General features: G+C 43.0%; 216 protein-coding genes, 2 tRNA genes, 1 pseudogene and 1 riboswitch (2 of these 220 only partly in view). Of the genes and pseudogenes, 105 read left to right on the top strand and 114 right to left on the bottom strand.

Annotation, left to right across the window (positions count from 1 at the left end; genetic code table 11):
* Together NAF17_RS01325 and NAF17_RS01320 are read right to left on the bottom strand one after the other, a co-directional pair.
* A protein-coding gene (locus NAF17_RS01325; protein WP_252756173.1) for a SulP family inorganic anion transporter crosses the window boundary here: on the bottom strand, positions 1-1,537 show its 5' portion. It extends 2 nt beyond the left edge of the window; only the first 1,537 of its 1,539 coding nucleotides appear in the window; it begins with the start codon at positions 1,535-1,537; its stop codon straddles the left edge of the window (only 1 of its three bases is visible, at position 1).
* Positions 1,538-1,586: 49 nt separating this feature from the next.
* Positions 1,587-2,651 (bottom strand): cellulase family glycosylhydrolase, encoded by a 1,065-nt coding sequence (locus NAF17_RS01320; protein ID WP_252756172.1) that lies wholly within the window; start codon positions 2,649-2,651, stop codon positions 1,587-1,589.
* Between the two features lie 424 nt (positions 2,652-3,075).
* Here NAF17_RS01320 and NAF17_RS01315 point away from each other — a divergent pair, with 424 nt between their 5' ends.
* On the top strand, positions 3,076-4,554 hold the full coding sequence (locus NAF17_RS01315; RefSeq protein WP_252756171.1) for a PAS domain-containing sensor histidine kinase: 1,479 nt from the start codon (positions 3,076-3,078) through the stop codon (positions 4,552-4,554).
* A gap of 197 nt (positions 4,555-4,751) precedes the next feature.
* Complete coding sequence (locus NAF17_RS01310) at positions 4,752-4,997, top strand: response regulator (protein WP_252756170.1); 246 nt, start codon at positions 4,752-4,754, stop codon at positions 4,995-4,997.
* A 64-nt stretch (positions 4,998-5,061) separates the two neighbouring features.
* Here the strand turns inward: NAF17_RS01310 and NAF17_RS01305 are convergent, their stop codons facing one another.
* Both NAF17_RS01305 and NAF17_RS01300 read right to left on the bottom strand, forming a co-directional pair.
* A complete protein-coding gene (locus NAF17_RS01305; protein ID WP_252756169.1) occupies positions 5,062-6,042 on the bottom strand; it encodes a type I phosphomannose isomerase catalytic subunit in 981 nt (326 codons plus the stop codon).
* 279 nt (positions 6,043-6,321) lie between these two features.
* Positions 6,322-7,551: an NADP-dependent isocitrate dehydrogenase gene (locus NAF17_RS01300; RefSeq protein ID WP_252756168.1), complete on the bottom strand. Its 1,230-nt coding sequence runs from the start codon at positions 7,549-7,551 to the stop codon at positions 6,322-6,324.
* Positions 7,552-7,815: 264 nt separating this feature from the next.
* Between NAF17_RS01300 and NAF17_RS01295 the strand changes: the two genes are divergently transcribed.
* Together NAF17_RS01295 and NAF17_RS01290 are read left to right on the top strand one after the other, a co-directional pair.
* Complete coding sequence (locus NAF17_RS01295) at positions 7,816-8,532, top strand: hypothetical protein (protein WP_252756167.1); 717 nt, start codon at positions 7,816-7,818, stop codon at positions 8,530-8,532.
* A gap of 69 nt (positions 8,533-8,601) precedes the next feature.
* Positions 8,602-9,030, top strand: a complete 429-nt coding sequence (locus tag NAF17_RS01290; RefSeq protein ID WP_252756166.1) for a hypothetical protein — start codon at positions 8,602-8,604, stop codon at positions 9,028-9,030.
* A 132-nt stretch (positions 9,031-9,162) separates the two neighbouring features.
* Here NAF17_RS01290 and NAF17_RS01285 read toward each other — a convergent pair whose 3' ends face one another.
* Together NAF17_RS01285 and NAF17_RS01280 are read right to left on the bottom strand one after the other, a co-directional pair.
* Complete coding sequence (locus NAF17_RS01285; RefSeq protein ID WP_256474404.1) at positions 9,163-10,998, bottom strand: DNA polymerase III subunit gamma/tau; 1,836 nt, start codon at positions 10,996-10,998, stop codon at positions 9,163-9,165.
* A gap of 70 nt (positions 10,999-11,068) precedes the next feature.
* The gene (locus NAF17_RS01280) at positions 11,069-11,305 is read right to left on the bottom strand and encodes a hypothetical protein (protein WP_252756164.1); all 237 of its coding nucleotides are present in this window, start codon (positions 11,303-11,305) and stop codon (positions 11,069-11,071) included.
* A 115-nt stretch (positions 11,306-11,420) separates the two neighbouring features.
* On the opposite strand from NAF17_RS01280, the gene NAF17_RS01275 reads away from it, so the two are divergent.
* Entirely contained in the window at positions 11,421-12,086 is a 666-nt protein-coding gene (locus NAF17_RS01275) for a hypothetical protein (protein ID WP_252756163.1), read from the top strand.
* A 2-nt stretch (positions 12,087-12,088) separates the two neighbouring features.
* On the opposite strand, the gene NAF17_RS01270 is transcribed toward NAF17_RS01275, so the two are convergent.
* Both NAF17_RS01270 and NAF17_RS01265 read right to left on the bottom strand, forming a co-directional pair.
* Entirely contained in the window at positions 12,089-12,451 is a 363-nt protein-coding gene (locus NAF17_RS01270; RefSeq protein WP_252756162.1) for a hypothetical protein, read from the bottom strand.
* A gap of 39 nt (positions 12,452-12,490) precedes the next feature.
* Positions 12,491-12,709: a hypothetical protein gene (locus NAF17_RS01265; protein ID WP_252756161.1), complete on the bottom strand. Its 219-nt coding sequence runs from the start codon at positions 12,707-12,709 to the stop codon at positions 12,491-12,493.
* A 131-nt stretch (positions 12,710-12,840) separates the two neighbouring features.
* On the opposite strand from NAF17_RS01265, the gene rpsF reads away from it, so the two are divergent.
* From rpsF to mtgA, 4 genes are all read left to right on the top strand, one after another.
* A complete protein-coding gene (gene rpsF, locus NAF17_RS01260; RefSeq protein WP_252756160.1) occupies positions 12,841-13,206 on the top strand; it encodes a 30S ribosomal protein S6 in 366 nt (121 codons plus the stop codon).
* Entirely contained in the window at positions 13,206-13,469 is a 264-nt protein-coding gene (gene rpsR / locus NAF17_RS01255) for a 30S ribosomal protein S18 (protein WP_067054791.1), read from the top strand. The genes rpsF and rpsR overlap by 1 nt, the downstream gene beginning before the upstream one ends.
* Before the next feature lie 17 nt (positions 13,470-13,486).
* Positions 13,487-13,930, top strand: a complete 444-nt coding sequence (gene rplI / locus NAF17_RS01250) for a 50S ribosomal protein L9 (protein ID WP_252756159.1) — start codon at positions 13,487-13,489, stop codon at positions 13,928-13,930.
* Positions 13,931-14,104: 174 nt separating this feature from the next.
* The gene (mtgA, locus tag NAF17_RS01245; RefSeq protein WP_252756158.1) at positions 14,105-14,848 is read left to right on the top strand and encodes a monofunctional biosynthetic peptidoglycan transglycosylase; all 744 of its coding nucleotides are present in this window, start codon (positions 14,105-14,107) and stop codon (positions 14,846-14,848) included.
* A 295-nt stretch (positions 14,849-15,143) separates the two neighbouring features.
* On the opposite strand, the gene NAF17_RS01240 is transcribed toward mtgA, so the two are convergent.
* Together NAF17_RS01240 and NAF17_RS01235 are read right to left on the bottom strand one after the other, a co-directional pair.
* Complete coding sequence (locus NAF17_RS01240) at positions 15,144-15,431, bottom strand: YciI family protein (protein WP_252756157.1); 288 nt, start codon at positions 15,429-15,431, stop codon at positions 15,144-15,146.
* Between the two features lie 50 nt (positions 15,432-15,481).
* On the bottom strand, positions 15,482-15,964 hold the full coding sequence (locus NAF17_RS01235; RefSeq protein WP_252756156.1) for an ABC transporter ATPase: 483 nt from the start codon (positions 15,962-15,964) through the stop codon (positions 15,482-15,484).
* 46 nt (positions 15,965-16,010) lie between these two features.
* Here NAF17_RS01235 and NAF17_RS01230 point away from each other — a divergent pair, with 46 nt between their 5' ends.
* Complete coding sequence (locus tag NAF17_RS01230) at positions 16,011-16,496, top strand: hypothetical protein (RefSeq protein WP_252756155.1); 486 nt, start codon at positions 16,011-16,013, stop codon at positions 16,494-16,496.
* On the opposite strand, the gene NAF17_RS01225 is transcribed toward NAF17_RS01230, so the two are convergent.
* The 3 genes from NAF17_RS01225 to NAF17_RS01215 are packed head-to-tail and all read right to left on the bottom strand — an operon-like array spanning position 16,491 to position 19,010.
* Positions 16,491-17,279 (bottom strand): (Fe-S)-binding protein, encoded by a 789-nt coding sequence (locus NAF17_RS01225; RefSeq protein ID WP_252756154.1) that lies wholly within the window; start codon positions 17,277-17,279, stop codon positions 16,491-16,493. The genes NAF17_RS01230 and NAF17_RS01225 overlap by 6 nt on opposite strands.
* Positions 17,279-17,707, bottom strand: coding sequence for a DUF2750 domain-containing protein (locus NAF17_RS01220; RefSeq protein ID WP_252756153.1), 429 nt, complete (start codon positions 17,705-17,707; stop codon positions 17,279-17,281). The genes NAF17_RS01225 and NAF17_RS01220 overlap by 1 nt, the downstream gene beginning before the upstream one ends.
* A gap of 4 nt (positions 17,708-17,711) precedes the next feature.
* Positions 17,712-19,010 carry a 4Fe-4S dicluster domain-containing protein gene (locus NAF17_RS01215; RefSeq protein ID WP_252756152.1) on the bottom strand — a complete coding sequence of 433 codons (1,299 nt, stop codon included), beginning with the start codon at positions 19,008-19,010 and terminating at the stop codon, positions 17,712-17,714.
* A 268-nt stretch (positions 19,011-19,278) separates the two neighbouring features.
* Here NAF17_RS01215 and NAF17_RS01210 point away from each other — a divergent pair.
* From NAF17_RS01210 to NAF17_RS01180, 8 genes are all read left to right on the top strand, one after another.
* A tRNA-Phe gene (locus NAF17_RS01210) sits at positions 19,279-19,351 on the top strand.
* Positions 19,352-19,631: 280 nt separating this feature from the next.
* Positions 19,632-20,513, top strand: a complete 882-nt coding sequence (locus NAF17_RS01205) for a glycosyltransferase family protein (RefSeq protein WP_252756151.1) — start codon at positions 19,632-19,634, stop codon at positions 20,511-20,513.
* Between the two features lie 941 nt (positions 20,514-21,454).
* Positions 21,455-22,633, top strand: coding sequence for a glycosyltransferase family 87 protein (locus NAF17_RS01200; RefSeq protein WP_252756150.1), 1,179 nt, complete (start codon positions 21,455-21,457; stop codon positions 22,631-22,633).
* Positions 22,634-22,894: 261 nt separating this feature from the next.
* A complete protein-coding gene (locus NAF17_RS01195) occupies positions 22,895-23,866 on the top strand; it encodes a glycosyltransferase family 2 protein (RefSeq protein ID WP_252756149.1) in 972 nt (323 codons plus the stop codon).
* The gene (locus NAF17_RS01190) at positions 23,847-24,629 is read left to right on the top strand and encodes a polysaccharide deacetylase family protein (protein ID WP_252756148.1); all 783 of its coding nucleotides are present in this window, start codon (positions 23,847-23,849) and stop codon (positions 24,627-24,629) included. The genes NAF17_RS01195 and NAF17_RS01190 overlap by 20 nt, the downstream gene beginning before the upstream one ends.
* An 83-nt stretch (positions 24,630-24,712) precedes the next feature.
* Positions 24,713-25,696, top strand: coding sequence for a 3-keto-disaccharide hydrolase (locus NAF17_RS01185; RefSeq protein ID WP_252756147.1), 984 nt, complete (start codon positions 24,713-24,715; stop codon positions 25,694-25,696).
* A 151-nt stretch (positions 25,697-25,847) separates the two neighbouring features.
* The gene (locus tag NAF17_RS18020) at positions 25,848-25,979 is read left to right on the top strand and encodes a hypothetical protein (RefSeq protein ID WP_256474403.1); all 132 of its coding nucleotides are present in this window, start codon (positions 25,848-25,850) and stop codon (positions 25,977-25,979) included.
* Positions 25,980-26,046: 67 nt separating this feature from the next.
* Positions 26,047-26,253 carry a hypothetical protein gene (locus NAF17_RS01180; protein WP_252756146.1) on the top strand — a complete coding sequence of 69 codons (207 nt, stop codon included), beginning with the start codon at positions 26,047-26,049 and terminating at the stop codon, positions 26,251-26,253.
* A gap of 8 nt (positions 26,254-26,261) precedes the next feature.
* Here the strand turns inward: NAF17_RS01180 and NAF17_RS01175 are convergent, their stop codons facing one another.
* Positions 26,262-28,454, bottom strand: a complete 2,193-nt coding sequence (locus NAF17_RS01175) for an alpha-galactosidase (protein WP_252756145.1) — start codon at positions 28,452-28,454, stop codon at positions 26,262-26,264.
* Between the two features lie 204 nt (positions 28,455-28,658).
* Here NAF17_RS01175 and NAF17_RS01170 point away from each other — a divergent pair, with 204 nt between their 5' ends.
* Together NAF17_RS01170 and NAF17_RS01165 are read left to right on the top strand one after the other, a co-directional pair.
* The gene (locus tag NAF17_RS01170; protein ID WP_252756144.1) at positions 28,659-29,219 is read left to right on the top strand and encodes a GNAT family N-acetyltransferase; all 561 of its coding nucleotides are present in this window, start codon (positions 28,659-28,661) and stop codon (positions 29,217-29,219) included.
* Positions 29,220-29,404: 185 nt separating this feature from the next.
* Positions 29,405-29,641: a hypothetical protein gene (locus NAF17_RS01165; protein WP_252756143.1), complete on the top strand. Its 237-nt coding sequence runs from the start codon at positions 29,405-29,407 to the stop codon at positions 29,639-29,641.
* Positions 29,642-30,653: 1,012 nt separating this feature from the next.
* Here NAF17_RS01165 and NAF17_RS01160 read toward each other — a convergent pair.
* From NAF17_RS01160 to NAF17_RS01120, 9 genes are all read right to left on the bottom strand, one after another.
* A complete protein-coding gene (locus NAF17_RS01160; protein ID WP_252756142.1) occupies positions 30,654-31,583 on the bottom strand; it encodes a bestrophin family protein in 930 nt (309 codons plus the stop codon).
* A 20-nt stretch (positions 31,584-31,603) separates the two neighbouring features.
* Entirely contained in the window at positions 31,604-32,101 is a 498-nt protein-coding gene (locus NAF17_RS01155) for a hypothetical protein (RefSeq protein ID WP_252756141.1), read from the bottom strand.
* Positions 32,102-32,460: 359 nt separating this feature from the next.
* Positions 32,461-33,822 (bottom strand): sensor histidine kinase, encoded by a 1,362-nt coding sequence (locus NAF17_RS01150; RefSeq protein ID WP_252756140.1) that lies wholly within the window; start codon positions 33,820-33,822, stop codon positions 32,461-32,463.
* Positions 33,806-34,501 carry a response regulator transcription factor gene (locus NAF17_RS01145; RefSeq protein WP_252756139.1) on the bottom strand — a complete coding sequence of 232 codons (696 nt, stop codon included), beginning with the start codon at positions 34,499-34,501 and terminating at the stop codon, positions 33,806-33,808. Before NAF17_RS01145 ends, NAF17_RS01150 begins: the two co-directional genes overlap by 17 nt.
* A 339-nt stretch (positions 34,502-34,840) precedes the next feature.
* Positions 34,841-35,230 carry a Rossmann-fold NAD(P)-binding domain-containing protein gene (locus NAF17_RS01140; RefSeq protein WP_252756138.1) on the bottom strand — a complete coding sequence of 130 codons (390 nt, stop codon included), beginning with the start codon at positions 35,228-35,230 and terminating at the stop codon, positions 34,841-34,843.
* Between the two features lie 33 nt (positions 35,231-35,263).
* Positions 35,264-35,512 carry a Rossmann-fold NAD(P)-binding domain-containing protein gene (locus tag NAF17_RS01135; protein WP_252756137.1) on the bottom strand — a complete coding sequence of 83 codons (249 nt, stop codon included), beginning with the start codon at positions 35,510-35,512 and terminating at the stop codon, positions 35,264-35,266.
* A gap of 45 nt (positions 35,513-35,557) precedes the next feature.
* Complete coding sequence (locus NAF17_RS01130) at positions 35,558-37,495, bottom strand: tetratricopeptide repeat-containing sensor histidine kinase (protein WP_252756136.1); 1,938 nt, start codon at positions 37,493-37,495, stop codon at positions 35,558-35,560.
* 89 nt (positions 37,496-37,584) lie between these two features.
* Positions 37,585-38,664 (bottom strand): lysylphosphatidylglycerol synthase transmembrane domain-containing protein, encoded by a 1,080-nt coding sequence (locus NAF17_RS01125; RefSeq protein ID WP_252756135.1) that lies wholly within the window; start codon positions 38,662-38,664, stop codon positions 37,585-37,587.
* A 20-nt stretch (positions 38,665-38,684) separates the two neighbouring features.
* A complete protein-coding gene (locus NAF17_RS01120; RefSeq protein ID WP_252756134.1) occupies positions 38,685-40,103 on the bottom strand; it encodes an alkaline phosphatase family protein in 1,419 nt (472 codons plus the stop codon).
* Between the two features lie 156 nt (positions 40,104-40,259).
* Between NAF17_RS01120 and NAF17_RS01115 the strand changes: the two genes are divergently transcribed.
* Positions 40,260-40,526, top strand: coding sequence for a TonB-dependent receptor (locus NAF17_RS01115; RefSeq protein ID WP_252756133.1), 267 nt, complete (start codon positions 40,260-40,262; stop codon positions 40,524-40,526).
* A 124-nt stretch (positions 40,527-40,650) separates the two neighbouring features.
* Here the strand turns inward: NAF17_RS01115 and NAF17_RS01110 are convergent, their stop codons facing one another.
* The 3 genes from NAF17_RS01110 to NAF17_RS01100 all read right to left on the bottom strand — a co-directional run bounded on the left by NAF17_RS01110 (position 40,651) and on the right by NAF17_RS01100 (position 42,271).
* Entirely contained in the window at positions 40,651-41,016 is a 366-nt protein-coding gene (locus NAF17_RS01110; protein WP_252756132.1) for a response regulator, read from the bottom strand.
* Between the two features lie 76 nt (positions 41,017-41,092).
* Complete coding sequence (locus tag NAF17_RS01105) at positions 41,093-41,383, bottom strand: putative quinol monooxygenase (protein WP_252756131.1); 291 nt, start codon at positions 41,381-41,383, stop codon at positions 41,093-41,095.
* Positions 41,384-41,689: 306 nt separating this feature from the next.
* Positions 41,690-42,271 (bottom strand): thymidine kinase, encoded by a 582-nt coding sequence (locus NAF17_RS01100; RefSeq protein ID WP_256474402.1) that lies wholly within the window; start codon positions 42,269-42,271, stop codon positions 41,690-41,692.
* A gap of 77 nt (positions 42,272-42,348) precedes the next feature.
* Here NAF17_RS01100 and NAF17_RS01095 point away from each other — a divergent pair, with 77 nt between their 5' ends.
* The gene (locus tag NAF17_RS01095) at positions 42,349-43,449 is read left to right on the top strand and encodes a DUF8457 domain-containing protein (RefSeq protein WP_252756130.1); all 1,101 of its coding nucleotides are present in this window, start codon (positions 42,349-42,351) and stop codon (positions 43,447-43,449) included.
* Between the two features lie 22 nt (positions 43,450-43,471).
* Here NAF17_RS01095 and rodA read toward each other — a convergent pair whose 3' ends face one another.
* The 6 genes from rodA to purH all read right to left on the bottom strand — a co-directional run bounded on the left by rodA (position 43,472) and on the right by purH (position 50,938).
* Positions 43,472-44,746 (bottom strand): rod shape-determining protein RodA, encoded by a 1,275-nt coding sequence (gene rodA, locus NAF17_RS01090; protein ID WP_252756129.1) that lies wholly within the window; start codon positions 44,744-44,746, stop codon positions 43,472-43,474.
* The gene (gene mrdA, locus NAF17_RS01085) at positions 44,739-46,733 is read right to left on the bottom strand and encodes a penicillin-binding protein 2 (protein ID WP_252756128.1); all 1,995 of its coding nucleotides are present in this window, start codon (positions 46,731-46,733) and stop codon (positions 44,739-44,741) included. Before mrdA ends, rodA begins: the two co-directional genes overlap by 8 nt.
* Positions 46,733-47,251: a rod shape-determining protein MreD gene (gene mreD / locus NAF17_RS01080; RefSeq protein WP_252756127.1), complete on the bottom strand. Its 519-nt coding sequence runs from the start codon at positions 47,249-47,251 to the stop codon at positions 46,733-46,735. The genes mrdA and mreD overlap by 1 nt, the downstream gene beginning before the upstream one ends.
* A complete protein-coding gene (mreC, locus tag NAF17_RS01075; RefSeq protein WP_252756126.1) occupies positions 47,244-48,080 on the bottom strand; it encodes a rod shape-determining protein MreC in 837 nt (278 codons plus the stop codon). Before mreC ends, mreD begins: the two co-directional genes overlap by 8 nt.
* Before the next feature lie 92 nt (positions 48,081-48,172).
* Positions 48,173-49,195 (bottom strand): rod shape-determining protein, encoded by a 1,023-nt coding sequence (locus NAF17_RS01070; protein ID WP_067054626.1) that lies wholly within the window; start codon positions 49,193-49,195, stop codon positions 48,173-48,175.
* A gap of 216 nt (positions 49,196-49,411) precedes the next feature.
* Entirely contained in the window at positions 49,412-50,938 is a 1,527-nt protein-coding gene (gene purH / locus NAF17_RS01065; protein ID WP_252756125.1) for a bifunctional phosphoribosylaminoimidazolecarboxamide formyltransferase/IMP cyclohydrolase, read from the bottom strand.
* A gap of 446 nt (positions 50,939-51,384) precedes the next feature.
* Between purH and NAF17_RS01060 the strand changes: the two genes are divergently transcribed.
* A complete protein-coding gene (locus NAF17_RS01060) occupies positions 51,385-51,603 on the top strand; it encodes an STM3941 family protein (protein ID WP_252756124.1) in 219 nt (72 codons plus the stop codon).
* Between the two features lie 47 nt (positions 51,604-51,650).
* Here the strand turns inward: NAF17_RS01060 and NAF17_RS01055 are convergent, their stop codons facing one another.
* The 6 genes from NAF17_RS01055 to NAF17_RS01030 form a co-directional block, all read right to left on the bottom strand.
* The gene (locus NAF17_RS01055) at positions 51,651-51,947 is read right to left on the bottom strand and encodes an FtsB family cell division protein (protein ID WP_252756123.1); all 297 of its coding nucleotides are present in this window, start codon (positions 51,945-51,947) and stop codon (positions 51,651-51,653) included.
* A 243-nt stretch (positions 51,948-52,190) separates the two neighbouring features.
* A complete protein-coding gene (locus NAF17_RS01050; protein ID WP_252756122.1) occupies positions 52,191-53,543 on the bottom strand; it encodes a DEAD/DEAH box helicase in 1,353 nt (450 codons plus the stop codon).
* A 575-nt stretch (positions 53,544-54,118) separates the two neighbouring features.
* A complete protein-coding gene (gene lspA, locus NAF17_RS01045) occupies positions 54,119-54,652 on the bottom strand; it encodes a signal peptidase II (RefSeq protein WP_252756121.1) in 534 nt (177 codons plus the stop codon).
* A 709-nt stretch (positions 54,653-55,361) separates the two neighbouring features.
* Positions 55,362-56,015: a tetratricopeptide repeat protein gene (locus tag NAF17_RS01040; protein ID WP_252756120.1), complete on the bottom strand. Its 654-nt coding sequence runs from the start codon at positions 56,013-56,015 to the stop codon at positions 55,362-55,364.
* 473 nt (positions 56,016-56,488) lie between these two features.
* Positions 56,489-57,592: a glutamine-hydrolyzing carbamoyl-phosphate synthase small subunit gene (carA, locus tag NAF17_RS01035; protein WP_252756119.1), complete on the bottom strand. Its 1,104-nt coding sequence runs from the start codon at positions 57,590-57,592 to the stop codon at positions 56,489-56,491.
* Positions 57,593-57,744: 152 nt separating this feature from the next.
* Positions 57,745-58,305, bottom strand: coding sequence for a thiamine pyrophosphate-dependent enzyme (locus tag NAF17_RS01030; protein ID WP_252756118.1), 561 nt, complete (start codon positions 58,303-58,305; stop codon positions 57,745-57,747).
* 133 nt (positions 58,306-58,438) lie between these two features.
* Between NAF17_RS01030 and panB the strand changes: the two genes are divergently transcribed.
* The gene (gene panB, locus NAF17_RS01025; protein ID WP_252756117.1) at positions 58,439-59,254 is read left to right on the top strand and encodes a 3-methyl-2-oxobutanoate hydroxymethyltransferase; all 816 of its coding nucleotides are present in this window, start codon (positions 58,439-58,441) and stop codon (positions 59,252-59,254) included.
* A gap of 116 nt (positions 59,255-59,370) precedes the next feature.
* Positions 59,371-60,093: an RluA family pseudouridine synthase gene (locus NAF17_RS01020; RefSeq protein ID WP_252756116.1), complete on the top strand. Its 723-nt coding sequence runs from the start codon at positions 59,371-59,373 to the stop codon at positions 60,091-60,093.
* A 210-nt stretch (positions 60,094-60,303) separates the two neighbouring features.
* Here the strand turns inward: NAF17_RS01020 and NAF17_RS01015 are convergent, their stop codons facing one another.
* Genes NAF17_RS01015 through yiaK form a run of 3 tightly spaced genes read right to left on the bottom strand, consistent with a single transcriptional unit; the run spans position 60,304 to position 61,988 of the window.
* Positions 60,304-60,660, bottom strand: coding sequence for a helix-turn-helix domain-containing protein (locus tag NAF17_RS01015; RefSeq protein ID WP_252756115.1), 357 nt, complete (start codon positions 60,658-60,660; stop codon positions 60,304-60,306).
* Between the two features lie 2 nt (positions 60,661-60,662).
* Positions 60,663-60,956 carry a type II toxin-antitoxin system HigB family toxin gene (locus NAF17_RS01010; protein ID WP_252756114.1) on the bottom strand — a complete coding sequence of 98 codons (294 nt, stop codon included), beginning with the start codon at positions 60,954-60,956 and terminating at the stop codon, positions 60,663-60,665.
* 51 nt (positions 60,957-61,007) lie between these two features.
* Positions 61,008-61,988: a 3-dehydro-L-gulonate 2-dehydrogenase gene (gene yiaK / locus NAF17_RS01005; RefSeq protein ID WP_252756113.1), complete on the bottom strand. Its 981-nt coding sequence runs from the start codon at positions 61,986-61,988 to the stop codon at positions 61,008-61,010.
* 122 nt (positions 61,989-62,110) lie between these two features.
* Between yiaK and NAF17_RS01000 the strand changes: the two genes are divergently transcribed.
* Positions 62,111-62,611, top strand: a complete 501-nt coding sequence (locus tag NAF17_RS01000; protein ID WP_252756112.1) for a hypothetical protein — start codon at positions 62,111-62,113, stop codon at positions 62,609-62,611.
* Between the two features lie 45 nt (positions 62,612-62,656).
* Positions 62,657-63,235, top strand: a complete 579-nt coding sequence (gene purN / locus NAF17_RS00995; protein ID WP_252756111.1) for a phosphoribosylglycinamide formyltransferase — start codon at positions 62,657-62,659, stop codon at positions 63,233-63,235.
* Between the two features lie 25 nt (positions 63,236-63,260).
* On the opposite strand, the gene NAF17_RS00990 is transcribed toward purN, so the two are convergent.
* The gene (locus tag NAF17_RS00990) at positions 63,261-65,036 is read right to left on the bottom strand and encodes a DUF885 domain-containing protein (protein WP_252756110.1); all 1,776 of its coding nucleotides are present in this window, start codon (positions 65,034-65,036) and stop codon (positions 63,261-63,263) included.
* 95 nt (positions 65,037-65,131) lie between these two features.
* Between NAF17_RS00990 and NAF17_RS00985 the strand changes: the two genes are divergently transcribed.
* Complete coding sequence (locus NAF17_RS00985) at positions 65,132-65,611, top strand: DinB family protein (RefSeq protein WP_252756109.1); 480 nt, start codon at positions 65,132-65,134, stop codon at positions 65,609-65,611.
* Positions 65,612-65,741: 130 nt separating this feature from the next.
* Here NAF17_RS00985 and NAF17_RS00980 read toward each other — a convergent pair whose 3' ends face one another.
* Positions 65,742-67,022: an alpha/beta fold hydrolase gene (locus NAF17_RS00980; protein WP_252756108.1), complete on the bottom strand. Its 1,281-nt coding sequence runs from the start codon at positions 67,020-67,022 to the stop codon at positions 65,742-65,744.
* Positions 67,023-67,216: 194 nt separating this feature from the next.
* Here NAF17_RS00980 and NAF17_RS00975 point away from each other — a divergent pair, with 194 nt between their 5' ends.
* Positions 67,217-69,673 (top strand): TonB-dependent receptor, encoded by a 2,457-nt coding sequence (locus tag NAF17_RS00975; protein ID WP_252756107.1) that lies wholly within the window; start codon positions 67,217-67,219, stop codon positions 69,671-69,673.
* Between the two features lie 59 nt (positions 69,674-69,732).
* Here NAF17_RS00975 and NAF17_RS00970 read toward each other — a convergent pair whose 3' ends face one another.
* Together NAF17_RS00970 and NAF17_RS00965 are read right to left on the bottom strand one after the other, a co-directional pair.
* Positions 69,733-69,888 (bottom strand): KTSC domain-containing protein, encoded by a 156-nt coding sequence (locus tag NAF17_RS00970; RefSeq protein ID WP_252756106.1) that lies wholly within the window; start codon positions 69,886-69,888, stop codon positions 69,733-69,735.
* Positions 69,889-69,927: 39 nt separating this feature from the next.
* Entirely contained in the window at positions 69,928-70,311 is a 384-nt protein-coding gene (locus NAF17_RS00965; protein WP_252756105.1) for a DUF1634 domain-containing protein, read from the bottom strand.
* A gap of 235 nt (positions 70,312-70,546) precedes the next feature.
* On the opposite strand from NAF17_RS00965, the gene leuS reads away from it, so the two are divergent.
* The gene (gene leuS, locus NAF17_RS00960) at positions 70,547-73,354 is read left to right on the top strand and encodes a leucine--tRNA ligase (RefSeq protein ID WP_252756104.1); all 2,808 of its coding nucleotides are present in this window, start codon (positions 70,547-70,549) and stop codon (positions 73,352-73,354) included.
* 186 nt (positions 73,355-73,540) lie between these two features.
* Positions 73,541-76,102: a TonB-dependent receptor gene (locus NAF17_RS00955; protein WP_252756103.1), complete on the top strand. Its 2,562-nt coding sequence runs from the start codon at positions 73,541-73,543 to the stop codon at positions 76,100-76,102.
* A gap of 74 nt (positions 76,103-76,176) precedes the next feature.
* On the opposite strand, the gene NAF17_RS00950 is transcribed toward NAF17_RS00955, so the two are convergent.
* The 6 genes from NAF17_RS00950 to NAF17_RS00925 form a co-directional block, all read right to left on the bottom strand.
* Positions 76,177-76,608 (bottom strand): WapI family immunity protein, encoded by a 432-nt coding sequence (locus NAF17_RS00950; RefSeq protein ID WP_252756102.1) that lies wholly within the window; start codon positions 76,606-76,608, stop codon positions 76,177-76,179.
* Positions 76,609-76,690: 82 nt separating this feature from the next.
* On the bottom strand, positions 76,691-77,989 hold the full coding sequence (gene eno / locus NAF17_RS00945) for a phosphopyruvate hydratase (RefSeq protein WP_252756101.1): 1,299 nt from the start codon (positions 77,987-77,989) through the stop codon (positions 76,691-76,693).
* Positions 77,990-78,184: 195 nt separating this feature from the next.
* On the bottom strand, positions 78,185-78,922 hold the full coding sequence (locus NAF17_RS00940) for a DUF2490 domain-containing protein (protein WP_252756100.1): 738 nt from the start codon (positions 78,920-78,922) through the stop codon (positions 78,185-78,187).
* A 208-nt stretch (positions 78,923-79,130) separates the two neighbouring features.
* Positions 79,131-79,610, bottom strand: a complete 480-nt coding sequence (locus NAF17_RS00935; protein WP_252756099.1) for an ABC transporter permease — start codon at positions 79,608-79,610, stop codon at positions 79,131-79,133.
* 22 nt (positions 79,611-79,632) lie between these two features.
* Positions 79,633-79,845, bottom strand: a complete 213-nt coding sequence (locus NAF17_RS00930; protein ID WP_252756098.1) for a hypervirulence associated TUDOR domain-containing protein — start codon at positions 79,843-79,845, stop codon at positions 79,633-79,635.
* A gap of 287 nt (positions 79,846-80,132) precedes the next feature.
* On the bottom strand, positions 80,133-81,947 hold the full coding sequence (locus tag NAF17_RS00925; protein ID WP_252756097.1) for a MutS-related protein: 1,815 nt from the start codon (positions 81,945-81,947) through the stop codon (positions 80,133-80,135).
* 80 nt (positions 81,948-82,027) lie between these two features.
* Between NAF17_RS00925 and rlmH the strand changes: the two genes are divergently transcribed.
* The 3 genes from rlmH (at position 82,028) to NAF17_RS00910 (ending at position 83,978) form a co-directional block, all read left to right on the top strand.
* Entirely contained in the window at positions 82,028-82,501 is a 474-nt protein-coding gene (gene rlmH / locus NAF17_RS00920; protein WP_252756096.1) for a 23S rRNA (pseudouridine(1915)-N(3))-methyltransferase RlmH, read from the top strand.
* Positions 82,502-82,629: 128 nt separating this feature from the next.
* Positions 82,630-83,541, top strand: a complete 912-nt coding sequence (locus tag NAF17_RS00915) for a cation diffusion facilitator family transporter (RefSeq protein ID WP_252756095.1) — start codon at positions 82,630-82,632, stop codon at positions 83,539-83,541.
* Positions 83,542-83,555: 14 nt separating this feature from the next.
* Positions 83,556-83,978 carry a Dabb family protein gene (locus NAF17_RS00910; protein WP_252756094.1) on the top strand — a complete coding sequence of 141 codons (423 nt, stop codon included), beginning with the start codon at positions 83,556-83,558 and terminating at the stop codon, positions 83,976-83,978.
* 240 nt (positions 83,979-84,218) lie between these two features.
* Here the strand turns inward: NAF17_RS00910 and NAF17_RS00905 are convergent, their stop codons facing one another.
* The 3 genes from NAF17_RS00905 to NAF17_RS00895 form a co-directional block, all read right to left on the bottom strand.
* A complete protein-coding gene (locus NAF17_RS00905) occupies positions 84,219-84,716 on the bottom strand; it encodes a DUF5606 family protein (RefSeq protein ID WP_252756093.1) in 498 nt (165 codons plus the stop codon).
* Positions 84,717-84,778: 62 nt separating this feature from the next.
* Positions 84,779-85,216, bottom strand: coding sequence for a peptidylprolyl isomerase (locus tag NAF17_RS00900; protein WP_252756092.1), 438 nt, complete (start codon positions 85,214-85,216; stop codon positions 84,779-84,781).
* Between the two features lie 158 nt (positions 85,217-85,374).
* Positions 85,375-85,884 carry a hypothetical protein gene (locus NAF17_RS00895; RefSeq protein ID WP_252756091.1) on the bottom strand — a complete coding sequence of 170 codons (510 nt, stop codon included), beginning with the start codon at positions 85,882-85,884 and terminating at the stop codon, positions 85,375-85,377.
* 154 nt (positions 85,885-86,038) lie between these two features.
* On the opposite strand from NAF17_RS00895, the gene NAF17_RS00890 reads away from it, so the two are divergent.
* The 3 genes from NAF17_RS00890 (at position 86,039) to NAF17_RS00880 (ending at position 88,513) form a co-directional block, all read left to right on the top strand.
* Positions 86,039-87,220 (top strand): asparagine synthetase B, encoded by a 1,182-nt coding sequence (locus NAF17_RS00890; protein ID WP_252757466.1) that lies wholly within the window; start codon positions 86,039-86,041, stop codon positions 87,218-87,220.
* 170 nt (positions 87,221-87,390) lie between these two features.
* Positions 87,391-87,900 carry an RNA polymerase sigma factor gene (locus tag NAF17_RS00885; protein ID WP_252756090.1) on the top strand — a complete coding sequence of 170 codons (510 nt, stop codon included), beginning with the start codon at positions 87,391-87,393 and terminating at the stop codon, positions 87,898-87,900.
* Positions 87,887-88,513 (top strand): hypothetical protein, encoded by a 627-nt coding sequence (locus NAF17_RS00880; protein ID WP_252756089.1) that lies wholly within the window; start codon positions 87,887-87,889, stop codon positions 88,511-88,513. The genes NAF17_RS00885 and NAF17_RS00880 overlap by 14 nt, the downstream gene beginning before the upstream one ends.
* 101 nt (positions 88,514-88,614) lie before the next feature.
* On the opposite strand, the gene NAF17_RS00875 is transcribed toward NAF17_RS00880, so the two are convergent.
* From NAF17_RS00875 to NAF17_RS00855, 5 genes are read right to left on the bottom strand one after another with little or no spacing between them, the layout of a single operon-like run.
* Complete coding sequence (locus NAF17_RS00875; protein ID WP_252756088.1) at positions 88,615-90,723, bottom strand: putative porin; 2,109 nt, start codon at positions 90,721-90,723, stop codon at positions 88,615-88,617.
* Complete coding sequence (locus NAF17_RS00870) at positions 90,723-91,538, bottom strand: purine-nucleoside phosphorylase (protein ID WP_252756087.1); 816 nt, start codon at positions 91,536-91,538, stop codon at positions 90,723-90,725. Before NAF17_RS00870 ends, NAF17_RS00875 begins: the two co-directional genes overlap by 1 nt.
* A complete protein-coding gene (gene lpxK / locus NAF17_RS00865) occupies positions 91,510-92,565 on the bottom strand; it encodes a tetraacyldisaccharide 4'-kinase (protein WP_252756086.1) in 1,056 nt (351 codons plus the stop codon). The genes NAF17_RS00870 and lpxK overlap by 29 nt, the downstream gene beginning before the upstream one ends.
* 43 nt (positions 92,566-92,608) lie before the next feature.
* The gene (locus NAF17_RS00860) at positions 92,609-92,998 is read right to left on the bottom strand and encodes a type II toxin-antitoxin system VapC family toxin (protein ID WP_252756085.1); all 390 of its coding nucleotides are present in this window, start codon (positions 92,996-92,998) and stop codon (positions 92,609-92,611) included.
* Positions 92,983-93,207: a hypothetical protein gene (locus NAF17_RS00855; RefSeq protein ID WP_252756084.1), complete on the bottom strand. Its 225-nt coding sequence runs from the start codon at positions 93,205-93,207 to the stop codon at positions 92,983-92,985. Before NAF17_RS00855 ends, NAF17_RS00860 begins: the two co-directional genes overlap by 16 nt.
* Positions 93,208-93,262: 55 nt before the next feature.
* On the opposite strand from NAF17_RS00855, the gene NAF17_RS00850 reads away from it, so the two are divergent.
* A complete protein-coding gene (locus NAF17_RS00850) occupies positions 93,263-94,171 on the top strand; it encodes a serine hydrolase (RefSeq protein ID WP_252756083.1) in 909 nt (302 codons plus the stop codon).
* Position 94,172: 1 nt separating this feature from the next.
* Here NAF17_RS00850 and NAF17_RS00845 read toward each other — a convergent pair whose 3' ends face one another.
* Entirely contained in the window at positions 94,173-94,661 is a 489-nt protein-coding gene (locus NAF17_RS00845) for a VOC family protein (protein WP_252756082.1), read from the bottom strand.
* A gap of 146 nt (positions 94,662-94,807) precedes the next feature.
* Here NAF17_RS00845 and yihA point away from each other — a divergent pair, with 146 nt between their 5' ends.
* The 6 genes from yihA (at position 94,808) to NAF17_RS00815 (ending at position 100,754) form a co-directional block, all read left to right on the top strand.
* Complete coding sequence (yihA, locus tag NAF17_RS00840) at positions 94,808-95,437, top strand: ribosome biogenesis GTP-binding protein YihA/YsxC (protein WP_252756081.1); 630 nt, start codon at positions 94,808-94,810, stop codon at positions 95,435-95,437.
* 46 nt (positions 95,438-95,483) lie between these two features.
* On the top strand, positions 95,484-96,341 hold the full coding sequence (locus NAF17_RS00835) for a UbiA-like polyprenyltransferase (protein WP_252756080.1): 858 nt from the start codon (positions 95,484-95,486) through the stop codon (positions 96,339-96,341).
* Positions 96,329-96,937 carry a Crp/Fnr family transcriptional regulator gene (locus NAF17_RS00830; protein WP_252756079.1) on the top strand — a complete coding sequence of 203 codons (609 nt, stop codon included), beginning with the start codon at positions 96,329-96,331 and terminating at the stop codon, positions 96,935-96,937. Before NAF17_RS00835 ends, NAF17_RS00830 begins: the two co-directional genes overlap by 13 nt.
* Before the next feature lie 159 nt (positions 96,938-97,096).
* Positions 97,097-98,026: an NAD-dependent epimerase/dehydratase family protein gene (locus tag NAF17_RS00825; RefSeq protein WP_252756078.1), complete on the top strand. Its 930-nt coding sequence runs from the start codon at positions 97,097-97,099 to the stop codon at positions 98,024-98,026.
* Between the two features lie 143 nt (positions 98,027-98,169).
* Positions 98,170-99,870, top strand: coding sequence for a M3 family oligoendopeptidase (locus tag NAF17_RS00820; protein ID WP_252756077.1), 1,701 nt, complete (start codon positions 98,170-98,172; stop codon positions 99,868-99,870).
* 227 nt (positions 99,871-100,097) lie between these two features.
* On the top strand, positions 100,098-100,754 hold the full coding sequence (locus tag NAF17_RS00815; protein ID WP_252756076.1) for a GGIII-like transmembrane region-containing protein: 657 nt from the start codon (positions 100,098-100,100) through the stop codon (positions 100,752-100,754).
* Between the two features lies 1 nt (position 100,755).
* Here the strand turns inward: NAF17_RS00815 and NAF17_RS00810 are convergent, their stop codons facing one another.
* Entirely contained in the window at positions 100,756-101,445 is a 690-nt protein-coding gene (locus tag NAF17_RS00810) for a phosphatase PAP2 family protein (protein WP_252756075.1), read from the bottom strand.
* 51 nt (positions 101,446-101,496) lie between these two features.
* Between NAF17_RS00810 and NAF17_RS00805 the strand changes: the two genes are divergently transcribed.
* Positions 101,497-103,215, top strand: coding sequence for an amino acid permease (locus tag NAF17_RS00805; protein ID WP_252756074.1), 1,719 nt, complete (start codon positions 101,497-101,499; stop codon positions 103,213-103,215).
* Between the two features lie 241 nt (positions 103,216-103,456).
* Here NAF17_RS00805 and NAF17_RS00800 read toward each other — a convergent pair whose 3' ends face one another.
* A complete protein-coding gene (locus NAF17_RS00800) occupies positions 103,457-105,424 on the bottom strand; it encodes a KUP/HAK/KT family potassium transporter (protein WP_252756073.1) in 1,968 nt (655 codons plus the stop codon).
* 191 nt (positions 105,425-105,615) lie between these two features.
* Between NAF17_RS00800 and NAF17_RS00795 the strand changes: the two genes are divergently transcribed.
* The 7 genes from NAF17_RS00795 to NAF17_RS00765 all read left to right on the top strand — a co-directional run bounded on the left by NAF17_RS00795 (position 105,616) and on the right by NAF17_RS00765 (position 111,936).
* Positions 105,616-106,119 carry a T9SS type A sorting domain-containing protein gene (locus tag NAF17_RS00795; RefSeq protein WP_252756072.1) on the top strand — a complete coding sequence of 168 codons (504 nt, stop codon included), beginning with the start codon at positions 105,616-105,618 and terminating at the stop codon, positions 106,117-106,119.
* 966 nt (positions 106,120-107,085) lie between these two features.
* A complete protein-coding gene (locus tag NAF17_RS00790) occupies positions 107,086-107,697 on the top strand; it encodes a fumarylacetoacetate hydrolase family protein (protein ID WP_252756071.1) in 612 nt (203 codons plus the stop codon).
* 16 nt (positions 107,698-107,713) lie between these two features.
* Positions 107,714-109,432: a M23 family metallopeptidase gene (locus tag NAF17_RS00785; RefSeq protein ID WP_252756070.1), complete on the top strand. Its 1,719-nt coding sequence runs from the start codon at positions 107,714-107,716 to the stop codon at positions 109,430-109,432.
* The gene (gene bcp, locus NAF17_RS00780; RefSeq protein WP_252756069.1) at positions 109,432-109,893 is read left to right on the top strand and encodes a thioredoxin-dependent thiol peroxidase; all 462 of its coding nucleotides are present in this window, start codon (positions 109,432-109,434) and stop codon (positions 109,891-109,893) included. Before NAF17_RS00785 ends, bcp begins: the two co-directional genes overlap by 1 nt.
* Before the next feature lie 123 nt (positions 109,894-110,016).
* Positions 110,017-110,571 (top strand): RNA polymerase sigma factor, encoded by a 555-nt coding sequence (locus NAF17_RS00775; RefSeq protein WP_252756068.1) that lies wholly within the window; start codon positions 110,017-110,019, stop codon positions 110,569-110,571.
* 61 nt (positions 110,572-110,632) lie between these two features.
* Complete coding sequence (locus NAF17_RS00770) at positions 110,633-111,451, top strand: hypothetical protein (protein ID WP_252756067.1); 819 nt, start codon at positions 110,633-110,635, stop codon at positions 111,449-111,451.
* A gap of 11 nt (positions 111,452-111,462) precedes the next feature.
* Complete coding sequence (locus tag NAF17_RS00765) at positions 111,463-111,936, top strand: hypothetical protein (protein ID WP_252756066.1); 474 nt, start codon at positions 111,463-111,465, stop codon at positions 111,934-111,936.
* Between the two features lie 55 nt (positions 111,937-111,991).
* On the opposite strand, the gene NAF17_RS00760 is transcribed toward NAF17_RS00765, so the two are convergent.
* Positions 111,992-112,207 carry a beta propeller repeat protein gene (locus tag NAF17_RS00760; RefSeq protein ID WP_252756065.1) on the bottom strand — a complete coding sequence of 72 codons (216 nt, stop codon included), beginning with the start codon at positions 112,205-112,207 and terminating at the stop codon, positions 111,992-111,994.
* 109 nt (positions 112,208-112,316) lie between these two features.
* Here NAF17_RS00760 and NAF17_RS00755 point away from each other — a divergent pair, with 109 nt between their 5' ends.
* The 3 genes from NAF17_RS00755 to NAF17_RS00745 all read left to right on the top strand — a co-directional run bounded on the left by NAF17_RS00755 (position 112,317) and on the right by NAF17_RS00745 (position 117,054).
* A complete protein-coding gene (locus tag NAF17_RS00755) occupies positions 112,317-113,516 on the top strand; it encodes an aspartate aminotransferase family protein (RefSeq protein ID WP_252756064.1) in 1,200 nt (399 codons plus the stop codon).
* Positions 113,517-113,765: 249 nt separating this feature from the next.
* On the top strand, positions 113,766-116,048 hold the full coding sequence (locus NAF17_RS00750) for a glycosyltransferase family 4 protein (protein ID WP_252756063.1): 2,283 nt from the start codon (positions 113,766-113,768) through the stop codon (positions 116,046-116,048).
* Between the two features lies 1 nt (position 116,049).
* Positions 116,050-117,054 carry a glycosyltransferase family 4 protein gene (locus NAF17_RS00745; protein ID WP_252756062.1) on the top strand — a complete coding sequence of 335 codons (1,005 nt, stop codon included), beginning with the start codon at positions 116,050-116,052 and terminating at the stop codon, positions 117,052-117,054.
* Positions 117,055-117,227: 173 nt separating this feature from the next.
* Here NAF17_RS00745 and NAF17_RS00740 read toward each other — a convergent pair whose 3' ends face one another.
* The 5 genes from NAF17_RS00740 to NAF17_RS00720 all read right to left on the bottom strand — a co-directional run bounded on the left by NAF17_RS00740 (position 117,228) and on the right by NAF17_RS00720 (position 123,502).
* Positions 117,228-118,697, bottom strand: coding sequence for a glycoside hydrolase family 130 protein (locus tag NAF17_RS00740; protein ID WP_252756061.1), 1,470 nt, complete (start codon positions 118,695-118,697; stop codon positions 117,228-117,230).
* Between the two features lie 181 nt (positions 118,698-118,878).
* Positions 118,879-119,799, bottom strand: coding sequence for a DUF58 domain-containing protein (locus NAF17_RS00735; RefSeq protein WP_252756060.1), 921 nt, complete (start codon positions 119,797-119,799; stop codon positions 118,879-118,881).
* A gap of 111 nt (positions 119,800-119,910) precedes the next feature.
* Positions 119,911-120,621, bottom strand: a complete 711-nt coding sequence (locus NAF17_RS00730) for a DUF2490 domain-containing protein (protein WP_252756059.1) — start codon at positions 120,619-120,621, stop codon at positions 119,911-119,913.
* Between the two features lie 127 nt (positions 120,622-120,748).
* The gene (locus NAF17_RS00725; protein ID WP_252756058.1) at positions 120,749-121,771 is read right to left on the bottom strand and encodes a lipid A deacylase; all 1,023 of its coding nucleotides are present in this window, start codon (positions 121,769-121,771) and stop codon (positions 120,749-120,751) included.
* Positions 121,772-121,783: 12 nt separating this feature from the next.
* Complete coding sequence (locus tag NAF17_RS00720) at positions 121,784-123,502, bottom strand: ArnT family glycosyltransferase (protein WP_252756057.1); 1,719 nt, start codon at positions 123,500-123,502, stop codon at positions 121,784-121,786.
* Between the two features lie 92 nt (positions 123,503-123,594).
* Between NAF17_RS00720 and NAF17_RS00715 the strand changes: the two genes are divergently transcribed.
* On the top strand, positions 123,595-124,047 hold the full coding sequence (locus NAF17_RS00715) for a DinB family protein (protein ID WP_252756056.1): 453 nt from the start codon (positions 123,595-123,597) through the stop codon (positions 124,045-124,047).
* A gap of 165 nt (positions 124,048-124,212) precedes the next feature.
* Here the strand turns inward: NAF17_RS00715 and odhB are convergent, their stop codons facing one another.
* The 4 genes from odhB to NAF17_RS00695 form a co-directional block, all read right to left on the bottom strand.
* Entirely contained in the window at positions 124,213-125,829 is a 1,617-nt protein-coding gene (gene odhB, locus NAF17_RS00710) for a 2-oxoglutarate dehydrogenase complex dihydrolipoyllysine-residue succinyltransferase (RefSeq protein ID WP_252756055.1), read from the bottom strand.
* A gap of 96 nt (positions 125,830-125,925) precedes the next feature.
* The gene (locus NAF17_RS00705) at positions 125,926-128,730 is read right to left on the bottom strand and encodes a 2-oxoglutarate dehydrogenase E1 component (RefSeq protein WP_252756054.1); all 2,805 of its coding nucleotides are present in this window, start codon (positions 128,728-128,730) and stop codon (positions 125,926-125,928) included.
* A gap of 266 nt (positions 128,731-128,996) precedes the next feature.
* Complete coding sequence (locus NAF17_RS00700; protein ID WP_252756053.1) at positions 128,997-130,316, bottom strand: DASH family cryptochrome; 1,320 nt, start codon at positions 130,314-130,316, stop codon at positions 128,997-128,999.
* Positions 130,317-130,363: 47 nt separating this feature from the next.
* The gene (locus NAF17_RS00695; protein ID WP_252756052.1) at positions 130,364-130,501 is read right to left on the bottom strand and encodes a DUF2256 domain-containing protein; all 138 of its coding nucleotides are present in this window, start codon (positions 130,499-130,501) and stop codon (positions 130,364-130,366) included.
* Positions 130,502-130,545: 44 nt separating this feature from the next.
* Between NAF17_RS00695 and NAF17_RS00690 the strand changes: the two genes are divergently transcribed.
* From NAF17_RS00690 to NAF17_RS00675, 4 genes are all read left to right on the top strand, one after another.
* Positions 130,546-131,262, top strand: a complete 717-nt coding sequence (locus NAF17_RS00690) for an SDR family NAD(P)-dependent oxidoreductase (protein ID WP_252756051.1) — start codon at positions 130,546-130,548, stop codon at positions 131,260-131,262.
* 92 nt (positions 131,263-131,354) lie between these two features.
* A complete protein-coding gene (locus NAF17_RS00685) occupies positions 131,355-132,005 on the top strand; it encodes a TetR family transcriptional regulator C-terminal domain-containing protein (protein ID WP_252756050.1) in 651 nt (216 codons plus the stop codon).
* 48 nt (positions 132,006-132,053) lie between these two features.
* On the top strand, positions 132,054-132,776 hold the full coding sequence (locus NAF17_RS00680) for an HAD family hydrolase (protein ID WP_252756049.1): 723 nt from the start codon (positions 132,054-132,056) through the stop codon (positions 132,774-132,776).
* Between the two features lie 4 nt (positions 132,777-132,780).
* Entirely contained in the window at positions 132,781-134,109 is a 1,329-nt protein-coding gene (locus NAF17_RS00675) for an ABC1 kinase family protein (RefSeq protein WP_252756048.1), read from the top strand.
* Positions 134,110-134,651: 542 nt separating this feature from the next.
* Here the strand turns inward: NAF17_RS00675 and NAF17_RS00670 are convergent.
* The gene (locus NAF17_RS00670) at positions 134,652-134,870 is read right to left on the bottom strand and encodes a hypothetical protein (RefSeq protein ID WP_252756047.1); all 219 of its coding nucleotides are present in this window, start codon (positions 134,868-134,870) and stop codon (positions 134,652-134,654) included.
* A gap of 206 nt (positions 134,871-135,076) precedes the next feature.
* On the opposite strand from NAF17_RS00670, the gene NAF17_RS00665 reads away from it, so the two are divergent.
* The 3 genes from NAF17_RS00665 to NAF17_RS00655 all read left to right on the top strand — a co-directional run bounded on the left by NAF17_RS00665 (position 135,077) and on the right by NAF17_RS00655 (position 138,853).
* Positions 135,077-136,522 carry an SDR family oxidoreductase gene (locus tag NAF17_RS00665; protein WP_252756046.1) on the top strand — a complete coding sequence of 482 codons (1,446 nt, stop codon included), beginning with the start codon at positions 135,077-135,079 and terminating at the stop codon, positions 136,520-136,522.
* A 116-nt stretch (positions 136,523-136,638) separates the two neighbouring features.
* The gene (locus tag NAF17_RS00660) at positions 136,639-137,544 is read left to right on the top strand and encodes a TIGR01777 family oxidoreductase (protein ID WP_252756045.1); all 906 of its coding nucleotides are present in this window, start codon (positions 136,639-136,641) and stop codon (positions 137,542-137,544) included.
* Complete coding sequence (locus NAF17_RS00655) at positions 137,537-138,853, top strand: cryptochrome/photolyase family protein (RefSeq protein WP_252756044.1); 1,317 nt, start codon at positions 137,537-137,539, stop codon at positions 138,851-138,853. Before NAF17_RS00660 ends, NAF17_RS00655 begins: the two co-directional genes overlap by 8 nt.
* Before the next feature lie 2 nt (positions 138,854-138,855).
* Here the strand turns inward: NAF17_RS00655 and NAF17_RS00650 are convergent, their stop codons facing one another.
* From NAF17_RS00650 to ggt, 4 genes are all read right to left on the bottom strand, one after another.
* Positions 138,856-139,797, bottom strand: a complete 942-nt coding sequence (locus NAF17_RS00650) for an FKBP-type peptidyl-prolyl cis-trans isomerase (protein WP_252756043.1) — start codon at positions 139,795-139,797, stop codon at positions 138,856-138,858.
* Positions 139,798-139,803: 6 nt separating this feature from the next.
* Positions 139,804-140,313: an FKBP-type peptidyl-prolyl cis-trans isomerase gene (locus NAF17_RS00645; protein ID WP_252756042.1), complete on the bottom strand. Its 510-nt coding sequence runs from the start codon at positions 140,311-140,313 to the stop codon at positions 139,804-139,806.
* Positions 140,314-140,403: 90 nt separating this feature from the next.
* Positions 140,404-140,844 carry a MarR family winged helix-turn-helix transcriptional regulator gene (locus NAF17_RS00640; protein WP_252756041.1) on the bottom strand — a complete coding sequence of 147 codons (441 nt, stop codon included), beginning with the start codon at positions 140,842-140,844 and terminating at the stop codon, positions 140,404-140,406.
* 107 nt (positions 140,845-140,951) lie between these two features.
* On the bottom strand, positions 140,952-142,649 hold the full coding sequence (ggt, locus tag NAF17_RS00635; RefSeq protein WP_252756040.1) for a gamma-glutamyltransferase: 1,698 nt from the start codon (positions 142,647-142,649) through the stop codon (positions 140,952-140,954).
* 236 nt (positions 142,650-142,885) lie between these two features.
* Between ggt and NAF17_RS00630 the strand changes: the two genes are divergently transcribed.
* Positions 142,886-143,380 (top strand): hypothetical protein, encoded by a 495-nt coding sequence (locus NAF17_RS00630; protein ID WP_252756039.1) that lies wholly within the window; start codon positions 142,886-142,888, stop codon positions 143,378-143,380.
* A gap of 51 nt (positions 143,381-143,431) precedes the next feature.
* On the opposite strand, the gene NAF17_RS00625 is transcribed toward NAF17_RS00630, so the two are convergent.
* Positions 143,432-147,163: a S8 family serine peptidase gene (locus tag NAF17_RS00625; RefSeq protein WP_252756038.1), complete on the bottom strand. Its 3,732-nt coding sequence runs from the start codon at positions 147,161-147,163 to the stop codon at positions 143,432-143,434.
* A gap of 369 nt (positions 147,164-147,532) precedes the next feature.
* Between NAF17_RS00625 and NAF17_RS00620 the strand changes: the two genes are divergently transcribed.
* The gene (locus tag NAF17_RS00620; RefSeq protein ID WP_252756037.1) at positions 147,533-151,255 is read left to right on the top strand and encodes a DUF8693 domain-containing protein; all 3,723 of its coding nucleotides are present in this window, start codon (positions 147,533-147,535) and stop codon (positions 151,253-151,255) included.
* Between the two features lie 28 nt (positions 151,256-151,283).
* Positions 151,284-151,481, top strand: coding sequence for a hypothetical protein (locus NAF17_RS00615; protein WP_252756036.1), 198 nt, complete (start codon positions 151,284-151,286; stop codon positions 151,479-151,481).
* 216 nt (positions 151,482-151,697) lie between these two features.
* Here NAF17_RS00615 and NAF17_RS00610 read toward each other — a convergent pair whose 3' ends face one another.
* Together NAF17_RS00610 and NAF17_RS00605 are read right to left on the bottom strand one after the other, a co-directional pair.
* Complete coding sequence (locus tag NAF17_RS00610; protein ID WP_252756035.1) at positions 151,698-152,321, bottom strand: DUF4136 domain-containing protein; 624 nt, start codon at positions 152,319-152,321, stop codon at positions 151,698-151,700.
* A gap of 81 nt (positions 152,322-152,402) precedes the next feature.
* On the bottom strand, positions 152,403-154,052 hold the full coding sequence (locus tag NAF17_RS00605; RefSeq protein ID WP_252756034.1) for an NAD+ synthase: 1,650 nt from the start codon (positions 154,050-154,052) through the stop codon (positions 152,403-152,405).
* A gap of 140 nt (positions 154,053-154,192) precedes the next feature.
* On the opposite strand from NAF17_RS00605, the gene gldB reads away from it, so the two are divergent.
* Positions 154,193-155,242 (top strand): gliding motility lipoprotein GldB, encoded by a 1,050-nt coding sequence (gene gldB, locus NAF17_RS00600; protein ID WP_370340310.1) that lies wholly within the window; start codon positions 154,193-154,195, stop codon positions 155,240-155,242.
* 14 nt (positions 155,243-155,256) lie between these two features.
* A complete protein-coding gene (locus NAF17_RS00595; RefSeq protein ID WP_252756033.1) occupies positions 155,257-155,523 on the top strand; it encodes a hypothetical protein in 267 nt (88 codons plus the stop codon).
* Positions 155,524-155,624: 101 nt separating this feature from the next.
* Here the strand turns inward: NAF17_RS00595 and NAF17_RS00590 are convergent, their stop codons facing one another.
* From NAF17_RS00590 to NAF17_RS00560, 7 genes are all read right to left on the bottom strand, one after another.
* On the bottom strand, positions 155,625-156,632 hold the full coding sequence (locus NAF17_RS00590; RefSeq protein ID WP_252756032.1) for an NAD-dependent epimerase/dehydratase family protein: 1,008 nt from the start codon (positions 156,630-156,632) through the stop codon (positions 155,625-155,627).
* A gap of 93 nt (positions 156,633-156,725) precedes the next feature.
* Positions 156,726-156,938: a hypothetical protein gene (locus tag NAF17_RS00585; protein WP_252756031.1), complete on the bottom strand. Its 213-nt coding sequence runs from the start codon at positions 156,936-156,938 to the stop codon at positions 156,726-156,728.
* A 62-nt stretch (positions 156,939-157,000) separates the two neighbouring features.
* Positions 157,001-157,237 (bottom strand): hypothetical protein, encoded by a 237-nt coding sequence (locus NAF17_RS00580; protein ID WP_252756030.1) that lies wholly within the window; start codon positions 157,235-157,237, stop codon positions 157,001-157,003.
* Between the two features lie 33 nt (positions 157,238-157,270).
* Positions 157,271-157,807 carry a hypothetical protein gene (locus NAF17_RS00575; RefSeq protein WP_252756029.1) on the bottom strand — a complete coding sequence of 179 codons (537 nt, stop codon included), beginning with the start codon at positions 157,805-157,807 and terminating at the stop codon, positions 157,271-157,273.
* Positions 157,808-157,829: 22 nt separating this feature from the next.
* Positions 157,830-158,213 carry a hypothetical protein gene (locus NAF17_RS00570; protein WP_252756028.1) on the bottom strand — a complete coding sequence of 128 codons (384 nt, stop codon included), beginning with the start codon at positions 158,211-158,213 and terminating at the stop codon, positions 157,830-157,832.
* 106 nt (positions 158,214-158,319) lie between these two features.
* Positions 158,320-158,598: an early set domain-containing protein gene (locus NAF17_RS00565; RefSeq protein ID WP_252756027.1), complete on the bottom strand. Its 279-nt coding sequence runs from the start codon at positions 158,596-158,598 to the stop codon at positions 158,320-158,322.
* Positions 158,595-160,079: an alpha-amylase gene (locus NAF17_RS00560; protein ID WP_252756026.1), complete on the bottom strand. Its 1,485-nt coding sequence runs from the start codon at positions 160,077-160,079 to the stop codon at positions 158,595-158,597. Before NAF17_RS00560 ends, NAF17_RS00565 begins: the two co-directional genes overlap by 4 nt.
* Before the next feature lie 314 nt (positions 160,080-160,393).
* On the opposite strand from NAF17_RS00560, the gene NAF17_RS00555 reads away from it, so the two are divergent.
* The 10 genes from NAF17_RS00555 (at position 160,394) to NAF17_RS00510 (ending at position 169,839) form a co-directional block, all read left to right on the top strand.
* A complete protein-coding gene (locus NAF17_RS00555) occupies positions 160,394-160,606 on the top strand; it encodes a YtxH domain-containing protein (RefSeq protein ID WP_252756025.1) in 213 nt (70 codons plus the stop codon).
* A gap of 250 nt (positions 160,607-160,856) precedes the next feature.
* Positions 160,857-161,231: a hypothetical protein gene (locus tag NAF17_RS00550; RefSeq protein ID WP_252756024.1), complete on the top strand. Its 375-nt coding sequence runs from the start codon at positions 160,857-160,859 to the stop codon at positions 161,229-161,231.
* Between the two features lie 677 nt (positions 161,232-161,908).
* Positions 161,909-162,712 carry a sensor histidine kinase gene (locus NAF17_RS00545; protein ID WP_252756023.1) on the top strand — a complete coding sequence of 268 codons (804 nt, stop codon included), beginning with the start codon at positions 161,909-161,911 and terminating at the stop codon, positions 162,710-162,712.
* A gap of 2 nt (positions 162,713-162,714) precedes the next feature.
* Complete coding sequence (locus tag NAF17_RS00540; RefSeq protein ID WP_252756022.1) at positions 162,715-163,383, top strand: response regulator transcription factor; 669 nt, start codon at positions 162,715-162,717, stop codon at positions 163,381-163,383.
* A 238-nt stretch (positions 163,384-163,621) separates the two neighbouring features.
* Positions 163,622-163,882: a hypothetical protein gene (locus NAF17_RS00535; protein ID WP_252756021.1), complete on the top strand. Its 261-nt coding sequence runs from the start codon at positions 163,622-163,624 to the stop codon at positions 163,880-163,882.
* Positions 163,883-163,921: 39 nt separating this feature from the next.
* The gene (locus tag NAF17_RS00530; protein ID WP_252756020.1) at positions 163,922-166,480 is read left to right on the top strand and encodes a hypothetical protein; all 2,559 of its coding nucleotides are present in this window, start codon (positions 163,922-163,924) and stop codon (positions 166,478-166,480) included.
* 730 nt (positions 166,481-167,210) lie between these two features.
* Positions 167,211-167,284: transfer RNA gene (locus NAF17_RS00525), tRNA-Ala, on the top strand.
* Between the two features lie 567 nt (positions 167,285-167,851).
* Positions 167,852-168,676: a helix-turn-helix domain-containing protein gene (locus NAF17_RS00520; protein WP_252756019.1), complete on the top strand. Its 825-nt coding sequence runs from the start codon at positions 167,852-167,854 to the stop codon at positions 168,674-168,676.
* A 241-nt stretch (positions 168,677-168,917) separates the two neighbouring features.
* On the top strand, positions 168,918-169,100 hold the full coding sequence (locus NAF17_RS00515; protein ID WP_252756018.1) for a hypothetical protein: 183 nt from the start codon (positions 168,918-168,920) through the stop codon (positions 169,098-169,100).
* 196 nt (positions 169,101-169,296) lie between these two features.
* A complete protein-coding gene (locus tag NAF17_RS00510) occupies positions 169,297-169,839 on the top strand; it encodes a cupin domain-containing protein (protein WP_252756017.1) in 543 nt (180 codons plus the stop codon).
* 567 nt (positions 169,840-170,406) lie between these two features.
* Here the strand turns inward: NAF17_RS00510 and NAF17_RS18225 are convergent.
* The 3 genes from NAF17_RS18225 to NAF17_RS00500 are packed head-to-tail and all read right to left on the bottom strand — an operon-like array spanning position 170,407 to position 172,172.
* A complete protein-coding gene (locus NAF17_RS18225) occupies positions 170,407-170,541 on the bottom strand; it encodes a twin-arginine translocation signal domain-containing protein (RefSeq protein WP_370340860.1) in 135 nt (44 codons plus the stop codon).
* A 12-nt stretch (positions 170,542-170,553) separates the two neighbouring features.
* The gene (locus NAF17_RS00505; protein ID WP_252756016.1) at positions 170,554-171,282 is read right to left on the bottom strand and encodes a LytR/AlgR family response regulator transcription factor; all 729 of its coding nucleotides are present in this window, start codon (positions 171,280-171,282) and stop codon (positions 170,554-170,556) included.
* Complete coding sequence (locus NAF17_RS00500) at positions 171,279-172,172, bottom strand: sensor histidine kinase (RefSeq protein WP_252756015.1); 894 nt, start codon at positions 172,170-172,172, stop codon at positions 171,279-171,281. The genes NAF17_RS00505 and NAF17_RS00500 overlap by 4 nt, the downstream gene beginning before the upstream one ends.
* Positions 172,173-172,546: 374 nt before the next feature.
* On the opposite strand from NAF17_RS00500, the gene NAF17_RS00495 reads away from it, so the two are divergent.
* The 4 genes from NAF17_RS00495 (at position 172,547) to NAF17_RS00480 (ending at position 178,773) form a co-directional block, all read left to right on the top strand.
* A complete protein-coding gene (locus tag NAF17_RS00495) occupies positions 172,547-175,033 on the top strand; it encodes a TonB-dependent receptor (protein WP_252756014.1) in 2,487 nt (828 codons plus the stop codon).
* Between the two features lie 456 nt (positions 175,034-175,489).
* Positions 175,490-176,497, top strand: a complete 1,008-nt coding sequence (locus NAF17_RS00490) for a YncE family protein (RefSeq protein ID WP_252756013.1) — start codon at positions 175,490-175,492, stop codon at positions 176,495-176,497.
* 127 nt (positions 176,498-176,624) lie between these two features.
* Positions 176,625-178,145: a DUF2271 domain-containing protein gene (locus NAF17_RS00485; RefSeq protein ID WP_252756012.1), complete on the top strand. Its 1,521-nt coding sequence runs from the start codon at positions 176,625-176,627 to the stop codon at positions 178,143-178,145.
* Positions 178,135-178,773 carry a PepSY-associated TM helix domain-containing protein gene (locus tag NAF17_RS00480; protein ID WP_252756011.1) on the top strand — a complete coding sequence of 213 codons (639 nt, stop codon included), beginning with the start codon at positions 178,135-178,137 and terminating at the stop codon, positions 178,771-178,773. Before NAF17_RS00485 ends, NAF17_RS00480 begins: the two co-directional genes overlap by 11 nt.
* A gap of 432 nt (positions 178,774-179,205) precedes the next feature.
* On the opposite strand, the pseudogene NAF17_RS18220 reads toward NAF17_RS00480, so the two are convergent.
* Both NAF17_RS18220 and NAF17_RS00475 read right to left on the bottom strand, forming a co-directional pair.
* A pseudogene (locus tag NAF17_RS18220) lies at positions 179,206-179,352 on the bottom strand (DUF488 family protein); the annotation flags it as partial.
* A gap of 122 nt (positions 179,353-179,474) precedes the next feature.
* A complete protein-coding gene (locus NAF17_RS00475; RefSeq protein WP_252756010.1) occupies positions 179,475-180,611 on the bottom strand; it encodes a cysteine desulfurase family protein in 1,137 nt (378 codons plus the stop codon).
* A 99-nt stretch (positions 180,612-180,710) separates the two neighbouring features.
* Positions 180,711-180,827: riboswitch (SAM riboswitch) on the bottom strand.
* A 372-nt stretch (positions 180,828-181,199) separates the two neighbouring features.
* On the opposite strand from NAF17_RS00475, the gene NAF17_RS00470 reads away from it, so the two are divergent.
* On the top strand, positions 181,200-181,388 hold the full coding sequence (locus NAF17_RS00470; protein ID WP_252756009.1) for a hypothetical protein: 189 nt from the start codon (positions 181,200-181,202) through the stop codon (positions 181,386-181,388).
* A gap of 390 nt (positions 181,389-181,778) precedes the next feature.
* Here NAF17_RS00470 and lpxB read toward each other — a convergent pair whose 3' ends face one another.
* The 3 genes from lpxB to surE all read right to left on the bottom strand — a co-directional run bounded on the left by lpxB (position 181,779) and on the right by surE (position 184,002).
* Positions 181,779-182,906 (bottom strand): lipid-A-disaccharide synthase, encoded by a 1,128-nt coding sequence (gene lpxB / locus NAF17_RS00465; RefSeq protein WP_252756008.1) that lies wholly within the window; start codon positions 182,904-182,906, stop codon positions 181,779-181,781.
* Positions 182,907-183,128, bottom strand: coding sequence for a hypothetical protein (locus NAF17_RS00460; RefSeq protein ID WP_252756007.1), 222 nt, complete (start codon positions 183,126-183,128; stop codon positions 182,907-182,909).
* Between the two features lie 97 nt (positions 183,129-183,225).
* Positions 183,226-184,002, bottom strand: a complete 777-nt coding sequence (gene surE / locus NAF17_RS00455) for a 5'/3'-nucleotidase SurE (RefSeq protein WP_252756006.1) — start codon at positions 184,000-184,002, stop codon at positions 183,226-183,228.
* 207 nt (positions 184,003-184,209) lie between these two features.
* On the opposite strand from surE, the gene NAF17_RS00450 reads away from it, so the two are divergent.
* Positions 184,210-185,022 (top strand): oxidoreductase, encoded by an 813-nt coding sequence (locus NAF17_RS00450; protein WP_252756005.1) that lies wholly within the window; start codon positions 184,210-184,212, stop codon positions 185,020-185,022.
* Between the two features lie 12 nt (positions 185,023-185,034).
* On the top strand, positions 185,035-185,895 hold the full coding sequence (locus NAF17_RS00445; RefSeq protein ID WP_252756004.1) for an AraC family transcriptional regulator: 861 nt from the start codon (positions 185,035-185,037) through the stop codon (positions 185,893-185,895).
* A gap of 8 nt (positions 185,896-185,903) precedes the next feature.
* Here NAF17_RS00445 and NAF17_RS00440 read toward each other — a convergent pair whose 3' ends face one another.
* Both NAF17_RS00440 and acs read right to left on the bottom strand, forming a co-directional pair.
* Positions 185,904-186,839, bottom strand: a complete 936-nt coding sequence (locus NAF17_RS00440; protein ID WP_252756003.1) for an alpha/beta fold hydrolase — start codon at positions 186,837-186,839, stop codon at positions 185,904-185,906.
* A 187-nt stretch (positions 186,840-187,026) separates the two neighbouring features.
* Positions 187,027-188,928: an acetate--CoA ligase gene (acs, locus tag NAF17_RS00435; protein ID WP_252756002.1), complete on the bottom strand. Its 1,902-nt coding sequence runs from the start codon at positions 188,926-188,928 to the stop codon at positions 187,027-187,029.
* A gap of 427 nt (positions 188,929-189,355) precedes the next feature.
* On the opposite strand from acs, the gene rpmB reads away from it, so the two are divergent.
* The 6 genes from rpmB (at position 189,356) to bshC (ending at position 194,418) form a co-directional block, all read left to right on the top strand.
* Positions 189,356-189,589, top strand: coding sequence for a 50S ribosomal protein L28 (gene rpmB, locus NAF17_RS00430; protein ID WP_067063465.1), 234 nt, complete (start codon positions 189,356-189,358; stop codon positions 189,587-189,589).
* A gap of 76 nt (positions 189,590-189,665) precedes the next feature.
* Positions 189,666-189,848 carry a 50S ribosomal protein L33 gene (gene rpmG, locus NAF17_RS00425; protein ID WP_067063463.1) on the top strand — a complete coding sequence of 61 codons (183 nt, stop codon included), beginning with the start codon at positions 189,666-189,668 and terminating at the stop codon, positions 189,846-189,848.
* A gap of 77 nt (positions 189,849-189,925) precedes the next feature.
* Positions 189,926-190,087, top strand: a complete 162-nt coding sequence (locus NAF17_RS00420; RefSeq protein ID WP_252756001.1) for a DUF4295 domain-containing protein — start codon at positions 189,926-189,928, stop codon at positions 190,085-190,087.
* A 170-nt stretch (positions 190,088-190,257) separates the two neighbouring features.
* On the top strand, positions 190,258-191,220 hold the full coding sequence (gene ftsY / locus NAF17_RS00415) for a signal recognition particle-docking protein FtsY (RefSeq protein ID WP_252756000.1): 963 nt from the start codon (positions 190,258-190,260) through the stop codon (positions 191,218-191,220).
* A 136-nt stretch (positions 191,221-191,356) separates the two neighbouring features.
* Entirely contained in the window at positions 191,357-192,691 is a 1,335-nt protein-coding gene (gene rimO, locus NAF17_RS00410) for a 30S ribosomal protein S12 methylthiotransferase RimO (RefSeq protein ID WP_252755999.1), read from the top strand.
* Positions 192,692-192,807: 116 nt separating this feature from the next.
* A complete protein-coding gene (gene bshC / locus NAF17_RS00405) occupies positions 192,808-194,418 on the top strand; it encodes a bacillithiol biosynthesis cysteine-adding enzyme BshC (protein ID WP_252755998.1) in 1,611 nt (536 codons plus the stop codon).
* A 117-nt stretch (positions 194,419-194,535) separates the two neighbouring features.
* Here the strand turns inward: bshC and NAF17_RS00400 are convergent, their stop codons facing one another.
* A complete protein-coding gene (locus tag NAF17_RS00400) occupies positions 194,536-195,009 on the bottom strand; it encodes a DUF6702 family protein (protein ID WP_252755997.1) in 474 nt (157 codons plus the stop codon).
* A 66-nt stretch (positions 195,010-195,075) separates the two neighbouring features.
* On the opposite strand from NAF17_RS00400, the gene NAF17_RS00395 reads away from it, so the two are divergent.
* Both NAF17_RS00395 and NAF17_RS00390 read left to right on the top strand, forming a co-directional pair.
* Positions 195,076-195,666 carry a HupE/UreJ family protein gene (locus NAF17_RS00395; RefSeq protein ID WP_252755996.1) on the top strand — a complete coding sequence of 197 codons (591 nt, stop codon included), beginning with the start codon at positions 195,076-195,078 and terminating at the stop codon, positions 195,664-195,666.
* Positions 195,663-198,002 (top strand): M1 family metallopeptidase, encoded by a 2,340-nt coding sequence (locus NAF17_RS00390; protein ID WP_252755995.1) that lies wholly within the window; start codon positions 195,663-195,665, stop codon positions 198,000-198,002. The genes NAF17_RS00395 and NAF17_RS00390 overlap by 4 nt, the downstream gene beginning before the upstream one ends.
* 309 nt (positions 198,003-198,311) lie before the next feature.
* Here the strand turns inward: NAF17_RS00390 and NAF17_RS00385 are convergent, their stop codons facing one another.
* Together NAF17_RS00385 and NAF17_RS00380 are read right to left on the bottom strand one after the other, a co-directional pair.
* Positions 198,312-198,464: a hypothetical protein gene (locus NAF17_RS00385; protein ID WP_252755994.1), complete on the bottom strand. Its 153-nt coding sequence runs from the start codon at positions 198,462-198,464 to the stop codon at positions 198,312-198,314.
* Positions 198,465-198,675: 211 nt separating this feature from the next.
* Positions 198,676-199,053: a T9SS type A sorting domain-containing protein gene (locus NAF17_RS00380; RefSeq protein ID WP_252755993.1), complete on the bottom strand. Its 378-nt coding sequence runs from the start codon at positions 199,051-199,053 to the stop codon at positions 198,676-198,678.
* Between the two features lie 295 nt (positions 199,054-199,348).
* Here NAF17_RS00380 and NAF17_RS00375 point away from each other — a divergent pair, with 295 nt between their 5' ends.
* The 7 genes from NAF17_RS00375 (at position 199,349) to NAF17_RS00345 (ending at position 206,581) form a co-directional block, all read left to right on the top strand.
* On the top strand, positions 199,349-200,422 hold the full coding sequence (locus NAF17_RS00375) for a sensor histidine kinase (RefSeq protein ID WP_252755992.1): 1,074 nt from the start codon (positions 199,349-199,351) through the stop codon (positions 200,420-200,422).
* A 5-nt stretch (positions 200,423-200,427) separates the two neighbouring features.
* Entirely contained in the window at positions 200,428-201,186 is a 759-nt protein-coding gene (locus tag NAF17_RS00370) for a LytR/AlgR family response regulator transcription factor (RefSeq protein WP_252755991.1), read from the top strand.
* Positions 201,187-201,373: 187 nt separating this feature from the next.
* Complete coding sequence (msrA, locus tag NAF17_RS00365) at positions 201,374-201,919, top strand: peptide-methionine (S)-S-oxide reductase MsrA (protein WP_252755990.1); 546 nt, start codon at positions 201,374-201,376, stop codon at positions 201,917-201,919.
* 18 nt (positions 201,920-201,937) lie between these two features.
* Complete coding sequence (locus NAF17_RS00360; RefSeq protein WP_252755989.1) at positions 201,938-202,744, top strand: 5'-nucleotidase, lipoprotein e(P4) family; 807 nt, start codon at positions 201,938-201,940, stop codon at positions 202,742-202,744.
* A 71-nt stretch (positions 202,745-202,815) separates the two neighbouring features.
* The gene (locus NAF17_RS00355; RefSeq protein WP_252755988.1) at positions 202,816-205,257 is read left to right on the top strand and encodes a bifunctional YncE family protein/alkaline phosphatase family protein; all 2,442 of its coding nucleotides are present in this window, start codon (positions 202,816-202,818) and stop codon (positions 205,255-205,257) included.
* 33 nt (positions 205,258-205,290) lie between these two features.
* Positions 205,291-206,157, top strand: coding sequence for an aldose 1-epimerase family protein (locus NAF17_RS00350; protein WP_252755987.1), 867 nt, complete (start codon positions 205,291-205,293; stop codon positions 206,155-206,157).
* 85 nt (positions 206,158-206,242) lie between these two features.
* On the top strand, positions 206,243-206,581 hold the full coding sequence (locus tag NAF17_RS00345) for a hypothetical protein (protein WP_252755986.1): 339 nt from the start codon (positions 206,243-206,245) through the stop codon (positions 206,579-206,581).
* A 73-nt stretch (positions 206,582-206,654) separates the two neighbouring features.
* Here NAF17_RS00345 and NAF17_RS00340 read toward each other — a convergent pair whose 3' ends face one another.
* Together NAF17_RS00340 and NAF17_RS00335 are read right to left on the bottom strand one after the other, a co-directional pair.
* Entirely contained in the window at positions 206,655-208,493 is a 1,839-nt protein-coding gene (locus NAF17_RS00340; RefSeq protein ID WP_252755985.1) for a glycoside hydrolase family 35 protein, read from the bottom strand.
* Between the two features lie 12 nt (positions 208,494-208,505).
* Complete coding sequence (locus tag NAF17_RS00335; RefSeq protein WP_252755984.1) at positions 208,506-211,340, bottom strand: DNA gyrase/topoisomerase IV subunit A; 2,835 nt, start codon at positions 211,338-211,340, stop codon at positions 208,506-208,508.
* Between the two features lie 103 nt (positions 211,341-211,443).
* On the opposite strand from NAF17_RS00335, the gene NAF17_RS00330 reads away from it, so the two are divergent.
* Both NAF17_RS00330 and NAF17_RS00325 read left to right on the top strand, forming a co-directional pair.
* Positions 211,444-211,692, top strand: coding sequence for a hypothetical protein (locus tag NAF17_RS00330; protein WP_252755983.1), 249 nt, complete (start codon positions 211,444-211,446; stop codon positions 211,690-211,692).
* 103 nt (positions 211,693-211,795) lie between these two features.
* Entirely contained in the window at positions 211,796-212,326 is a 531-nt protein-coding gene (locus tag NAF17_RS00325; RefSeq protein WP_252755982.1) for a nuclear transport factor 2-like protein, read from the top strand.
* Positions 212,327-212,365: 39 nt separating this feature from the next.
* On the opposite strand, the gene NAF17_RS00320 is transcribed toward NAF17_RS00325, so the two are convergent.
* On the bottom strand, positions 212,366-212,881 hold the full coding sequence (locus NAF17_RS00320; protein ID WP_252755981.1) for a YdeI/OmpD-associated family protein: 516 nt from the start codon (positions 212,879-212,881) through the stop codon (positions 212,366-212,368).
* A gap of 168 nt (positions 212,882-213,049) precedes the next feature.
* Between NAF17_RS00320 and NAF17_RS00315 the strand changes: the two genes are divergently transcribed.
* Entirely contained in the window at positions 213,050-213,475 is a 426-nt protein-coding gene (locus NAF17_RS00315; RefSeq protein WP_252755980.1) for a nuclear transport factor 2 family protein, read from the top strand.
* 153 nt (positions 213,476-213,628) lie between these two features.
* Here NAF17_RS00315 and NAF17_RS00310 read toward each other — a convergent pair whose 3' ends face one another.
* The 4 genes from NAF17_RS00310 to NAF17_RS00295 form a co-directional block, all read right to left on the bottom strand.
* Positions 213,629-214,288 carry a GDSL-type esterase/lipase family protein gene (locus tag NAF17_RS00310; RefSeq protein WP_252755979.1) on the bottom strand — a complete coding sequence of 220 codons (660 nt, stop codon included), beginning with the start codon at positions 214,286-214,288 and terminating at the stop codon, positions 213,629-213,631.
* The gene (locus NAF17_RS00305; RefSeq protein WP_252755978.1) at positions 214,285-214,779 is read right to left on the bottom strand and encodes a cytidine deaminase; all 495 of its coding nucleotides are present in this window, start codon (positions 214,777-214,779) and stop codon (positions 214,285-214,287) included. Before NAF17_RS00305 ends, NAF17_RS00310 begins: the two co-directional genes overlap by 4 nt.
* A gap of 116 nt (positions 214,780-214,895) precedes the next feature.
* Positions 214,896-216,791: a DNA topoisomerase IV subunit B gene (locus NAF17_RS00300; RefSeq protein ID WP_252755977.1), complete on the bottom strand. Its 1,896-nt coding sequence runs from the start codon at positions 216,789-216,791 to the stop codon at positions 214,896-214,898.
* Between the two features lie 105 nt (positions 216,792-216,896).
* On the bottom strand, positions 216,897-217,517 hold the full coding sequence (locus tag NAF17_RS00295) for a hypothetical protein (RefSeq protein ID WP_252755976.1): 621 nt from the start codon (positions 217,515-217,517) through the stop codon (positions 216,897-216,899).
* 184 nt (positions 217,518-217,701) lie between these two features.
* On the opposite strand from NAF17_RS00295, the gene NAF17_RS00290 reads away from it, so the two are divergent.
* Positions 217,702-219,045 carry an APC family permease gene (locus NAF17_RS00290; RefSeq protein ID WP_252755975.1) on the top strand — a complete coding sequence of 448 codons (1,344 nt, stop codon included), beginning with the start codon at positions 217,702-217,704 and terminating at the stop codon, positions 219,043-219,045.
* A 253-nt stretch (positions 219,046-219,298) separates the two neighbouring features.
* On the top strand, positions 219,299-221,218 hold the full coding sequence (nagB, locus tag NAF17_RS00285) for a glucosamine-6-phosphate deaminase (RefSeq protein WP_252755974.1): 1,920 nt from the start codon (positions 219,299-219,301) through the stop codon (positions 221,216-221,218).
* A gap of 196 nt (positions 221,219-221,414) precedes the next feature.
* On the opposite strand, the gene ftcD is transcribed toward nagB, so the two are convergent.
* From ftcD to atpA, 7 genes are all read right to left on the bottom strand, one after another.
* Entirely contained in the window at positions 221,415-223,100 is a 1,686-nt protein-coding gene (ftcD, locus tag NAF17_RS00280) for a glutamate formimidoyltransferase (RefSeq protein ID WP_252755973.1), read from the bottom strand.
* A gap of 24 nt (positions 223,101-223,124) precedes the next feature.
* The gene (gene hutI / locus NAF17_RS00275) at positions 223,125-224,351 is read right to left on the bottom strand and encodes an imidazolonepropionase (RefSeq protein ID WP_252755972.1); all 1,227 of its coding nucleotides are present in this window, start codon (positions 224,349-224,351) and stop codon (positions 223,125-223,127) included.
* 178 nt (positions 224,352-224,529) lie between these two features.
* The gene (gene hutU, locus NAF17_RS00270) at positions 224,530-226,203 is read right to left on the bottom strand and encodes a urocanate hydratase (RefSeq protein WP_252755971.1); all 1,674 of its coding nucleotides are present in this window, start codon (positions 226,201-226,203) and stop codon (positions 224,530-224,532) included.
* Positions 226,181-227,740, bottom strand: a complete 1,560-nt coding sequence (gene hutH, locus NAF17_RS00265; RefSeq protein ID WP_252755970.1) for a histidine ammonia-lyase — start codon at positions 227,738-227,740, stop codon at positions 226,181-226,183. Before hutH ends, hutU begins: the two co-directional genes overlap by 23 nt.
* Positions 227,727-228,230 (bottom strand): MarR family winged helix-turn-helix transcriptional regulator, encoded by a 504-nt coding sequence (locus NAF17_RS00260; RefSeq protein ID WP_252755969.1) that lies wholly within the window; start codon positions 228,228-228,230, stop codon positions 227,727-227,729. The genes hutH and NAF17_RS00260 overlap by 14 nt, the downstream gene beginning before the upstream one ends.
* A 540-nt stretch (positions 228,231-228,770) precedes the next feature.
* Positions 228,771-229,679, bottom strand: coding sequence for an ATP synthase F1 subunit gamma (gene atpG / locus NAF17_RS00255; protein ID WP_252755968.1), 909 nt, complete (start codon positions 229,677-229,679; stop codon positions 228,771-228,773).
* Between the two features lie 126 nt (positions 229,680-229,805).
* Positions 229,806-230,686 carry the 3' portion of a F0F1 ATP synthase subunit alpha gene (gene atpA, locus NAF17_RS00250; protein ID WP_252755967.1) on the bottom strand. The gene runs 694 nt beyond the window's last position, so only the last 881 of its 1,575 coding nucleotides appear in the window; its start codon lies off the right edge, out of view; its stop codon occupies positions 229,806-229,808.

Raw genomic sequence — 230,686 nt, 5'->3', positions numbered from 1 at the left:
ATCCTTTTTCTGTTGCTACGCGATAGTTAGGGTCTTCTACAATGTTCACATCTATTACATCTGCGGCATTTTTTAGCAAAGCGATGCAATCGGTACTTAAATGCTTTAAGTGAAGTTTTTTACCGGCTTTATGGTAACGCTCTGTTAGTTTGTTAAGGGCTTCTATGCCCGACATATCTGCCACGCGGCTGTCTCGAAAGTCGATGATAACCTCATCAGGATCATTCGCCACATCAAATTTTTCGGTAAAAGCCGTTACCGATCCAAAAAATAACGGGCCATAAACTTCGTAATGTTTAGCGCCGTTGTCGTCAATATATTTACGGGCACGGATACGTTTGGCACTCTCCCATGCAAACACCAGTGCCGATATTATAACACCTATCAACACGGCCAGCGCAAGGTTATGCAGCAATACGGTTATAATAGCAACCAGGATGCCTACAAAAACATCCTGCTTTGGCATTTTATTAAAAATCCTAAAACTGATCCATTCAAAAGTGGCGAACGCAACCATTATCATTACGCCGGTAAGTGCTGCCATTGGTAAGCGGCCAATTACAGGCGCACCAAAAAGTATAATTATTAAGATGGTAAGCGATGCTATTATTCCGGATAACCGTGCCCTTGCACCGGCAGAAAGGTTTACCAGCGTTTGCGCAATCATAGGGCAGCCGCCCATCCCAAAAAAGAAACCGTTTAAAATATTGGCACTGCCTTGTGCAATACATTCGCGGTTACCATTTCCTTTTGTTGCTGTCATTTCATCAACCAGGTTCAGGGTCAATAAGCCCTCGGTTAAACCCACGGCGGCCATAATTATGGCATAAGGGAAAACGATATTTAGCGTATGCAGGTTTAAGGGCACAGCCGGGATATGAAACGGCGGGAAACCACCACTAACAGACGCAATATCGCTTACTGTTTTGGTGTGGATACCAAAGCCAAGAACCAATGCAAACACAACAATTATAGCTACTAACGATGCAGGTACAGCCTTCGTTATTTTAGGTAAAACAACAACAATGGCGATAGTTAGGGCAACTAACCCCGCCATAATTAACATTGGGATACCGCTAAGCCAGGTTTCGTGCCCGTTAACCGTAGTTTTAAACTGTTGCAGCTGAGCCATAAATATGATGATAGCCAACCCATTTACAAAACCGTACATAACCGGTTGTGGTACCAGCCTGATCAGCTTTGCCAGTTTAAATAAACCAATAGCAATTTGAATGACGCCCGCTAAAGTTACGGCAGCAAAAACATACTCGATGCCATTGGTTTTCATGAGGGCAATTAGCACTACAACCGTAGCCCCTGCCCCGCCCGAAATTAAACCAGGCCTGCCGCCAAATACAGCGGTAACAAGCCCCATGATAAAGGCGGCATACAACCCAACTAATGGAGGGAACCCTGCAAGTATCGCAAAGGACAATGATTCGGGCATCATGGTCATCGCTACGGTAAGGCCTGCCAAAATCTCGGTTTTATAGTTAACCCGTTGCGTAAAGTCAAATAATTTGAGGCTGGCATTCATGGCTGTAAATCTATCAAAATGCCTGCAACATGGCTGCAGAAATTATTTCTTACTTCCCGTTTAACTTTTTAATAAGCTCCACTTCCCCGGGCCTGTATGGTTTACCATCCTTGCGGAAAATATCATGAAACCATTCTTTTGGTTCGCTTCCATCGGGGATGGGATTGTCCCAGGCGTAAATGGTATTGGTTTTACCCATTACAAAACCCCAGTTTAGCGCGCCTACGTTTTCTTTCTTAAGCATTGGCATTACGTTGGCAAACTTGCTGCCGCGGGTACGGGCCATATACTCGGTACATATCAACGGCCTGCCGTGGCTTTTTAGCAGTTGAATAGTTTTCAAATGCGATGCCTCGTCGGTGTAATCGTGGTAGGTAACAATGTCTGAGTTTAAGGCCTGGTAGGCGTTGAGTTTTTCAAAACTCCAGTCCCAAAGGCCCACAGATAGTGGTTGGTTTGGGTTTACGGCGCGCGCCCATGCAAATACTTTGGTAAGCAATTCTATTGATGCCTCTTTTTTATTGGAGTTGCCGGGCTCATTGTAAAGGTCCCACAACAAAATACGTTTATCGTGTTTAAAGGTGGTTAATATATCGGTTACATAAGCTTGCAGCATGGCGGTTTCGCCAGTGTTGTTTAGGCGGTTGCCCGGGTCCTGTAGCCAGCCCGAATTATGGATGCCAACCTTTGGTGCGGGTTGTTTGCCAATTTTGGCATCGCCATTCCAGCAATCGTCAAAAAACACAAACATGGTTCTGATGCCGTGTTTGTTGGCAATGGTTAGGTATTGGCCGATGCGATTTTTAAAGCCTGCTTTATCCTGTTTCCAGGCAAGGCTATACAGGAACACGCGCATGGTATTAAAACCGATGCTTTGCGCGTAGCCCAATTCACGGTCAATAGTTGTTGGGTCGAAACTATCGGCCTGCCACATCTCCAGTTGGTTAATGGCAGTGCTGGGTATAAAATCGGACCCACTCATCCATTTATGCTGCGCGTACCAGGTATTTGCTTTAATTACCGGCCATATTTTGCCCGGGGCCGCTTTTTGCGCGGATGCGCTTATAGTTATCAGTAATAAAACTGCGAGTAGTCTCGGGAATTGGTTTTTCATAAGTGTTTGTAATTGGCAAAAATAAATATAGCAGAATTTATTTTAATTACACATACAATATCTGACGAAACATCTCATAATAACCCACTAAACAGCACCCCCAAAAAGCAATATTGTTTCTTAAAACTTTAATATTATTCCGGTAAATATTATATTATTTTTGTTGCCAAAATTTGCATAACCCTGCGGCTAATTAACCGTATAAGACACTTATGTTATATTAATAGTGTAATTTTCAGCGTCATAGCGTTTTTACCTTGTAAAGGATTTGCAAAAACCCTGTTATGTATAAGGTAGTATAAAATATTTATGCTGTTTAATAGTTTGTAACAACACGCGGTTGTAAATGATGGATATTTGCCTGTTTGGTATGTATTTAATAATACCCTGTGGTAATTAAAGTAAATTAGAGATTAGGTGTACAATGAGTTCTGAAGAACATAAGTTTTCTGGCGAAAGCATAGCTCATATTGCGCGGATAATTGATCATATTAATTTAGGCATTTGGGAGTATAATACCGATACCAGGCAAGCAAAATGGTCGGTGGGGTTTTATGCTGCGCTAGGGTACACCCCGGGCGAGATAGAATGCTCGTACAACTACTTTTTTGAATACCTTTTATACTATCACGACAGGCAGGCATTCCTAAAAGCCACCTATCACCCAAGGCATGGCGGCTCGCCCGTTGTACAAATAAGGCTGCTTACCAAACAAAGCGGCTACCTATGGTTTGAAAGCACCACCCAAAAGCACGATACCAGCGATGGCCCGGTTATTTACGGCGTTATCACTAATATAAACTCGCTTAAAATTAGCGAGATTAGGGCTGCCGAAAGTGATTTCAAAAACGCCGAGATAGGCCGTATAGCCAAACTGGGGAGCTGGGAAATTGATGCGGCCACTATGGAGCTGTCTTTCTCAAAAGAGATGTATGAGATCTTCGAGCTGAATGATCACCCCAAATTATCGGTTGAAGAGGCTATCCGCTTTTTTGAACCGCAGTATCTTACGCTAATAACTGATTCTATTGATAAGGCTATTAAGTTTTGTAAGCCTTACGATGTTGAACTGCAATTCCGCACGGCTAAAAATAACGTGATATGGGTACGTTCTAAAGGGGTACCGATATTGAATGCACATGGCAAGTGCATAACCTTACGCGGTGTTTTCCAGGATATTGATAGCATCAAAAAGAAGGGCATAACGCTGCAGTCGTCCATTAATTTACTGGACGACCAGAACAAGCGCCTGCAAAACTTCGCATACATTGTATCGCATAACCTGCGTTCGCATGCGGGTAACCTTAAGTTTATGGTGAACCTTTTTGAGGAAAGCCAGCTTAAGGACGACCGCACGGAGATCTTCTCGCACATTAAAACCATTAGCGAGAGCCTGAGCGCCACAATGGGCCATTTGGATGAAATTGTACGTATACAATCAGAAATTAGCAAGGAGCGCAAGCTTATTGGCTTTGAGACCATATTTAATAACGTAGCATCGGCACTGCATACCAATATTTTAAACTCGGATGCTAAGATAAAAACCGATTTTTCTGACTGCCCGCAAATTGATTATATTCCGGCATACCTGGAGAGCATTTTCCAAAACCTGCTCACCAACGCTATAAAGTATAAACACCCCGACCGCGCACCGGTTATAAACATCCATACCCAAAGGGTTGGTAACGAAATTTACCTGGTTTTTGAAGATAACGGCATTGGCATAGATATGCAACGCTATGGCGACCAGGTGTTTGGCATGTATAAAACCTTTCACCACAATAACGACTCTAAAGGCATAGGCCTTTTTATGACCCGTAACCAGGTGGAAGCATTGGGCGGAAGTATCCAAATTGACAGCGCTGTAAATATTGGCACAAAATTTACAGTAAAGCTGGTATAGCTAATACCATAAAATGATTGCCGAAAAAAAATGTGACTGCGGGAATTGTTAATGGTGATGAAATTTTTACTTAAGGTTTCAAAACTTACAATAATAAAGGGCTTGTTTGATGAAATACTAAACTTTAGTAACGGGCAAGAGGCCATCGATTATTTACTTAACCCCAAAACCGCAACTATTTACCCGATTTTTTATTTGTGGATATTAATATGCCGGTGATGAGTGGCTGGGAATTTAACGCTGCTTTTGAAGAAATAAAATCGCAGTTGGGTGAAAATATCGCAATTTACAACATCGGCTCATCTATTGACCTTGAGGATATTAAGCCCGCCAAAGATAACCCGGTTGTTACCGATTACCTGTTAAAACCTATCGATTTAGGTTACCTTGCAGATATCTTTAACTCGCTGCAAAACCCAGCAGATATGAGAAGATATAATTAATTGGGGTAACACTGATTGGACCCAATAGCTATCGTAATGATTTCACCGATTATCGCTGAAATGATTACGATATATAGCTTTCTAAAATTTTGAAACCTACTGTGGTTTTCAGTTCTACCTTGCCGATAGTTTTCGGAAGCAGGGTACACTCGCCCATTTTAACGGGGTAAACCAAGTCGTTGTGTGTAATGGTGAACTCGCCTTCGATACAAACATAGATCACGAATGAATCGAGGTTAGAGTAATCCTTATCCACGCCATGCGTAAAGTCGAGCACGTTGGTGGTAAAGTACGGGCAGGACACCAAATGTACGTCCTCGTTCTTTTGCGGGGTGTACAGGGTTTGATATTCAGGGTAGTGTTTGTAGTCAATAGCTGCTAAAGCTTCTTCGGTATGTAGTTCGCGCTTGTTGCCTTTATCGTCAACCCGGTCAAAATCGTAAATGCGGTAAGTAATGTCTGATGTCTGCTGGATCTCGGCAATCAGCAAACCTTTACCAATGGTATGCACACGGCCTGCCGGTAAAAAGAAAACATCGCCCGCTTTTACATCTTCCTTGTTCAGTATATCCATAATGTGGCCGCTATTTAAAGCGTCTACATATTCCTTCTCGGTCATTTCGCGGTTAAACCCTGCAATTAAACTACTATCCGCATCAGCCTCAATCACGTACCACATTTCGGTTTTACCAAATGAATTATGGCGCTTTTTAGCCAACTCATCATTTGGGTGCACCTGTACGCTCAGGTCATCATTGGCATCAATAAATTTTACCAGCAAAGGGAAGATATTGCCGAAATGTTTGTAAACCTTCTCACCTACCAATTCGCCCTGGAATTTTTCCAGTAGATCGGCAAGCGATTGCCCATGCAAATCGCCACCCTCCACAACTGAAACATCCGACTTTACGCCCGAGATCTCCCAGGTTTCGCCGCAGTTTGGCAGGTCGCCAATGTTTTTGTGCAGGTAAGTTTCAATTTTATGGCCGCCCCATATTTTGTCTTTAAATATGGTTTTAAATTTTAATGGATATAGTGTTGACATAATAGTGTGGACTTGGTAATGCGGCTAAGTTAGGGATTTTGCGGAATGAGGGAATAGGTTTTTCTAAATAAGCACAGTGTTTCCTTTAGTGTCAAAATCTATATTAAATAGTTTGTCATGCTGAACGTTTGAAGCATCTAATAGCCGATATGCATTTGCGTTTGTATAGCGGCGATTAGAATTCTTCGCTATCGCTCAGGATGACAAAGCGGGAATGTCGCCCCCACAAAAAAAGCCCGCTCTTTTCAGAACGGGCCTTCATATTTCATCGGGACAGTACTATTTACCCAATTTCGCTTTTAAGTTTTCGTTGATGGCTTCTAAAAACTCTTCGGTGTACAGGTAATCGGTACCGTGCTCAACTTTGGCTTTTACGGTGAGGGCCAAATCTTTGGTCATTTTACCGCTTTCAACAGTTTCTATACAAACTTCTTCTAATGCCTTACAGAAGTTTACCAACTCCTGGTTACCATCCAATATCCCACGAAACTCTAAACCACGTGTCCACGCGAAGATAGATGCGATTGGGTTGGTAGATGTTGGGCGGCCTGCCTGGTGCTCGCGGTAGTGGCGGGTTACCGTACCGTGTGCTGCTTCAGCTTCCATAACGGTACCATCGGGTGTAACCAAAGTAGAGGTCATTAAACCTAATGAACCAAAGCCCTGTGCTACGGTGTCGCTTTGTACGTCGCCATCGTAGTTTTTACAAGCCCAAACAAAGTTACCGTTCCATTTAAGGGCCGATGCAACCATGTCGTCAATTAAGCGGTGCTCGTAAGTGATGCCTGCTTCAGCAAATTTGGTTTTGTAATCTGCCTGAAAGATCTCTTCAAAAATATCTTTAAAACGGCCATCGTATTTTTTTAGGATGGTGTTTTTGGTAGACAGATATAAAGGCCAGCCTTTCATCAGCGCCTGGTTAAAACAAGCGTGTGCAAACCCGCGGATAGACTCATCGGTGTTGTACATAGCCAATGCAACGCCATCTCCTTTAAAGTTGTACACTTCAAATGATTGCTCGGCACTGCCATCTTCAGGGGTGAATTTTATAGTTAATTTACCTTTGCCTTTAGTAACAAAATCGGTAGCGCGGTACTGGTCGCCAAAAGCGTGGCGGCCAATGCAGATAGGGGCTGTCCAGTTTGGAACCAAACGTGGTACATTGTTCATCACAATTGGCTCGCGGAAAACCGTACCATCTAATATATTACGGATGGTACCATTTGGCGACCTCCACATTTGTTTAAGGCCAAACTCTTCTACACGCTGCTCATCGGGGGTGATGGTAGCACATTTAATACCTACACCATATTTTAAGATAGCGTTGGCAGCATCAATGGTAACCTGGTCATCGGTTTCATCACGATACTCGATACCCAAGTCATAATATTTTATATCCAGGTCCAGATAAGGGATGATCAGTTTATCTTTAATAAACTTCCAGATGATGCGGGTCATTTCATCACCATCCAGCTCTACTACCGGGTTTTCTACTTTAATTTTTGACATACCAGATTTTTGTGGTTAATTTTTATTTGAAACGGTTTCAAACTTACATAAAATTTTATTTGTAAAAATTTAAGCGCGTAAAAATTGCAATTTATTTATCCCCTTTGTTTGATAATATTTTATCGGGTTAAAATACATGCGTAAATGCGGCGTTTAAAGCGGTAAATGCATTTAATATTAAACATGGTATTGCTTTTTAAAAGTTTGATGTTACTTTTATAAAAATAAAAAATACACCCTTCAGCAAAATTTGGCTTTTACATTATGATAAAGTTGCTTACTAAAACTATATTTATTACGCTATTATTATCTGCAATAACATCTATAACAAAAGCCCAAATTGGTTATGACTACGCCCAATATGACGTTGGTTTTGGCGGCACGGTTAACCAGTTATACGGCGATACCGAAGGAAAAATAAAAAGCACCCCATCTGTTTTTGTAAACTTTAACTATAACCAAACACCCTACTTAAATTACCTTGTAGAAATACAAACCGGCAAGCTGGAAGGTGGCAGCAGAACCGAGAACCTATCGGGACGCTACTTTAAAAACAACTTTACAGCCATTGTATTCAGGGGGCAGCTGCAAGCAGGCGAAATTTTGGATTATTCTAACGGCGGTATAGCCAACGCTATTAAAGGCCTGTATATATCTGCCGGTTTAGGCTACATCCTCAATAACATCCACGATGACAACATTAACCGGGCCTCAAACACCTCCCCGCAATTTTTCACCCCCGGCTTAAACAAAAGCAACGAGCTTTTTCTACCCGTGCGCCTGGGTTATGAGATTAAATTTTTCAATCAGTATAATCAGCCATCTTTTAAAATAGACCTTGCCTACCAATTTAATAACGATTTTACGGATAACATGGATGGCTTTACCACGGGTAAAAGCAATGATAAACTGGTACAATACTCTATTGGTTTAAAGTTTGCCCTTGGCGATGTTACCTCGTACCGAAAATCGGTACAGTAATAAGCTATCCTTCCCAAAACAATAATTTTTTGGCAGGGTTTTTATGTATATACATCAAATACATAACCTATGATACCCGAAAACGAAAACCCGGATTTTGTAACTGACCCTGAGGACAGTGACACTTCATTGAATAACGATAGCAACGAAACCGCAGATAGCGAAAATCTTAATTACGACGAGACTACAAACAGTTACGAGTACGATGTTAAGAGCGATAACCCCGACTACGACCACCCCGCCCCTTACGACACCTCTGTTAAAGATGGCGAGGACATGAACTCGACCTATGACGAAGCTAACCCTTATGATACAAAAGGCGAATACGATGCCGACCGTTCTTTAGAAACAGATGCGGATGCATTAGGGATGCATATTGATAGCGGCAAAATAGTAGAACTTAACCCGCGCGATGCCGCTTTGGCACGCACGCCCGAGGATGACCGCGATGACCTTGACGAAGAAGGTTATCCTAAAAATGATACACCGCGCGTGTAATTGGTTCGATTTAACCACAAAGTACACAAAGACAAAATCACAAAGAACACAGAGAATGCAACTGGCAAACCTTTGTGCTATTTGTGTTATCGAATAATAAGATCCTTAGAGTCCGTTGTAATTAAATTAGCGCTAATCAAAATCCAAATTAAATTTATTTTTTAGATCTATCAGTTGCGGATTTTTAGCGGCCATATGCTGAAATTTCTCCATAGCGGTATATGGTTTGCGCACCACGGTAGATTCCTCTACCCTGGCATTCACCTCGATGCTGAAATTTTTAAGCGTAGTTCGTAAAAAGTTTAAGATGTAAGGGCGCTCGTCCCTAAAGGCTTGTTCCTGTACTTTGTTAGATACCGGCACCTCAAAATTCTCGGGGCCTAACACCTTTGGTGTAACCGATGTAAATAGGGTATATAGCGTTGCCGCCTTGTTTTCTTTTTTCAGCCTGGCGCCGTGGTCTGTCCACAATTGTAGGAATTGGTCAATACTAAAACTTTCCTTGTCCGTGCCTTTTAAGTAAGGGTCTTCTTCTTCCAACGCCGCTTCTTCTACCTGCTTACCAAGGTCTTTTAAGGATGGTATCTTAACAGATGTTGCCCCTGCATGCGCATTAGGTACAAAAAACTTTGGTTTTTCGGCTGGCTCCGGTTTAGCTTCCGTAGCAGGTATGGCCATCGATGGTGTTGCTGGTGTTGTAACCGGCACAGTACGATTGTAAACAACCGGGTTATCCCTTGCAACACTCATTTCATTGGCCATATTTTGGCCCTGAAGAGTACTATTTATTAAAGTATCAGGTTTTTTTTTTAACTCCCCGTTTGGGGCAGCAACGTTTTGACCGGCCGGCGATGCCGACATATTGAATATGGAGAGCAGGTTGCTCATCTTAAGCAAGGCCAGTTCTACCTGTAAACGCTGGTTCTTGCTCAGCTTGTAGCTAATATCGCACTGGTTGGCAATATTCATGGCGGATAGCAGGAACGAGACCGACGCCGCCTGCGATTGTTGCAGGTAACGCGCTTTAATGGTTTCGCTAACCTCCAGTAATTTTATGGTTGATGCATCCTTACCTACCAGCAGGTTACGGAAGTGTTCGGACAGGCCCGATATAAAATGGGCGCCATCGAAACCTTTGCCCAGTATCTCATCAAACAGCAACAGCGATTGCGCGCTGTCTTCGCTTAACAGTTTATCGGTAACGTTAAAGTAGTAGTCGTAATCAAGTATGTTCAGGTTATCAATAACCGAGCGGTAGGTAACGTTTCCCCCGCTAAAGCTCACGATCTGGTCGAACATCGACAGGGCATCCCTTAAACCGCCATCGGCCTTTTGGGCGATGATGTGTAGGCCGTCATCCTCATAAGTGATGCTTTCTTTTTTAGCGATGTTTGCCAAATGGCCGGCCATATCCTCTACCTTGATGCGGTTAAAATCAAAGATCTGGCATCGCGACAGTATCGTTGGCAATATCTTATGCTTCTCCGTAGTGGCTAATATAAATATGGCGTAATTAGGTGGTTCCTCAAGCGTTTTCAGGAAAGCGTTAAACGCCGCCTGCGATAGCATGTGCACCTCATCAATAATATAAACCTTATAACGGGCGGCTTGTGGCGGGATGCGTACCTGCTCTATCAAGCTACGGATGTCATCAACCGAGTTATTTGAGGCAGCATCCAGTTCGTGCACGTTAAACGAGTTACCGTTCATAAATGCTCGGCAACTGTCGCAAGTGCCGCAGGCCTCGCCATTGGGCTGTAAATTGGTACAGTTTATGGTTTTTGCAAGGATACGCGCGCAGGTGGTTTTACCAACACCCCTTGGCCCGCAGAACAAAAATGCCTGCGCCAGCTGATTATTCTTAATAGCGTTTTTTAACGTATTAGTTATATGTTGCTGGCCTACAACGGTTTCGAAGGTAGCCGGGCGGTATTTACGTGCCGAAACTATGAAATTGTCCACAGGCATAAAGGTAGAAAGATTTTGCTTTACCCAAAAGCCCTAAAACGGTTTGTGAATAAAATGCTTTAGCACCCCTCTATTTCTGGTCGCCGTTTGGCATGTGGTCTGCATCTTCGGGGTCGGGTTCGCCAATATCATCGCCCGTGCGAATTTCACGCATATCTTCTTCAAACTCCATACTATCGTCAAAGTCCTCGTCTTCTTCATCCTCCCAGTCGCCTTCAACAGGGTTGCCCTCGTCAGTGGGTTTTAAATTAAGGTCATCCGCAAAATCTTCGGCATTCTCTTCAGGGTGTTGGCTGGCAAATTGCATAGCGTTGGTGTTTTTAATAAAGACAGATTTTTAGGGCTTTATGTTTTTGTTAATTTACAGTTTAACTGCTTATCTTATATCGAAAACCCATATATTAGGGCAACTTAACCTTATCATGAAGCAACTGCTATTTATTGCCACTTTATCATTTTTAATTACAACGTTCGCCGCTGCACAGGATAGTTTAAAAACAATTGTTGTAAAGCCCGACAGTGTAACGATTGCGCCGAAAGTTAAAACCAACCTCATTATATATGGTGATGTGGGTCTTGGATTTGGTGTAGCAGGCGCCAAAGGCCCGCAAATAAGCACCAGCATAAATTACCAGTTTAGCCACAACCTATTTACCTTAAGATACATAGGCATTGCCGATCTTGACCTTAATTTTACCCTGCTTAGCCCATTTACAGCAATCCCGGGAATAAAAGATAACGGCAGCCTTAGCGAGTACGCCTTACTTTACGGCCTGCGTTTCCCAAAAGATGGCCATGCCTTTAGCTTCGCCCTGGGTGCATCAACCAATAACCGCGTTATTAAATACAAAGACACAAACAACCAAAACCAAAGGATAGAAGAACATTACGTTGGCTTGCCATTTGAGATAAATATCATGTGGTTTAAAAAATCAAAAGAGCGTTTCCGCATTTATCATATTATCCCGGTGGGCGGGCCAACGGGCTTTGGCGGAAGCATTGGTTTTAAACTTTCGGGCAATGTATCCAAACACAGCTATGCGGCGTTGGGCATTGTTTACGGTTTGGGCTTTCATAAGCAATATTAGGCTTACAAAACTTCAACCCCAATAATTTCCTTAACCTTATAATAGCCTTTGGCGGCAGGTAAATAAACTTCCATTTCCTGCCAGCTAACTTTTAGTTTTTTGCCGGCGTATTTGGTGGTAAGCCCCATGAATTTTTCAGACCCGGGGAATTGTCTTAGCCAAATGAACGAGCGTTCGCTGCCTTTGGCATCGGTTAGCACTATATAATTAAAGCCTTTAACATCTATACGTTTAAAGGTACCGGTGGTAGTTTCAGTAGCCACTTCATCCGCATCTGCCCCACTCATTTTGGTGGCCAGCTTCATAAAGTTGGCGCAGTTTTGCTTCATCAGGTTTTGGGCAAGTTTTATGCCGATGGCTTTCATAGCTTTGCTATCGGTAAACTCAATACCCTGTTCGGTAGCCTACTCCTGTAGTATATCTACATGAAGGCTTATGGCTTGGGTGTAAAGCGCGACAGCCTCTTTTTTGTTAGTTACCTTGCTAACATCCATTTTGTTTAGGGTGATGCAAACACTGTCGGTCAGTTTTTTTTCGATGGGCGATGGTGCCGTGGTTTGGGCCTGGGCTGTTGTTATAAGAAATGTAAAAGCAGCAGCTAAAAGTAGTAGAGATCTTTTCATACCGGGGGATGTATATTTTGGTGTGTTTTAGACTGTTAAAATACAACAAAATCGGCTTGTTTGGTAATAAATTTCTTACTACATTTGCAGCCCCGATATACAGGGATAAATAATTAAAAATCAAAATAATAATGCAACAGTACGAAATCGTGATCGTTCTAACCCCGTTGTTATCTGATGAAACTGCTAAAGAGGCAATTGCCAAATACAGCAAGACATTAACAGATAACGGAGCCGAAATTGTCCAGGAGGATAATTGGGGTTTGAGAAAATTAGCGTACCCTATTCAGAAGAAAACTACAGGGTACTATCACTTAACTGAATTCAAGGCTCCGGGTGATTTAATTAATAAACTGGAAGTTGAATTAAGGCGCGATGAGCGTGTTTTGCGCTTCCTTACCATTGCTTTGGATAAACATGCCATTGCTTACAATGATAAAAAACGCAGCGGTGCCTTTAACAAGAAACCTGCAGCTAAAGTGGAGGAAAAAAACTAATGGCAAACGACCAAATTAAATACGTTACCGCTCCCAAAGTGGAGGATAACCGTAAAAAATACTGCCGTTTCAAAAAGAATGGTATTAAGTATATCGATTACAAAGACGCTAACTTTTTATTAAAGTTTATTAACGACCAGGGTAAAGTATTACCTCGCCGTTTAACAGGTACTTCTTTGAAGTTTCAGCGTAAAGTGGCACAGGCTGTTAAGCGTGCGCGCCACATCGGTTTATTACCTTATGTTACAGACTCATTAAAATAATCAGGAGGTAAAAAGCAATGGAAGTTATTTTAAAACAAGACGTAAAAAACCTCGGCGATAAAGACGATGTAGTGAATGTAAAGCCAGGTTATGGCCGCAACTTTCTTATCCCAAAAGGTTACGCAATATTAGCAACTGTAAGCGCACGTAAAGTTTTAGCAGAAAACTTGAAGCAAGCACAGTTTAAACAAGAAAAAATACGCAAAGACGCGGACGCGATTGCAGCTAAATTAGAAGGCGTTAAGCTTACTATCGGCGCAAAAGCTGGCGAAAGCGGAAAGATCTTCGGTGCTATCAATACCATCCAGGTAGCTGATGCATTGAAAAAAGAAGGTTTTGAAGTTGACCGTCGCCGTATCACTTTTGATCAGGAGCCTAAATTTGTTGGTGATTACATCGCAATAGTGAACCTGCATAAAGAAGTAAAAGTACAGGTTCCTTTCTCAGTTGTTGCTGAGTAAGGCCTTACCCAACCCTTTCCTCCGGAGAGGGCTTTAAACATAAAGCTCCCTTCCGGGAAAATCCGATAGCTATCGGATTAAAGGGGCACAAAAAAGGTGTTTAGCATAGCTAAACACCTTTTTTGTGCTTAATAAGAAGATTATCCTGAAATTAGCGGGGCATCAAATATCGCAATGGCCAACAAAGCACAAAATCGTAAAAGCAACAGCAAAACAAAGGGATTTTTTAATAACGGCGTGGTAAGGCTGGTTTTGCGCGTAGTAAAGCTGGTGGTTATTGTATTTGTTGCAGCCAGCTTGTTTGGCGTGCTGCTGTTCAAATTTGTAAACCCGCCTTTTACCTGGCTAATGATACAACGCGGTTTTGAACGCAAGGCCGATGGCAAGGATTGGAAGATAGACAAGCAATGGGTTGCCTTTGATAATATTGCAGATAACATGAAACGCGCCGCGGTAGCTGCCGAAGATCAATCGTTTTTGGAGAATCATGGTTTCGATTTTAAAGCCATTGAGCGTGCCATTCAAAAGAACGCCAAAAGCAAAAAACTTATCGGCGGCAGCACCATCAGCCAGCAAACCGCCAAAAACATTTTCCTGTATCCCGGCCGTTCGTTTGTGCGCAAGGGTTTCGAGGCTTGGTTTACCATCCTCATCGAGGCCTTTTGGACCAAAAAACGCATTATGGAGGTTTACCTCAACGTAATTGAAATGGGCGATGGCATTTACGGCATCGGGGCCGCATCGCAGGCCTACTTCCACAAACCGGCATTACAGCTTACCCGCAGGCAATCTGCCGCCATAGCAGTAATCTTCCCGAGCCCATTGCGGTGGAGCGCCACCAACCCTACCCGCTACCTAAGGCACAGGCAATACCTAATCATGAAAAACATGCGACGGTTAGGGCCATTGGAGTTTTAGCCCTCTTCGCGCCTATTTAAATTTGTAATGCTGAATGTTGCGAAGCATCTATTCGCCGACAAGCAAGCACAGGCGATAGCAAAGTTCACTAACAGATCCTTCGCTATCTCGCCGAAGAAAATATTTGCAGCTGGCGGAATCCAAACCGCAGATCATCGAACGTATCCTTCAAAACCTGATCGCCTCGTACCTCGGTATAGCGCCGGAAACGCTATGCCGGATCAAAAAGAATTTAGTTACACGAAAATGAAGTGACTGCCCTACCCAGAATAGCAAAGCATCGTTTATTTTGGCTTTACCGGATCATCGCTTTAATATCAGAGTGGGCTTGCGTTGCCAAAAACTCCGTTATTTCAAACTCCACAAGCTTGTGCTTGTGGAATGGGTCTTCAGCGATAATCTTCTCCAGAATTTCTTTTGAATCGGCCTGGGCAATGATAACGCCGCCCGTGCGCGGCACTTTGCGCCCATTCATAATGAAGACATCCGCAGCATAATACTTTTTAAGGTATTTTACATGCGCGGCCATATGTTCGTCCAATTCTTCGAGCGGAGCGATGTAGTTGAGGCTGATGATGAACACGAGGTTGGTAAGTGGTTAATTGTTGATTATTGAATAGTTAGAACCACTAATTAACCAACCAAGTCTCTAAACAGCTGGATATGCCAGCTATCTTTAAACGGCACTTCCCATTTGGTTTGCAGTTCGGTTAGGTTTTGGGCAAGATTGTTAAACACGATCGTTTCAGTATTAATGGTGCCGGCTTTTAGTAGGTCTTCAAACTGGTGGCGGGGCACGGATAACACCTCTTCGCCATCGCGGTAGGCCAGGTTAAACCTGTCGAACAAGTTGATACCGAAATGCTGCTCCAACTGCTTCATAAAATTTACCGATTTATCTATAGAACAACCACTTGCGCCGGCCTGGCTTTCATCCACAAACAAAATCAAAAACCGATTGTACCTTATCTCGGCTTTGGCAAGCAATTGGTTGTTGTGGGCCGTCCAGCCGGTGGTAAAATTATCCATCAAAACCTGTGCTTGCAGGGTTTCGGCGTTGGTTAATTTACGGCCGGATTGGTATACCCAAACCCTTGAGTGTGAAGAAAATTCCATATCGCAAATTTATCAAATTATTAACTTAGGTTTATTATAAATTGTTATGCAAACATCACTTCTGCCTGCGAAGATTAAAACCTTTATAATTGCCTTAATATCCCTTTCGGGGCTGTTTTTTGGTAGTTTTAGGCCTATTATGGGTGAGCAGGAATGGATAAGCTGGGGCAATCGTTTCCTGAACGAGAATTACGACCCTACCGTTGAGCCTACTCTTAAAAAGTACGAAATTAACCTCACCCCCGACCATTTTATGCGCCTGCGCAAAACTTATCAACAGGGTAAACAGGAGTATTATTCGTTCAGTTTAAAGCAATTTTCAGACCTGGGTTACATCGCCGGCAGCGCTGCTACAGACACCCTTGAAATGAAGACTCAGGCAGATGATATTATCTACCAAACCTACCAAGACCCGCAAGGCGACATCGATTCTATGGCTACACATTGGGATATCCCCGTAAAAAAGTTATCACCGCAAAGGCTGGATAGTTTAAAACAAGCATTTGATTTTTTAAAGGGGAAAGGGTTATAACCCATTAGCCCTAACCGTAATCTCGGCAATATCCATCACCATTATTTCCTGCTCTTTTTCCATGTGCTTAACACCATCGGTTAGCATGGTCATGCAAAAAGGGCAGCCGGATGCAATTATGCTGGCACCGGTTTGGATCACGTCCAGCATTCGCTCGTCGTTAATTTCTTTTTTGCCCGGCTCGGGTTCTTTAAACATTTGCGCGCCGCCTGCACCACAGCAAAGGCCGTTGCTTTTACAGCGTTTCATTTCTACCAGTTCGGTATCCAGAATTTCCAGAGCCGCTCGGGGCGCTTCATAAACGTTATTGGCGCGGCCAAGGTAACATGGGTCGTGGAAGGTTATTTTACGGCCTTTAAAGCTTTCACCGCCTTCGGCCTTCAGCTTGCCTTCGTCAATAAGTGATTGGATCAGTTGCGTGTGGTGGATCACATCGTAAGTACCGCCAAGGCCCGGGTATTCGTTACGGATAGTGTTAAAGCAATGCGGGCAGCCGGTAACTATCTTTTTAATGTTGTAACCGTTCAGCACCTCAATATTCACCATAGCCTGCATCTGGAACAGGAACTCGTTACCGGCACGTTTGGCAGGGTCGCCTGTGCAACTTTCCTCAGTACCCAACACGGCGTAGCTCATGCCTACATGGTGCAGGATCTTGCAAATATCGCGGGTTATTTTTTGCGCGCGCTCGTCAAAACTACCGGCACAGCCTACCCAAAATAGTATCTCGGGTTCTTTGCCTTCGGCAGCCATTTGGGCCATAGTTGGAATAGTCTGCTCCATTATTGTTCTTCGCTTAACTCGGTTATAAACTCCTTTATACTGCTGTAATTGGTAAATGTAATGGCCGAATTGATGGCCGCTAACCTGTTTAAAATATCCAGCGCTGCCACTAAAGCAACAGCCTCCGTGCCAAACATTTTGGTATCCCATTCAACACCAGCCAAAACATCATTTTCGGCCATATCCATACACAAGTCCTCTAAAAATATAGCCAGCGGGATCTCCGTTGGTGTATAGGTTTTCCAGTCATCCCGGGCACCAAGCTTGGCAAGGCCCCGCTCAGACCAAAACGGGATCACGGCCACTTCCGCGTTCTCGGTAGCATCGGCATTAGCCCATCCTGCTTTACTTTTTAAGCCCCAAACCTGTTTACTGGCGGCTACCTTTTCTACAAAGGCTATATATTTTGTTTCTAAATCTTGCGACATATCGTTATTCTTTTTCGGCCCAGTTTAACCTATCGGCCTGGCTGTATTTCCATGGGGCACCGTTATTTTCCATATTACCGAACATGTTGTTCAAACTTGCAGGTGCCTGCGATTCTTCCATCACCACGTAACGGCGCATTTCGGTGATAATCTCTAACGGGTTAATATTCACCGGGCAGGCCTCTACACAAGCATTACAGGTGGTACAAGCCCATAATTCCTCGCGGGTGATGTAGTTGTCCAATAAAGTTTTATCGTCGGTATAATCCTTACCGTGCTTATCAATATTGTTGCCCACCTCTACCAGCCTGTCGCGGGTATCCATCATAATTTTGCGGGGCGATAACAGCTTACCCGTAATATTAGCGGGGCAAACCGATGTACATCTGCCACATTCGGTACAAGTATAGGCTTCCATCAGGTTTTTCCAGGTGAGGTCGGTTACGTCCTTCGCCCCAAAAAGGCTTACCCCGGCAGGCTCGGGCACGAACGATGGATCGAGCATGGCCTTTACCTCGTTGGTAACCGACGCCATATTGCTGAACTCGCCCTTTGGTTGCAGGTTAGAGTAGTACACATTAGGGAACGCCAGCAAAATATGAAAATGCTTTGAATACGGCAGGTAATTTAAAAACGCCAATATCCCGATGATGTGAAACCACCAGCAACCACGTTCTATGGCTACCAGCGCGCCTGCGCCCGATGGCAATAAGGGCGCTATCATATCACTTACCGGGAAACTGCCCGCGGTAGCGTAATGGCCGAAATGTAAAAGCTGTAATTTATAGTCGGCGGCGTTCATGGTGAGGAAGGCCGTCATTAACAGGATCTCGATAACAAGGATATAGTTCGCGTCCGATTTTGGCCAGGTGGTCATCTCGGCACTGGTAAAGCGTTTTAATTTAAGGATGTTACGGCGAGCCATGAAAACCACGCAGGATACCAGCACCAGCAACGCCAATACTTCAAACCCGCCTATCAGCAAGCCGTATAAACTGCCCAATGGTTTGGAAAATATTCGATGCGAGCCGAAGATGCCATCTATCATGATTTCCAGTACCTCGAGGTTGATGATCACAAAACCTACGTAAATAAAAAAGTGCATTACGGCAGCCGTTGGCCTTTTCACCATTTTGGTTTGGCCCAGGGCAACCTTAGCCATTATCGCCCAGCGCCCGGCAGGGCGGTCGCTGCGGTCGGTATCGCGGCCTAATAGGATATTGCGCCTAACCTTGGCTACGTTCCTGCCAAACAGGTAAGCAGCGCCCAGTAAAATGATGATGAAGATAACCTGTCCGACCATATATAATATTATGCGTGCATAGTAATTTAAAGCTAAAGTAGGAATTTGATTTAAGTAAAGATAGATATTGCCGAAATGTTTTAAACTTAGAACTTGTTTAAATAAGGTCTGTTATATGTCCTCCGAAAAAAAACTTAAAATATTTTAACGCTCTAATTCACTGAATTTCAATTGCCGAGCGCAGGAAGATGACATCCATCCAACTAAAGTTGAAAAAAATGTTTCTGGAAATAAAAAAAACGCTACATTTGCAAACCTTAAACGGAGCGGTATCATAGCTCAGTCGGTAGAGCAAAGGACTGAAAATCCTTGTGTCGCTGGTTCGATCCCAGCTGATACCACACCATAAATAAAAAGCCTATAGTCGAAAGATTAAAGGCTTTTTTTTTGGAGTAATTTTCTTAATCTTTTAGCCTTAAAAGATGAATCTGATTCAGGTATTGCCCGGCAACTTTTTAAAGGTCAATTGCTTCCCTTTTTTTGGGGGCTATACTATTTTTAATCCTCCAAACAATATTATAGCTGTTGACAATTGATATGATATTATAAACCAATTAGACTGATGGGTTTTATAATGCATGCAATATTCTTTTATTAATTTAGTCGCCATCACCTACATTTATGAAAGTTTCCGGTTTTACCTTTATTAGAAATGCTGTAATAAACGATTATCCAATTGTAGAAGCTATTACATCCATTTTACCACTTTGTGATGAATTTGTTGTTGCGGTAGGCCAATCAGATGATGAAACAAGGCAATTAATCCTCGGCATCCAATCTCCTAAAATTAAAATAATTGATACCGTTTGGGATATGTCTTTAAAAGAGGGTGGCAAAGTGTTCGCAGACCAAACTGACATTGCTTTTTATAATGTTTCACCCGAGGCAGACTGGGCGTTTTACATCCAGGGCGATGAAGTTATTCATGAGAAATACTTGCCGTTAATAGAGGCCGAGATGCAGAAAAATCTAAATGATAAACACATCGAAGGTCTGTTATTAAAATATGTTCATTTTTATGGCTCTTATGATTACGTAGGAAATTCGCGGCGGTGGTATAGGAGAGAAATTAGAATACTTAAAAATATAAAAGGTATTCGATCATATCGGGATGCGCAGGGCTTTAGGCTCAATGGCAACAAAATTAATGTGAAATTAATTGACGCTTATGTTTATCATTATGGATGGGCAAAGCCGCAAACAGGCTTATCAAATAAGGCTCGAAATTTTAATTGTTTTTACCATGATGATACATGGGTTCAGCAGCACTTGCCCGAAACTTATGAATTTAATTATGACAATGCTGATCGATTAAAAAAATTTGAAGGCAAGCATCCAAAAGTTATATTAAGCCGCATCAAAGCAACAAATTGGAATATTGATTTTACTAATAAACCCATAACTAAAAATTTCACTTTCAGGCGAAGATTCTTACAATTTGTAGCTGATACCTTTGGTTGGCATATTGGCGAATATCAAAATTATAGGATTGTAAAAAGGTAAAATCCATTGAATTTAAATTAGGCTGGCACCTGGGGAAGTAAAGGCACTGTAACTAATGGTAAAACTCTTGTTAACTTCCCGGCTGTGTATTGGAAGATTGCTTTTTACAATGACAAGTACACTGTTATTAGATGCCTACAGCGATGATGAGTGCCGGATAAGCTAATTACCCTAAGTTAGAGATGAGATTAGGTGAGTTAGTTAGTTACCAGGTTGAAGTTTGACCCAATGGAGGTAATTAAAAATCAATAACGTTTCAAGCTTAAATTTGAGCATCTGTTTTAGCATTAAAAATCGTTAAAATTAACCGATGTTTAATGTTTTTATATTTGTCATGGTTAACAAACCTCATGGTTAATTTTTTCGCTGTTTAAGAATTGAAAATTGAACGATAACAATTAACAGCATTACAGTTATCATCAAATAAAAACAAACATTTTGGCCAACTGTCCCTACATCTAGTTGTTCAAGAGCTTCTTTTAGGTAATAAGCCATCGTTACAGGTTAAATTTTTAACAAATTTAATATTAAAAGTAAAGCTTTGTCAAGGGTGATTTAACCCTTATGAAATTTAAATAACGTATAAAAAATCTTATTTCTAATATTACAGGGATATTATTTTGCGGTTGGATGCAGAAAGTATTCACGAGCGTAAATTTCAGATCCCGTTCTTTACTTATCGGGGCAAAAAACTGGCATATCTTTGGCTAGATCGTAAGAAACTTAAAATGGGCTTTTCCCTCGATAAAAGTTTGCAGAACCGGTGGGAGGTACAATGCCAAAAGACCAATACGAATCTATCCTGATGGACCCTAATCAAGATCTCCCTCTGGATCTTATCCGCCAAAAGCTAAATGTATACATCAACCAGATAAAAAACCTGTAGCTTGTTTAAAGGATATAAACCAAGTTTGTATCTTCGCGCCTTTTAAACTCCTATAATGAAACAAGCGCTTACCCGGCTTATTTATAATAAGCCTTTTGTGTATTCTTTATGGTTTGGCGTATGCATTCTTTTAGCATTAAAAGGTGTATTGACGCATCAATCCATCAATAACTACCTGATATTTAAACACAACTTTATAAATACCATCTCGCAGCAGAGCCTATACATTCAGCAGCCCGAATTTTATTACGACCGCAACCACTACGGGCCTGTATTCTCGCTGATCATCGCTCCATTCGCCCTACTGCCCGATAGTATTGGCGTAGTACTTTGGGTAGCCTTCAGCGCTTTTATACTCTTTAAAGCCATACAGATGCTTCCTTTGGGGCCGGGTAAATTCGTTATTATTTTGCTACTGTGCGCTAATGACCTTATTGGGTCGACACTTTATTTCCAGTTTAACCCGCTTATAGCAGCGCTCATCATCCTTAGCTTTAATTTTATTAAACGGAAGCAGGATTTTTGGGCCGCGTTGATGATTGCCCTGGGTATGTTTACTAAACTTTATGGCATTGTTGGCCTGGCGTTCTTTTTCTTTTCGGATAACAAGCTGAAGTTTATTGCCAGCTTTATTTTTTGGTCGGCAGTATTATTTGTGCTGCCAATGGCTATCTCTTCACCATCATTTATCGTACGCACCTATCACGATTGGTTTTACGACCTGGTTGCCAAGAACGCCGAGAACGAAGGTTCTCTAATGCAGGATATTTGCGTAATGGGGATAATACGCCGGTTGTTTAATTACCCGGCACTTAATAACCTGTTTGTGATAGCACCGGCATTGGTGCTTTTTGGGCTCTCCTATTTACGGATCAAACACTACAGGTCAACCCAATACCAGTTGCTTATACTGGCGTCAGTTTTAATTTTCACGGTAATCTTTAGCAGTTCGGCAGAGGCGGCAACTTACATCATCCCTATTGCTGGTGTGTCTATCTGGTTTATGAATTTAGATAAGCCTACCGGATTCGAGATCTTCCTGCTGATATTTGCCATCGTTATTAGTTTCGCTGGGTCAGATCTTTTCCCTAAACCGCTCTACCATTTTTATATACAGCCATATAAGCTAAAGGCATTGCCATGTTTGTTAATTTGGCTTAAAATAATCTACGAAACGTTAACACGCGATTTTTCAAAAGAAAAAACCTTGAAAAAGCCTGAAAGCATAGCGTAAAATACTCATCGTAAATAAACTGTCATCTTTGTAAACTATAGAAAATTTTCGTTTGTGTTAATATGATTTGTATATATTTGTAACGCGAATATTACGCTTTGGGAGGTATTGCAACTTTTACGTTACACAAGCTGTTACATTAAGGCTTAACATTGCGTAATAGCATCATTGAATCAATACTAATTCGCTTTTAAAATTTATCCTGTTAAGTATTTACATTATAACACCGTCACTAATTAAATCTTCTAATTATTGTTTACCATGACGATACACCCTGTAAAAAAGAAGATCTCCATTGTAATTCCCTCGTACAACGAAGAAAAAAATATAGCTTTTTTGATTGGACAGATCAATGAGACCCTAATGCCAACCGACTACGATTTTGAACTCATTTTTGTAGACGATGGCAGTAAGGATAACACGCTTAACGAGTTAAAGTTTAATTCGGAAGTGCACCGCAACGTTTACTACATAGAGCTTTCGCGCAATTTTGGTAAAGACCACGCCCTAAAGGCCGGCATTGCTATGGCAAAAGGCGATGCGGTAATAACCATGGATGCAGATATGCAGCACCCGCCCGAGATGATCCTAAAGATGCTGAACTATTGGGAAAACGGGTACGATATTGTTTACACCTACCGCCAAAATGCCAACCCGCACGCAAAGCGGTACCAAAAGGCAACCTCAAAAATGTTCTATAAGGGCATCAACATGCTATCAGACATTAAACTGGAGAACGGCACTGCCGATTTCAGGCTGATGGATGAAAAGGTTGTAAAGCAGCTAACGCAGATAGACGAGTACGAGATCTTTTTACGCGGCATTATCAAATGGACTGGTTACAAACAACTCGGCATCCCATACACCCCATCTAAAAGGCATACCGGCGAAGCCAGTTATTCGTTTTTTAAATTGGTTAAACTGGCCTTGCGCAGCATCATGACGTTTAGCGCACGCCCGCTATACATTGTTAGCGGCATCGGCTTAACATTTTCGGCCCTGGCTATTTTGTATATCCCGTATGTGCTCATTAGCTATTTAACCGGTGAAGCGGTTACCGGCTGGGCATCCATTATGGCAACTATCGCGTTTTTTGGCGGCCTGCAATTATTGGTGTTGGGTATTATAGGTATGTATGTAGGTAAAATATTCATGCAATCGAAACATCGCCCTACTTACATCATCCGTTCTACAAACCTTATGCTGGTAAATAATGATCTTATTAGGGTTTGATGTAGAGGAATTTGATATGCCATTGGAGTACGGCAAATCGCTTCCTTTTGATGAACAGTTAGCCATTTCAACCAGTGGCACAATTAAAGTGCTGGATGTATTGAAGGCCGCAGGCATAAAAGCCACGTTTTTTTGCACCGCTAATTATGCCATCCACAAGCCGGATATCATTCGTGCTATTGTTGAGAAAGGCCACGAAATAGCCTCGCATGGGTACTACCATTCCGATTTTAAACCCAAGCATCTAAAACAGTCCAAACTCAAGCTCGAGGAGATCTCGGGCACGCCGGTAACCGGTTTCCGCATGGCGCGGATGATGCCTGTAGATGAGGCGGAGATAGAGAAGGCGGGGTACGCCTACAACTCATCCCTCAACCCTACCTGGCTGCCGGGCCGATACAATAACTTTGATAAACCGCGCACCTGGTTTTACGACCATAACGTATTGCAGATCCCGGCATCGGTATCGCCGCTAATAAGGATCCCGCTTTTTTGGCTCAGCTTCCATAACCTGCCCATGCCGCTTATTAAATGGCTTTGCGGAGATGCTTATAAAAAAGATGGTTATCTCAACCTTTACTTTCACCCCTGGGAATTTACCGACCTTAGCGATAAAGACAAACTTGGCCTGCCCGGATATGTCACCAAAAACTCGGGCGAGCCCTTCATAAATCGACTGAAAGATTTTATAGGCTGGGCGCAAGCAAAGGGTTACACCTTTGGCCGGACTGGCGATTTTGCGGATGGTATCAACGGGCGATAAGTATAACCGCAAATCCCTTTCAGCATTCTCATTTAAAATTGTCAATTTAGTTTGTAGATTTAGCATCTCAATATAACCCGTTTATGAAAAACACACTTGTTTCAAAGCCAGGGGCACTTGCCCTCTTTTTTGGCATCAGCCTTATGGCGTTAACATTAATTTGTGGTATAAAGGCTTCGGCACAAACCCATGCAATGGCTAAAGACCCTGACGTTATTGGCCGCTGGGATATCACCATGGAGAAAGACGGCAAAAGCATCCCATCGTGGTTAGAGGTTCAAAAATCGGGAACGCATACGCTTATCGGCCGTTTTACCTATGCTTTTGGTAGTGCACGCCCTATCTCTGAAGTAAAACCTAATGGCGGCAAGTTTAGTTTTTCTATCCCGCCACAATGGGAAGAAGGTACCCGCAACATGGATTTTGAATTTGAAGTAAGCGGCAACACCCTTAAAGGCGCTATGGTTTATACCGATGGCAAAAGCTACAGCTTTACCGGCGTACGCGCGCCGTTACTTATCCGCACCAAAGCACCTGTTTGGGGCAAACCAATTCGTTTATTTAACGGTAAGGATACCAAAGGCTTCCATACCGATGGTAAGAACCAGTGGATTGTAGAGAATGGCATTTTACGCAGCCTTAAATCGGGCGCTAACTTAATCAGCGATCAAAAATTTAACGACTTTAAACTGCACATCGAGTTCCGTTACAAACAGGGCAGCAACAGCGGCGTTTACCTGCGCGGGCGTTACGAGATCCAGGTGATAGATACCAAAAGCGGCGAGCCCGAGCCTATCAACAACCAGTTCAGTTCGGTATACGGCTTTTTGCCGCCAAATAAAATGATGGCTAAAAATGCCGGCGAATGGCAGTCGTATGATATTACTTTGGTTGGCCGTATGATCACCCTTTCGGCTAACGGCACAGAGGTTATTACCCGTCAAATTATACCGGGCCTTACCGGTGGCGCTATGGATAGTAAGGAAGGCGAACCGGGCCCGCTGTTTATCCAGGGCGACCACGGCCCTATCGATTACCGCAACATCATCATTACACCGGCTAAGTAACCTGCCGACTGTACACTTATTAGCTATATTTATGAAAAGGCTGTCTGTTTTTTAGACAGCCTTTTCTGTTTTCTGTACAGCAAATAAATGATTTTAACTAAAATGAGTGGGGGGTATAAAATACTGGCATAGATTTGGATAAACCAATAATATGAAAATAGTACATATCAAAACAAACAGCACCGTTAAAAAAATAGAAGCTAAAGTGGTAAGCCTATTTAAACAAAAAGCTTTTTGCCTAAAAACTTTTAATCAATTGCAATTTACGGGCTTTATCGCCTGATCTATATATACCATATTACTATGGAAACGAGCTTCTTACAAGAGGCTTTTTTTATTAGCGAATAATTATGAAATCTGAACTAAGCATATCATACTACTGCTTTAACAACGCCTGCTTTGGCTCGGTGTATAATCATAAATATGCGCTTGTGCTATCACTCCCCTACGTGCTATCTACCTTTCACCAAAAGCATACCTGCCTGCTGTGCTGTTCAGAATTGATCTCCCTCGTAGACCTTGATATTAAACAAGTAGGGGCAATGGTTTATCGTTAGCGGCTTAATTACTGCACCTCATCCAATTGAATAACCACACTGGTATGAAAAGCGCTCACCTGCGGGTTGATGCCTACATTCATTAAAAAGTCGCCTTTATATTTAGGTTCGGTTTCTAAAACCGTACCCGTACCCGGGTAAAGGTTTATTTCTTTCACAGAATAGGTTTTTGTAGCGTCGAGGCCTTTGAAGCGTATCGGAGCTTTGGCACCCGCGTTATAGCGGTTATTCACCAAATAGTTAAACACCACTGCTTTTGATTTTGAATCGTTCACATACATCAGCGATGCTACATCGTTTACCCATGGGCTTTGCAGGCGGTACTGGTCGCCGTGCCAGATCACATCTTTAAGTCCGTTGTAATTTTTAAGGGCAATGTGCGCATAAGCCAGCTCCTGCTCGTTTAGTTTACTCACCACAATATCAAAACCCATTTTGCCCATCATAGCCACATCTATCTTAAATTTAAGCGGCTGTTTCCCCCAATCTGTAATGTGGTTAGAGCTGGCTATGGCCGGGAAGAAATAAGAATACTCCCATTGGATGAACACCCGCTCCAGCGGGTCGGTGTTATCGCTCGGCCAGTATTCGGTAAAGTATTTAAGCGCACCATAATCCACACGGCCACCACCGCCAGAGCAGAGCATCAACGGCACTTTTGGATATTTAGCCCGCACCCGGTCTAAAACTTTATACAACCCGCGCACATAATCGGTATACAAATGCGATTGATCTTTCTTTAAATATTGCGAATTAGCATTGTAAATAACCGCGTTGCAATCCCATTTAATATAAGCCAGCGAAGGGTTTTTGATGAACAAATTATCCACCACGCCGAAAACAAAATCCTGCACCTTGGGGTTCGTCAGGTCCAGCACCAACTGGTTACGGAAATACTTTTCAGGGCGGCCGCTTTCTTTGATCACCCAATCCGGGTGGGCTTTGTAAAGGTCGCTGGCGGGGTTAACCATTTCAGGCTCTATCCAGATCCCGAACTTTACGCCATTGGCATCCGCTTCCTTCACCAACGCGCTAATGCCGTTTGGCAGTTTCAGTTTGTTTTCCTGCCAGTCGCCAAGCCCCGCGTTATCGCCGTTACGGGGGTGGTTATTACCAAACCAGCCGTCGTCAAGCAAAAACATGTCAACACCAAGTTTTTTGGTATCCTTAAACAGCTGCGCCAGTTTAGTTTCGTTAAAATCGAAGTAGGTAGATTCCCAGTTGTTCAGCAGCGTAAGCCTGCTGCCCTCGCCATCCACAATTTTATACTTGCGTGCCCAACGGTGCATTTTGCGGCTGGCATCGCCCGTACCGTGTTCGCTGTAGGTATAAACCAGGGCGGGGGTAACAAAGTCTTCGTTAGGTTTTAGGTGATATTCGGCAGCGGCGTTGTTGATACCGGCTATTAGCCTTAAATAGTTTGAGGGCTCGGGGCTCAGCTCAAAATCCAATCTAAAATTCCCCGACCATTCCAGCGAGCCCAGCAACACTTTGCCCTCATCCTCGGTAGCGGGCTTATCCATCGAGATAATAAAAGTCGACGGCTGGTACAAGTTGGCACGCGTACCCAGTTTGCTATCGATGGTTTTGATGCCATGGGTAAGTTTGCTTTCCTCGGGTTTCATTTCTGACGCCCAGTTGCCGTGGTATTGTTTCAGCCAAAAACCATCAGCCTTAAAATTAAGGTTGGCCGATCCGAATTTGTTCAGCGTTACCACGCCCTTCTCATTATGCTTGATAACACTCCATTGCTCGGTAACGTCCTCCTTAAAAAAGGTTTTATAATACAGCTTCACCTCAAACGGATAAGCGGGGTCTTTAAGGGTTACGGTTAACAGCGATACGTTATCGTCCACCTTGGTTACAGCGTGACTAACATATTGCAGGTCCAGCGATTTATTGCCATCGGCATGGGTAACCGTAATGGCAGGCTCTGCCAGGTTAGCCGAACCCGACGGCGTGTAAGCATCATCCAATATCCCCGAATCATCATTCGGTTTATACATTTTGGCGATGCCTGCGTACCCCTTAGCATCGTTAAGCTTCGCACCAAAATAAACCATCTTTAGGTTTTTGCCGGCATCGGTTTGTAGCACCAGAGCATTATGCTGCGTTTCTACCGCAATGGTTACAACTTGTGCTTTAGCGAATATAGAGGCCGCCATAAGGCATGCGGTGAACAGGTAATTTTTGCTTCTCACGATAAATTAATTGGTTGTATTGGCTTAGGCAATATTACGGTAAAGTAATTTGGAATTATTGCGCACCATTAAATTTATGGTTTTTGCACAACATTTTACCAACATCGTTTATTAAACCGGTGGGTAAATGTACAGGTGGTAGCCAAAATTTAGCATGGATAAAATAAATAAACAGATGGAGATTCTTACTATTTTGCACCCGCCATGATACGACAAGCTACCCCCGCCGACGCTCCTTCCATATCCCGGTTGATCATATTAGCCATGGGCAAGCTTGCCGCCAAGTTTGCCAACAGCTATGATCCCGCAAAACCACTGGAGTTATTTGAACGCTTCGCAAAGCTAACCGATAACCAATATAGTTATACCAATATTTTGGTTTGGGACGAGCAAGGCGAAGCCGCAGGCATGATCATTGCCTATGATGGCGCCAAGATTAATGAACTGCGCAAACCTTTCCTGGATTATACCCGTAGCCAACTTGGCTTTACCGGCACGCCTGAAGACGAAACCCAACCCGGCGAATATTACATCGACTGCCTCGCCGTAAACCCCGATAAGCAGGGCAAAGGCATCGCCAAAAAATTGATCACCGCCTTATTTAACCGCGCCGCGGAATTGGGGCATGATACCGTTGGCCTGCTGGTAAGTAAAGGCAACGATAAAGCCAAAAGGCTTTATATCGATTTGGGTTTTGAAGAGCAGGGCGAAAAGCAATTGCTGGGCGGTTTACACTATCATTTGCAATATAAAATACCTGCATAGCTTAAGTATGGGGCGTTCTGTCTTACCTTTTTAGATCTCTTGTCTGTCATCAAAATTTTTATTGATTGATAATTAACACCTTAAGTTATAAACCCTAAAATCAGACAATAATACTTCAAACAACATGCAATATCCGGGCATTTTTAAACGTCTTTATAAGACATCGCCTTACAACTACCACCAATATGAAACACAAAATTAAACTGCCCGATGGAACCGCACACCTTATAGAAATTACAAGCGCATATTTTAAAACCTGGCACGTATGGAACGTGAAGTTCGCCGATGGCAAAGCCGCCATGCTGTTTAAACTTGGCAGCGAATGGATGCAGCGCAACGAAGATTTTTTAGACGAGCAGATCCTGAATGCCATAGGCAAGCGGATAGATAGTGTTTTGATAAGAAGGAAAATGGCTTTCTAAGGCGTATCTTTATAATACTTAGCAGATCCTCACCTGGCAAACATGCCGACAACTTAACTAATATTGGGTACCCCGATACTTTTGCCACAAAACAAATTTTTGGGTTGTATCAACCGTTATTGCTTTGGCCCGGGAGAAAGCACAGCGCAAACACTATCCCCTGTCGTAATAAGTTTAGCTTTACCGTTGGCACTATTTACGAAAACACAAAAATCCCTTTGCAAAAATGGTTCTTAGCTACTTACATATTAGCAGTACGTAGTAAAGGAATAAGCAGTTTACAATTAGCCGCATGGTTAGGTGTAACGCAAACTCCAAAGCCAACCCGAGTCGAAAAATGTCCGAAAAATGTAACGAAAAATAGGATGTCCCATTCTGTCCCATTCAAAGACCAATTTGCACTGCTAATGCAACCTTCCAGGCCGAACCAAAGTCGAAAAAATGACGAAAAAAAGTGATAAAATAGGGTGTCCCATTCCGTCCCATTCAGAAACCAGTGAGACACCCTTTTAATTTTTTAAATATCTTATAATCAATTATTTATAATTTTGATTTGACTATTTTACCAAAAGGTCAAACAATTAAATAATTCACTATCAACACATTAACAAAAATTTCTAATTTGTGTAATATTTAGTGGGACGCCCCGGGCCAAAACAGTAAAATCAATTGCTTGGCGGCGGCGTTGTTACTACACCTTTTACTACTCAAAAAATACCGTTATACTTGTATAACATTACCACCCTGCTGCATGACTAACGTACCATTAGCCGAATTAAAGGCTTGCCCTGTGAGATGTTCCCGATGATCAGCTGGAACGGCTGCTGACCCACGGCGAAGTGCCGGAAGCCGAAGAAGGCGAAGAATCTATGGCGATAAGCTTTGTACACAAATATTTAAACGAATTGTAATAACATAAGGGGCTGTGTACTCACCGTCTATCATAAAAACAAAGGCCGGTAGCTCTCACAACTAACCGGCCTTCTCATTAAAACAAATCGCCCCAAACTATTTAGAGTATATAAAACACTTTTGATTTATTAAACGATGCACCATTTGCAGGTTCTTCTTGCTTGTAGTTCTCTTTCAGCATTTGTTTGATATCACGCTCGATAGTGCGCGATATAGTAGTGGTTGGGGTATCTGTAGGTTTGTTCTCAAACGGATCCTGCAGGTGGATGGCCATGTTCTCTATCAAAAAGAACGACGATGCTATAGCAATAACCAAAGGCACTTCTATCACACCAAAAAATTCTATCAAACCAAACGGTAGCAACAACACAAACAGCAATACCGACAGGTGGATGTACACACTATACGTAGCCGGGAATACGGTATTCTTGATGCGTTCGCAACCACCCATTTCGTTACTGAAACGGGTTAAAGTCTCATCTATAGCAACCTGTTGAAACTCGTTTATCCAACCCAATTTGTAGGCGCTACGCAGGTCGGCCGACTGTAGTTCTAACAAGCCCATGGGCACGTTATCATACCGTTTTAAATGCTCCATATCTTCTTCACTTAGCAAACGTTCAAGGCCTTGTAAAGAGTCCTCTTTACGTAAGTGATGGCTCAGGCTGTAGCACCAGGCTATCTGGCGTTTGGCCATTTTTTCGCAGAATGCTTTTTGCTCGTGCTCGGCGTAAGGTGTGTCAACAAAGGTTAACAACTGGCGGGTTAAGCTGCGGGTATCGTTAACAATAGCGCCCCAAAGGGTACGGGCTTCCCACCAACGGTCGTAGGCCTGGTTAGATTTAAAGGCCAGCAGCAGCGATATTACCGTACCCAAAATGGTAGGCACTGCAATGGGTATAGAAATACGGGTAAAATGGAACGTACTGTACATAATGGCGATAAATACCGAGTACACGGTTACCAGCAGTACCTCTTTTTTGATTTTCCCAAAGATGTAGGTTACGGGGATATTTTCTTTTAATAACATAATGGCAGATGTTTTAGGGGTTATACTTCTAACAATTCTTCGTGCTGTTGCGCGGGCACGGCAGCTTTTTGTTCAAGCATCATTTTAGCATAGTCGCCTTTAGGCACATTAATTACCGGCAGGCCCGAACGTTTGATCAACAGACCAGGGTCGACACTTGATTGATGGATGGGTGTAAACGTATAGCTGTCGCTTTCCAATACCATATCCACATCGTTATGTTCAATAAAGTCTTTAAACATGCTTAGCGTGCTGCCATACAAGAAATCGATCTGGATGTTTTGGATATGCGGATACTGGGCACGCAGCACATTGCAGTAGCGGTAAAACTCGTCGCTTACTTTTTCGTACTCGCGGCTGCGGCGGCTTAACATCAGCAGGTCGCTGTACGAATCTGACAGCTTAAACACGTGTACAAATACAAGTTTCAATTCCTCGTTCTTAAATTGCCTGCAAATGGCGTGGATGCTATCTAAAGATGTTGCCTGGTAGTCGGTTGGGATTAATATCGTTTTCATAGGTAGATGCTTTAAGTTTAACATTTTGTTATTTGCTTATTACAATACTACCTCGCACCCATTAAAATGAATTAAGAGCCCTATTAGAAGTTTATTAGAATGCGGGTTTTTTTGTCAACATAAAACACTGACTATCAATACATAAAATGCAAATGAATGTTGTTATATAAGATACAGGGATAACTTATTAGAAAGTTATTAGAAATACTTTGCTATGTTTTTGGCTTTGTGCTTTAAATCCCCTCTTGAGAGGGGCGCGGATGGCTGTGTGTGGCAGGGGTGTGTTCTGCGTATGGAAAGGATATACCAATCCAAGTTCGCGCGTAGAGACACACCCATAGGCCCCCTCAAGAAGGGAACTAAGAAGCCACCGGCAGTATGATTTGGATCTCCGTCCCCACCTGTTCTTCCGAGCGGATGCCGATAGTGCCTTTATGTAGGCGAATGATATTCAGTGTTAACGGCAGGCCTATGCCATGCCCCTTAAACTCTCCTGTATTTGATGCCCGAAAGAACGGCTCGAAGATGTGTTGCTGCTCCTGTTCGGGGATGCCAATACCTTTATCGCTTACTTTGATAATGATGCGGCCATCCTGCGCGGTAACCTGTACGTTCACCGGGCAGTTGTTAGAATATTTGCAGGCATTGAGCACAATATTACTTATAGCCAGTTGCAGCAGGTTAACGTTGCCCTCGGTATAAAGCAAATTTTCATCATCAGGCAGGGCCGAAAAATCCAGGTCGATAACACTGTTGCGGTCTATCTTTTTCACCGAATCGGCAACGTCCATTACCAATTCATCTACCCGTATTTTTGTCCAGTTTTGTTTTTTACCATCAAAACCTGTTTGCGCCAGGCCAAGCAGACTTGCCAAAATATGTCCAAGTTTTTCGGCTTGGGCCAAAATAGTATTGACAGCCTCCCTGCCGTCTTCGGTCACTTTGTTGCCCATTAAAAGCAATTGCGTTTCGCCGCTGATGATGGCAAGAGGGGTACGTAACTCGTGCGATGCATTGCTTACAAAGTTGTTCTGCGTTTCAAAGGCGGTTTCCAGCCGGGTAAGCATATTATTAAAGGTAATTACCAGTTCGGCAATTTCATCCTTGCCTTTTACATCATCCAGCCGCATGTGCAGGTTATTGGCGCTTATGTTTTTTACACTTTTAATGATATTGCGAACCGGCTGTAACGTATAATAGGAAAAGATCTTACCGGCTACATACGTCATGATGATGGACACTACGAAAATAATAAGCAGCACCCGTTTCAGTTGTTCCAATTCCTTAAAGCCGTATGGGTCATTAGCGGTTACAATAACAATGTACTTTTCTCCATGCACAATAAACAATCCCCCGGCATAAAAATGATTTTCCTCGGTATAACGCTCTTTCTTTTTTGCCAGGATATTTTGATAAAATTCGTCGGGCAGGTCTATTATTTTTGTATAAGCAGGCGATTTAGTAGTATCAATTTTTATTATATATTCCTGCTCGTTCGCTAATTTTTCGAGATACCGGGTACGTACCTGCTTATAGGCTACCGATTCTTTATCCGGGTGGATGTTTGTTTCGGCGGCAAGGTTTACGCGGGCTTCGAGGCGTTTAAAAAAATCCTCGAAGTTAAATTCGGAAACAAAGTAAAATATAGACGCGTTGAGCAACACCAAACCAATAGTAGATATTACTACAAACAGCAAGGTTATTTTAGTTTGAAGCTTCATTCACCTCTTCCTTAAAAATATAGCCCATTCCAAATACGGTGTGGATCAGTTTGGCATCGTAGCCGGTATCTACCTTTTTACGCAGGTAGTTTACGTATACGTCAACCACATTGGTGCCCATGTTAAAATCAATATCCCAAACATTCTCCAGGATCTGGATTCGCGACAACACCATATTTTGGTTTTTAGCGAAATACTCTAACAGGTGATATTCAGTAGCGGTAAGCGATATGGCTTTGCCCGCACGTTTAGCGGTTTTAGATACAGTATCTATCTCCAAATTTGCAACGGTAATTACATTTTTAGGTGCGTTACCAGCCTTGCTACGGCGTACAAGCGTGCGGATTCGGGCCTCCAGCTCGGCAAATTTAAAAGGTTTGGCAAGGTAATCGTCGGCACCGCTGTTTAAGCCGGTTACAATATTTTCTGTACTGTTCAGAGCGGTCAGCATCAGTATGGCAATTCCATCGTCACGTTTGCGAATCTCTTTACAAACCTGGATACCGTTCATAACCGGCAGCATAATATCCAGCAAAATAATATCAAATTTATGCGCCTGCGCCATCTCCAACCCCATAATGCCATCGGCGGCTACGCTTACCTCCATACCGGCGTCGGTTAGGCCACGCACAATTACCGATACCAAGCCCGGTTCATCTTCTACAAGCAGTACTTTCATTTATCTGGGGTAACGCAAAATAGAACCATCCGCCCAAAATAATTGTTTTAACTTACTATGTCGACTAATTTTTGAACAAAGCGCGTTTTGATAGCAAAAAGCTAAAAAAACAAAAAAGTACCACGCACGGTCATCCCCCGATTTCCCGCATGCAGCACTTAATTGTATTAACTAATAAGGTTTAGGTGTTCTTATATTAACGATGTAAAACTACAGCGAGCGTAATAATTTTCACAGGGTGTAAAAACCCTTAAATTAGGTTGTTTTTCACCTATCGGTTTAAACAAAAAGACCCCCGCAATAATTGCGGGGGTCTTTTCAAATATAGTACTATTAATTTTAAGCTGTTTTGCTAAGGGATATAATATCCTCATCTTCAATAACTTGGGCGCAATAACCATCCTGCGTAACCTTTATCATCGCTTCTCCTATCTCCTTAACTTGTGCAAAACTTCCAGGGAACATTGTCCTACCTATTGGATACATCAAAGCAATAAATTTAAAAAGCATATTTACCCGGGTTTGGCCTGATATAGGTTTTATAAAGCCCGGCCTAAAGGCAAAAACCTGCTTAAAGGGCAGTTTCATCAGGTCGTTCTCTGTTTTGTCTTTCACGGCTGCCCAGCCGGTGCCTTTTTCATTACTATCAGTACCCGCGCCGGATACATAGCAGAAGGTCATGTCCGGGTTTAGCGCTGCCAGCGTTTGGGCAACACCAAGCGTAAGCATATATGTGGTTTTAAAGTAATCGTCCTTACTTAATCATACTGACGAGATGCCGAGGCAAAAGTAGCAGGCATCATAACCCATCAACTGGTCTTCAATGGGCATCAAATTATAAAAATCGGTATGGACTATCTCGGTTAGTTTTGGGTGTTTGTAGCCAGATGGTTTACGGTTGATAATGAGCACCGCTTCCACATCCGGGTTTTGTAAGCATTGCAGCATTACGCCCTCGCCTACCATGCCGGTAGCACCTGCTATTATCGCCTTTATTTTTTTGCCTGCCATATTTGTAAATATTTTTTAAACAAGCAAGTAATGGTTTTGTAATACTCAGGCGGGTACGTTAACGGTAACGGTTGTACCCATGCCCAGTGCGGATTGGCAATCTATGGTTCCACGCAAATATTCGATACGGGTTAAGATATTTTTTAACCCGATGCCTTCAAAGCTTCCTGCTTTTGTGGTATCAAAACCTACACCGTTATCTTTTATTACTGCCGTTATTTCATTATCATACCGTTTTAAAGTAATGTCCAGTTGGGTGGCATTGGCATGTTTAATAACGTTGTTGATGGTTTCCTGGATGATGCGGTAAAGCATGGTTTCCACATTGCTTTCCAATTGGTCTTTAAACCCTGTAGTTTCCAGTTTTATTTTGAGGCTGTCGGCGTCTATCTTTTCTATAAACTTTTTCAGGTCGGAAGCAATGCCTGATTTAAGCAGGCTGCTAGGCATCATTTGGTGCGATATCATACGCACTTCCTTACAGCTTTCGTCAACCAGTGCCAACGTATTTTCGGCCAAAAACCTGTCCTCATCACGCTGTAAATTTATTCTTTCGAACAAGCCGTTCAGGTTCATTTTTACTGCGGAGAACAGCTGCCCCACGCCATCGTGCAAATCGGCACCAATACGTTTGCGCTCGTGTTCCTCCGCATCTATCACGGCTTTGGTAAGCGTGTCCTGGTGCTGTAACATTTGGGCTTGCAGCTGTGCTTTTTGCTTTAACTTATTGCGATTGTATACAAGCCCTGCTACTACTAAAGCAACTATCAGCAAGCCTATAATTATAGCAATGGTAGTTGCTTGTTTACTAATGGATAACTTTTGAATGGTGTTCTCTTTATTTAGCAAGGTTATTTTTTGTTCCTTCTTTTCGGTATCAAATTGGGTTTGCATCAGTGCTATCTGCTGGTTGCTTTTCTCGTTGATGAGGTCAACACTCATCGACTGGTACTTCTGATGAGCGGCAAGGCCATTTTTATAATCGCCCAATTGCTCATAAATATTGCTAAGCGCACCCCAGCCCTGCTTTTCGCCTTGCTTATATTTACTTTCCCGGGCGTATTTAAGGCCTTTCAGCATCCAGTCGAGCGCGGGTTTAAATTCCTTTTGATCGGCATAAGCAGCGCTGATGTTCATGTAGGTATCGCTGATGTTCTTTTTATCACCAAAAAACTCATCTATCTTTAGTACCTCTAATTGATACTTTAGACCTTTGTCGTATTGCTTCATGGCCGTGTAGCAATTAGCCATGTTAGAATATACCTGTGACAAGCCGCGCATATCATTATGCTGCTTGCAAAGTATAAAAGCTTCCGCATCGCGGGCAAGGGCTTTATCAAACTTACCGTCCTGCCCGTAAACGTTGGCCAGCAATTGCAGGTTGCTGATAACGATATTGCTTTTATTTACTTTTTTGGCAAGTTCTACGCTTAGCAGCGCATTACGCTCGGCTTCTTTGGAATTTTGATTATCAAAATAAACCAGCGCCAAGTTTCCTAATGAAGTAGCTATACCAACCGTGTCTTTTAGTTTTTCGCGAATGGCTAATGCTGAAAGGTGGTTTTTTATCGCTTCGCTAAAGTTGCCTGTTTGCCAGTAAAATATACCCAGGCCATTTTCGCCTTTGGCTACCCCGAGGGGGAAATTTACTTTTTTGGCTATCTCGATACATTTCTCGCTATAAACCTTCATCGAATCAAACTCTCCCTTGTACGAGCTTTGAATTGATTTAAAGGAATAAACATTGGCAATACCTTTTTGGAAGTTTGTTTTCTGCGCGATAGCCATCGATTGACCTATCATCTTTTCCGCCTGAACGGGGTCCATGCGCTGTAGCTCGAGCGCTATTTTATAGTACAGGTCCGACCGGATGGTATCCGCTTTGGCGCTTGCCAATACCTTTTCTAAACTGTCAACAGTTTTATTTTGGGCAAATCCAAAAACCGGAATGCACAGCAACAGCATCAGTAATAACTTTCTCATTAGGGGAATAAGATTTTATTATTAAAGATATATATTATTGCTATTAATAAAAATATTTACTTACAGAATAATATTTTAATCGACTGACCCTAAGCCTTCTTCATGGTTTGTTTGCGTAGCAGGTTAAGCACTACATAGGCACCTATCAACGCCGGAAAAAACAACAGGAACGACCGTTGAAGCAGCGTAAAAACGGGTATAAAGGCGGCGGGTACTATCTTACCAAATAAGGTAGCTATAAAACCTTCGGCAAAACCGCTACCGCCCGGGGTTGGCGCAAAATAAATCATAAACTGGATCAATATCTGGATAGATATTACCTGTACCAAATTAACACTAAGGCCTAAACCCATCAATAATACCCATTGCAGGCAGTATTTGTTAAGATATAATACCGTTGTAATGAGCAAGCTTAACGGGAATAAATATGGGTGTTTGCGGATGATTACGCTACAGGTCTGTTGATATTTACTAATACTTTGGAATGTGTTATCGGCCCATTTTTCCAGTTTCTCTCTCCGTTTAGGGAAGATCTTTGAAAGGCCCTTAGCTATTTTTTTAATGATGGTACCCACCCAAAGCGGTTTCCAAAAAGCCAGCAGAAATGCCAGCAGAAAAAGCAGGAAAAAGCTGAACCCATATTTAAGCATCGCCGGCACTACACTGCCAACCTCGGTGGTATCCATCAACATAATGGCTATAAACCCTGCCAATGGCATAAAAATCAGCGTAGCACCCAGGTTTAACAAAGTCACCGCGAACGAATCTATAAAAGTTACGCCGTTGCTGGTATAAACAAAGATCTGTGCGGGGCCTGCGCCACCGTGGGCAGGTGTTACAGCGCCCATAAACATATTAGCCACGTTAGCCTTAAAGCTTACCCAGTGCGACACACCCGGCGCCAGTTTACGGATATAAATATGGTTGCGCCAGCTGCCCAGCATCAGATCCACAAAAAGCATTACAAAACAAATGAAAATGTATTTATAGGATATGTGTGATAAGGCCTTTAATGTATCGCCTGTATTGTTGTAAAAGAAAACCACCGCGATAGTAGCTACCGTGATCAGCGCAAACCAAAAAGCACCTTTGATGATCACCTTTCTGTTAAATACGCTTTTCGCGTCCTGCTTCTCGGGCTCTGCGGTATGCTTGGTTATTTGTGTCATTTATAACGGGGCAGTAATAATTAAAATAATGGTTCGCCTTCGGAGCTTTTTGGGGTGATGCCTTTCCATTTCAGGATGCTGTCAAACAAATCGGCAGTACGCATTGGTTTTTCGTCCCAACCCTTTTGGTTATAGATCATCGGTACATGGATGTGGTACCTGTGTAACGAACCATGTGAGCCTTTGTGTTCCGGGTACTCCCAAAAATCGCGCAGGTCGTAACCTAAGGCAGCACTTATCACAATGTCTCCCGCCCTGCGGCTTTGGAACAATTGGTAGATCTGGAATATAGCATCAGGGTAATCGGTATCAAAAGTAGCGGCAAGGATGGCGCGGTGACCCGTAGCTTCTATCTTACCACCGTATTTTAAAACATCGGCAGATTGCGGCTCATAGGTAAACACATCATCTTTAACAGAAATTTTCGCCTTGCCGTCTTTATTATGTACAATGAAGGTTTGCTCTTCATCGCCACGGTAAATGGCAAAATCAACAGCAGGTTCTTTAAGCAATAAAGCTAAACGCCCGGCCCCCATAGCTTCCAAAATACCCTGCTCGCGCAACACGTGGTCGCCCTCGTGGTTCAGGAAGTGGATACTACCGAACGAGTTGCCTGATATCATCACCGCGCATTTCGGGTTGCTTTTCCAAATTACCGGATAGTACACAGATTTTAGCCCGTGGTCGGTCATCCAGTCGGCAAGGTCAAGATGTTTGGTTGTTGGCGTAAGGCCGTGGTCTGATGTCATGATGAACAGGATATCTTCCCATTTGCCCTGCTCCTCTAATTTGGCACGTACTTCGCCCAGGCTGCGGTCGGCAATTTTATAAGCCTCAACCGTACGAGGGTCGCGGATGTGGTGATAATGCGAATCCCAATCAACACTCGGAAATACCGCGAACAGGAAATCAAAATCCTTACCCGAGTTGATCATTTCCATGATGCGTGCATGGCCCTGAATATCTACCGGGTGGTGGCGCAGTTTAAAGTGTGCCCGGGTGTACATCAAACCCTTGCCTTTTTTACCCAGGTCATATTCATCGGGCACGCTGCGGGTTATCATGTTGTACAAGTTGTACGATTCGCCCATTAGCTCAAACAGCGTGGGTTTATCGGCAGGCATATCGGTATTGAACCAGGCGGCTTCGGGGCCGCAATAGCTGCGCATGGCCATTTTGTTAAGGCGGCAGCGTTTAAATTCCTTTTTATCGAACCAGCGAATGCCCGTAATATCCATAGTACCAGGAAAATGCCCGGTTAAAAATGGCAGGTATGCAGGGCCGGTGGTAGATGGGAAACAGGTGGTAGCCTTGCGGTAGGTACCCTCGTCTGTGATCCGTTTGATATTTGGTAGTTCCCCTTGTTCTATCAGTTCAGGTAAAACTTCACTATGGGCGCCGTCGACTAAATAAAACAGCACTCGCTTTTTGCTTTGCATCAGTAGAAAAAAATATATAAAAACCGGCTTTAAAGGGTGTTAAGGCCGATATGAAAATTATGTTTGTAACTGTAAAATAACTAAATATTTATTAATTTTTGGCCGCCAACCTGCAACTATTATACATACTTTAAAAACCGGATAGTAGCGCAACTTTTGAAATTTTTAGTTATAAGCAAGCAGTTTAGCGATGCCAATAACACCGCGTTTAACCCAACTGGTGCAACAGGAGTGGTACCGGCCTACAAATTGACTAATCTGGCGTTTAACTATAGTTTCCTGAGAAACTACCACGTTAATTTCAACATCAACAACCTTACCGATCAGAAATACTTTACCCGCCGGATAAACATGTATCCCGGCCCCGGTATTTTGCTCGGCGATGGTATCTCGTTTAGCATTAGTTTGGGTGTGAAGCTGTAAGCCCCCAGCCCCTATAGGGGAATTTTGAATGCAAAAGGCCAATCTCAAATGAGATTGGTCTTTTTAATATTTTATAATGATTTTCAAAAACTCCGCCTTTAGCTAACGGAGACCAGGGAGCTTTCTACAAATGTTTCTTCACTATCCCATATAAATCATCAAGGTTAAATGGTTTTTTGAGGTATCCGTCAGATAATCCGGCTTCGGCTATTTCGGCGATGTTGCTTACTGCCGATACGATGATAACGGGGATATGCTTTGTTTTAGGATCTGATTTTAGCGCACGGCTTAATTGCTGGCCGTTTGCATCACTTTTCCATTCGGTTAGCCAGTTGTCTATCATGATCAGGTCAGGCTTGTGTTGGTCCAACGATTTTAGTATACGGGAATTATCAGAAGAGATCACTTCATACCCCTCGATTTCCAGCGCGAGCGTAACCGTGTCCCTTATATCTTTATCATCTTCAATTACTAAAATCCTCTTAGCCATAGCTTCAATCAATATTGCTTTTCAATTATAACAGTAAATTATAATTATTGTTTATGTTGATACAAGCAAAAATGCCTTAAATTAAGCGTGTAAGTATTTTCACATCGGCAGGCGTTTCTAAAAGCGCCGGGGAGATATGTACAAAGTATTTGTAGTGAGGGGCTTCCATATGGCGGATTAATGCATCCTCATCTGCCCATTCCTCTTCTATAACATATTTGGTAGGCTCATCCTTATACTGGTAAAGTTCGTAGGCCAGGCAGCCTTCTTCCTTTAAAGATGCTTCTACCAATTTCTTCAACTCTGTATCAAACGCTCCCTCTGCATCTTTTTTGCAGTGTATAGAGGCAAGTAAGCTAATGCTCATATTGTATCTGTTAATATGGTAATATAAGCTTAATTATTAAGTTATTGTTTATTTGACTATTGTAATTTTATTTATACAAAGTGTGTTTGCGGGATGTTTAGGGGCATTAATTACGGATGATTTTTAGCAAGGCGACGAGTTTACCCACCCGGTCATTGCTTCGCCCGACCAACTTCCTTTCGCTACACGGAAGGGGGGGGAGGTAAAAAAAAATTGTTCCCTTTATTTCTTACTCTCCTTAAAAAGTAGAGAGGGTCGGCAAGCGTATCGATGTCGGGGTGAGTAAACTCACCAAGTAACAAACAATTATATGCTCCCGTCCAAATTAAAGCAATTGCGGCAGCGGGCTTCGTAGCTTTCTTTCTCGCCTAACAGGATCCGGCTTTCGTTGGGTACCAAACGGTACGAGTACATAGCCTGTTGCCCACATTTTACGCATACTGCATGCAGCTTGGTAATAGAATCTGCCATGGCCATTATTTGGGGCATAGTGCCAAACGGCCGGCCCTTAAAATCCATATCTAAACCGGCCACAATTACGCGGATCCCGGCATCGGCAAGGGTTTGGCAAACTGAAGGAAGCTCGTCATCAAAAAACTGGGCTTCGTCAATCCCAACCATTTGGATGTGGCTTGCCAGTGGCAAAATTTCGGCGGCTTTAGTAACTGCTTTAGAAGGGATAGAATTGAGGTTATGCGACACAAGGGCACTTTTATCGTAGCGCTTATCGGCCACCGGGCTAAAAATCTCCACATTTACTTTTGCTATCCGCGCGCGGTTAACCCGCCTGATCAACTCTTCGGTTTTACCCGAAAACATTGATCCACAGACCACTTCCAAACTCCCGCCAATCTCATTTCGCCTCTTAAAAACTTCCTCGGTGTACAAACGCTCAAAACTTTAGTGAAGGGCTAATATCAGAATTTTATGCTATTTTTGGTGAGCAATTTCCTAACATTAAAGCCATGAAGCAGCAGGAAGTATTTAAAAAGACCGGCGCAATAATAAAAGAACTTAACGAGCAATATGAGTACCTGCAAAGCACTGTAGATAACCTTAACGACCTTGAACTTGAACTTTTTGTTGCCAACACCCACTTTTTAAAAGACCACGCCGAAATTTTAAGGAAACTGAACCTGCAAAAGGCACAGCTACAGCATACATTGCCACCACACGTGGAGGAAAAAAAGCTGGACCTGCAAAAACCTGCAGAACTGAGGCCCGAACCTGTAAAGCCCGTTATAGTAGAAATAAAGAGGCCAAGCACCTACGAACCTAAATATTTTGAACCGCTTGTGCACCAGGCGAGGCCGGTGATTGAACGCACACTGTTTAAACCCGAAAAACCTGTTGAACAAAAGCCTCTACAAATAGAGATAACCCCGGTTGAGGACAAACAGCCAACTCCGCACGTAGACCTGAGCAGCGGTAACGGTAAAGACAGCTACACGTTTGAACGCGAGGAGCCGGAAATTATTAAGCATCATTTGATCCTGGATGAAACTGATGACCGGGATGAGGAAGATGAAGCCCCGGTTGTATTACCCGAGAAAAAGGAAGTGTCAAAAACCAATGCGGTTACCATGGAGAACATCCTGGATGGTGAGATCATCAATACCGACGACGAAACGCAAGAACCCAACATAGTACCAACCAACCCCGAGCCGGTTATTGATAATGCACTAAAAGTTAAGGAAGAAGAACCTGCTCCTGCTCCTGCACCCACTCCCGAACCTGTTAAGGAAACCAAGCCGCTTTCGTTTAACGAGCGGATGTCGGCACAGTTGAAGGGCAACCAGGTCGCTACAAGCCTGGAGCCTGTTGAAGCACCGATAAAAGATATTAAAGCGGCCATCAGCCTGAATGATAAACTACTTTTTGTGAAAGACCTTTTTAACGGCTACAGCCTTGCCTATAGTGAAGCCATTGAGATAGTGAACCGCTTCGCCAATTTTGAAGAGGCCGACCGCTTCCTAAAAACCAACTACGTTACCAAAAACAACTGGGAAGGTAAAAAGGCTACTATGGATAAGTTTTACGCGTTGCTGAAAAGGCGTTACACGTAATTCGGCAATACCTCCTTTGTTATTAAAACCTGTCTGTTGATAATCCCATTCGGTTAGAATCCAGCTTGAGCAGGATGAATAGCAGGATGGTAAAACTCCATAACGAAGATCCACCGTAACTAATAAATGGTAGCGGGATTCCGATCACAGGCATATAACCGATAGCCATCGCTATATTGATAATAACGTGGCAAAAGATAATGGATGCGACCCCGTAGCCATAGATACGCGAGAACGGCGCGCGCTGTCGCTCGGCAATTACAATAATACGCAACAGCAGGAACAGGTATAAACCCAGCACCACAACCGAGCCTGCAAAACCCCACTCCTCGCCTACGGTGCAGAATATAAAGTCGGTGCTTTGCTCGGGTACAAAGGCGTATTTAGTTTGGGTGCCTTGCAGATACCCCTTACCCCATACACGGCCGGACCCTATGGCAATTTTAGATTGGTTTTGGTTGTAACCCACGCCACGCAGATCTTTACTCAGGCCCAAAACCTCATCGATACGTACGCGCTGGTGTGGTTTTAAACCATGCAGGTATAGCGGCTTCGCTACAAACACAAAACCGATGGCTACTACCAACCCGATGATAACTCCGGTGGCAAACTTGCGGTTGCGGCCAAACATAAACAGCAGCAGGGCTGCTATAATTATTATGGCGATGATGATATACCAAACACTTACCAATAATGCCGATATAAACAAAGCCACCAATAAACCAATAATGATTAGGAAATAAACCGATAACCCCTCGCGGTAAAGCACCAAAATCAAGGAGCAAAACACCAAAGTAGACCCGTCATCGGGCTGCATTTTGATGAGCAGCATGGGAAGGAAGATAATTCCGCCCGCTATCAGGAACGATTTTGGATCGGTTACTTTTACGTTGGTAGCGCTAAGGTATCGCGCCAGCAGTAAACAGGTGGCAAATTTGGCAAACTCAGATGGTTGCAGCCTAAAACCGCCCCCCATATCAATCCAGGCCTGGTTACCGCCCACATTACGGCCCGCAACAAGCACAACCAAAAGTAGCAGCACCGTAACGACGTAAAACACCGGCGCGAGTGCCGACAGGAAACGGCTTTCCAGCAAAAGGATAACCGTACCAATAACCAGCGCCGACATAATGTAAATAAATTGCTTCCCGTATTGGGTATCCATATCAAAAATACTCCGATGGTTTTCATCGAACACCGCCGCGTGGATGTTGAACCAGCCAATGGTACACAGCGCCAAATAAAGTAGCACCGTTAACCAGTCCACGTTAAAAAAGAAGCTCCGTTGGTTATTCATCGCCCCTCCTTTTTGGCAGCAAGGCGGTTAACTTATTCTGTTGGGCATTTTTTGCCGATTTAAGTTTGCTTACAGAATCTATAGCAGCTTTTTTTACAGAGTCGGCAGTGGCTTTTCTAATACTATCAGCTTTAATTCTTGCCTTATCGACAGGTTTTACGATGATGGCAGGCAACAGGTTTTTCTTGATGTAATACTCCGGATAAATGCCCGACGGACGTTTGGAGATACTTCCCTTTAAATATTGTTCAACAATAAAGCTGGCTATAGGCCCAGCCCAGGTACCGCCATCGCCGGAATTTTCTACTACAACCGCTATGGCTATCTTAGGGTTATCACGTGGTGCAAATGCCACAAATAACGAGTGGTTTTTACCATGCGGATTTTGTGCCGTACCTGTTTTACCGCACATCACAATCCCCGGTATTTTAGAGCCTTGCCCCGTACCATAATCAACCACACTTTGCATCCCGTTTATAACAGGTTCAAAATACTGGGCATCAATACCTACATAATTTTTAACTGTATATTCCTTTTTAATTACCTGCTTATCTCCTATGGCCTTTATGAGGTGGGGTTTATAGTAAAACCCATGGTTAGCAATGGTAGCCTCGATATTTGCCAACTGTAACGGTGTGGCCAGTAATTCTCCCTGGCCAATGGCTAACGATGCTACCGTGGTAGAACGCCAGCCGCCGCGATGATAGATCTTATCATAATAATTAGCGGTAGGTACAAGTCCCTTGCCTTCGCTCGGGATATCAACCCCTAAACGTTCACCAAAACCAAACTTGTTTACATTGGCTTTCCAGCTGGTGTAACTGGCATCGGTATTTTTACCCCCCTGCGCGTTTAGCACCTTGGCAAATACCATATTAAAATATCCGTTACAAGAACCGGCAATGGCACCTGCCAAATTAACCGTGCCATGCACGTGCGTACATTTAACCCTATGGTTGCCGGCCATATAATAGCCTATGCAATTGTAAGTATCGGTTGGTTTAATAATTCCTTCCTGCAAACCTATCAAAGCGCTTAGCGGCTTAAATGAAGAGCCCGGAGGATAATAAGCCTGTACCGGCCTTGTAAAAAATGGCTTATACGGGTCTTTGTATAACGCGGCTGCATTGTTTCCGCGCTGGCGGCCTACAAGCAAATTAGGATCATACGTTGGGCTGCTTACAAAGCAAAGTATTTCGCCGGTTGATGGCTCAATGGCTACAATACTGCCAACCTTGTTTGTCATTAGCTTTTCGCCCAGTTTTTGGATGGTCATATCCAATGACGAGATCAGACGCTCGCCGGCTACTGCCGATGTATCGAAAGCACCATTGGCATATTTGCCTTTGCGCACGTTGCGCGAATCTACCATCATATTCTCTACACCGCGCTGCCCACGCAAAACCGTTTCGTATGATTTTTCTACCCCGGTAATGCCCACATAATCACCCGGTCTGTAGTACCCGTTAGATCTTTTAATAATGGCATCCGTGGCCTCACCAATGTAACCAAGAAATTGCGCGGCGGCAGTATCCGGATAGGTACGTAGCGAGCGTTGCTGAGTATCAAAACCGGGAAATTCCGACAAGCGTTCCTGGAAGGCGGCGTACTGCTCTACCGTTACCTGTTTCTCAAAAACCGAAGTGCGGTACGGCGAGTACTTGCGGGCCTTGATCATGCGCTTATCATAACCTTCCCGGTCAATGCCTAATAACTTGCAAAACTCAACGGTGTCAAATTCTTTAACTTGTTTGGGTACAACGGTAATGTCGTAAACGGGTTCGTTCTGCACCATTATTTTGCCGGTACGGTCAAGGATGGGGCCGCGGGCCGGGTACTTTACAAATTTACGTACAACGTTTTGGCTAGCGTATAAAGCGTAGCGGTCATCTACCACCTGGATATAAAACAAACGGGCAAGCAGCACCAGTATCAATGTGATAAAAATGCCGGCAATAACGTACCTCCGCTCAAAAAAACTATTCATTATTTACGCTCTTTCTTTCTGAAAAACAATAAGCCCGAAACCAGCATCAAAAATACTGTAAATATTGAACTGAATATAAACCGGCTTAGTGTGTAATCTATCTCATCAAACCTAAAAACTTCGAGGTTGAACAGAAAGAAATGGTGAAAAAGAGTGAGGATAAGCGCATAAGTAAAAAACCACCTGAAACCCATAATGCTCAGCGTAGGCTCGGGCTCGTTATCAAACCCATCTTTTTGTACCGTTATGCTGATGAACATTATCCTAACCAATGCCAGCAAAGTACACGATGCAGCATGCAGGCCCGGTGTATCATAAAAAGAATCTATGGTTAAACCCAGTACAAACGCCAGCGCGAAAAGCACCACGTTTGGCGTTTCGAACGGCAGCAACAGTATGAACAAGATGTACAGGTATGGAGTAGAAAGATTATACAACGAAATATTTTTCAGCAGGAAAACCTGCAGCGCTACCAGCACTACAAAACGGATAAGATTTATGATCAGGATCCTACTCATCGGCTTTTTTCTCCTGTGCTTCTAAAGTGGTCTGCTCTAAGGCAAATTTATTAATTACAACGTCTACGTATTCCAGTTTGCCAAAATCAACCGAAAGGGCAACTTCCATGTTCAGGAAAAAGCCGCCGCCTTTGGCGTTTAGCTTACTTACCTTACCAATTGGGATTCCCGCAGGGAATAAAGATAACTCTGACGTAACCACCAACTCGCCAACTTTTGGTTGGGCATTGTTTGATACATCTACCAGTAAACCTTTGTGCGGGTCCATATCTTCGCCCCATTGTAAATAGCCAATGGCTTTGTTTGTAGCCAGCATTGCACTAAAGCGCGAATCTTTATGCAGCAATGATTGTACGATAGATAAATGCTCGCCCACAAAAACAACCTTGCCCACTACCCCATCGGCAGAGGTTACACCCATACCTTTAGCTATGCCATCTTTACTGCCGCGACTGATAGTCAAATAATTATTACGCTTGTTTACCGAATTACTGATAACCTGCGCAGGAATGTAAACGTACTGCTGTTTGTAAACCGAATCGGTAACCTGGTGCTTAGATATGGTATCAACATATTTGGATGAACACAATTCGTTCCGTAATTCGGCATTCTCTTTGGCAAGCTTATCATTAACTTCTTTGAGGCTTAAGTAACCCTTAAATTCATCCGCTTTAGCGTACAAATTGCCGGTTACCTGGTTAGTGCTGTTGATGAAAGATGCCTTTTGGAAAGAGTTGTACTTAATATAAATGATAAGCGAACTTATCATAAAAATAAGGAACAGGAAGAATGCGTTGTACTTGGTGATAAATATCAGGAGGTTGCGCATCTGTTGGTGAGTGGTTGATTAAGTAAGTGGTGAATGGTTTTCAAAGCGGCCATAACCACTCTCTAATCAACTATTCACCACTCACTAATCCTCTATTGCATTAAAAACTTAAAGTTACCTATATTTTTAAGGGCTGTGCCTGTACCGCGTACTACCGCGCGAAGTGGATCTTCGGCTACGTGTACAGGTAATTTTGTTTTGGCAGCCACACGCTTATCAAGTCCACGTAGTAATGCGCCACCGCCTGTTAGGTAAATACCGGTCTGGTATATATCCGCAGAAAGTTCAGGTGGGGTGATCTCTAACGCTTTTAAGATCGCTTCCTCAATTTTCGAGATCGATTTATCAAGGCAGTGCGCTATTTCGGTGTATGATACGGTGATCTGTTTCGGTACGCCCGTCATCAAATCACGGCCTTGTACGGCGAAATCTGCAGGTGGTTCGCTAAGTTCCGGTAAAGCAGCACCTACTTCAATTTTAATTTTCTCGGCAGTACGGTCACCAATCATGATATTATGCTGGCGACGAATGTATTGTACAATATCAGAGTCGAAGTTATCTCCCGCTACGCGAATAGACTGGTCACAAACGATACCTGATAAAGCGATAACCGCTATCTCGGTAGTACCACCACCAATATCAATGATCATGTTACCCATAGGCTCTTCCACGTCGATACCAATACCTACAGCAGCAGCCATTGGTTCGTAGATCAGGTAAACCTCTTTGGCACCTGCAATTTCGGCGCTATCGCGTACCGCGCGTTTCTCTACCTCGGTAATGCCCGACGGGATACAGATAACCATACGTAATGATGGGAAAAACCATCCTTTACCCTGGTTAATCATTTTGATCATCCCGCGTATCATCAGCTCGGCAGCGTTAAAGTCGGCAATTACACCATCTTTAAGCGGGCGAACGGTACGGATATTATCGTGGGTTTTGCCCTCCATTTGCATAGCCTGGCGGCCAATGGCAATTACTTTGTTTGTTGTACGGTCAAAGGCCACAATAGATGGCTCATCAACAACAACTTTATCATTATGTATGATAAGGGTATTTGCGGTACCCAAATCAATGGCTATCTCTTGTGTGAAAAAATTAAATAAACCCATTTGGCGTTATTTCTATTTAAGCTGGAGTGTGATATTAAAACTATTTTTGGCGACAAATAACACGGCCGCTGTATTCGTGTAAATTAGTAATTAATAACTCAAAATTTTAATAATTCGTATATGTTAGTTATTGGTTAATTAAATGAGTATTTGTCAATTTTATATTTAAAAACAATTTTAGCAACCACTCTCTACTCTCCCAGTAACCATTCACTATTAATGTTTAAAGTGACGCACACCTGTGGTAACCATGGCAATGCCTTTTTGGTTACACATGTTTACCGAATCCTGGTCTTTTATAGAACCACCCGGCTGTAAAACGGCCGTGATACCTGCATTGGCGGCTATCTCCACACAATCAGGAAAAGGGAAGAAAGCATCAGATGCCATCACCGCGCCTTTCAGGTCAAAACCAAAACCTTCGGCCTTGATGATAGCCTGTTTCAAAGAATCTACCCTTGATGTTTGGCCCACACCGCTTGCCATTAACTGATTGTTTTTAGCGAACACGATAGTATTAGATTTGGTATGCTTAACTACTTTATTGGCAAAATGCAAGTCGCGCAGTTCATGCTCGGTCGCTTTTTTATCGGTAACCGAATTCATTTGTGCCGGGCCTTCAACAGTTAGGTCTTTATCCTGTTCTATAACACCGTTCAGCAAGGTTTTAAATTGCTTAAACGGCAGCTCAACCGGCTGGCGAACCAATACAATGCGGTTCTTTTTAGCCGATAACACCTTAACAGCTTCGTCTGTATAAGCCGGTGCTATTAATACCTCGTAAAAGATCTTGTCAATCTCTGTCGCGGTAGCGGCATCAATCTCATCATTAGCGATAATAACACCACCAAAGGCCGAAACTGGGTCGCAAGCCAAAGCATCAATCCAGGCTTGTTTAATTTGCTGGCGCGATGCAATACCGCAAGCGTTAGTATGTTTTAATATAGCGATGGTGGGCTCGGTAAACTCATCTATTAAAGCAACGGCAGCGTCAACATCAACCAGGTTGTTGTATGACAGCTCTTTACCGTTCAGTTTGTTAAACATAGCATCAAGGTTACCGTAAAAAGTACCTTTTTGATGCGGGTTCTCTCCGTAACGTAAAACCTGGCTGCTTTGGATGCTTTGTTTAAAAACAGGCATTGGCTCGCTTTGGTCAAAGTATTGAAAAATATGGGTATCGTAGTTTGATGAGATATTGAATGCTTTTAGAGCGAAACGGCGGCGCTGATCTATAGTGGTGGCGCCCTCCTGTGTTTTTAGGATCTCTTCCAGTTCGCTGTAATCATTTTTAGAAGCAAGGATAACAACATCCTTAAAGTTTTTGGCTGCCGCGCGGATAAGGGAGATACCGCCAATGTCAATCTTCTCGATAATATCTTCCTGCCCTGCGCCCGAATTTACCGTTTCTTCAAACGGATAAAGGTCAACAATTACCAGGTCAATTTCGGGAATCTCGTACTGAGCCAGTTGCTGTTCATCGCTATCAAAACTTCTGCGGGCAAGAATACCGCCAAACACCTTTGGGTGCAGAGTTTTTACACGGCCACCAAGGATAGACGGATACGACGTAAGGTCCTCAACAGCAATTACATCAACACCAAGGTTGCGTATAAAAGTTTCGGTACCACCGGTAGAATAGATCTTCACACCAAGGCGGTTCAACTCATGAATTATAGGCTCGAGGTTGTCTTTGTAATAAACAGAAATCAGCGCGTTTTTTATTTGAACAGAATGACTCATTACAACAGGGAATTTTTGAGCCGCAAAGGTAAGGATTTGAGATTAGTTAAAGTACATTAATTGCATTATTTTTAATGATTTGTAGTGCAAATAGTAAAACTGATAAATAAAATGACTATCCCTGCCACCAAGCCCAATAATACTATCGAAATCCCCTTAAACAAGCTAAAAATATCAGCATTATTACTAGGCGCTAACTATTTGTTGCCACCGGCATTTGGTTGGTAAACCACACAGATATGTTCCACAAAAAACCCTTGCTAATAACCATTGTGAGATACGCCGCAATTGCTTTTTTGGGTGTTTGCGGGCTATTTATAGCCAATAAAAGTTTGATGCAGACCCCGGCTTTGATATTGAAGATAATGGCATTGTAAATAACTCGAGCGCCTTTTCAGTTGGGTTTATCCCCTGGGTAGACGTTATAGGATTATCTGTTATAGACATTGGCCGCCAAAAATATAATAGTAAAAGTAGCTGATTTAGAGGACTATATCAAAGGGCAAAGTAATACCCTTGGCAGGCGCGCAGCGCGGATGAACTACCGGATGTACAGCTCACCTGTAAACATCAGCACAAGCACGTTACAGGTTACTTTTGAGGACCTATACGAACAAATTAATGTGCGCCGGAAACAAATCTGGGAAGAGTTTAAGAATAGTTAATCATCTGATTACCATGATTTTAATTGACGATATCCGTCTAATAACAGTTATTTTTCCCTCTCGTGAACGATCACAAATACGTCTTCGTCATCCTTTTTCATGAGGTACTTTTCGCGGGCGAACTTCTCCAGTTTTGCTTTATCTGAGGTAAGTTCAGACAGATCTTTATTAACCTTATCTGTTTCAGATTGATAAAAGGCTTCTTCTTGCTTTAACTTGTTGAGTTGCTGATGGTAATCGTATTGAGAGAACAGATCGTTCTTGTCAAAAAAGGTCATCCACACTACAAAAGCCACCGTAACCAGGAAGAATTTGTTCTTGATAAGGTCTAAAAGGCGTCTCATTTGTGTGGGTTCAATTTTCACTTTAAAGCTATTTAATTTCTTTGAAGGTTGCAAATATGGTTATTAACATCCTAACAAAAAAGTTTTTATACCTGGAAAATAGTTGCCCTGGTATTGGAAAATTGCCGCAAAATACAGGTAAAAAAATCACCATTTTTCGCCCCTAAACCACCAAAAAAGGGTAGAGAACAACCCATAAATGGACTGGCCGCTACCCTCAATTTTTAACCTCTTTAAAAGGTACTATCTTCTGCCCGATGATGACCTGCTGGCGCCGCTCATGCCGCTGGCACCGCCGCGACTATTGGTTGCCCCGCCGCTACCGCGATGACCGGATGGCCTGCCGCCTGCGCCGGCCCGCTTGTTGCCGCCACCATGCCTGCCACCTGCCGAAGCCGGGCTCTTGGGTGTGCCGTTCTTGGCTTTGCTCATCATCTTGGCCGTCATCGCGTCATAGCTTAACGGGTAGGGATGGCCCAGCTCAACCGGGATTTCTTTAGCGATCAGTTTATGAATATCTTTTAGGTAATCTATTTCTTCCTCGCCATCGCAAAATGTAAGGGCTATACCGCTTGCACCTGCACGGCCAGTACGGCCAATACGGTGTACGTATGTTTCAGGGATATTAGGGATCTCGTAATTGATCACGTGGGTAAGATCGTCGATATCAATACCGCGGGCGGCAATATCGGTAGCAATAAGCACGCGGGTAGTACGGTTCTTAAAGTTGGCTAACGCACGCTGGCGCGCGTTTTGCGACTTATTACCGTGGATAGCCTCGGCAGTGATACCGGCACGAAGCAAGTCTTTAACCACCTTATCTGCACCGTGCTTGGTGCGGGTAAATACCAACGCAGTTTTGATGCCTTTATCCTCTAAAATATGATTAAGCAAAAGGCGTTTATCGTTCTTGCTTACGTAGTATAACGATTGTTGAATGGTATCGGCAGTTGATGATACCGGGGCAACCTCAACCCTTGCAGGTTTTTGCAGGATGCTATCTGCCAGGTGCTGAATTTCGTTAGGCATGGTAGCGCTAAAGAAAAGCGTTTGCCTGTTGGCAGGCACTTTGGCGATAATTTTTTTAACATCGTTCACAAAGCCCATATCCAGCATCCGGTCGGCCTCATCAAGAATCAGCATTTTTATCTGGTCGATGTGTACGTGGCGCTGGTTCATCAGGTCTAACAAGCGGCCCGGGGTAGCTATCAGGATATCTACACCACGGCGCAAAGCGTCTACCTGTGGGTTTTGCGATACACCACCAAAAATAACCAGGTTTTTAAGGCCTGTGTTTTTACCGTAAGCGGTAAAACTTTCGCTGATCTGGATAGCCAGCTCGCGGGTGGGGGTAAGTATAAGCGCCTTAATAGATTTTTGCTCCTTGTGCTTTTGCTTATCCAAAAATAACAATTGCAGGATAGGGATAGCAAAGGCCGCGGTTTTACCTGTACCGGTTTGGGCACAGCCAAGCAAATCGCGGTGTTGTAATATATAAGGTATTGCTTGTTCTTGTATGGGGGTTGGGGTTGTATAACCCTCTGTTTTTAAAGCCCTTAAAATAGGCTCAATTAAATCTAATTTTTCGAATGACATGTATTATTTGTAATGTATATGTGCTAACGCGAAGCATTAAGCGGATCTGAAGAGTGTCTAATGATCAAAACCGTAAATCAACGGGTAATTAAATGCAAAGATACGTTTTTTATAAGCAAGTAGTGTTAACGGCCGTAATGTGATGAAAAAGTGACAGGGTTGGTGTTGAGTGGAGTGTGGTTAAGTAGAGAATAGTTGGGAGGTTTGTTAAGTAAAGCAGGTGATTAGCTGAAGTAGTTGATTAAGTAAGTAGTTGGATTGGTACTAAACAACAGTGGTACATAATTCATTTGCAGATAGAAAATAACCACCTAAAATCATATCAATCAATAAATCACAAATAATGGCGTTCCCTGCGGGCCGGGCTATACGCTGCAACTCCTCATTCCAGGCTCCTGGTAGAAGCAGCCCTGCATTCCGGGGTTTTCGCTACTATCCCTAACGCAAAAACCTTCGCACTGCATACAAATCGTTTCGACCCCTTATGAACGTTATTGCTTTAGCACTGGCTTTGATAAGGGGTAAAATATGTGGTTTATAATACCGCTGCCCGGAGACGCAAAGTATCGCGTCTCTTAACTATTCTCTTCTACTACTACCTCGTCTACCCCCTTCTTCCCCTCTTTTCTTCTTAAAAAAGTGTCCAGCAGTATCAACCCAAGGCCTATCATGATGGAAACATCGGCGGCGTTAAAAATACCGGTTTGCAGGGGGCCGAATTTTAGGTGGACAAAATCGGTAACCGAACCTTTTATTATCCTGTCGTACAGGTTACCCACACCGCCGCCTATGCAAAAGATAATGCCGGTAACCATTAGGTTACTTAAGCCCTTTTTGCCGAGGCTGTAAATTAACGCCCCTAATAAAGCTATAACAGGCAACAGGGTAAGCATAATAAACCTGAACGGCTGCACCAGTTTATCGCCGAGGCTTAAAAAAGCGCCGGTATTTTCAACCCGCAGCAAGGTTACATGGTCGTTAAAAAAACGGTACTGGTCGTAAATCCCAATATGCGCGCGCATCATGCTTTTGGTTGCCTGGTCGGCAATTACGTTTAGTGCCAGTATAACCAGGAAAATTATAATGCGTGGGGTGCCTGTAAATTTCATTGGGACGAAAGTAGAAAAAGAGAATCTAAAATTGCGATGTAATCGCAATTCTGTTTTACGCAAAAACACAAACGCGTCTTTAGCGTAGCGTGGCTGTCTTTGATAGAACTGTCGTCTGTTAGTTCTTCGTTAGGAATGGCAGTAAGTTATTGAGTAGCCTGTGGATGTTCATTTCTTTTTTGGCGCAAAAAAGAAACGAACCAAAGAAAAAACACGCGGCTGTACCGCGTCGATAGCAAAGTTCTATAATAGATCGTTCGCTATCGCTCAGGATGACAATGTTTAAAAAAAGCGTCGGCCCTAAACGTCAAAGCGGGCGGGCCGGGTGTATGGCGAAAATGGCGGTTTAGCGTCGAAGTCCGCGCATGCGGCAAGAAAGCGTTAAGAACCGACAGGGCGGGCAGAAGCGTCGCTTTGACTTGGCCTTTTCTTTTGGTTACCTTTCTTTGCGGCTAAGGCAAAGAAAAGTAACATCCACAGGCTTGAGGTAACTTACTGCCGCAGCTAACGAAGCACTAATCGACGACTTTTGCCGCCGCAGGGTCTCACATCGTGGACCCTGCGCTGCCTTGCACACGGCGCAGGGTCTCTTTCAGAAGACCCTGCGAAGACAACAGTCAACTTGTCGCCGCAGGGTCTCACATCGTAGACCCTGCGCTGCCTTACACACGGCGCAAGTCTCTTTCAGAAGACCCTGCGAAGACAACAGTCATTTGTCAAGCATTTTTCGAACTTCAAGATCGATTGCTGTTGGGTCAATTTGATCTGTAATTTTCAAGTACTTATATGCGCTGTCTTTTTGAGTAAAGTAGGTATAAGCCGCGGTCAACTGTGCATATGGGTGAGGATTTTGGGGACTAATAATGACAGCTTTTTTCAACGCATCTATTGAAGTATTTAAATAGCTAACATCTTTAGTTTCAAAAAAAAGATTTCCTAAGCTGATTGAATAATCCTGCCAAACTTTTTCATCATTTGGATACAGTTTTAAAGCTTTTTTAAAGTGTTTAAGCGACTCTGAATATTTTCTTTGAAGCCCTAAAAGATTTCCAAAACCCCAATAAATTTGATAGTTTGTGCTATCCAATAACCACGCCTGGTTAAACCTCATCATTGAGGTATCTAATTTTTGAGCGTATAAATATTCCCACCCACGCTTTACAAAATGTTTTGCCGCATCTTTCCTATTTGGATATCCTTTACTGGTAGATGCAATAAATTTCGCATCGTAACCTATTTGTTCCGGACATTTTTTAACGCCGCCATACATGGGTAATTTGTTGATATTTTCCGGGCAATCCTGGGATTGTACACAGCTTACAAAAAGACAGGCAATTACAACTAATGGTAAAAAAAATTTCATAACAAGTGGAATAGGTTTGATCTAAATGTATTAAATAATTATTGGTTTAGGCCAAATAAAAAAAGCTTTTTTTGTCGCCGCAGTGTGTCAAATCGTGGACCCAGTTGCCCTACATACGAGCAGGGTCTCACAGCCTGGTCTAAGTTTTCAACTTAGACCAGTGATTGAATTATATGTCGCCGCAGGGTCTCACATCGTGGACCCTGCGCTGCCTTGCACACGGCGCAGGTATCTTTCAGAAGACCCTGCGAAGACAACAGTCAACTTGTCGCCGCAGGGTCTCACATCGTGGACCCTGCGCTGCCTTACACACGGCGCAGGGTCTCTTTCAGAAGACCCCGCGAAGACAAAACGCTTAACTCATTTTGGGTCTAAGTTGGAAACTTAGGCCAGTGATTGGAAAAACAAAAAAGCCTTTCAAATAAATGAAAGGCTTAATCTTATAAATCGAAAATAATCGGTTTAATCCAGGTTTACTTCTTCATCATCCCTATAAAATCATCAAACAGGTAGCGGCTATCGTGCGGGCCTGGCGACGACTCGGGGTGGTATTGTACCGAGAACGCATTCTTATTTTTTACACGGATGCCCTCTATCGACTGGTCGTTTAGGTTTACGTGGGTAATTTCTACTTTGTCTGACGCGCGCACGGCATCTTGCACCACACCAAAACCATGGTTTTGCGAGGTTACTTCGCAATGGTTGATGATCACGTTTTTTACCGGGTGGTTTAAACCGCGGTGGCCGTTAAACATTTTTTGAGTTGGGATATCGTTAGCCAAAGCCAGTAACTGGTGGCCAAGGCAAATACCGAACAATGGTTTATCAGTTTCCAGGATCTTTTTAACGGTATCGATAGCGTATGGCATAGCCGATGGATCGCCGGGGCCGTTAGAGATGAAATATCCCGAAGGAGAAAAATCTTTCTCCATTTCTTCGAACGTGGTTTTTGCGGGGTAAACTTTGGCGTAAACGTCGCGGTCGTCAAAATTGCGCAGGATGTTTTTCTTCACACCAAGGTCCAGCACGGCTACGCGGTAGGCAGCGTTCTCGTTGCCAAAAGTGTAAGTTTCTTTGGTTGATACCTTTGATGACAGTTCAAGGCCATCCATATCGGGTGCTTCGGCCAGTTTGGCTTTCAGCTCATCGAGGTCTAAAATTTCGGAAGAGATAATAGCGTTCATGGCGCCTTTATCGCGGATGTGGCGAACGATCTGGCGGGTATCTACATCAGAGATGCCCACAATATTTTGCTCCTGGAAATAATCCTGGATGCTTTCATCGGCCTGTTTGCGGCTGTAAGCGATGTTGTAATTTTTACAAACCAAACCGGCTATCTGGATATTGCCAGATTCAACCTCTTCGTTAGCGATACCGTAGTTGCCAATGTGCGCATTGGTAGCTACCATAATTTGCCCAAAGTAAGATGGGTCGGTAAAAATTTCCTGGTAGCCGGTCATGCCGGTATTAAAGCAAATTTCGCCTGTGGTAGTACCAATTTTCCCGGCGGCCTTGCCATAAAAGGCTGTTCCGTCGGCTAATAATAAAACTGCAGGTAATTTGGTGAAATGATTCATTTAACAAAAAAATTGAAAGGGTTATTGATTCGGATTTTCTGGCACGAAGCTCCGTGAAAACAAACCGGATAGCTGAAGTAAGATACCTCTTTATTCACGGCGCAAATGTAGAAAAATATTTACGATTTTAGATGTACGATTTTAGATTTTTCCTAATGGCTTGTTTTGCTGTCTTTCTTTACTTCCTGCAAATAATCTAATACCGCCTGTACTTTTCTTTTATTCTCTGGACCCGCAAAAATATTAGGTCTGTTATTAGGGTCGCTTATGCTATTAATGTACATTTCATTATCGTTTAACAATATAGTCATTTGGCTTCCCCAAGTATTCGCTAAAAAGCTTGGAAAGGTTTTTGCGATAAAAATATTATCGCTTTCTTCAACTGTAGTCCATTTAAAATCTTCTCTGATTTTATGAATTACCAACCAGATTTCTTCATGGCCTAAGCCCGGATTTAAAATTAGAAATTTCAACCTGCTTTTTTGAATGTTGTATAATACTAATGCAAGGATAATCGGAATAATCACTATTAATAACTCTTGGATATGATAATTCTGTTCATCGTGATTAATAAACAAAATTAGATGATAAATAATCACAGTTATAGGCATCGATATAAAAAATATTACAGCACCATAATAACAAAATTGCTGAGCTTTAGAAAGCTGAACTTGGCCACTTTCTATTGATTTTTTATATTGTCTAGCTGTCATATTTTTGGATTATAATATTACAAACTTTATGTCACATTAAATCATCTGTTAAGCAGCATTTCAAATTCCGAAATCGAAATTTCGCAATCCCAAATTCAAAACTACCTTTGTACTACAAAACTAAAGAAACACCATGTCGGTAAACAAGGAAGTTAAACGCATTACCACGCATATTTTGCAGGAAATGAAGAACCGTGGCGAGAAGATAGCCATGCTTACAGCCTACGATTTTTCGATGGCGGCCATTGTAGATAATGCCGGTATGGATATTATCCTGGTGGGCGATTCGGCCAGTAACGTAATGGCCGGGCACGAAACCACGCTGCCTATCACGCTGGATCAAATGATCTATCACGCCTCGTCGGTGGTCCGCGCCGCTAAACGCGCTTTAGTGGTTGTCGATCTGCCCTTCGGTTCGTACCAGGGTAACTCTAAAGAAGCTTTGGCATCCGCCATCCGCATCATGAAAGAGGCGGGTGCGCACGCGGTGAAGTTAGAGGGTGGTGTAGAAATCGCGGAATCTATCACCAGGATCTTAACCGCAGGTATCCCCGTAATGGGCCACCTGGGTTTAACCCCGCAATCGATCTATAAATTTGGCACTTACACGGTTAGAGCTAAAGAAGAAGCCGAAGCACAAAAGCTAAAGGAAGATGCCTTAAAATTGCAGGAACTGGGCTGCTTTGGTATTGTATTAGAAAAGATCCCGGCCAAACTTGCCAAAGAAGTAAGCGAAAGCCTCACCATACCAACCATAGGCATTGGCGCAGGCCAGCATTGCGATGGCCAGGTTTTGGTGATCCACGATATGCTGGGCATAAACAAAGGTTTTAAACCTCGCTTTTTACGCCAGTACGCCAGCCTGTTTGATGTAATGAACGACGCTATAAGCCACTATGTTGGCGATGTAAAAGCAAAAAGTTTCCCTAACGAGAAGGAAGAGTATTGATGTGCAGATGTGCGGATATGCAGATGCGCAAATGATGCCTTTCCACAGTCCTGTCTCAGGGAAAGGAGTTTTGACTGGCAATCGTAAATCTAAAATCGTAAATCTAATATCATAAAGTGGCCCGACCGGAATTTAACTATATAAGTAAAGACATTACCGACGCTGATATACTGTATGAGGATAACCACCTTATTGCGGTGAACAAGCGCGCGGGCGATATTGTGCAGGTGGATGATACCGGCGATGACTCGCTGGATGAAAAGGTGAAACGCTACATCGCCCAAAAATACAACAAGCCAAATGGGGCTTTCTTAGGTGTTGTACACCGGTTGGACAGGCCCGTGAGCGGTGTGATCTTGTTCGCTAAAACCAGCAAGGCTTTAGAGCGCATCAACAAAATGTTTAAAGGCCGCGAAATGCATAAAACATACTATGCCATTGTGCGCAAACGCCCGCAGCCCGAGGCCGGTAACCTGGTGCATTACCTCATCAAAAATCCGCAAAAAAACGTTACCAAAGCCCACGATAAAGAAGTTGCCGGCAGCCAGCGCAGCGAACTGAACTATAAACTTGTTGGCGAACTGGATGGCTACTATGTAATAGAAGTAGACCCCATAACCGGCCGGCCGCACCAGATACGGGTGCAGCTATCTACCCTGGGTTGCCCCATAGTTGGCGATAATAAATATGGTTACCCCCGGGGCAGCCTGCGCAAAAGCATTTGCCTGCATGCACGCCGCCTCCAATTCATCCACCCCGTAAAAAACGAACCAATATTAATTGTAGCGCCATTGCCAAAAGATGGTTTCTGGGAAAAGTTTGAGGGGTTGATAAGGTAGGGCGTTACCAGTAAGTATATGGATAATAAAATATTTTCAATATAACAACAGAAATTACAGACGGGCAAATTTCTTTGGTAAAAAAGCGCTTTCAAGACTATATAAGTAATCCTGACCAAGTTCTGGATTTTGATGAAACTATGGTTGAAATTGAAAACGAATTGTAGGAAGTGATTTTTATTCGCTAAACCATTTCGGAGATATGCGGTATTAATAGGCTTGTATTAACACTTCGGTAGGTATCTTCAGGTTGTCATGAATGAGCCTTATCATCTCCAAAGACAATTTTCTCTTTTTATTTAAAATTTCGCTTGCCCGGCTTTTTAAACCTATAACTTTAGCAAGATCGCTTTGGTTATAACCCATTTGTTCCATGCGGAATTTTATAGCTTCCACCGGGTCCGGGAACGATATTGGGAAATACTCGTTTTCGTAATTTTCAATCAAGATGCCTAATATTTCTAATTCATCACCTTGTTCTGAGCCATATTGTGCATCGAAGATTACCTCTAACCGCTCTAAAGCCTGCTGATAATCTTTTTCGTCTTTAATTGGTTTTATAGTCATGGTTAAATAGTTGTGGCATCAATTTTATCGTATTCGGCATGCGTGCCAATAAATCGGATCCAAGCCATTTTATAGCCGTAATGTATTTTAACAATAAGCCGATAATTATTCCCTTTTATGTTAAATACCATTCGGTTATCTGCTGTAATGCTTGCGCTTGGATATTCTTTTTTAATATCATTAGGGCTATTCCATTCGCTATTACTTGCTTCCTGAAACCACGCCTTTAATTGTTGTTCGCAATCTGCATGATGTCCCCAAAAATTCCGTAATATTTTCTTCGCGATAACTCTCAAAATAGTAATTTATATAAAGATAATAAAAATGTTCCCAAATTGGGATGTTTATTACAAATTTTTCACCTTCTCCCAAGTCATCTCATCAACCCAAACGCCTTCTTTTAAGCTTTGCTCCCTTGTGCGCAGCATGTTTTCGCCGGGGAAAAGGATCTCGGTATCGCTCTCGCTGCTTTTGGTGTAATCAATGATCTGTTCTATCAATGATGCATTCCTTTCGTTATCCGTTTTAATGGCGATGAACACTTGTGATACCCCGGTTTCTTTACGCCCCGATTGGGTAATAACCGCGGTAGAATCGCCCCCGCTTAGTATGGTAGCCAACAGATCGAGCACCAATGACAACCCCGAACCCTTCCAGAAACCGATGGGCAGGGCACGTTTGCTCTCCACTATCGCGGCGGCATCGGTAGTTAAATTGCCTTCGGTATCGTAACCGCCGGGAACGGGTAACGGTTTGTTTTGCGCCTCGTACTGCCATAGTTTGCCAAATGCGTATTGCGAGATAGCCATATCCAGCACCACATTCCCCCCTTCGCGGGGTATAGCAATAATGAGTGGGTTGTTGCCCAGTCGCGGTTCGGTGCCCCCCCAGGGCGGCAGGTTGGCTATGGTATTGGTAAAGCAAAGGCCAATGTAACCGGCATCTGCAGCTTGCTGGCCGTAGGTACCGCCGCGCATCCAGTGGTTGGTGTTTTTAATGGCTACACAACCAATGCCGTTATCGTTCGCAAGGCTAATGGCCCTGTCCATACAAAACCGCGCGTTCAGCATGCCGGGGGCGAGGTTACCGTTCCACTGTTCTATCGCCCCAAAAGCATTTACTTTGGTTGGTACAGCATCAGGGAATACCAAACCTTCTTTTATATATTCGATAAAAGTAGGGAAACGGTTAAGGCCATGGCTATGTACGCCGTCGCGGCTGTTATCGGCAAAAACGGTGGCTATAGCACCGGCAATGTTGTTGTTGATATTTAGGCCGGTAAGCACGCGTTCAAATTCGGCTTTAAGTTGTTGGTAGGGTATGCGCATAAGGCAAATATAACAGGCTTGGGCACGCTGTATAATTATATCCGCCCGAAATATTTTAATATATAATGAGTTATAATAAAGCGGCTTTTGAAATCGCTTAAAAAACTATCTTTGTAGCATAAATGAAGAATAAAAATTTATACTTTTTATTGGTCGGATTAATGGTTTTAAGCTTTACGTTTAACTCCTGCAAAAAGGATAAAACCGACAGCATACAAAGCTTATTCACCAACGGTAAATGGGAGTTAGGTTCAGTTATAGAGTATAAATATTTAGGCGGACAGGAAACCAATAGAGATACCCTGAAATGCAACAATTCCCAGATCTTCAAATTTAACGACGACATGACCTGCAGCTATACTAACCTCGATTGTAAATTATCCACAGTAAGTGGCAGGTGGTCGCTGTCTGACACGAGGTTGTTTTTATTTGCCGATATCACCTACCCTACGGTAACAACAGCGGGCACCAAACAGCCCTTTATAAACTCGCGCATTAGTAACCTTGGCGAGTTTTCGATGGTGCTGGAAACCGGCGATCTGCAAACTTATTTTACCTCAACCGACATGCGGACCATACGGCGTTGGGGCTTTATCAGGATAAAGCCTAATGTTGCCCAATAATTTGAATTAATTTTATATTTTGCGTAACAAAAGCTACCATTTATTTTGAAAAAGAGAATTGCCATTTTTGCCTCAGGGTCGGGATCTAACGCCCAAAAGATAATGGAGCATTTTAAGCGTAATGCGGATGCCGAAGTTGTACTGATATTAACCAACAACCCACAGGCCTACGTTTTACAACGTGCCGATAACTTCGAGATCCCATCGCACATTTTTACCCGCCAGGAGTTTTACGACACCGACGATGTGATAAGCCTGCTTAAAAACCTGCAGGTAGACATTATTGTGCTGGCCGGCTTTTTATGGCTGGTACCACCAAGCCTGCTAAACGCGTTCCCTAATAAAATCATTAACCTGCACCCTGCCCTGTTACCAAAATTTGGTGGCAAAGGCATGTATGGCGATAACGTACACAAAGCCGTGCTGGAAGCCGGCGAAGAAGAATCTGGCATCACCATCCACTTTGTGAACACCCAGTTTGATGAGGGCGAGGTGATCCACCAGTCGCGCTTTAAGATAGAGCCCGGCGATAACCTGGAGATGGTGAAATTTAAAGGCCAGCAGTTAGAGCACCAGCATTTCCCAAAGGTTATTGAAAACCTTTTGAAGAAAATGCGGAGCTAATGATTGATTACCGTTGAATACCTGATTAATGGTTCTTTAGATCCACCTTTGGTATCGCGAACATAGCTTCTTTAATGTATTTAACCGGGGCGCTGCCATAGCTAAGGAATTTCTCGTTAAACTCTTTAAGCTTATACTTATCCGCTTTCTTTTTTTTCCATTCTTCGTGCAGGGCGTTAATTTCTTTGTAACCCGTATAATAACTGGTCAACTGTATACTGCTTACACTAACACGCTTCCATTTGCCCTCGGCTTCGGCCTGTTGTTGAAAAGCCTCTTTGGTTAGCATTTTAATAGCGTCCTCTTTGGCCATGTTGGAACTATGCACGCTGTAATCCAATATCGTATTACATACCGAACGCAGGTGCCACTTGTACCACATCAGGCGCATTTCGGGGGCGCTATCGCCAAAGCCGGCATCTATCATTTCCTGCTCGCTAAATACCGCCCAGCCTTCTACCATCGCACCATTACCAAAAATAGATTTGATCATACTTGGCGCTTTGTTGGCATACACCAATTGTGTATAATGGCCTGGGATAGCCTCGTGGATGCAAAGGATCTGCAGGATATAGTCGTTATACTCCCGCAGGTAACTCTCCGACTTCTCTTTTGACCAGCCCGCAAGGCTGCCCACGTTATAATAGGTATTACCATTTTTATCATACGGGCCGGGCGCACTGATAGACGCGCCTGCAACACCGGCCATATAAGCGGGTTCTTTACGCACCACCAATGGTTTTGTTGGATCGAGCGTTACAATGTCTTTACTACTGATGAACGCGGTAAGCTTAGGGATCTCCTTTTCAATTGCCGACTGGAAATCGCCGGGGGCAACATGTTTGGCCGAAAGTGTATCTATCACCTTAGCAATAAACTCCAATGAATCTTTCGGGATAGGCTGTGTACCAAAATATTTTGGCCAAAGCGTACGGCTTAATTTAGCCATCTCTTTATGCAAAAACTTTTTACGCTCTACTGCCGAGTTATAGGTTTGCTGGGCTGTGCCCTCTGCCTGGATCTCGTATTTAAACTTGGTTTCGTAAAACTGTTTGCCTAGCCTAAAGCTGCGTGGCTTATCATTCTTTAATGCTTTTAACCATGCAGCATATTCCTTTATCGCAGCGGCAGCTGTTTTAGCCCTGTTAAGCATCAACGCTTGCTCGGCAGCAGGGATATTTGTTTTTTTAAGGGAATCGGCAAAGTCATTTTCTATAACGCCAACGCCGCCCAGGTGCTGGTCTATAGCCAGTGAGGCAAGCTCAGCAACCGGGTTTTTAATTTGCTTTTCGGCCTCTTTATAGTACGCCGGGATGTTCTCCATTTTTTGATAAAAACTGCGCAGGCGTTTAGTTAACGGCGCGTAGTTTTCATTTAATATGGTTGCGAAAGAACCAATAACATTATATGATGTAGGGTCCCACTCGTATGCTTTTAACTGATTGTTGTAAAATTGAATCTTCTCCAGCTCGTTTTGCATCATGCGGCTGTCTATCTTGTTGAGGTCGCTCAGCGTATTTGGCTGGTAGCGGCTTAACGAATCTATCTGCACTTTGGCAAACTTAACAGCCAGGTCGCGGGTTTTAGCGCTGGGTATCAATAAAAGGCTGTCGTATTTATGGTAGCCTACGCTGGTAGCCCAGTCGGGGTTGTTTTTCCATAGCTCTTCTAAAAAGTGATCTTCATATCTTAAAAAAGCGGCATCATCTTTTAAAGACAAGTCCTGCATCATTTCGCCGTCCTTTTTACAACCGGTAAAAGCAGCCACATAAAGGGCCATTAATAGTAGTTTTTTGATCACTATGGTACAATTTAACTTTGGTGCATAAACTTAAAACTTTTGCACCATATAAATCAAACCTGTATCTAATTTGTTAAACAACAAACACATTTATTATGGTCCATCAGCAGGAAACACTCATAAACGAATTAATAAAACTGATCGAAGGCGGCGGCGCGCATGCTACTTTAAAAGATGCCCTGGCAGATCTGCCTAAGGAACTGCGCGGTGTAAAGCCGCATAACCTGCCTTACAGCATTTGGCAACTGGCCGAGCATGTCCGCATTGCACAGCGGGATATGCTGGAATTTAGTAAAGACGGCAGCCATCAATCGCCAAAATGGCCCGATGATTACTGGCCTAAAGAAGCCGAACCAAAAGATGATGCCGCATGGGATAAAACCATCGAACAAATTAATACCGACAGGGCCGAATTTATAGTCTTACTAAAAAGCGCGGACATTTACGAGAGGATCCCTCATGGTGACGGACAAAGCATACTGCGAGAAGCCTTGCAGGCAGCCGACCATACATCGTATCACACCTCAGAGATCATATTATTGAGGCGGTTGCTGGGGGCTTGGAAAAGCAAGTAACAGATGTGCGGAGTCTCTCCGCGCGTTATTGCGAGCGGTAGCGTGGCAATCCCCGACTTACTGAGCCGCAGACGAGTCTATCGAAGATTGCCACGTCGCTACGGTTCCTCGCAGCAACGACGCGTGAGAACTATTTCAACCCCTTTATAAAATTCACTATGCCGGTTACCAACTCCGGTTTTAGGGGGAGGTCGGGTTTGCTATAGGTGGCGGTGTTTTGCTCTTTATCTGCCGGGGCTTCCTTTAAAATGTGGTTCATGTTAGGGATCAGCAGCAGCACCGCGTCAGATTTTGCTTTCTTCAGCAGGTCGGCATCAGTAACAGGCACTTGCAGATCTGTAGTACCCTGCACGATCAGTACAGGTATTTTAGCTTTTTTTATCTCGCGCGCTGGCGAATACCTGAACCACGATAACAGGTACGGCTGTATATCCGGCCTGGCAATGGGGTAAAGTTTTGGGTCGATATTATCGGTAAATTTGCCTCTTTTCAAGCTATCCAGCATCCTTTTAAAATTATCCTGGATAAATTTTGGGTAGGCTTTCATTTGTTCAGTTACCACAATATCTGCCGAACGGCCCGCGCCCGCAACAGATATATACGCCTTAACCGGTTGGTCGCGAATGGCCAGCATCCCCACCAGCGAACCCTCGCTGTGCCCTAAAACAATTACTTTAGAGAAGCGCTGATCATCGGTTAGCAAATTCACTAACCCTACGGCATCGTCAACATAATCTTCAAACTTCAGTTCTTTTTCTTTGGTGGTGGTTATGCTTTGGCCTATCAGCCGTTTATCATAACGCAGGCTGGCTATGCCATTTTTGCCAAGTTCATTCGCCAGCATTTTATAGGTATTGCCGTTAAGGCCAAGTTTGGGGCTGTTGCCATCACGGTCCGTAGGGCCAGATCCTGGTATAATAAGCACTACCGGTATTTTGCCTGATGCATTAACGGGTGTTGTTAACGTGCCTGAAATAGACCCCGAAAAGGTTTTAAGCAATATTGGTGCTTCTTTTAATGATGGGTCCATCGCCATGGCTTTAGTTTCCTCCACATATGGGGCAAGAAACAACCCTATTATTTTACTTTGGCTGTTAAGCGACAGGTTAAGCTGAAAAACCGCGTTAGTAAACGTGCCCTTGTAAATTGCCAGCGGCGAACTGAATTTTAAGAAATCGATTTGTTTAAGGCTACCCAGTTGTGATTTTAGCTGCACGGTGGTAGGCTTAAACTTATCTAAAGGTAAGCTTGCCTTCATTTCGGGGCTAAACATAGCAAAGATGCTATCGGGCTGGTTGGCGTTATAAAACTGCTTAAATTTATTGGCGACAGCCGCGTAATTGGCAGGCTCCTGCGCCTTAAGCTGTGCGGCAAATAATAAAACAAAAGCTATCAGGTATATTTTCTTCATGTAATATTCTAATTGTCTGTTGGCGAAATTAATAAATAGAAGGGATTTACTTTTATACTAATAACTTAAAGCAACATTTAATAGTATAAAGCCGTAAAAAACAACAACACATTCCTATCCAATTTAAAATTGTTCTTATATTTAAGGCTTTAAAATGTGGACACTATAAGAAAAATTTCTACGAGGTAATATTAATGAGGGTTAAAATCGGGTGCTTATTTATAGCTATCCTTTCAAGTCTATTTAGTTTTTGCTACGCCCAAACGGGTACGTCAACTATAAGCGGCACTGTTTTAATACAAAATAACCAACCGGCCCAGGCGGCCACGGTTATTCTGTTAAACCTGCCAGACTCGTCTGTGGCTATGTCTGCCCTGGTTGGTAATACCGGAACCTTCCGTTTTAATTTTGTTAATCCCGGCAAGTATATTATACTTGCCACAAGGCTTGGGTTTAAAAAAGCTTACTCCACAAATATTTCTGTTACAGCCGGGCTTGATATCACCACCGCCCATATCACACTATCATCCCTTAATAAAGAATTGAAGGAAGTTTCGATAGTTGCCAAAAAGCCTTATATCGAAGTAAAGCCGGGTAAAATGATCATCAACCCATCGGCCAGTATCGTTGCCGACGGCCAATCGGTATTAGAAATTCTGAGGCAATCGCCGGGGGTGCGTGTAGACAATAACGACAACGTGAGTATTAACGGCCGCCAGGATGCTTTGGTGATGATAGATGGCAAAGCCACCAACCTAACCGGCGCCGACCTTGCCGCACTACTAAAAAGCACCCAGGGCAACAATATCGACCGCATGGAGGTAATAAAAGGAGGTTCGGCCAAGTATGATGCTGCCGGCGGCGGTATCATCAACATTATTTATAAAAAAGGCACTAACATAGGCACTAACGGTACCTTTAATGCATCGGCAGGTTACGGCAAATATTATAAGGGAAGCACAGGCATAAGCTTAAACCATCGCACAAAAACATATAATATTTTTGGTAGTTATAGTGTTGTAGCCAATAAGCAATGGAAAGATGTATATACCGACCGCGCCATTAATTATGCCGGGGTAAAAAGCGATTACAACACTACTTACAAAAGCATTACCGAGTCGCTTAATCATAACTTTAGGTTAGGTGCCGATCTCTCCTTGTCACCAAGCCAAAGTATTGGTTTTTTGATCAATGGCTTTGCAAACAACAACGATATTGATAAGAACAACACGCTTGAAATCTATAATAACGCCGTGTTCGATTCTGTTATTGTTGCCCATTCCAATATCGACAGGGACATCAGCAACATCAATTACAACCTTAACTACACCGCCAAACTGGATAAGGTGGGCAGGAGCATTACAGCCAACGCAACTTATAGCAATTCTAAACGCCACTCGGACGAATATATTACAAACACGTTTGCAGATAACCAGGGCTTTGCATATCGCGAACCATTGCTGCTGCAAAATTTATCGCCCACAAAAATAAAAAACTGGAGTGGCTTGCTTGCGTACACCAACCCTTTGCCAAAGGGCAAAATTGATGCGGGTTTAAAATACAGCTATACCACTACAGATAATAATCTGGTATTTGGCCCCCAGGTAAATGGCGTATACACGGTTAACATTACTTACAGCAATCATTTTTTGTTTAACGAGAAAATTGGCGCCGCCTATATTAACTACACTACCAAATTTGGCAAGTTTGATTTTGACGGTGGCTTACGTGGCGAATATACCAACAACAATGGCACATCATTAGTTACCAACATAACAACCGCTTATGAGGCACCATCTCACCAATATTTTAACATTTTCCCTACGGCGATATTAAATTACAGGTATAACGATAAAAACGAGTTTGCCGTAAATTTAACAAGGGGCATTACCCGGCCGGGGTATGATAAACTTAACCCGTTCCTGTACTTTGTTGACCTTTACACCTACCAGGCGGGCAACCCATACTTAAAGCCCGAATACCATAACACCATTATACTAAGCCACACGTATAATAGCCAAACGGTTACTTCCATCCGTGCCGATTTGGTAACAGGCGCCACATTCCCGTTTTACGGGCAGGACGATGCCAGTAAATTAAGCATGAGCGCCGATGTAAACCTGGGCAGGGTTTATACTTATGGCATTAACATTAATTCGCCTGTAAAATTCACCAGTTGGTGGGCCAGTAATTATGATGTAGATGCATCGTACCAACGCTATGTAGCCTACGCGCAATACGGTAACCTTAATAAAGGCACCGCCGATGTAATAGTTACCTCTACCCAAACCTTTACTTTGCCGGGTGGCTTTGCGGCGCAGCTATCGGGCAAGTTTGAAACCGCTACTTTTTATGGCATTAAACAATTTAGGCCGGCCGGTTTTATGGACGCGGGCATCAGCAAGCAGATCTTTAACAAAATGGGGCGGATAAGTTTAGTTGGGAACGATGTTTTTAAACTGAACCGCGACAAGATATCCATCAACTATCAAAATGTTAATATTAACCTGTTAGACAGGCGGGAATACCGCAAAGTTTACCTAAACTTTAGCTATCGTTTTGGTAAAACAACTGTTAAAAACGCTGCACGGCACGTAACCGGTAACGAGGACGAGCAAAATCGTATGAGGCAACAGCAGCCTTCTCAATAATATTCCACCTTTTCTTCGGGGTATTTACCTTTTATGCGGGTAACAAAATAGTTGCCTAACTATTCTGCTTTTATAAATTTTTTGTAGGCCGCGGGCTTAAAGTTAAAATATTGCCATACGCCGCCATTATCCCTAAACTCCAGTTCGAGGATGTGTTGTTCCCGGTTGTACCCGATGCTTTGTAACGCTGTTGATTTTACCTTGTGCCTGCGCATACTATAAAAGCAGGGCAAGGCAAAAATGGTTTTAGAAAATTACCCCGCATGGCCGCTAAAGGCGCTAATAATGATAATAAGCAGTACGATGAAGGTGATGGCTGTATACAGATGGTCTTTTTCGAGGATGAAACCAACGGCGCTGAATAGCACCCTTACCACGGGCGTTGCAATAAGCAGCACAATACCTGCCTGGATAATAGCCCGCCCCCTTAAATTGATGATGCCGTTAATAATACCACGGGGACTCTGGATAAAATCGGGCACGCCTACAAACTTGTGATAGTTGGCTATACTTTGGCCATGGCGTGTCAAATAAATAACACCGCCGATAAAAACTACAGCCATAGAAATAAAAACGCCGGCACGCAGTACCCACCCTATTACCACCTGCATGTCTTTATCTTTAAACCGCTGTATCATTAAGTGTCGAAAATAACGCTTAAAAAATGGCTTGCCAACTTTAATGTTAACCTATATAATATATAGACTTTATTGAAACTTTGGCCTCTCCCCGGCCCTGTCCGAAGAAGAGGGAGCTGAAAGCTCTTCCTGTTGATCAGTGAAGTCTCCCCTACCGGGGGAGATTTAGAGGGGGTTTAGCTGATTTTAAAGCAGTTTTTACTATTTTCGCAACCTCAATACGGTAAATAAACAAATGGATTATCAATTTAAAGATATAGAGCAAAAGTGGCAGCAGTTTTGGGCCGAGCATAAAACCTTTAAGGCCGAAAACACAAGCAACAAACCCAAGTATTATGTGCTGGATATGTTCCCCTACCCATCTGGCGCGGGGCTGCATGTTGGCCACCCGCTGGGTTATATTGCCTCAGATATTTTTGCACGTTATAAACGTTTAAAAGGTTTTAACGTGTTGCACCCAATGGGTTACGATAGCTTTGGCTTACCGGCCGAGCAGTACGCCATACAAACCGGGCAGCACCCTTCAGTTACTACCGAGGCTAACATTGCCACCTACCGCCGCCAGCTGGACCAGATAGGTTTCTCGTTCGATTGGGACAGGGAAGTGCGCACCAGTTCGCCAGATTATTATAAATGGACACAATGGATCTTTATCCAGTTATTCAATAGCTACTATGATAAGGGTGCGGATAAAGCGCAAAGCATTGCCAACCTGGTTGAGCATTTTGAAAGCAAAGGCTCGGCAGGGATCAACGCTGTTTGCGATGAAGAAATACTAAGCTTTACCGCCCATGAGTGGAAAGCCTTTAGCGAGCAGCAACAACAAGCCGAACTGTTAAAATACCGCCTAACCTACCTACGCGAAAGTACCGTAAACTGGTGCCCTGCACTGGGTACCGTACTGGCTAACGACGAGGTAAAAGATGGCTTTAGCGAGCGCGGGGGCTACCCTGTAGAGCAAAAGAAAATGATGCAGTGGAGTATGCGCATCACCGCCTACGCACAGCGTTTATTAGCAGGTTTAAACCATATTGATTGGCCAGAGCCTTTGAAAGAAATGCAGCGCAACTGGATAGGTAAAAGCGTTGGCGCAAGTGTAAGGTTTCCATTAGAGAAAGTTCCTCCTACCGGGGGAGATTTAGAGGGGGCTTCCTACATAGAAGTTTTCACCACCCGTGTTGATACCGTTTTCGGTGTAAGCTTTTTGGTAATAGCCCCCGAGCATGAGTTGGTTGCCGAACTAACCACGCCGGAGCAAAAGGCCGATATTGATGCCTATATTACCCAAACTAAAAAGAAAAGCGAATTGGACCGTATGGCCGATACCAAAACCGTATCGGGCGCATTTACGGGCAGCTATGTAACCAACCCGCTTAACGGCACCCAGATCCCGGTTTGGATAGCTGATTATGTATTGGCCGGTTACGGTACAGGCGCGGTTATGGCCGTACCATCGGGAGATCAGCGCGACTTTGTGTTTGCGAAGCATTTTAACTTGCCCATCATCCCGATCATCGATATCCAAAATATTGAGGTAGAAGCCGACCCAACCAAAGAAGGTAAATACATCAACAGCGATTTTATAAACGGCTTGGGTTACAAAGAAGCATCCGCAGCTGTAGTTGCTAAACTGGATGAACTGGGCTTGGGTAAAGCAAAAGTGAACTTTAGGATGCGCGATGCCATTTTTGGCCGCCAGCGCTACTGGGGAGAACCTGTACCGGTTTACTTTAAAGGTGGCTTTCCATACCTTATTGACGAGCAACACTTGCCATTATTATTACCCGAGATAGATAAATACTTACCAACCGAAAGCGGCGAACCGCCATTAGGCCGCGCGACCGATTGGAAACACCCGGAGGGTGAATATGAACTTAGCACCATGCCGGGTTGGGCAGGCAGCAGCTGGTATTGGTACCGCTATATGGATGCCCATAACGACCGAGAGTTTGCATCGCGCGAAGCGATCGAATACTGGAAGGACGTAGATTTATACATTGGCGGCAGCGAGCATGCTACAGGTCACTTGCTCTACAGCCGTTTCTGGAACAAGTTTTTGAAGGATATAGGCAAAGTGGTTGAGGAAGAACCTTTCAAGAAGTTGATCAACCAGGGGATGATACAGGGACGGAGTAATTTTGTATATCGTTTAATTGATGACGAAGGCAAAGGAACCAACACTTTTGTATCGCATGGTTTGATCAAAGAATACAAAACCTCTCCGCTACATGTTGATGTAAACATAGTAGAGAACGAAGTTTTGAACCTAAACAAGTTTAAAACCTGGAGAGAAGATTTTGCTGACGCGGAATTTATCCTGGAAAACGGAAAATACATTTGCGGCGTTGAAGTGGAGAAAATGTCCAAGTCCAAATTCAACGTGGTTAACCCGGATGATCTGATAGCCCGTTACGGTGCGGATACTTTGCGTATGTACGAGATGTTCCTTGGTCCGCTGGAGCAAAGCAAACCTTGGAATACCAATGGTATCGAGGGGGTGTTCAAGTTCCTGCGTAAATTCTGGAGGTTATTCCATGATGCGGACTGGAACTTTAACGTAAGCAACGAGGCACCGACTAAAGCCGAGCTAAAATCACTTCACAAGATCATCCAGAAGGTGGAGCAGGATATTGAACGTTTCTCGTTCAATACATCCGTATCCAGCTTTATGATAGCCGTTAACGAACTTACCGACCTGAAGTGCAACAAACGCGCTATCCTACAGGAACTGGTTATTACCCTTGCCCCCTATGCCCCGCATATTTGCGAGGAACTTTGGGTATTGCTGGGTAACCCGGCGGGCAGTATCTCTACCGCGGCATACCCTAAATTTAACCCGGCCTACCTGGTTGAGGAGGAATTTAGCTACCCGGTATCTTTTAACGGAAAAATGAAAACTAATGTCAGCCTTTCGTTGTCTATGGAAGTAGCTGATATTGAAGCTGCAATTTTAGCCAATGCCGATGTGCAAAAATACCTTGATGGCAAAACCCCTAAAAAAGTAATTGTTGTAAAAGGCCGTATTGTAAACATCGTTATTTAACAATAAAAATACTACAGCCCCTGTGCTTAAGTGCTTTAACAAGCCGCAAGCGCAGGGGCTTTTTGCTGCCCCTTAGTGTAACATGTACATTACATTAACATAAAATTTACACAAAACCGATAACTGCCTGTAACATTTTTGGCATTTTCGCCTCCAATTATCAAAAACGCCCTAAATAGTTCTTATATGAAACGAATACTTTTACTTTTATTAGTTATATGTGCCTCAATATCAGCCAAAGCCCAGTTTGGGGTTAGCGGTGGTGGCGGCTCCAATATCATCGGCAAGATCTCTGGTACGGTGGTAGATTCACTTACCAAAAAACCGGTTGATTATGCTACCATCAGCATCTTTAAAAGCGGTGCAAAAACGCCTATTAACGGTGTGTTAACAGATGCGAAAGGAAACTTTAAGCTGGATAACATCCGCGCGGGTAAATACAAAATTACCGTATCATTCATCGGTTACCCTACCAAAACTTTCGACCCTGTTGAAACCACGGCTTCAAAACCGGATAATAACATGGGCCAGTTAGTTATTGCCCCAAGCGCAAAAACCTTAAAAGAGGTGCAGGTTGTTGGCCAGCAGGCGCTTATCGAAAACAAAATTGATAAGATAGTTTATAATGCCGAAAAAGACCTTACCGCAGCAGGCGGTAACGCTACAGACGTTTTGCAGAAAGTGCCATTGGTATCTGTTGATATGAACGGTAACGTAGCCATCCGCGGCGATCAAAACGTTCGTGTGTTGATCAACGGCAAACCATCGGGTGCAACATCAGCAAGCCTTAGCGACGTATTAAAAACCATCCCTGCCGATCAGATCAAAAGCATTGAGGTATTAACTTCACCATCTGCCAAGTATGATGCAGAGGGTTCTGGTGGTATCATCAACATCATTACTAAAACCAAAAATGCATCGGGCATCAGCGGTGGTGTTAGCGGTGGTGTAGGTACACGCCAAAACAACGGTAACATCAACTTCAATTACAACAAAAACCGTTTTAACTTTTCGGCCAACCTTGGTGGTAACCTTACCTGGCCGCAAAGGTCATTTTCAGACTTCAGGCAAGAATTAAAAGTTGGTGCTGCTACAGAGAAAAACTCAAGCAATACCAGTAACGAAATTAAACGCCATGGTGCGAGGGGTTCGCTTAGTGCAGGCTACGAGTTTAACGGCTTTAACAGCATTAATAGTACGCTTACCTTAAACGATGGTGGTTTTAACGCCAACGGTGGTGGTGATTACCACTTTGAAGATGCCGCTAATTCTATCGTGAAAGACTACATTGGCCGCTCAATATCACACAATAAATTTAGTGGGTTTGACTGGAATGTTGACTACACGCACAAATTTAAAAAAGAAGGCCACGAGATAGTGGTATCCGGCCAGTGGAGCCACAGCATTGTTAAATCAGATTACCTGAATGAATTTAGCGACCGTTATGCAAGTCAAAAAGGTAACAACAACGGCAAAAACAACGAGTACACCGCCCAGGCAGATTATACCAACCCTATCAGCAAAACATTAAAATTGGAGGCCGGTGGTAAAACCATCCAAAGGCGCATTAACAGTGTGTACGATATATTCACCGTTACCCCGGGCGATATCAACGACCCTAACCCGGTTGGTATAAACCCTATTAGGGATAACCTAAACTCTAACCTGTACAATTACAATCAAAACGTATATGCCGGTTACAGTGTGGTCACCTTTAATTTGCCTAAGAACTTTGCGATTTTAGCCGGTTTCCGTTACGAGAACACGCAGATCACAGGTGACCCGCAAACACCTTACGCAACGCCGGGCAGCAACTCGCAGGAGTTAAAACCATTTACCGCAAGCTATAATACTTATGTACCAAGCTTAACGTTGCAAAAAACTTTGGGCTCCAATACGTTTAAATTATCGTACAGCAAACGTATCCAACGCCCAAGTTTACAGGTGTTAAACCCGTTCATTAACCGTGCACAGCAGCAAAGCCAAAGTGTAGGTAACCCTAACCTTGCACCGGAAGTATCGCAAACGGTTGAGTTAAACTATAACACGTTTGTTAAATCATCGGTATTAAACTTCTCGGTTTACTACAAAAACACCCGCGACCTTATTGAAGGTATTGCTACACCAATAACTGATAATGGTGTTGTGGTTAACCGTACTATCCAAAATAACGTTGCCGCAAATAACTCTGTAGGTGCAAGTTTCTTTGGTTCCATAAACCCTATCAAAGCTTTAACCATTCGTGGTAGCATCAACGTGTTTACCTATAATCCAAGTGTGTATGATGCTTACGCAGGCTTTGTTAACCAGGACGCGTTAAAAACCCGCTTAGTGTCTACCCTATTCGGTAGCGCACAGCTTAATTTGCCTAAGAACTTTATTGTAGAGGCATTTGGGTTCACCAACTCGGCCCGCAGGACCATCCAGGGTGCAAGCCCTGCTTTCGGGATCTACGCGTTCGGGATCAAAAAACAGTTCCTGAATAAAAAGGCTTCTATCGGTTTTAACACAGTGCAGCCTTTTGCAGTTAACAAATCGTTCGATCAGAATATCTCAAGCCCTACATTCACACAAACATCACACACCCTGTTCCCTTTCCAATCATTTGGTATAACGTTTAGCTACAGCTTTGGTAAAATAAGCTTTAAAGCACCAAACCCAACCCAGAAAAAGAAAGGCGTTAACAATGACGACCAGATCCAGGGTGGCGACCAAAATGGTGGTGCAGCACCGGCAGGTGGCAGATAATAGCCCAAAACAACAATTACATATAAGCAAAACGCCCCTTCGGAAACAGAGGGGCGTTTTTTTGTATTAAGATTTTATTTAACGCCTTTCATTCCGCCATACCTAAATACAATGGACTTCAATTGTGTTAAAGTCGATTGGATGTAACTTTGATCTGTAGGATAATCAAAGTTTAGCTTATTGCTATCTTTATAGAAAGTCCCATCTACCATTATGACACCATTAACATCATATTGCAGCTTAAAAACTAAATTTTCTTCATAGTTCCTAAAGTAAACAACACCTGACAAATCCTCGTTGGCTTTTAATAGGTATTGGTAAAATTCAAATATTTCTCCCGTGGACGAATAGAAATAGGAATTAACACTAAAATCATCTATTTCTATTTTTAGACAACAGGTTACATCATATCCTCCCCAATGGCCGGTTTCATTTGGGAAACCATGAACCTCATTAAAAGTTATTCTTATAAAGTTTCCGTTTCCTTTTATTTCAAATTCTTCCATTGTTGTAAATATAAAATTATCTCAACAAAAAAGCCGGTCAATTACTCGACCGGCTTTCTATTTCAATTAAGCTTACGCTAAATTATTTCTTATTATAATATTTAAAGTCTTTACCAATAAAACGTGCTGCATCGCCAAGTTCTTCTTCGATGCGCAGCAATTGGTTGTATTTGGCTATCCTGTCAGATCGTGACGCAGAACCGGTTTTAATTTGGCCACAGTTAAGGGCAACAGCAAGGTCGGCAATGGTAACGTCTTCAGTTTCGCCGCTACGGTGACTCATTACAGATGTGTAACCGTTAGTTTGCGCTAAAGTAACCGCGTTAATGGTTTCGGTTAACGAACCTATCTGGTTAACTTTTACCAGGATAGAGTTTGCAGTATGGGTAGAGATACCTTGTTGTAAACGTTTTACGTTGGTTACAAACAAATCATCACCCACTAACTGTACTTTATCACCAATTTTCTCGGTCAATAATTTCCAGCCTGCCCAGTCATCCTCGCCCATACCATCCTCGATAGATATGATCGGATATTTGGCAGCTAACTCAGCAAGGTAATCTGCCTGTTGCTCGCTGGTACGGATAGCACCTTTTTCGCCTTCAAATTTTGTGTAATCGTATTTACCGTCTTTGTAAAACTCAGAAGCGGCACAGTCAAACGCAAGGCAGATATCTACACCCGGTTTATAACCAGCTTTTTCAATAGCCTGTAAAATGGTTTCAACCCCATCTTCGGTACCTTCAAAGGTTGGTGCAAAACCACCTTCATCGCCTACTGCTGTAGACAGGCCCCTGTCATGTAAGATCTTCTTAAGGTTGTGGAACACTTCGGTACCCCAACGTAAAGCTTCAGAGAAAGATGATGCGCCAACCGGCATGATCATAAACTCCTGGAACGCGATAGGCGCATCGGAGTGTGAACCACCGTTAACAATATTCATCATTGGGATAGGCAACGTGTTGGCGTTAACACCACCAATGTAGCGGTATAAAGGCTGGCGGCTTTCTTGCGCTGCTGCTTTAGCAACCGCTAAAGAAACACCAAGGATTGCGTTAGCACCCAGTTTGCTTTTATTTTCGGTACCGTCAAGCGCTATCATAATAGCATCAACAGCATTTTGTTCAAATACATCAACACCTTTTAATTCGTCGGCTATAATGTTGTTTACGTTATCAACGGCTTTTAATACGCCTTTGCCCATGTAAACGGCTTTATCGTTATCGCGAAGCTCAACAGCCTCGTGGATACCGGTTGAAGCACCTGATGGTACTGCAGCGCGGCCAAGCACACCGTTTTCTGTAATTACGTCTACCTCGATTGTTGGGTTACCGCGCGAATCAAGTATCTGGCGCGCATGAACAGCAATTATTAAGCTCATAGTTTTATATTGTCGAATTTTGAGTGATATACTATACTAATTTGGTGGGCTAAGGTAAGTGCAAAAACAGGAAATAGCAACGCAAATTTTGCATTTGTAGTGATTATTAATGGTTTGTTTACATACCGTTGTTTTTAAAACCATCTATTTTTGCTTCAAATTATAAAATTGTACCGGTAGAACTTCGGTATCACATCAATCGCTTGTGGTTGGCACACGCTCGCCCTCGGCGCTATTTTTTCGGTTTATACGGTACATCAGCGTCAGCATCATGTTGTTTTTGGCGCTACTGTTAACTGCGGTGTAGTTACGCTGGTTGACCCACCCTGCCTGCAGTATCCATTTTTTATCAAACTGGTAACCTAAGGAGGCCGCAACACGGTTGCGCTCGAAGTTTGGGGTTTTGTTATTAAAGAAAATCTCATTAAAAACGGAGATAAACCAGGTTTTAGCTACGATCTTTTTATTATTAAGCGGGATAAACATATTTAAACGATAACGGAAGCGGTTGCGGTAATCTCCGTTTACCCAGCGTTGCTCTACCCTATAACGGTGCTCAAATTTTAACGGGGTGAGGAACTGGTTAATGGTCATCTGCTCCCAAACGCGAAACTCATTGGTAAGCGGGCCTTTGTCTACATCAAAATAATCGTAGGTGTGGTAAATGCCCGTACCTAACAAGGCAGTAAAATTCTTGTCGATATCGTAGCTTACGCCGGCCTTGGCTTCGTAATATTGAAACTGGCTGAAACCCGCGCCGTTTGTACGTGCCTGGAACTCGGTATAACCGCCCCATCTATGAGCGCTGTCGCCGGGCATTACAACGGTTAAGATGCCCCATGTACCGGTTTTAGAATCCTGCGCGTTAACTTTAAATGAACACACCGTAAAAATAACAAGCAGTAGTAATACGCCTGAGATATTCTTTAACATTTGTTTAATATTAATTTAATGCAAATGTATTTCCTCATTGTTACTTGCGTGTTAATTACACAAGTGTTAATATTATTAATATGTTAAGGATTGAGGCTTATGTTAATTTAATGTTAAGTAAATTTAAAACAAGACGCGAAGTATCGCATCTCTACATACATTCTTTTGTCTTGTCTCTTGATTCTAAAACCCCTGCTTCCATTCTCCCCTATTCCCATTTGAACGTTTTTACCGCTACGGCATAAATAATTACACCCCATATTAACAGGATAAAAAGTTGGTGGGTAACATCGCCAAGGCCGGCACCTTCAAAGGCTACTTTGCGCATGGCATTGTTAAGGTGTGTAAGCGGCAGGGCAATGCTTAAATGCTGCAGCCAGGTTGGGAATGCGGTTACCGAGAAGAACGTGCCCGACAATAAAAACTGCGGCAGCGTAATAATATTAGATAACGGCGGTACCGTGCTTTCGTTTTTGGCGATGCCGGATATGGTAAACCCAAAGCCCATAAATATGATGAGCCCGATGGCACACAACACCAACATATTCAGCACCGTAACCACGCCATGGATCAGCGTGAAACCAAACGCGAAATGCCCTATCATAATAATAAACAGCGCACCTAATAACGAGAATACAATGCGCGCCAATGCCTCGCCAAGTACAATACTGTAGCGCTTAACTGGCACATTACAGCATTCAAATAAGTACTTATTTCCCGCCCTTTTTTAACTCACTTTCCGATTTAAGCACTTTACTGCCATTGGCCTGCTTTACTTCGTAAGCAGGTTCTTCTTTGCTTGCTTTGCGTTTTACTTTTGTGCCTTTAATCGTTTTACTTACTGTTTCAGTATGTTTTTCTTCAATTTTGCCTTCGGCTTCAGACGCTCCCCATTTCCAGTTTACAGTATCTCCCTTTTTCATGACCCTATGGTTTGGATTAAGGATAGCAATAGGCCTGCCAACTTGAGTTTAAAAGATCAAATGGCCCAATAAAGCAATGAAGCATATAGCTTTTGAAAGCAAAGCCACAATGGTGGTGAGTACAGGCAGAGTGAGTAAAGTTGTCATGATGTTTAGTGTTTTAACACTACAAATGTGCATCAGCAACCAAAATTATAACAGCATTATTAGGTGAACGGATGCAAATTGTCGGTAAATGTATTCCAATTAGGAATAAGCATCGGTAAAATAGCGGTTGAGTTTACCGACTACCCCTCCCCTACATTTATCCCTATTTGCTTCAGCAGCAACGTCGCGTTAAAGGTTTTACACTCGCCGTGTTTTATCTTGTAATCAAAAAGCATTTCACCATCAATCACCTGTATATCGAAGTAATAATTGCGTACATAATCGGGATACTTATCCTCCAGGCGGGCTATCTGCAGATCGTGGGTGGCAACCATGCCTACCCCTTTTTTGCTGATGAGCTGCTCTATAACCGCTTTACTGCCCAGGTATTTATCTACCGAGTTTGTTCCGCGCAGCATCTCGTCAATCAAAAAGAAAAAACGGTGTTCTTTTTCAACTGCAGCCAACAGCATCTGCAGCCTGTTTAACTCTGCTTTAAAGGTTGAAGTACTTTCATTAAGTGAATCCTTTATCCGCATGTAGGTTACTATCGTAATAACCGAAACTTCCATTGCCGTGGCACATACCGGCGCACCTGCCAGTGCCATTACGGTATTGATACCAATGGTACGCAGGAATGTACTTTTGCCGGCCATGTTACTGCCGGTAATAATGTCGATGCTGTAAGCATCCTTCAAATCATAATCATTGTCAACCCGCTTACCGCGAATAAGCGGATGGGCAATATTTTTAGCGGTAACGGTATAACCTTCGGTATCGGCAATAACGGGGTATACCCACTCGGGGTAATTAATAGCCGGTACCGCAATGCTTATCAACGCTTCAAACTCGGCTATCACATCAAAGGCAATCTCAAAATTCTCGTGGTTGTTTTTCTTCCAGCTTTCAATAGCCATCAGCTGCCTGATATCCCAGATAAAAAGCGCATTTAGCACCACCATCATGATCATGTTAAGGCGATAGTTGAGCTTGTTTAACAACACCGATAGCTGCTTTATCTTATCAGAAACATGGTGCCCGTTACCATCCGTTAGCTTTTTGCTGAAGGTTTGGCTAAAGGCTGCGGCCCATTCTTCCTGTTCAATATTTTTAAAGGCGAGTACAAAATGGCTCAGCGCGGTATCTATTTTACCGGCAATCAGATCGGTTCTCTTAACAATTTTTGAGCGGGTTGAGGCCTGCCTGTAATTGAACCATCCAACCGGAACAACCATATACCAGATAGGCCTGTAGAAATACCCGGCCACAACCAAAACAAGCAATACAAACGGCGCTGCCTGTGTGTAAACCTTTAAAAATTTCTCGTTATCAAGTTCTATCGGCGTTTTTAAATAGGTGATGAGGTTGGTTATCTGGTCGCGCTGTTGCTTTAACGAGAACAGCAAGTTGGTTTGGAAGGTGAGCTTCCATTCCTTTTTGGCGGCAAGTTCTTTCACCGCTTCCTGCCGGGCCATTATAGTTTCTTTTTGTGCCGATGCAGCCAGCCAATTAGCCAGCTTAATGTTACCGTGCAGCGTAGCGCAACGATTGATCAATTGGAACAAAGAGCTTTTACCAAATATATCCAGATCGGCAATGTAATGGTGCTTATCATCTTCAAACACTTTCCCATTGTCATAAATATTGCCGTGGGCCTCTATGCTCACGGCTTCATTATCGTTAACTTTTTTTAGGTCGAGATAATAGTTTTTTGACGTATCAAAACCTTCCTGCGTTTTAACCAGTTTGGCAAAAACAAAGGCCAGCACAATAAGCGCACCGATTAAAATAGCGATATTATCCTGGCTCACTGTTAAAACTACCGATGCGATAAATAGCGCGAAAACCACCAAACGGTATAGTGAATAGGTGTTGGCTTTGCGTGCAAAATCGTCGGCTTGCAGTTGCGCGTTGGCGGCAGCCTGCTTATAATCATTTAAAATATCCTGTTCCATTAGTTTTTGTAAAGCCTTATTTTTAGATAGTTTTACAAGTTTTCAATTTTACGACAAATACATAACATTTTGGCACTGTAATGAAGATCACTTTTATAACCGTTGGCAAAACCGAAGACGCCTATTTAAAGGATGGCATCGAAAAGTATGTAAAACGACTGAAGCACTACACCAAGCTTGAACTGGTTGACATCCCCGAGCTTAAAAACACGAAAGCCCTAACCGAAGACCAGCAGAAAGCCAAAGAAGCCGAGCTGATCCTCAAAAAAATAACCGTGCAGGACCATGTGATCCTTTTAGACGAGAACGGCCTGGAGTTTACCTCCGTACAGTTTGCCAATTACATCAATAAACGTTCGGTATCCTCGTCGGCCAACCTTATCTTCATTGTAGGTGGCCCCTACGGGTTCGACCAATCTGTTTACCAGCGCGCTAACGACAAGATCTCCCTTAGCCGTATGACCTTTTCCCACCAAATGGTGCGCCTGTTTTTTGTAGAGCAACTGTACCGGGCATACAGCATTATAAAGGGCGAGCCGTATCATCATCAATAGATTTCAGATGTGCCGATTCCAAATATGCAGATATTAGTATACATTCTGGAAATTCTTAAATTCTTTAAATTCAGGTTCAGACATTTATTTGCACATTTGCATTTCTGCATATTCGCACATTTATTAGTATGGCACACGACCACTCCCATCATCACCACGATCACGCTCCAAAATTAGACCACTTGAACGCGGCCTTTATCTGGGGAATAGTACTTAATTCCGCATTTGTAATTGTAGAGGTGATCTACGGTTTGATTAGCGGGTCGTTATCCCTGCTTACCGATGCCGGGCACAACCTGAGCGATGTGGCATCACTCGCGCTTGCACTATTAGCCTTTAAACTTGCCAAAGCCAAATCAAATAAGGATTATACTTACGGCTACAAACGCTCTACCATTATCGTATCGTTTTTTAACGCCATGATCCTGATCGTAGCGGTGGGCTTTATCGTTTACGAGGCCGTTGTGCGTTTCATCCATCCCGAGCCTGTTGCCGGCGGCACCGTTGCCTGGGTAGCGCTTGTGGGGATTGGCATAAACGGCTTTACCGCATGGCTTTTTGTGAAGGATAAAGACAGCGACCTAAATGTAAAAGGCGCCTACGTGCACATGGCGATTGATGCTATCGTATCATTGGGTGTGGTAATATCCGGTATCATCATTTACTTTACCCATTTAGCGTGGATAGACAGCGTAGTGAGTATCATCATTGGTGTAGTAATACTAACCGGCACCTGGAACCTGCTTAAAGATAGCCTGCGATTGGAAATGGACGGCGTGCCTAAGGAAATGGACCTTAAAAAGATAAAGACAGAGCTGATGAAAGCCAAAGGTGTGGTAGACATTCACCACATGCACGTTTGGGCGCTCAGCACTACCGAAAACGCACTTACAGCCCACCTGGTGGTTAGTCCGGAGGATGTGGGCATTTTCGATGAGATCAAACACGACCTTCGCCACAAGTTAGAACATCTTTCCATCAGCCACAGTACTTTTGAGCCGGAGTTTAGCAATGAAAAATGTGAGCAACAGGATTGTTAATTATTAAATACCCTATGAGCACAACCAACCGTCGTAAATTCATCGCAACCGCAGTTACCGTTGCCGCCGGCACTGTTGTAGTATCGGCTATGCCAACCCTAATAAAACCTACCACCATGACAAACAGATATCCAGTAGTTCACCATGCCCTTTTTTGGTTAAAGAACCCAGATTCAAAAGAAGACCGCGATAAATTGGTTGCCGGTGTAAAATCATTAGGCAAAATAGAAACCATTAAAGAACTCCACGTGGGCGTTGTTGCCAGTACCGAAAAACGTGACGTGGTTGATAACAGCTGGGCGGTATCTGAAGTGATGTTCTTCGCCGACCTTGCCGGGCAGGCCACTTATCAAACCCACCCCATTCATCAGCAATTTATTAAAGACCATAGCCACCTTTGGGAAAAGGTTGTGGTTTATGATGCGGTGGATGCGTAGGTGATTACAGCAATCATAAAAAAAATCATGTAATTGCGAGCGATAGCGTGGACAATCAACCGTAGGAGCTCATTAATTCCTTATAGAAAAATCAAACGCATTAATAATCTCAGCATATCCGCTTGTCCTCTGAGATTGCCACGTCACGTTGTTCCTCGCAATGACAAATCGTTACAACAAACAAAGCCCCGACAGGACAAAATCCTATCGGGGCTTTAATATTATCAGCAAGAAAAAAACTTATGCTTTTTTAGCAGGAGCTTTTTTTGCTTTGGCTTTTGGGGCTTCGGCGGCTGGTGCTTCTTCTTTTACAGGTTCGGCAGCAGGTGCTTCTTCGGCAACCGGCGCGGCGGCAGGTGCTTCGGTAAACAAAGGCATGTCCTTCAGTATATAAAACCAGCTCAGGATCTTCTTGATATCAGATGAGTAAACTTTCTCATCGTCATGGTCGGCAGCAACCTCGTAGAAAAATTCACGAAGTTTTTTACCATCGTCCTTAACAGCAGGTACGCTTGCCGCAGTTTTCATGCGTTCAAAAACGTCGATAAGTTTAATATCATCCTCAAGGCCAAAGATGGTGATCTCGTTTAAGGCTGCCAGTTTAGCGGTAGATAGGTTTACCACCAGCTTAGTTTTTTGCGCATCAAGGCTTTCTAAAACGTAACCGGTTTTGTTTTGCGCAAGCGCTTTCCATAAACCAGGTTTACCTGATATCGCAACAATTCCCTGTAAATTCATTTTTATATATTGTTTATAAAGTTTGATGCGGGCTGGCAACTACTCACCCAATCAACCATTAACTATTCCTCTATTATTTCGATACTTAAAATTTTATCGCCCTGGCGAATATCGTCAACCACGTCAATATTTTCAACAACCTTACCAAACACGGTATGGTTACGGTCTAAATGCGCAGTATTTTCACGGCTATGGCAGATAAAAAACTGAGAGCTGCCGGTATTACGGCCTGCATGTGCCATTGAAAGTACACCACGATCGTGGTACTGGTTATCGCCGGTTAATTCACAGTCGATATGCTTGCCGGAGCCACCTGCACCTGTACCGGTTGGGTCGCCACCTTGTACCATAAAGTTAGGGATAACACGGTGAAAAGTTACACCATCGTAAAAACCTGTTTTAGCCAAACCTAAAAAGTTAGCTACAGTGTTAGGCGCGTCGTTATCGTAAAATTGAACGGTCATCTCGCCCTTTTCGGTTTTAATAATTGCTTTGCTCATCTTGTTTTAATTTTTAAACAGGTGGCAAAGGTAAGTATTTGGGGTGAAAGGTGAAAGTGGAGATTGGAGGTTAGTGATTGGAGGTTAGGTAAAACTTCGCCATTCGAAATTGGGCGTTCGCTGTTCAATAGTATTAACCACAATCCATGATCCCGGGTTTAATCTGAAAACGACACTACGATTGCTTTTTCCGCAGGATCATATTTGCAAAACCCTTTAAGGTTTAAGTAAAATTCCTCTTTTTTATTGAAAGGCTTTCGTGGATCTTTTACGAATTCTGACAAACAATCTTCAAGCCATGTCAACCCTTTTTTTCCTGATAACAGATAGGCAAAATATGACATCCTTGTATACTGAAGACTATTGACATTAAGGTTTGTTGTGAATTTATAAGTGAATGTGGCTTTCTTTACCCGATCTTCCTCGCCAAAAACATCTACGGAAGTTCCGTTATTGTCAACACCAACATAGTGTGCTTTGCCGTCAACGTCCGCCATTTGCTTAAAAACCATTGAGCTATCTGATGATTGAACTCGCATGATTAGATGCGTCTTGCTTACCTGAATCCCTTCTTTTACAGTGGGCGGATCGCCTTTCTCCTGGGCAATAACGTTTAATGATATTATTAATGATATCAGCGTAAAAACTATCCTTAAAAATTTAGACATGATACAGGTTTGAACTTTGAACCTCTAATATAATACCATTTCCAATTAATCGTTACATTTGGTAACGGCCATGAATAATTTAAAAAAGTCCCTTTTAACTTTCGCCTTTTTCCTTTTACCGCTACTAACAAGGGCCGCTTCCCTCCTGATCCCTATGGATGAGGAGCAAAAGGACCACCTAAAATCGTACGGCATCGCTTTCTGGACGTTGAAAAATGGTGAAACGGTTGACTGGCTGCTTAACTACCGTGGTGGCAGCTTTATGATGAAGTACGATAAACGGCTGGAGGACGAATGCAAAATTCGTGGGGTAAGTTACCAGGTTTTGGCAGATGCTTCGGCAAACCTGATCTTGAACGAGGTGAGCGACCCATCGGTCAACATGGACATCGTAAAACTGGAAAAAGCGCCTAAAATGGCCGTTTATTCGCCCAAAAATAAGCTACCATGGGATGATGCCGTTACCCTGGTTTTAAAATATGCCGAGATCCCTTACGATGTTATTTATGACGAGGAAGTTATTCGCGGCGACCTGCCTAAATACGACTGGCTGCACATGCACCACGAGGATTTTACAGGGCAGTTCAGTAAGTTTTACGGTGCTTACCGCTACGCGCAATGGTATATGGACGATGTAAAAGGCCAGCAGGCTATGGCCGCTAAACTGGGCTTTAAAAAGGTATCGCAAATGAAGCTGGCCGTTGTAGAGCACGTGCGCGATTTTTGCGCGGGCGGCGGCTTCCTATTTGCCATGTGCAGCGGTACCGATACTTTCGATATTGCCCTGGCCGCATCAAAAACCGATATTGTAGAAAGCATGTTCGACGGTGACCCTGCCGACCCGGACGCGCAATCTAAATTGGATTTCACCCAAACCTTTGCGTTCCAGAATTTTACGCTCGATCAAAACCCAACCTCCCACCAGTTTGCCAATATTGATGTTACCCCGGTGAGGCAGGTAGAACGTAGCCGCGATTTTTTTACGCTGTTTGATTTTTCGGCCAAGTGGGACGTGGTGCCCAGCATGCTCACGCAAGACCACGACAAGGTGATAAAAGGCTTTATGGGCCTTACCACCGCCTACAACAAAAGCAAATTGAAGCCCGGCGTTACCATTATGGGCGAAATGAAAACCGCCAACGAGGCCCGCTACATCCACGGTGAATACGGTAAAGGCCAGTGGACATTCTACAGCGGCCACGACCCCGAAGATTACCAGCACGCCGTTGGCGACCCCCCAACCGACCTCAAACTGCACCCCAACTCGGCCGGATATAGGCTAATACTAAACAATGTATTGTTCCCGGCGGCGAAAAAGAAGAAACAGAAAACGTAGGCCGTACCCAACTCACTCCCTCTAATCAAAATATTTTGAGCTGCAAATCACTTTGTAGCTTAACACTTCTCATCGTGTATTTAAAAGCACAATTAATTCTTTGCCTCTTTTGATATTTATTGTAACATATTTTGGTTTTGAATACTAATGGCGTATAATTAAAATTATAAGTGGAAAAAAAAGCCGCCGGGTTTATACAGTTGATTGAAGAGCATAAAGCATTGCTTTTTAAAATATGCCGCATTTACCAGGATGACAGTACAGATCGTGAAGACCTAATGCAGGAAATGATACTGCAGCTTTGGCTGGCTTTTGATTCTTTTGAAGGGAAAAGCAAATTTAGCACATGGATGTACCGGGTGGCATTAAATACAGCCATCCTGTTTTTCAAAAAGCAAAAAAGAAGGCCGGACACCGAACAATTACACGAGAAACTCAACCACTTAGAAGCCGAGGGGACTGATACCCTAAAAGACGAACAACTCACCCTATTTTATAAGGCAGTACAACAGCTTAACAAGGTTGAAAAGGCGTTGATATTCCTGTATATGGAAGATCAGGCGTACGAAGATATTGCGGTCAATCTCGGGATCAGCGAAGTTAACGTACGGGTACGCCTCAACCGAACCAAAAACAAACTTAAGGACATAGTAAAAAGCTTGAATTATGAATATAGATGATTTAAAAGGCGCCTGGAAAAATGAAGAGCCTGGTTTTGCTCATTTGTCCATAAGTGATGCCATGTATGGTAAAACAACGTCGGCCGTAAACAGGCTTCGCAGAAACATGAAGGGTGAGTTTATTGCCACATTGTTCTCTTACCTAATCTTTATCTGGTTCTTTTTCAGGCAAACTGATGCATTCCTGTTTAATATTACCGGCCTGCTATTTTTCACCATGTTAGTATTAAACACGTATTACTTTTTTAAATTCTACGTTTTCTATCGTTCTATTTCAGATTACAATTCGAGCCTGAAAAATAGTATTGCCAAAATAGCCTACGAGTTAGAACTTAATATCGAGATATATAAAGCATATAATTTTTGCATAACCCCCATTGCCATAATGGTGGCCATCGGCATCCTTTGCGGCAAACACGCATCGGCCTATATTTTACAAGGCTTAACCGACTCAAATAACATTACGGCACATCTGTTAATTATGTTGGGTGTACTGCTTATTAGTTTTGCGGGTACTTATGTTTTTATCAACTTACACGTTCAATCTAAATACGGTAAGTATCTTAAAGAACTTAAATTAATTATCAATGACTTGGGAGAGGACGCCGTTTAAACAGGCTATCAGATAATTGATATATACAAGGAAGCCCAAACTTGGGCTTCCTTGTATATATTATATTCCGTTTCCCTTTCAGCGGCCGTAAAGGTTTCCGATTAATTGTAAAACGTCCACGCTACGCCAAACTTCAGCATCTTATCCATTTGCGGGTAGCGGTTCACAGTGTAAAACCCATTGCTGAACAAACCTTGGTTTGCATAGTCGTACTGGATAAACAGGTTGGTTTTCTCTAACGTGGCTTTGAAAAATACAGTTGCAATTGGGTACGATGTAAACTTAACATCCGGCCCGTTGTAAAACTGGCCCAAACCAACCGCGTACGATGGTGCAAGGTACTGGCTATTGTAACGTGCACTCACCCCAAACTGCGAATTTAACACATGGAACAGGTTGGCACCGTAGTATAAGCTACTGTAAGTATAAACTTCGGGTGTGCGCAAAATGGCGGCGTTATCAGTTTTTTGGTAAACAATATAGTTATCGAAATGGAATTTGCGCCATTCCACGTTTTTACCAAGGCTAACCTTAAGCATATTAATGATTGAGCCATACTGCCTCGGGCTGGCATCTATCCCGCCCGGCTGCGCTGCAAAGTACAGGTAATCGGTTATCAGGAAATACTCGGCTTTCAGGTCAAGCTGCAAAGCATCGTTCACATAATTAAACGACAGGTTGGTGGTTTTTTGGTTGCTGAACGTATTGTTAAAAATGTAGTGGTTAGAGATCCAATTGGTGTAAACCAAGCCCGGCGAACTGCTTTGCAGGTATCCGCCTAACACTATCTTCCCGGCCTTTTTTCCGCCTGCCAATGCAAGTTTTACATCGTACAAAAGGTCGCCAAAATTACGGCCCTGTACTATCTGTCGCAGGTCGGCATCCAATACAATGCGGTCGCTAAATTTATAGCCAAGTCTCCCTTTTAGTGTAATGTTCTGGAAACTTTCGTTCTGTACCCTTGATGGTTTTATCTCTTTATTGCCAAACTGATTTATCACCGTATCGGCCACAAACTGGCTAACCTTATAATAATCCTGGGTTAGGCCAACATCAATTTTTAGCTCGTTCTTAACCATTTTAAGCGATTTGCCCCGCAGGTAAAAGCTATACGAGAAATCATTCTGCAGGTGCGTCACATTTAGTGAATCTCTTGACCGCGCCGAACTAAAATAATAATCGGGGAACACCCCATAATTATCCAGCCCGTTTTGCAGGTAATTGTACTTACGCTGGTTGAAATATAGCGTATAAGATACCCGCTGCGTAGGCAAAACCGTTTTTGAGAACGCCTTCCCCTGATTAAGGCTATCGATATGGCCTATATAATAAAACTGTTTTATGTAGATGCCGGTGCTTTTCCAGTTATTAAAGCTGCCGGGCAGGCGCACCGGCTCCCCGGTTTTATCAAATGATGATAATGAACTATTAAATATAGTGTCCTTTAATATCGACCCTGTTTCGGGCGCCTTAAGGTTATTGAACAGCACATTCGCCAATAAATTATAACGTTTATTAACAGTATGGTACCAGGTAAACAAGCCAAAGTTAAAGTCGCTTACGTTTTGGGCCAGGATACCATTGGTACTGTAATAGCCGCGCGAACCGTTGAAATTCATCAGCAAACCCACATTCCAGTTGGGTTTAACATTTTGGGTATGCACTACTTTAAAAAGCTGCTCCTTTGAACCACCGAGCGAACTAAACAGCGATAGTAAGGTATACGGCGCCCGGGCATTAAAATAATTAATATCCTGTGGGTTTACCATGTAAGCATCAAGCGCGTGCAAGCCCTCGTCAAAGCCAATGGTTTTGCGCGGGTTAAAAAGCAGGTCGCGCTGTGCAACCCCAGGGTAGCCCAAACTTATCTTGGGGTTGCGTGGCTGGTTTAGCGGACTATAATTTTCAAAGTTTACTAACCCTGTATCCAAAGGGAAAAGCTGGATGCTGTCCATCAGCAAACGCTCGCTGGTTACCTTAATAAATTTGGAAGTAAATACGATCGAATCCTTCCGGTTTTCCTCCCGCTTACGTATCGAATCGAGGTTTTGCGAATCGCCGCCGGTCCTGCTATTTTTGACGGTATCACGTTTATAAACCGGATCATTTTTATTTTGACCGGGGAAACGCGTGTTGTTTATCTGCGCAAACAAACCCTGCACAGATGCGCAAAGCAATAATATAAGTAAGTATTTAAGCTTATTCGCCATTAAAGCCCTGCTATTAATTCTTTAAGTATGGTGGTCAGTTTTGGTTCGGCCTCCCTTGCCACGGTCAATATCTCTTCTAACGATACCGGTTTTAGCACCTCCGGGAAACCCTCGTCAGTAATTACCGATATGGCAAAAACGGGCAGGCCCATGTGGTTTGCTACAATAACCTCCGGCACAGTGCTCATGCCTACAATATCTCCGCCTATAATGCGCAGGTATTTGTATTCGGCACGTGTTTCTAAATTTGGGCCTGTAACCGCAACATAAACTCCTTTATGGCAGGTAATATTGTTCGCCTTGGCGATGCTTAACCCTTTTTCTATCAGGTCGTGGCGGTAAGGCTCGCTCATGTCCGGGAAACGGGGGCCTAACTCCTCATTGTTACGGCCTGTAAGCGGGTTTAGTGGTTGCAGATTAATGTGGTCTTCTATCACCATCAGGTCGCCCTTTTTAATATCAGGATTAAGCGAACCGCTGGCGTTTGATACAAATAGTGTTTTAATACCCAGCATCTTCATCACCCTAACCGGGAAGGTGATCTGCTGCATGGTATAGCCTTCGTAGTAATGCAAACGGCCCTGCATGGCAACCACTTTTTTACCACCCAGCGTACCAAATATCAACTTACCGGAATGGAACTCCAGGGTAGACATCGGAAAATCGGGGATATTGGAATACATCAGTTGTTTTTCAACCTCAATTTCGTTAACCAAGGCGCCAAGGCCAGTACCTAAAATTATACCCGCCTCGGGCACAAAATCGCCGATGCGTTTCTTAATATATTCAGTTGTGTTTTGTATGCTTTCTAACATATTTCAATAGTAATGTATCAAATTGCTGCTGCCCGTTATTTAAAAAATTTACCCCAATTGGCTGCACTAAAATGGGTAACTGCGCAAGGGCCGGCAACAACTCTTGTACCCCTAAACGCTGTGCATCCTTTTCTGTTGTGATGAGCAGTTTTTTTTGTGATTTGCAGGCAGAAAACTCACCCGCAAGTTTAGCGATATTTTTTAACGTAAACTGATGATGATCGGGATAATTATGGTGAATAATATTTGTGGTTGACTGCCCGATATACTCAACTAACGGCTTCGAATTAGCTATACCTGTGAGCAGAAAAACGGTAGTATCAGCATCAATAACCATATCCACCGGCTTACCTGCCAGATCCTGCAAGGGTTGATACACTATCGATGTAAAAAACAACGGTTGCCAGTTTAAGGGCGAGATCTGTTCATAGCTTTTAGCCATTTGCTGCTCCGTTAAACCAACAGGGCATTTGGTTACTACCATAATATCGGCCCGCCAGCGCCCGCTCAATGGTTCGCGCAGGTTACCTGCAGGTAATACAAATTTTGGCTTTTGCAGGTGGTTGTAATCGAACAGTAAAACGTTTAAGCCTGCCTTTACCGCGCGGTGCTGAAAGGCATCATCCAATATGATTAGATTATGATCGGCTTTGAGTTGTTCTATCCCCGCTACCCTATCCTCGCAAACGGCAACCGTAACATCCGCAAATTTGTGTTTAAATTGAGATGGCTCGTCGCCAATTTGGGTGGCAGTAGCGGTTGCTGTAGCCGTTATAAATCCTTTAGTTTCGCGACCGTAACCGCGGCTTAGCGTTGCCAATTTATAGTCTTTTTTGAACAGGCGCACCAGGTATTCTGTCATGGGGCTTTTGCCTGCGCCGCCAACTTCCAGGTTGCCTACGCATATTACCGGCAAATCAAATTTGCGGCTTTTAAACAGCCCGGCATCGTAAAACCAGTTACGGATGATAACCACCAAACCATAAACCAACGAAAACGGTAATAAAAGCCAGCGCAGGTATTGCATAGATGCTATAAAGATAATAAAAGGGTTTAAGAGAGATAAGTTGTTAATCGATTAGTACCAAATCATCAATACGCTCAAAATGCTTCTTATTTAATGTCGCTATTGGTAAATTGTTACTTAGTGCAATAGCTGCTATTAATAAGTCGGCAGTATCAATCTGCTTACTTACCAATTTTAATTTCTTATAGATATCTACGGCTTGTTCTGATGCTTTACTATCGAAAACAAGAATGCTAATGCCCGCTAAAAATTTCTGCCAATATGCTATTTGTGAATCAGGAGCTCCTGAATATATTTCAAATTCAGTTACGACGGAAATTCGAAATTCATATCCTTGATCGTATAACGCAATAAGTTTGGAGTTTGATTTATTCGACTTGCGAAAATGGTCGATAAGGATAGAGGCGTCAATTACAATTACTTTGTTCGCCATTGATTAATAGCTTTTTGTGCTTCTTCCATTGTTGCAATCTGTTCGTCAGAGAAAGTGGGGCCGTTTATTAAAAGTTCTCTAAACTGGTCTTTTTCAACTTTTACAGGCTTTTCTTCCAATTCCCGTTTTAACTGCAATAGCTTATCCTTGGGTAGATTTTTTACGATCTCTACCAAGTCATTAAAGCCAATGTCAACCTGAATTTGCATACTCAAATTTACAAAATTTATTTATATTAGTTTTATTACTTCTAAATCATCTATCATGAGATACATCTTTTTATCCATATTTCTCCTATCCGCCCTTGCCACTTTCGCCCAAACGGATACCAAACTTACCGCTCAACTAAAAGCGGCCACCAAAGGCTTTAATGGCGATGTTGGTATATATGTGCAGGATTTAAAAATAGGAAAAACAGCGGTTATCAACGCAGATACCCTGTTCCCTACCGCCAGTATGATCAAGGTGAGTATTTTAAGCGGGTTGATGGATAAGATAGAAAAAGGCGAAATGCAATACAACCAAAAGCTGGTTTACCGCGATTCGTTGCTATACGCGGGCGAAGATATCCTGGGATCGTTTAAAGATAAAGACACCATACAGTTGAGTAAAGTTGCCCTGCTAATGATTACCATGAGTGATAATACCGCCAGTGTGTGGCTGCAAAAACTGGTGGGTGGCGAGTACATTAACAACTGGCTTGATGCAAACGGTTTTAAAGTAATGCGGGTAAACTCGCGCATCCCGGCGCGCCGGCCAATCTGGGAAAAGTACGGCTGGGGAGTTACCACGCCACGCGAAATGTGCCGCCTGTTTACCATGATCCGACAGGGTAAGGTAGTTAGCCCGGCCGCCAGCGAACGCATGAGCCGCATGCTCAACCGCATCTTTTGGGACGAAACCTCGCTATCGCAGATCCCGCCATATGTGCAAACCATGTCTAAGCAAGGGGCAGTTGATGCATCCAGATCTGAAACGGTTTTGGTGAACGCCCCGCACGGCGATTATGTATTCTCCATCATCACCAAAAACAATAAGGACCAGCGTTGGACAAAAGACAACGAGGCTGATATACTTATCAAAAAAGTATCGGCCCTGTTATGGCATTACTACGAACCCGGCAGCAAATGGCAACCCGCCGCAGGTGTAGATAAATATATGCTTAACGAATAACCTATTGAAGTAAAGCTAACAATCCAGGGAAACCCAGCTGGCGGGTGTACATGGTTAAATTGCCATGCTCATCGGTTGGCCATTTATCTTTTGGCCTGTCCCAATACAATTCAACGCCGTTACCATCCGGGTCATCCAGGTAAAGGGCTTCGGATACGCCATGGTCTGACGCGCCGGTAAGCGGGTATTCATTATCTATCAGTCGCTTTAAAATAGCTGCAAGGTCTTTTCTTTCAGGATATAATATAGCTGTATGGAACAAGCCCGGAGCATATTGCGGCGCGGGTGGCGCACCTTTACTTTGCCAGGTGTTTAACCCTATATGGTGATGATACCCCCCGGCAGAGATAAACGCCGCCTGGTCGCCGTACATGGTTACCAATTCAAAACCCAGCAGGTCGCAATAAAAGGCCATCGATTTTTGCAGATCGCTTACTTTTAAATGTACATGGCCAATGCGGGTTTGCGCCGGGATCTTATAATCGCTCATAAACTACATGTTTAAATGTTGTAAAGTTACAAGGTTGGACTGTTGTTTGTATCAGTAATAAGTAAAAGATGTTTAAACATTTACTTTGAGCTTGTCATAACATTCCAACTTTACAACCTTTCAACATAATACCCTACCTTTGCAGTATGATCATAAAATCTGCCGACTTTATTTGCAGCAATACCCAGGTATCTAAACTGCCGCCGCCTTTAAAGCCCGAATATGCTTTCATTGGCCGGAGCAACGTTGGTAAATCATCATTGATAAATATGCTGGTTCAAAAAAAGGGGCTGGCAAAAACATCACAAACGCCGGGTAAAACACAGCTCATCAACCACTTTTTGGTGAACGAGAACTGGTTTATTGTCGATTTGCCGGGTTATGGTTATGCCCGTGCATCCAAAACCAAAAAAGCCGATTGGAATAAATTCATCCAAAACTACCTTGACAAGCGAGAGAGCCTGCAGTGCGTAATGGTGCTGATTGACAGCCGCCTGGAGCCTCAAAAAATAGATCTTGAATTTTGCAGCTGGCTGGGCGAAAAAGGCCTGCCGTTTGTTTTGATATTTACCAAAGCCGATAAACAAAGCAACCTTAAAACAGACCAAAATGTTGCCAAGTTCCGCAAGGCGATGCTGGCCTTTTTTGAAGAAGCGCCTCAGCATTTTGTAACCTCATCCGAACTGCATACCGGCCGCGATGAAATACTTGGTTTTATTGGTAACATTAACAATAGTTTTGAAGTACCGGAGTTTGATGAAGAGCACTATAAGTAGGAAAGATAATAAGCTCCCATATTAAGAGGGAAATCAATATTAAACAATGAAAAAATACTTCTCTCTCGTAACGTTTACGCACACCATATTTGCCATGCCGTTTGCCTTCATCGGCTTCTTTTTGGCGGTTACCACTACAGATCATAAATTTGAGTGGCAAAAACTGGTGATGATGCTATTGTGTATGGTATTTGCCCGTAACTCGGCCATGGCGTTTAACCGCTATCTGGACAGGAACATCGACGCTAAAAACCCGCGCACCAAACAGCGCGACATCCCCGCAGGGAGAATTAGTCCCGCGGCGGCATTAACCTTTACCCTGGTTAACTGTGGTTTGTTTATCTTAACCACTTGGTTTATTAATCCACTTTGCTTTTACCTGTCGCCCATTGCTTTATTAGTGGTGTTAGGTTACAGCGCTACCAAACGCTTTACCGCGCTTTGCCATATGGTTTTGGGCTTAGGTTTATCGCTGGCCCCTATAGGTGCTTATTTGGTGGTGACCGGTGCGTTTGCGTTAACACCTATCTTCTTCTCCCTATCGGTACTTTGCTGGGTGAGTGGTTTTGATATTATCTACGCCCTGCAAGATGAGGACTTCGACCGTGACCAAAAACTGCATTCCATTCCCGCTTATTTGGGTAAGGTTAATGCATTGAGGTTATCATCTGTATTGCACGTATTTTCGGCGACATTTGTGCTGATGCCGATATTTACCATACCACATGTTGGGTTGTTATATTATATAGGCATCGTATTCTTCTGCGCCATGTTAATCTATCAGCATACCCTTGTAAAACCGAACGATCTGAGCCGGGTAACCTTCGCCTTTATGACCACCAACGGCATTGCCAGCGTGGTATTCGCGGCCTTCTTTTTAATGGATAGGGTATGGATGCGCTAACACAGGCACAGTTAAACCAGTTTCGTGAGCGCATTACGCCCTACGTTACGTTTAACGAGGCCGAGTGGATCGTGTTTATCCAACATTTACAGGTATCGCATTATAAAAAGAAACAGCATTTTGCTGAAGCAGGCAAGGTTTGTAATTACTTCGGCTTTATTCTCAGCGGATCTGTTCGTTATTATAACATCATAGATGGTAACGAAATTACGGGCTACTTCAGTTTCGAGAACGAACTGGCAAGCTCCTACAAAAGTTTCCTTACGGGTGAGCCTGCCATTAATTACATACAAGCGCTGGAACCCAGCACCATCATCCTCATCAACAGGAAAAACATGGATGCCATGCTCAACAACCCCATGCTGGCCTACAAAATGGAACGCTTTGGCCGCCTGGTGGCCGAGCATTACCTGATGTGCTACGAAGACCGCGTAACATCCTTCCTAACCGAAACACCCGAAGAACGGTACCTAAAACTCCTGCAAACCGGCAAAGATGTTTTGCAGCGCATACCACAACATTACATCGCCAACTTTTTAGGGATAACGCCGGTATCGCTTTCAAGGATAAGGAAGAGGATATTAAGCCCCTCCTAATCCTCCTCGGAAGGGAGGACTTTCATACAACTTTATTGCCTTCTATATTTAAAGTTTCTCCTACCGGGGAGATATAGAGGGGGCTTTTCTTATCTTTTGTTAACGTTTTGATTTTCAAGGTTACCGTACATTTGTACTATACATCAAAACGAAAACATTATGCACACCATATTAGGAGCCGGCGGGCCGGTAGCAAACGCGCTAACCAACGAATTTTTAAAGAATAATGAATCGGTAAGATTGGTTAGTCGCCGCCCAATAGATATACAAGGCAACAACCTAACCTGGCGCAAAGCAGACCTGTTAGATTACAAACAGGTACAGGAAGCTGCCCAGGGCTCAACCATTATTTACCTGTGCGTAGGTTTAGTTTATGATGCCGACATATGGCGCGAGCAATGGCCTATTGTGATCCAAAACGTTATCAAGGCGACCAAAGAGAATAACGCGAGGCTGATATTCTTTGATAACGTATACATGTATGGCCTGGTTAACGGCCCCATGAAAGAGGATACGCCCTACAACCCCATCAGTGAAAAGGGCAAAGTACGTGCCGCCATTGCCGATACCATTATGAAAGAGGTTAACGCCGGCACACTCAACGCCACTATAGCCCGCGCGCCGGATTTTTACGGCACTACCAGCACCAATGCTTTTTTAGATATGATGGTACTATCCAAATACGCCAAAAAGCAAATCGCGCAGTGGATGGGCAACCCAAACAAGCTGCATAATTTCATCTACATCCCCGATGCAGGCCGCGCCATGCACCTGCTGGGCCAGCACCCCGAAAGCGACAACCAGATCTGGCACCTGCCAACCGCCCCGGTGATGAAAGGGCAGCAGTTTTTAGAACTTGCCGCACGTATTTATGGCGTTAAACCTAAATTTATGCGGGTGCCTAAGTTTATGCTGTGGATCCTTGGGTTATTTGACAAACTCATTGCCGGCACAGTAGAAATGTATTACCAGACAGATCATGACTATATCTTCAACAGCGATAAGTTTGAAAAGGCCTTTAATTTTAAACCCACCAGTTATGAGGATGGGGTAAAAGAGGTTGCGAGGACGATATATAAACCGGAATAAGTCCGAAAGTCCGCAGAAGTTGGGAAGTCCAAAAGATAAAAGCTTTCGGACTTTTTTTTTATAACATCTTTACGGCTTACCGTCTTTCCATCTTCCCAAATAATCTGCACATTTGCATATCTGCACATCTGCAGATCAATTATATGATCCACAAAAAAACAAGAACCTACATCCCTGCCGACCTTGAAATTAAATGGGAAACGCTGGAACCGATATACAAAGAACTGCTTAACCGCTCTATCAATTCTGTTGAAGAGTTAGAGCAATGGCTTAAAGATGGCAGCGAATTACAAGCCGCGCTCGAAGAGGATTTTGCATGGCGCTACATTCGCATGACCTGTGATACCAACAGCGAAGAACTGTTGGCAAGTTTCCAGTACTTTGCTACCGAGATAGAACCACAAACCGCGCCCTACAATAACGAGCTAAACAAAAAACTGGTTAACAGCGAGTTTGTAGACCAGTTGAATGAGGAGAAATTTTACATTATGCTGCGCGCGGTGAAAAAATCTCTGGAGCTTTTCCGCGAGGAGAACATTCCATTGCAAACCGAGATCCAGGTGGAGCAGCAAAAATACCAGTCGATAACCGGCGCCATGAGCGTGCACATCGGCGAAAAAGAATATACATTGGAACAGGCTTCTGTTTTCCTGAAAGATACCGACCGTAGCAAAAGGCAGGAAGTTTGGGAAAAAATCACCGCCCGCCGTTTGCAGGAAAAAACAGTGCTGGATACCCTATTCGATCACCTGCGTGCCCTTCGCCATAACGTGGCTTTGAATGCCGGGTTTGAGAACTTTAGGGATTACATGTTCCAGGCGCTTGGCCGTTTTGATTACACCCCGCAGGATTGCTACGCTTTCCACGCGGCTATCGAAACCGAGATCGTACCCATCCTGCGCGAGCAGGCCGAAAAACGCAAAGAAGCTTTAGGTCTCGATGCTTTAAAGCCATGGGATATGGATGTTGATATTTCGGGCAAACCTGCTTTGAAACCGTTTAACAGCGGTGCCGAGCTGGTAGAGAAATCTATCCAATGTTTCAGCAACATCAACCGTTACCTGGGCGAGCGTTTAGAGATCATGAAAGATAACAACCTGTTTGATGTGGAAAGCCGTAAAGGCAAAGCGCCGGGTGGTTATAATTACCCGCTATCTGAAACGGGCGCGCCATTCATCTTCATGAACTCGGCTAATACCTTTCGCGACCTTACCACTATGGTGCACGAGGGAGGCCACGCGGTACACACCTTCCTGACTGCCGACCTGGAACTAAACGATTTTAAACACTGCCCAAGCGAGGTTGCCGAACTGGCTTCCATGTCTATGGAGTTGATATCAATGGATAACTGGGATGTGTTTTTTGATAACGAGGAAGACCTGAAACGCGCTAAACGCGATCAGTTATTTGATGTATTGAAAACTCTGCCATGGGTTGCCGTGGTAGATCAGTTTCAACACTGGATCTATACCAACCCGAACCATACCGATGCCGAGCGCACCGAGGCCTGGTTAAAGATCTACGAACCATTTGGGGCAGGCTTTGCCGATTGGAGCGAGCACCCGCAAGCCGGGCAAAACCTGTGGCAAAAACAACTGCACATTTTTGAAGTGCCGTTTTACTACATCGAATACGGCATGGCCCAGCTTGGCGCCATAGCCGTTTGGAAAAACTACAAAGAGAACCCCGAAAAAGGCCTGCAGCAATACCTGGAAGCCTTAAAACTGGGTTACACCAAAACCATTACCGAAATTTACGAAACCGCCGGTATCAAATTTGATTTCAGCGCGGGCTATGTCAAAGAACTGGCCGAATTTGTAAAAGCCGAAATGGATAAGATTTAAAAGTACCATCAGCCCTCTCCAACCCGAGAGGGCTTTTTTTTGCCTGTTCTATAATGTTTTCGCAGGATATTCTGAAAAGAGACCCTGCTTGTAATGCCAGATGCTGCTTCAATAGCACAGCAGAACGACTATGGTAAAACTCAGTATATAAGCTATTTACAGATACGCGCAACCCGTTACTTTTTAATATATTAAAACTTATATGTGTTTTTTAAGTTTTATAATATATGAAAAAGATACTTGTGTTGTTTAGCATAATACTGTTGGCAACTGCCGCATTTGCACAGATCCCATTAAAGCCGGTTAAGATAGATAGCCTGGTTACCATCTCCCTTCCGGAGAAATATATAAAGAAAGATACCCTGGGCCAATCCATTTATTCCGGTAATGGTTCTTATGGTTACATGGTGGTTATCCGCGCACCAAATGCCAATAACAACGAGCCGCTAAAAAAGGAACGCGACTTAAATAAAGTACTGCAAGATTATATCAAAGGCATAAAAGGCCAGGCAGATGGTAGCACCCAAAACGTGCGCGATACTACCATCGGCCACTTAAAAGCCAAAACCTTTACACTGGAAACCGACCAGGGCGCGGGCCTGCAGGAGCGTAACTTCATTATTATTTACACGCAAGATGTTACCTATACTTTTGAGTATTACTACGAAGAGTTAAGGAAAGATGTAGTGAATGAGGAATATAAAGCTTACTCGGGTTCCATCAAAGTATCGCCGGAATTGAAACGTACCGACCAATACCTATCTATGAGTAATGGTTTATCGCCGGCAGTTATGTATGGCTTGTTTGGCGGCGTACCGCTGATCGTTATCATAATTGTCGTGGTAGTTATCCGCAAAAAAAAGAAAGAGCGCGAAGAAGCGTAACTTAAGGCTTTGTAAGCAGTCCCCAATCCCAACGGGGGCTGTTTATAAATTTTTTACGGTCGATAAAGGTTAACCATGCCAGCGTTATAAAAACGCCTACTACCGAGCCCACCGTTACATCCTCAAAAAAATGCTGGCTCAGGTACATGCGCGAGTAACCTACCATCACCGCCACAAAAAACAGCAGCATGCCCCAGCTTTTATTCTTGGCCAGGTAAGTGATAACCACCCCTACCGAAAATGCCGTTACCGTATGCCCGGATGGGAAACTGTGTACCGCCAAAATGTATAGCCCCTTCACAAAGTGAATTTTATCGAGTTGATCTTCAAAATAAACCCTTGGCCTCGGCATATCAAAACTAAACTTTAAAATTTGCGCCGTTATAGCCGTTAAGGCGTAACTGGTGATGATCAGGAAAGATGCGCGGTAGTTGAACAGCGCAAAAATTAGAGAGAGTGCTATAACCGTATACCCATCGCCAATGTGGGTGATGTATGGTTCAATAGCGTCGGCAAAATCGCTGTGGATGCCGTTCACAGCGAAGAAGATCTCCGTCCGGGTGAAGAGCAATTTGATCACCAGGCAGGCACATAACAGGGTTATGTAAGGGATAAAAAGGTATCGTATTTTGTGTAAAACATCTTTAGCGCCTGCATTCATCGTTGCCAAAGTTAGCATATACTTTTTCAATGCAAAAAAATGGTTATGTTTGGTTTGGAAAGATCAAACTGATTAAAATACATGTCTAAGAGTATATTTCGCAGAAAATCTGTTTCTAAAATTTTGGCCGATGTAGCCAGCGGATTTAGTGATAGTGAACACCCGGGCAGCGCCTCCCAACTCGAAAAAGCGCTAAATGTTAAGGATTTAACCCTAATGGGGATTGCCGCCGTTGTTGGCGCAGGTATCTTCTCTACCATCGGCGAAGCCTCGTTCCAGGGCGGGCCGGGGGTTAGTATATTATTCATCATCACAGCCGTTACCTGCGGGTTTTCTGCCCTGTGTTATGCAGAATTTGCATCACGCATACCCGTTGCAGGCAGCGCTTACACCTATGCTTACGCCACTTTTGGCGAATTAATTGCCTGGATAATTGGCTGGGATCTACTGATGGAATATGCCATCGGCAACATCGCGGTAGCCATATCCTGGAGTAAATATTTTGTGAACCTGCTGGAGGGCTTTAGCATCCACATGCCTAAATTTTTATATACCGATTACCTGTCGGCATTTAGGGCACACGAAGAAGTGACGAAATTAACCGTAAGCCATAACCTTGGTGCCATTACAGATACGTTAAAAGAAAATGCCCTGGCATGGACCACAGCGCCCATGATAGGCAATATCAAACTAATCGCCAATATCCCCGCGTTGGCCATAGTATGCGCCATAACCTACTTGGTTTACATTGGCATCCGCGAAACCAAAAAGGCTACCAACGCCATGGTTTATTTAAAAATCGCCATTGTATTAGTGGTTATTGTGATAGGCTTTTTTTACGTTACACCGGCTAACTGGCACCCATTTTTACCAAACGGTTTTGGTGGGGTGATGAAAGGCGTATCGGGGGTTTTCTTCGCTTACATTGGGTTTGATGCTATATCTACCACGGCCGAAGAATGCCAAAACCCGCAAAAAGATTTGCCCCGTGGCATGATCTACTCGCTGGTTATTTGTACCGTTTTATATGTATTGATAGCATTGGTGTTAACCGGTATGGTTAGTTATAAAGAACTTAGGGTTGGTGATCCGCTTGCATTTGTGTTCGCTAAAGTTGGGTTAAAAAACATCAGTTATGTAATTTCTATTAGTGCGGTTATTGCTACCGCGAGTGTGTTGCTGATATTCCAACTGGGCCAGCCCCGTATTTGGATGAGCATGAGCCGCGACGGTTTATTGCCGAAAGTATTTTCGCGCATCCACCCCAAATACCACACGCCATCGTTCGCTACGATAGTTACCGGTTTTGTAGTTGGGGTACCAGCCCTGTTCTTAAACCTTACCGTAGTAACCGACCTAACCAGTATAGGTACCTTATTCGCATTTGTATTGGTATGCGGGGGCGTTCTTTTATTACCACGCGAAGCGGCTGTTAAAGGGAAGTTTCACTTGCCATACATTAATTCGCAATTTATAGTGCCGGTGTTATTTATAGTGGGCGTATTCTTCTTCCGCCATAACATCGTAAACTTAGTTAGCGGCGAAGCGCTACACCATAAGTTCCCTTACTTTTTGTTTATCATACTTTCCGCAAGTTTGGCCGTGCTATCGTTTGTTAAAAAACTGTCGCTGATACCTGTATTAGGCCTTGCAAGTTGTTTTTACCTGATGGCCGAACTTGATTACGACAGCTGGATCCGTTTCCTGGCATGGCTTATCATAGGCCTTATTATTTACTTTACTTACGGCTACAAGCATAGCAAACTGGGTAAAGGCAAAAATGCCCATTTAGCGAGGTAGATTATTAGTGATGACACACCCGCTATGTTAAAATATTATTAATGCCGGTGGAAACGCCGGCATTTTTTGTTTGGCGACTTGTCATCCTGAGCGATAGCCAAGAATCTGTTCCTCGCTCCCGCAGGGGCCTCTACGAGAGATCCTGCGGGAACGTAATTGACTTATACCCGCTTAGATCAGCATATAACAGCAAAGGCTACACATTTTCACAGGCAGCCTTTGCTATATATTTTGATAACGCCTATTGCGGCATTACCCGGTCTATCTTTACACTCTCGGGCGAGGTAAGCATCAACGGTACTTTTTCTACCGTTACAAAGCTTAGGTCGAGGCCAAAGTTGCGCTCTTCCGACAGGCTGATCCTTTTAAGATGCCCATACAGGAACATCACTATTTTTTCGTAAAACGACAGGTTGTGCGAGCGCGATAGTACTTTCTCGATCACCACAAACCTAAAGTCGCCCACAATTTTGTGTTTATTTAAAGATTTGTAGGTACTGGTGATATCAACCTCACCATTCTTAACCAAATCCTCAACTACCTTACGGAACAACAGGTTTATCTGCTGTTCTACACGGAAACCGAGTTTAAAGTCGATCCGGATCAGTTTACCCGGCACCAAAAAGTCTACCTCGTATTCGCTTTTGTAAGGCTCATCCACCACATCAACGTGTACCAGCCAATATACATCGGCACGTTTAGGTTGCTTTTGCAAAATGGAGTATATGATCTTCGATTCTACCTCCGAATTAAAGTTGGCGCTGGTTAAATAAACCAGTTGAGAAGCATATTTGGGCACGCTTTCGTCCTCGCTCATTTCTTTAATAATGTTGAAGTAATCGTCTATCTCAATAAATTTAACGTAACGGTTCTTGATCTTACGGGCGTCATGCCAGGTCCACATGATAATGAACAACACAAAACCAATTGACAAGGTAAACCAGCCACCATGGACAAATTTCACCAGGTTACCCAGCAGGAAGGTACCTTCGATAACCAAATAAACCAACAGGAACGTCCCGATAATATAAGCAGGCAGTTTTTTCCTTTGCAGGAATTTAGATACCAGTATGGTGGTCATTAACATGGCTACGGTGATACTTAAACCGTATGCCGCCTCCATACGTGCCGAATGCTGGAACAGCAATACCACACCAATACAACCGGCACATAACAGCCAGTTAACGCTTGGTACATATAATTGTCCTTTTTGTTCGGACGGGTAATTGATGCGCACTTTTGGCCATAAGTTTAACCTTACCGCCTCGGCAATCAGCGTAAACGACCCGGATATTAAGGCCTGGCTGGCAATAACCGCCGCTATAGTGGCTATACCGATACCAAAGATCAGAAACCATTCGGGCATTATTTTGTAGAAAGGATTATTCAGGTTCAGGTTGATCACTTGTCCTTCGCGCTGTAGCAGCCATGCCGCCTGCCCAAGGTAGTTTAATACCAAACAAATTTTTACATAGATCCAGCTGATGCGGATGTTATCGCGGCCACAGTGCCCAAGATCTGAATACAAAGCCTCGGCACCCGTTGTACACAGGAAAACCGCACCCAAAATGATGAAGGCGTTATAATCCGACGATAGCAACTGGTAAGCGTAATAAGGGTTTAAAGCCTTGACGATAGATGGCATCTGCACAATAAACGATACGCCTAAAACGCCCATCATGGTAAACCAAATGAACATGATAGGCCCAAATGCTTTACCCACCAGGGAAGTACCAAACTGCTGTATAATAAACAACACGGCAATAATTGCGATAACTATTTGCACCGTTGGTAACTGCGGATAATACGTTTGTAACCCCTCAATAGCCGATGAAATGGTAATTGGCGGCGTAATAATACCATCTGCAATCAGCGCGCACCCTCCTATTACGGCAGGCACAATAAGCCACTTTGCTTTACGGCGCACCAGCGAAAAGAGCGAAAAGATGCCGCCCTCGCCTTTATTATCAGCCCGGAGGGTGATAATAACATACTTTAATGTGGTTTGGAGTGTAAGGGTCCAAAAGATGAGGGAAACACCTCCCAGTACCAAAACTTGCGATATAGGTTGCGAATTGCTCGAATGTTCGGAGCCAATAATGGCCTTAAACACGTACAATGGTGATGTACCTATATCACCGTAAATTATTCCTAAACTAATAAGCAGCCCCGCGGCTGATAGTTTCTGCAGATCTTTATGATTTGACACTATATTTTAAAAAAATACAAAACTATTAAAAAAAACCATTACAACTTAAACTATCTATAAACGTATAAGTCTTATAAATACAATAACTAACAAAACCTTATTTTGTTAAAATTTGTTAAAATTATTTAAATAATCGTTACATCATCACTTGATGAGCGCTTTATTTATACTTTTGTAAAGTTTATAATAATATGGGTCGAAAATTTACTTATCTTAATTCCTGGTTCACCGTAATTGCGCTTGCAATAGCTGTGAATTTTGCGCTTGCAAAGGGAGTTAACGCCCAAAAAAGTGATTCATCGTACTTGCGTTCTGTTAAAGCAAAATCCAAAACATCTTATTTAAAAAATGGCCTGCATTTAGCCCTGCCCCCTTTAAAACCAAACGCGGTATCGGCCGAAAAAATCAACCTGGCACGTCCAGACGATAAATTGATTAGCAATGTGGTAGTTTACCCCATCCCTGTTACCAATATGCTCAACATAAAGTATAGGCTTTCTCGCAATTCTTATGTGAATATTGTGGTGATGGATATTTTGGGTAATACCGTACTTACTTTGGTATCCCAGCGTGTTGAATTTGGGGAACAAATTATTAACTATAACATAAACAATAAATTACCACGTAGTTTTTATTTTTTGAGGATAACAGCTGGTATCGAATCTGTAAACACACGGATATCGGTAATAAATTAAAAAAGGCTGTCTGATAAGGCCATATTTCATAATTGAATACTTAAATTAAATTTTGGGGCACATTCAATTTAAATTAAAAAGAGCGGTTTTGGAATTCAAAACCGCTCTTTTTCTATCTATAACGTTTCTTTTTTTATCAATTTACAGTAAATGTTGGACAGCTATCGCAACACCAATTGGTTACAGTTCCGGAAACATATGGACTGGTATGCCCAAGAGAACCTTCGGCTACACTTCTTCCGCCAGCAACCGGGTACCAGGTTCCTCCAATTTTGACGCCGCACGATTACGCAACTACCCCATCTAAAACATTTCTCATCTCAGCTTTGCTAAGTTTTTCAAACTTATTCATAAAATTTGTTTTAAAAATTGATTAGTTCTTTTAGTTATCACGTAACAAACGGCTTTAAGGTTTGCTCCTTATTTTGTATTTAATTCAGCAAATCTGAATCATTCAACACCGCGTCAAAATCACCAACAATAGTTTTTAAACTTGAGGCTTAGTTGTATCCAGTAATTAATTTGAAAGTCATCAGGTCAATAAGCTTAATTGATCAGGTATAAATATCAGTATTTAAAGTTAAACGATAAATATTAATCATTTGTTAAATAACGTTATTGGTCAACGAAATATTTATGGTTAACAAAGATCTGGTCGGTACAGAGTCGGTTAACAAGCGAATTTCGGTGGTATTGTAAGCTCCCTTGGCCTCCTTAAGGGCGAGTAATTTATTTAACATCAATGGTGGCACTGTCTTGTCAGTTGTCAATTTCTTAAATTATTGATTATCAATGTTTCCAGCATTATATTTGTGTGTTCACAATCGTGAACGTGAACATTTTGCGATATGCAAAGGATTATTTAATACATCCGTAAAGAAATTTCCGATATTTTTCCATCCCATGGCTATCGGGATTAGGTTTTAGAATTTAGAGTTTATAATTTCGGCGTTATAACATTTGATTATGAAAATAATAGCCATTGGCCGTAATTATGCCGAGCACGTCAAAGAATTAAATAACCCCGTGCCTACCACCCCGGTAATATTTATGAAGCCGGATACCGCCCTGCTGAAGGACAACAAGCCCTTTTACCACCCGGAGTTTTCGCAGGATATCCACCACGAGATAGAGATAGTACTAAAGGTGAGTAAAGAAGGAAAGCACATTAACGAGAAATTCGCTTCAAACTATTTTGAAGAGATAGCCCTTGGCGTTGATTTTACCGCACGCGACATCCAATCGAAACACAAAGAGAAAGGCCTGCCCTGGGAACTGGCCAAGGCTTTTGATAATTCCGCCCCCATCAGCACCTTTTTACCCAAAGATAAATTTGCCGATCTCTACAACGTAAACTTTAACCTGGACATAAACGGCGAAACCCGCCAGAAAGGCAATACCAAAGATCTGCTCTTTTCGTTTGAGCGTATCATAGCCTTTGTTTCCCAGTACATCACCCTAAAAAAAGGCGACCTGATATTTACAGGCACTCCCGAAGGTGTTGGCAAAGTTGCCGTAGGTGACAGGTTAGAAGGATTTTTGGAGGGTGAAAAGCTTTTAGATTTTTATGTTAAATAGATACAGTACTACGCAATTGTCATTTCGTTTTTTTATAATCGCTGTCACGATTTGTATTACAAGCACTATCACCCGCGCCCAGGATGTTATCCAAAGCAAACAATATCCCAAAAACCAGTTCCGTTACCCTTTAGATCTGCCGCCAACTACGGCTGGTTCTTTTGGCGAGTTGCGGGCAAACCATTTCCACTCGGGGTTAGATTTTAAAACCAACCAGCGCATTGGTTTCCCGGTACATGCCGCATACGATGGTTATATTTCCAGGGTACGCGTGCAGTTTGGCGGTTTTGGGCAGGCTTTGTACATTACCCATCCAAACGGCTACACCACCGTTTACGGGCACATCGAAGCTTTTACCGCCGAGATAGCAAAATACATTCGCGATTACCAATACAAAAACCAAACCTACGAGGCTGATATAGCCATGCCGGTTGGTACGTATAAAGTAAACAAGGGTGATGTAGTAGCGGTATCCGGCAACCGTGGTGCATCAGCAGGGCCGCACTTGCACTTTGAGATCAGGGATACTTTGACGCAGGAAACCATCAACCCGCAACTATTCGGCTTAACCATTCCTGACCAGATCCCGCCGACTATTACGGCAATAGGCATCTATCATTTAAACGGCAACCCATTCAGCGATAAAACGCCCAAAGAATTTTTGGCGGTCATCGGCGCAAACGGCAACTACCATTTAACCAAACCGCAGGTGCTTAACCTTGGTGGCAATATCGGTTTCGGCATATCGGTTATCGATCAAAACAGCGCGTCCATTAACCGCAACGGCATTTATTCGTTGGAGCTGAAACTGGATGGCGTTACCATGTACACCTTTGCGGTAGAACGTTTCGCGTTCGATCAAACGCATGCCATTAACGCTTATATAGATTATCCCGCGTTTATAACCGCCCGCCGCTGGGTGCAAAAGTGTTTTATATTGCCCGGCAGCCGCATCTCGCTATACCCGCAATCTATCAACCGGGGCATTATGGCCTTTAATGATGATAAAATTCACGAGGTGGAATTTGTGGTGAAAGATATAGCCGGGAATAGGTCAACGCTAACATTAAAAGTGCAATCCAATACGTCGGCGGGTAGTGCCATTCCTGAGAAACCTACAGCCACTTTACTGCATTATGAACGTAAAAGCGAGTTTGCCAACGATAAAGTTAAATTGAGCATTATGCCGGGTAACCTGTATGATGACCTGGATTTCATCTATTCGGCTATGCCGGCAAAACCGGGGGCAGTATCGTTAACACATCGCATCCACAATAAATTAACCCCCATACATGACGGGTACGACCTTTGGATAAAACCCGACGTAAACCTTGTTGCCAATGCAGATAAAGCGGTAATTGTAAACGCGGCCACGGGCAGTATAGGCGGCACCTACGAAGCTGGCTGGGTAAAGGCTACAGCCAAAGCCTTTGGCGATTATTATATCAAGATCGATACCATTCCGCCGATCATCACCCCTATTAACATTCGCAATGGCAGTAATATGAAGGCTTTAAGGGCCATTAAGCTGCGCATGAGCGATAATTTGAGTGGTATTAAAAGCTACGTAGGTAAAATTGACGGTAAATGGGTATTGGTAGAGTGGGATTATAAAACAAAGGTTTTAAGTTATACCTTTGATGACAGCATCGCCGCAGGCAAACATAAATTTGAGTTTACGGTTACTGATGCAAAAAATAACGTGAGTACATTCACAGCAGAATTTTACAGGTAATGGCAACAGAACTTAAAGCAGGCGACAAAGCCCCGAATTTTACAGCTAACGACCAAAACGGCGCACCCGTTTCATTAGGTGATTTTAAAGGCAAAAAGGTTATCCTTTACTTTTACCCAAAAGATGACACCCCGGGTTGCACGGCAGAAAGCTGCAGTTTCAAGGATAATTATCAATCGTTGCTAAGCCAGGGCTTTGAGGTTATTGGGGTGAGTGTGGACGACGAAAAATCGCATAAAAAATTTGAGACCAAATACCAGTTGCCATTTACTTTGATTGCCGATACAGACCATAGCATTGTTGAAGCTTATAACGTTTGGGTGGAGAAGAACATGTACGGTAAAAAATATATGGGTACCGCCCGCGCTACTTTCATCATCAATGGCGATGGCATTATTGATAAAGTGATTGAGAAAGTTGATACAAAAAACTCATCGCAGCAGGTGTTAGACCTGTTGTAAGCCGCATCCAAGAATTAAAAGTATCCCATACCGGAGGAGATTTAGAAGGAGCTTTTAGAGGGCGGCTTAAAACTTATATCAAACAAAAACACTTTATATTTATTTAAAGATAAATTTTAATAGATGGCCATTCAGGCAGAAGACGAAGAGATACTCAGTAAGTTTAGGGACGAAAAGACCCGTAACGAGGCATTTAACCTTTTGCTGAAAAAGTATCAGCAAAAAATATACTGGCATGTTCGCCGTATGGTTATTGACCATGACGATGCCGACGATATTGTACAGGATGTATTCATCAAGATCTGGAAGAACCTTCCGGGTTTCCGTAACGATGCACAGCTGTACACATGGATGTACCGCATTGCCACCAACGAATGCATCACCTTCCTGAACAAGAAAAAAGCAAAGAACAATGTATCGCTTGATGATGTGGATTTTGAGCTGGCAGACACCCTGTCGAGCTCGGACCAGTTCACGGGCGACCAGATCCAGCGTAAATTGCAGGATGCCATTTTAACCCTTCCCGATAAGCAGCGACTTGTTTTTAATATGAAGTATTTTGATAATATGAAATATGAAGAAATGAGCGAAGTTTTGGGCACAAGCGTAGGTGCCTTAAAGGCATCATACCACCTTGCGGTTAAAAAGATTGAAGCGTTTGTAACCAATATCGATTAATTAGGTAGAATATTTAAATTAGCATTAAACCTTTTGAAAGTTTATTCATCTATAAGAGAGTATGAAAAGCGATATGGAGAATAACGAATGGGCGGGCGATGAAATGTCACTTGAACGGTTTTCGAAAGAAACCCCGTTTACAGTGCCATCCGGCTATTTTGAAGAAGCCGGTAAGCGCATATTGTCCCTTATAAAATTAAATGAATTAAAAAGTGATGATATGGCACAGGGATTTGCTGTGCCAACAAATTACTTTGAAGAATTGAACACGAATATCCAAAGCAGGATAAATATCGAGGCAATTGCAGGTACCGAAGAAAAAATTTTTGCAGTGCCCACGGGATATTTTGACCAGCTTACCCAAAATATACAAAGCCGCATCAACATTGAAACCGCCGCAAGCAGCGAAGCCGAAAACTTTAGCGTGCCGGCCGGTTACTTCGATAACCTGCAGCAACAGATAACCGCCCGCATTGCCGTGGAGGAATTGCTGGTGAAAGAACCTGCGTTTACCGTTCCGGATAATTATTTTGAACAGCTTAACCGCGATATTTTAAATAAAACGATTAACCAGGAGGCTGTAATACGTAAAACTATTGTACGTAAGCTTTGGGCATCAAACACCTTTAAATATGCAACTGCTGCCTGTTTATTACTAATTGTTGGTACTGGCGCATTCCTGAGGGAGGCACAACAACCAGTTACGCATTCGCAAACGCTTTTGCACAAACAAGTATCAAACATACCGGTAGACGAAATTAAAGACTACCTTGAATTAAATATAGACGCCAACGATACGCGTGGCTTAATGGATAACGACAAGCAAATTAATACTGATGCCCTGGATGCCGATCTTCAGGATTATATTAATATTAATTAATAATACTTTTAATGAACAGGCTGCTTAGATATATTTTCTTTTTATTAGTATTTGCATTAGGTAACGACGATATTTTTGCGCAGGTAAATAACTTTCGCCGCCCCTCGCCTGTAACAAAGGCAAGAATTATACGTAACCCAAAACTACAGGCAGCCCGCGATAAATTTATTGCCCAGCAACTCTCACTTACTTCAGAAGAATCGCGCAAGTTTTGGCCTATCTACCGCCAATACCAGGAGGACCTTACCGCTATCAAGATCTTGAAGAAACAAAATAATTCCAGTTCATCTGCCAACGGTATGGAGCAGATTGATAAAGAATTGGAGTACGATAACCAGATGGTACAGATCCGCAAGCACTACCGTGATGAGTTCCTAAAGATCTTACCTCCCGAAAAGGTAAGCGCCTTGTATAAAAGCGAGGTTGAATTTACCAACGAACTCATCAAAACATTCAGCGAGCGCAGCGTACGCGCGGGGAATTAGCGGAGTTGAATCATTGAAGATCAGCAATACATATTATTTCTGAATTTGTAGTTTTTCAACATCCTTTATTTGATACTACATAAATTACGTTGGCTGAAACAGATAAATTGAAGCCATAATTTTCTATAGCAGGAAGTACCAGTTTTTTCCATGTTTTGCCCATGTCTGAAGACCGGAAAATACCATCTGAACGGCCACATATTAAATATTTACCCATTTGTTTGATGAATAAAATATTCAATGAAGATTGATGTAAGCCTATTTTTTTCATTAATAAACTACTCCAGGTAGGCTGCAGTTCTTCACCTATTGCATTCTATGTTTTCAACAATACTGCTAACTTTGTAACCTTAAAACATTCCAACATTAAAGCAACATCCATGTTAACCCTTCGCCAGCTATTTCTTAATAATAACGCCCAAACAACCCATTTCCCGCTACTGCTGGAGTTTGAGCGTGCGGAAGGCGTTTACATGTACGATAGCGAAGGCAAAGCCTATACCGACCTCATCTCGGGCATTGGCGTAAGCAACCTGGGCCATAGCAACCCAAAAGTAGTGCAGGCCGTTAAAGACCAAGTTGACAAATACATGCACCTGATGGTGTACGGCGAATATGTGCAAACCCCGCAGGTGCGCTTCGCCGAAAAGCTGGTGAGCATATTGCCTAAAACATTAAACTCCGTTTACTTCACCAACTCGGGTTCCGAGGCGCTTGAGGGCGCTCTTAAGCTGGCCAAACGCTTCACCGGCAGGCAGCAGATAGTAGCTTTTAAAGGCTCTTACCACGGCAGTACCCACGGGGCATTAAGCGTAATGGGGAACGAGGAATACAAACAAGCTTATCGCCCGTTATTACCCGGCGTTAACTTCATGAGCCTTAATAACCTGCCCGATCTTGAATTGATAACCGAGCAAACCGCTTGTGTTATTTTAGAAACCATCCAGGGCGAGGCGGGCATCCGCGTGCCGGATGTTGCTTACATGCAGGCCTTACGTAAACGCTGCACCGATGTTGGCGCTTTGCTGATACTTGATGAGATCCAGGCTGCATTTGGCCGCACGGGTAAACTCTTCGGCTTTGAACACTTTAATATTGTGCCAGACATACTACTGCTTGCCAAGGCACTTGGCGGCGGCATGCCTGTAGGTGCTTTTGTATCATCGGCAGCTATGATGTCGGCATTTAAAGAAAACCCTATTCTGGGCCATATTACCACTTTTGGCGGCCACCCTGTTTGCTGTGCCGCCGGCCTCGCCGCTTTAGAAGTTTTGCTGGGTGAGAACCTGATAGACGGGGTTGCCGAAAAGGAAGCCATCATCCGCGAGCACCTCGTTCACCCGGCCGTCAAACAGATCCGCGGTAAAGGCTTAATGCTGGCCGCCGAGTTTGAAAGCTTCGAACTGAACAAAAAAATTATTGATACCTGTATAGAAAATGGTGTAATTACCGACTGGTTCCTGCATTGCAGTAATTCTATGCGTTTAGCCCCTCCGCTTATTATCACTAACGAGCAATTGATAAATGCCTGTAACATCATTACACAGGCCATTGATTTTCATACAGATAGTTTGCAATAACGTAATTTCATCTGCTTTTCATTTTAATTTTAATTAATAATTTAACTGTAAAAAGAAAGTTCCGGTACTCTATTTTGGTTTATTGGTATAGTTTATGCTATGTGATATGCGCCTGTGCAAATATGCCTTATACCAACATAACTATCGTTTTTGAGGTCAACAGTGCATACTTTTCGGGTCGGTGGGTTTGATTTTTGCTAAAAAATAAGCATTCCACTATAAAAACGATAATAACAGCTGCTTTACAATATGAAAATCGCATACATATCTACCTATCCTCCCCGCGAGTGCGGTATCGCTACCTTCAACCATAATTTAATGAACGCCATAAATGCAAACTTTCCTGATAGGAAGAGCCCGCTTGAGGGGGGATTTGTGGTTGCCCTTAACGATTCCGAAAATTTGCAGGAATACGAATACCCTTCGCATGTTAAATATGTTATCCGCCAAAATCATCAAAAAGATTATATCCGCGCTGCAAACTATATCAATACCAGTACTGCGGATGCTGTTATTTTAGAACACGAATTTGGGATCTACGGCGGCGAGAGCGGGATCTATATTCTACCGCTGATCAACCGTTTAGAGAAACCGCTGATCTCTATACTGCACACCATATTAAAAGACCCAAGCTATGTACAGCGCATCATCATCCGCGAAATTGCCGAACAATCTTCAAAGATCATCGTGATGAGCAAACGCGCGGTTGAGTTTTTGACCACCATTTACGATATTCCCGAAGATAAAATTCAAATTATAGAGCACGGCGTACCAGACCTGGAAGCACCGGAAATTAACCCGGTTAAAAACCTGAGCCAATTTAAAAACCACCGTGTAATGCTAACGTTTGGTTTGCTTAGCCGTAATAAAGGTTTAGAAACCGTTGTAAAAGCCCTTCCAAAAATAGTAGAGAAACACCCTGATGTAATGTACGTTGTGTTGGGTAACACCCACCCCGGCGTTATCAAAAACTCGGGCGAGGAATATCGCGACCACCTGAAAACATTGGCCGCGCAGCTTAATGTGTCCAAGCACCTGTCATTCATTAATAAGTTTGTAGCCGAGGATGAACTGATAGACTACCTTACAGCAGCCGAAGTTTACGTAACCCCGTATCTGAACGAAGCACAAATCACCAGCGGTACATTATCATACGCTGTGGGTGCAGGTGCTGCCGTAGTATCAACCCCATACTGGCATGCTACCGAACTTTTAGCAGATGGCCGCGGCCGTTTGTTCGACTTTAAAAATTCGGAAGCCTTGGCTGAAACCGTTAACGAACTTTTGGATGATAAAGAAGTGCTTGATGAATTAAAATCAAACGCTTACGAATATGGCCTGCATTTACGCTGGCCTGCCACCGGCGCCGAGTTTATTTGCGTTGCACAGGAAGCTGCCGCAAAACACGATTTTAGCGACAAGATCTTAAAGAACAGCATTGTTGACCCGGAAGTATTACCAAAGTTTAGTCTTACGCACATATTGCGCTTAACGGATGATACCGGCATTGTGCAACATGCTAAATATGGTATCCCTAACTTAAAAGAAGGCTATTGTTTAGATGATAACGCCCGCGCATTGATCATGGCATTAATGGCATACCAGCGCAGCGGAAGCAATGAAGCATTTAAATTGCTGCCCATATATTTAAGTTACATCCATTACATGCAAACGGATGACGGTAACTTCCGTAATTTCCTGAGTTTTAGTCGCCAGTATTTGGACGAGGTTGGGTCAGAAGATTCATTCGGCCGTACCATTTGGGCATTGGGATATTTGATTAGCTGTGCGGCAAGCAATTCCTATCGCGAATTTGCGATGGAGATCTTCCATAAATCTTACCCGCACTTTAGCGCGTTAAAACATATACGCGGGCAGGCAAATACCATTATTGGTATCTCTTTGTACCTACAGGCCTTCCCTACCGACGAAGGTATGGTTGCAGAATTGGTACGCTTGACACAGCCATTAATTGATGCTTACGAAACTACCCGCAGTGATGACTGGGAATGGTTTGAAGAAAGCATGACCTATGATAACGCGATCCTTCCATTAGCGTTATTACATTCTTGCGAAATAACAGGTAACCAAAAAGCGAAAGACATCGCGTTAAAAACTATGGCCTTCCTGGATAAACTTACCCTATCAAACGGTTATTTAAGCCCGGTTGGTAACGAGGGATGGTATCACCGTGGCGGCAAGTTCCCGGTTTACGACCAGCAGGCTATAGAAACGATGGCTATGGTGCTGATGCATTTCCAGGCTTACCAGATCTTCCGCAAGCCTCAATATATCGAGAAAATGTTCCTGAGCTACAAATGGTTCCTGGGCGAAAACTCGTTGCGGGCACCATTGTACGACCACGAAACTAAAGGCTGTTGCGACGGTTTATTGCCAACAGGCATCAACCGTAACCAAGGCGCCGAAAGTACATTAGCGTACATGATATCGCACCTTACCGTATTGAAAGCTTTCGAACTGGAGTATGAGTATAATAAAATATCCGATGACCTGCAGTTAAAAGTCTGCTAAGATGAAAGCAGCGATATTAGCACCCGTTGCCTGGCGCACACCGCCCAGGCATTACGGCCCGTGGGAACAGGTTGCCTCTAACATTGCCGAAGGCTTAATTAAACTTGGCGTTGATGTAACCCTTTTTGCCACCGGCGATTCCATCACCGAAGGTAAATTGCAATCCATTTGCGAACAGGGCTACGAGGAAGACCGTACCCAGGATGCCAAGGTTTTAGAGTGCCTGCACATAAGCAACCTGATGGAGCAAGCCGGCGTTTTTGATATTATCCATAACAACTTTGATTTTTTGCCGCTGAGTTATACCGGGCTCATCAACACCCCGGTAATCACTACTATACACGGTTTTTCATCGCCACGGATCATACCGGTTTATAAAAAGTATAATTCTCGTGGACATTATGTATCCATCAGCAATGCAGACCGCAGCGCTGAGTTAAATTACATTGCTACCGTTTACAATGGCTTAGATACCAAAGATTTTAAGTTTACTGAAAAGCCGCAGGACTATCTGCTCTTTTTCGGCCGCATCCATCACGATAAAGGCCCTTTAGAGGCGATTGAGATAGCAAAAAAGGCGAATAAAAGGCTAATAATTGCGGGTATTATACAGGATGAAAACTACTTTAAAGAACAAGTAGAACCGCAGCTTAACGACCAGATAGAATACATCGGCCCCGCCGGGCCCGACAAGCGCAACGAACTTTTAGGCAACGCCCTTGCCCTGTTGCACCCCATTAACTTCGCCGAGCCTTTTGGAATGAGCGTTGCCGAATCCATGCTTTGCGGCACGCCGATAATCGCCTTCAACAAAGGTTCGATGCCGGAATTGATCCAGCACGAAAAAACAGGCTTTTTAGTGAACACGGTAGATGAAGCTGTAGAGGTAATAAGTCAGCTTGGTTCCATTGATCGAGCATATTGCCGGAAGTGGGCAAATTCTCAGTTCTCTAAAGAAAAAATGGCGGAGGATTATTTTAAGTTGTATCAGCAGATATTGGGATAATTAAGTTTTATATAATTGCGAGCGATAGCGTGGCAATCTCAGCATAGCCGCCCGTCCTCTAAGATTGCCACGTCACTACGTTCCTCGCAATAACATAGTTTTTTACCTATAATAAAAGAGCGATGAGGTTATCTCATCGCTCTTTTTGTTGAAGAAAACCTTTCACCTCAAAATTAATCTATTCCATCTTCCTTAAACTTAGCCAGCAGCTCATCCAGGTCAACTTCAGCAAATGATGTTGATGAATCGGAGATACCGTAAGGGATAATGAGCTTGTTGTTGTGCACTATGGCACCACAAGAGTATAATACATTTGGTACATAACCTTCGCGCTCATCGCTGTTAGGGACAAGCAAAGGCTCCTTCAGGCGACCTATCTCTACGGTTGGGTCATCAAGTTTCAGCAGACTTGCGCCAAGCACATAGCGGCGCATAGGGCCCACACCGTGGGTGATCACTACCCAGCCGTCCTTAGTTTCTATAGGCGAACCACAGTTACCAATCTGTACAAACTCCCAGGTAAATTTTGGTTTTTGCAGCAGATCCGGCTTTTCCCAAATGTTTATCTTGTCGGAATACATGATGTAATTATTGCATCCGTCGATCCGGGAGATCATGGCATACTTACCATTAATTTTACGAGGGAACAATGCCAGGTTTTTATTTTGCGCACCGGCACCATACAAAGGCATTATTTTAAAGTTGTAAAAATCGCTCGTTTGCAACAGCTTAGGCATTATCAGCGAGCCATCATACGCGGTATACGTGGCATAATAAGCGTAAGTGCCGTCTTCATTAAAAAACTTAACAAAACGGGCATCCTCAATACCTTTTCGCTCATATTCTGAGATCGGAAAAATAACTCTATCGGAGATATCCGTATCTAATGAAAAAACGATCTCGTAGTAAGAGTCGGCCAGCCAAAGCACTTTATCGTATTCCAGGCGCATATTATCATTCTCCTGGGTCTTTTGCGAATCGAGGATAATGCGGCGCAGATTAGAGTATTCAAAGTGATGGTCGAGTTTATCTTCCAGCTCCTTCAGCACACTGATATCTATCTGGGTGATGGCCGCCTTATCCAAAAATAGTTTTTTATTGTAAACCGCGTTTCTTACGATCTCGGCCTCATCAATATAACTACCTGCGGGTAATACCGTAATTTGATTATTCTTATCGATCAAAGCCCTGCGGAAGGTAATTGAGGAGATGTGCCCCTCGCCCACTGCCCTAAAGCTGATAATAACGCGGCGTTGCCCATCTTCCATTTCGGTTTGATCGGGATCTTCTACGATAGATGGGTTGAAAAATGCCGCCGATTCGATAGAGTACTCGTGCGTAAAGTACGAGCCGATTAGCAACTTGCGGTACACCGTTAGGGTATCAAAATCTATCCCCAGTTCGGCAATAAGCGGTTTTAGTTTACTGCAATGGCGGTTAAGCACACGGGTTATATTACGGTGGCGTTTAGAATATTCTTGCAATAAAGGCGAAACAATGCCAAAGGCCGTTTCTTCACTTATGCCCATTACACGCTCCAGGACTTCCTTGGCCCGGTCGTTTCCATTAAAAAAAAAACGTGCTATTACACGTTTTGGATCGGGATTTACTCTTATTGGTTTTCGTTCTACAGAAAGTCTCATACTTAAAATATGCGTTTAGTTATTAACACTATGCCTGCTAAATTGATTTGAGCAATTTAATAAGGCTTGTTAAAGGCTGTAAATATTACAGTAAGTCACCAAATAACCGTTTAAAATTTCAGATTTAGCCGATTATTATTTAAAGGTGAACAAATACCAGACCGATAAAAAGCCCGATAGTTTAAATCATGCTGTTTCTTTTGATAAGATAGGTTTTCAGGATCTCGTTATAACCCTGTTCAATATCGGCATCTACTAACTGGATGTGATGCTGGGCGCATTTTAGCTCCAGTTGACAACGGTATTCTTTTAATGCAGATTGGTAGCTGTCGCGGATCTTGTTTGGATGCACGCGCACCTCGGTACCGGTTTCGATATCTACAAAATGGTGCGGGCGGTTATCAAAGTCAAAATCAATCTCTTGCCTTTTTCTGGTAACGTTAAATATCACTACTTCGTGTTTTTTATATTTCAAATGCTGAATGGCCGCGAAAAGCTGTTGCATTTTTTCGGGGTTGAGGCTATTCTCCAGCATATCGCTAAAAATAATCACCATAGATCGTTGGTGGATTTCGCCGGCGATATGGTGCAGCACTTGTGTAATATTGGTAGGCGTGTTTTGCTTAGGGTTATCATAAGCCTTTTCCAACTCCGCATACAAACGGAACATATGGCTTGATGTAGATCTCGCCGGGCTCTTCCAATCCATCTTATCCGAAAATAAACACAACCCAAACGCATCCCTTTGTTTCTTAAAAAGGTATATCAGCGAAGCAATGGCGTATACAGAAAATTGCAACTTATTGATCCCCTCTGCCGGAAAGTTCATACTTGAGGAAGTATCAAGCAGCAAATAACAGCGCAGGTTGGTTTCTTCCTCAAACTGTTTTACAAAAAGCTTATCGGTGCGGGCAAGTAGTTTCCAATCGATATTCTTTACAGATTCGCCGTTATTGTATAGCCTGTGTTCGGCAAACTCTACCGAAAAGCCATGAAACGGACTTTGGTGCAAACCGGTTATAAAGCCCTCTACTACCTGCCGGGCAAGCAGTTCCAGGTTTGCCAGCTGGCGAATATGTTGATCGGTACTAAGCTGCGGCATAGTGCAAGTTAACTATAATCTGAACTCGAATTTAAGAATTAAAGAATTTATCGAACTCTTGCTTTGAATTCTGCCCATTCTAAACATTCTTTTAATTCAGGTTCATACAATTTATAACCTCGTATAAATAGCGACTTGCAATACATGGTTAAAATAGGTGGCTGATGCCTGCTGCACAAACTGGTTAAGGTAACCAAACTCAATATCCACTTTTTTATGCAGGCGGTAACCAAAGGCTACATAAGCACGATTTTGGTCGAAGAAGTGCTTGTTTACTTTTTGGTTGTTTTGAACGTTAACCATGATCTCGTTCTGCAAACCAAGGAACATGCCTTTAGTAAATGCATCTGTTTTTTTAAGTGGCACTACAGCCCTTGCAAAATAACGCAGACGCTGGGCAAAATAATGATCGTTTTTTGCGGAAGTATTGCCAAGGAAACGCTGCTCTAACCTAAAGCGGTGCTGCAATGTAGTTGCTTTACTTATTTTGGTGTTGATGATAAGCTGTTCCCAAATACGGCTCTCGGGCCTGAAAGCTTCTACTCCGGCAACTTCATTATTGGTAGCGATGTAGGCATAACCCAAAGCCGCCATTTTATTATTATCGAAATAATAATTTACAGATGGGCGAAGTAACACGTTCTGCAAATAATCATAGTGGTTAGCTGACCGAAACTGCGCATCAAACGACATACCCCATTTATCAGAAAACTTTTGCGAGTGGAACAACGCCGCCCATCCCGAAAAACGGTTATCCTGTGCGAAGAGCTTGCAAGGGATTAATACGGTGATGAGTAGAAGTAGGGTTAATGCTTTTTTCATAAGAATAGTGTATGGCTGCGAATATAAAAAACTTTGTCACCTTGGGCGATAGCGAAGCACCTAATGCACATCATATAAGGCGGCCAATAGATACTTCGCTAGCGTTCAGCATGACAAAAAGGATGCCCTAATCCTTAAACTTAACCAAATTTTTCCTGCCGATATCATATATCAAACGGAAAGCTTCCTGGTTACTGCTGTAGCCCGGGGTATTGTGCAGGCTAAATACAAACTGGCCTTTTAAGCCTTTGGCGATGAATGGAGTGTAAATAATATCTAAACGGTTGTATGTGCTTTTCTCATAAAAGGCGTCACCAAAAAGGATGCGATGGCCATCCCCTTTGTAAAATTCATCAAACAGGGCAAAACGTTTGTAACTCAAATACGCATTAGCAACAAAACCTTTAGGCTTTTGGAAACCGCCCACGCCCCTTGTGCGCTCTAATGACAGCATTCCACCGGCCTCAATGCTTAATGAATCAAGAAAGGTACTGTGGCTAAGATCGGCGCCAATTTTTACCTGGGCAGCGCCATTGTCCTGGATATGGTCATTAGACAGTAGTATAGCCGCGCCGGCATCATGCAGTAAAAAGAAATAATGCGATACATAAAACGGGCTATTTAATGATGGTTGATACTTACCAGAGAAGCCGAAAAGGAACTGTTCCCTATCAGTATTGGTTTGCCGGCTCACCCAGTCTATCCAAACGGTTTCGGTAAGGTGGTTACTCTTAAATCGCGTTAGCAAACCCTCTACATTGGGGCGAAAGTAACGCAGGGTATCGTTCAACATAGCACGCGGGTAATCTGTCAGTAAACCTTCGCGACTAAACGCACCTGCATTAAATAACCAGTTTTTACCGGTGTAGCCATAGTAAGCAACCGGGTTTACACGCACAAAAAACGGGTTACCCCCAAACTCGTGCAGGGCATTTGCACCAAAAATAAAGTGGTTATTGCTATCGATATTAAACCCAACATCCGCTGCGATACGCACACCCGAATAGGTTCGCGAACGTGCGACAAAATCCTTGTATTCGCGGTTATCAAAAAAGCCCATCCCGTTCAGGTGGAAATCTACATTTTGGGCGCTCAACGCCCCGGCGGCTAAAATGGTTACTAATAAAGCTAAGTATATCTTTCTAATCATGCTGTATCGTTGTTATTCAACTACAAATTTTATTATCGGGCTGTTCCTGCTACCTGTAAAGGGCTCGGTACGCAGCGAAAAGAACAGGTCATATGTACCTTTTTCTGTTGGCGCTGTCGCTGTTACCTTATAACCGGTGCTTTGACTTTTCTGTAAGGCTATTTTATTAAAGGTACTGTCGGCAGTCTGTACGTTCACCTGCGTGGTATGTTCAAAAAAGCAGGTTTCAAAATACACTGGGTGTTTGTAGCCAACGTTGGTAAAATTTACCGCAAACGGATAGGGGTTGGTTATAGAAAGGTCAAATTCCACTTTTTGCCCCGGTTTGGCAGTAATAGTTTTTGGCTTGGTGTCTATTATGATCTTTTGATAGGTGCGCAGGTCATCCACCCAACCGCCATACCAGATACCTGCCTCATTCTGGATGGTATCTTTAACTACACCTTTGTTGTAATAGTTCAGCACCAGGTAAACACGTTTACGCTGCAGGCTATCCTCAATTGGCCAAATGCTGAACTGCGTGCGGCGATAATCGCGGGCGTCGTAACTGAAACCTTTAGTATTGTTATTATAAAAATCGTACTTGCTTGGGTTTTGGAAACCTTCGCTAAACACTACATAGCTGTCGCCGGCTTTCTCCTTTATCTTGTGCGCCCAATCTTTAAAGCCATAATAACTGCGCAACTGTAAAGGTTTTTTCAGTATCGCGGGGCCAAACATTATGCCTATCCGCAACCCTACAATAAAAACAATGTTGGCGATGGCTAAAATGCTCAACCATTTGTATGGCTTGTTTTGTTTGGTAATATAGGTGAGTGCCAACATTACCAGCGGTACAAAGCCGATAAGTGTCCAGTGCGCTTCTACCCCGCCTTTAATTGTGTTTAGCAGAAAGAAAATAAATGTACCTGCAGCATTCACTACTAGTGTGCCGGTAAACACATCGGTAATGCGGTTCCTGAAAGCGGCATAAAAAACAAACCAGCCAATAAGCGGGCCGCCCATAGCCAATTGCGTTGGAATGTAGTCGCCCACACGGGCAAAGCTAAAATCAGAACCATTACGCTCGAAAAGATGATATTTTACAGATGGGTAGCCATGACTAACCTGCCACCAAATATGCGGGATGAACAGCACAATCGCACCCAATAAAATCAACCAAAAGGATCTGCGTTTTAACAATGCTATATTGGATGCAAGCGTAAATACAATAAGTAAAACTCCATGATATTTACTGTATAATAAGCAGGCGATGATGAGTGCCAGCAGCAAGGCATATTTTAAATTATCATCCTCCAGGTACTTTTTGTACACGTAATAAAACAGCACGGTGAATAAAAACAGCGGCACATCCGGCGTGGTGGTAAACCCATAAATATGGAAGATGAAAAGCCCCGAAACCAGCAGAATAAACCACTTGGCCTTTACGCCATATTGTTTTACCATCAGCCACATTACGTAAATGCATACGCTATTGCTTAAAATGGTGAGTATGCGTGTGCCGAACTCGTTATGGAACAGGCTATAACCAGCCTTTATAAATAACGCCACCATAGGTGGGTGGTCGAAATAACCCCAATCTAAAAAGCGGGAATAAAGCCAATAATAGGCTTCATCTGCATGGATCTCTAAGGTGTAGGCTTGTATGGCGTTCAGCAGCGTCCAGCACAGTATAAAATACCAGATAGGTTTATTAGACTGGATAGGATGAGTTGCCGTAGTTGCCTGCATTGTTGCAAAGGTAAAATAAAAGCGACAAGCACAATGTGCCAAATCAGCAGGATTATTTTAGATTTGATCGCAGAAAAACTAATACTACAATCATGCTTGATAAACAATTGGAATTTATCCGTCAGCCCCGCCTGATGATCCTGAACATATTAAAAGACTTTTCGCTTGAGCAGTTAAATACCATCCCACCCGGCTTTAATAACAACATCGCCTGGAACATTGGGCACATGTTGGCCGCGCAACTGGGTATTTGGTACAAGCGTGCAGGCTTGGAAGTGGACGAAACCTTTTATCAATTATACAAACCCGATAGCAAACCAGAAGGCCCAACAACGCAGGTACAATTAAATGATATAAAAGAAAGGCTTATCACCAGTTTAAATGATTTTGAAAAGGATTATGCCACCAACATCTTCACGAACTACCCAACCTGGACCACCCGCTATGGCGCAGTAGTTAGCAGTATTGATGAGGCTATCGCATTTTTACCATTCCACGATGGACTGCATATTGGATATATTATGAGTTTGAGGAAGTTGGTGTAGGAACTTCTCCCTCGTGTTAATTCGGGCGATAGCGTGGGAATCTCAGATTACAAGCGGATATGCTGAGATTGCCACGTCGCTACGCTCCTCGCAATAACATATTAAAGAAACAAAAAAGCCATCCGATGTATAGGATGGCTTTCAATTCTATATAAAAGGAAAGGCTTAAACGCCTAACAGCAACCTCGCAGGGTCTTCCAACAATTGTTTAACACGTACCAGGAAACTTACCGATTCGCGGCCGTCAATAATGCGGTGATCATATGACAAGGCAAGGTACATCATCGGGCGGATAACCACTTGGCCGTTTACGGCAACCGGGCGTTCGATAATGTTGTGCATACCTAAAATGGCCGATTGTGGCGAGTTAATGATTGGTGTAGACATCATCGAGCCAAATACGCCACCATTGGTGATGGTGAATGTACCACCGGTCATTTCTTCCAAAGTCAGTTTGCTTTCGCGGGCTTTACCTGCTAAAACAACAATGGCTTTTTCAATTTCGGCAAGGCTCATGCTCTCCGCGTTGCGGATAACCGGAACCACCAAACCTTTTGGCGCAGATACCGCGATAGAAATATCAGCAAAGTTGCTGTAAACTACTTCCTCGCCTTCTATACGAGCACCAACTGCAGGCCATTCTTTTAGTGCCTCGGTAACCGCTTTGGTGAAGAACGACATAAAGCCTAAGCCCACGCCGTGTTTCTCTTTAAATTTATCTTTGTATTTGCTACGCAGTTCCATTATTGGCTGCATATCCACTTCGTTAAATGTAGTAAGCATGGCGGTTTCGTTTTTAACGGCTACCAAACGCTTGGCAACTGTTTTACGTAACGACGACATCTTTTCTCTGCGGTCGCTTCTTGGGCCTTGCGGTGCAGAAGGAGTTGCAGCGGTTGCAGATTTAGCGGCTGGTGCCGGTGAAGCAGCGGGTTGGTTTTGCGCATTAAGTGCATCACCTTTTGTAATGCGTCCATCAACACCTGTACCGTTAACAGATACAGTGTCGACACCTTTTTCAGCTAATATTTTCGCGGCAGCGGGCGATGGCGTACCTGATGCATAAGTTGTTCCTTTTGACGGAGCGTTTTGTGGCGATTCATTAACCTTATCGGCAACAGCCGGGGTAACCGGTGCAGCAGCAGGTGCCGAAGCGCCTGCTCCTTCAATAGTACAAACTACCGCGCCAATGGCTAACGTGTCGCCTTCTTTGGCTATGGTTTTTAATGTACCTGCTTTTTCGGCAGTAAGTTCAAAAGTTGCTTTGTCAGATTCCAATTCGGCAATGGCTTCATCCATTTCAACGGCATCACCGTCTTTTTTCATCCAGCGGGACAATGTTACCTCGGTAATAGATTCACCTACCGGTGGTACTTTTATTTCTAATGAAGATGCAGGGGCCGTACCTCTTTGGTCTGGCGCGGGCGCATAGCCGTTGGCAGGGTTTTCCGGACTTATTGCCGTACCTGGTTCTTCGTTTTTTGTGGCAGATGCAGCAATAGGTGCAGTAGGTGCTTTATCAGCAGATAAGGCAGGTGCAGCAGCACCGCTATCTTCTATACTGGCTACAACCGCGCCAATAGCTAGTGTATCGCCTTCGGCTGCAACAATTTTCAAAGTCCCGGCTTTTTCAGCGGTAAGCTCAAAAGTTGCCTTGTCTGATTCCAGCTCGGCTATTACTTCGTCCATTTGTACCTGGTCGCCATCCTTTTTTTTCCAGGCTGACAGGGTTACTTCGGTAATGGATTCGCCTACCGGCGGAACTTTTATTTCTAAACTCATATTGTATTAGTTATTAGTTGAATGGTGAACAGGGATTGGTTTTAATATGAAGACTTGTAAGTTTTTAACTACTCACAACTCACCAATTACTACTCACTAATCTGCACCAGCATTAGCCATTTTTTCTATTGTTTTTTTGATGGTTTCTTTAACCGCTTTGCCTGCAGGTGCTTCAAACGCTTTTGATACAATATGTAACTGTTGCGCGGCGTGCTGTTTAGCAAAACCGGTTGCGGTACTGCTACCCTCTAAACGCGATATCACATTCAGGTTCATCAACTTATCGTTATGGAACTTGCGGCAAATGTATGGCCATGCGCCCATATTCTCAGGCTCTTCCTGTACCCACAAAAATTCGGTGGCCTTATCATATTTGGCTTTAATTTTCAGAATCTGTTGTACAGGTGTAGGGTATAATTGCTCCACACGTACAATGGCAACATCCTTACGTTTGTCGGTTTGTTGTTTCTCTAACAGGTCGTAATAAATTTTACCGGTACAAAGCAGCACGCGTTTAACCTTTTTAGGGTCAACAAAGTTATCGTCGATCAGTTCATAGAATTTGCCATCGGTAAAATCAGCAAGAGGCGATACACAATTAGGGCTGCGCAATAAGCTCTTTGGTGTAAAAATGATCAACGGTTTACGGAAACTGCGTTTCATCTGCCTCCTTAATATGTGGAAGAAATTTGCAGGCGTTGTACAATTAGCTACCTGGATATTATCGTCCGCGCAAAGTTCCAGAAAACGTTCTACACGTGCCGATGAGTGCTCGGGGCCCTGGCCTTCGTAACCGTGTGGTAAAAGCATAACCAAACCATTACCACGCTGCCATTTTGTTTCGGCACTGGCAATGTACTGGTCAACGATGATCTGAGCACCGTTAAAAAAATCGCCAAACTGCGCTTCCCAAATAGTTAATGCGTTAGGGTTGGCCAGGGCGTAACCATATTCGAAACCTAACACACCGTATTCAGATAATAACGAGTTAAAGATGCTCAGTTTTGCGTTGGTGTCGATAGTTTCTAATGGGGTGTACTCATCCTCAGAATCGGCCAGGGTTAATACCGCGTGGCGATGCGAGAATGTACCGCGCTTAACGTCTTCACCGCTTAACCTTACCGGGAAACCATCTTTTAATAGTGTACCGTAAGCAAGCAGCTCGCCCATTGCCCAATCGAATACGCCGGTTTTGTTAACCATGGCGTTACGGTCCTGGAATAATTTCTCAATTTTTTTGAAGAATTCTTTACCCTTAGGCAGCACCGTTAAATTGTTACCTATTTCGGTAATAGTTTCTTTTGTTACCGATGTATCAACTGCGCTAATCAATTCGCTGTGATTGGCTAAATGTAAGCCACTCCATGCGCCTTCAAACATCGGGATGGTATCGGTAAACCTGTCTGATGCTTTTGCGTCGTCCAGCATTTTCTGTAATTCGCCACGGAAATCCTTTTCCAGCGTTTTTACATATTTATCGTCTATAGTACCTTCGGCTATTAATTTTTTACTGTAAATCTGTAGCGGATTAGGGTGCGCTTCGATAGCTTTGTACAATACCGGCTGGGTAAACTTAGGCTCATCCGCCTCGTTATGGCCATAACGGCGATAACAAAGGATATCGATAAATACATCTTCGTTAAATACCTGGCGGTATTCCATGGCCAGATTAACTACATAAACCAATGCCTCAACATCATCCCCATTTACGTGAAAAACAGGAGAAAGCACAGTTTTTGCAACATCTGTACAGTAAGTACTTGAACGTGCGTCTTTATAATTAGTTGTGAAACCTATCTGGTTGTTTATCACCAGGTGAATGGTACCACCGGTGCGGTAACCATCAAGTTTCTCCATCTGTAAAACCTCGTAAACAATTCCCTGCCCGGCTACAGATGCGTCACCATGTATTAATATCGGGGCGATCTTTGAATGATCTCCATTGTATTTAAAATCAATTTTTGAACGGGTTATACCTTCAACAACCGGATCAACCGCCTCTAAGTGAGATGGATTTGGACAAAGGCTCAGGTGAACTTTTTTACCCTGTTTGGTCTCAATATCTGTAGAGTAACCCAGGTGATATTTAACATCGCCACCAAAAGGAGATTCCGAATAAAAGTTTTTGCCTTCAAACTCGGTAAACACTTCCTGGTAGGTTTTTTCCATGATGTTGGTCAGCACATTTAAACGACCGCGGTGAGCCATACCAATGATGAATTCCTCTAACCCCAATTCTGACCCTTTGGTGATAACCGAATCAAGCGCGGGGATCAAAGCCTCGGCACCTTCTAACGAGAAGCGTTTCTGGCCCAGGAATTTTGTTCCAAGGAAATTTTCGAAAACAACAGCTTCGTTCAACTTGGCAAGCATCTGCTTTTTTTCGTCGGCGTTAAAGCTTGGGGTATTGCGTTTGCTCTCCATCCTGTCCTCAAACCACTTCAGTTTTATAGGGTTGCGGATGTAAGTATATTCTGCACCAATGGCCTGGCAATATGTTTGTTCTAACAATTCGCGAATGTCGCGCAATTTGGCGGGGCCTAAACTAACTTCAACACCTGCATTAAATACGGTGTCCATATCGGCTTCGCTTAAGCCAAATGTTTCTAACTCTTTACCCGGAAAGTACTTGCGGCGTTCGCGTACGGGGTTTGTTTTGGTGAATAAATGGCCGCGTGTGCGGTATCCATTTATCATGTTCATCACATTAATCTCTTTTAGCAAATTTTCAGGTGTGGCAACTGCAACAGCAGAGGTCGCCTGGCTATCTTTACCAAAATCAAAGCCTTCAAAAAACTTTTGCCAGCCAAAATCTACCGATTCGGGGTCTTGTTTGTAAGTTTCGTAAAGTGTGTCAATGTAAGCGGCGTTGGCGCTATTTATATAATTTAGGCGATCCATGAGAAACCAATGTTGTGAAACGGTAGCAAAATTAAGCATAATACATTCAAATGCTGAAATAATATGCAATTAGTTTTAGATAAAATATCCAAAAAAAACTAACCGGTATGTTTTGAACCTGAATGAAGAATTTTACGCGCAAATTCGCGCAGATATGCTATCCCCTGGAGCAAAACTGCAAGAAGGCCGATAATGATCGTGAATTGTTCGAATGAGTTCATAACATATAGACGGTATATTGCGCGCTTTGTTGCGTAATATACCGTCTATATATTATGCTTTAATTTTAACGGCGTTAGCGGGTAGCCAGGTAGCCAGGTAGCTATAAAATCGCTTTTGCTATCAAGTTGGTCGGTTGGTTTGGTCGCATTAAAGAAACGGTTGCTTTTAGTATCGTTACCTACCCCAGCTACAAAAGCCCAATTGCCCCAGTTACTGGCAGGCGAGTAATCTATCAGCTTTTCTTCAAAATACAACGCACCTTTTGTCCAGTCGACTTTGAGGTCTTTGGTTAGGTAATTGGCAACGACTTGCCTGCTGTAATTGTTAATGTAGCCCGTGGCATTTAGCTGATGCATGGCAGCATCAATAAAAGGCACACCGGTTTCGCCATTCTTCCATTGTTCAAAAAGCTCGTCCTGGTTATCGGCGGTATCGGGTACATCGCCAAAACCTTCGGAACGGAAAAACTTCTGCCCATGCTTTTTAAACATAAAGCGAAAGTAATCTCTCCACAAAAGCTCCAGGATAATCGGGTCGGTATTAGTAAGGTGGTGATCTCGGTAATAGTTCACCACTTCCCAGTACACCTGCCTTGGCGAGATACACCCAACCGCAAGACATGCGCTTAAACCCGATGAATTATAGGCTGCGCCACGCACATTTTTACCCTGATTTTGAATGCAGTTCTCTAAGTAGGTATGTAATTGTTTTAAAGCGGCTGTTTCGCCACCAGTAAATTTTTCTTCGGCACGGGCATCGTCTATTGGATCGGACACGCCCAATTCTGCAAGGCTTGGTAATTCGCCGGCATCGGTAATTTCGGGGATAAGGATTTGCTCCGGACTAACCACACTTGGCCTAACCGTGCTATCGCGCTCCACCTTCTTTTTAAAGGTTACGAAACTATCGGGGATATCTTTTATAGGAAATGGCAAGTCTTCCTTATGATACATGGTGTGGCCGATGAAATGCTTTAGGTTAAGCTTCATTTTCCATAAAGCGGCCTCCACCCTTTCAGAAACATCGGTTTCATCGGGTGCTACTTCGCGGTGATGGTATACTTCGCTCACCTGGTATTCTTCTGCTATTTGGGTAAGTACTTCGGCAGGATCACCTGTGCGGATCAGCAGATCGGCACCAAAGGCCTGTAGGTTTTCCCTGAGATCTGCAACAGTTTCTAAGAGAAAACGGGCACGGAAACTGCCGGTTTTTATCGCGCCTAAAGCATTGGCTTTAAAGTAGAACGGGTCAAAAACATATACCGGCAATACTTTATCAGCCCTGCGCACGGCTTCGGATAATATTTCATTATCGTGTATGCGCAGATCATTTCTAAACCAAACCAATATAACTTTATCACTCATATGAACATCTAATCTAAACTTATTTAGATTGATTACAAAAATGGTAATTATTTATTTGTCCTGCATCGTTCGCTGCAATATTTGACATCGTCCCAACATTTTTCCCACTTTTTTCTCCATGTAAAGGGCCTTTTACACACAATGCAAAGCTTTGTAGGGAGGTTTTCTTTAAGTATCCGTGCCATAATATTATTTATAACAAATAGTACCGCTTAGTGTTATGTAATATATGAATTTAAAAAACAAAAACATTCTGATAGTAGGTGGCAGCAGTGGAATTGGCCTTGCATTAATAAAGCATTTGGCCATACAAGAGGCAAACATATTTAATATATCGCGCAGCCCGGCAACTGATTGGCCCGGGGGTGTTACTCATATCCAGGCCGATGTATTAGATAATTTGAGTACTATTGAAAACCAACTACCGCAAACTATCCATGGATTGGTATACTCTGTTGGTAGCATCAATCTAAAACCCTTTCAACGTTTAACGCAGGAAGATTTCTTAAACGATTACAAATTGAATGTGCTTGGCGCAGCAGAGATCATCAGGCTCAGCCTTAAGGCTTTGAAGAACGCGGGTGGCGCAAGTATTGTACTTTACAGTTCTGTAGCCGCAAAAGCGGGGATGCCTTTCCATGCCAGTATCGCGGCGGCGAAAGGCGCTATTGAGGGGTTAACCTTATCATTAGCAGCCGAGCTTTCTTCTAATCAAATAAGGGTAAATGCCATTGCACCATCGCTAACCGATACCCCGCTTGCCAAAAACCTGTTAAGCACCGATGAGCGGCGCGAAGCATCTGCCAAACGGCACCCGCTTGGTAAAATTGGTACGCCGGATGATATTGCCTTTGCCACCCAGTTTTTACTAAGCGACCATAGCGGCTGGCTAACCGGGCAAATCATAGGTATTGATGGCGGGCTTGGCAACTTAAGGCCTTTGTAAAATTAAGGTTGTAAGTCAATTATTTAATTATAGATAATGATGACAAATGAAATTAGGATTATCCTTAATTTTATACTGTAAAACTAAATATTATGGCAACTACTGAAAGTATCCAGAAAGCTTATATAGATTATGTATTGACCGAAGGCCAGCAGCCAAAATCGGTGTATGTATTTGCGAAAAAGAACAAAATGGCCGAAGAAGATTTTTATAGTTTCTTTGGATCATTTGACGCTGTTGAGCAAAGCGTATGGGCCGACCTTACACTTAAAACTTTAAGCGAAGTACGCGCGCAAGAGGTTTGGTCGCAGTATTCATCGCGAGAGAAGGCATTATCATTTTTTTATAGCTTTTTTGAATTATTGAAAAGCAACCGCAGTTTTGCTTTGTACAGCATTAAAAAGCACCGCAGCCTAGGCACGCTTAAGGTTTTAGAACCAACCAAAGACGTGTTCGAAAATTTTGCTGAAAATATTTTAAACGAAGGTATAGAAACACAGGAATTAACCGACCGTAAATTTTTTAGTAAACGCTATAAAGATGCCCTTTGGGTGCAATTTGGCTTTGTACTGAATTTCTGGATCAATGACGATTCTGCAGGTTTTGAGAAAACCGATGAAGCCATTGAGAAAGGCGTTAACGTAACGTTCGACCTGTTCCAGCGTTCGCCGATAGATAACCTGTTTGAGTACGCCAAGTTTTTGGCTAAAAATAGCGGATTGAAGGAGAAAATGGGGTTTTAAAGAAGCCCCACCCAAACACTCTCTGTGAGGGAGGGCTCAAAAACATAAATGATCTATAAGAAAATCCCAATTAAAAATAAAAAAGTATCCCCTATCGGGGGAGATTTGGAGGGAGCCACCGCCATATTTGATATGGATGGCACCTTAGTAAACAATACCCCATATCATTACCAGGCCTGGCAGAAGCTTTTTAAAAAGTATGATATGCCGGAGTTGAGCAGGGAAACTTACCTGACCAGCATTAGCGGTGTACCCATTTTAAATACCCTGAAAAAGTATTTTGGTGATGATACCGATGAGGCCAAAATGAAGCAACTGATTAAGGAAAAAAAGGGCTTTTATGAGGCAGATTTCACACCTTTTTTACGACCGATAAACGCCCTTGAAACGTTTCTTTTCGACCTTAAAAACGCCGGGGTTAAGATTGCGTTAGCCACCTCATCAAGTATGGAAGATGTGGACTTTATTTTTGGGACGATACATATTCGCCAACACTTTGATGCCATAATTATCGGCAGCATGGTGAGCGAACCTAAACCATCACCACAGATATTTTTAAAAGCCGCCGAGCATTTAAATGCACTACCCCAAAAGTGCCTGGTGTTTGAAGATTCCATTTCGGGATTAAAGGCGGGACGAAATGCGGGTATGAAAGTAGTTGGCATTACCACCGCCCACCCCGCAGAAACCGTTACCAAATTGGCCGATTTGGTAATTAATGATTATGCCGATATAGATCTGCATAAAATGGCCGCACTATTTGACAAGTAATAACATGAGCGAGAATACCTCTAACGAACAAAACAGCATCCCCACCAGCAAGGTTGAACGCAGCGCCAAGTTTGTGAAAACAGGCTTTAAAATTGGCGGTAACTATATTAAACATTATTCAAAAAAGCTGTTCAATCCAGAAATGGATAAATCGCAGCTAAATGAGGATAATGCTACCGACATCTATCAATCCCTCAGCGAATTAAAAGGCAGCGCGCTTAAAGTAGCACAGATGCTGAGCATGGATAAAAACCTGCTGCCACAGGCATACGTAGATAAATTTACGCAGTCGCAGTATAATGCGCCGCCGCTATCGGGGCCGCTTATCGTGCAAACGTTTAAGAAATACTTCGGTAAAAACCCCGATCAGATCTACGATAAGTTCAACATCCGTTCTACCAACGCGGCGTCTATCGGCCAGGTGCATAAGGCAGAGCTGAACGGTAAAAAACTGGCGGTTAAAATTCAGTACCCGGGCGTAGGCGATTCCATCTCATCCGACCTTAAACTGGTAAAACCCTTCGCGTTCCGCATGCTGGGCATGAGCGAAAAAGAGCTTAACGTTTATATGAACGAAGTGGAGGAACGCCTTTTAGAAGAAACCGATTATGAGCTGGAAGTACGCCGCTCGATAGAGTTTTCTATCGCCTGTAAACACCTGAACAATGTAGTGTTCCCGGGATACTATCCCGACCTATCGAGAAAGCGCATTATCACTATGGATTGGCTGGAAGGGCAACATTTAAAAGAGTTTTTAGCTACCAACCCATCGCAGGAATTGCGCGACCAGATAGGCCAGGCACTTTGGGATTTTTACAATTACCAGCAACACGAATTACGCGCCGTACACGCCGACCCGCATCCCGGTAACTTCCTGATAACACCCGAGGGCAAACTGGGCTGTATAGATTTTGGGTGTATTAAGGTAATGCCCGATGATTTCTATTACCCTTTCTTCTCGCTCACCTCAACCGACCTGTTCGAAAACAAAGAAGAAACTATTAAAGCGTTCCGCAAGCTGGAAATGATATTGCCTAATGACACCCCGGCTCAAATTGAGTTTTTTCACACCATGTTTAAGCAAATGATAAGCCTGTTTGCCAAACCATATATCACTAAAACATTCGATTTTGGAAAGAAGGAATTTTTTAATGACCTATTTGGCTTTGGCGAAAAAGTTGCCAAAATGCCCGAGTTTAAACAAGCACGTGGTGTAAAGCATTTCATCTATGTAAACCGCACAAACTTTGGCTTGTACAATATATTACATGAGTTACAGGCCCGCGTTAAAACGGACACGTACAAGCCACATGTAGAAGAGTTGGTTGGATAAATTAGCCTTAGGGAAATTTAGGATAAACCTGAATACCAGCGCAAGCTGATTACAGGCTGTAGATACCCACGCTATGTTTGCCCGCAAGTACCAGTCCTCAATATCTGTTTACCGGCCTGTGTCTATTTAAGTCGTGAAATATTGATCTAATTGGGGAGTTGTGGTACCCGGCTTACTACTCTTCCACAATCAGCTGGGCTATCATCAAAATGGTTAGTATAGCACTGGCAACCCAACTAATTGATGCCTTTGCCGACCATGACTGTAACTCGGGCACACGTCCACTACCTAAAAAATAATTATATTTGCTACGGCTATATATACCATAAAAAAGACAGCACAAAGTAATTATTGCCAGTGCACAAATTGTTATGATCCTAAAATTGCGATTTAACATTGATTTAACATTACCTGAATTGTGTAAACGGATTTTGACGGTAAAAGAATTTTGAGTGGCTGTTATATTACATAAAAATCATACGTAAATAAGCTATATTTTATCCGAAAAGCCAAGAGATAGACTTAGGTAAAATAAACCTTTATTAATCAATCATAAAAGGAACTATAGCGGCAAGTGTTAAAAAAAAGGCACCTATCCAGCTTATGATAGATTTCATGGCCCAAGTTTCCACATCAGTTACTCGGCCCTTGGTTGCAAAAACCCGTGCCCTGTTATGGCAATAAAGGGCATAAACCGCTAACATAACAATAATTGAAGCGATAGAAAAAATTATAACTAATTGAAAACTGCTTGTAAACATAACCTGTGGTTTTTCTTAATACTTATTTAACATGTACGACAAAAAAAAGTTTGTTGGATTTATTTACTTACTTAATAATTACCATAATTAACAAATTTGTTACATTACGATTGCAATCCCGGGTTAATACAGCGCTTTTAAAAATATTTGCTTAATAAACGCCGCTATTTAAAACACCCCACCCCTAACATTGTTGAAACATATATATGAAAGTGTTACTTGCAGGTGCTAACGGATACATTGGCACACGCCTTATCCCGGTTTTATTGGAAAAAGGCCACACCGTGGTTTGCCTTGTACGCGATAAACGCCGCTTTCATGAACAAAATGACTATAGCGAACGGGTAACACTGCTAACCGGCGACCTGCTGAAAGAGGAAAGTATTGAAACCATCCCCTTAGATATTGATGCCGCCTATTACCTGGTACACTCCATGGCCCAGGCCGATGACTTTGCCATGCTGGAGGATCTTTCCGCGCATAACTTTGTTGCGGCACTCAATAAAACAAAATGCCGCCAGCTTATTTACCTGAGCGGTATTACCAACGCCGACAACCTCTCCAACCATTTGCTATCGCGACGCCATGTGGAAGATGTTTTAAGGGAAAGCACGGCAGCGCTAACGGTGTTACGTGCAGCTATTATTATTGGTTCGGGAAGTTCATCGTTTGAGATCATTCGCGACCTTACCGAGAAACTCCCCATTATGACCGTACCGCGCTGGGTTAACACCAAATGCCAGCCTATTGCTATCCGTGATGTATTGGGTTATTTGGAAGGGGTACTAATGAATGAGTCATCATTCCACAAAACTTTTGATATTGGCGGGCCGGATGTGATCACATTTAAAGAAATGATGCTTACCTACGCCAAAGTGCGTAAGCTTGATCGCTACATTATTACCCTACCGTTCCTGTCACCCAAGATCTCGTCGTACTGGCTATACTTTGTAACATCAACCAGCTACTCGCTTGCCCAAAGCCTGGTAAATAGCATGAAGAACGAAACCATCATGAAAAACCATGATATTGATAGCGTGGTAAGACGCCATTGCATAACTTACAAGGAGGCGTTGGAACTGGCATTTAATAAAATAGAACAAAACTCCATTGTAAGCAGCTGGAAGGACGCGCTGAACAACGGCTACCTTACCTCCGGCTTTATGGACCAGATAAAAGTACCGCAAAACGGCACGCTGGAGTATAAAGTTAAGCAGCCATTTAAGCGCGCCAGTGCAGAGGTGCTTATGAACATTATGGCTATTGGCGGTAACCGCGGCTGGTATTACTGGGATTGGATCTGGAGCATACGCGGTTTTTTGGATAAGCTGTTTGGCGGCGTAGGCAGCAGGCGCGGACGCACCAGTAACATAAGCGTTTCGCCGGGCGATGTTATTGATTTTTGGCGGGTATTATTGGCCGATAAAACAAACAACCGCCTGTTACTTTATGCCGAAATGAAACTCCCCGGCGAGGCTTGGTTAGAATTTAAAATTATTGAGCGCCACAACCAAACTTTTTTGAGCCAGGTTGCTACCTTTAGGCCCAGGGGCCTTTGGGGCAGGTTATACTGGTATATGATGTGGCCTTTTCACCTTTTTATATTTAAGGGAATGGCAAAAAGGATAACAGATTTTAAGGAGGGTGAATAGTTGATTCATAGTTGATGGTTGATAATACTGAACTTCTCATCTTAACTATCAACCATTAATTCCTCACCATAAAGCATGATCTATTAACTACGGACAACTACGAACTACAACAACAAATGAGTAAAAATATCCTCATCACAGGCGGCTCGGGTTTATTGGGCAGGGAATTAACAAAAGCGCTTTTAGCGCTTGGCCACGCGGTGAGCCACTTAAGCCGCAGCCCGGGTAAAAACCTGCAGGTAAAAACATTTTTGTGGGATGTAAATAAAGGGCAGATAGATCCGCATTGCGTAGACGGGGTTGATACCATTATCCACCTGGCGGGTGCAGGCATTGCAGATAAACGGTGGACGGATGAGCGCAAGCGCGAAATACTGGACAGCCGCACAAAATCCATCGGCTTAATTTACGGGCTCATGAAAAGCAAGGCGCATAAAGTGCGCACGGTGATATCGGCATCGGGCATTAATTATTATGGCAACCGTGGTGATGAACTGCTTACCGAAGATAGCACCCCCGCCGATGATTTTATTGGCAACTGTTGTGTTGAATGGGAAAAAGCGGTTGATGAAGGCAAACAGTTTGACCTGCGAATCCTGAAATTCCGTACCGGTGTTGTTTTAACCACCGGGGGTGGCGCGTTACCACAACTGGCCTTGCCTGTAAAACTGGCAATAGGGTCGCCATTAGGCACGGGCATGCAATGGGTACCATGGATCCATCACCAGGATGCTATTGGCATTTACCTGCATGGCCTGGCTAACGAGCACCTTACAGGCATTTACAATATGGTTGCGCCGTTACCGGTAACCAACAAAGAGTTAACCACAGCTGTGGCTAAACAACTACGCCGGCCGCTTTGGGCACCTAACATACCGGCCTTTTTAATAAAACTGTTGTTTGGCGAAATGGCAGTTTTGGTGCTGGGCAGCACAAAAGCATCAGCACAAAAAATTGAAGAAGCAGGTTTTAAATTTAAATACCTCAACGTATCTTCGGCTTTAAAAGAAATTTATGGATAAGGTTACCCCGATAAGTATATTTTGGTTTCGCCGCGATTTGCGGGTGGAAGATAACGCAGGTTTGTACCATGCCCTAAAAAGCGGCAACCCGGTACTACCCGTCTTTATTTTTGACAAAGAGATATTGGATAAACTGGAAGATAAAGATGATGCCCGTGTAAGTTTTATTTATAAAGCAATTGAAGAAATCAACAAAGAATTTAAAAAACACCATAGCAGCTTGTTGGTAGTATATGACAAGCCCGAACATGCCTGGAAACAACTCATCAAAGAATATAACGTTGCAGCTGTTTACACCAATCATGACTATGAGCCTGCTTACGCTAAAGACCGCGATGATGATATTAAAGAGTTACTCGCCAAACGCAACATCGAATTTAAAACCTATAAAGACCAGGTTATTTTCGAAAAGGGTGAAGTGACCAAAGACGACGGCAAACCCTATACTGTTTATACGCCCTACAAAAACAAGTGGTATCAAAAGCTAAAACCCTTTTATTTAAAGGCCTATCCATCTGAAAAATACCTGACAAACCTGCACAAATTTAAAGCCCCGGCAATACCCACTTTAAATGAAATGGGTTTTGTTAAAAGTGAAATAGATTACCCGGAAAAAGAATACGACAGTGTAATTGCAGATTACGCTAAAAACCGCGATTTCCCGGCAATAACGGGCACTTCGCACGTTGGGGTACACCTTCGTTTTGGTACAGTAAGCATCAGGCGTTGCGCGAGGGATGCCCACAAAGCACACGAAAAAACCTGGCTGAACGAATTGATATGGCGCGAGTTTTATATGATGATATTACACCATTTCCCGCAAACCATGGACCACGCCTTTCGCCCGGAGTATGACCGCATTAAATGGATAAACAACGAAGAGCAATTTGAGGCCTGGTGCAAAGGCGAAACCGGTTTCCCGATGGTGGATGCCGGCATGCGCGAACTGAACGCTACAGGCTACATGCACAACCGTGTGCGTATGGTGGTTGCCAGCTTTTTAACTAAAGATTTGCTGATAGACTGGCGCTGGGGCGAGCGTTACTTTGCCCGCAAGTTATTGGATTATGAAATGGCAAGTAATGTTGGCGGCTGGCAGTGGGCTGCCGGTAGTGGTACCGATGCCGCACCATACTTCAGGATATTTAACCCCGATAGCCAGCTGAAAAAGTTTGACCCGAAATTAGCATACGTAAAAAAATGGGTTCCGGAATATGCCGACTTCAGCAAGTATCCAAAACCCATTGTAGACCACGCTTTAGCGCGCGATAGATGTTTAAAAGTTTTTAAAGAGGCTTTAAGCAAATAATATTATTCAACCTTAGTTACCTGAAACTCGAACCTAAGCGGCGAGTTGGCAGGTATTGTGCTTCGTGGAGCTGTACCATAACCTAATACCGATGGTATAAACAAGGATATAGATGTACCCGTTACCGCATGTTTTATAAGTCCATCCTTTACGCCCTCAATTAAACTAAACGGGGTTAAGGTAGTGGCAGTTGTTTTAGCCGATTCGTCAAAAGCTACGCCATTTAATAAATTGCCGCTATATGTAGTTGTAACGGTAGAAAATTCGCTGATCTCAATGCCTCCCGTACCCGGTGTAATAACCTTGTACCAGTAATGCCCCTTAACAGAAGCATCTGCCGAATCTTTTAGATAGCCGGTTAAGTTATTAGCCGCCATGTAATTTTTAATAACCAGGTCGTCGTAAGCATTTTGGTCGCCAATTACATGTACATAATAATCAAGGCTTTGGTTACCTGCAATACGGGTATTTACGTTGGTAATACTACCAGACCCAAACCCATTTACACCGTATGCTAAACGCGATGGTATCAGCAAACGCATACTGCCGCCTTTATATTTAAGCAGGTTATGGATAGCTAATTGTAAACCTTTGGGCAAATTATTGGCAGTTAAGTGTCCTAAAAAATCGTTCATGTGATTATTGATAGTATCAGATGATACGTACTTACCGTCGAAAGATTTCATGGTATAAACCAATGATACCTTATCGGCATATTTTAAGGTATCGCCACTGCCGGGGGTTAATACTTTATAGTACATACCGGTTGTGCCGGAACCATCTTTAGTGGTATCAGCTTTAAAATCACTTAAGCCGTTCGCGCTTATATAAGCTTCTATCTGCTGATTATCATACGCCCTGATATCCGGTAGGTTATCAAGTTTTTTACAAGCTGTTAAGCCTGCAACAGCTATCAATAAAAAAGTAAAGATCTTTTGTTTCATCTAAAATTAGTTCGTTACATCTAAAAGTTCAATATCAAAATCAACTACGCTATTTGCAGGTAATTTTATTTCGGGCTGGTCATATGGCCCATATGCATAGCGCGATGCCGCTATTATACGGATCCTACCGCCTTTTTTCATATTTGGGATCCCCAGCTTCCAGGCCCTTAACACTTCGCCCAAAGTAAACGAGGGGTGGAAATTATTGCTACTGGCAAATACCACTCCTGTAGTAAGTATTTTGCTGGTGTAATCTATTGTTATCCGGGTTGAATTTGTAAATATCGCATTCCCTGTTCCGGCTTTTTCTTCAACGTAATAAACACCGGTTTTAATTCCAACACTGTCAACCTGCTTAATCTTAGCGCCTAAACCGGGTGTAGCAGCAATATAATCCTCAATTACCTTTTGATCAATATCAGCCTGTGTTCTTTCTTCGGCAATAGAATCGTAACCCTTTTTGCAAGATGAGAAACAAATTATACTTAAAAATAATATCAGAAGTACCCTGTTCATTCAGTTTTCAAAAGGCAAATTTATTGTTTTATATGGCAATTACAGCAGCTTAACACTTTTTAACAATTAGCGGTCGCTAAAAGCTAACGTTCAGGGTTTGTAATTAAGTGTAAGCTGATTGATTTTTTTAAGCATATCTGTTAAATACTGCTTATCTGCATCGCTTATGTGGGCGTTTAGGTAGTTATTAAACTGTTTTACAACAGTTTTAGCCAACTGGCGTTTTTCTTTGCCCAGGTCTGTCAAATATATTTTTACAGACCGCTTGTCGCCTTTGTTTGATTCGCGGTAGATGAGGCCCGTTTGCTCCAGCTGGTTAAGCATGCGTGATAAACTGGTAGATTTTAAGCCAAGCAATGCCGCCGCCTGCGATACGGTTGTACCCTCCTCTTCAATATTGATAAGCAGGTAACCTATAGACTGTGTAATACCAAAATCGGTAACTAACTGGTTATACCGGTTAGCAACGGTTTGCCAAACGATTTTTAAAAAGTAATCAATTGTTTCCTGGTGTTTTACACTGCTTCGCATAAGTAGACAAACATAACATTTTTTAGTTGATGGTTCATAAATAATGGTTCACAGCAGCTGCTGGGAGCTTTAATTTTCGGGTATGAACCATCATCTATGAACCAATCTCAATACCCCACCTTAGTATCATCTCCTCTTGGATCGGCGCCGCCTTCATAGCCGGCTTTGGTTTTTAAAATACCGTCTACCCGGCCAATGGCTCCGCTCTTGGTTAATGTATATCCTTTTTTAGCAAGCTTATCTTTTACGGGGTCGCTTAGGGCACCGTCCTCGCTTTGGATATCATCGGGCAGCCACTGGTGATGAAAACGCCTGGCAGCCACCGCTTTTTGCATATCCATATCAAATTCTATCACATTTAACAACGTCTGGAAAACCGAGGTAATAATAGTTGAGCCACCGGGGGTGCCAACAACCATAAAAAGCTTGTTATTCTTTTCTACAATGGTAGGCGTCATGCATGACAGCATGCGTTTGCCCGGCTGTATACTGTTGGCTTTGCCCCCTAATAAACCGTACATATTAGGCACTCCGGGTTTCGAGCTAAAATCGTCCATCTCATTATTCAGCAAAAAGCCCGCACCTGATACAAATATTTTGGAGCCAAAGCTGTCATTCAAAGTGGTGGTAATTGATACGGCGTTGCCATCCCTATCAACTATGGAGTAGTGGGTGGTCTGGTCGCTTTCGTACCCTACAAAAGTACCGGGTTGTATGGAGGTGCTTGGTGTAGCTGCATCCCAGTTAAAATTTCGCATACGGCTATCGATGTATTTTGGCTTTAACAAACTATCTACCGGTACTTTGTAAAAATCGGGGTCGCCCAGGTATTTGGAGCGGTCGGCATAAACGCGGCGCTCTGCTTCGGTAATTAATTGTACTGTGCTGTCGCTGTTAAAGCCATAACGGTGTAATGGATATTTCTGTACCGAGCGCAGTAATTGTAACAAAGCTATCCCCCCGCTTGATGGGGGCGGCATGGTGATGATATTGTAGCTTTTGTATTTGCCGGTGACAGGCTTACGCCACACCGAGCGATAATTTTTAAGGTCGGCTTTAGTGATGATGCCTTTGCCCGCCTGCATTTCGGCAACAATCAGGTCGGCAACCGGGCCTTCGTAAAACCCTGCGCGTCCTCTATCGCGAATAGCGGCCAGCGTTTTGCCAAGATCTTCCTGTATCAGTATATCACCTTCTTTATAACCGTTCTCTTTAATTAAGTAACTCTTTCCCGGGTTAAGGCTTTTAAAAACCGAATTATTGCGGTTTATATCTGCTGCCAGGCGTTTGGTCATCTTAAACCCTTTGAAAGCAAGGTTTATTGAAGGCTGCATCAATGTAGCCCATTTTAATTTACCATACTTTTTATGCGCCTGTACCATCCCGTCAACAGAGCCGGGCACGCCAGATGCCTGGTGGGTGTACAGGCTCATTTTAGGGACCACATTGCCTGCTGCATCCAGGTACATATCAGCGCTTGCTTTTGCGGGTGCCTTCTCCCTAAAATCTAATGTATTTGCCTTGCCATTTGCCGGGCGATAAACCATAAAACCACCGCCGCCAATATTACCCGCCTGCGGGTGGGTAACGGCAAGCGCAAATTGTACCGCAATGGCAGCATCCACCGCGGTACCGCCTTTTTTCAGGATCTCGAGCCCGGCTTTGGATGCATCGGGATAAGCGCAAACAACCATCCCGTTTTTGTATTTGGGGTTGGTGGCCGGCAGATCTTGCGCGCAGGATACGTGCCCAAAAGATATAATAAAAAAGCTTATTTTAAAAGGTAACCGCAGATTTAAACTCATTTTAGAAGGTGTAAATATTTGGCAATTTAATCTATTTTAATATACAATTACAAGCTATCAGCATTCATAATTTTGCGGTTGTTTATCAATGGACTGTTAATTTTCTGCATCAATAATTTTGTTAAAAGAGCATAAAAAGGCATTTTCGCCGTTTATAACGCGAAACTAACATTTACACATGGGCAGGCACGGGCGGAATTTCCGTCATAAGATCTACCCCAAAAACACTACCCCACATGAAAAAATTTACCCTTATTGCAGTATTACTTACTTCGTTTTTATTCATTAGCAAACGCTCTGCCGCGCAGGATTATAACACCGCTGTCGGCCTAAAATTTGGCGGTTACGAGAACGGCCTTTCTGTTAAATACTTCATGAACAGTACCACAGCGATTGAAGGTATAGTAGGCATCCGCAGCCATGGCGCGGTATTAACCGGCTTATACGAGTTACATCAGCCTGCCTTTAACACGCCGCTATTGAAATTTTATTACGGCTTTGGCGCGCACGTTGGCTCGGTAGGTAAAGGGGTTTACAAGCGCTTTGGCAGCGACGATAACGTTTACAACGATAGCCACATTTTACTTGGTGCCGATGGCGTTTTAGGCCTTGAATATAAACTGAAAGACTCGCCAATAGCTTTTAGCCTTGACCTTAACCCCCGTTTAGAACTTGCTACCGGCCCTTTCTTTGACCTTGCACCAGGATTAGGATTGAAATACGCGTTTTAACGCAGGGCATCTTACAACAAAAAAACTGTGCTTAATAGCACAGTTTTTTTGTTAATTCACAATAATTATTTTTTTGGAATATACTTTATCGTTAAGGTTTACTTTTAACACGTAAGTACCGGGCAGGCGGTCTGTAGTATTTATAACTGTGCTAAAGTTACCCGCGGCGGCTACTTTTTGGGCTGATCTGTAAACAACCCGCCCTGCTGTGTTCACCAGCGATATTTCTAAATTACCCACAGCTTTAACTTCAAACACCACATTAAAATAAGTTGTAGCCGGCACCGGGAATACAGTTAAACCAATATCAGAAGACCTATCCGGGTTTTTAGCGACTATAGCATACGCAAATTGATCGGACATAGTTACACAACCATTAGCAAGCGTAACCTGCACCTGGTAATTACCGCTAACTAACGGCGTGTAAGTTGCGCTTGTAGCATCTTTTATCGGCTTACTATTCAACAGCCATTGGTTACCTGTGGTTATGTTTGATGTTAATACAGCCCCGTTTTGGGTAACCGTTGGCTTGGTAATGGTTACCGGCACACGTGTTATTGATGCGCAACCCGGGCTGCGTACCTGCATATCATAAAAATAGTAGTAGTAAATTCCGGGATTGGGGGTGGCTGTATTGCCGGTAATAGAGAACAGGCCACCCGTGGTAAACGGATAACCTGTAACACCATCCTTATTACGGTACAGGGTTGCACCGTTTTCATAAGTTGGGGTTATGGTATAATTACCTGCAGCAGGCAATGTCAAATTCAGGGTGTAAACTTTGCCCTGGTCGGCAATATCATTGGGCTGGTCGCCGGGCAGGGCTTTGCTGCGGGTAGCCGTAACATTAAGGGTTACCGATGATACCACTTCACCATTATCATTTGTTGCCGTAAACGTCATTCGCCCCGGGTTACCAATGTATAGCCTTGCACTTTCTATAACCACCGGTATTTTGGTAGTTACATTTACATCTGTTGTAAACTGATTGTAACTACCTGTTGGGAATACATTTTTATTTACAGGGCCAACCTTACCGCTAAAGTCATTTAAGCCTGCGTAAAAAGTATTATTTACCGGGGCGGCCGTAATTGTAGCCGGCGAACCATAACCAATCGGTACAACATCTGTAAGCGACTTATACCAGAACAATTCGCCATCGCCATTGCCGGCCAATAAATAAGCATTGCTGTTGGTACAGAAATAAGCCGATAAGTTGCTAACCTCCGGCGGAAAGCCTATGGATATAACGCCGGTAGCCTTGTTGTTCGCCGCAAGCAGATCCGAAATCAGTTTAGTTTCTGCAGTTACCATGTAGGTTGCCCCTGGTGTGGTATTGAACTTTCCGCTCAGGGTAAAATCTGTTTCTTCTTCGGGGTTAAGCTTACCGGTGTAGGTGCCACTAAAGGTAGTTAGTGTATTACTATTTATGGCAACTGTTACCGTAACCGGGATATTACTAACAGCAGCGCTGCCGAAGTTTTTAAGCCGTACCGTAACACCAACAGCAGTAGCACAGGTAACACCCCCATCAGAATTTGTTATCGCGACAGCACCCACATCAATGGCGGGTTTTAAATATTGTACGGTGTAATCCTGCGTTTCGCCTTTGGCGTAGGTGCCGCACGCTGTAATTGCCGATGCATCATTAGTTTCGTTCAACACAATACGCAACAGGCTAATGTTACCCGGCGAAACCGTAGCAGGAACAGCTATGTTACCGCTGATGGTGCCCGTAGCACTTACAATTGCGGTTGTTGCGGCAAGTTCATTGGCATCAAATGTCCCGTTACCATTCCAGTCGATAAATATTTTGGCGGCTTTATTAAAGTTTGCGCCGCAGGTACCCAGCGCCAGGCTAAACGGATAGGTTTTACCCGCTTCCAATTGGATGGAAAGGTTGGTATTATCGGTATACCCGGTGCAGCCTGCAGGTGCGGTGTAACTGACATTTGATAACGAGAAACTATTGATCTTAGAATCGGCTGTAGACGTTGGGGCTGATGCGCAATACGGATTTCCGCCTACACCCGTAACAATAACCGAATAAGCCTGGCTGCCCGATCTTAAAATACCCTTGTGCGATATGGTGATAGTATATTCCTTCCCCGGCACGGCATCCGCAATGTAAACCTGTTCTATATTATCCCTTACATTATCCCCGTTTGTGGCCGGTGCAGACGGGTTATCGGGCGTAAGCACCCAGGGCATTGTGGTATTAGCACCATCGCTAACCCTCACATCAAGGTCATTCACCAATTTGGGGGTACGGTCGTTTATGGTTGTGCCGTTGGTTGGAGTACCTTCAGGGTCTGTCCATGATATGGTTACCGCCAGCGGCCCAACTCCCGAAGCGGTCACTTTAATTGTACGGGTTTGCCCCTGTGTTAAAGTAGCCTGGTTAAGGATGCTTTTTGTGCCGTTATCTGTTATTGCCTGCGCGGCTTTGTGCATATCCAGTAATCCCCAGCCATAAATATAATCGGGGCCAACGTTGCCGGCATCAAACGCGGTATGGCAGGCAAGCCCTTTTAAAGTAGCGGCACGCATAAAAGTGCCGTTATTTTTTTGCGCGTAATACTCCTGCAACAGGTATAACGACCCTGTAACGTTTGGCGCCGCCATTGAGGTGCCAGACAAAGTCAGGTACGAACTTGTGCCCTGTACCCCGGTGGATAACACCTGCTCGCCATCGCCAACAATATCGGGCTTTATGCGGCCGTCATCTGTTGGGCCCCAGCTGCTGTAGTATGATATGGCAACATCTGTACGGTTAACCGGCCCGTTTGGCAGCGGCCCTACCGAGCCTACCGTTAGTATATTTTTTGCGTTACCGGTGGTGGTAATAATATCATACCCATTATTACTACCGATGTTTGCCGGCCTTGCGCCCTTATTTACAAAAGTTGGGTTGGTACGGCTTTCAAACCCATAGTATGTATCCCCTAACGCGGGCCCGTTACTGGAGCGGCTGTTACCTGCCGACTCCACAATTAAATAGTATGGCGCGTTATAAGCAACCTGGTCAAACGATTGCGCGCGCGCATCGTAAAAGCCAAAGTTGTAATCTTCGTTATCGCCGGGCAGGCCGTACCATTCCCATCGGGCGTCGGCACTGTTATAATCCCAGCCGCCAACATCACCATAAGAGTGGTTGGAAAGTAACAGGCCGGAGGCCGCGGCGCTCATTTCAGATACATCGTTATCAAAATCCCAGGCAGATAGCGTGGTTGCACCATAGGCCATCCCTTTTGCAGGCGCGTACACGCCTTTGGCTATCATGGTGCCGGCAACATGGGTGGAGTGGTCTAAGATGGCGGTATTGTCTTTCGCGGTGATCGTTTTACCCTCAAACTCGCGGTGCGCCTTGTAAACCTGGCCACCATCCCAAATACCAAGCTTGTTGTTTAAAAAAGCACTGCTACCGGTAAGGTTTAAACCCAAACTGCCGCCGGGTTGTACGGTGTTGGTGCCGGTGGTAGCGGCAGCAGTGGTATTGTTATGGGTGATAAGATAAACAGGGAAACCGTGGCTGTTAACCCCCTGCAGGGCAATTAGGTTACCGGCTTTAGTGACGCGGCGGATTGCCCAGCCGTTTTGAGGGGCCAATGCCAAAGCCCTTTGATACCCCGTTGTGAAGTTTGCCCGGGAGCTGATCGCCAACGCGTCCAGCCGGCTTTTCTTAACCGCGTCAACCGGGATCTGCTGCTGTTGGGCAATGGCCGGGGAAATGCAACAAAAAAGTAAAATGTTTAAAAGTATTGCTGAATAAAATTTCCCCATAATTTTCTAGCGAAGTATTTACAAGTTTCCGTATTAAATGGCGTATTAAAAAATAATACGGAGCGATTTTTGAACAAACTAATATAAAAAGTAATATAAGTTAATACGCCAGATCTGTATAAATATATATTAGCGTTTACAATGATATTATTTTGCTAATAAATACTTTTTTTTGTGTACTTACTTGCCCATTTTGGGGCTTCTTAATGCACAATAACCATTTGCATGTATTTTATTTATTGCACTTTTTGCAAAATCTATTTAATTAATTATTACGTATATTTTGTTATTTTAAACATTACCAAAATAACAGGCTGATATTAGTTATCTTGTATGATCTTTGCAGAAAACACTTAATATCCTAATTCATTGAAAAAACTATTACTTAAATATCTTTTGTGCATAATTTTTACACTTAATATAAGTGTAATCTACGCTCAGGAATATAGCGATAATGCAACTTATTATTACAATAATTTTGAAACTGCAACGGCCGGCAACACAGCGTCTTTAGGTGCAGCGGGTGTTAGTAGCGCCACACGCACAAGTGCTAGTGTTACTATCGACGCCTCTACTACAACACCGCTTGAAGGCTTGGTTAGCCTGGCGTCTACAAACCTTAATGCTGTTAGCGCCATTCGCTGGGATTTCTTAGGCAATGGAACCACGGGTATTAATCTTAATGCAACAGACTACGAATGGAACTTTCTTTATAAAAACACAAGCGCCTCAGCAAATGATGACCCGGACGTAATAACTGCCGGCACCAATTCCTGGCGTTATTGGCTTATCGCAAACGGATTTGCCACCAACGGCAACGACATGATGGGCTTTTACATTACACATGTTGGCGGCAATTTAATATTACGGTACCGTTTCGATGCGGCTGCCGGTGCTGGGCGTTATAATCAAATATTATCTATCCCGTTAGCAAATGATCAAACCGCCTATATGATCAAAGTACAAAGAATGAAGGCCGGGTCATGGGCTATATATATGGATAAGTACGTTACCGGTATGACCACCGCTAAAACACTAATAAGTATAGGCAGCGGCACAACAGGTAGCACATATAGCACATACTATTATTCATACTTGCAAGCCACCAGCACTACTAAAAATCGTTTTCAGTGGGATAAATTTGACATGTACACCCGAGTGTTAAAATTTGTTGGCACAAATGCAAACAGCGCAACTAATGGCATTACACAACCCCCCTACAGCGAAAACCAAACTGTAATTTTTTATGGCTTACAAGTACAAAGCAGAGGCAACTTTCCTATTGCTACCCAAATGTATTTTAATACCAGTGGTTCAGCACTAAATGACTATTTCGTCCAAACTTCCGGTGGATTATACAAGTCCTTTAATTCATTTTATTCTACAACTAATGATCGCGCACTTAGCACATCTGTACAGTTAAGCGGAACCGGTAATGGTTCTATAGCAGCTTCTAATATAGCAGACACAATAGCATCAAGTGGCCAAACTGATGGTACGTTATCTACACCGCAATATTATTTTTTTACTGGTACATTAAAAGCTTCCTTAAACTATGGCAGCCCACCAACGGGAACTATCACCGTTAACGGTGTAAACGACTTCTACGAGCGTCCAAATAATTCTTCTACAGGTTTAAGCTACACAAACACAAGTGCAACAAGCAACCCTATTACCTTTGGGAAGGGATACGATTGGAAAGGTGGCGCAGCAGACTTAGCTACCGGCTTTTATTTTTGGTCTAATAATTTAAATTGGGTGCAGGGCACGGCACCTGGATCGAGTGATGTTGCCCGGTTTGGGGTTGGGGGTAACACTTTTACTACACAACCTATGCTCACAAGTAGCCCAACTGTAAGTAAAATCACTATTGGGCCAAACACTATAAGCAGCATAAATAATAGCACAAAAATTTCATTAGATGTGCTAAATTTAACGGTAACCAATGGTATAACCATAGAAGCCGGAGGTAATTTACAATTATCGGGCTTAGTTGCTATCACCATGGGCACTTTAACACTTGGGCCAACAAGCTCCACAGTAATAAATTCCACAGGAACATTATCGGCTTCTTTAACAACTATAAATAATGGCGGTAGCCTAACATTACTTTCTGATGCCACCGGCTCGGGATCAATAGGGGCATTAGTTGGCTCCACTTTAACAAGCGCGGCTGCAAAAACATTTGTACAGCGGTATGTTTCGGCAGTAAGGGGGGTTCGTTTATTTTCATCGCCGGTAAATACAAGCAGTACAAATTATTCTTTGGCTTACTTAAAAAATAATGCATGGATCACAGGTACAACAGGCACCGGTGGTGGTTTTGACAAAACCGGAAACCCCACCATACATTTCTTTCGCGAAAACATGGCGCCTTCACAATCATCTTTCACCAGCGGAAATTTCAGGGGGGTAAATAGTTTCCTATCATCAAATTATGCTTTTGATGGCGAGGCAAGCACGTATAATATCCCCGTGGGTAACGGCTTTTTATTCTTTTTCAGGGGCGATAGATTGATTTCGACATTACTTGGAGCCACTATATCATCATACCTCCCTACTGAAACAACTTTTACAGCTACCGGTGCTATAAATACAGGTAGCTATACCGTAACACCATGGTATACACCAGGTAACGCCTTTTTGGGTTATAGCACAGCCACTGCCAATACAGCAATACGCGGATATAACTTGGTTGGTAACCCATACCCATCAACCATTAATTGGGAAAAATACAACCGTAATGGCGCCAATTCATCAATTTATGGTAGTAACAACCTCCCTGCAACCATATATATTTATAATATTAATAGTAAACAATACGCCCCTTATCAGCAAAACACCAATGCTATAAGTTCTATTGCTGATACTACCAGCACAATCAAACCAGGTAATGCGATTTCAAGCGATGGTGTAGTAAATAATATGATAGCCAGCGGGCAGGGGTTTTTTATAATTGCTAATAATACCACGCAGGCGCTCACCTTTCGCGAAACAGCTAAAACATCAACGTTACCGGCAACTGCCAGTATAGCTAAAATAATGAGCCTGCCATTAAAAAAATTGATGGGTACACCTATAGCTACCACAACCGAGAACGATCCTGTTTTTAGAATTCAACTTGTTAAAGATGATTTTAATACTGATGCTGTAACCTTTGTTTTAAATAATAAAAATGATACTAAGTTCTCTTTTGACGAAGACGCGTTAGATATTGGTGGCAATGGTGCCAGGGTGAGCCTGTCGGCACGATCATCTGACAATTTTTTATTGAGTATAAACAGGTTACCACTGCCTAAATTAACTCCGCAGGTTTTACCTTTAACAGTAGACGCCACAACTACAGGCTTATATACATTAAAAATGGATGCCCTTGAAAACATGCCGGCGTTATATCAGGTTTTTCTGAAAGACGCGTTTAAAGCAGATTCATTAGATATGCGTGCGTATGCTACCTATAATTTTAATATCGATAAAGGTAATTTAGACACTTATGGCGATAAACGTTTTACTATAGTTATCCGCCAAAACCCTGCTCTTTATTTAAAACTACTTGATTTTAAGGGCGTTAAAGTTACAGCCGGTGTTAAACTTAACTGGATTAGCGAAAATGAAAGCAACTACACAAACTTTACTGTAGAGCGCAGCATTGATGGCGGCAAAACTTTTGACATTATTGGCGGCCTGCATGCCGGTAACAATGGCACATATGCTTTAGTAGATACCAAACCCGTAAAAGGTTTAAACCAATATCGCTTAAAACAAGATGACATTAACGGTACTATCAGTTATTCTAAAACGGCAAATATTATGTATGCCGATGTTGAAGGGGTTACTATCAACGCGTTTAATGTGTACCCGAACCCGGTTAGCAACACTGTAAACGTTAGCGTTATAAACCCGCCAGCTACTGCAACCACCTACAATATTAAAATATCTGACGGTAGCGGGGCGTTAATAAAAAACGCGGTATCAACCGAGGCTACCTGGCAAGCTAACGTAGGTAATTTATTACCCGGAACGTATTTTGTACAGGTTATTAATAACACCACCAAAGCCGTAATAGGTAATGGTAAATTTGTAAAACTATAATACTTTAGCGGTATTAAGATAAATGATAATGATAAAAAAGATATTTGCCCTGTTTACTCTGCTTACTATTCATACTATCTCATACGCTCAATTAATAAACCCCTGTGGTGGCACTGATGATGACGACCCCTGCCCACTTGATACCTGGGTTTACTTTTTAGTATTTGCCTTTGTTATTTTTGGTGCTTACAAAATGCATCAGAAACAGAAAGGACTGAGCGTTTAAAGGGCGTTTTAAAACGCTCCGGGGGCGTAAACATGGTTTATAATGTTCACATGAACAAGTGACAATTCCTTGTCAGTGTTAAACATTTGATTATCAAGTCGTTTGCAAAACAACCGTTGTGTTCACAGCGTGAACATGAACACAAATAGGCCTAAAATGCCGTCACCAAAAAGGGGATGCAAATTGCATCCCCTTTTTGGTGACATATAAAGTCTTTTATGACTTACGCATCGGCGGTGTTAATTCCAGCTGTTTCATAATACCTTCTACCACCTTAGGGATATCGCGCATGGTTTGCTTTGGGTTATGCAATTCGCCAACGCCATAACCGCGCCATACTACCTGTTGGGTTTTGCTGTCAACCAGGTCAATAATAATCGTACCTTCTTTATAATGTACTTTCTCCGCAAAAGTTGGTCCTCCCCAGCCGCCGTAGCCCCAGGGGCCTCCCCAACCAAAGCCGTATCCCCATGGGCGGTACCAGCCACCACCAAAACCGCCGTAAAAGCCACCACCGTAGTAAGGTGAGGAAAACTCTGTTTTAGTACCACGGCCGGTAACCGTTAAGTAACGCACCAGCAAATCGGGATTTTGGTTTTGAAGTACAAGGCCTTTGCCAGCCAATGCTTGCCTTGTAGCTTCTTGTACTTTGCCGCTTCCAATCTCGTTGAGTGGGCGCCATTGCTTGTTTGGGTTAGTTTGCTGTGCTGCCCATGCAAAGGTTTTGTAAGTTGATAAGTTTGTTTTGTTTTGTGCAGCTGTGTAGTAATTGTAGCTGCTACAGGCCGATAGCAGCGATACGACAGCCACCGTCAGCGTTAAATAGATATATTTTTTCATTGCCTCATCAGTTATAAATTATGTGTTAGACTAATTACTTCGCAAAGGTTTAATCTGTTTTATCAAAAATTAAAATATTTTTTATGTTAGATATTTCCCTACTATTGGCATACGCCTGCCCATTCCAAAGGCTTTAGGCGATACGCGGAGTATTGGCGGAGTTTGATAGCGTTTATGCTCGGCCATGTTAACCAGGCGCAGTACTTTGTGCACTACAGCGTCCTCAAAACCTTGTTTAATGATTTCTGCTAATGAACGGCGATGCTCTACATATTGTGACAATATCGCATCTAAAATATCATATTCCGGCAGCGAGTCGCTGTCTTTTTGGTCGGGACGTAGTTCTGCAGATGGTGGTTTAACAATGGTGTTTTCGGGGATGATCTCGCGGTCGCGGTTTATATGGCGTGCCAGTTCAAAAACCTGTGTTTTAAACACATCGCCAATAACCGAGATACCGCCACACATATCGCCATAAAGCGTACCATAACCTACGGCAGCCTCGCTTTTGTTTGATGTATTGAGCAGGATATAGCCAAACTTATTGCACATGGCCATCAGCAATACCGCCCTGCTGCGCGATTGGATATTCTCTTCGGCAATATTAAAAGGCAGGTTATTGAATTGTGGATGTAACGAACTTTCAAAAGCATCGGTTATTTTTTCGATAGCGATGGTTTCTGATTTACAACCCAGGTTGGTCACCAGGTCTTCGGCATCTTTTAGGGAATGGTCGCTGGAGAATTTTGACGGCAGTAGTACCGCCATCACATTCTCTGCACCCAGTGCCTCGGCAGCCAAGGCACATACCACGGCAGAGTCTATCCCACCCGATAACCCTAATATTGCCTGCTTAAAGCCCGATTTATAAAAGTAGTCCTGTATTCCCAATATCAACCCTTGGTGAATCTGATCAATATCACTTGGGCGATCTGTTTTTTGGGTGGTTTGATGCTCAAAGGTAATACTCGCATCATCCTGTAAAGTATAGTAAGCGGTATTCTCGGTAAAGTAAGGCAGCTCATCGGCTATCTCACCGGTATTGCCAATCACCAAAGATCCACCATCGAATATCAATTCGGTTTGCGCGCCTACATGGTTCACGTAAAAGAGCGGTAGGTTATACCTGCGGGCGTTATCGCTTAAAATAGCAATCCGCTCCTCATCATGGTTATAAGCAAATGGTGATGCCGCGATGTTGATCATCACATCTGGCTTTTCCTGGATCAATATATCCATGGGGCGGGTAACATAAAGCGGGTTCTCAATGGTGTTCCACAAGTCCTCGCATATGGTTAATGCTATGCGTTTACCCTTAAAATCGATACAGCTAAACTGGGTCGACGGTTCAAAATACCGGTATTCATCAAAAATATCGTAATTGGGTAAAAGAGCTTTGTTAACTACCGCTTTAACTTCGCCATTCTCGATAAAGTAGGCTGAGTTATTCAGGTCCTTACCTTCCGGATTGTTGTTTGAGGTTGGTAAGCCGATAATACACGCGATGCCGATACACTCGGCTGCTATTTTTTTAGCTGCATCACCACAAAGACTGATAAATTCGTTAAATTCCAGGAAGTCACGAGCGGGGTAACCGCAAACACATAACTCGGCAAAAACCACCAGGTCGGCCCCGTTTTGTTTTGCTTCGCGGATGCCGGTTATGATCTTATTTGTATTAGACTCGAAGTTACCGATGTGATAATTAAGCTGGGCTAATGCTATCTTCATGTTATTTTGAGTGGTAATTGGTTATTTGACAAGTGGTTAATAAGCTTATAATGAAACAAAACTATTCACTACTTAGCACTTAACTACTCACTAATTCCCCTAATGCAAATAAAAAAATTATTTTTGCTAAAACGCTATTAATGATGTCTAATTCATGTAAAACAACGCTTATTTATATAAGTTTTTTTTTGTGCCTGGCTTTTATGGCCTGCAAGCGCAATAAAAAGGTTGATATAAGCAATATACCTGTTGATGTTAAGATTGAACGCTTCGACAAGGATTTTGATTTGCTGCATACAAAACCACTTAACCCGCAGATAGCTGCCTTGCAAAGCAAGTACCGCGTATTTTACCAGGATTTTATTGAACGCGTTTTAAAGATAGGTAGTACTGCCGATACAAACTATTACAAAAACCTGCGCGATGTTTTTGCCGGCAAGGCATATACCGATCTTAAACATGATGTGGATGCTGCTTACCCCAACACCGATAAGCAGGATGCAGAACTAACGGATGCCTTCCGCCGGATAAAATATTTTTACCCGCAAAAGAAGCTGCCAAAAGTATACGCTTACTTCTCAGGCTTCCAGGCGCAAACCAGTATTGGGGATGGTTACTTTGGTATCGGGCTTGATCTTTTTTTAGGTGCCGATTCTAAATTTTACCCGGCGTTGGTAGAGAGCTTTCCGCATTACCTGTCGCGCAGGTTTACTTCCGATAATATTGCCCCACGCGTGGTAGAAGGTTTAGCCCGCGAGGATATGTTCCCCGAAGATGACCGCGATAATTCATTACTCGCCAAAATGGTATACAACGGCAAGATACTATACTTTATGGACCAAACACTGCCCGATGTGCCCGATTCTACCAAAATAGGCTACACCGCGCAACAACTAAAATGGTGCGAAGACTTTAAAGGTAATATCTGGGGATTTTTCCTGGAGGAGAACCTGCTTTACGAAACCGATTTCCAAAAGATACAAAAATACCTTAACGAGGCGCCCTTCACCCCCGGCCTTGGCGATAAAAATGAATCGGCACCAAAGCTTGGCGTTTGGACGGGATGGCAAATTGTTAAGCAATATATGGATAAGCATCCCAACGTTACCCTGCAACAGCTGATGAACGACAGGGATGCTCAAAAGATCCTCAATGAAGCTAAATACCGGCCGAAAAACGTCAAAGAATAAAGACACAACACTTCATGTCTTTGAAAATTGCAATAAATTACGAAGTATCACATCTACACAAAAATTTAAAACACAAAAAAAGCGCTGCCAAAACCGGTAGCGCTTTTAATTATATCGTTTTTATAATTACTTACTTCAAAATGCCAAAAACTGCTCTAAGACAAATGATAGCAGCAAATAATAATATAATGTTAGATACCAATGTAGCGTGTGGAAAATCTACAAAACGTAAGTATATACCCACTAAACCTATAACTACGGTAAAAACTAAAAATTTATAGTGACTTACTGAATTGGCGTTCTCTGTTGAATTTTGCATTTGCTTTTTATTTACCACAAAAATATAAATGTTTACCGAAAAAGTGATAATCTTTTTTTCGAATTAAACGGCTTTTTCTTTCTTGCTCCATCCCTGTGGCAGGTTCTCCTCTATCTCGATGTTCTCAAACTCGGCACTGGCACGTGAACCTACAACTTTTGCCCAGGCAGCCATCTTGGCAATACCTTCTTCGAGGCTTACGTTTTTGCTGTTACCAAATACGCCGGCAGCCTTAGAATGATCGCTGTGCGCATGTAAGACTTCTTTACGAGCCTCCAGGTGGGTAACTTTAGGTTGTACGCCAAGTTCTTTAGCAACTACCTGTACCAGTTCGTTAACAGTGTAAGGCCTGTCGGCACCTACGTTAAATACCTGGTTAAATGATGCGGGTACATTAACACAATTTGCAATGTGCGGGGCAACATCATCAATATAACTGAATGCCCGGGTTTGCTCGCCATCTCCAAAAATGGTCATTGGTTTTTCCTGCATGATCTGGTTCATAAAAATACCGATCACGTTACGGTATTTATCGCCAATATTCTGATTTTCACCATAAACATTATGCGGGCGGAAGATAACCGAGTTTAAGCCAAACATGTGTTTAGCGGCATTCAAGTCCATCTCTACAGCATATTTAGCTACACCGTAGGGGTCTTCGGGCTGTGGTACCATGCTCTCTAACATTGGCAGCTGGCCTGCGCCATACACCGCGATAGACGAGGTGAATACAAAACATTTTACTTTATATAATATAGCAAAGTTGATCAAATTAACAGAACCTATAAGGTTGTTGTTGTAGTTAAACCTGCGGATAAAGTGCGATAAACCTTCGGCAGCGTAAGCGGCCAGGTGGTATACGTAATCAAACTTGTGCTTTTCAAACAAACTCTCTAAAAGCACAACATCATTAATAGAGCCTATAACAAACTCAACACCTTCGGGAACGTGATCTTCAAAACCGCCGCTCAAGTCATCCAATACAACAACTTTATGCCCAAGGCTTAAACAATGTTTTGCTACGTGCGAGCCAATAAAGCCGGCGCCGCCGGTTACTAATGAAATGATCATAATTGTATAAGTAATCTGGTTAGTTTAAATTATTGCTCCGTCACAAATCCCTCTGTTCTCAAAGTTAGTGTAATAAATATTCCGTGTAGATATTTATTTACTTCTTTCTGGTTTTTGCATGCTGTTGCACCAACAGCATGCAAAAACCAGGCCGCGTGCGGAATCCATTGCTCCTTCCATCGCCACTCGTCGCCTTTTGCTTCGGTTTTTAAAATCAATGCCCGATCCATCTGCGCTCTCATCTTTACCCGTAATACCGTTAGAAATGCCCCCACGCTGGCTTTCGTGCCCAAAACCAGATGCCATATACGACACATTATTTTCACCAAAACCATAAATAAAGCAGCGATTGTAGGGGTTGCCGACCATTATCCACGAGAGTTGCTGTGAAGCATATGTACCAAGTGTTGCCTTAATTCCCCATTACCAGCAGCCTGGTAAACCAAACGGCCACCTATAACCGCCGCTGTTGCCAGTGAGCCAAGCCTTACGTTTTCGCCCTGCCACCACCAGCATGTTACATTTTCATGGGGAATAAAAAAACCATCTTTCACCTTGCCTTTAAACATAAAACTCTGGCGGGCATAGCCAAATGGATTAGCCACCCTGTTGGTTACAGTTACATTATAATCTAAAGCTTACTTAATCGTTTTTAATGCTGCTGCGCGATGGGTTTCATCCTTCTCCACATTAAGATGGCGCCATAATGCCACGATAGGCAGCCCCGCATCAGATGCATGCCAGTACGGGCGACCGGCATCATTCGCCAAAAAGTAACCGGTTATGGTTGTTCGTTTATTCAAATTATAGGCGCGTTTACGAGCCTCGTCACGGTAAAGATTTTCTTTTGTAACTAACCAAAGTTGGGTAGCGGCCATTAAGGCACAGTAATCCTCAATAATGTTCTCTTTACCGTCGTCATCGTATTTCGTGCTATTCGCTAAAAGATGGGCGAATGCACGTTTAGCGGCATCAAAATATTGCTTCGAAGTATACTCGCCATCTTTTTGCCAATTCGATGCAGGGGCCAAAGCAGCGATAGCCATCCCCCCACCCTCGCGGAAAGCGCATTCATACTGGTTAGTGGTAACACTGTTTGCCAGCAGGCGTACAATGCGGCGGACGGCAGGGTCTTTATCAAAATAGCTAAACACCCTCATGTAAAAAATAGCCATCAGGTGATAGATCGCGCATAATTTAGTCTGTATCGTAAAGCGCTTCGGTGTCTAAAGAATCTTTTAGCTTCCATTTATTGAGCAGGCCAGGAATCCTTTCTGATGTGCTAAGCATGGACCAGGTAACCAGTGGCATCTGCTGGAGCGACATATAATTGGCGTAGGCCAAGTGCGAAAAGCATTTATTTACATCGCCCGAGGCATCGCACCAGCCGCCACGGATGTCAACCGTTTTATCATTGCCGAAAAGTTTTATGTGGGCATCGGCACTTAATTCCTGCTGGTTATTGGCGCGTTGATTATTATAATAGTGTATAATGGCTGATACCGTTTGTTTAGCCAAAGCGTTCTCCCCGATCTCAAACTGGTATGATGTAAAAACCGTGCGACCTGCCTTAACCTGCAATTTGTATTTCCTGTTTGGTTGTAGGTTGAAAAATCCACTTTGTAAAATACCTTACCCGGGAACCATTCGGTTATTAACTGCGGAGTGGCGGCGAAACCTATAAAGACTATTTACCGTTAGCATCAATTAAGTTAAAAGAAAGTTTACCTGCAGCCTTGCTATCCAATTCGATCACCGCTGTTTTCGGCGCGTTGCTATCAAAAGCTATTTGGTTTACATAGATAACAGGTTTGGCAAATGCAGCGTATGAGCCTATTAAAAAGCTTATGCATAATATCGCCCGGAAGAAATTTTTTATTTTTTGTGAGATTGATGTTAGCAGCAAAAAGGCCGCGATACTTTTGGTATCGCGGCCTAAAAATAAGCTATTTTGCCAAGCAATCAATTTTTTACTGCCCATACCGATACAGAGCCGGGGCGTACAAAAAATTCGGCCCAGCCATCGTCGCCAATGGTTATCTCGGCATCGTGCTTGCCCAGGTAGTCTACAAAGGTTTTGCCCGCATGGCGCTGGCCTATTTCCATCTTTTTGTTGCCTTCTTCGCCGTTTGAGATCACGATAGCGCAGCCCGAGTTTTCATGCTCAACGGTGCCTTCACGTGTCCAGCCTATACAGTTGGGGTGGTCAAAGTAATCGCGCTGCAGGCCGTAAGCAATATGCTTGCGGGTGTGCAGCAGGCTTTCCAGTTCGGCAACCGGGGCCAACGTAATTTCGTGGTCGTTACCATCTTCGCCTTTATCGGTATATTTTGAGCCATACAGGTCGGGGTAAAAAACGCAAGGGTAGCCACTTTTGCGCAGCAAAATAAGGGCGTAGCCAATTGGCTTAAACCAAAAATCTACTGGTTGGGTAAGCGATTGTAACGGTTGGGTGTCGTGGTTTTCCACTAATGTTACTGCCCTATCCGGGTTAGCTGCTACCAGCGAGTTATCGAAGATAGTGGTCAAATCATAATCACTACCCTGCACCGATGCTTCGTGCAGGTTGTTATGCAAAGGCGCGTCAAAAAGCGACATGCGGCCTGCGGTGGCTTCGATATACTCCTGCAGCAAACCTACTTCGTAACTCCAGTATTCACCAACGGTGAAAAGTTCCTGCCCGGTTTCGTTGCGCATGTGGTCCAGCCAGTCGTTATAAAAATCGAACGAGATATGTTTAATGGCGTCAAGGCGCATCCCGTTAAAGCCTACCGTATCGTAATACCATTTGCCCCAGCGTTTCAGCTCATCGCGCACGGCGGGGTTGCGGGTATCAATATCATCAAGCATCAGGTAATCAAAGTTGCCGTTCTCGGTACCTACAACATCTTCCCAGGCCTCGCCATATTGGTTTTGGATGCTAAAGATGGCGTTCTCGCCGGTGGCGTTATCATGGTCTACCCCGCTAAAGCATTGCCAATCCCACACAAATCGCGAGTGCTGCCCCTGCCTGCCGGGGAATGTAAACTTGGTAAACGATTCTATCTCGAACGGTTCGCTGATAAATTCGTTGCGGTTATCGGGGTTAACTTTGCGCACGGTAAACTTTTCCACCTCGTCGCCGCCGCCCATGTGGTTTAGCACCACATCAACGTAAACGTTCAATCCGGCTTCTTTGGCAGCGTTAACCGCATCAAGTAATTGCTGTTTTGTACCGTATTTTGTACGTACCGATCCTTTTTGATCGAACTCGCCAAGGTCATATATATCGTAAACATCGTACCCTACCGAATACCCGCCAGCCGTGCCTTTTTGGGCCGGTGGCAGCCATACCGCATCTATGCCTATACTTTTCAACCGCCCCGATTCATTCTTCAAATGCTCCCACAGGCTTCCGTCGCCGGGGTAATACCATTCAAAAAACTGCAGCATTGTAAAATTTTCCATTCCGTATAATTTATCACCGTACAACTTTATAAATAGTTTTTAGTTTTGGCAACTATAAAAAGAGCATTGCAACCCCCTTAAACGCCCTTTACCAGACCCAAAACCGACCAAAATGTTCACGTTCACGATTGCGGACACACACCAATATTTATAAAAACCTAATAATCAATAGTTTTAAAAATTCGAGTACTGACAAAATGGTGCCACCACGGCTATCAACTATTTTAATATACATACCCCCTGTAACAACGCCCGGCCTTTGGCATCATACTTGTAATTAAACTTAAAAATACATTTACTTAAATTATAATACTATGGGCTTATTAAAATTTATAGCGGTAGGTGCCGCCATTGGATACGGAATAAAATACGTTACTAAAAAAGGACCTAACGGCCGTTCTATCCTTGATGATATTACCGAAGATGCACCGGAGTGGTTTGAAAAAGCAAAAAACTACGCTACTGAAAAGGTTGAACAAGTAGCACAACAAGCCAAGCCCGATGCAGGCTACCACGGCGGTCAATAGCAGACCAACAAATATTTATTAAGAAAGCCCGTCTAATAATCGCCAAAATACGTACAAGCCAGTATACTGTTCATTTTGTTCATTGATTTCGAATTGATAAAACAGTTGTTTGAATTTATTAATTTGGCTCAACTTTGGGCGTGTAGCGTTACACGCCCAAAGTTGAAGCATACACTTCAACAACTATACATACCCCAAAATCAATCAGAAGTATTATTGTAATTTTTTTAACACTTTAAACCTAACCCGTATGCCACTTACTGATCCAGATGGTACCATCCCCGTAGCAACCGCTAAAGAATGGGCTGCAAACTGGCGAGATTATCTGCTAACTGCCGACTCTGATTTTATCACACGTTCGTTTGAGATCCCCATTGTAGATTTTCAGAACATTTTACTTTACAACCCTACTGCCCAATCGGTTAAAGCTTTTATAGGCCTTAAAGATATTGGCGCCCCCTTAACCGCACAATTAATGCTGGTACCTGTTGTTGCCGGCCAGGAGGTGCATACCCTGCAACTTGTAGGTGGCTTGGTTGGCGATGTGCAAAGCAATATTTATGATATGACTACGGCCTGCCCGCCAACTTGTTCAACAATTGTAGGTGACACTTTAGACAATTAAAATTTTGTAACTATTACCCGTTATGTTTACAAGCTTTATATATATTTAAAGCTTATGAACATAACGGCTTTTAGTATTTATGCAATGTATATAGTGCCGCCCACTGTGCTGATACCCATTGTATTTGCATTACTTAACTTTAACCATTTAACAAAACCTTTAAAAATAATTTTTTGGTATTTAATATTTTCGGGTTTATTTAACCTGGTAGCTTTGGTTTTAATTTCTATGCACCAGACCACCACATGGACGTTACACCTCTATGCTATTATTGAATTTATAGCCCATTCGCTTTTTTACAGCATGTTTTTTAGTAAAAAAAAGCGAAATATATTTATGGTTTTAATGGTTGGGTTTACAACATTGTGCGTTATTAATTACTTTTTTATTCAAAATAAAATTGAGTTTAACACTTACACAAGACCTTTGGGAGCTATAATTATTATTGCTTACAGCCTATTATTTATACTTAAAAACCAAAACGACGAGAAAAGCTGGGGCGATAATATTTACAACTGGATAAATGCAGGCATACTTTTATATTTTGCAAGTTGCCTGTTCATGTTCATTTTTTCTAATTATTTACTTGAAAGCCCGGATATTAGCCGGTTGGTTTGGGCCATACATGATACCGTGTTGATATTTGAATACTCTTTATTCGCCGTAGGATTTTATAAATGCAGAGCACAACAGACAATATCTTCATATTAGTAGCCTTAGGGATGGCGGGGACCTTTTTATTGGTCGTGTCGTTCATACTCTTTTCTATCCGTAACCAAAACAGGCTATTGAAACAGCGGCAGCAATTTCAACAGGCCCAAATTACGCATCAAAAAGAATTGCTAAAGGCGGTTATCGAATCGCAGGAGGCCGAGCGAAAACGTATTGGGCAGGACCTGCATGACGATGTTGGCACAACTATATCCGGCTTGCGCCTGTTGATAGAGATGTTTAAACCCAGTAGTGGCGATGATAAAAACTACCAGAACTTTGCGCAAAGCACCAAAACCATTATTGACAAAATAGTGAAGGATGTACGCAATATTTCACACAACCTATCGCCTACAACTTTAAGGTATTACGGGCTTGCAGCAGCCGTTAACGAACATTGCACCATTATCAATCAATCGGGCAAGTTAGAGATAACGCTTAACAACAATGCCGAAAAAGTTTTAGAAAACCTGCCCATAACTACCTCTACAGCAATTTACAGGGTAATAGAAGAATTATTGAACAATACCATAAAACACTCGGACGCAAGCAAGGCCGATATTGATTTTAAGGTTGATGCAGGGCTTATTATGATAGCCTATACCGATAATGGCAAGGGCTTACGGGCAGATATTGAAACGGCAAAAAAAGGCATGGGTATGCAAAATATAGAAAGCCGCTTGCTAAACATTAATGCAACTTATAAATTGGAGCCTTACGCCGGTAAGGGTTTTCAAATTAAAATTGAATGCCCAATAGTTTACGCATAACCATGACAGAGATAAGTATAGCTATAGTAGATGATCAAAACCTGTTTAGGCAAAGCCTGGCATTACTGGTAAACTCTATAGAAAACTTTACATTGGTTGCTGAGTGCACGGGCGGGCAAGCATTTATTGATACGCTTAAAACTTTTAAAATAAAGCCCGATATAGCCATTATAGATATGGATATGCCCGGCATAAATGGTATCGACCTTAATAAATACCTACATGTGCATCACCCGGCTATTAAGGTGATCATATTAACCGTACACGCTAACGAAACACTCATAACCCAAATGATAGATGGCGGCGCAGCATCATACCTGGTAAAAAACTGCGATAAGGATGAATTATTGCTTACTATTAATACCGTATATAAAAACGGTTTTTATTTTAATGCCGATGTAATAAAAGCCTTGCGTAATAGTGCAAACCACCGCTTAAACTCGCAGGATATATTAAACGGTATGCCAATTATGCTATCAAAACGCGAGGGGCAGGTACTTAACCTAATTTGTAAAGAGTTTAATAACACCGAAATTGCTGCCGAACTGTACTTAAGTGTACGCACTGTTGAAGGGCACCGCATTGCTTTAATTAATAAAATTAAGTGCCGAAATACAGCCGGATTAGTGCTTTTTGCGTTAAAACACAGGCTTGTAGATATTGCCCTTTAAAACCACGTATAAACACGCGATTTTAAAAATGCGTATTTGTACTATAACCCCCAATTTAGGACACTATTGATTAGCATATTGCCCAAAACGTAAATACCATTGCCAAACAATCGTTTATTTATATATTTTTTCTCAATAATTAACAATGCCATTTTTTGTAAAACTTTAAGAAATTTTTTCAGTCAACGCAATGTTTATATTTACGTATAAATTAAAATATTCTGAAAAGTTTTAGCAGATGGATATAGTTTTTATTAGTAACCAGATCAAGTACGATATATTAAATATTTGCGGTTTACCGGTTGATAGCTCTTATAATTTATTGACTACCACCCCTTTAAAATCGATAGGTTATGACAGGGATGAGGAACTATGCAGGCAGCTTGAAGAAAAACTGCGCGTAGTTGCAGAAGAGTATAATACAGGGAGAAGGGTTGAGAAGGGGGATGTATCACAAAACTTAACCGTACGCGAATGTATTCAACTTGTTATAGCATAAGAATCACTAACAAGAAAAGTAGATTAATAATTGTAGTACATGACTTCAATATTACCTCAATACTACGAAGTACTAAAAAAATCCGTTTTAATAACATCGGGGTTTATTACTATTTCCCCTTGTGATTGTAAGGTAATATCTAACCAGATATTGGCACAAACCAAGCAAAGTATAAGCGAAACCACGTTAAAACGCGTATATGGCTTTGCTTACAGCAAATTTAAACCTTCCCTTTTTACCATTGATGTGATGGCCAAATTTTGCAGCTACCAGGGCTGGGATGATTTTTGCCAAAAACAAAATAATACATTAGTTAAACAGCCCAACAGCGCCGGCACAAGTTGGGATAGCCTTAAAATTAACGCGGGCAAAATAACCAACTTTACATTACAGGTGCTGCGCAATAAATCGGGCATCCCGTATGGCCAAACCATCAAACGGAAATTTCTTGATGACCACTTCAAAGAATTTTTAGCAGGCGATTATACAGCTACTGTAATAGCAGCCCCGGCAGGCTACGGTAAAACTATTGGCCTGTGCCATTGGGTAGAAGAACGGATAGAGCTGAATACACAGGGCGAATTAAACGACGTTATCCTGTTTTTTAGCACCAACGCGCTAATGAATGTTTTTTTAAGCGGCCGCGATCTTAACCATTGGCTGTTGGTGTTGTTAGGCTACACGCAGGATGAGGATATATCTGCCCTGGCAGATACGCAGCAACAAAAAGGCGGCAATTTCTTTTTGGTGATAGACAATTTTGACGAACACTTTCACAAACCCGAGCAGTTTAAACTGCTGCTTAATCAACTGATAGACATCTTTTCGTTATACCAAACGGCGCCATGGTTTAAACTAATACTAAACATGCGATCGGCAACCTGGATAAATAATAAGCATGAGCTGGATAACGGCAACTGCAAATGGTTTAAAGGGTTCTTAAACAATGTTAACTGGGCTATTAATGTGCCGCTTTTTAACGTGAACGAAATAAAAGACCTTTGCCTGAAAATTAACCCGGCAATTAAACCCTTTATAGCGGTTGATATGACCAATGAATTTAACCACCCGCTATATTTCCAGTTCTATTACAAACAACACAAGGATCATTTTTCGCTAACCGATATAGACCATGTTTGCGCCTATGAATTGATATCTACCTTTATATTAAACAAGGTTTACCTTGGCCACTACTCCGCAGAAAAAGTTTTGTTGCTTAAAGGCCTTGTTGAGCAAATGGATTTTGAAAACGATAAATTTGATGTCGTAAAAACCAGGGTAAATGGCCTTATAAAGCAATCCGCAGCTGCTTATAACGAGTTGATAAGCATTGGTTTCATCCGCGAGTTAAACAATAGTACCCATCTGCATTACCATACCAATATACAGTTCGCAAATGATAATTTTTTGGAGTATACCATTGCAAAAACCATCCTCCACAAAAGCAACTTTATATTTGACCTGGTATTAATCAAAAACCTTAACAACAGGTTTGCAAATAGCATACATAAGTTACCCATTTTAAAATGGTGTTTGTTATATGCTATAAAAACAGGGCAGCAAAAAAGTTTCGAAATGCTTTCGCAAACGCAGCTAAACTTAAATGAAAAATCGGATCTGATCATTTTCCTGGGCGATTTGCTGGATAAAGAATGTGCTGCAGCCAACAAATCAGAATCGCTCATTCAGTACTTTAAGCAAGATTGCAGCCCACAGCTGTTTAATTACTTTTTTGGCATTGAGTTTATTAAAACAGGCTATAAAAAAACCCTTTACAGCTTGCTTAAGTTTGAGTTATCAAACCGCAAGCGTATAATGGTATATGCCATGTTGGCAAGCTCGGCGTTAATGCGCTTAGATATGGATGACCTGGCTTTATACATAGATAAGCTAAAAAAAATCCCGGCAGAAGATTATCACAATTTTGCCATAAACCCGCTTAAATGTCTCGACGCGTTATACTCCATCTTCAAACACAACGAAATTAAGAAAGAGGTATTTGCAGACGTAACCAGGTTTTATTTTAACCCGCCAAGCGAGGGCAAATACTTTGAAGATAACGCCTCAAATGATTTAATATATCTTTTGGCGGCGTATACCCTATTGTTAACACAAAAGCATCAAAAAACTCTTCGGTTTGTAAATGTTTTAGAAAAGCACTACAAAAAAAACAATTTGGACACTATTAACAGTTATAGCTACTTTTTAAATGTTGTTATAGCCGATTGTAATTACAGAATAGGTAATACGGGTGAATTAACAAGAATTTATGAAGCCTTTTCGGCCTGTTATAAAAAGGACACCAGCGCTTTTACCAACTACATGAAAAACATGTTTTACGCGCTAAGGATAAAGAATAATTTAAACCTGAAAAAATACAGCCATATTATTGAGGATGTTAAAACACATAACCAAGTTGCAGGCGAACACAGGCTGTCAAAGCTATTTTTATCAGCGCTTATTTTAAAAGATGAAAATATAGCAGCATTATACCCGCAATTTTATAAAAAATGCCAATACGATGATAATAAACTGCTTCGCGATTGCGGATTATTAACCAACCCGATGCTAAATAATGCACCGGTGCACAATACCTAATACCAAACCTAATCAAAATGCATGGCGGCGTTGCTACGGTAACGCCGTTTTTGTTTTACGCTGACCACATCTACCTGTAACATCGCCGAATATTCGCATGGTTATATAGCAATCTTTCATTTATAAAAAACACCAGCTTGCCTCATAGTAATTCCTTAAAGAATCGTGGCATAGGTACTTTTCCTAAAAGCTTCGCATATAGTTTTTTAAATTTCGCCTTACAATGTTAATAAAAAGTTGTTTACACCATTCGGAAATGACTTTTTATCGAAAAAATTTTAAATTTTTAAATATATACTGTTTTTTTAGCAAAAAAATTGAACCAAAAAACACTTTAAAAGTGTACAGCTTTAAAACAATACTGATTTTGAATTTTTTAATAAAACAAAGCCGTCATGAAAAAATTATTTAATAATTTAACATTGATTTAAATATTTGTTAACCGAGTTGTTGTATTATTGCAAATGCAATAATTTATTTGAAGTATCTGTTAAAAAGTTACAAAAAAAATACAAAAAAATCCCTTGCATATAAAAACTTAGTGTTACTTTTACACTATTAAAAATAACAAAAAAGTCTTCTCATAATTTAGGTTTATAATTGGTTAGTAAAGGCCCCTGCCCATCAGGGGCTTTACTTTTTAAAAATATTTTTTAAATCTGATAAGATAAAAATCACAACAAGCATTTGACGTTTCACAAATTTTGCTACTTTTGCCATCCCAACACACGGGGGATTAGCTCAGTTGGCTAGAGCGCTTGCATGGCATGCAAGAGGTCATCGGTTCGACTCCGATATTCTCCACTCACTTTCCGTAAAATCCGCCGAATTTCGTACGAAATCGGCGGATTTTCTTTTTTCACATCAATTTTACATATGGTCTTCAATTGTAGTGTTGCTAGGTGCACCATTAACCCTGATAATTATTTAGTTTAGTTAGATTAAAAGCGTGAGAAATTTGATCGGCTTAGTTATTTTAGCCAATTTGATTATTAAAACCGCCGGTTTATAACCCGGAAGAAAGCAGCACACGGCATACTTGAGCGCATGAAAAAAACTGCTGGATGATTATTTTGGTAATGCAGCAATATTGCAAAAGGGATTACCAACCGTTGGTTACATTTTGGAGTGAATAAATATTTCCGCTACCCATTTGCGTAATTTGGTAAATGACAAGCTATTTCAGAACAAGACAGAAGACATTTTTAATTGCGCCAATTTTTTGCAGTGTTGATAAAAGACAATAATATTCATCAATCATTCATCTTTTTTAAAAGTACCTTGTTGAACAGCCCGTTATAAGTAAGTTCGTATCAATCAGAAATGCCTTAGTAAAATAAGCTAATTAGACTAATTTTATTTACAACAGCAATGATACAATATACATTCTTCCCGACAGATGCCCGTCTTTCCGAATACCTTTTTTCTTATGGAACCATGGAAATTCCGGCAGGCATTACTTCACAGCTGCTTTCTCCACCCAACGGGTTAACAGGATTTTTAATTCGGGTTAAGGAAGATAGAAATACTTCTGTGGTGGGAAAAGATTTTGAGGGTAAGCCTATAGCACATCAGCCAAATTATGTGATTGGGCAAACAACTTCTCCCATCATAGGGTATGGTGTGGGGCATATTACTTTTTTGGTAGTGTTCTTTCAGCCATTGGGTATGTATCAGCTTTTCGGATGCAACATGGCAAGCCTTGCTAACAAGTCTGAGGACTTGATTGATTTTTTAGGCAGAGAAAAAGCCGGAATGCTGATAGAGAAATTAAAGAATGCTGATGACAGGGAAGAACAAACTGATATCTTAAACGATTTTTTTCTATCGCAAAAGTTAGTGGATGATGATTGCAGTGATGTAAAAAAAGCGCTTCAACTTATTCATTCATCACAGGGCAATATTAATGTAAAGAGCATCGAAACGGCACTTGGTGTAAACCGGCGTTCGCTGGAAAGGCATTTTAAAACTAAAATAGGCATAAGCCCGAAGGTGTATGCACAGGTATACCGCTTTAAATGTGCTATGAATTTTCTGCAGGCTAACCCCGGCACTACCTGGGCTTCATTAACATATAACAATGGCTTTTTTGACCAGCCGCACATGATACGCTATTTCAAAGAATACTTAAAAGTATCACCCAATAACCTCGTAACCTTGGATATGGATTTCATTAACTACTTATTAAAACATTAGGTTATTGCAACATTAATTTTGCTGTCGCATTTGTACAAGACTAAGCGTTTTTAGTAAGATACATTTGTAAAGTCTGCATAGCGCAATGTTCTGCACTTAGCAAAGAATTTTGTGAGATGAGCAATTGCGGTATTGTTATATGCTGGAGGTAAAGATTGTTGCCGTGAGAAATTGGTTATAGTACCCAACTTTTTATTGAGTAAATAATAAAGATTAATAAGCATTTTTTATGTTGGATGCTATGGCGAGAATAAAAGTAAAAACCAGTACAGAGCCAAATGGATTGATAGAAGACAATCCTGGCGATGTTATACTAAATGCGGACCAACAATGGGTGGTTTTGCCGGATGGGTTTTTGTTGCTGAACTTGGCTGGAGGCCGTATGGAAAAAATGAATAAAAGCAAAGAAAAAAATTCTGAATAAACCAACTCAATAAGTTCTTGAAGTTGTTACCATTGGTGGTATTTCCAAAAAAATCATCACATACAAAATACCGTTTAATTGACTTCCATTATTTCAATGATTATTGAATAATAGGGTACAGAATTGCTTTATATGTTACAAGTTTCTTCACCAAAAACTACTTTTCAAAATTCTTTTAAAACTTTAAAAACAAAAAATGAACACACAACAATTTAAAACAGCGTACACACCGGCGGGAGAAAATGCTTACAACAATCCATACCTGAATGTGCTGGGTATGAAAGTGGGTGTAAAAATAGCCCATGCACAAACATACGGACAATTTTCTTGCGTTGAAACGCATCTGGCCCCACGCCAGATGGGACCTCCGCCGCATGTGCATTATCAACTGGATGAAATAATGAGGGTGATAGAAGGTACGGTGAGTGTGCTGGAAGGTAACAAGGTAGTAGAAATAGCAACCGGCGGTTATCATTTCAGACCGAGAGGTATTGTACATACATTTTGGAATGCCCATGATGAGCCCGCTGCCTTTATTGATATGTACCCCGGCACACAGGATTTTGCACATTATCTGGAAGAGCTATCGCAACTGGGTACAGACCTGCACAATGAAGGGGCCAACCCATTTGCCCCAGAAAGTATTGCACGCTTTAAAGCATTGGATGCCCGCTATAACCACGAAGTTTTTTATGAACAAATGCCGGCGCATATGGCAAAGTATAGCAGCATGCAATGATTAAAATACCAGCTATCCTGGTGGTGGCTGGTATTTGCCGATAAGTTTGCAACATTATTTTTTAAAAAAAAGCAATTCCTTTTAAAATACAATTCTCCTAACTCTGCATCATCCATAACTTAGCATTTTAACCAACAAAAAAATAAACCTGTAACTTATAACACAACCATATGTGCTATGCTTGTTCTTGCAGCCTTATGATGAGCCAAATAGTAAGCCTCACGGCTTATACCAAACAGTGCACAAATAGGTTCAGGGTATACTCCGGCCGCTTTTGTCACATTCTTAAGACTGTTGGTACCACGTTTTTTCGGAGACTTTTGAAGTACTTAATTATTTGGCTAAAAGGGCCATCAAAAAAGGATTCCTAAATGAATTGACAAAGAAATATTGTAAATAAAGAATCTAAAATAAACACTGTAAATTTAAAAAACGCACCAAAATTTTATTGAAAACTCAAAACCGATGTTAATAACTGTAGAGCCTGAAGGCGGAGAAATATTATCAGTAGTAGGCGGTAGCTACCGCATTTTGCTGCCAATGTTGCTAAAAAAACGGCAATGCACTTTAATTGAATCTCTTCCGGCAGTTCTCGTCAATAATCCATGAAGCAAGCGGGGTGATCATAGCCGCTCCACCGATGACTGTAACCGTACGTAAGAATTTTCTTCTTGACCAATCTTGTTGTAAATCCGTTTGAATTGAAGTTGAAATTTATTTCCAGGTAATGTAAAAGCGTGCAAAGTCATCTTTATATTGTTCAGATACGTTATATGTACCTGTTCCTATACTCACCGAATTTTTGGTTACAGAAGTTACTTTGTCAAGCGATATTATAGTTGATCTATGTATTCGCATAAATTTTTCTTTTTGTAATTTATCTTCGATGGCTTTTAACGTAATTAAAGAAAGAACCGGCTTCTCCGAATCTATTAGATAAATTTTTGCATAGTCCTTCAGCCCTTCAATATGGCTAATATTGTCGCATGCTATTTTTACTATTTGAAATTCCACTTTGAGATAGATATAATCGTCTATGCTTGACGATGCCTCTTCTGGCTTAGTTGTTATTTCCGCGAATTTCATTGCCTTAGTTGCCGCACGGACAAAGTCTTCATAACCGAATGGTTTCAGCAGGTAGTCAATCACATTAAGCTTGTAGCCCTCTACTGCAAATTGGTCAAATGCGGTAGTAAATATGATAGCAGGGGCATCCTGCATATTTCTATTGCTTAGTATACGGGCAAGTTCGATGCCGCTTAGATCAGGCATTTGAATGTCCAGAAAGATGAGGTCAACCGGGTTTTTACCAATAAAACTTAATGCCTCGATAGCATTATCAAAACTTTCAGTAAGCTTCAAAAAAGGCGTTTGGCCTATAAACCGGCGTATCAGATCAAGTGCGGGCGGTTCATCATCTACCGCTATACAGTTTAATATCATATCAGTAACTTTAATTTGGCTTCGTATTCATTCTCACTCACCATACCCATGCTAAGCGTATATTTATCCGGATATAACAGTTCCAGCCTGCGGGTTGTGTTTCTAATACCGATGCCATTACTTTCATCTTCGTTTGCACGACGACTTTTATAAACCGTGTTTCTTACAGTTAATTCAACGTTCCCGTTGTTTTGTAAAATATATATGGAGATATAACCTTCCTGGATTCCGCTTACACCATGTTTAAAAGCATTCTCTACAAAAGGCAAAAACACCATTGGCGCGATCATCATATCCCCTGCCTCTTCCGGCACTACCAAATGTACCGTTGTTTTTCTACCGGTGCGAAGCTTCATCAGTTCAACATATTCCCTGATAAAATTAAATTCTTTGGTTAACGGCGTATGTTTTCCTGCGGCGTCATATAAAACATAGCGCATCATCTTGGAAAGATTTGTTATAGCGGTTCTCGCAATTTCGCCGTCAGACAATGTGTAAGAATAGATGGTATTCAATGTATTAAAAAAGAAGTGCGGGTTAATTTGCGCCTTGAGCAACGTTAGCTCTGAACTTACTTTTTCCTGTTCAAGTTGCTGGCGCAAATTAACCTCTGCCTGCCACTTTCTGATAAAACTAATAGTGATGGATAGCCCGGTTGTAAGAAGTATCATGCCCGGCACAAAAGTATTCCAATGCCCGCCACGACCCTGCCGAAAAGGCATTTCGTTTAAATCAAAAACTTCGTTGATGAGGCTCTTCAGTAGGGTAAATACAACAATAAGCACAATAGTAATTACTACGTATATCAATACCGACCGCTGAATAAGCAAGCGAGGAATCAGCACATAATAATTCAAATAAAAAGTTACGATCAAAATTACAAGTAGCACACTTTGCTTAATCAGGAAAACCTTAGGTATCTGGTCGCCCCAATCCGCCGGACGAGTATACAGAAACCCAAATCCTAGGATTAGCCAACAGAAAATATGAAGCAGGAGGAATATATTATTTCGTTTGAAAACGTTCATGAAGACATTACTATAACACAATGATAAAGATAGTAACCGGAAGACAACCGAAAGATCGCCTATTTTGAACTAATAATCGACCATCTTGCTATTTTCAACGATATTCTGTTTTTCCGATGCAGCAGAACCACTTTTTACCAGCATTTGCCGGGCATGTCGATTAATTTGCCAGTATGGTCTATCGCAGTTTTTTTAAGCCGCAAGTTTCCTTTCATTTGCTGGCAGATAAACAAAACATGAAAAAAATATATCTACTTTTATTACTGGTGTCGTTTTTAGCATTAACGGCTAATTCAAAAGACATTTTATTGTCAACCAAGATACCAAATAACATTGACGTGGCAATTACCGGCACCATCATCGATTCTGTAAGCGGGAAACCTGTCGATTACGCTACCATAGCGGTTTTCGAACAAGGTACAGGAAAGATAGTATCCGGTTCCATGGCTGACGCCGGTGGCAAATTTACGGTTGACAATTTAGCAGCCGGTACCTATAAGTTAAAAATTACTTTTATTGGCTATGCAGATAAAACGGTTTCAAATTTACAGATTACTGAGGGCGGTACTTTAAAATTAGGTAAGATACTGCTCAGGCCCAGTGCAACTGCGCTAAAGGAAGTACAAGTCACGGCGCAAAAAGCATTGATCGAAGAAAAGATTGACCGCACTGTTTATAATGCCGAAAATGATCTGACAGCCCGCGGTGGCGATGCCACAGATGTGATGAAACGCGTGCCAATGGTATCAGTTGATATGGATGGTAATGTAAGTGTCAGGGGCAGCTCTAACATAAAAGTCTTGATTAACGGCAAACCATCCGCCATGATGTCGGCAAGCATTTCTGATGCCTTAAAGCAAATCCCGGCAGACCTGATTAAAAGTGTAGAGGTGATCACATCCCCGTCTGCTAAATACGATGCAGAGGGCTCCGGAGGTATTTTAAATATCGTGCTAAAACAAAATACGCTCCAAGGCTTGTCGCTCAATATTAATACAGGCGTAGGTACACGCGGATCCGATCTTGGCCTGAACGGCGGATACAAAGTGGGAAAATTTAATTTTTCACTGGGCGGATTTGGCCGGAGCATTTACAATACGCCGGGCGAATTTAACAACAGCCAAACGATTACCAGTTTTACTACAAGCGATGTTAGGTTAACTACACAGTCTGCAACTACGAAAAATAAAGGCCTTTTCGGTCGATATAATTTTGGCGTTGATTATGACATCAACAAACAAAGCTCTTTAAGCCTGGGCATTGTGGTTGGTGCAAACAACCGTCCTATCAATCAGAACAATCTTTTTACACAAAGCTACATTAACAATATGCTCACCAGCTCTACGCTGCAAAACAACAATATCACAAACAGTTCAAACCAGTTTGATGCTACGCTGACCTATACATTGAGCGGTAAAATTCCTGAACGTGAATTCAGTTTGCTTGCCGGATACAGTCAAAATAACAGGGACAATAATTTTGAAAGCATATTTCTTGATCAAAGCAACGTGATTACCAATGGATTAAAAAACATTAATAACAGTTTAAACAAAGAGTTTACGCTTGAAGCGGATTACCAAACGCCAACTTTTAAAAATCAGTTGCTTGAGTTTGGCGTCAAGAATATTTTACGCAAGGTAAATAGCGACTATTCTTCTTTTTCAGCTGATGACGCGACGCTTAATTACCTGCCGCTTTCTTCAGTTAGGCTGTCTAATGCCTTCAATTATCAACAAAACGTAACAGCAGGTTATATGTCATATACACTCGCGCTTCCAAAAAACTATACAGTAAAGGCAGGCGCGCGTTATGAATACACCAGCATCAATGCAAATTTTCAAACAGGTTCGGCAGTTAGTATACCCAATTATAGCGTTTTGGTACCCAGCTTTAATATTGCCAGGAAGTTTGATGGCGGTGATATGATTAAGCTGGGTTACAATCGCCGTATACAGCGGCCATCACTGGAGTTCTTAAATCCAAATATCCAGTCGTCAAACCCTTTGAATATTACGGTGGGCAACCCGTCACTTCAACCGGAATTCACCAACAACTTTGAGTTGGCTTACAGTACGCACATCAAGAACAATAGTTTCAATGTATCTGCATTTATGCGCAATACTAATGACGCAATACAAACCATCAGGACAAGCAGCGGCGATACCGTCAGAACAAGCTATCAAAATTTGGGCAGACAAAATGCCTATGGTATGAGTTTATCTGTTAATATATCACCAATCAACAAATTAAGCATTAATGGTGGTATTGACTTTTACCACATAAGCCTCAACAACCAGGATCCTAATCCAGTTTTCCATGCTTCAAACAGCGGCTGGGTCGCCAATTACCGTTTGTTTGGTAGTTATGACCTGTCCGATAAATATTCGTTGCAGGCATTCGCTTTTCGCCGCTCCAATCAGGTCCAGTTACAAGGCTATCAAGGTGGTTTCGGCGTTTACGCCCTGAGTATTAACCGGTACTTTAACGGTAAAAAGGGGAGTATTGGCATCGGTGCAGATAATTTCCTGACTAATGGCTTTCATATACCTACGGTTGTTAATTCTGGTAACATCAGCCAAAACGCAGTTAACGTAAATTACAACCGCAGTTTCGAAATTAAGTTTAGTTACAAATTTGGTGGTTTGACCAACAAGCCTAAAAAGCCAAAGAAGACCATCAATAATGATGACCTGAAGCAGGACAACAATGGAGGTAATAATTAACAACGGGGATTTCGTCTGAATTTCTATGATAAAATCTTAATTTGTATAGTTGTTTAACAGGCTTGAATATTCTTGTCAAGTTAATACTCTGTAATAACTTGATCCTAAAAAGGATACGTGTCATAACTATTGTTTGAAATACATGTAAAAACTCAGTTTTCATTGGTAAGTCCATGTTTCTCGTATCGGATCATTTCAAGGATTAATTTAATAGGATTGTAGGTACCTGGCGATGATTGCTATACAAAAAAAGGTATAACATTTTACTGGCGGCTCCTTAGTGGCTTATCAATCAAATTATTAGTCTTACATCGTTAAAAACCAGCCACACGTCTATTATATTATAATTTAGGTCGACTTTAAAACAAACTGATTTTTAATTAAGATACCTTAGCATAACCAGTACCCCCTTATATCATCAAATTTAATCTAAGAATTTATAAACAATTTTTTATTATGAAAACATTCAAATTAATAGCATTATTTACCCTTTTCATTTCGACTGGAGCCTTTGCTCAACAAAAACCCGTGTTCAAAATTTCCGATATTTTTCATATCAAAAGCGGCGGAGATTACGATTACCTTACTGTCGATAGTGCATCCAATAGGCTTTACATATCCCATGGGAACAAAATAAATGTCATCGATAAATTTACAGGCGATTCGATTGCCATAATTTCTTCCAAAAAAGATGTCCATGGTATAGCCCTGGTTCATAAATTTGGGAAAGGCTATATATCCAACGGATCTGCAAAAAGTGTTTTGGTCTTTGATCTAAAAACACTTAAAGTATTGGGGCATGTGCCCGCCGGTGACTTTTCTGACGGTATTTTCTACGATGATTTTTCAAAAAAGGTCATTTGTTGTAATGGGAAAAGTAAAAATTTGACGGTGATAGATCCTCGAACTGACAAAGCTGTGGCAAATATTCAACTAACTGGCTGGCCTGAAACGGCGGTAAGTGACGGTAAGGGAAAAATATATGTTAATAATTCAGAAAAGGCAGAAGTTGATGTTATAAATGCAAGCACTTACAAGGTAATTCATAGGTGGCCTAATAGGCCAGCAAAAGCTGCCTCGGGTTTGGCTATTGACCGAAAAAACATGCTTCTTTTTGCAGGCTGCGACGAAAAAAAATTGATTGTTATAAACGCCCGGAACGGAAAGACCATTGCAACCTTACCAATTGGGGATGAATCGGATGCAATCGGTTTTGATAAAAAGTCGAAACTCATATATTCTTCTAATGGTGAGGGAACATTGACCGTTATAAAAGAAATATCGCCAATCAAATTTGCTGTTGCCCAAACTTTAAAAACTAAAAAAGGTGCAAGGACTTTAACTGTAGATCAGGTTACGCATAAAATATATTCGACAACGGGCGCTCTTGCACCAAAGAAAAAGGGGGAATTCAGACCTTCTGTAATACCTGGAACTTTTGAAGTGTTAGTTATCAACAAATAAGTTCCCAAACGGTTTCCATTGTATGCATTCAGGACTCATTCATTTTAAAAAACCCAATCTATTAAAAGGGTTAACAAAATAATCCCGCAGGCTATAGCGAAAGTAGTAGCGTTTAAGTATAAAAAAAATGGAAAAAAAATTTTTAGCGATAGTATTGTGTGCCAGCTTTTATGGTTTTTCAAGCGCTGATTTGCAGTCGGACAAAAATGAACACCTTTTTGTTAACGACTATGAAAATGTTCTTGGAACCTCCCTGGAGATTAAAATTGCCGCGGCGGACGATGGGCAAGCCGCAAAAGGGGAAATTACTGCTTTGGATGAAATTGAACGGTTGAATAAGGTTTTAAGCGGTTATGATCTTAACAGCGAATTCAGACGCTGGATGAACGCCCCAAAGGCCCCGCTGAAAATATCCCGGGAGCTCTTTGACGTTCTTTATTTATTTGAAGACTGGCGTATCAAAAGCGGCGGTGCACTTGACGCGTCGGCAGAAACGATTAACAGCGTTTGGCGGAATGCTGCAAAACACAACAGAATTCCTTCTGCTACCGAAATTTCAACTGCACTTTCATTAGTTCAAGAACGACATTATATCCTCAACGCTAAAAATCAGACAGCCTTTCGCACTAGCGATGCTCCGCTAATGCTCAACTCCTTTACCAAAAGCTATATCATGAACAAGGCCACAAATGCAGCACTGGCAATTTCCGGTGTTTACGGGATTGTACTAAACATTGGTGGCGATATTGTTATACGCGGTAAACATACCGAAGAGGTTGATGTGAGTGATCCAAAGGCGGACGCCGAAAATGACCCTCCAATGTCAAGACTTCAGCTCCAAAACAAGACGATTGCGACCAGCGGCAATTACCGGAGAGGCGAATTGATCGGCGGGAAATGGTATTCCCATATTGTTGACCCCCGTACCGGTAAACCGGCCGGCAGCGTGATCAGCGCAACGGTTATTACTAATAACTCTGTAGACGCTGGCGCACTGGCAACCGCGTTGAATGTGCTGTCGCCTGAAGAAGGTAAAAGATTGGTTTCCACTGTACCGGATGCCGAGTTTATGCTGATCACTGCTGACGGAAAACGGATAGAAAGTGACGGCTGGAAAAAGTATGAGATAGGTGATGTTAATCAAAAGGCGGATTTGGCGACTACAGCCAAAAGCGATAAATTATGGGATCCCGGTTATGAGTTGGCTATTAATCTTGAACTTGCAACTTTAGAAGGCATGCGAGTGCATAGGCCATTTGTCGCTGTTTGGGTAGTTGATGCTAACAAGAAGCCCGTTAAGCAGATTGCGTTGTGGTACAATAAACCCCGGTGGCTGGACGAAATGTCAGCATGGTATGCAGCTTATTATGATACATTCGCTTCGGGGAACAATAGTGTCAGTTCAACCACGAGCGCAACAAGGTCCGTCGGAAAATACACGTTAAAATGGGACGGGAAAGACGACAAGGGCAATTACGTAAAGCAGGGCGCATATACTATTTACATAGAAGCTGCGCGGGAACACGGTAGCCACCAACTCATGACCCAGGAGATCGATGTAAAAAAGATGCAGCATATAAATATTCAAGGGAACCCGGAAGTTGCATCAGCATCACTTGACTACCGTAAAAAATCAGATGGAAACTAACAACGTAACAAACAAACAAACAAACGGAAATAGCAAGGAATTAAAGCGGCGTACAGCCGTTTTTTCACGTTGGTTGCATATTTATCTCTCCATGCTAAGCTTTCTTGTAGTTCTATTTTTTTCAGTGACTGGTCTTACCCTTAACCATGCAGACTGGTTTGACGGTAAACAAGTCGAACAGAAATACAAAGGAAAACTTTCACCTGCATGGGTAATGATGAAAGATACAGCCAAGATCAGGAAACTTGAAATTGTCGAATTTCTGCGCAAGAATTACAATATTAAAGGATTTGTGAGCGATTTCCTGATACAGGATGACCAATGTACGGTCTCATTCAAGGGGCCAGGCTACAGCGCAGACGCATTCATCAGCCGCAAAGATGGAAACTTTTATCTAAGAGAGGTAAAACTGGGCATAGTCGCGGTTCTGAATGATTTACACAAGGGACGCGATAGCGGTAAGCCGTGGGGATGGCTAATTGATATTTCTGCAATATTTTTAACACTAGTTTCCTTAAGCGGACTTGTAATGCTTTTTTTTATTAAAAAAAAGAGAGTAAGCGGATTAATACTATTAGGTATTGGAATGGCAATTTGCTGGCTTGTTTATGTGTTCTATGTAGGCTAGTTCCGCCAAAAACACTTTGGCATGCCTTTAATTGGACAAATTATTTAAATGAAATATTCTTAGCTTCATATGCTTGATCGACAACCCTGTTCGTTATAACTCAAAAAACCTTTATCCGATAACTTGCCTAAATTCACCTTGCCAATCAATTTAGTTGAGGGAATTGGGGAGTTCCTGATATATTGCTCCAAGCCAAGCATGGCTTTGTAAGCGTCAGGCTCTAGGTCTTTAATTGATATTCTGTACATCTTTTATTTATAGAAATTAAATTGCAGTAAACGGCAATAACAAAATTTCCGGTCAATCCTTATTTTCTTTCGATTCATTTTCATAATTTAATTTTCCGTTTACAATTCTTGCAGGAGAGGTGTAAGGATGTTCTTCATCTTTCCCAATACCCATAATGTGCATTGTTTTCTATCCGCAAATTTTTCAATAATCGAAAACCATAGAACGATGACAGCGCCACCATACAGCTTCTGAATACATGTACGCAGTACGTTGTTTTAATGCCATCTCTTCAAGTTCTTTTATTGCTTCTGCAAAAGCATCCGTTTCCATATAATCGGTATAACCTCGAAAAGCAGCATGCCTCCATCCTGTATTTTAGAATTTGTTTTTATTTGGTTATACGAGCCTATTCGCTACCTGCCGCCACGGTAAACAGCGAAAATACGCTCCGGTAAAATCGGGATTAGCTATTATGCTGCTATGGCTTTATATAATGCCGATAGCTTTTCTACCGTGTAATCAATTTCTTCGGCAGTATTAAATTTACTGAAAGAGAACCTGACGGTGTTTCTTGACAGATTTGCACCTATGGCTTTTAGCACATGTGATGCCGTACCCGTCGAACATGCGCTGCCTCCCGATACCGAAATATTATTCTGATCAAAGTAAGTCAAAAGATCGCCGGCTACGTGGTTATCAGGCAGGCTTGCACTTAGTACCGTGTAAAGGCTTTTATCTGCAATAGCCGAATTGCCGTTGAAATATACATCTCCTATTTGTTCCTGCAGTTTAGCTATCATCCTGTTTTTTAATTTTTGGATATAAACCTGGTGCTCGTCAATATCTCGGTAAGCAACTTCTAAAGCTTTTGCCAGGCCTATTATACCGTAGATATTTTCAGTACCGGCACGTAGCTTGCGTTCTTGTGAACCGCCGTGTAATAATTGTGATAACTGCACACCATCACGGCAGTAAATAAACCCTACCCCTTTAGGCCCGTGAAATTTATGTGCCGATGCCGCTATAAAATGCGTGTATAGTTTCGATAGATCGTGCCTGTAGTGCCCCATGGTCTGTACCGTGTCTGAGTGAAAAAGTGCTCCCCTGCTTTTACAGACCTGGCCAATCAGATCGATGTTGTTAAGATTACCAATTTCGTTATTGGCATGCATTACCGATACCAGCGAGCGGCTACTGCTTCTTAACAAAGCATCCAGGTGGTTAATATCCAGGTTACCGTGGCTATCGGTATTGATGAAGCTTAATTTTACTTCGCCGTTATTTTTCAATACTTCTAAAGTATGCAGCACGGCATGGTGCTCAAACGGGGTGGTAATAACATGTTTTATTTGATGGCAGCGTACGCTCGACAGGATGGCGGTATTATCAGCCTCGGTGCCGCCGCTGGTGAACACAATTTCGTTTGGCGATGCATTCAAAAGGTCGGCTATAGTAGCACGCGCACCTTCAATAGCTTGCTTCACCTCGCGGCCATGCTCGTGGTGCGACGACGGGTTCCCGTAATACTCTAATAAATACGGCGTGATGGCTTTAAATACTTCGTTATCCAATTGGGTAGTGGCTGCGTTATCCAAATAAATTCTCATCGGGTCTGTTTTTAAAAATGTTACCGGCGTTGCTTTAGTAACTTATCTCAAAAAAAAGAGGACACAAAGGATAAAGCTATTAACTTTTAATGTGTGGTCATCTTATCTCTCTCCCAATTGTGCGGAGCAGGAATTAGCACCTTTTACACACTTGTTAAAGCGGTACAGGTTGCTAAGACGTCGTAGGGCCTTTCCCTCTGTCTTTCTGGATAAGTTATTAAAAGAACGAATTAATGATACAAATATATAATATATTCTATAATGCCCATGGTTTTTATAGATTAATTTAAAGTATTTTAATTCGGAGCTTAATTACCCATTATCGGAAACCCTTCCTAACAACCCAAAATTTAAAAACGGACACTTATTTGGCCATTAAAAGACGTGTTGACTATTCTTTACAACAGCGTGTACTGCTTTTGCATACACCTTTTGCTATATACTGTTTTAATATTCGGTCTAAAACTTGCGTTTCTGCACATTTTTGGTTTTAATGTAAAAATATATCGTACCTGATGTCATTTTTTTTCATTGTGATGAAAAGTTTGGCATTAGTTTGGAATAGTATATGTAGAACGGAGATAAATTATGATCGACGAAACAAATGAAAACCCGGACGAAGAGAAAGAGTGGGAAAACCCTAAAGCTCCTGAAAATACATCTGACGAGCGGGACGAAGAGCAAATAGCAAGGCAATACAAAGAAGCTAAACGCAGACATGATAACCTTAGCGAAAACCAGGACAAAGAGAACAACGAAGAACAAACTAAAAACTAAAAAAAACTTTAAAATATTGAATTATGAAAACTTACCAAAAACCATCTACCAGCAAATTAGTTAACCGTTTCGATAAAGAGTTAATGAACATTTTGATGAACGACCTTAAAAAATTAAAAACTGCAAGCCGCCTAGCTGTTTAGTTAATTAAACAAAACTTAATTCACACACAACTATCTACTATGAAAGCTCAATACAAACCTGCAAAAAAGTAAATTAGTTACTCGTTTTGATAACGAATTAAAAAACTTATTGATGGAAGACCTTAAGGCTTTCATAAAGAGAAATCAGTTTACATTAAGCAACAAACAGAAAGTTGCTCAACAACAGTTGATAGCCGCCTAATCAATCATATAATCTACAACATCTCTTTAAGACATGAAAGCCTTGCTAAAATAGCAAGGCTTTCATGTCTTGAGCGTATTTTACAATAAGTTTAGCCGTTTTTGCCGAGGCGCCGGGCGCGCCCATCCGCTCATCAAGCGCATCATAATCGGCCAGCATTTGTTGGCGATGGTGGGCGTTGTGCAGCAGGTTATTTAGTTCTTCAGTAATTTTCAATGAGGTACAATCTTTCTGAATCAGTTCTGCCACCACTAGCCTGCCCATAATGAGGTTTACCAGCGATATAAATTTTATCTTGATTAGCATACGGGCAATGCCAATGGTGAGCGCGTTGCCCCTGTAAACCACTACCTGCGGCACATTAAATAATGCGGCTTCTAATGTTGCGGTGCCAGATGCTATAACCGCGGCTTCTGCATTGGCGAGTATATCATAAGTGGCATTAAATATCACGGGGATATTTTTATCGCCAAGGTATTGTTTATAGTATTCGGCATTGAACGACGGCGCGCCTGCCACCACAAATTGGTGATGGGGGAATTTTTCTAATGCGCCCAGCATTTCGGACAGTAAGCGGCTTATCTCCTGCTTGCGGCTGCCGGGTAACAGGGCAACTATTTTTTTACCGGTAAGGTGATTATCTACAATGAAATTAGGATTGGGTTTAAAAGCATCAACAGCATCTAAAAGAGGGTTGCCTACGTAATCGATCTCCATCCCCCAACTTTTGTAAAATTCCACCTCAAACGGCAGGATGCAGAACAAATGGTCGACAACCTTTTTAATCTTCAATACACGTTTCTGGTTCCAGGCCCAAACTTTTGGGGAGATGTAATAATACACTTCAATTCCCTGCGCTTTGGCAAACTCAGCTATTTTCAAATTAAAACCTGGGAAATCTATCAGTACCAAAACATCCGGTTTGTAAGCCAGGATATCCGCTTTGCATTTCTTTAAGTTTTTTAGGATCGTATTCAAATTGATAACCACCTCTACAAAACCCATAAAGGCCATATCGGCGTAATGCTTTACGAGGGTACCACCTTCGGTCTTCATCAGGTCGCCGCCAAAAAAGCGAAAGTCGGCCTGGCCGTCAAGCTCTTTTAAAGCTTTCATCAGGTTCGCGCCGTGCAAATCGCCGGATGCCTCGCCGGCTACCAGGTAGTACTTCATTTATCGGTATACTTTTAAGATGAATATCAACAGCGTGCACACAAAGGTAGCTAACATTATCCCGGTTGAAGTTTTATCCAGGTAGGCCCTTGCAGAAAAACGTAGCATCACCAAATTTATCCCGATGGCTATAAGATACGGCATTGCTGGCTTATCCATTATCACAGCGTCATTCTTCAACAACACCACGAATATCACCCATGCAAGCACCGGTGGTATCATGCCATATAGTATACCTACAAAAAGATTATTCTTTGGCGAGGACTTTAAAGTCTCCCCTTCCGGGAGAGATTTAGAGGTGGTTGAAAGGTTATTCTTTTTAAACATTAAACGTCCAGGTATTTAAAACGGGTATAGCGTGGTGCGCGGTCATATCAAATTGCACGGGCACAACAGACGCGTAATTATGATCTAGTGCCCAAACGTCTGTGTCCTCGCCGTGGTCGTTATTCTGGAACACACCGGTTAGCCAGTAATACGGGCGTTTGTAGGGGTCCATCCGCATATCAAATTCTTCGGCCCATTTGGCGTTGGCCTGGCGGCAAATTTTAATGCCCTTTATTTTATCCCCTGCCGGGAAATTTACATTAAGCACTGTGCCCACAGGCAGGCCGTTGGCCAGCACCTGCTGCGCTATCTCTTTCACATATTTTCGGGAAGGCTCAAAATCGGCCTGCATAGAGTAATCGTCTAAAGAAAAACCAATAGACGGGATGCTTTCTATAGCCCCCTCAACAGCCGCCGACATAGTACCAGAGTACAATACATTAATGGAATTATTAAGTCCGTGATTGATACCCGACACACACAGATCGGGCTTTACGCCATTGAATACTTTGGTTACAGCAAGCTTCACACAATCTACAGGGGTACCGCTGCAACGGTACATTTCAATCCCATCGTAAATGTCAACCTCATCTAAACGGAGCGGTTTACCAATAGTAATGGCGTGCCCCATGCCCGATTGCGGACTATCGGGCGCAACAACCACAACCCTACCAAGCTCTTTCATGGTGTGCATCAGAGCTTTTATGCCCGGCGCGGTTATACCATCATCGTTTACTACAAGTATCGTGGGTTGTTTAGATTTAGCCATGCGGCAAAAATAACGATAATTGAATTAAGCTTTGGGTGGATGTGTATTAAATAATTCTGTTTATCATAGGAGTTTTTATTGCTTGGGATATAAAAATGAAGCAACGCAAACCTGAGCCGTTAGCCAAATAAAGTTGAGCCGCTGGCGAAAATGGCACTACTGTTTTAACCCCACCTTTGCTATATTAAACAGATTTAAAACAACAACATGAAAAAAATAGTTTTAATAACCGGCGCTTCTGCCGGCATAGGTAAAGAAACAGCCGCCTTCCTCCAAAAAAATGGCTATATTGTTTATGGTGCAGCACGCCGCACCGACAAGTTAAAAGAGCTGGAACAATTGAATGTTAAAACCCTCGCGATGGATGTAACAGACGATGCATCGATGATAAAAGGGATAAAGGATATTATAGCCGCCGAGGGGCGCTTGGATATCCTGATCAATAACGCGGGCTTTGGCTCATATGGCGCAATAGAAGATGTAACCATTGAAAATGCCCGTTACCAACTTGAAGTAAATATTTTTGGCGCCGCGCGATTGATCCAGCTGGCTTTGCCGCATATGCGTAAACAGCAGTTTGGTAAAATAGTGAACATATCATCAATAGGCGGTAAATTTGCTATGCCCTTTGGCGGATGGTACCATGCCAGTAAATTTGCGATTGAGGGCCTGAGCGACAGTCTGCGTAATGAGGTTAGGCCATTTGGAATTGATGTGATAGTTGTTGAACCGGGCGGCATTAAAACCGAGTGGGGAGATATAGCGATGGATAGTTTAGTTAAAGTATCCGGCGAAACGGCTTACAAGGAAATGGTGGTTAAGATGGATAAGTCTTTTAAAGAAATTGACGATAAGATCCCGGGGCCGGAAGTTATTGCCGAACTGATTAAAAAGGCGATAGAAGCGAAAAAGCCTAAAGCAAGATACGCCGCAGGTTATTTGGCAAAACCGTTGTTGTTTATGCGCCGCATATTATCAGATGGGTTAATGGACAAGATGATCATGTCGCGAATGAAATAATTGAATAATAACATGAGCGAAAAAAATAAAGACATCCCTTTTTCAGATCAGCAGGAAGCTTCACCAATGAAATGGCTGGGTGGCGAGCATATGCAACATAATATCCTGTATTCGTGCACATCGCGCACCAAACGCGGGCATGAGCAAATGGTGCAGGAGCATTCGCTTGGATGCATCATAGCCGGCGAGATCCATTTTTACACCAACAACGGCGTAGAAGTAATTGGGGAGGGTTCAATAGGTATCATCAGAAAAAATCAGCTCGCAAAAACGGTTAAAGTGCCGCCTGCAGGCAGGGGCATGTTCAAGGCAATCAATATCGAGATAGATCAGCAGCACCTGCGTAAATACGGCACTGATAATAATATTTACGCGAACGGCCAATACAAAGGATCGCCTCTGATAAACCTTACCGGCGACGCGTTCATTAAAGGTTATTTTGATTCTTTACTGCCCTACTTTGATAACCCTGACCAGCTAAGCAAGGCCATGGCCGAAATGAAAACTAACGAGGCTATTGAACTATTGCTGCGTAAACCGGGGCTGCGCGATTTCCTGCTGGATTTTACCGAGCCTTTTAAAATAGACCTGGAAGCTTTTATGAACAGCAATTTTAAATACAACATAGCCATAAGCCAATTCGCCAGGTTAACGGGGCGCAGTTTAGCCACCTTTAAACGCGATTTCCAAAAAGCATTTACTAAGCCACCGGAGCGTTGGCTGCATCAAAAGCGGTTAGAGCTGGCGCATTACCTCATAGCCCATAAAAAACAGAACCCAACCGGGGTGTACCTCGAGGTTGGGTTTGAGAATATATCGCATTTCTCGGCGTCCTTTAAAAAGCACTTTGGTTACAACCCGTCGAATTTGTAAGACTTATGCTATGCTAAAATTTCTTCCTTAACTATCCGCTCAAACTCCTCAAAACATTCTACATGCGGGAAGTGAGCAGCATCGGGAAACGTATAGAACCGCTTTTGGGGTGCCGTTAGTTTCTCGAAGTAATTTTGCGCGCCCTCGTAATAAGTATGATGATCGTGTTTGCCATGGAAAAAGTAAACGGGCAATTGATATTCGGTTATGGTATAGCTGATGTTGGTACTGATGATATTATCCCAAAGTTTATCTAAACTAAGCGACGCGCCTTTCATGTAGTTCAGCTTATCTTTTAGGGAATATTCCTTACAGAAGAGCAGCTTCCATATCGCCGGTAAAAAAATATTTTGTTTGCGCATGCTGCCGCGATAAACCGCCACATACCATCGCTGGAAATTCAAATACGCCGACCATCCCTTTACACCCGCACCCCTCACAGGGAAGGGATGTTTATTCAACTTACTAATCACGCTCTTATCCTTACGGATCTCAGCCTGTTGTTTTACAAATTCGTATGATTCCAGTTCGGATAGATATTGATCTGTCACCTGCCCAACACTTATATAAGCATGAAACAGATCCGGATGGCGATTAACCAAATGCGCCCCAAGAAAAGTGCCCCATGATTGGCCTAAAACGTAGATTTTGCTTTGCCCGAATTTATCTTCCAAATAGCGTGTTACCGCTTCTGCATCCAGGATCATCTGCTCCAGCGTTAGCAAATTTTTATCGGCAAGTGTAGCGTACGACCTGCCTGCACCGCGCTGTTCCCAATAGCAAATGGTGAAAATGTTTTCTAAAGGCTTTAACATATCGCGTACAAAAAAGAAATCCGGTGTCCCCGGCCCGCCATGCAGGTACAATAACACCGGATTATCGCGGCATTCGCCGGTTATTAAAATATATTGTTTATTGCCGTTGATGATGGGGGTATCGGTCATAAGAAATAATTAACTTATCCTTAAACTTTTCAGAATTTAAGTCGATTTGTTGCAACTTAAACTTTAATGCCTCGCCCCTCTTCCAATTGTTTTATACTTTCATCTAAAGCTTTTTTACTAGCTTCAGTAGACATCAGTTATTCAGCTGCACTGAGTTGCTTTTTATCTTTCATCGTAAATTACTTTTTTACAAAGCTCCTTCCTTTATCTCCTCAACTATAGCAGGATCGAGCAAGGTGCTGGTATCGCCTAAATTAGCAGTATCACCTTCTGCTATTTTCCTTAAGATCCTGCGCATGATTTTGCCCGAGCGTGTTTTTGGGAGGCCACTCACAAACTGGATCTTATCCGGCCTGGCTATGGCGCCAATAATGCGCGATACGGTCATCATGATATCTTTTTTAGTCAGTTCGGCATCATCATGCAAGTTGGGGCAAACCACAAAGGCGTAAACGCCCTGGCCTTTAATGTCGTGAGGGTAACCTACCACAGCGCTTTCTACCACGCTGCTGTGCATATTAATGGCATTCTCCACCTCGGCAGTACCAATACGGTGGCCCGATACATTCAGCACGTCATCTACACGGCCGGTAATGCGGTAGTAACCATCCTCATCGCGCAAGCAACCATCGCCGGTAAAATACAGGTTAGGGTAAGTGGCAAAGTAAGTAGTGCGGCAACGCTCATGGTCGCCGTAAGTAGTTCGCAGCATACCCGGCCACGGGAACTTGATACAAAGATTGCCGCTTACGCCGTTTCCTTCTATCTCCTTACCGCTCTCATCAACCAGCACAGGCTGCACACCTGGCAATGGCAAAGTAGCGTATCCGGGCTTTAATGGGGTAACATTGGCTATAGGCGAGATCATGAAACCACCTGTTTCGGTTTGCCACCAGGTATCTACTATAGGGCAGTTACCCTTGCCGATCTTTTCATCAAACCAATGCCATGCTTCCTCGTTAAGCGGCTCGCCTACCGAGCCAAGCTTTTTAAGCGAGCTAAAATCTTTACCCTTCACCACATCATCGCCAAAACTCATTAACGAGCGGATGGCGGTTGGGGCAGTATATAATATATTTACTTTATGCTTCTCTACAATGTCCCAAAGGCGGCCAGCATCCGGCCAGGTTGGGATACCCTCGAACATTACTGATGTAGCGCCCTGTGTAAGCGGACCATAAGCGATATAGGAGTGCCCGGTAATCCAGCCGATATCTGCCGTACAAAAATAAACCTCGCCCGGCTGGTATTGGAACGCGGTACTAAAAGTATAGCCCGTATAAACCATATAACCACCACAGGTATGCACCACACCCTTGGGTTTGCCTGTTGAGCCCGATGTGTACAAAATGAACAGCATATCCTCGGCGTCCATTTCTTCGGCAGGGCATTCCGGGTTGCCTTGGGTTTCTACTTTTTTAACCTCATCTTCCCACCAAACATCACGGCCTTTTATCATAGATACCGGTGTATGACTGCGGGTAAGTACAATTACTTTTTTGATTGACGGGCATTGCACCAGCGCATCATCAATAATAGACTTCAGCGGCACTTCTTTAGTCCCGCGGAAGCTACCATCAGCAGTTATCACAATATTACATTCGGCATCCTTAATCCTATCGGCAATTGATTGCGCCGAAAAGCCACCAAATACCACCGAGTGGATAGCACCAATACGGGCACAAGCCAAAACGGCAATCGCCAGTTCGGGCACCATGGGCATATAAATACAAATGCGGTCGCCTTTCTTGGCGCCGTTATTTTTAAGCACGTTGGCAAACTGGCACACTTTATCGTGCAGTTGTTTGTAGCTTAATACGCGATGATCTTCGGCAGGGTCATTTGGTTCCCAGATAATAGCGGGGGTGTCGCCGTTCTTTTCCAGGTGGCGGTCCAGGCAGTTTTCGGTAATATTTAGCTTGGCACCTTTAAACCATTCAATTTTTGGTTCGGTAAAGTTCCAGTCTAAAACCTTGTCCCACTTCTTTTTCCATAAAAAATTATCGGCTATCTCTGCCCAAAATTGCTCGGGCTGGTCTACACTTTTTTTGTAAACCTGCTGGTACTCTTCAAATGATTTAACTTGCATGGTAGTATATAATGGTGGCGTAAATTAGTAATTTTTGTGTTAGGTGCATATTAAAAGAATAGCTTTTTAAAATATTTTAAAAAGCTCAATAACAATGAAAATATATCTTGCTAAAATGTTTTACTAAATACTAATATGCAGATTAGTTTTATTTTTGGGTTGTATTGGTTTTATAATTGAATAGCAACGATAAGAAACTTGTTTACCGTATCCTATACTTTAAGTGTACAATTGTATTTTGCAATTTATTCTATAGGTGAATTAAATAAAGCAAACGTTTGCGCTATTTTTAAAGCGAAATACAGTTTAGCAAGACCGTTAAAATATTTTTTGAAATATTTTAAAAACACCGTTGTTTATTTCAGTTAAAAAGCTGATATTTGCAAACTCTTTTTAGGAAAAGAACGAGAATTAAAAAATATTTGTCATGTCAAGAATTTGTGATTTAACAGGAAAAGGCTACATGAATGGCTTTAACGTTTCTAACTCAAACGTTAAAACTAAACGCAAGTTTTATCCAAACTTAAAACTTAAAAGGTTTTATATCCCTGAAGAAGATAAATGGATCACTCTTAAAGTATCTACTTCGGCACTTAAAACTATCACCAAAAATGGTATTACTGCTTGTATCAACAAGTTTGTAAAAAAAGGCTCTATTTAATATTAATAGATTGTTGGGGCTACGGTAAAGATGTGATATCTTAACGATTGGCAGGCAACTCAAAACATAAAAGAAAATGGCTAAGAAAGGCAACAGGGTTCAGGTAATTTTAGAATGCACAGAGCATAAAACCAGCGGCATGCCGGGTATGTCTCGTTACATTACCACCAAAAACAAAAAAAATACAACTGAAAGACTGGAAATGAAAAAATTCAACCCGGTTTTAAGGAAAGTAACTGTACACAAAGAGATTAAATAATCTAAGTTTGATTGCTGTAGGTTGCTGGTTAATATCTAACCTGTAATTGTAAGCACAACTTATAAAAACATATAAACATGGCTAAGAAAGTAGTTGCAACCCTAAAAGTACAGGGTAAAGGTAAAGAGTTTTCAAAAGTGATCACGATGAACAAATCGCCTCGTACAGGCGCTTACTCATTCAAAGAGCAGATCGTTCCAAACGATAACATTAAAGATGCTATTACTGGTAAACAGTAATCACTTTTATTAAAAATATAAAAGCCGTCTTGTTTATAACGAGAGGGCTTTTTTTGTTATGAATGGGTGTTTAATAGAAAGTTGCACGAATATGTTTATCCGGCATCAAACATCCCGCTTCGAATTGTTAATTTGCAAATCTGCACATTTAAAATCTGCACACCTGACTTATGGGATTATTTGATTTTTTCAAGAAAAAGGAAACCACGCAGCAGGAGCAGCAGGCGCTTGATACCGGCCTGGAAAAAACCAAGGACAATTTCTTCTCCAAGATAACCAAAGTAATTGCCGGTAAAAGCACCGTTGATGATGATGTGCTTGATGACCTGGAAGAAGTACTGGTAACATCTGATGTTGGCGTAAGCACCACATTAAAGATCATCGAACGCATACAGGCACGTGTTGCTAAAGACAAATACGTTAATACATCCGAACTTAACAACCTGTTGAAGGACGAAATTCAAAACCTGCTTGCCGAAAACAACAGTAACGATTTCCATACTTTTGAGTACGGCTCGCAAAAGCCATACGTAATAATGGTGGTCGGTGTTAATGGCGTAGGCAAAACTACTACCATTGGCAAGCTGGCCCACAAGCTAAAGCAAGCCGGCAACCAAGTGGTTTTAGGTGCTGCGGATACCTTCCGCGCGGCGGCGGTTGACCAGATAAAGCTTTGGGGCGAACGTGTAGATGTTAAAGTTGTAGCACAAGCCATGGGCAGCGACCCTGCCTCTGTAGCATATGATACGCTGCGTTCGGCAGTTGCCAATGGCGACGATGTGGCAATTATTGACACCGCAGGCCGTTTACATAATAAGGTAGGGTTGATGAACGAGCTTACCAAGATCAAAAATGTGATGCAAAAGGTAGTCCCCGGCGCACCGCATGAGATACTGCTTGTACTGGATGCATCAACCGGGCAAAACGCCATTGAGCAATGTAAACAGTTTACCGAAGCTACTGCTGTTAACGCCCTTGCCCTAACTAAGCTTGACGGAACGGCAAAAGGAGGGGTGGTGATAGGCATTTCGGACCAGTTTAAGATCCCGGTAAAATATATAGGCGTAGGCGAAGGTGTTGAACATTTGCAATTGTTTGACAGGAATGAATTCGTAAACAGTCTGTTCAAGTAAGAAATAAATTAGCGCTTAAGCGCTAATAAAATAAAAGCGTCATTGCGCGGTATGAAGCAATCTCTACAGAGGACAAGCCGCCTGTAAAGCAAAGAGATTACTTTATACCTCGCAATAACAGCGTGGAAATAGAGCAATGAGAACAAAAGAAATTACAAAGCCGATACTTAAAAAGAAGCCTCGTGTAAACGTGGTTACTTTGGGCTGTTCAAAAAACATATACGATAGTGAGGTACTTATGGGCCAGCTTAAGGGCAGTGCCTATGATGTGGTTCACGAGTCTGATAAAATGCGCAGCGATGATATCATCGTTATTAATACCTGTGGCTTTATAGATAATGCCAAGCAGGAATCTATAGATACCATTCTGCAATACAGCGAACTTAAAGAACAGGGCAAAGTTGGTAAGGTGATCGTTACCGGTTGCCTGAGCGAACGTTATAAGCCTGAATTAGAGGCCGAGATCACCAATGTTGACGCTTATTTCGGCACAAATGACCTTCAAAACATCCTTCAAAGCATCGGCGCCGACTACAAACACGAATTAATTGGCGAGCGTTTATTAACCACGCCATCGCACTTTGCTTACTTTAAAATTGCTGAAGGTTGTAACCGCCCATGCTCTTTCTGCGCTATTCCATTGATGCGCGGCAAACACGTAAGCACACCGATGGATCAACTGGTGAAAAACGCCGAAAGCCTGGTTAAGAATGGCACCAAAGAATTGATCCTGATAGCTCAGGACCTTACCTACTACGGCCTCGACCTATATGGCAAACGTAACCTGGATGAGTTATTGCGTCGCCTTAGCGACGTTAACGGTGTGGAATGGATCAGGATGCAGTACGCTTATCCTTCGGGCTTCCCTATGGAAGTTTTGGATGTGATGAACGAACGCGATAATATTTGCAAATACCTGGATATGCCGCTACAGCACATTACAGATAACATGCTAAAATCGATGCGCCGTGGGTTAACCAAGCAAAAAACCATTGATGTGGTGAACGAGATTCGCGACCGGGTGCCCAACATCGCCATGCGTACCACGCTGATCACCGGTTACCCCGGCGAAACGCAGCACGATTTTGAAGAAATGGCACAATGGGTAGCAGATACTAAATTTGACCGTTTGGGCTGTTTCACTTACTCTCACGAGGAAAAAACACATGCCCATAGTTTAGTTGATGATGTTCCTGAAGAAGTAAAACAGGAACGCGCCGATGCCATTATGGAAATTCAGCAAGGCATTTCTTTCGACAAAAACCAGGAGAAGATCGGCAACACTTACAAGGTGCTTATCGATAAAAAAGATGGTGGTTATTTTGTTGGCCGTACCGAATTTGATTCGCCCGAGGTAGATAACGAAGTTTTGATCGACGCGTCTATAGATTACGCGGCAGTTGGCACTTTTGTTAATGTAAAGATTGATACGGCCGAGGACTTTGACCTTTATGGACAAATTGTAAAATAAAACCAATTTTACAGGGCGCGTGTTGCTATTAAGATATTAAAATCTAATTTCGGCATTCATTTTTAGATATCTGATTTTGGTTAAATCCGAAATCGAACATCCGAAATTCACAAACAATGGACGCAGCCTGTATTGACTATAAAGAGACTGGGTATTTTTCCCAAACGGTTATCGATTATCTGGAGAACGTTCCGGAATTAAGGTCATTTTACGGCGAGCGCCCAACCCTGGAAGGCTTCGCGAAGTTTTTTGAGCACAAAAAAGTTATTGCCAACCGCGACCTGCTTGCAGAAGTTTTATTGGAACAATACTTTGGCAACTCGCAAAATGGCGAGCCGGAATTGGAATCTGCCAATTTTATCCGCAAACGCATCGAACTGCTTAAACACAACGATACATACACCGTTACCACAGGTCACCAGCTTAATATATTCACAGGGCCACTTTACTTTATTTACAAAATAGTTACCGCCATAAAATTGTGCAGGCAACTCAAAGAGGCCCATCCCGACAAGAACTTTGTACCCGTTTATTGGATGGCATCTGAAGATCATGATTTTGCCGAAATAAACTACACCAATATAGGTGGTAAAAAGGTACATTGGTGGTACGAGGCTTCTGGCGCCACAGGGCGGATCAATCCTGATACCATGCGCCAGGCGCTAAACCAATATAAAGGTGTGCTGGGAATAGACGGCCACTCGTCTGAATTGGGTGAAATGGTAGAAACCGCCTACACTAAGTTCGATCACCTTGCCGATGCTACCCGCTATTTGGTGAATGCCCTTTTTGGCCGCTATGGTCTGGTTATTATCGATGCTGATGATCATCGCCTTAAAGAGTCCTTTGCTCCTATTATCGAGCAGGATATCATCCAGCAAAACAGCTATAAAAATATTACCGCGGTTAACGAGCAATTACAAAAGCTTGGCGTGCATATCCAGGTAAACCCGCGCGAGATCAACTTCTTTTACCTGAAGGACAACCTGCGGGAGCGCCTTGTTTTTGAGAACGACCGCTACAACGTAATGAATACGGACATCAGCTTTACCGAGGCGGAGTTGAAACAGGAAATTAAGACAGCGCCTGAAAGGTTTAGTCCGAACGTGGTGATGCGCCCCTTGTATCAGGAATGCATCCTGCCAAATATAGCCTACGTAGGTGGTGGTGCCGAGGTAGTTTACTGGCTGGAGCTAAAATCAAACTTCGCCCATTATAAAGTTGATTTCCCTATCCTGATCCTGCGTAACTCTGGCCTAATTATCCGCAAGGAAACCGCCGCCAAAATAAAAAGCATGGAGCTTGCCCCTGCCGAGATCTTTAAAAGTGCCGACGAGATCAAAAACGGCTGGGTAAAAGCACACAGCAACCACGACCTCACCCTCGCCGAAGAATGGCGTGAACTGGAACGCGTTTTCGAAAAAATAAAACTACGTTCGCACAAAATAGACCCTACACTTGAGCCATCTGCAGGTGCAGTACAGGCGCGGTTAAAACACGCCATTGATAACCTGCAAAAAAAAATGGTAAAGGCCGAAAAACGCAATTACCATATCCGCCTGGAGCAGATCGAATCCATCAAAGCAGATATCTTCCCAAACAATAGCCTGCAGGAACGTTCAGAGAATTTTGGTTTGAGCTACGTAAAATGGGGCCAGCTTTTCATTGACGAACTTATCCGCAATTTTGAACCGTTAGATTTTAAGTTTACGGTGCTGACGGAGTAGGTCTCTTATTTACACGCGTCGTTACGAGGCACGAAGCAATCTCTACATAGGAATCGCCGCTCGGTGTAGCAAAGAGTTTGCTTCGTATCTCGCAATAACAGATTTTTAATTCTTTTCCTAAAAACTAAAACTCGTATCCGCATCGGGCGCGTCAAGTTTGGTGCTTTTGCGGTTACCACCAATAGTTACGTGCAGCATGTTGATCTGTTCGGGGTGTAATGCGTTCAGCAGGTCATCATGAATGTCGATCTTTTTTACAGACGAAATGCCTTTTACTTCAAAATAAGCCCACGCACCATCTTCCTGAATTTCGTAACCCAAATAGCTCAGGTTTAACACCTTGCCATCAGCACGGATGCTGAGGTGCTTTTTAACGTACTCGTTTATGAAGCGGTTAAGCTGTGCTTTATCTTTAGGTTTTACAATATCCAGGGCTACCTTATTATCTTTTTCGAGTGCGTGCTCCAGGTCGTCATAAAACATGCGGCAGCTTATTTCAACGGCTTGCGTTTTAGGGTTATGTTTAATCTCGGTAACGCTCACATAAAAGGGGTGCATCAACCCGAACCAAATAATGAATAAAGCCTGCATATTGCCTGTAAAATATATCTTTACGCAAAAAACGCTATTTTTATTGTTAAACGCTAATTAATATCCATGCAGGATTTTGGCTTATACTTTCAGCTTGGCTGGCAACACATTTGCGACTGGCAGGGCTATGACCATATACTTTTCGTTACCGTGCTTTGTGGCACCTACCTCCTTGCCGACTGGCGCAAAGTGCTGGTATTAGTAACCGCCTTCACCATTGGCCATTCCATCACTCTTGCCCTAAGCGTGTTAAAAGTGGTGAGGGCAAACACATCCCTTATAGAGTTTCTCATTCCGGTAACCATTGTGCTCACCAGTATGGTGAACATCTTTAATAAAGAACGCTCTGCCAAAACCGTCCGCTTCAGCTATTTTTTAGCGCTGATATTTGGGTTGATCCACGGGTTGGGCTTTTCTAATTATCTAAAAAGTCTGTTGGGTACCAGCACCAATATTACGGCGGAGTTATTCGCTTTTAACGTGGGATTAGAGTTTGGGCAGGTATTAATTGTACTTACGGTACTTATTTTAGCCCATGTAGTCATAAAATTACTAAAAACGCCCCGCAGGGATTGGGTGTTGTTCCTTTCATCAGCTATATTTGGGGTAGCTTTCATTATGTGCATCGAACGCTTTGTATTAATCAAATTCAGATGAAGAAAATTTACTACGTCCTTTCACTTTGTCTTTTCGCCTCTGCATCAGCGGTAGCGCAAAACGAAAACAACCCCGGCTCCAACCACGGCAACAAATTTGAACAACTGGGCACCATGATAACCGACCCCAACGAGTACCGCTCGGCATCGGGCGCGCCGGGGCCAAAATACTGGCAGCAAAAGGCCGATTACGAAATAACTGCCAAACTGGATGATGATAAGCAACGTCTTGACGGTGTGGAAACCATCACCTACACCAACAACTCGCCCGACCCGCTTACCTACCTTTGGTTACAGCTGGACGAGAACGAACATAAAAAAGATGCTGAGAACTTGAAGTTCGACGAAAGTAAAATGCAAAGCAAAATGAGCATCCTGCAGTTGCAGGGCATCATGGGCCACAACCTGGACTTGGGTAACCATATCGTGAGCATTAAAGATATTAACGGCAACCCACTTACCTACACTATTAACCAAACAATGATGCGTGTAGAGCTGCCTGCTACTTTGCAGCCGGGCCAGAAATTTAAGTTTAAAGTTATATGGTGGTATAACATCAGCGACCGCTTAACCATAGGTGGCCGTGGTGGGTACGAGTTTTTTCCCGAGGATGGCAATTACCTGTACACCATGGCGCAATGGTACCCAAGGATGGCCGTTTACAGCGATTTTCAAGGGTGGCAAAATAAACAATTTACCGGCCGTGGCGAATTTGCCCTAACGTTTGGTGATTTTAAAGTAAATATTAACGTACCTGCCGACCATATTGTTGGTGGTACAGGCCAGTGCAGCAACTACGCGCAAACGTTAACCGCGGCACAGCTAAAACGCTGGAACGACGCGCAAAACGCTACCCAACCTATTGAAGTAGTAAACCTTAACGAGGTTAAACAACTGATGAAAGGCCACTCAACCGCCCGCAAAACATGGACCTTCCACGCAGAGAACGTAAGAGACTTTGCATGGGTAAGCTCGCGAAGGATCGTTTGGGACGCCATGTCGACCCAAATTGATGGCGGTAAAAAAGTAATGGCGATGTCTTACTACGGCCCCGAAGCCTATGCTTTGTACCGCCGTTACTCAACCAAGGTTGTGGCGCATACTGTGCGTACTTATTCAAAACATACGTTCCCTTACCCATACCCGGTGGCTATTTCTGTCGAGGCATCAAACGGTATGGAGTACCCGATGATCTGCTTTAACTACGGCCGTACCGAAAAGGACGGCACCTACAGCGAGGCTACCAAAAACGGTATGATTGGTGTGATCATCCACGAAGTTGGGCATAACTTTTTCCCGATGATCGTAAACTCTGATGAGCGCCAGTGGTCATGGATGGATGAAGGCTTAAACACCTTTTGCCAGTACCTGACTGAACAGGCCTGGGACCCTAACTACCCATCGCAGCGCGGTCCGGCTTATAAGATTGTTGATTACATGAAGCTGCCAAAGAACGAGTTGGAGCCCATCATGACTAATTCCGAGAACATCGCCCGCTTTGGCCCTAATGCTTATGCTAAACCGGCAACGGCATTAAATATCCTGCGCGAAACCGTTATGGGCCGCGAACTGTTTGATTACGCCTTTAAAACTTACGCGCACCGCTGGGCGTTTAAACACCCTACCCCTGCCGACCTGTTCCGTACCATGGAAGATGCATCGGCGGTTGACCTGGATTGGTTTTGGCGCGGCTGGTTCTACGGGACCGACCCTGTTGACATATCCCTGGATAGCGTAAAATATTACCGCATCAACACCAAAAACCCGGCTAACGAAGCTACGTTCGACCGCGAACAGTTTGACCGCAATATGGAGAACATCAGCAACAAGCGTAACAAAGCCGCGGGCGATAAATTTACGGTGGAGGCCGACACCGCCCTGCAAGATTTTTACAGCAAGTGGGACAGGTTTGCCGCTACGCCGATGACCACCCAAAGCTATCAGGCTATGTACAACGGCTTAAGTGCGGACGAAAAGAAAATGTACGATACCAAAAATTTCTTTTACGAGCTTAGCTTGACCAACCGTGGAGGCTGTGTATCGCCATTAATTATAGAGTGGACGTATGCTGATGGCAGTAAAGAAACCGAAAAGATCTCGGCCTACATATGGCGCCATAACGAACAAAAAATAACCAAGGTATTCGCTAAAAACAAAGAGGTGCGCTCCATCAAACTCGACCCTGAACGCGAAACCGCCGACATTGACGAAGGCAACAACAGTTGGCCAAAGGAGTTTGCACCAACACGTTTCGAGCTGTTTAAACAGCAAACCCTGCCACGTGGTGCTACAAGCGGAGCCAACCCAATGCAGGAATCAAGAAAAACCACGCAATAGCAAAAAGCCTCCCGAAATATTTCGGGAGGCTTTTATATCGGTTTCTGTACCTAATCTCTACACCGTTTATTAGTTAACCAGCGTTATATTAAACTTAACGTTGGTAATGATTTTGCTTGCAAAAACAGGATCAAAGCCGTCTAATGAACCTTTAGGGTGCCATTAAAAGCACCCTGAATATTAGTTGGCTTCGCAACAGAAATTGCAACTTTTACGATATTCGAAACATCTCCGTTATTGGTAAGGCCGATTCGTTTGATGTTGTATATTTTACAACGGGCTTATCCGCATCATAGGCGTTACTTCCGTTTAAAGAACCGGTAACACCTGAAACTTTTTATCAAATGTTATTAATGTACCATCGATATTGGCAGTAATGGTCGCAGATGATGCAACATTATTGTCATCATTTTTAGTACAGGAACTAAATGCTACAGTGCCAAGTGCTACTGCTGATAGCATCAACGTTTTGAAAAGTTTAATAGTGTGTAAATGTTTTAATTACAAGTATGTGTATATTCTTAAACGCTACACACAAATTAAGCCATAAAGGCAACATTTACAAAGCAGCAGAGCACAGAGGTTAACTAAATCTCACAAAAGAAACATCCATGCCCTCTGCTATATTTTTAGAATGGTGGAGGGCCGCTAAGCCCACCACCCATTGGGCTGCTTACTGTATAAAGATGTAAGCTTTGTTGCCGTACTCTTCGTACACGTGCAATTGTTTGGTTATGGTAGTATTGTTGTTGTTAACGGTTACGGTGTAGTTACCATTCTCCAATTCAGACAGGTTGTAGGCTTTCTCAACCGATTTCCCTCTGCCTAAATTATCAGCTAATATTACGTTGTTGTTTTTATCGGTGATGGTAACGGTTGCCTTTGCCGCGTTTTGGATACTCACGCCGAAACCTAATGCGGTGCGCATGGCCTGGATAACAACGGTGCCGTTTTCGTCGACCTCATTTTTAAATGTTTTGGCAGGTGATGCTGCGAATAAACCGGTGCTTAATACTAATAATAATGCTGCTAATGTGAATGACTTTTTCATGATGTTTTTTTTTAAATATGTTTTTTAAATTTTTGTTATTGACTTTCAATACCCAAAGAAACAGCGGTTTATGCAAATAAAAAAACGCGATAGACCGGCAGCAAAAAGAAGTAGACGAAGGGCGGATTTTGGTCTTTAAAAGTCGGTTTGTGGTGATAAATAACGCCTGGACTACCTACAACGGTTCAAAAGAGGTGCCCGTCGGTAAACTTTACCCGCCTGTAGATTTTAATTGGCATTATGGCTATATCCTTTGTAATATTGTGATATCCTGTTAATTATAAACCCAAGCAAAATGATAGTTCAAAAATCTAAAAGCAAGCTGGTAAGCATCCTTATCCAAACCCTAATATGGGTGGTGCTGGGCATTGTATTGCTGTTTAATCAACCCATTGGCTGGGGTATTGAGGTACCTCACGAATTTTGGGTAAAGCAGAATTACACTTTTGGGCTATTGATCGCAGCATACTATTTAAATGCTTACTATCTCGTTCCCAAGTTTTTACTCAAGAACCGTATAGGTTTTTATTTCCTATCGGCTATATTGGTCGTAGCTGTAATCATGATCACCACCAGTTGGTTAGACAGATATTTGGAACTACCGCGCCTTTTCCGCGAAGCCTTTATGAAAATGGGGCCATCCAAAGGTGGCACACGCAAGCATCACGGTTACGATATACTTACCCTGGCTATTTCTGCATTGGTGATAGGCATCAGCACAAGTATCACCACCACACAGATCTGGCAGAAGGACAAGCAGCGCCACCAGGAGATGGAGCAGGAAAAAATAAGCTCGGAGCTGTCATTCCTTAAAGCGCAAATCAATCCACATTTCTTTTTCAATACCCTTAATAACATCTACGCGCTTACGGTAGTGAATGTAGAAACATCACGCACTGCCATTCACCAGCTTTCGCGCATGATGCGTTATGTGCTTTACGACACCCAAAACAGTACCGCCTTACTCAGCCAGGAAATTGCCTTTATAAAAGATTACATCAATTTGATGCAATTGCGCCTAACTGAAAGGGTAACCGTAAATTTCATCCCTCCAAGCCCTTTAAAGGATTTTGCCATAGCGCCTATGCTGTTCCTCACTTTTGTAGAAAACGCCTTTAAACACGGCGTGAGCGATACTCAGGCCAGCACCATTGAGGTGATTATCGAACAGAATAACAACAAAGTAAACCTGATGGTGAAGAACGGCATCTTTAAAACCCAAGGTACCAATATCGAAGAGAACCAGGGCATTGGTTTAAATAATACCATCCGCAGGTTAGACCTGCTATACCCCGGCAAATACACTTTAAAAGTGGCTGAGAGCACCGATGATAATACGTACCTTGTTAACTTAACCATCAACCTGTAAGCACCATGACCATAAATTGCATCGCTGTTGATGACGAACCCTTAGCCCTAGGGCTCATATGCGCTTTTATTGAGCAAACACCTTTCCTTAACCTGGTTGGCCGCTACGGCAGCGCCGTGGAGGCTTTAGGTGGATTGCAGGGCCACAAGGTAGACTTAATATTTTTGGATATCCAGATGCCCAACTTGAACGGTATCGAGCTTGCCCGAGTGCTGGACAGTCGCGGACCAAACAAGCCCCGCATTATTTTCACCACGGCATATAACCAGTTCGCGTTGGAGGGGTACAAAGTGGATGCGTTGGATTACCTGCTAAAACCTTTCAATTACGAGGAGTTTTTGCACGCCGCAAACAAGGCCCTGGCTTATGTAGAATTGGTGAATAAGTCTAATGCTACACCTACAGTATTAGAAACTCCCGCAGCTGCACCCGAACGCGTAGAAGATGATTACCTGTTTGTAAAAGTGGAGTATCAGTTGGTACGAATAGCCCTCAGCGATATTTTATATATGGAAAGCCTGAAAGATTACGTAAAGATCTTTTTGAAAGATACCGAAAAGGCCATCCTCACCCTCAGCAGTCTGAAAGCGCTGGAAGAAAAGCTACCTGCCAAACGTTTTATGCGGGTACACCGCTCTTACATCGTATCGTTAAATAAGATCAACTCTATCACCCGTAACGCCCTGCACATTGGCAAAATTAACATCGCCATTGGCGACCAGTATAAGGATGAGTTCAGTAAGTTTTTAAGTAAGTGGGTGTAAGCCGCCGTTGTCATTTCGAAACGATAGTAAGAAATCTTGTTATTCTATGCAAGTCGTCCACTTGTCTATCTAACAAGATTTATCTATGATGAGCTCCTTACGGTCGGTTCTCCTTGTACCTCGTTTGAAATGACACTTTGATTATTTCTATTTAAACCAAAGCCCTCATATCACCGTTTATCATATAATGAACATCCAGAAAATAACATTTGGCAACGGCTGCTTTTGGTGTACGGAGGCTATCTTTCAACACCTGAAAGGTGTAATATCGGTAGCATCCGGCTACACCGGAGGGCATACTGCAAACCCAACCTATATGGAAATCAGCAATGGTAAAACCGGCCATACTGAAGCGATTGAGGTTGAATATAATGCCAATGAACTTTCATTTAATGAACTGCTGCTGATCTTCTTTAAAACGCACAACCCCACACTGCTAAACCGACAGGGCGGCGATGTGGGCACGCAATACCGCTCTGCCATATTTTACAATATCGAAGAGCAAAAACAGCAAGCCGACGCCATGATCAAGAAATTGACCAACGAACAGGTTTTTGACAGACCCATTGTAACCGAACTTAGTCCTTTAAGCGAATTTTATAAGGCCGAAGATCACCTTCAAAATTATTATAATAATAACCCCCTGAAGCCTTACTGCGCCTTGGTGATCCAGCCCAAATTAAATAAGTTTGTGAAGGAATTTACCAATAAAATAAAGCCAGAGCTTTTGTAACCGGTTAAACGCATTTACATGAAAAGATCACTAACCGCGCTAGTAGCCGGCACTATTTTATTAGCCGCCTGTTCAACCCCAAAAAAAACCGAAAGTACCGCTTACATCGCCAACAATGGCAAAGTTTGGGCCTCGGTATGGCAGCAGCGTTCGGCGGAGTATAAAGCACTTTGTTTCCAGGCTTACAACACCGCCAAATGGCGCTTGGATGAAGCGCTAAAAAACCCGGGCAGCAAGCCATTGGCTGTAGTTACCGATATTGATGAGACCGTTTTAGATAATAGTCCTTATGATGCCATGCGCGCTGCCAATAATCAGGAATATAGCCTTGCCACATGGAAAGTATGGACGGCCAAAGCTGAGGCTGATACCGTGCCGGGCGCACCCGCGTTTTTTAAATACGCGGCATCAAAAGGTGTAGCCGTATTTTACATTACCAACCGCGATGAGGACGAACGCGCGGGAACCATTAAAAACCTGCAGCGTTATAATATGCCAAATACTGATAACGAGCATGCGCTGTTAAGACAAACCGCATCCAGTAAAGAAACCCGCCGCCAACAGGTGCTGAAGAATTATAATATCGTACTCCTTTGCGGCGATAACCTGCCCGATTTTGATGCCCTTTACGATAATAAACCCAATGAAATGAACCGGTCTGCTGCTACCGGGCAATTGAAAAAAGAGTTTGGCAATAAATATATTGTGATCCCTAATCCCTCATACGGCGATTTTGAAGGTTCGCTTTTCAATTACAACTATAAGCTAAGCGGCGCGCAAAAGGACTCGATTATTAGGGCAAAGGTAAAGGTGGATAGACAGTAGCCATATTAAGTTTTTGTTAAGCCCTCTTCATTTACCAAGGCGTTACGTACTTTTGGGTACACAGCCTTGATATGAAACAACTATTTTTACTTGGAATCCTTACTTTTACCTTAACGGTTACCGCATCAGCACAAAACAAACCCGGTAAACAGCCAACCGGCCAGGTACTTTTGCCTAACGGGTGGAAACTTAGTCCGGCCGGCCGCTCGTTACCCTTGGGCGATCTGCCGCTTAACATTCAATTATCTGCTTCGGGCAAATTACTTGCCGTAACCAACAACGGCCAAAGCACACAATCGTTACAATTGATAGATCCGCGAAGCGAGACATTGCTGGACCAGCAGGAATTAAAAAAATCCTGGTACGGCATCGCGTTTAGTAGCAATGAAAAAAAGCTCTATGCATCCGGCGGTAACGATAACTGCATCTTAACGTTTAACATCAATAACAATAAATTAGGGATACCCGATACCATTAAACTTGGCGCCCCCTGGCCAAAAAACAAAATATGCCCAACAGGTATAGCCGTAAATAAAGCAAATACCCGCCTATATACGGTTACTAAAGAAGATAGCTCACTTTATGTGATCAATCCCGGCAACAATGTTGTCATCAATAAAGTAAAGCTGCCTGCCGAAGCCTATAGCTGCGTTTTATCGCCCGATGGCAAAACACTGTACATATCATTATGGGGAGGTGATAAAGTAGCCTTTTATAATACTGTTGAGCAAAAGCTAAGCTTTATTAAAACCGGCAGCCACCCTAATGAGTTGTTGCTTAATAAAAAGGGTTCGCTCCTTTTTGTAGCCAACGCTAACGACAACTCGGTTTCAGTGATCAGCACAGCTACACGCAAAATTTTAGAAACGGTTGCCACATCCTTATACCCTACGCATTTAACAGGCTCTACAACTAATGGCTTCGCGTTATCTGCAAACGAAAAAACAATTTACATAGCCAATGCCGATAACAATTGCCTGGCTGTTTTTGATGTAGCTAACCCGGGCAACAGTAAAAGCCTGGGTTTCATCCCCGTAGGCTGGTATCCTACCAATGTTAAGGTTTTAAATAAAAAGATCCTGGTTTCTAACGGAAAAGGGTTTACATCTATGGCTAACCCGCAGGGCCCGCAGCCGTTTAAAAAGGTTGATAACAGCGGCTACCAAACAGGGGCTACCAACAGCCGAGACCAATATATTGGCGGGCTATTTAAAGGCACCCTATCATTTATTGACGCGCCAAACGATATTCAGCTTAAAGCATATACCAAACAGGTTTACGCCAACACACCTTTCAACACCAAAACCACCGCGAAAGCAAATGGCGAAAATGGCAACCCAATACCGCGCCGAAAAGGCGAAAAATCGCCCATTAAACACGTTTTTTATATCATCAAAGAAAACCGCACGTATGACCAGGTGATGGGCGATGTTACAGCCGGAAACGGTGATACCTCCCTATGTATTTTTGGCAAACAAGTAACCCCAAACCATCACGCTATAGCAAATGATTTTGTGCTGATGGACAACTTTTATGTAGACGCAGAGGTTAGCGCCGATGGCCACAACTGGAGCATGGCAGCATACGCTACCGATTATACTGAAAAAACATGGCCAACCAGCTACGGTGGCCGCGGCGGAACTTACGATTACGAGGGTACCCGCAAAATAGCATACCCGCGCGATGGCTACATCTGGGATTATTGTAAGCGTGCCGGGGTAAGCTACAGAACGTATGGCGAGTTTGTTACCGATGGTGAACCTTCAAAAGCCAGCCTAAAATCGCTTGAAGGGCATTATTGCAAGCAGTCGCCGGGCTTTGATATGGATGTAAAAGACGTTACCCGTGTAGCTATCTGGAAGCACGATTTCGACTCGTTATTAACCATTAATGCTGTGCCACAATTTAACAGCATCCGTATTTCTAACGATCATACCAGCGGGCAAAAAAAAGGTGCTTTTACACCTATCGCCTGTGTTGCCGATAATGACCTTGCCATCGGTCAATTTTTAGAACATTTATCTAAAAGCAGTATCTGGAAAGAATCGGTTGTGTTTATATTGGAAGATGACGCCCAAAACGGCCCCGACCACATAGATGCGCACCGCTCACCGGTTTTTGTTGCCGGGCCGTATGTTAAACGGAATGTGGTTAATCATAACATGTATTCTACATCCGGCGTACTGCGCACCATCGAACTTATTTTGGGCCTGCCGCCTATGAGCCAGTATGATGCCGCCGCCGTACCATTGTACGATTGCTTTACAGCTACCCCAAACCTGCAGCCCTACACCGCTAAACCTGCGGAGGTTGACCTGGAAAAACGCAACGTAGCCGTTAATAAAAGCAGTGCCCGGTCGGCAGCGTTTAATTTAAAAGAAGCCGATGCAGCACCCGACCTTGACCTGAACGAGGTAGTGTGGAAATCTGTTAAAGGGGAAGATGCCGTAATGCCGGCCCCTAAGCGCAGTGCCTTTGTAATTTTGGAAAAAAAGAAACATGACGACGATTAAATTGTTAAGTTAGCCTAAACCAAAAAAAACGTAATGACTATCCTTGAGAATGAATTTTTAAAGGTTAACATAGACAGCAAGGGCGCACAATTAAGCTCGTTATTGAATAAAGAAGCCTGTGTTGAACAAATGTGGCAGGCCAACCCTGATGTTTGGGGCTACCACGCGCCAAACCTGTTCCCTATTGTAGGCGGATTGCTGAACAACCAACTGCATGTAGATGGACAAACCCATCCAATGAGCAGGCATGGCTTTGCACGTACTTCGGAATTTATTGTTTTGGAAAGCGATGACGCGCATGCAGGCTTCTCGCTTCCATATTCGGAAAAAACACTGGCAGTGTATCCATATAAATTCGATTTTCAGGTGCTGTACACATTGATAGATAACGCACTTAGGATCACTTATAAACTCATTAATCGCGATAAAAAACCTGTTTATTTTTCGGTTGGCGGGCACCCCGCGTTTAACGTACCTTTTAACGCGGGCGAAAAATATGAGGATTATTACATTGAGTTTGAAACGCAGGAAAACCTGCAAAGCCATGAGCTTAATAAAGACGGCCTTTTTAACGGCGAAACACATCCCGTACCCACTCCAAACAAGCAGCTTGCCCTAACCCGCGACCTGTTTGCCGCAGACGCCCTGGTGTTTAAAAACCTAAAATCGCGCATGGTGACTATCAAAAGCACCAAACACAATCAATCACTTTCGGTAGAGTTCCCACATTTTAACTACCTGGGCTTGTGGTCTAAACCTGGTGCCGATTTTTTATGTATCGAGCCATGGCTGGGCTGCGCGGATAGCGCCGGTGAATCAAAGGATATTACCGTTAAAGAGAATATACAAAAAGTGGTTGCAGGCCATGTTTTTGAGGCATCTTTTTATATAAGTGTATAAAAACTTAACATTTTTTTAGCTTTTTTAAAACATTTGATTTGTTTTTAAGCTTATCTGTAAAATAACGTTTTACAACATTACAACTATGAAAAAGAAAATCTATTTAATTGCCATGACGATGCTACTGACTGTAGCTGCCTTTAACAGTAACGCTGCTACAATTAACGACAAGAAAGACGTTTACAAAGAAGCTGCTGCCAACATGACCAAAGAGCAGAAAGAAGCTCGTGTTGAAGAAATAAAGCTACGGGTTAACGAGATCAAATCAATGGATAAATCTCAATTGAACAAAGCTGAAAAGAAAGAATTAAAATCTGAATTGAAAGAACTAAAATCAGAAGCCCAGGCTATGGGTGGCGGTGGCGTTTACCTTTCAATTGGTGCAATCATCATCATCATCTTAGTGTTGATCCTAATCTTGTAATTATCTCAAGACATTTACAAATAAACAAGGGCGCCAAAATGGTGCCCTTGTTTATTTGTAAATCATTCCAGGATTATTCTTTAATAACCTGGTTTAATTCGGAATGGTCAAGGGTCGACAATTCGGCATGGCCGCCTTTTAGCTGGTCGAACACTACCACTTCGTTAACTCCCTTCTTTAACCATGCGGCAGGTACATATAAAGTTTGCTGCGGGCCAATGTTCCAGTATTTGCCCAGGTTATGCCCGTTTATAAATACAAAGCCTTTACCAAAGTTTTTCATGTCAAGGTAAGTATCAACTACTCCGCGTAGCGAAAACGTGCCGCGGTAGAGGGCTGGTTGTAATTCAGCTTGATTTTGCACAGGCAGATATTTAAATCCTGCCGTTGTTGTAAACGGTAACTTATACATTTTCCAGCCAAGCAATTCCTGTCCGTTTAAAGTTACTTTTTCGGTGATTCCCTGGCGGTTATCGGTCAAATATGGGCCGTAATTAATACGTCCATTGTTCTCTACCAAAATATCCAGTACGCTGTTTGGTGTGGTACTGTTCAATTGCAGCGAATCCAGCCTTAAACGGCGGTCTAATACTCTGATGCGATTGCCGTTTAAATACACCGTCGCATAATCTCTTAGCTCTTTAATTTTCAATAGGCCATTCGCAGCATTTTGTAATGTGGTACGATAAAGTACAAAGCCGTAACCCTGGTCAATATCCTCAAAACTCATTGGCCTTTCAGCTTCCACAGGTTTGCCCAAATTGCTAAACAGGTTTGCTACACCGCTAAATTTAATTACCTCTAAACCAAAGGTGCGGTGTTTGCGCTCGGGTACATCCGGCAGGGTTTGTCCTGCAGGCAGGTGCTTGGCTATAACTGCTCTTAACTTGTAATATTTTGGCGTAGGGTTGCCCGCTTCGTCTAGCGGGGCATCGTAATCATAACTTGATGTTTGAGGGGCGTAAGCTTCGGTACGGCTCATGTTTGCACCATTCATAAAATCGCGCGTGGTACCGCCGTGAAACATATACATATTGATAGAGATACCTGCCGATAAAACCTCATCCAGTTTTTTGGAGTCTTCATCGGCATTGCTGCCATTGTGCGGCTTGCCCCAGCTATCAAACCATCCCGGGTACCATTCGGCTATATAATATGGGCCTTTGCCGTTGTGGTATTTATTGATCAGCTCTTTTACTTTGGCCGGGTTATCTTCGCCGTTTACCGCAGGTAAAAAGCCCGGTAAATATCCCGCGGGCATCTGGGTTGCACCATCGCAGGTAAATAACAGGCCGTCAAACCCTGCGTCGCGGAAAATCTTTTCGTTTTGAGCCAGATACTCCTTATCGTTACTGAACGAGCCGTATTCGTTCTCTATCTGCACCATCAGGATGTTACCGCCATGGTTTACCTGCAGCGGCGCCAGTTGCTTGCCCACCTCCATCATATAATTACGATAGGCGTTAATAAAGGCGGGCTCTTTACTGCGCACCTTAAGGGTTTTATCTTTCAACAGCCACCATGGGTAACCGCCAAATTCCCATTCGGCGCAAACGTAAGGGCTTGGGCGCATTACTACCCACATTCCTTCTTCTTTGGCTATGCGTACAAATTCGGCTATATCATTATTTCCTGTAAAATCGTACTTACCCTGCACAGGTTCGTGCGCGTTCCAAAAAACGTAGGTACCAATCGTATTTAAGCCCATGGCTTTGGCCATCTTAATACGCTCGCGCCACAATTCGCGGGGGATGCGGGTATAATGCATCTCGCCCGAGATCATTTGCAGGGGTTTTCCATCCAGCAAAAAATCGTTATCGCCAAAGGCGAAAGTATGGCTTACCTCCTGCGCATTAACTGATGTAACGCCGCTAAACAACAGGGCGCAATAAACTAATATTCTCTTCAACATAGTTTTTTCGTATTAAAATAATCCAAACTGCCCTTTATTGTCTATATCAATATCATCCGGGTTGGTTATTTCGAAATCTATTTTTTGGGGTGATTCCACCGATTTTATTTCTGGTGATTTCAACGATTCCTCTGATAGCACTTCTGGTTTTATTGCTACCGTTTCAGTCGGTTTTTCCTGCTCTATAACAAGATTTTTTGGCTCAGATTTCGGGGCCGCTGCTATAGGTGATGCCGGTGCAGTATCTGTAACTTCCTTATCCTCGCCGGTGATGGTGATCTCGGTATCCTCAACAGAATCCGGTGCCGGGTCTGGTACATCGGCTTCATCATCGTGTTCGGCTAACAGCTCCACACTTTTTATTTGGTGGACGGATAAGCGGTTACCCATGGCCTTCATACCTTTTACATCTATCAGATCGGTAAGGTTAAGGTCGGCCTCTTCAGGGATCAGCGTTTTGCCTTTTAGCTGTTCTATTTTTACAACAGGCTGTGTCGCGCCCGATATCAATACTAATTTAGAGCCGCTTTCGTCGCTGATGATGCTGGTTTGTTTACCAATAACCGTATTCTCGAACACAAAGCGTTTCACCATGTAGTTCTTCGATTTGCCATCGTAATGCACCACGGCAAATACTTTGGCAGCATCATATTTTTCGATGATGATCATCTTATCATCAAAGTGATTGTTAAGGTCAAAGCTGGTTAACTCGTAATTACCGTTGCTTAATACGTTCAGGATGCGGTCGTCACCGTCAAACTCACCCAGATATTTACCACGTCTATCGGCATTAAGGCGCTTCAGGATCTCGTCGTACCAGATCTTACGGCCGGCCAATGTAGATATCCCCTTACTTTTTAGCACCACTTTTTTAACCGGGTATTTGGTAACCATGTTACCTATAGATGCACGGCCTTTAATGGCAATTGCAGCAAAGTCCTCATCAAACTGTAGTTTCTTTAACTTTTGGTGCGGTTTCAGTTGCACATTAATTATCTCGGCCTCGCCGTTAGGGTTAGCGGTAAAATATAGCGTTTTAGAGCCCTTGCTGCCCTTGGTCAAATCGTATTCCTTATCGCGGGTTACGCCCGTTACCGAGAAACGTTTGATGTAGCTAACACCGCTTTGCCCGTCTTTATAGATCATGTTATAAACAGTGCGCTCGTCGTTCTTTTTAAACACGGCAACGTGCTCAATATCCTTACCTACAAATACCTTGTCCTGCACCTTGGTTACCACAAATTTACCATCGCCACGGAAAACGATGATCTCATCGATATCCGAACAATCGCACACAAACTCGTCTTTCTTTAAGCCCGATCCGATGAAACCGTCCTCGCGGTTCACATAAAGTTTCACATTTGCCAAAGCAACCTGCGAGGCTTCCACCCTGTCAAATGTGCGTAGCGCGGTTTTACGGCCACGTTCCTTTCCGTACTTTTCACGTAGTTTCTCAAACCAGGCAACGGTGTAATCGGTAAGGTGTTTTAAGTGGTTTTTAACCACTTTTATTTCGGCCTCTAAAGCCATTATCTGCTCATCCGTTTTCTTCACGTCGAAACGGGTGATGCTGCTCATCGGTTTATCTATAAGCTTCTTGTAATCTTCCGGCAGGATGGTACGGTAAAACTGCGGAAAGAATAGCTCGAACAACCTGTTCAAAACCACTAATACGCCTTCAAAATCTGATGATTGCTCATAGTCGGGATGTTTGTACATCCCTTCCTGGATAAATATCTTCAGTAACGAACTGAAAAAGATCTTCTCCATTAACTCTTTCAGCTTTATTTCCAGCTCCTGCTTTAACAATTCTTTGGTGAAGAAAGTGCTTTCGGTAAGCATATCGTTCACGCTCATAAAGCGCGGCTTATCGCTCTGGATCACACAGGTATTTGGCGATATGGATACCTCACAATCTGTAAATGCATAAAGCGCATCTATAGTAACATCGGGAGAGATGCCCGGCGCCAGATGGATCACAATCTCTACATCCTGCGCGGTGTTGTCCTCAATCTTTTTTATCTTGATCTTACCCTTATCATTAGCAGAGATCACGCTATCAATAAGGCTACCTGTAGTGGTGGTAAAAGGAACCTCAGTAATGGTAAGGGTTTTCTTGTCGCGCTCTACAATTTTAGCACGCACACGCACTTTGCCACCACGCTGGCCTTCGTTATATGCCGAAGCATCTGCCATACCCCCTGTCGGAAAATCGGGCAATAAATTGGGCCTTACGCCGGTTAGTGCAGCAATGGATGCATCTATCAGTTCAATAAAATTATGCGGTAGTATCTTGGTAGCCAAACCTACAGCAATACCTTCGGCACCTTGTGCAAGTAACAGCGGGAACTTAACCGGCAGCGTTATCGGTTCGCGGTTACGGCCATCGTAACTGGCCTGCCAAACAGTTGTATCGGCATTAAAAACAACATCCAACGCAAATTTAGAAAGGCGTGCTTCGATGTAACGCGGGGCTGCTGCCGAGTCGCCGGTTATAGGGTCGCCCCAGTTACCCTGGCAATCAATCAGCAGGTTTTTCTGGCCTATTTGCACCATGGCATCGCCAATAGAAGCATCCCCATGCGGGTGATATTTCATGGTGTTACCAATAACGTTGGCGGCTTTGTTAAATCGCCCGTCGTCCATTTCCTTAAGCGAGTGCAGGATGCGGCGTTGTACAGGTTTTAAACCATCATTTAAGTGAGGAACGGCACGGTCAAGTATTACATAAGATGCATAATCCAGGAACCAGTTTTCGTACAGGCCGTCAAGAGAAGTGACTTTATTGAGTTTATTTTCGTCGTTATTACTTTCAGGGATATCAGGAGTGTTCAGATCGTCGCTCATTCTGTAGCTAAAAAATTATGGATTTGTAAAGATAGGCAAATGCGCAGAAAACAGGGTGTGCTAAAAGGTTGTTTTTATATACAAAACCGACTATTTTAACACTGTGAAAAAGAAATCTCAACACAATGCCAAAGTCACCAGGTTCAGGAAAATAGTAGAGAAACTTAAACCTGTAAAAAACTTAATGTATGATAACCACATCTACTATTTCCACAAGGTTAAAATATCGGACGTGGAAATGGAAGGTATAAAAGCCGGCCTCAAAGACATAGAAGAAAGCAGAATTTTCACCCATGAAGAAGTGAATAATAGAATAGCAAAGCAATTCAAAAGCTTTGGTTTAACCGACTAATCTTTACAAAAGACACCAATCAATAACTTCCTAAACATTTTATTATCAGTATCTTAATTTCATTTTGTACATTAGGGCAAATTAAACTTAAATCCTTTGCAATATGAAAAAAAACTATTTACTGTTTTTTGTGCCCATAATATTTGCGGCATGCCAAAGTAAACCCGCTGCTGATATCGCCGTAACAAAAAAGGACACGCTTACTTATCCTTTCGGTGTTAAAACGCCCGACCAGTGGGATATGAACCACGATACCAAAAACTCGTTGCTGGCCCTTAACCTGCTAAAGGCCTTTGAAAGCAACGATACTGCCAAACTAAGAAACTACTTTGCGGATAGCGTTGAACTTTGGTACGATGGCGGCCAGTTTAACGGCAAGGTAGGCCAACTGAATAAAATGGTAAAAGAAGAGTTTGCCCCATACAGTGAAGTAAAACTGAGAATAGTTGATGTAGAATCTGTTAAAGGCAAAAAAACACCTAATGACGAGTGGGTATCTATCTGGTATATCCAAAAAACTAAAGACAAAACGGGCAAGGCAGATTCTGTCGCCCTTGTAAATGATATGCTGATCAAAAATAATAGGGTGACCAAGCTGCATGAATATGCAAGACACTTTAGTATGAAGAAATAATAAACCGAAAAACACAAAAGCCCGGCCCTGCCGGGTTTTTTATTCTCTTAACATTTTCTGTTCGCGCAGTATAGCGCCGTAGTCCATTCGCCTTATGGCGGCGTTGATGGTTTTGGCAATGCGATTAGCGCGGGTATCCTCGGTTTTGGCATCGGTTATCCATTTTATAAAATAGCCCTGGTGCGATTTTGCCAGGCTATTAAAGTACTCAAAAGCTTCGGGTTGCTCATAATCGAAGCAATCTTTCAGGTCATCGGGCATTTCTATCTTAAAATCCATGTCGGTCTCCAACTGTACCCGCAGAGTTGCGCCCTTAGTTTTGCGGATGCCCTTACGGATCTCCTTGCGCAGCGACATAAAGAAGTTGCCGCTCCCCATCGGCATTAAGGCCATCCCGGCTATCTCGAAATTATCCAGTTTACCACGCACTCTGAACGATTTTTTATTGCCCGGTAATAACTGCTGCGCAACATCGGCAGGGACTTCAATATAAGTCCATCCCATTCTGTCCCCTTGCTCAGTTACTTGTAGTATAATGGTGGCAAAATCAACCATAGCCAAATATAAAATTATTAAGGCCCAAATGTTAAATGTTTGTTAAAAGCGGTGTTTTAACACTTTGCGGTGTAACTATTTGATAACCGATTGCATCTTATGTATAGAAATTAACTGATCGGTTTTAAACATACACACACATTAATTACAATCTAAAATCACCACATCATGAAAACCTTCCAATCAGTTACCCTTGCATTAGCCCTTTTAATTACCTGCAGCTTCGCAAAAGCTAAGGATGTACCATCAGAAAATTTAACAAAAACGCACGCCATTAATACCTACGTAGACGCCATGACCCGGGGCCGTGTAAGCAACTTGAGCCAGGTGATAGATCAATCGGCGAAGTTTGATATACAACGTGGCAATACTGTATTAAGCTACAATAAAAAAGAAATGACCGACTTTTTAAAAGCCGGGAAAAACGTTGAGCAGGCCTGTACCACCAGCACACGTATTGTAGAGAACAACACAGATATGGCCGTGGTAAAAGTGGATATGAAATATGACCACTTTACCCGCAGCAACTACGTAACCTTAGCCAACACCGGCACTGGCTGGAAGATCACCAACGTTTACAGTGTTTTTACCTAATATATAGTTAGTGTTTGAGTGTGACGGGCTCCCCAATATATTGGGGGGCCTTTCTAATTAAAAAGAATATCAAATAATGAATTTCGAATGTCCAATATCGAAGTTTTTCTATTTTATGATTTGAAATTCAACATTCGATGTTCGATATTGATTTTAATTTACATACGGGAGTAGCACTGCCTGCCATTTATCATAGCCTTTACTGTTCAGGTGCAGCATATCGCTTTCGAAAAGGCTGGTATCAGGCGTTTTGGTGATTGGATCTAATATCACCGAAGCCACATCCACGTAGTGGGTTTTCTTACGGGTTTTGATGAAATTACGCACCATTTCGTTGGCGATCCTAACTTCCGAAAAATATTTAGCGCGGCTTGGGCTTTGCTTGATGGCCATATAATAGATCTCTGCATTAGGTAGGTTTTGTTTGACCATGGCCCAAAGGGTATAAAACCGACGGGCTGTAAATTTACCCGTTTTACCTGCGGCGATATCGTTCTCGCCGGCATAGATAAAGACCTTACGCGGATGATAAAGGTATAAGATGTATGGCGTGTAATAATTTACCAACTGCTCAATTGTGCAACCGCCAACACCACGGCGAATAATGGGCTTATCGCTAAAGCGTTGCTCCAGGTCAGTCCATTTGCGGATAGATGAACTACCAATGAACAGGATGCCATTTTTGGCTGGCATTTTTAGGCTGTCCTGGTGTTTAAAATCGCGGATCTCGTTATCAAACGGGAAACCTGTTTGCGCGTGGGCAGCTAAACCAAAGGTGGCTAAAACTAAAAGTAATATTATTCTGATCTTCATACCGGTTGTACTAAACGTTCCTCAAAAAACATAAAAGGCATCATGCTTTTTACATCATCAATAGCCCACACGGGTCCATCTATGCAATATAACAGCATCCTTAACGGACTGTTTTGCCTTTTCTCAACTTCGGCCATTACCTGCAGGCACGCGCCGCATGAAGTAACGGGTTTCAATAAAGCAAAATCGTCGGTATGCGCGGTTACCGCCATGCTCACAATCGGATCATCGGCATGGCCTGCCCCCCAATGGAACAAAGCAACCCGCTCGGCACAAAGGCCCGATGGGTAAGCTACATTTTCTTGATTACTAGCATGGATAATTTTACCGCTTTGCAATTGCAGTGCGGCCCCCACCCTAAATTTCGAATAGGGCGAATGTGAAGTTGCCATCGCTTTAACAGCTTCTGCACAAAGGGCCTGGTCTGTGGTATCAAGTTCGGTTATGGTATCGTATTCTTTAAAAGATACTTTGATGTCGTGTTCTGTCATGGTAGCCTCACCCTACCCTCTCCTCGGAGAGGGTTCTTTATAATTTATGAAATAAAATCCCCCAACCTAAAATAAATTGAGATATACAAGCTAAGGCTTATTTCTTTAATATCAAACTACACCGCTACCGGCAATTCCACCTTATCCAAATTTTCGGCTATTAACGGATTTACGCTTTCGTCATCTTTTTCTACGCGCAGGTTATTTACAATATGTTGCTGGCGGGTTGGCGTATTTTTACCCATAAAATATTCCAGCAGGGCTTTGATGTTTGCATCTTTCAGGAACACAGGGTCTAACCTGATATCCTTACCTATGAACAACCCAAATTCATCAGGCGAGATCTCTCCTAAACCTTTAAATCGGGTTATTTCGGGTTTAACACCAAGGCTGGCAATGGCATTGCGGCGTTCTTCGTCACTATAGCAATATATGGTTTGCTTTTTGTTACGCACCCTAAATAGCGGCGTTTGCAGGATATGCACATGCCCGGCCTTAACCAGATCGGGGAAAAATTGCAGGAAGAAAGTCATCAGCAATAACCGGATGTGCATACCATCCACATCGGCATCGGTAGCAATTACAATATTGTTGTAGCGCAGTCCATCAATGCCGTCTTCGATATTCAAAGCGTGCTGCAGCAGATTAAACTCCTCGTTTTCGTAAACCACTTTTTTGGTAAGGCCAAAACAGTTTAGTGGCTTACCCTTTAAGCTGAATACCGCCTGGGTTTGCACATCGCGCGATTTGGTGATAGACCCGCTGGCCGAATCACCCTCGGTAATAAACAAGGTTGTTTCCTGCTTCCGTTCGTGGTTATCATCAAAATGCAGCTTACAATCGCGTAGCTTACGGTTATGCAACGATGCTTTTTTGGCGCGGTCATTCGCCAGTTTTTTGATGCCGGCAATATCCTTACGCTCACGCTCTGATTGCAGGATACGCTTAAGCAAGGCATCGGCAGCAGCAGGGTTTTTATGCAAGTAATTATCCAGCTCTTTTTTCAGGAAATCGTTAATAAAACCACGTACCGACGGGCCTTCCGGACCAATATTTTGCGAACCCAGTTTGGTTTTGGTTTGCGATTCAAAAACCGGCTCCTGTACTTTTATCGCGATAGCAGCCACAATAGATGCGCGGATATCCGAAGCATCAAATTCCTTTTTATAAAACTCGCGGATGGTTTTAACTACAGCCTCGCGAAAAGCTGCCTGGTGTGTACCGCCCTGCGTAGTATGCTGCCCGTTTACGAAGGAATAGTATTCTTCACCGTACGACTGGCCGTGCGTCATGGCAATTTCTATATCCTCGCCTTTTAGGTGGATGATAGGGTAACGCAGGTTCTCGGCATCAGCGTTGCGTACCAGCAGGTCGTAAAGGCCACGTTCCGAAAGGTATTTTTGCCCGTTAAAGTTTAACGTTAAACCGGCATTCAGGAACACATAGTTCCAGATCATGTTCTCTACAAACTCCGGTATAAAGCGGTAATGGCGGAAGATGCTATCATCAGGGATAAAATTGATAGCCGTACCATTACGCTGCGAGGTTTCCTTTTCAGGTTCGTCACGAATCAGTTCGCCTTTTTCAAATTCGGCAATTTTGGTTCGCCCGTCGCGGTACGATTGTACGGTGAACGAGTTTGACAAAGCGTTGACCGCCTTGGTACCCACACCATTTAAACCTACCGATTTTTGGAACGCCTTACTATCATACTTACCACCGGTATTTATTTTAGATACACAATCTATCACTTTACCCAATGGGATGCCACGGCCATAGTCACGTACAGAAACTTTATGATCGCTCATGGTGACTTCAATGGTACGGCCAGAACCCATTACAAACTCATCTATCGAGTTATCAACGATCTCTTTAAGCAACACGTATACGCCATCATCATAGGCAGAGCCATCGCCCAGCTTACCAATGTACATACCCGGCCTTAAGCGGATGTGTTCCTTCCAGTCTAACGACCGGATACTATCATCATCATAATTTACTGTTTCTGCCATGTTAAGATCAAATGTTTTTGGTGCTGATTTAGCCCGACACGCAAAAATAAAGTTACGCCACTTAAATTAGTATTTAAATGTGCCAACTTATTAACATTTGCGGGGCTATTGTTTAAATTTTATGCAGCTGCTAGCCTTATCAATGTCCTTGAAAAACTCGGGGCCTTTTTCGTTACTAAAGCAAACCGCCAGTATGGTACCGGTGTGGTCTTTTTGCAGGGTTAACAGCAACGCGTATTTATAGTGCTTTGTTACCGGTTCATCAGGCAGGTTTAGAAGGTAAGTTCTTCCGGCATCGCCGTTATATTTAGCAAGGTGTTTTAGCGGTATATTACGCATCAAATAATTATTGTCACCGGTAAAGGCCTTTGCCTGTGCGGTGCCCATACCTATGTATAACGAATCGGGGTTGGCCTGTGCTGTATTCTTGTTACCGATAGAGCGTTGGTAACTGGCGTAATTCTCTTTTTGTGATTTTACCAAGAACCAGATCTCAAACTCCTTGCCCGGTATTTCCATGGCATAGTCGAAAGATAGATCCTCATTATCGGGGGCTTTTATCTCTCTAAAACCCTTCTGGAATATAAAATCAACGTTAGCCGCCGCCGCTAATGCCAGGAAATTTTTAAGTTGTAGGCTGATGGGTGCCGCTGGTTTTTCGGTCGGTTTAGATATAATTATATGTTTAATACTTACTGATTTTTGGCTAACAGACTTCCTTTTCACCTGCGCAAACAGTGCGGGTGAAATACAAAACAACAATATTCCCGTAAGTAATATTTGTTTAAATTGCTTCAAATTGTAAGTCCGGCTAATTAGGTAACTAAATCAATGAACGAATTTAAATGATTTAGAACATTAAATGAAATTAATTATAATATAAATTTAAAAAATAAACGCAAAGGTAAATATGAGTATACAACCCCGCCTTAACCGCTTCGACCTCAGCATAATAGTTATCAGTTTGGTGATTGGTATGGGCATATTTGGCACGCCCAGCGACGTAGCGGTTAAAGCCGGTAGCGCGCCTATATTCTTTGGTGCGTGGATTTTCGGGGGCATTGTTACCCTTTGCGGCGCGCTCACCTTTGCCGAAATTGGCGCACGCTACCCAACTACCGGTGGCTTTTACAAAGTGTTTTCCTTTTGTTTCCACCCGGCCTTCGCTTTCATGATCAACTGGGTGTTGGTAATCAGCAATGCCGCATCGGTGGCAGCAGTGGCGCTTTTAGGTGCCGAATACATTAACCCGATATTACTACCGCAAAACCTACAAAACAGCACCGGTACCAGGCTAACCACCATTGCAACCGTGCTGGCTTTATATGGTATAAACTTTTTAGGTATAAAACTGAGCGCCCAAACACAAAATGTGCTCATAATATTTAAAGTGGGGATGATCCTGCTGCTTTGCACCGTAGTTTTCAAAAGTGACGCGCATGCGGTAAACCCTGTTGCTGCAATTCCGCATACTGGCAATGTGATCACCGCTTTTGGTTTAAGTTTGGTGGCCGTGTTCTTTACTTATACAGGCTATGCTCAAACCATTAATTTTGGCGGAGACATTATTAATGCCAAAAAGAACATCCCCAAAGCTATATTTTTTGGAATGGCGGTGATCATCAGCCTTTACCTGGCTATCAACTACGCTTACTATTATGTTTTAGGCATTGGCGGCCTGCAGCAAAACCATACACTGGCGGCAACACTGGCCGGTGTTATATTCGGCGCCACCGGTTATAAGATCACTTCCATCCTGATGTTCGTATCGGTAGTGGGCTATGTCAATGTAAACATCATGTCGAGCCCGAGGGTATATTACGCCATGGCCGAGGATGGCATCCTGCCGCCGATATTTAAAAGAATAAACCCAAAAACACAGGTACAGGAATTTGGCATGAGCTTTTTTGTAGTGGCTATCCTCATCATCTTATTTTTTGTAGGCTCGTTCACCGATATGCTGAAATACGTAATGTTCTTTGAACTCATCGGCATCTCCTTAGCTGCCATCTCCATTTTTATCCTTCGCAAAAAAACGAAGCATTTAGATGTTTCGGATATTTATACCATTAAATGGTTCCCGCTTATTCCCATTGTATTTATTCTGGCTTACTGGTTTGTAACCATTAACATCTTCATCACTTTTAAAGAAAACCCCTTTGCGGCCTTTTGGTGCCTTGCGGCTTATGCCCTTGGGCTTGCCATTTATTATATTGGTAAACGTAAACAAACCCCTCTATTGCCCGATAACTAAACTGCCTCATCCTTTCAATTTAATCTTTTTAAATTATTTTAATAAGTATTTTGATTTTATGATTTATCTTTATTAAGTTTGCACCGATGATGAAAGAAAGAAAAATCATTAAAATATGCATACTTGTTATCTCTTCTGGAGGAGATAAATTTTATAGTTAATTGGTTGGTAAATCCTCGCTTCGGTGAGGATTTTTTTTGTACCGATTTTTTTGAAAAGATAAAACTGAATACAGCAATATATTAACCTGATTATGGCAAGATTAAATTTATTAGAAGAAACACGTTACGAGAAACTACCCGTTACGGTATATTCCGACCAGCGCGCCGCATCGTTAGCGGTAGCCGGAAGGATCGCGGCACTCATCAGAAAGAAACAAGCGGTAGGCGAGCCAACCGTTTTAGGTTTGGCAACAGGTGTTACACCCATACAGGTTTACGCCGAACTGATCCGCCTGCATAAAGAAGACGGGCTTTCTTTTAAAGGCGTTATCACGTTTAACCTTGATGAATATTACCCCATGAAACCCAACGCAGCTCAAAGCTATGTTACTTTCATGAACGAGAATTTATTCGACCATATAGATATTGATAAAAACTTAGTACACATACCTAACGGTACCCTTCCACAAGATGAGGTAGCCGCTTTTTGCCTGGAATACGAAAGGCAGATAGAGGAACTGGGCGGACTTGACCTACAGATCCTGGGTATCGGCCGTACTGGCCACATTGGGTTTAACGAACCGGGCTCGGCACCAAACTCGGGCACACGTTTGGTTACGCTGGATGACCTTACCCGTAACGATGCATCGCGTGATTTTGGAGGTAAACAAAACGTGCCTACAAAAGCCATTACCATGGGTGTAGGTACTATTTTTAAAGCCCGCGAAATTATCCTGATGGCCTGGAGTGCAAAGAAAGCATCAATTGTTCGCAAAGCGGTAGAAGGCGAGATCTCTGGTGAAGTACCTGCTACCTTTCTGCAGTTATCAGATAATGTGGAGTTTGTTTTAGATGTTGACGCGGCATCGGGCCTTACCCGTTTTGATACCTCTTGGTTAGTATCTGACTGTGTTTGGGATAACAACCTGAAGAAAAAAGCGGTTATATGGCTTTCAGGCGCGGTTGGTAAACCCATCCTAAAACTTACCGAAGAAGATTATAACAGCAACGGTATGGCGCAACTTGCGGTAGAGCAAGGCCCCGTTTACCAAATCAACATCGATATATTCAACCAGGTGCAGCACACCATTACCGGGTGGCCGGGAGGCAAACCAGGAGCTGATGACAGCCAGCGCCCGGAACGTGCCGAGCCTGCCCGCAAGCGTTCTATCGTATTCTCTCCGCATCCCGATGATGATGTTATCTCAATGGGTGGTACATTCATCCGCTTAGTTGACCAAGGCCATGATGTACACGTGGCCTACCAAACATCGGGCAACACCGCTGTGTGGGATGATGACGTGCTGCGATATATGGAGTTCGCTATCGACTTTAAAGCCAGCGTAGGTGAGGATACTGTGAAACTACAAGGCATTTATGAAGACATGCGCAAGTTCATCAATCAAAAACTACCTAACCAGGTAGATACTATCGAGATTCGCGATGTAAAAGGTTTCATTCGTAAAACAGAGGCTATCTCGGGTGCACGCTTCGCGGGTTTGCCGGATAGCAATATCCACTTCCAGGCCCTGCCATTTTATGAATCGGGCAAAACCAAGAAAAATTCGGTTGGCGAAGAAGACATCAGGCTAACTATGGAGCTATTACAAAGAGTAAAACCACAACAGGTGTTTACCGCCGGAGACTTTGCCGATCCGCATGGTACACACGTAGTATGTTTCAATATTATTATAGAATCGTTACAGCGCCTTCGTAAAACAGAAACTTGGGTAAATGATTGCTGGGTGTGGATGTACCGCGGTGCATGGCACGAGTTTGCCACCCACGAAATTGAAATGGCCGTACCGCTTTCGCCAGCCGAAGTGCTGCGTAAACGGAACGCAATCTTTAAGCACCAATCGCAAAAGGACCGCCCTGTTTTCCCCGGCGATGATGCACGCGAGTTTTGGGTACGTGCCGAAGACCGCAACCGAGAAAGCGCCCAAAATTACGACCGCTTAGGCATGGCAGAATATGCAGCTATGGAAGCGTTTGTAAGGTTTCATTACTAATTTAACTAAACCAATATAATGTAAAGAGCCGCGATGATATCACGGCTCTTTTTGTTGTTTTATCCTACCGCTGTGTCATTTCGAACGAGGTACGAGGAGAAACCTTGTTAGACATGACAAGTTTGTGACCTGTAAGAAATAACAAGATTTTTCCTCGCTATCGCTGGTTCGAAATGACATTCTTTTATGTTATAATTTATTCTATCTTCTCGTTAACCAAAGCAATTATCTCCGCCTCGGCAGCGATAGTTTTTTGCTCTATCGCTTCACCGCGCTTTAAAACATCATCCACAAATGCTTTATCCTTATAGCCTGATGCGTTGATCTTCACATTCATAAAAGCACCCATCACAGCCGAACGTACACAAAGTGCTGCCACACCGGCGTCTGTTACCGAATTTGGGTTACCGCTTTCTACCATTGCCCGTATAAGCGTTAAACTTTCATAAGCGGTTTCCATTACCTTGAACGGGATATCGATAGCATATTTGGTAGAATCCTGAATGGCTTGGACGCGGGTTGCTTTTTCCTGCTCGTTGCCTTTTGGCAAGCTAAACGCTTCCATTATTTTATTAAAAGCAGTAGTATCTAAATCAACTAATCGCAGTAATTCATCTTTTAAAGCCTGCCCTTGCTCGGCCCAATTGCTAAACTCTTCCCAACGATTGTCCCAGCCTTTTTTGTGTGATGACAGGTTAGCCACCATGGTAGCCAGCGATGCTCCCAATGCACCCATATAAGCAGATATAGAGCCACCGCCAGGCGCAGGGCTTTCGCTCGCGGTCTCGTCGGCAAATGCGGTTAAGGTCATGCCTACTATTTTGCCAGCGCTTACATCGCGGAGCAAATACTCAATAATACGCCCATCCGGGTTAAACGGACCAAGCTCATCCAACCCCATCGATTTAATGGCGATCTTGATAATTTCCGCTTCGATCACTCCTACCGAACGCTGTTGTTTTTTCAGGAAATATTTACCCGCATCCAACATCGCTTTCAGCGGGATCAATCCAATTAGTTCGCTACCCGTTACACGGATGCCGCGCTCGGCCGCTCTTTTGCAAACCTCATCAAAAGCTACATGTATCGGGGTCACTTCGATATTGGTCAGATTCATCGAGATCTGGGCAACGCCGTATTCTTCAATATACCAGCCTATCGCCTTTACACTTTTTAGCGTGCCGGGAATAGACTTTGGTTTATCGTTCTCGTCATTAATAATCTTGCCGTTCACCGGGTCGCCTTCGCGCATTACACGACCAGCTTCGCGCACATCAAACGCAATGGCATTTGCCCTGCGGGTTGATGTGGTATTGAGGTTGATATTATAAGCGATCAAAAAATCGCGCGCACCAATAACCGTTGCGCCACGTTTCGCATCCATTTCTGCAGGGCCAAAATCGGGTTTCCATTTTGGTTCCTTTATCTTTTTAAAGAAACTTTCGTACTCTCCTGCTCTAATAACAGATAAATTATCACGGGTCTTATCTGCCTGCGCATGTTGGTACAGATATGCAGGGATGCCCAGTTCCTCGCCAACCCGTTTAGCCAGTTGCTTAGCATACTCAGCAGTTTCCTCCATGCTGATATTAGCGATAGGTATCAGCGGACAAACATCAGTTGCGCCCATCCTTGGATGCTCGCCTTTGTGCTTACTCATATCAATCAGTTCTCCGGCCTTTTTTATCGCCAAAAAAGCCGCTTCAATCACCTGCTTCGGCTCGCCCACAAAAGTCACTACAGTACGGTTTGTGGCCTTACCGGGGTCAACATTCAGCAGGCGAACACCTTCTACAGTTTCAACCTCATCCGTTATTTGTTTAATGATAACTAGGTTTACACCTTCGCTAAAATTAGGCACACATTCTATTAGTTGGTTCATTTCTTAGATTTGAGATATGATATGTTAGACATGAGAGTTTCCTGCAACCCAAACGAGGTTGGGCTTCAATTTTCCCTGGTAATATAATATTTCGCGGTAATCGGCACATAGGTAGGCCTGCATATCGGCGGGCATCCCGAGGCCTAATATACCATATTCAATTTTTAATGCCGATGCTGCACGGAAGGTTAACCCTGCAAAAACTTCGGCAACAGATAACTTTTCTGACGCGCTCATTACCGCGGCTTGTATTAGTAAATCGCCCATGGGTGCCGAGCCTGGGTTCCAATCACTGGCAATGGCCAGACAGGCACCGGAATCGAGCAGTTTGCGGGCGGGTGCATAAGGCATACCCAAGCCTAAAGATGCACCCGGTAGTGTCACCGCAACAGTATTAGATGAGGCCAAAAGGCCAATTTCATTTTCACCGCTTGCCTCCAGATGGTCGGCAGATACCGCACCAACCTCAACAGCAACAGCGCTTCCACCTGTAGTAAACTGGTCGGCATGTGCGGTTATATCAAAGCCTAATTGGTTTGCCTTGTTGAGATAAACCAAAGCATTTTTAGTATCCATAGCACTTTGTTCAATAAATATATCTACGCGGTTAGTTAGGTTCTCTTGTTTGATAATGGGCAGCAGATCATTCACCACATACGCCAGATATTCAGCTTGCGATCCGTTAAAATCTTTTGGCACCATATGGGCTGCAAGGCAGGTAGGTATCAGTCTTGCTTTAGTTTGTGCCGATGCATTTTTTATTGCACGAAGCTGTTTTAGTTCCTCCTCAACACTTAAGCCATAACCGCTTTTCACTTCAATGGCAGTTACCCCGTCGGCTAAATGTCGGTTGGCACGTTGCACCAATGATTGCACAAGCGCTACCTCATCAGCCGCGCGGGTTTGTGTAACCGTGTCCCAGATACCGCCGCCTGATTTAGCAATTTCCAAATAGGTTTTACCCGCGATGCGCATGGCGTAATCTTTAGCCCGGTTTCCACCAAAACAGATATGCGTATGGCAATCTATAAAGCCGGGCAGCAAAACCTGCGGACTGGTAATTTCTTCTATTTGTGCAGATGCATTGGCTTTTCTTAATTCTTTAAAATCGCCAATCGCTAAAATCAGTCCACCCTCAACCAACACACCACCGTTGGGGATAATGTGCAGTTGCTCATCCTTCAGAGCGCCTTTTAAGGGTAGCCCTGTTAAGGGTATTATGTGTATGAATGGACCTATTAGTTTTTTCATTTTAATTACTTATCCCACGCGTCATTGCTATGAGGAGCAATAGCGACGTGGCGATCCTCGTTATGCTATCGCCTACCTTCTATCGAAGATTGCCACGCTATCGCTCGCAATGACGTAATTTATTATATCTTCACTTTTCAACTACTCACCAATCAACCATTCTCTACTCACCATCCAGCTACCACACCTTCAATCCAAACCTATCCGCCCAATCCTGCGCTTTGTCATAACCTGCATCCGCATGGCGGAAGATACCCATGGCAGGGTCGTTGTGCAGTACGCGTTTAAGGCAGGTTGCAGCGCGTTCGGTACCATCTGCAACTACTACCATACCCGCGTGTTGCGAGTATCCCATTCCTACACCACCACCGTGGTGGAATGACACCCATGTTGCACCGCCAGAGGTATTAGCCATAAGGTTTAACAATGGCCAGTCGGATACTGCATCCGAGCCATCTTTCATGGATTCGGTTTCGCGGTTTGGCGATGCTACCGAGCCGCAGTCCAAATGATCTCGACCTATCACTATCGGCGCTTTTACTTTGCCGCTTGCCACCAGTTCGTTAAATATCAGGCCAGCCTTTTCACGCTCGCCCATACCCAGCCAGCAAATGCGTGCCGGAAGTCCCTGGAAGGCTACCTGCTTTTGCGCTTTCTCCAGCCAGTTTATCAATGGCTTATTTTCAGGAAAAGCTTCCATTAAAGCTCTGTCGGTTGTATAAATATCTTCAGGATCGCCGGATAGGGCTACCCACCTGAACGGCCCTTTCCCCTCGCAAAACAACGGACGGATAAACGCCGGTGTAAAGCCGGGGAAATCATACGCATTTTGCTCGCCGCCTTGTTTCGCAAACTCGCGTAGGTTATTACCATAATCGAAAGTTACCGAGCCAAGCTTTTGCAACTGCAGCATAAATCCCACGTGGCGGGCCATACTTTTTAGTGAACGGTGCTTGTATTGTTCAGGATCAGCCTTTCGCAGATCGAGCGCTTCATCCAACCTTAACCCGTTAGGGATATATCCGTTCAGCGGGTCGTGTGCAGAGGTTTGATCGGTCACCATATCAGGTACAATGCCATCGGCAATTAATCGTTCCAGCATATCCCCGGCATCACTTACCAACCCTACAGACAGGGTTTCGCCTTTGTTCATGGCATCCTGTACCCAGCTAATTGCTTCCTCGTACGAGTGGGTTATCCTGTCGATATATTTACTGTCAAAACGTTTTTGGATCCGGGTAACGTCTACATCGGCTCCTAAAAATACACCGCCTGCCATGGTTGTAGCCAATGGTTGCGCGCCACCCATGCCGCCAATACCGGCGCTGACAATCAGTTTACCTGTAAGGTCATTATTAAAATGCTGTCGGCCTGCCTCCACAAAGGTTTCGTAGGTTCCTTGTAAAATACCCTGCGTACCTATATATATCCAGCTGCCCGCGGTCATTTGCCCGTACATCATCAGGCCATCGGCGCGCAGCTTGTAAAAATGCTCCCAGGTTGCCCATGCAGGAACCAGGTTACTATTGGCTATTAAAACCCTTGGCGCCTGCGGATGACTACGTATGATCCCTACAGGTTTGCCGGATTGCACCAACAACGAATGGTCGTCATCGAGTTCCAGCAAAAGTTCTATGATCTTCCTCAGCGATTCCGGGTTACGGGCGGCTTGACCGATTCCGCCGTAAACCACCAATTCGTCGGAATTTTCGGCAACCTGCTCGTTAAGGTTATTTAACAGCATGCGCAGGGGCGCCTCTGTTTGCCAGCTTTTGGCGTGCAGTTGGTTACCAACCGGCGCGTAATAAACCGGGTGGTTGGCGTATGTATTAATAAATTCCGAATTCGTCATCGTCGTTTATATTGATGCTATGTTTTTGAGCGGTTTCGTTGGCAACCGACTGGAACTGCCCGCTAATAATTAATTGATGTAAGGCATTGATATCATCCGAAAAAACTCTGTCCTCTTTTATAAATGGCACATGCTGCCTTACCAATTGGTGCAGGGTTTCTATCACCGGGGTGCTTTGTAAAGGCCTCCTAAAATCTAATGCCTGCGCTGCATAAAGCAATTCAATAGCTTGGATGTATTCGATATTATCCAATACCATATGCAGCTTGCGCCCACTGATAGAGCCCATGGAAACATGATCTTCCTGCCCTAATGAAGTAGGTACGCTATCGGCACTTGCCGGGAAACACAATGTTTTATTTTCGGTAACCAAGGCTGCTGTGGTGTATTGTGGGATCATCAAGCCCGAATTGAGGCCGGCATCATCCGTCAATAACTTTGGCAAACCATAACGGCCTTCGCTCATGAGGTAGCAGCGGCGGTCGGCAATGTTGCCCAACTCGGCGGCGGCTACGGTGGCATAATCTAAAGGCAAAGCCAGCGGTTGTCCGTGGAAGTTACCACCACTTATGGTATCATCAGCATTAAAAATTACGGGGTTATCGGTAACAGAATTTAATTCTATCTCCGTAAGCTCTTTTAAATGCAACCACGCATTGCGTGATGCACCATGCACCTGCGGCATGCAACGTAACGAGTATGGATCCTGCACCCTATCACAACCCACATGCGAGCTGCCGATAGATGAACCTTCCAGTAATGTAGCCAGGCGTTTAGCAACCAGTTTAGATCCTTTGTACGGGCGAATGGCATGTAACCGCGCAACAAAAGGGCGGGCGGAGCCCATAAGGCCTTCTAAAGATATGGCGCCTATCAGGTCGGCAACGTTTAGGGCATTATTTAAACGCTCTATCGCTTTTATCGCGAAAGCCAATATAAACTGGGTGCCATTGATTAATGCAAGCCCTTCTTTGGGGCCTAATACCAACGGCTGCAAACTATGCTGTTTCAGAATTTCTCCTGCAGGAAGTTTTTCATCACCAATATTCACATACCCCAAACCAATTAAAGGCAAAAACAGGTGCGAAAGCGGCGCCAAATCGCCCGACGCACCAACCGAACCTTTTTCGGGTACAACCGGGGTAACATCATTATCGATATGCCAGATGATCCGCTCTAATGTTGCGGCTGCAATACCCGAGTAGCCCTGCGCCAAAGCATGTACTTTGGTTATCAGCATCAGCTTGGCAATTTCCTTTGGGATGGGCTTACCCACACCTACGCTATGGCTTTTTAAAATATTGCTTTGCAATAGGCTGGTATCTTTCTCAGAGATGCGGGTATCGCAAAGCGGACCAAAACCTGTATTGATGCCGTACACAGGCAAATGCGCGTGCACAATCTTTTCAACTTCTTTCCAAGAAGTATGGATGCAAATGGCAGCAGCCTCATTTATAACACCTTTAACCTTACCAGCTGCAATATCTATGCTAAGGCCGATGGTTAGGTGCTCAATACCGTAATTAAAGTTTTTCATTGGGTATTGGATTTAGTTTTTTGCCAACCTTACCGGATAGGTTGTAAACGCGGAATGTATTTTCTAATGCGGAAATGGCAGGCAATATCTCAGCGATTTTAGCGTCGCTTGCTTCCAGCTCGTTCATGCCCGCAGTAATGGCTTCCCAAACGGGCAGTATCTGTTTTAGCAGTTCGCGACCCTTGTCGGTAAACTGCACCATTTGCCTGCGGCCATCATCGGCATGCGTTGTAGTTTCTACCAATTTGCGGTTTTTCAAATTGGTTATTAGCTGGCTTGCCGCCGGGTGTGATACCTCGGTTTGTTTGCTTAATTCTTTGATGGAAAGCGAATCATTATTTGATAGCAAATAAAACACCGGGAACCAGCTGGCATCAAACTCGATGCCTTCGTTCTGGTATATACGGTTTATTTCGGCAAGGAAGGTTTCGCTCATCCGCCTTAAGCGACTTCCCAATACCAAATAACCTAAACTTTTATACAAATTCATGAATGCAATTTATATAAGTACTTATATAAATGCAAATTTTATTTAATTAATAATTGGTAATCAATCATCTTCTTGTCCCCATTGGCCTGTTATCTCGGCGCATCCACACCCAAGGCGGTATCTATTTAACGCCCATATTTTTATTATAAACTAAGCAATCATAAAAGAGCAATTTAAGATCATCATTAACTCGCCACGTAAAAAATTTAGGGGAAACACTTTGGGGCGATGAAACTTACCCCAAATGGACTGCCCCATTCTGCGAAAGCTTAAAAGCTGTAACCGATTGACAGGAAGGCAGGAAGGTTTTATTTACAGACCATGAGGACCGGGGCATGATCTCATTAATAGTACGGAACACCCCGTACGAACATATGTCGCTTAAAATGCTGAGGTAACTTGTTAATGGTGTTCCTCGCAAATACGCGCGGGGAGTAATAATAAGAAAGGCTTTCCAAAATGGAAAGCCTTTCTTATTATGTGTATGTCTTCGGCTAACTCAAACTAACAATCGTTGTCATAGTGAACCTGTCAAACTAATTAACCACCTAATGCTGCTGCACCACTCACGATCTCGGTAAGCTCGGTAGTGATGGCGGCTTGGCGCGCCTGGTTGTATGAAAGCTTAAGGGCTTTCAACATGTCGCCTGCGTTTTCGGTTGCTTTATCCATCGCGGTCATACGTGCGCCATGCTCAGATGCATTCGAATCTAAAACGGCACGGTACAACTGTATTTTAATATTTTTAGGAATCAATTGCTCTACTATCTCTTCCTGAGAAGGCTCTAAGATATAGTTAACCTGCGTTTCAATAACAGCATCCTTTGTTTTAAAGATTTCTTCTTTAGGTTTAGCTTCAGCCATTGGTACAGGCAATAATTGCTCTGCAACCTGGAACTGTACAGCAGCGTTACGGAAATGGTTATAAACCAATTCTACACGGTCGTAATCGCCATTAATAAAGCCTTGCATAATGCCTTCGGTAATTTTTGAAGCATTTACGAAGTTCAGGTCAAGGTATAAATCGTTATTGTTACCAATAACGTTAAACTTACGACGCTGAAAAAACTCCTGGCTCTTTTTACCAATAGCAACAATAGAAACGTTACCAGCCCTTAACTGCTCGCTGTATTTGTCGGCGATTAAATTATTGGCAGTTTTAATAACGTTGGTATTAAAAGCACCTGCTAAACCACGGTTTGATGATACAACAATAACCAATACACGTACCGGTTCGCGCTGTTGCAGGTATGGCGATGCACCATCCTCTAAACTTGCCGATAGGTTTGCCAAAAGGTCTTTCAACTTATTAGCGTACGGGCGTAATTGAACAATAGCATTGGTTGCCCTTTTTAGCTTTGCTGCCGAAACCATTTTCATGGCTTTGGTGATTTGCTGTGTTGAACTTACGGATGCTATCCTGTTTCTTACTTCTTTTAAATTAGCCATTCTTTAAGATGTGCAAATTTCAAATGTGCAGATGTGCAAATTGCAGCATCACACGAGTTTATTATTAATGTATTGATCTCAGATATGCAATTTATTTGCACATCTGAAATCCGCACATTTTCATATTTAGTACTTACCTGCCAGTTCTTTAGCTACTGTTTCCAGTACCCCGGTTAACTGGTCATCAAATTTACCTGCTTTTAGGGCTGCCAACACTTCAGGGTGGCGTTGCTCTAACTGGCTGGTATATTCTGCTTCAAACTCACGAATCTTGTTAATAGGTACGTTACGCATTAGGTTTTTTGTACCTAAGTAGATGATAGCCACCTGCTTTTCTACCGTTACCGGCGAAAACTGGCCTTGCTTTAACACTTCTACGTTACGAGCACCTTTGTCAATAACGTTTTTGGTTGACGCATCTAAGTCCGAACCGAATTTAGAGAATGCCTCAAGCTCGCGGTATTGTGCCTGGTCAAGTTTAAGTGTACCGGCAACTTTCTTCATAGATTTGATTTGGGCGTTACCACCCACACGTGATACCGAGATACCTACGTTAATTGCGGGGCGGATACCTGCTAAGAACAAGTTAGACTCCAGGAAGATCTGACCGTCGGTAATCGAAATTACGTTGGTTGGGATGTATGCAGACACGTCACCAGCCTGGGTTTCGATAATTGGAAGCGCGGTTAATGAACCACCACCTTTAACGATGTGTCTGATAGACTCCGGCAAATCGTTCATTTGCTGCGCGATGTTATCATTGCTGTTAACTTTAGCTGCACGCTCTAATAAACGGCTGTGAAGATAGAACACGTCACCTGGGTAAGCCTCACGGCCCGGTGGGCGGCGTAGTAACAACGATACCTCACGGTAAGCAACCGCCTGCTTAGAAAGATCATCATAAACGATTAACGCAGGGCGACCTGTATCACGGAAGTACTCGCCAATTGCAGCACCTGCAAACGGAGCAAAGAACTGCATGGTAGCAGAATCTGAAGCATTAGCCG

The organism is Mucilaginibacter aurantiaciroseus (assembly GCF_024055595.1).
Lineage (GTDB): Bacteria > Bacteroidota > Bacteroidia > Sphingobacteriales > Sphingobacteriaceae > Mucilaginibacter > Mucilaginibacter aurantiaciroseus.
This window is presented reverse-complemented; position numbering and strand designations above follow the sequence as displayed.

Bases quoted from the DNA above. Each gene is read 5' to 3' on its own strand.
- NAF17_RS00375 (WP_252755992.1), top strand. From the start codon at position 199,349: ATGATAGTTCAAAAATCTAAAAGCAAGCTGGTAAGCATCCTTATCCAA.
- NAF17_RS00595 (WP_252756033.1), top strand. From the start codon at position 155,257: ATGTCTTTGAAAATTGCAATAAATTACGAAGTATCACATCTACACAAA.
- NAF17_RS00335 (WP_252755984.1), bottom strand. From the start codon at position 211,340: ATGAGCGACGATCTGAACACTCCTGATATCCCTGAAAGTAATAACGAC.
- NAF17_RS01220 (WP_252756153.1), bottom strand. From the start codon at position 17,707: ATGTCGCAAGATTTAGAAACAAAATATATAGCCTTTGTAGAAAAGGTA.
- NAF17_RS00720 (WP_252756057.1), bottom strand. From the start codon at position 123,502: ATGCAGGCAACTACGGCAACTCATCCTATCCAGTCTAATAAACCTATC.
- NAF17_RS01265 (WP_252756161.1), bottom strand. From the start codon at position 12,709: ATGAAAAGATCTCTACTACTTTTAGCTGCTGCTTTTACATTTCTTATA.
- NAF17_RS01230 (WP_252756155.1), top strand. From the start codon at position 16,011: ATGCAAACATCACTTCTGCCTGCGAAGATTAAAACCTTTATAATTGCC.
- NAF17_RS01165 (WP_252756143.1), top strand. From the start codon at position 29,405: ATGAAACACAAAATTAAACTGCCCGATGGAACCGCACACCTTATAGAA.
- NAF17_RS01070 (WP_067054626.1), bottom strand. From the start codon at position 49,195: ATGGGTTTATTTAATTTTTTCACACAAGAGATAGCCATTGATTTGGGT.
- yihA (WP_252756081.1), top strand. From the start codon at position 94,808: ATGATCATAAAATCTGCCGACTTTATTTGCAGCAATACCCAGGTATCT.
- lpxK (WP_252756086.1), bottom strand. From the start codon at position 92,565: ATGCAATACCTGCGCTGGCTTTTATTACCGTTTTCGTTGGTTTATGGT.
- NAF17_RS00310 (WP_252755979.1), bottom strand. From the start codon at position 214,288: ATGAAGATCAGAATAATATTACTTTTAGTTTTAGCCACCTTTGGTTTA.
- NAF17_RS00545 (WP_252756023.1), top strand. From the start codon at position 161,909: ATGCAGAGCACAACAGACAATATCTTCATATTAGTAGCCTTAGGGATG.
- NAF17_RS00590 (WP_252756032.1), bottom strand. From the start codon at position 156,632: ATGATCATTTCATTAGTAACCGGCGGCGCCGGCTTTATTGGCTCGCAC.
- NAF17_RS00540 (WP_252756022.1), top strand. From the start codon at position 162,715: ATGACAGAGATAAGTATAGCTATAGTAGATGATCAAAACCTGTTTAGG.
- rimO (WP_252755999.1), top strand. From the start codon at position 191,357: ATGAGAACAAAAGAAATTACAAAGCCGATACTTAAAAAGAAGCCTCGT.
- NAF17_RS00830 (WP_252756079.1), top strand. From the start codon at position 96,329: ATGGATGCGCTAACACAGGCACAGTTAAACCAGTTTCGTGAGCGCATT.
- NAF17_RS00475 (WP_252756010.1), bottom strand. From the start codon at position 180,611: ATGAGAATTTATTTGGATAACGCAGCCACTACCCAATTGGATAACGAA.
- NAF17_RS00975 (WP_252756107.1), top strand. From the start codon at position 67,217: ATGAGGGTTAAAATCGGGTGCTTATTTATAGCTATCCTTTCAAGTCTA.
- NAF17_RS01050 (WP_252756122.1), bottom strand. From the start codon at position 53,543: ATGTCATTCGAAAAATTAGATTTAATTGAGCCTATTTTAAGGGCTTTA.
- NAF17_RS00325 (WP_252755982.1), top strand. From the start codon at position 211,796: ATGAAAAAAAACTATTTACTGTTTTTTGTGCCCATAATATTTGCGGCA.
- NAF17_RS00480 (WP_252756011.1), top strand. From the start codon at position 178,135: ATGGAAACTAACAACGTAACAAACAAACAAACAAACGGAAATAGCAAG.
- NAF17_RS00490 (WP_252756013.1), top strand. From the start codon at position 175,490: ATGAAAACATTCAAATTAATAGCATTATTTACCCTTTTCATTTCGACT.
- leuS (WP_252756104.1), top strand. From the start codon at position 70,547: ATGGATTATCAATTTAAAGATATAGAGCAAAAGTGGCAGCAGTTTTGG.
- NAF17_RS00610 (WP_252756035.1), bottom strand. From the start codon at position 152,321: ATGAAAAAATATATCTATTTAACGCTGACGGTGGCTGTCGTATCGCTG.
- NAF17_RS00460 (WP_252756007.1), bottom strand. From the start codon at position 183,128: ATGATACCACCGGTGCTTGCATGGGTGATATTCGTGGTGTTGTTGAAG.
- NAF17_RS01160 (WP_252756142.1), bottom strand. From the start codon at position 31,583: ATGTTATTAAAAGAAAATATCCCCGTAACCTACATCTTTGGGAAAATC.
- NAF17_RS00675 (WP_252756048.1), top strand. From the start codon at position 132,781: ATGAGCGAGAATACCTCTAACGAACAAAACAGCATCCCCACCAGCAAG.
- NAF17_RS00845 (WP_252756082.1), bottom strand. From the start codon at position 94,661: ATGAGCGATTATAAGATCCCGGCGCAAACCCGCATTGGCCATGTACAT.
- NAF17_RS00535 (WP_252756021.1), top strand. From the start codon at position 163,622: ATGGATATAGTTTTTATTAGTAACCAGATCAAGTACGATATATTAAAT.
- hutI (WP_252755972.1), bottom strand. From the start codon at position 224,351: ATGAAAAAACTAATAGGTCCATTCATACACATAATACCCTTAACAGGG.
- NAF17_RS00450 (WP_252756005.1), top strand. From the start codon at position 184,210: ATGAAAAAAATAGTTTTAATAACCGGCGCTTCTGCCGGCATAGGTAAA.
- NAF17_RS00640 (WP_252756041.1), bottom strand. From the start codon at position 140,844: ATGCGAAGCAGTGTAAAACACCAGGAAACAATTGATTACTTTTTAAAA.
- NAF17_RS00825 (WP_252756078.1), top strand. From the start codon at position 97,097: ATGCACACCATATTAGGAGCCGGCGGGCCGGTAGCAAACGCGCTAACC.
- NAF17_RS00560 (WP_252756026.1), bottom strand. From the start codon at position 160,079: ATGGAAAATTTTACAATGCTGCAGTTTTTTGAATGGTATTACCCCGGC.
- NAF17_RS00645 (WP_252756042.1), bottom strand. From the start codon at position 140,313: ATGAACAGGGTACTTCTGATATTATTTTTAAGTATAATTTGTTTCTCA.
- NAF17_RS01270 (WP_252756162.1), bottom strand. From the start codon at position 12,451: ATGAAAGCCATCGGCATAAAACTTGCCCAAAACCTGATGAAGCAAAAC.
- bshC (WP_252755998.1), top strand. From the start codon at position 192,808: ATGGACGCAGCCTGTATTGACTATAAAGAGACTGGGTATTTTTCCCAA.
- NAF17_RS00300 (WP_252755977.1), bottom strand. From the start codon at position 216,791: ATGGCAGAAACAGTAAATTATGATGATGATAGTATCCGGTCGTTAGAC.
- NAF17_RS00730 (WP_252756059.1), bottom strand. From the start codon at position 120,621: ATGAAAAAAGCATTAACCCTACTTCTACTCATCACCGTATTAATCCCT.
- NAF17_RS00795 (WP_252756072.1), top strand. From the start codon at position 105,616: ATGGGTCGAAAATTTACTTATCTTAATTCCTGGTTCACCGTAATTGCG.
- NAF17_RS01135 (WP_252756137.1), bottom strand. From the start codon at position 35,512: ATGGCAGGCAAAAAAATAAAGGCGATAATAGCAGGTGCTACCGGCATG.
- msrA (WP_252755990.1), top strand. From the start codon at position 201,374: ATGAACATCCAGAAAATAACATTTGGCAACGGCTGCTTTTGGTGTACG.
- NAF17_RS01015 (WP_252756115.1), bottom strand. From the start codon at position 60,660: ATGACTATAAAACCAATTAAAGACGAAAAAGATTATCAGCAGGCTTTA.
- rplI (WP_252756159.1), top strand. From the start codon at position 13,487: ATGGAAGTTATTTTAAAACAAGACGTAAAAAACCTCGGCGATAAAGAC.
- NAF17_RS01275 (WP_252756163.1), top strand. From the start codon at position 11,421: ATGAAGCAACTGCTATTTATTGCCACTTTATCATTTTTAATTACAACG.
- NAF17_RS00420 (WP_252756001.1), top strand. From the start codon at position 189,926: ATGGCTAAGAAAGTAGTTGCAACCCTAAAAGTACAGGGTAAAGGTAAA.
- NAF17_RS00910 (WP_252756094.1), top strand. From the start codon at position 83,556: ATGAGCACAACCAACCGTCGTAAATTCATCGCAACCGCAGTTACCGTT.
- NAF17_RS00860 (WP_252756085.1), bottom strand. From the start codon at position 92,998: ATGGCGAACAAAGTAATTGTAATTGACGCCTCTATCCTTATCGACCAT.
- NAF17_RS01130 (WP_252756136.1), bottom strand. From the start codon at position 37,495: ATGAGAAAGTTATTACTGATGCTGTTGCTGTGCATTCCGGTTTTTGGA.
- NAF17_RS01105 (WP_252756131.1), bottom strand. From the start codon at position 41,383: ATGAGCATTAGCTTACTTGCCTCTATACACTGCAAAAAAGATGCAGAG.
- NAF17_RS00495 (WP_252756014.1), top strand. From the start codon at position 172,547: ATGAAAAAAATATATCTACTTTTATTACTGGTGTCGTTTTTAGCATTA.
- NAF17_RS01180 (WP_252756146.1), top strand. From the start codon at position 26,047: ATGAAATCTGAACTAAGCATATCATACTACTGCTTTAACAACGCCTGC.
- rpmB (WP_067063465.1), top strand. From the start codon at position 189,356: ATGTCAAGAATTTGTGATTTAACAGGAAAAGGCTACATGAATGGCTTT.
- carA (WP_252756119.1), bottom strand. From the start codon at position 57,592: ATGAATCATTTCACCAAATTACCTGCAGTTTTATTATTAGCCGACGGA.
- NAF17_RS01235 (WP_252756156.1), bottom strand. From the start codon at position 15,964: ATGGAATTTTCTTCACACTCAAGGGTTTGGGTATACCAATCCGGCCGT.
- NAF17_RS00855 (WP_252756084.1), bottom strand. From the start codon at position 93,207: ATGCAAATTCAGGTTGACATTGGCTTTAATGACTTGGTAGAGATCGTA.
- NAF17_RS00740 (WP_252756061.1), bottom strand. From the start codon at position 118,697: ATGAGACTTTCTGTAGAACGAAAACCAATAAGAGTAAATCCCGATCCA.
- NAF17_RS00505 (WP_252756016.1), bottom strand. From the start codon at position 171,282: ATGATATTAAACTGTATAGCGGTAGATGATGAACCGCCCGCACTTGAT.
- NAF17_RS01315 (WP_252756171.1), top strand. From the start codon at position 3,076: ATGAGTTCTGAAGAACATAAGTTTTCTGGCGAAAGCATAGCTCATATT.
- rpsF (WP_252756160.1), top strand. From the start codon at position 12,841: ATGCAACAGTACGAAATCGTGATCGTTCTAACCCCGTTGTTATCTGAT.
- NAF17_RS00445 (WP_252756004.1), top strand. From the start codon at position 185,035: ATGAGCGAAAAAAATAAAGACATCCCTTTTTCAGATCAGCAGGAAGCT.
- NAF17_RS00765 (WP_252756066.1), top strand. From the start codon at position 111,463: ATGAACAGGCTGCTTAGATATATTTTCTTTTTATTAGTATTTGCATTA.
- NAF17_RS01190 (WP_252756148.1), top strand. From the start codon at position 23,847: ATGATCTTATTAGGGTTTGATGTAGAGGAATTTGATATGCCATTGGAG.
- NAF17_RS00985 (WP_252756109.1), top strand. From the start codon at position 65,132: ATGGTCCATCAGCAGGAAACACTCATAAACGAATTAATAAAACTGATC.
- NAF17_RS00690 (WP_252756051.1), top strand. From the start codon at position 130,546: ATGAATTTAAAAAACAAAAACATTCTGATAGTAGGTGGCAGCAGTGGA.
- NAF17_RS00605 (WP_252756034.1), bottom strand. From the start codon at position 154,052: ATGAAGATAGCATTAGCCCAGCTTAATTATCACATCGGTAACTTCGAG.
- NAF17_RS01195 (WP_252756149.1), top strand. From the start codon at position 22,895: ATGACGATACACCCTGTAAAAAAGAAGATCTCCATTGTAATTCCCTCG.
- NAF17_RS00715 (WP_252756056.1), top strand. From the start codon at position 123,595: ATGCTTGATAAACAATTGGAATTTATCCGTCAGCCCCGCCTGATGATC.
- NAF17_RS00870 (WP_252756087.1), bottom strand. From the start codon at position 91,538: ATGTTAGAAAGCATACAAAACACAACTGAATATATTAAGAAACGCATC.
- mrdA (WP_252756128.1), bottom strand. From the start codon at position 46,733: ATGAATAGTTTTTTTGAGCGGAGGTACGTTATTGCCGGCATTTTTATC.
- atpG (WP_252755968.1), bottom strand. From the start codon at position 229,679: ATGGCTAATTTAAAAGAAGTAAGAAACAGGATAGCATCCGTAAGTTCA.
- yiaK (WP_252756113.1), bottom strand. From the start codon at position 61,988: ATGCGCATACCCTACCAACAACTTAAAGCCGAATTTGAACGCGTGCTT.
- NAF17_RS00260 (WP_252755969.1), bottom strand. From the start codon at position 228,230: ATGAATTTGTATAAAAGTTTAGGTTATTTGGTATTGGGAAGTCGCTTA.
- NAF17_RS01295 (WP_252756167.1), top strand. From the start codon at position 7,816: ATGATAAAGTTGCTTACTAAAACTATATTTATTACGCTATTATTATCT.
- ggt (WP_252756040.1), bottom strand. From the start codon at position 142,649: ATGAGTTTAAATCTGCGGTTACCTTTTAAAATAAGCTTTTTTATTATA.
- NAF17_RS00440 (WP_252756003.1), bottom strand. From the start codon at position 186,839: ATGACCGATACCCCCATCATCAACGGCAATAAACAATATATTTTAATA.
- NAF17_RS00815 (WP_252756076.1), top strand. From the start codon at position 100,098: ATGAAAAAGATACTTGTGTTGTTTAGCATAATACTGTTGGCAACTGCC.
- NAF17_RS00850 (WP_252756083.1), top strand. From the start codon at position 93,263: ATGAGATACATCTTTTTATCCATATTTCTCCTATCCGCCCTTGCCACT.
- NAF17_RS00340 (WP_252755985.1), bottom strand. From the start codon at position 208,493: ATGTTGAAGAGAATATTAGTTTATTGCGCCCTGTTGTTTAGCGGCGTT.
- NAF17_RS00925 (WP_252756097.1), bottom strand. From the start codon at position 81,947: ATGGAACAGGATATTTTAAATGATTATAAGCAGGCTGCCGCCAACGCG.
- NAF17_RS00515 (WP_252756018.1), top strand. From the start codon at position 168,918: ATGGCGAGAATAAAAGTAAAAACCAGTACAGAGCCAAATGGATTGATA.
- NAF17_RS00775 (WP_252756068.1), top strand. From the start codon at position 110,017: ATGGCCATTCAGGCAGAAGACGAAGAGATACTCAGTAAGTTTAGGGAC.
- NAF17_RS00625 (WP_252756038.1), bottom strand. From the start codon at position 147,163: ATGGGGAAATTTTATTCAGCAATACTTTTAAACATTTTACTTTTTTGT.
- NAF17_RS00895 (WP_252756091.1), bottom strand. From the start codon at position 85,884: ATGTCTAAATTTTTAAGGATAGTTTTTACGCTGATATCATTAATAATA.
- NAF17_RS00290 (WP_252755975.1), top strand. From the start codon at position 217,702: ATGAGTATACAACCCCGCCTTAACCGCTTCGACCTCAGCATAATAGTT.
- NAF17_RS00725 (WP_252756058.1), bottom strand. From the start codon at position 121,771: ATGATTAGAAAGATATACTTAGCTTTATTAGTAACCATTTTAGCCGCC.
- ftcD (WP_252755973.1), bottom strand. From the start codon at position 223,100: ATGAACCAACTAATAGAATGTGTGCCTAATTTTAGCGAAGGTGTAAAC.
- NAF17_RS01305 (WP_252756169.1), bottom strand. From the start codon at position 6,042: ATGTCAACACTATATCCATTAAAATTTAAAACCATATTTAAAGACAAA.
- NAF17_RS00735 (WP_252756060.1), bottom strand. From the start codon at position 119,799: ATGCCGCAGCTTAGTACCGATCAACATATTCGCCAGCTGGCAAACCTG.
- mreD (WP_252756127.1), bottom strand. From the start codon at position 47,251: ATGAGTAGGATCCTGATCATAAATCTTATCCGTTTTGTAGTGCTGGTA.
- NAF17_RS01285 (WP_256474404.1), bottom strand. From the start codon at position 10,998: ATGCCTGTGGACAATTTCATAGTTTCGGCACGTAAATACCGCCCGGCT.
- NAF17_RS01205 (WP_252756151.1), top strand. From the start codon at position 19,632: ATGAAAGTTTCCGGTTTTACCTTTATTAGAAATGCTGTAATAAACGAT.
- NAF17_RS00575 (WP_252756029.1), bottom strand. From the start codon at position 157,807: ATGGCTATTTTTTACATGAGGGTGTTTAGCTATTTTGATAAAGACCCT.
- NAF17_RS00385 (WP_252755994.1), bottom strand. From the start codon at position 198,464: ATGCTATCAGCAGTAGCACTTGGCACTGTAGCATTTAGTTCCTGTACT.
- NAF17_RS01215 (WP_252756152.1), bottom strand. From the start codon at position 19,010: ATGGTCGGACAGGTTATCTTCATCATCATTTTACTGGGCGCTGCTTAC.
- NAF17_RS00665 (WP_252756046.1), top strand. From the start codon at position 135,077: ATGAAAGTGTTACTTGCAGGTGCTAACGGATACATTGGCACACGCCTT.
- NAF17_RS00655 (WP_252756044.1), top strand. From the start codon at position 137,537: ATGGATAAGGTTACCCCGATAAGTATATTTTGGTTTCGCCGCGATTTG.
- NAF17_RS00320 (WP_252755981.1), bottom strand. From the start codon at position 212,881: ATGGTTGATTTTGCCACCATTATACTACAAGTAACTGAGCAAGGGGAC.
- NAF17_RS00770 (WP_252756067.1), top strand. From the start codon at position 110,633: ATGAAAAGCGATATGGAGAATAACGAATGGGCGGGCGATGAAATGTCA.
- NAF17_RS00755 (WP_252756064.1), top strand. From the start codon at position 112,317: ATGTTAACCCTTCGCCAGCTATTTCTTAATAATAACGCCCAAACAACC.
- mtgA (WP_252756158.1), top strand. From the start codon at position 14,105: ATGGCCAACAAAGCACAAAATCGTAAAAGCAACAGCAAAACAAAGGGA.
- NAF17_RS01300 (WP_252756168.1), bottom strand. From the start codon at position 7,551: ATGTCAAAAATTAAAGTAGAAAACCCGGTAGTAGAGCTGGATGGTGAT.
- rlmH (WP_252756096.1), top strand. From the start codon at position 82,028: ATGAAGATCACTTTTATAACCGTTGGCAAAACCGAAGACGCCTATTTA.
- NAF17_RS00650 (WP_252756043.1), bottom strand. From the start codon at position 139,797: ATGAAACAAAAGATCTTTACTTTTTTATTGATAGCTGTTGCAGGCTTA.
- NAF17_RS00900 (WP_252756092.1), bottom strand. From the start codon at position 85,216: ATGAGCAAAGCAATTATTAAAACCGAAAAGGGCGAGATGACCGTTCAA.
- rpsR (WP_067054791.1), top strand. From the start codon at position 13,206: ATGGCAAACGACCAAATTAAATACGTTACCGCTCCCAAAGTGGAGGAT.
- NAF17_RS01140 (WP_252756138.1), bottom strand. From the start codon at position 35,230: ATGCTTACGCTTGGTGTTGCCCAAACGCTGGCAGCGCTAAACCCGGAC.
- NAF17_RS00890 (WP_252757466.1), top strand. From the start codon at position 86,039: ATGGATGAGGAGCAAAAGGACCACCTAAAATCGTACGGCATCGCTTTC.
- NAF17_RS00585 (WP_252756031.1), bottom strand. From the start codon at position 156,938: ATGGCATCTGGTTTTGGGCACGAAAGCCAGCGTGGGGGCATTTCTAAC.
- NAF17_RS01000 (WP_252756112.1), top strand. From the start codon at position 62,111: ATGAAGAATAAAAATTTATACTTTTTATTGGTCGGATTAATGGTTTTA.
- NAF17_RS00695 (WP_252756052.1), bottom strand. From the start codon at position 130,501: ATGGCACGGATACTTAAAGAAAACCTCCCTACAAAGCTTTGCATTGTG.
- NAF17_RS00520 (WP_252756019.1), top strand. From the start codon at position 167,852: ATGATACAATATACATTCTTCCCGACAGATGCCCGTCTTTCCGAATAC.
- purH (WP_252756125.1), bottom strand. From the start codon at position 50,938: ATGAGTCATTCTGTTCAAATAAAAAACGCGCTGATTTCTGTTTATTAC.
- gldB (WP_370340310.1), top strand. From the start codon at position 154,193: ATGATGTCTAATTCATGTAAAACAACGCTTATTTATATAAGTTTTTTT.
- NAF17_RS01225 (WP_252756154.1), bottom strand. From the start codon at position 17,279: ATGGAGCAGACTATTCCAACTATGGCCCAAATGGCTGCCGAAGGCAAA.
- hutU (WP_252755971.1), bottom strand. From the start codon at position 226,203: ATGACGAATTCGGAATTTATTAATACATACGCCAACCACCCGGTTTAT.
- NAF17_RS00980 (WP_252756108.1), bottom strand. From the start codon at position 67,022: ATGAAGAAAATATACCTGATAGCTTTTGTTTTATTATTTGCCGCACAG.
- eno (WP_252756101.1), bottom strand. From the start codon at position 77,989: ATGAGCTTAATAATTGCTGTTCATGCGCGCCAGATACTTGATTCGCGC.
- NAF17_RS00615 (WP_252756036.1), top strand. From the start codon at position 151,284: ATGATAAAAAAGATATTTGCCCTGTTTACTCTGCTTACTATTCATACT.
- NAF17_RS00705 (WP_252756054.1), bottom strand. From the start codon at position 128,730: ATGGATCGCCTAAATTATATAAATAGCGCCAACGCCGCTTACATTGAC.
- NAF17_RS00950 (WP_252756102.1), bottom strand. From the start codon at position 76,608: ATGGAAGAATTTGAAATAAAAGGAAACGGAAACTTTATAAGAATAACT.
- NAF17_RS00940 (WP_252756100.1), bottom strand. From the start codon at position 78,922: ATGTTAAAGAATATCTCAGGCGTATTACTACTGCTTGTTATTTTTACG.
- NAF17_RS01125 (WP_252756135.1), bottom strand. From the start codon at position 38,664: ATGACACAAATAACCAAGCATACCGCAGAGCCCGAGAAGCAGGACGCG.
- NAF17_RS00345 (WP_252755986.1), top strand. From the start codon at position 206,243: ATGAAAAAGAAAATCTATTTAATTGCCATGACGATGCTACTGACTGTA.
- NAF17_RS00555 (WP_252756025.1), top strand. From the start codon at position 160,394: ATGGGCTTATTAAAATTTATAGCGGTAGGTGCCGCCATTGGATACGGA.
- NAF17_RS00760 (WP_252756065.1), bottom strand. From the start codon at position 112,207: ATGAAAAAAATAGGCTTACATCAATCTTCATTGAATATTTTATTCATC.
- panB (WP_252756117.1), top strand. From the start codon at position 58,439: ATGTCGGTAAACAAGGAAGTTAAACGCATTACCACGCATATTTTGCAG.
- NAF17_RS01030 (WP_252756118.1), bottom strand. From the start codon at position 58,305: ATGACAGCTAGACAATATAAAAAATCAATAGAAAGTGGCCAAGTTCAG.
- NAF17_RS00685 (WP_252756050.1), top strand. From the start codon at position 131,355: ATGGCAACTACTGAAAGTATCCAGAAAGCTTATATAGATTATGTATTG.
- NAF17_RS00485 (WP_252756012.1), top strand. From the start codon at position 176,625: ATGGAAAAAAAATTTTTAGCGATAGTATTGTGTGCCAGCTTTTATGGT.
- hutH (WP_252755970.1), bottom strand. From the start codon at position 227,740: ATGAAAAACTTTAATTACGGTATTGAGCACCTAACCATCGGCCTTAGC.
- NAF17_RS00970 (WP_252756106.1), bottom strand. From the start codon at position 69,888: ATGCGCAGGCACAAGGTAAAATCAACAGCGTTACAAAGCATCGGGTAC.
- NAF17_RS01145 (WP_252756139.1), bottom strand. From the start codon at position 34,501: ATGAAAGTACTGCTTGTAGAAGATGAACCGGGCTTGGTATCGGTAATT.
- NAF17_RS01095 (WP_252756130.1), top strand. From the start codon at position 42,349: ATGAAGCAGCAGGAAGTATTTAAAAAGACCGGCGCAATAATAAAAGAA.
- NAF17_RS00380 (WP_252755993.1), bottom strand. From the start codon at position 199,053: ATGAAAAAGTCATTCACATTAGCAGCATTATTATTAGTATTAAGCACC.
- NAF17_RS01200 (WP_252756150.1), top strand. From the start codon at position 21,455: ATGAAACAAGCGCTTACCCGGCTTATTTATAATAAGCCTTTTGTGTAT.
- NAF17_RS00790 (WP_252756071.1), top strand. From the start codon at position 107,086: ATGAAAATAATAGCCATTGGCCGTAATTATGCCGAGCACGTCAAAGAA.
- lspA (WP_252756121.1), bottom strand. From the start codon at position 54,652: ATGAAATTTACAGGCACCCCACGCATTATAATTTTCCTGGTTATACTG.
- NAF17_RS00550 (WP_252756024.1), top strand. From the start codon at position 160,857: ATGCCACTTACTGATCCAGATGGTACCATCCCCGTAGCAACCGCTAAA.
- NAF17_RS01155 (WP_252756141.1), bottom strand. From the start codon at position 32,101: ATGAAAACGATATTAATCCCAACCGACTACCAGGCAACATCTTTAGAT.
- nagB (WP_252755974.1), top strand. From the start codon at position 219,299: ATGGCAAGATTAAATTTATTAGAAGAAACACGTTACGAGAAACTACCC.
- NAF17_RS00350 (WP_252755987.1), top strand. From the start codon at position 205,291: ATGACTATCCTTGAGAATGAATTTTTAAAGGTTAACATAGACAGCAAG.
- NAF17_RS00700 (WP_252756053.1), bottom strand. From the start codon at position 130,316: ATGAGTGATAAAGTTATATTGGTTTGGTTTAGAAATGATCTGCGCATA.
- mreC (WP_252756126.1), bottom strand. From the start codon at position 48,080: ATGCGCAACCTCCTGATATTTATCACCAAGTACAACGCATTCTTCCTG.
- NAF17_RS00315 (WP_252755980.1), top strand. From the start codon at position 213,050: ATGAAAACCTTCCAATCAGTTACCCTTGCATTAGCCCTTTTAATTACC.
- NAF17_RS01110 (WP_252756132.1), bottom strand. From the start codon at position 41,016: ATGGCTAAGAGGATTTTAGTAATTGAAGATGATAAAGATATAAGGGAC.
- NAF17_RS00395 (WP_252755996.1), top strand. From the start codon at position 195,076: ATGCAGGATTTTGGCTTATACTTTCAGCTTGGCTGGCAACACATTTGC.
- NAF17_RS00670 (WP_252756047.1), bottom strand. From the start codon at position 134,870: ATGTTTACAAGCAGTTTTCAATTAGTTATAATTTTTTCTATCGCTTCA.
- NAF17_RS00355 (WP_252755988.1), top strand. From the start codon at position 202,816: ATGAAACAACTATTTTTACTTGGAATCCTTACTTTTACCTTAACGGTT.
- bcp (WP_252756069.1), top strand. From the start codon at position 109,432: ATGGCAACAGAACTTAAAGCAGGCGACAAAGCCCCGAATTTTACAGCT.
- NAF17_RS00630 (WP_252756039.1), top strand. From the start codon at position 142,886: ATGAAAAAATTTACCCTTATTGCAGTATTACTTACTTCGTTTTTATTC.
- NAF17_RS01120 (WP_252756134.1), bottom strand. From the start codon at position 40,103: ATGCAAAGCAAAAAGCGAGTGCTGTTTTATTTAGTCGACGGCGCCCAT.
- NAF17_RS18020 (WP_256474403.1), top strand. From the start codon at position 25,848: ATGAAAATAGTACATATCAAAACAAACAGCACCGTTAAAAAAATAGAA.
- odhB (WP_252756055.1), bottom strand. From the start codon at position 125,829: ATGAGTTTAGAAATAAAAGTTCCGCCGGTAGGCGAATCCATTACCGAA.
- NAF17_RS00965 (WP_252756105.1), bottom strand. From the start codon at position 70,311: ATGATACAGCGGTTTAAAGATAAAGACATGCAGGTGGTAATAGGGTGG.
- NAF17_RS00915 (WP_252756095.1), top strand. From the start codon at position 82,630: ATGGCACACGACCACTCCCATCATCACCACGATCACGCTCCAAAATTA.
- NAF17_RS00955 (WP_252756103.1), top strand. From the start codon at position 73,541: ATGAAACGAATACTTTTACTTTTATTAGTTATATGTGCCTCAATATCA.
- NAF17_RS00360 (WP_252755989.1), top strand. From the start codon at position 201,938: ATGAAAAGATCACTAACCGCGCTAGTAGCCGGCACTATTTTATTAGCC.
- ftsY (WP_252756000.1), top strand. From the start codon at position 190,258: ATGGGATTATTTGATTTTTTCAAGAAAAAGGAAACCACGCAGCAGGAG.
- NAF17_RS00745 (WP_252756062.1), top strand. From the start codon at position 116,050: ATGAAAGCAGCGATATTAGCACCCGTTGCCTGGCGCACACCGCCCAGG.
- surE (WP_252756006.1), bottom strand. From the start codon at position 184,002: ATGGCTAAATCTAAACAACCCACGATACTTGTAGTAAACGATGATGGT.
- NAF17_RS00660 (WP_252756045.1), top strand. From the start codon at position 136,639: ATGAGTAAAAATATCCTCATCACAGGCGGCTCGGGTTTATTGGGCAGG.
- NAF17_RS00880 (WP_252756089.1), top strand. From the start codon at position 87,887: ATGAATATAGATGATTTAAAAGGCGCCTGGAAAAATGAAGAGCCTGGT.
- NAF17_RS00875 (WP_252756088.1), bottom strand. From the start codon at position 90,723: ATGGCGAATAAGCTTAAATACTTACTTATATTATTGCTTTGCGCATCT.
- NAF17_RS00680 (WP_252756049.1), top strand. From the start codon at position 132,054: ATGATCTATAAGAAAATCCCAATTAAAAATAAAAAAGTATCCCCTATC.
- NAF17_RS00835 (WP_252756080.1), top strand. From the start codon at position 95,484: ATGAAAAAATACTTCTCTCTCGTAACGTTTACGCACACCATATTTGCC.
- NAF17_RS01320 (WP_252756172.1), bottom strand. From the start codon at position 2,651: ATGAAAAACCAATTCCCGAGACTACTCGCAGTTTTATTACTGATAACT.
- NAF17_RS00530 (WP_252756020.1), top strand. From the start codon at position 163,922: ATGACTTCAATATTACCTCAATACTACGAAGTACTAAAAAAATCCGTT.
- NAF17_RS00750 (WP_252756063.1), top strand. From the start codon at position 113,766: ATGAAAATCGCATACATATCTACCTATCCTCCCCGCGAGTGCGGTATC.
- NAF17_RS00470 (WP_252756009.1), top strand. From the start codon at position 181,200: ATGATCGACGAAACAAATGAAAACCCGGACGAAGAGAAAGAGTGGGAA.
- NAF17_RS00820 (WP_252756077.1), top strand. From the start codon at position 98,170: ATGATCCACAAAAAAACAAGAACCTACATCCCTGCCGACCTTGAAATT.
- NAF17_RS01290 (WP_252756166.1), top strand. From the start codon at position 8,602: ATGATACCCGAAAACGAAAACCCGGATTTTGTAACTGACCCTGAGGAC.
- rpmG (WP_067063463.1), top strand. From the start codon at position 189,666: ATGGCTAAGAAAGGCAACAGGGTTCAGGTAATTTTAGAATGCACAGAG.
- NAF17_RS01150 (WP_252756140.1), bottom strand. From the start codon at position 33,822: ATGAAGCTTCAAACTAAAATAACCTTGCTGTTTGTAGTAATATCTACT.
- NAF17_RS01055 (WP_252756123.1), bottom strand. From the start codon at position 51,947: ATGAGACGCCTTTTAGACCTTATCAAGAACAAATTCTTCCTGGTTACG.
- NAF17_RS00305 (WP_252755978.1), bottom strand. From the start codon at position 214,779: ATGACAGAACACGACATCAAAGTATCTTTTAAAGAATACGATACCATA.
- NAF17_RS01040 (WP_252756120.1), bottom strand. From the start codon at position 56,015: ATGAAATTTTTTTTACCATTAGTTGTAATTGCCTGTCTTTTTGTAAGC.
- NAF17_RS01185 (WP_252756147.1), top strand. From the start codon at position 24,713: ATGAAAAACACACTTGTTTCAAAGCCAGGGGCACTTGCCCTCTTTTTT.
- acs (WP_252756002.1), bottom strand. From the start codon at position 188,928: ATGCAAGTTAAATCATTTGAAGAGTACCAGCAGGTTTACAAAAAAAGT.
- NAF17_RS00370 (WP_252755991.1), top strand. From the start codon at position 200,428: ATGACCATAAATTGCATCGCTGTTGATGACGAACCCTTAGCCCTAGGG.
- NAF17_RS00400 (WP_252755997.1), bottom strand. From the start codon at position 195,009: ATGCAGGCTTTATTCATTATTTGGTTCGGGTTGATGCACCCCTTTTAT.
- NAF17_RS00390 (WP_252755995.1), top strand. From the start codon at position 195,663: ATGAAGAAAATTTACTACGTCCTTTCACTTTGTCTTTTCGCCTCTGCA.
- rodA (WP_252756129.1), bottom strand. From the start codon at position 44,746: ATGAATAACCAACGGAGCTTCTTTTTTAACGTGGACTGGTTAACGGTG.
- lpxB (WP_252756008.1), bottom strand. From the start codon at position 182,906: ATGAAGTACTACCTGGTAGCCGGCGAGGCATCCGGCGATTTGCACGGC.
- NAF17_RS00510 (WP_252756017.1), top strand. From the start codon at position 169,297: ATGAACACACAACAATTTAAAACAGCGTACACACCGGCGGGAGAAAAT.
- NAF17_RS01280 (WP_252756164.1), bottom strand. From the start codon at position 11,305: ATGCAATTTGCCAGCCAACACCCTGAAGAGAATGCCGAAGATTTTGCG.
- NAF17_RS00930 (WP_252756098.1), bottom strand. From the start codon at position 79,845: ATGAAAAAGGGAGATACTGTAAACTGGAAATGGGGAGCGTCTGAAGCC.
- NAF17_RS01170 (WP_252756144.1), top strand. From the start codon at position 28,659: ATGATACGACAAGCTACCCCCGCCGACGCTCCTTCCATATCCCGGTTG.
- NAF17_RS00905 (WP_252756093.1), bottom strand. From the start codon at position 84,716: ATGAATTTACAGGGAATTGTTGCGATATCAGGTAAACCTGGTTTATGG.
- NAF17_RS00805 (WP_252756074.1), top strand. From the start codon at position 101,497: ATGTCTAAGAGTATATTTCGCAGAAAATCTGTTTCTAAAATTTTGGCC.